The sequence below is a fragment of the Bradyrhizobium sp. 153 genome (assembly GCF_023073835.1).
In the GTDB taxonomy this organism is placed as follows: Bacteria; Pseudomonadota; Alphaproteobacteria; order Rhizobiales; family Xanthobacteraceae; genus Bradyrhizobium.
Genome location: NZ_JADPKH010000053.1, coordinates 115,344 through 319,981, shown reverse-complemented (window position 1 = coordinate 319,981; position 204,638 = coordinate 115,344). Strand labels below are relative to the sequence as shown.

The 204,638-nt window shown below is 64.4% G+C and carries 198 protein-coding genes, 2 tRNA genes, 9 pseudogenes and 1 riboswitch (1 of these 210 only partly in view); of the genes and pseudogenes, 107 read left to right on the top strand and 102 right to left on the bottom strand.

Features of this window, described 5'->3' with window-relative positions:
- Nucleotides 1-331: 331 nt before the first annotated feature.
- A complete protein-coding gene (locus IVA91_RS14265; RefSeq protein WP_247279637.1) occupies nt 332-1,615 on the bottom strand; it encodes a flavin-dependent oxidoreductase in 1,284 nt (427 codons plus the stop codon).
- 128 nt (nt 1,616-1,743) lie between these two features.
- Here IVA91_RS14265 and IVA91_RS14260 point away from each other — a divergent pair, with 128 nt between their 5' ends.
- Nucleotides 1,744-2,364, top strand: coding sequence for a glutathione S-transferase family protein (locus tag IVA91_RS14260; RefSeq protein ID WP_247279638.1), 621 nt, complete (start codon nt 1,744-1,746; stop codon nt 2,362-2,364).
- Nucleotides 2,365-2,452: 88 nt separating this feature from the next.
- Here IVA91_RS14260 and IVA91_RS14255 read toward each other — a convergent pair.
- Nucleotides 2,453-3,377 (bottom strand): annotated as a pseudogene (locus IVA91_RS14255) (LysR family transcriptional regulator).
- A gap of 92 nt (nt 3,378-3,469) precedes the next feature.
- On the opposite strand from IVA91_RS14255, the gene IVA91_RS14250 reads away from it, so the two are divergent.
- The 3 genes from IVA91_RS14250 to IVA91_RS14245 all read left to right on the top strand — a co-directional run bounded on the left by IVA91_RS14250 (nt 3,470) and on the right by IVA91_RS14245 (nt 6,419).
- Nucleotides 3,470-3,913 (top strand): nuclear transport factor 2 family protein, encoded by a 444-nt coding sequence (locus tag IVA91_RS14250; RefSeq protein ID WP_247279639.1) that lies wholly within the window; start codon nt 3,470-3,472, stop codon nt 3,911-3,913.
- A gap of 86 nt (nt 3,914-3,999) precedes the next feature.
- Entirely contained in the window at nt 4,000-4,134 is a 135-nt protein-coding gene (locus IVA91_RS36820; RefSeq protein ID WP_247279679.1) for a DUF1127 domain-containing protein, read from the top strand.
- A gap of 275 nt (nt 4,135-4,409) precedes the next feature.
- The gene (locus IVA91_RS14245) at nt 4,410-6,419 is read left to right on the top strand and encodes a methyl-accepting chemotaxis protein (RefSeq protein WP_247279640.1); all 2,010 of its coding nucleotides are present in this window, start codon (nt 4,410-4,412) and stop codon (nt 6,417-6,419) included.
- A gap of 58 nt (nt 6,420-6,477) precedes the next feature.
- Here the strand turns inward: IVA91_RS14245 and IVA91_RS14240 are convergent, their stop codons facing one another.
- From IVA91_RS14240 to IVA91_RS14230, 3 genes are all read right to left on the bottom strand, one after another.
- The gene (locus IVA91_RS14240; protein WP_247279641.1) at nt 6,478-7,158 is read right to left on the bottom strand and encodes a glutathione S-transferase family protein; all 681 of its coding nucleotides are present in this window, start codon (nt 7,156-7,158) and stop codon (nt 6,478-6,480) included.
- A gap of 130 nt (nt 7,159-7,288) precedes the next feature.
- The gene (locus tag IVA91_RS14235) at nt 7,289-7,615 is read right to left on the bottom strand and encodes a hypothetical protein (protein ID WP_247279642.1); all 327 of its coding nucleotides are present in this window, start codon (nt 7,613-7,615) and stop codon (nt 7,289-7,291) included.
- 190 nt (nt 7,616-7,805) lie between these two features.
- Complete coding sequence (locus tag IVA91_RS14230; RefSeq protein WP_275996481.1) at nt 7,806-8,936, bottom strand: site-specific DNA-methyltransferase; 1,131 nt, start codon at nt 8,934-8,936, stop codon at nt 7,806-7,808.
- A 418-nt stretch (nt 8,937-9,354) separates the two neighbouring features.
- Here IVA91_RS14230 and IVA91_RS14225 point away from each other — a divergent pair, with 418 nt between their 5' ends.
- The gene (locus IVA91_RS14225) at nt 9,355-10,293 is read left to right on the top strand and encodes a neutral zinc metallopeptidase (RefSeq protein ID WP_247279644.1); all 939 of its coding nucleotides are present in this window, start codon (nt 9,355-9,357) and stop codon (nt 10,291-10,293) included.
- 107 nt (nt 10,294-10,400) lie between these two features.
- The gene (moaB, locus tag IVA91_RS14220) at nt 10,401-10,964 is read left to right on the top strand and encodes a molybdenum cofactor biosynthesis protein B (RefSeq protein ID WP_247279645.1); all 564 of its coding nucleotides are present in this window, start codon (nt 10,401-10,403) and stop codon (nt 10,962-10,964) included.
- 188 nt (nt 10,965-11,152) lie between these two features.
- Here moaB and IVA91_RS14215 read toward each other — a convergent pair whose 3' ends face one another.
- Together IVA91_RS14215 and IVA91_RS14210 are read right to left on the bottom strand one after the other, a co-directional pair.
- Entirely contained in the window at nt 11,153-12,082 is a 930-nt protein-coding gene (locus tag IVA91_RS14215) for a helix-turn-helix domain-containing GNAT family N-acetyltransferase (RefSeq protein ID WP_247279646.1), read from the bottom strand.
- A 62-nt stretch (nt 12,083-12,144) separates the two neighbouring features.
- Entirely contained in the window at nt 12,145-12,720 is a 576-nt protein-coding gene (locus IVA91_RS14210) for a glycosyl transferase (RefSeq protein WP_247279647.1), read from the bottom strand.
- Nucleotides 12,721-13,041: 321 nt separating this feature from the next.
- Between IVA91_RS14210 and IVA91_RS14205 the strand changes: the two genes are divergently transcribed.
- The gene (locus IVA91_RS14205; protein ID WP_247279648.1) at nt 13,042-13,881 is read left to right on the top strand and encodes an RMD1 family protein; all 840 of its coding nucleotides are present in this window, start codon (nt 13,042-13,044) and stop codon (nt 13,879-13,881) included.
- Nucleotides 13,882-14,144: 263 nt separating this feature from the next.
- On the opposite strand, the gene IVA91_RS14200 is transcribed toward IVA91_RS14205, so the two are convergent.
- Nucleotides 14,145-15,341, bottom strand: coding sequence for an acetate/propionate family kinase (locus IVA91_RS14200; RefSeq protein ID WP_247279649.1), 1,197 nt, complete (start codon nt 15,339-15,341; stop codon nt 14,145-14,147).
- A gap of 4 nt (nt 15,342-15,345) precedes the next feature.
- A complete protein-coding gene (locus IVA91_RS14195) occupies nt 15,346-17,760 on the bottom strand; it encodes a phosphoketolase family protein (RefSeq protein WP_247279650.1) in 2,415 nt (804 codons plus the stop codon).
- A 209-nt stretch (nt 17,761-17,969) separates the two neighbouring features.
- On the opposite strand from IVA91_RS14195, the gene IVA91_RS14190 reads away from it, so the two are divergent.
- From IVA91_RS14190 to IVA91_RS14175, 4 genes are all read left to right on the top strand, one after another.
- Nucleotides 17,970-19,145 (top strand): PA0069 family radical SAM protein, encoded by a 1,176-nt coding sequence (locus tag IVA91_RS14190; RefSeq protein WP_247279651.1) that lies wholly within the window; start codon nt 17,970-17,972, stop codon nt 19,143-19,145.
- Between the two features lie 23 nt (nt 19,146-19,168).
- Nucleotides 19,169-19,624 carry a VOC family protein gene (locus IVA91_RS14185; protein WP_247279652.1) on the top strand — a complete coding sequence of 152 codons (456 nt, stop codon included), beginning with the start codon at nt 19,169-19,171 and terminating at the stop codon, nt 19,622-19,624.
- A gap of 77 nt (nt 19,625-19,701) precedes the next feature.
- A complete protein-coding gene (locus IVA91_RS14180) occupies nt 19,702-20,598 on the top strand; it encodes a ribonuclease HII (RefSeq protein WP_247279653.1) in 897 nt (298 codons plus the stop codon).
- A 143-nt stretch (nt 20,599-20,741) separates the two neighbouring features.
- Nucleotides 20,742-22,250 (top strand): glycosyltransferase family 39 protein, encoded by a 1,509-nt coding sequence (locus IVA91_RS14175; RefSeq protein ID WP_247279654.1) that lies wholly within the window; start codon nt 20,742-20,744, stop codon nt 22,248-22,250.
- Between the two features lie 41 nt (nt 22,251-22,291).
- On the opposite strand, the gene IVA91_RS14170 is transcribed toward IVA91_RS14175, so the two are convergent.
- Nucleotides 22,292-23,101, bottom strand: coding sequence for a uracil-DNA glycosylase (locus IVA91_RS14170; protein WP_247279655.1), 810 nt, complete (start codon nt 23,099-23,101; stop codon nt 22,292-22,294).
- 135 nt (nt 23,102-23,236) lie between these two features.
- Here IVA91_RS14170 and IVA91_RS14165 point away from each other — a divergent pair, with 135 nt between their 5' ends.
- The 3 genes from IVA91_RS14165 (at nt 23,237) to IVA91_RS14155 (ending at nt 27,990) form a co-directional block, all read left to right on the top strand.
- A complete protein-coding gene (locus IVA91_RS14165; protein ID WP_247279656.1) occupies nt 23,237-24,898 on the top strand; it encodes an electron transfer flavoprotein-ubiquinone oxidoreductase in 1,662 nt (553 codons plus the stop codon).
- Nucleotides 24,899-25,222: 324 nt separating this feature from the next.
- On the top strand, nt 25,223-27,019 hold the full coding sequence (locus IVA91_RS14160; protein ID WP_247279657.1) for a tetratricopeptide repeat protein: 1,797 nt from the start codon (nt 25,223-25,225) through the stop codon (nt 27,017-27,019).
- 86 nt (nt 27,020-27,105) lie between these two features.
- Entirely contained in the window at nt 27,106-27,990 is an 885-nt protein-coding gene (locus tag IVA91_RS14155) for a 4-(cytidine 5'-diphospho)-2-C-methyl-D-erythritol kinase (protein WP_247279658.1), read from the top strand.
- A 103-nt stretch (nt 27,991-28,093) separates the two neighbouring features.
- Here IVA91_RS14155 and IVA91_RS14150 read toward each other — a convergent pair whose 3' ends face one another.
- The 5 genes from IVA91_RS14150 to IVA91_RS14130 all read right to left on the bottom strand — a co-directional run bounded on the left by IVA91_RS14150 (nt 28,094) and on the right by IVA91_RS14130 (nt 32,840).
- The gene (locus tag IVA91_RS14150) at nt 28,094-28,972 is read right to left on the bottom strand and encodes an alpha/beta hydrolase (protein ID WP_247279659.1); all 879 of its coding nucleotides are present in this window, start codon (nt 28,970-28,972) and stop codon (nt 28,094-28,096) included.
- The gene (locus IVA91_RS14145) at nt 28,965-29,597 is read right to left on the bottom strand and encodes a LysE family translocator (RefSeq protein WP_247279660.1); all 633 of its coding nucleotides are present in this window, start codon (nt 29,595-29,597) and stop codon (nt 28,965-28,967) included. Before IVA91_RS14145 ends, IVA91_RS14150 begins: the two co-directional genes overlap by 8 nt.
- A 44-nt stretch (nt 29,598-29,641) precedes the next feature.
- Nucleotides 29,642-30,904, bottom strand: coding sequence for a beta-ketoacyl-ACP synthase II (gene fabF / locus IVA91_RS14140; protein ID WP_247279661.1), 1,263 nt, complete (start codon nt 30,902-30,904; stop codon nt 29,642-29,644).
- Between the two features lies 1 nt (nt 30,905).
- Nucleotides 30,906-31,421, bottom strand: a complete 516-nt coding sequence (locus tag IVA91_RS14135) for a helix-turn-helix domain-containing protein (RefSeq protein ID WP_247279662.1) — start codon at nt 31,419-31,421, stop codon at nt 30,906-30,908.
- A 411-nt stretch (nt 31,422-31,832) separates the two neighbouring features.
- Nucleotides 31,833-32,840, bottom strand: a complete 1,008-nt coding sequence (locus tag IVA91_RS14130; RefSeq protein ID WP_247458826.1) for a polyprenyl synthetase family protein — start codon at nt 32,838-32,840, stop codon at nt 31,833-31,835.
- Between the two features lie 132 nt (nt 32,841-32,972).
- Between IVA91_RS14130 and IVA91_RS14125 the strand changes: the two genes are divergently transcribed.
- The 6 genes from IVA91_RS14125 to glyS all read left to right on the top strand — a co-directional run bounded on the left by IVA91_RS14125 (nt 32,973) and on the right by glyS (nt 38,618).
- Nucleotides 32,973-33,200: a DUF2007 domain-containing protein gene (locus IVA91_RS14125; RefSeq protein WP_247279664.1), complete on the top strand. Its 228-nt coding sequence runs from the start codon at nt 32,973-32,975 to the stop codon at nt 33,198-33,200.
- On the top strand, nt 33,193-33,960 hold the full coding sequence (locus IVA91_RS14120; protein WP_247279665.1) for a methyltransferase: 768 nt from the start codon (nt 33,193-33,195) through the stop codon (nt 33,958-33,960). The genes IVA91_RS14125 and IVA91_RS14120 overlap by 8 nt, the downstream gene beginning before the upstream one ends.
- Nucleotides 33,961-34,174: 214 nt before the next feature.
- Nucleotides 34,175-35,083 carry a S49 family peptidase gene (locus IVA91_RS14115; RefSeq protein ID WP_247279666.1) on the top strand — a complete coding sequence of 303 codons (909 nt, stop codon included), beginning with the start codon at nt 34,175-34,177 and terminating at the stop codon, nt 35,081-35,083.
- Between the two features lie 105 nt (nt 35,084-35,188).
- Nucleotides 35,189-35,380: a hypothetical protein gene (locus IVA91_RS14110; RefSeq protein ID WP_247279667.1), complete on the top strand. Its 192-nt coding sequence runs from the start codon at nt 35,189-35,191 to the stop codon at nt 35,378-35,380.
- Between the two features lie 200 nt (nt 35,381-35,580).
- Nucleotides 35,581-36,519 carry a glycine--tRNA ligase subunit alpha gene (locus IVA91_RS14105; protein WP_247279668.1) on the top strand — a complete coding sequence of 313 codons (939 nt, stop codon included), beginning with the start codon at nt 35,581-35,583 and terminating at the stop codon, nt 36,517-36,519.
- Nucleotides 36,519-38,618, top strand: a complete 2,100-nt coding sequence (glyS, locus tag IVA91_RS14100; RefSeq protein ID WP_247279669.1) for a glycine--tRNA ligase subunit beta — start codon at nt 36,519-36,521, stop codon at nt 38,616-38,618. Before IVA91_RS14105 ends, glyS begins: the two co-directional genes overlap by 1 nt.
- A 267-nt stretch (nt 38,619-38,885) precedes the next feature.
- On the opposite strand, the gene IVA91_RS14095 is transcribed toward glyS, so the two are convergent.
- On the bottom strand, nt 38,886-39,239 hold the full coding sequence (locus tag IVA91_RS14095) for a DUF1236 domain-containing protein (protein WP_247279670.1): 354 nt from the start codon (nt 39,237-39,239) through the stop codon (nt 38,886-38,888).
- Between the two features lie 223 nt (nt 39,240-39,462).
- Here IVA91_RS14095 and IVA91_RS14090 point away from each other — a divergent pair, with 223 nt between their 5' ends.
- From IVA91_RS14090 to IVA91_RS14080, 3 genes are all read left to right on the top strand, one after another.
- Entirely contained in the window at nt 39,463-39,618 is a 156-nt protein-coding gene (locus IVA91_RS14090; protein ID WP_008562090.1) for a DUF3096 domain-containing protein, read from the top strand.
- A 96-nt stretch (nt 39,619-39,714) separates the two neighbouring features.
- Nucleotides 39,715-42,654, top strand: coding sequence for a pyruvate, phosphate dikinase (gene ppdK, locus IVA91_RS14085; RefSeq protein WP_247458825.1), 2,940 nt, complete (start codon nt 39,715-39,717; stop codon nt 42,652-42,654).
- A 591-nt stretch (nt 42,655-43,245) separates the two neighbouring features.
- Nucleotides 43,246-44,694 carry a cell wall hydrolase gene (locus IVA91_RS14080; protein ID WP_247280298.1) on the top strand — a complete coding sequence of 483 codons (1,449 nt, stop codon included), beginning with the start codon at nt 43,246-43,248 and terminating at the stop codon, nt 44,692-44,694.
- Between the two features lie 40 nt (nt 44,695-44,734).
- Here the strand turns inward: IVA91_RS14080 and nadC are convergent, their stop codons facing one another.
- The 3 genes from nadC to nadA all read right to left on the bottom strand — a co-directional run bounded on the left by nadC (nt 44,735) and on the right by nadA (nt 48,530).
- Nucleotides 44,735-45,613: a carboxylating nicotinate-nucleotide diphosphorylase gene (gene nadC / locus IVA91_RS14075; protein WP_247280299.1), complete on the bottom strand. Its 879-nt coding sequence runs from the start codon at nt 45,611-45,613 to the stop codon at nt 44,735-44,737.
- A gap of 10 nt (nt 45,614-45,623) precedes the next feature.
- The gene (locus IVA91_RS14070) at nt 45,624-47,231 is read right to left on the bottom strand and encodes an L-aspartate oxidase (protein WP_247458824.1); all 1,608 of its coding nucleotides are present in this window, start codon (nt 47,229-47,231) and stop codon (nt 45,624-45,626) included.
- 153 nt (nt 47,232-47,384) lie between these two features.
- Entirely contained in the window at nt 47,385-48,530 is a 1,146-nt protein-coding gene (gene nadA / locus IVA91_RS14065; RefSeq protein ID WP_247280301.1) for a quinolinate synthase NadA, read from the bottom strand.
- 330 nt (nt 48,531-48,860) lie between these two features.
- Between nadA and IVA91_RS14060 the strand changes: the two genes are divergently transcribed.
- The 6 genes and pseudogenes from IVA91_RS14060 to IVA91_RS14030 all read left to right on the top strand — a co-directional run bounded on the left by IVA91_RS14060 (nt 48,861) and on the right by IVA91_RS14030 (nt 54,843).
- Nucleotides 48,861-50,114, top strand: coding sequence for an MFS transporter (locus IVA91_RS14060; protein ID WP_247418045.1), 1,254 nt, complete (start codon nt 48,861-48,863; stop codon nt 50,112-50,114).
- A gap of 41 nt (nt 50,115-50,155) precedes the next feature.
- Nucleotides 50,156-51,142 (top strand): MDR family oxidoreductase, encoded by a 987-nt coding sequence (locus IVA91_RS14055; RefSeq protein ID WP_247280303.1) that lies wholly within the window; start codon nt 50,156-50,158, stop codon nt 51,140-51,142.
- A gap of 115 nt (nt 51,143-51,257) precedes the next feature.
- Complete coding sequence (locus IVA91_RS14050; RefSeq protein ID WP_247280304.1) at nt 51,258-51,857, top strand: hypothetical protein; 600 nt, start codon at nt 51,258-51,260, stop codon at nt 51,855-51,857.
- 161 nt (nt 51,858-52,018) lie between these two features.
- A complete protein-coding gene (locus IVA91_RS14045; protein ID WP_247280305.1) occupies nt 52,019-52,264 on the top strand; it encodes a hypothetical protein in 246 nt (81 codons plus the stop codon).
- A 43-nt stretch (nt 52,265-52,307) separates the two neighbouring features.
- A pseudogene (locus tag IVA91_RS36540) lies at nt 52,308-52,808 on the top strand (methyl-accepting chemotaxis protein); the annotation flags it as partial.
- Nucleotides 52,809-53,154: 346 nt separating this feature from the next.
- A complete protein-coding gene (locus IVA91_RS14030; protein WP_247280306.1) occupies nt 53,155-54,843 on the top strand; it encodes a methyl-accepting chemotaxis protein in 1,689 nt (562 codons plus the stop codon).
- A 91-nt stretch (nt 54,844-54,934) separates the two neighbouring features.
- On the opposite strand, the gene IVA91_RS14025 is transcribed toward IVA91_RS14030, so the two are convergent.
- The 6 genes from IVA91_RS14025 to IVA91_RS14000 all read right to left on the bottom strand — a co-directional run bounded on the left by IVA91_RS14025 (nt 54,935) and on the right by IVA91_RS14000 (nt 61,671).
- Nucleotides 54,935-57,628: a DUF2339 domain-containing protein gene (locus IVA91_RS14025; RefSeq protein WP_247280307.1), complete on the bottom strand. Its 2,694-nt coding sequence runs from the start codon at nt 57,626-57,628 to the stop codon at nt 54,935-54,937.
- A gap of 47 nt (nt 57,629-57,675) precedes the next feature.
- Nucleotides 57,676-58,644, bottom strand: coding sequence for an NAD regulator (locus IVA91_RS14020; protein WP_247280308.1), 969 nt, complete (start codon nt 58,642-58,644; stop codon nt 57,676-57,678).
- A 228-nt stretch (nt 58,645-58,872) separates the two neighbouring features.
- Nucleotides 58,873-59,379, bottom strand: a complete 507-nt coding sequence (locus tag IVA91_RS14015) for a protein tyrosine phosphatase (RefSeq protein WP_247280309.1) — start codon at nt 59,377-59,379, stop codon at nt 58,873-58,875.
- Between the two features lie 176 nt (nt 59,380-59,555).
- Nucleotides 59,556-60,170: an HD family hydrolase gene (locus IVA91_RS14010; RefSeq protein WP_247280310.1), complete on the bottom strand. Its 615-nt coding sequence runs from the start codon at nt 60,168-60,170 to the stop codon at nt 59,556-59,558.
- Nucleotides 60,167-60,793: a DNA-3-methyladenine glycosylase I gene (locus IVA91_RS14005; RefSeq protein WP_247280311.1), complete on the bottom strand. Its 627-nt coding sequence runs from the start codon at nt 60,791-60,793 to the stop codon at nt 60,167-60,169. Before IVA91_RS14005 ends, IVA91_RS14010 begins: the two co-directional genes overlap by 4 nt.
- On the bottom strand, nt 60,790-61,671 hold the full coding sequence (locus IVA91_RS14000) for a folate-binding protein (RefSeq protein ID WP_247280312.1): 882 nt from the start codon (nt 61,669-61,671) through the stop codon (nt 60,790-60,792). The genes IVA91_RS14005 and IVA91_RS14000 overlap by 4 nt, the downstream gene beginning before the upstream one ends.
- Before the next feature lie 101 nt (nt 61,672-61,772).
- Between IVA91_RS14000 and IVA91_RS13995 the strand changes: the two genes are divergently transcribed.
- The 5 genes from IVA91_RS13995 (at nt 61,773) to IVA91_RS13975 (ending at nt 65,902) form a co-directional block, all read left to right on the top strand.
- Nucleotides 61,773-63,107 carry a dihydroorotase gene (locus IVA91_RS13995; RefSeq protein WP_247280313.1) on the top strand — a complete coding sequence of 445 codons (1,335 nt, stop codon included), beginning with the start codon at nt 61,773-61,775 and terminating at the stop codon, nt 63,105-63,107.
- A 170-nt stretch (nt 63,108-63,277) separates the two neighbouring features.
- Nucleotides 63,278-64,147: a sulfurtransferase gene (locus IVA91_RS13990; protein ID WP_247280314.1), complete on the top strand. Its 870-nt coding sequence runs from the start codon at nt 63,278-63,280 to the stop codon at nt 64,145-64,147.
- A gap of 107 nt (nt 64,148-64,254) precedes the next feature.
- A complete protein-coding gene (locus IVA91_RS13985; protein WP_247280315.1) occupies nt 64,255-64,947 on the top strand; it encodes an RNA polymerase sigma factor in 693 nt (230 codons plus the stop codon).
- Nucleotides 64,948-65,038: 91 nt separating this feature from the next.
- Nucleotides 65,039-65,572, top strand: a complete 534-nt coding sequence (locus IVA91_RS13980; protein ID WP_247280316.1) for a DUF4142 domain-containing protein — start codon at nt 65,039-65,041, stop codon at nt 65,570-65,572.
- A gap of 9 nt (nt 65,573-65,581) precedes the next feature.
- Nucleotides 65,582-65,902 (top strand): cupredoxin family copper-binding protein, encoded by a 321-nt coding sequence (locus IVA91_RS13975; RefSeq protein ID WP_247280317.1) that lies wholly within the window; start codon nt 65,582-65,584, stop codon nt 65,900-65,902.
- A 177-nt stretch (nt 65,903-66,079) separates the two neighbouring features.
- On the opposite strand, the gene IVA91_RS13970 is transcribed toward IVA91_RS13975, so the two are convergent.
- The 4 genes from IVA91_RS13970 to IVA91_RS13955 form a co-directional block, all read right to left on the bottom strand.
- On the bottom strand, nt 66,080-66,346 hold the full coding sequence (locus IVA91_RS13970; RefSeq protein ID WP_024341552.1) for a hypothetical protein: 267 nt from the start codon (nt 66,344-66,346) through the stop codon (nt 66,080-66,082).
- Between the two features lie 179 nt (nt 66,347-66,525).
- Entirely contained in the window at nt 66,526-66,903 is a 378-nt protein-coding gene (locus IVA91_RS13965) for a TIGR02301 family protein (protein WP_247280318.1), read from the bottom strand.
- A gap of 46 nt (nt 66,904-66,949) precedes the next feature.
- Nucleotides 66,950-67,384 carry an NUDIX hydrolase gene (locus tag IVA91_RS13960; protein ID WP_247280319.1) on the bottom strand — a complete coding sequence of 145 codons (435 nt, stop codon included), beginning with the start codon at nt 67,382-67,384 and terminating at the stop codon, nt 66,950-66,952.
- Nucleotides 67,385-67,387: 3 nt separating this feature from the next.
- Nucleotides 67,388-67,888, bottom strand: a complete 501-nt coding sequence (locus IVA91_RS13955; RefSeq protein ID WP_247280320.1) for a hypothetical protein — start codon at nt 67,886-67,888, stop codon at nt 67,388-67,390.
- A 63-nt stretch (nt 67,889-67,951) separates the two neighbouring features.
- Here IVA91_RS13955 and IVA91_RS13950 point away from each other — a divergent pair, with 63 nt between their 5' ends.
- Entirely contained in the window at nt 67,952-68,710 is a 759-nt protein-coding gene (locus tag IVA91_RS13950) for an SOS response-associated peptidase (RefSeq protein ID WP_247280321.1), read from the top strand.
- 125 nt (nt 68,711-68,835) lie between these two features.
- On the opposite strand, the gene IVA91_RS13945 is transcribed toward IVA91_RS13950, so the two are convergent.
- The 6 genes from IVA91_RS13945 to IVA91_RS13920 all read right to left on the bottom strand — a co-directional run bounded on the left by IVA91_RS13945 (nt 68,836) and on the right by IVA91_RS13920 (nt 74,831).
- Nucleotides 68,836-70,026: a CoA transferase gene (locus tag IVA91_RS13945; RefSeq protein ID WP_247280322.1), complete on the bottom strand. Its 1,191-nt coding sequence runs from the start codon at nt 70,024-70,026 to the stop codon at nt 68,836-68,838.
- Between the two features lie 39 nt (nt 70,027-70,065).
- Nucleotides 70,066-70,995 (bottom strand): glycine reductase, encoded by a 930-nt coding sequence (locus tag IVA91_RS13940; protein ID WP_247418068.1) that lies wholly within the window; start codon nt 70,993-70,995, stop codon nt 70,066-70,068.
- A 286-nt stretch (nt 70,996-71,281) separates the two neighbouring features.
- Nucleotides 71,282-71,863 (bottom strand): NUDIX domain-containing protein, encoded by a 582-nt coding sequence (locus IVA91_RS13935; protein ID WP_247280324.1) that lies wholly within the window; start codon nt 71,861-71,863, stop codon nt 71,282-71,284.
- Between the two features lie 9 nt (nt 71,864-71,872).
- Nucleotides 71,873-72,316 (bottom strand): GNAT family acetyltransferase, encoded by a 444-nt coding sequence (locus IVA91_RS13930; protein ID WP_247280325.1) that lies wholly within the window; start codon nt 72,314-72,316, stop codon nt 71,873-71,875.
- Nucleotides 72,313-73,740 carry an FAD-binding oxidoreductase gene (locus tag IVA91_RS13925; RefSeq protein WP_247280326.1) on the bottom strand — a complete coding sequence of 476 codons (1,428 nt, stop codon included), beginning with the start codon at nt 73,738-73,740 and terminating at the stop codon, nt 72,313-72,315. Before IVA91_RS13925 ends, IVA91_RS13930 begins: the two co-directional genes overlap by 4 nt.
- A gap of 101 nt (nt 73,741-73,841) precedes the next feature.
- Nucleotides 73,842-74,831: an L-threonylcarbamoyladenylate synthase gene (locus IVA91_RS13920; protein WP_247280327.1), complete on the bottom strand. Its 990-nt coding sequence runs from the start codon at nt 74,829-74,831 to the stop codon at nt 73,842-73,844.
- A 68-nt stretch (nt 74,832-74,899) separates the two neighbouring features.
- On the opposite strand from IVA91_RS13920, the gene IVA91_RS13915 reads away from it, so the two are divergent.
- Nucleotides 74,900-74,976, top strand: a tRNA-Pro gene (locus tag IVA91_RS13915).
- Nucleotides 74,977-75,285: 309 nt separating this feature from the next.
- On the top strand, nt 75,286-75,534 hold the full coding sequence (locus IVA91_RS13910; RefSeq protein WP_247280328.1) for a hypothetical protein: 249 nt from the start codon (nt 75,286-75,288) through the stop codon (nt 75,532-75,534).
- Nucleotides 75,535-75,537: 3 nt separating this feature from the next.
- Here IVA91_RS13910 and IVA91_RS13905 read toward each other — a convergent pair whose 3' ends face one another.
- Together IVA91_RS13905 and IVA91_RS13900 are read right to left on the bottom strand one after the other, a co-directional pair.
- Nucleotides 75,538-75,864 (bottom strand): hypothetical protein, encoded by a 327-nt coding sequence (locus tag IVA91_RS13905; RefSeq protein ID WP_247280329.1) that lies wholly within the window; start codon nt 75,862-75,864, stop codon nt 75,538-75,540.
- A 121-nt stretch (nt 75,865-75,985) separates the two neighbouring features.
- Complete coding sequence (locus IVA91_RS13900; RefSeq protein ID WP_247280330.1) at nt 75,986-76,210, bottom strand: hypothetical protein; 225 nt, start codon at nt 76,208-76,210, stop codon at nt 75,986-75,988.
- A 1,278-nt stretch (nt 76,211-77,488) separates the two neighbouring features.
- Here IVA91_RS13900 and IVA91_RS13895 point away from each other — a divergent pair.
- The 4 genes from IVA91_RS13895 (at nt 77,489) to IVA91_RS13880 (ending at nt 80,251) form a co-directional block, all read left to right on the top strand.
- Nucleotides 77,489-78,106 (top strand): TetR/AcrR family transcriptional regulator, encoded by a 618-nt coding sequence (locus tag IVA91_RS13895; protein ID WP_346015485.1) that lies wholly within the window; start codon nt 77,489-77,491, stop codon nt 78,104-78,106.
- Between the two features lie 51 nt (nt 78,107-78,157).
- Nucleotides 78,158-79,351: an MFS transporter gene (locus IVA91_RS13890; protein ID WP_247280332.1), complete on the top strand. Its 1,194-nt coding sequence runs from the start codon at nt 78,158-78,160 to the stop codon at nt 79,349-79,351.
- A gap of 138 nt (nt 79,352-79,489) precedes the next feature.
- Entirely contained in the window at nt 79,490-79,909 is a 420-nt protein-coding gene (locus IVA91_RS13885) for a DUF4118 domain-containing protein (protein ID WP_247458822.1), read from the top strand.
- Between the two features lie 132 nt (nt 79,910-80,041).
- On the top strand, nt 80,042-80,251 hold the full coding sequence (locus IVA91_RS13880; RefSeq protein ID WP_247280334.1) for a hypothetical protein: 210 nt from the start codon (nt 80,042-80,044) through the stop codon (nt 80,249-80,251).
- 257 nt (nt 80,252-80,508) lie between these two features.
- Here IVA91_RS13880 and IVA91_RS13875 read toward each other — a convergent pair whose 3' ends face one another.
- Complete coding sequence (locus IVA91_RS13875; protein WP_247279126.1) at nt 80,509-81,486, bottom strand: LysR family transcriptional regulator; 978 nt, start codon at nt 81,484-81,486, stop codon at nt 80,509-80,511.
- A 118-nt stretch (nt 81,487-81,604) separates the two neighbouring features.
- Here IVA91_RS13875 and IVA91_RS13870 point away from each other — a divergent pair, with 118 nt between their 5' ends.
- The 11 genes from IVA91_RS13870 (at nt 81,605) to IVA91_RS13820 (ending at nt 93,206) form a co-directional block, all read left to right on the top strand.
- The gene (locus IVA91_RS13870; RefSeq protein WP_247279127.1) at nt 81,605-82,642 is read left to right on the top strand and encodes a class 1 fructose-bisphosphatase; all 1,038 of its coding nucleotides are present in this window, start codon (nt 81,605-81,607) and stop codon (nt 82,640-82,642) included.
- Nucleotides 82,643-82,654: 12 nt separating this feature from the next.
- The gene (locus tag IVA91_RS13865; protein WP_247279128.1) at nt 82,655-83,530 is read left to right on the top strand and encodes a phosphoribulokinase; all 876 of its coding nucleotides are present in this window, start codon (nt 82,655-82,657) and stop codon (nt 83,528-83,530) included.
- Between the two features lie 26 nt (nt 83,531-83,556).
- Nucleotides 83,557-85,575 carry a transketolase gene (gene tkt / locus IVA91_RS13860; protein WP_247279129.1) on the top strand — a complete coding sequence of 673 codons (2,019 nt, stop codon included), beginning with the start codon at nt 83,557-83,559 and terminating at the stop codon, nt 85,573-85,575.
- 9 nt (nt 85,576-85,584) lie between these two features.
- The gene (gene fba / locus IVA91_RS13855) at nt 85,585-86,670 is read left to right on the top strand and encodes a class II fructose-bisphosphate aldolase (RefSeq protein WP_247279130.1); all 1,086 of its coding nucleotides are present in this window, start codon (nt 85,585-85,587) and stop codon (nt 86,668-86,670) included.
- 31 nt (nt 86,671-86,701) lie between these two features.
- Nucleotides 86,702-88,162, top strand: coding sequence for a form I ribulose bisphosphate carboxylase large subunit (locus IVA91_RS13850; protein WP_247279131.1), 1,461 nt, complete (start codon nt 86,702-86,704; stop codon nt 88,160-88,162).
- A gap of 10 nt (nt 88,163-88,172) precedes the next feature.
- The gene (locus IVA91_RS13845) at nt 88,173-88,580 is read left to right on the top strand and encodes a ribulose bisphosphate carboxylase small subunit (protein WP_247279132.1); all 408 of its coding nucleotides are present in this window, start codon (nt 88,173-88,175) and stop codon (nt 88,578-88,580) included.
- Between the two features lie 98 nt (nt 88,581-88,678).
- Nucleotides 88,679-89,608, top strand: coding sequence for a CbbX protein (gene cbbX / locus IVA91_RS13840; RefSeq protein ID WP_247279133.1), 930 nt, complete (start codon nt 88,679-88,681; stop codon nt 89,606-89,608).
- A complete protein-coding gene (gene rpe, locus IVA91_RS13835) occupies nt 89,605-90,342 on the top strand; it encodes a ribulose-phosphate 3-epimerase (RefSeq protein WP_247279134.1) in 738 nt (245 codons plus the stop codon). The genes cbbX and rpe overlap by 4 nt, the downstream gene beginning before the upstream one ends.
- 214 nt (nt 90,343-90,556) lie before the next feature.
- Nucleotides 90,557-90,769: a hypothetical protein gene (locus tag IVA91_RS13830; protein ID WP_247415212.1), complete on the top strand. Its 213-nt coding sequence runs from the start codon at nt 90,557-90,559 to the stop codon at nt 90,767-90,769.
- 255 nt (nt 90,770-91,024) lie between these two features.
- The gene (locus tag IVA91_RS13825) at nt 91,025-92,566 is read left to right on the top strand and encodes a Do family serine endopeptidase (RefSeq protein WP_247279136.1); all 1,542 of its coding nucleotides are present in this window, start codon (nt 91,025-91,027) and stop codon (nt 92,564-92,566) included.
- 277 nt (nt 92,567-92,843) lie between these two features.
- A complete protein-coding gene (locus IVA91_RS13820) occupies nt 92,844-93,206 on the top strand; it encodes a hypothetical protein (protein WP_247279137.1) in 363 nt (120 codons plus the stop codon).
- 6 nt (nt 93,207-93,212) lie between these two features.
- On the opposite strand, the gene IVA91_RS13815 is transcribed toward IVA91_RS13820, so the two are convergent.
- Nucleotides 93,213-93,518, bottom strand: a complete 306-nt coding sequence (locus IVA91_RS13815; protein WP_247279138.1) for a DUF6496 domain-containing protein — start codon at nt 93,516-93,518, stop codon at nt 93,213-93,215.
- 90 nt (nt 93,519-93,608) lie between these two features.
- Nucleotides 93,609-93,803 (bottom strand): DUF3072 domain-containing protein, encoded by a 195-nt coding sequence (locus IVA91_RS13810; RefSeq protein ID WP_247279139.1) that lies wholly within the window; start codon nt 93,801-93,803, stop codon nt 93,609-93,611.
- A gap of 115 nt (nt 93,804-93,918) precedes the next feature.
- Here IVA91_RS13810 and IVA91_RS13805 point away from each other — a divergent pair, with 115 nt between their 5' ends.
- Nucleotides 93,919-94,140, top strand: coding sequence for a hypothetical protein (locus tag IVA91_RS13805; RefSeq protein WP_247279140.1), 222 nt, complete (start codon nt 93,919-93,921; stop codon nt 94,138-94,140).
- A gap of 410 nt (nt 94,141-94,550) precedes the next feature.
- Here the strand turns inward: IVA91_RS13805 and IVA91_RS13800 are convergent, their stop codons facing one another.
- Together IVA91_RS13800 and IVA91_RS37125 are read right to left on the bottom strand one after the other, a co-directional pair.
- On the bottom strand, nt 94,551-94,796 hold the full coding sequence (locus tag IVA91_RS13800; RefSeq protein ID WP_247279141.1) for a hypothetical protein: 246 nt from the start codon (nt 94,794-94,796) through the stop codon (nt 94,551-94,553).
- Between the two features lie 95 nt (nt 94,797-94,891).
- Nucleotides 94,892-95,148 (bottom strand): annotated as a pseudogene (locus IVA91_RS37125) (hypothetical protein).
- Between the two features lie 128 nt (nt 95,149-95,276).
- Between IVA91_RS37125 and IVA91_RS13795 the strand changes: the two are divergent.
- Nucleotides 95,277-95,498, top strand: coding sequence for a hypothetical protein (locus IVA91_RS13795; protein ID WP_247279142.1), 222 nt, complete (start codon nt 95,277-95,279; stop codon nt 95,496-95,498).
- Nucleotides 95,499-95,590: 92 nt separating this feature from the next.
- Here the strand turns inward: IVA91_RS13795 and IVA91_RS13790 are convergent, their stop codons facing one another.
- Complete coding sequence (locus IVA91_RS13790; RefSeq protein ID WP_247279143.1) at nt 95,591-97,078, bottom strand: HWE histidine kinase domain-containing protein; 1,488 nt, start codon at nt 97,076-97,078, stop codon at nt 95,591-95,593.
- 13 nt (nt 97,079-97,091) lie between these two features.
- Complete coding sequence (locus IVA91_RS13785; protein WP_247279144.1) at nt 97,092-103,388, bottom strand: HAMP domain-containing protein; 6,297 nt, start codon at nt 103,386-103,388, stop codon at nt 97,092-97,094.
- 282 nt (nt 103,389-103,670) lie between these two features.
- On the opposite strand from IVA91_RS13785, the gene IVA91_RS13780 reads away from it, so the two are divergent.
- The gene (locus tag IVA91_RS13780) at nt 103,671-103,964 is read left to right on the top strand and encodes a hypothetical protein (protein WP_247279145.1); all 294 of its coding nucleotides are present in this window, start codon (nt 103,671-103,673) and stop codon (nt 103,962-103,964) included.
- Between the two features lie 7 nt (nt 103,965-103,971).
- Here the strand turns inward: IVA91_RS13780 and IVA91_RS13775 are convergent, their stop codons facing one another.
- Nucleotides 103,972-104,484: a DUF4142 domain-containing protein gene (locus IVA91_RS13775; protein ID WP_247279146.1), complete on the bottom strand. Its 513-nt coding sequence runs from the start codon at nt 104,482-104,484 to the stop codon at nt 103,972-103,974.
- Between the two features lie 93 nt (nt 104,485-104,577).
- Between IVA91_RS13775 and IVA91_RS13770 the strand changes: the two genes are divergently transcribed.
- From IVA91_RS13770 to IVA91_RS13765, 3 genes are all read left to right on the top strand, one after another.
- On the top strand, nt 104,578-104,772 hold the full coding sequence (locus tag IVA91_RS13770; protein ID WP_247279147.1) for a hypothetical protein: 195 nt from the start codon (nt 104,578-104,580) through the stop codon (nt 104,770-104,772).
- 118 nt (nt 104,773-104,890) lie between these two features.
- Nucleotides 104,891-105,022: a hypothetical protein gene (locus IVA91_RS36815; RefSeq protein ID WP_256464595.1), complete on the top strand. Its 132-nt coding sequence runs from the start codon at nt 104,891-104,893 to the stop codon at nt 105,020-105,022.
- Nucleotides 105,023-105,101: 79 nt separating this feature from the next.
- Complete coding sequence (locus IVA91_RS13765; protein WP_247279148.1) at nt 105,102-105,305, top strand: hypothetical protein; 204 nt, start codon at nt 105,102-105,104, stop codon at nt 105,303-105,305.
- Between the two features lie 135 nt (nt 105,306-105,440).
- Here IVA91_RS13765 and IVA91_RS13760 read toward each other — a convergent pair whose 3' ends face one another.
- From IVA91_RS13760 to IVA91_RS13725, 8 genes and pseudogenes are all read right to left on the bottom strand, one after another.
- Nucleotides 105,441-105,689: a hypothetical protein gene (locus IVA91_RS13760; RefSeq protein WP_247279149.1), complete on the bottom strand. Its 249-nt coding sequence runs from the start codon at nt 105,687-105,689 to the stop codon at nt 105,441-105,443.
- A gap of 234 nt (nt 105,690-105,923) precedes the next feature.
- Nucleotides 105,924-106,442, bottom strand: coding sequence for a DUF3147 family protein (locus IVA91_RS13755; protein ID WP_247279150.1), 519 nt, complete (start codon nt 106,440-106,442; stop codon nt 105,924-105,926).
- Nucleotides 106,442-106,789 carry a DUF3147 family protein gene (locus tag IVA91_RS13750; RefSeq protein ID WP_247279151.1) on the bottom strand — a complete coding sequence of 116 codons (348 nt, stop codon included), beginning with the start codon at nt 106,787-106,789 and terminating at the stop codon, nt 106,442-106,444. The genes IVA91_RS13755 and IVA91_RS13750 overlap by 1 nt, the downstream gene beginning before the upstream one ends.
- Nucleotides 106,786-107,373 (bottom strand): phosphatase PAP2 family protein, encoded by a 588-nt coding sequence (locus IVA91_RS13745; protein WP_247279152.1) that lies wholly within the window; start codon nt 107,371-107,373, stop codon nt 106,786-106,788. Before IVA91_RS13745 ends, IVA91_RS13750 begins: the two co-directional genes overlap by 4 nt.
- 96 nt (nt 107,374-107,469) lie before the next feature.
- Nucleotides 107,470-107,640: pseudogene (locus tag IVA91_RS13740) on the bottom strand (NAD(P)-dependent oxidoreductase); the annotation flags it as partial.
- 401 nt (nt 107,641-108,041) lie between these two features.
- A complete protein-coding gene (locus IVA91_RS13735; RefSeq protein WP_247279153.1) occupies nt 108,042-108,593 on the bottom strand; it encodes a DUF4142 domain-containing protein in 552 nt (183 codons plus the stop codon).
- An 85-nt stretch (nt 108,594-108,678) separates the two neighbouring features.
- Nucleotides 108,679-108,906: a hypothetical protein gene (locus IVA91_RS13730; protein ID WP_130212842.1), complete on the bottom strand. Its 228-nt coding sequence runs from the start codon at nt 108,904-108,906 to the stop codon at nt 108,679-108,681.
- 8 nt (nt 108,907-108,914) lie between these two features.
- Nucleotides 108,915-110,702 carry a thiamine pyrophosphate-requiring protein gene (locus tag IVA91_RS13725; protein ID WP_247279154.1) on the bottom strand — a complete coding sequence of 596 codons (1,788 nt, stop codon included), beginning with the start codon at nt 110,700-110,702 and terminating at the stop codon, nt 108,915-108,917.
- Nucleotides 110,703-110,846: 144 nt separating this feature from the next.
- Here IVA91_RS13725 and IVA91_RS13720 point away from each other — a divergent pair, with 144 nt between their 5' ends.
- From IVA91_RS13720 to IVA91_RS13685, 8 genes and pseudogenes are all read left to right on the top strand, one after another.
- Nucleotides 110,847-111,221, top strand: a complete 375-nt coding sequence (locus tag IVA91_RS13720; protein WP_247279330.1) for a PRC-barrel domain-containing protein — start codon at nt 110,847-110,849, stop codon at nt 111,219-111,221.
- Nucleotides 111,222-111,235: 14 nt separating this feature from the next.
- On the top strand, nt 111,236-111,394 hold the full coding sequence (locus IVA91_RS13715) for a hypothetical protein (RefSeq protein ID WP_247279155.1): 159 nt from the start codon (nt 111,236-111,238) through the stop codon (nt 111,392-111,394).
- Nucleotides 111,395-111,585: 191 nt separating this feature from the next.
- Entirely contained in the window at nt 111,586-112,740 is a 1,155-nt protein-coding gene (locus IVA91_RS13710) for an HlyD family secretion protein (RefSeq protein WP_247279156.1), read from the top strand.
- Nucleotides 112,737-114,355 (top strand): annotated as a pseudogene (locus IVA91_RS13705) (DHA2 family efflux MFS transporter permease subunit). The gene IVA91_RS13710 and the pseudogene IVA91_RS13705 overlap by 4 nt, the downstream one beginning before the upstream one ends.
- 98 nt (nt 114,356-114,453) lie before the next feature.
- Complete coding sequence (locus IVA91_RS13700) at nt 114,454-115,455, top strand: nitronate monooxygenase family protein (RefSeq protein ID WP_247279157.1); 1,002 nt, start codon at nt 114,454-114,456, stop codon at nt 115,453-115,455.
- 104 nt (nt 115,456-115,559) lie between these two features.
- A complete protein-coding gene (locus IVA91_RS13695) occupies nt 115,560-115,979 on the top strand; it encodes a hypothetical protein (RefSeq protein WP_247279158.1) in 420 nt (139 codons plus the stop codon).
- 190 nt (nt 115,980-116,169) lie between these two features.
- Nucleotides 116,170-117,744 carry an alkaline phosphatase D family protein gene (locus IVA91_RS13690; protein ID WP_247279159.1) on the top strand — a complete coding sequence of 525 codons (1,575 nt, stop codon included), beginning with the start codon at nt 116,170-116,172 and terminating at the stop codon, nt 117,742-117,744.
- 133 nt (nt 117,745-117,877) lie between these two features.
- Nucleotides 117,878-118,696 carry an aldo/keto reductase gene (locus IVA91_RS13685; RefSeq protein ID WP_247279160.1) on the top strand — a complete coding sequence of 273 codons (819 nt, stop codon included), beginning with the start codon at nt 117,878-117,880 and terminating at the stop codon, nt 118,694-118,696.
- A 67-nt stretch (nt 118,697-118,763) separates the two neighbouring features.
- Here IVA91_RS13685 and IVA91_RS13680 read toward each other — a convergent pair whose 3' ends face one another.
- The 4 genes from IVA91_RS13680 to IVA91_RS13665 all read right to left on the bottom strand — a co-directional run bounded on the left by IVA91_RS13680 (nt 118,764) and on the right by IVA91_RS13665 (nt 121,664).
- Nucleotides 118,764-118,997, bottom strand: a complete 234-nt coding sequence (locus IVA91_RS13680) for a hypothetical protein (protein WP_247279161.1) — start codon at nt 118,995-118,997, stop codon at nt 118,764-118,766.
- A gap of 86 nt (nt 118,998-119,083) precedes the next feature.
- Nucleotides 119,084-119,536 carry a hypothetical protein gene (locus IVA91_RS13675; protein ID WP_247279162.1) on the bottom strand — a complete coding sequence of 151 codons (453 nt, stop codon included), beginning with the start codon at nt 119,534-119,536 and terminating at the stop codon, nt 119,084-119,086.
- A gap of 315 nt (nt 119,537-119,851) precedes the next feature.
- Nucleotides 119,852-121,084: a PLP-dependent aminotransferase family protein gene (locus IVA91_RS13670; RefSeq protein ID WP_247279163.1), complete on the bottom strand. Its 1,233-nt coding sequence runs from the start codon at nt 121,082-121,084 to the stop codon at nt 119,852-119,854.
- Nucleotides 121,085-121,136: 52 nt separating this feature from the next.
- Nucleotides 121,137-121,664 carry a DUF3124 domain-containing protein gene (locus tag IVA91_RS13665; RefSeq protein ID WP_247279164.1) on the bottom strand — a complete coding sequence of 176 codons (528 nt, stop codon included), beginning with the start codon at nt 121,662-121,664 and terminating at the stop codon, nt 121,137-121,139.
- Nucleotides 121,665-121,731: 67 nt separating this feature from the next.
- Between IVA91_RS13665 and IVA91_RS13660 the strand changes: the two genes are divergently transcribed.
- The 5 genes and pseudogenes from IVA91_RS13660 to IVA91_RS13640 all read left to right on the top strand — a co-directional run.
- The gene (locus IVA91_RS13660; protein WP_247279165.1) at nt 121,732-123,462 is read left to right on the top strand and encodes a cation:proton antiporter; all 1,731 of its coding nucleotides are present in this window, start codon (nt 121,732-121,734) and stop codon (nt 123,460-123,462) included.
- Between the two features lie 171 nt (nt 123,463-123,633).
- Entirely contained in the window at nt 123,634-124,710 is a 1,077-nt protein-coding gene (ribB, locus tag IVA91_RS13655) for a 3,4-dihydroxy-2-butanone-4-phosphate synthase (RefSeq protein ID WP_024340298.1), read from the top strand.
- Between the two features lie 189 nt (nt 124,711-124,899).
- On the top strand, nt 124,900-126,114 hold the full coding sequence (locus tag IVA91_RS13650; RefSeq protein ID WP_247279166.1) for an acyl-CoA dehydrogenase: 1,215 nt from the start codon (nt 124,900-124,902) through the stop codon (nt 126,112-126,114).
- 184 nt (nt 126,115-126,298) lie between these two features.
- Nucleotides 126,299-127,219 carry an MBL fold metallo-hydrolase gene (locus tag IVA91_RS13645; protein ID WP_247279167.1) on the top strand — a complete coding sequence of 307 codons (921 nt, stop codon included), beginning with the start codon at nt 126,299-126,301 and terminating at the stop codon, nt 127,217-127,219.
- Nucleotides 127,220-127,319: 100 nt separating this feature from the next.
- Nucleotides 127,320-127,558 (top strand): annotated as a pseudogene (locus tag IVA91_RS13640) (transposase); the annotation flags it as partial.
- A 629-nt stretch (nt 127,559-128,187) separates the two neighbouring features.
- Here the strand turns inward: IVA91_RS13640 and IVA91_RS13635 are convergent.
- From IVA91_RS13635 to IVA91_RS13625, 3 genes are all read right to left on the bottom strand, one after another.
- Entirely contained in the window at nt 128,188-129,291 is a 1,104-nt protein-coding gene (locus IVA91_RS13635) for a hypothetical protein (RefSeq protein WP_247279168.1), read from the bottom strand.
- A 167-nt stretch (nt 129,292-129,458) separates the two neighbouring features.
- Nucleotides 129,459-130,313, bottom strand: a complete 855-nt coding sequence (locus IVA91_RS13630; RefSeq protein WP_247279169.1) for a DUF1499 domain-containing protein — start codon at nt 130,311-130,313, stop codon at nt 129,459-129,461.
- Nucleotides 130,314-130,516: 203 nt separating this feature from the next.
- Nucleotides 130,517-132,145 (bottom strand): fatty-acid--CoA ligase, encoded by a 1,629-nt coding sequence (locus tag IVA91_RS13625; protein ID WP_247279170.1) that lies wholly within the window; start codon nt 132,143-132,145, stop codon nt 130,517-130,519.
- Between the two features lie 65 nt (nt 132,146-132,210).
- Between IVA91_RS13625 and IVA91_RS13620 the strand changes: the two genes are divergently transcribed.
- The gene (locus IVA91_RS13620) at nt 132,211-133,293 is read left to right on the top strand and encodes an extensin family protein (RefSeq protein WP_247279171.1); all 1,083 of its coding nucleotides are present in this window, start codon (nt 132,211-132,213) and stop codon (nt 133,291-133,293) included.
- A gap of 35 nt (nt 133,294-133,328) precedes the next feature.
- On the opposite strand, the gene IVA91_RS13615 is transcribed toward IVA91_RS13620, so the two are convergent.
- Nucleotides 133,329-134,015 (bottom strand): L,D-transpeptidase, encoded by a 687-nt coding sequence (locus tag IVA91_RS13615; RefSeq protein ID WP_247279172.1) that lies wholly within the window; start codon nt 134,013-134,015, stop codon nt 133,329-133,331.
- A 341-nt stretch (nt 134,016-134,356) separates the two neighbouring features.
- Here IVA91_RS13615 and IVA91_RS13610 point away from each other — a divergent pair, with 341 nt between their 5' ends.
- Nucleotides 134,357-135,334, top strand: coding sequence for a magnesium transporter CorA family protein (locus tag IVA91_RS13610; protein ID WP_247450140.1), 978 nt, complete (start codon nt 134,357-134,359; stop codon nt 135,332-135,334).
- 291 nt (nt 135,335-135,625) lie between these two features.
- On the top strand, nt 135,626-135,844 hold the full coding sequence (locus IVA91_RS13605) for a hypothetical protein (protein WP_247279174.1): 219 nt from the start codon (nt 135,626-135,628) through the stop codon (nt 135,842-135,844).
- Nucleotides 135,845-135,940: 96 nt separating this feature from the next.
- Here the strand turns inward: IVA91_RS13605 and IVA91_RS13600 are convergent, their stop codons facing one another.
- Complete coding sequence (locus IVA91_RS13600) at nt 135,941-136,693, bottom strand: SDR family oxidoreductase (RefSeq protein ID WP_247279175.1); 753 nt, start codon at nt 136,691-136,693, stop codon at nt 135,941-135,943.
- Nucleotides 136,694-136,728: 35 nt separating this feature from the next.
- Nucleotides 136,729-137,370, bottom strand: a complete 642-nt coding sequence (gene pdxH, locus IVA91_RS13595) for a pyridoxamine 5'-phosphate oxidase (protein ID WP_247279176.1) — start codon at nt 137,368-137,370, stop codon at nt 136,729-136,731.
- A 113-nt stretch (nt 137,371-137,483) separates the two neighbouring features.
- On the opposite strand from pdxH, the gene IVA91_RS13590 reads away from it, so the two are divergent.
- Complete coding sequence (locus IVA91_RS13590; RefSeq protein WP_247279177.1) at nt 137,484-137,891, top strand: RT0821/Lpp0805 family surface protein; 408 nt, start codon at nt 137,484-137,486, stop codon at nt 137,889-137,891.
- A 187-nt stretch (nt 137,892-138,078) separates the two neighbouring features.
- Nucleotides 138,079-139,041, top strand: coding sequence for a J domain-containing protein (locus tag IVA91_RS13585; protein WP_247279178.1), 963 nt, complete (start codon nt 138,079-138,081; stop codon nt 139,039-139,041).
- 378 nt (nt 139,042-139,419) lie between these two features.
- Here IVA91_RS13585 and IVA91_RS13580 read toward each other — a convergent pair whose 3' ends face one another.
- Nucleotides 139,420-140,190, bottom strand: coding sequence for an anti-sigma factor (locus IVA91_RS13580; RefSeq protein WP_247279179.1), 771 nt, complete (start codon nt 140,188-140,190; stop codon nt 139,420-139,422).
- 103 nt (nt 140,191-140,293) lie between these two features.
- Nucleotides 140,294-140,782, bottom strand: a complete 489-nt coding sequence (locus tag IVA91_RS13575; protein ID WP_247279180.1) for a sigma-70 family RNA polymerase sigma factor — start codon at nt 140,780-140,782, stop codon at nt 140,294-140,296.
- A gap of 170 nt (nt 140,783-140,952) precedes the next feature.
- Here IVA91_RS13575 and fabI point away from each other — a divergent pair, with 170 nt between their 5' ends.
- The 4 genes from fabI (at nt 140,953) to IVA91_RS13555 (ending at nt 144,949) form a co-directional block, all read left to right on the top strand.
- On the top strand, nt 140,953-141,768 hold the full coding sequence (gene fabI, locus IVA91_RS13570; protein WP_247279181.1) for an enoyl-ACP reductase FabI: 816 nt from the start codon (nt 140,953-140,955) through the stop codon (nt 141,766-141,768).
- Between the two features lie 12 nt (nt 141,769-141,780).
- Nucleotides 141,781-142,380, top strand: coding sequence for a histidine phosphatase family protein (locus tag IVA91_RS13565; protein WP_247279182.1), 600 nt, complete (start codon nt 141,781-141,783; stop codon nt 142,378-142,380).
- Between the two features lie 177 nt (nt 142,381-142,557).
- Nucleotides 142,558-143,646 carry a chorismate synthase gene (gene aroC / locus IVA91_RS13560; protein WP_247279183.1) on the top strand — a complete coding sequence of 363 codons (1,089 nt, stop codon included), beginning with the start codon at nt 142,558-142,560 and terminating at the stop codon, nt 143,644-143,646.
- A gap of 112 nt (nt 143,647-143,758) precedes the next feature.
- Nucleotides 143,759-144,949 carry an adenylate/guanylate cyclase domain-containing protein gene (locus IVA91_RS13555; RefSeq protein ID WP_247279184.1) on the top strand — a complete coding sequence of 397 codons (1,191 nt, stop codon included), beginning with the start codon at nt 143,759-143,761 and terminating at the stop codon, nt 144,947-144,949.
- Nucleotides 144,950-144,952: 3 nt separating this feature from the next.
- Here the strand turns inward: IVA91_RS13555 and clpS are convergent, their stop codons facing one another.
- The 5 genes from clpS to IVA91_RS13530 are packed head-to-tail and all read right to left on the bottom strand — an operon-like array spanning nt 144,953 to nt 147,695.
- Complete coding sequence (gene clpS, locus IVA91_RS13550) at nt 144,953-145,258, bottom strand: ATP-dependent Clp protease adapter ClpS (RefSeq protein WP_247279185.1); 306 nt, start codon at nt 145,256-145,258, stop codon at nt 144,953-144,955.
- A 43-nt stretch (nt 145,259-145,301) separates the two neighbouring features.
- Complete coding sequence (locus tag IVA91_RS13545; RefSeq protein ID WP_247279186.1) at nt 145,302-145,643, bottom strand: DUF190 domain-containing protein; 342 nt, start codon at nt 145,641-145,643, stop codon at nt 145,302-145,304.
- Nucleotides 145,644-145,645: 2 nt separating this feature from the next.
- Complete coding sequence (gene crcB, locus IVA91_RS13540; RefSeq protein ID WP_247279187.1) at nt 145,646-146,074, bottom strand: fluoride efflux transporter CrcB; 429 nt, start codon at nt 146,072-146,074, stop codon at nt 145,646-145,648.
- Between the two features lie 6 nt (nt 146,075-146,080).
- Entirely contained in the window at nt 146,081-146,470 is a 390-nt protein-coding gene (crcB, locus tag IVA91_RS13535) for a fluoride efflux transporter CrcB (protein WP_247279188.1), read from the bottom strand.
- 19 nt (nt 146,471-146,489) lie between these two features.
- The gene (locus IVA91_RS13530) at nt 146,490-147,695 is read right to left on the bottom strand and encodes an MFS transporter (RefSeq protein WP_247279189.1); all 1,206 of its coding nucleotides are present in this window, start codon (nt 147,693-147,695) and stop codon (nt 146,490-146,492) included.
- A gap of 115 nt (nt 147,696-147,810) precedes the next feature.
- Nucleotides 147,811-147,888, bottom strand: a riboswitch (Fluoride riboswitch).
- A 327-nt stretch (nt 147,889-148,215) separates the two neighbouring features.
- On the opposite strand from IVA91_RS13530, the gene IVA91_RS13525 reads away from it, so the two are divergent.
- The 3 genes and pseudogenes from IVA91_RS13525 (at nt 148,216) to IVA91_RS13515 (ending at nt 150,855) form a co-directional block, all read left to right on the top strand.
- Nucleotides 148,216-149,079, top strand: a complete 864-nt coding sequence (locus IVA91_RS13525; protein ID WP_247279190.1) for a DUF1194 domain-containing protein — start codon at nt 148,216-148,218, stop codon at nt 149,077-149,079.
- Nucleotides 149,080-149,250: 171 nt separating this feature from the next.
- Entirely contained in the window at nt 149,251-149,886 is a 636-nt protein-coding gene (locus IVA91_RS13520) for a hypothetical protein (protein ID WP_247279191.1), read from the top strand.
- 370 nt (nt 149,887-150,256) lie between these two features.
- Nucleotides 150,257-150,855: pseudogene (locus IVA91_RS13515) on the top strand (hypothetical protein).
- A 94-nt stretch (nt 150,856-150,949) separates the two neighbouring features.
- On the opposite strand, the gene IVA91_RS13510 reads toward IVA91_RS13515, so the two are convergent.
- From IVA91_RS13510 to IVA91_RS13465, 10 genes are all read right to left on the bottom strand, one after another.
- Complete coding sequence (locus IVA91_RS13510; protein WP_247279192.1) at nt 150,950-152,197, bottom strand: methyltransferase; 1,248 nt, start codon at nt 152,195-152,197, stop codon at nt 150,950-150,952.
- Nucleotides 152,190-152,924 carry a TlyA family RNA methyltransferase gene (locus IVA91_RS13505; protein WP_247450152.1) on the bottom strand — a complete coding sequence of 245 codons (735 nt, stop codon included), beginning with the start codon at nt 152,922-152,924 and terminating at the stop codon, nt 152,190-152,192. The genes IVA91_RS13510 and IVA91_RS13505 overlap by 8 nt, the downstream gene beginning before the upstream one ends.
- 28 nt (nt 152,925-152,952) lie before the next feature.
- Entirely contained in the window at nt 152,953-153,507 is a 555-nt protein-coding gene (locus tag IVA91_RS13500; RefSeq protein ID WP_247279194.1) for a nucleoside 2-deoxyribosyltransferase, read from the bottom strand.
- A 171-nt stretch (nt 153,508-153,678) separates the two neighbouring features.
- On the bottom strand, nt 153,679-155,607 hold the full coding sequence (gene dxs, locus IVA91_RS13495) for a 1-deoxy-D-xylulose-5-phosphate synthase (protein WP_247279195.1): 1,929 nt from the start codon (nt 155,605-155,607) through the stop codon (nt 153,679-153,681).
- Between the two features lie 581 nt (nt 155,608-156,188).
- The gene (locus IVA91_RS13490; RefSeq protein WP_008551229.1) at nt 156,189-156,440 is read right to left on the bottom strand and encodes an exodeoxyribonuclease VII small subunit; all 252 of its coding nucleotides are present in this window, start codon (nt 156,438-156,440) and stop codon (nt 156,189-156,191) included.
- Nucleotides 156,441-156,513: 73 nt separating this feature from the next.
- Nucleotides 156,514-157,443 (bottom strand): histone deacetylase family protein, encoded by a 930-nt coding sequence (locus IVA91_RS13485; protein WP_247450155.1) that lies wholly within the window; start codon nt 157,441-157,443, stop codon nt 156,514-156,516.
- 136 nt (nt 157,444-157,579) lie between these two features.
- A complete protein-coding gene (locus tag IVA91_RS13480) occupies nt 157,580-159,235 on the bottom strand; it encodes a bifunctional metallophosphatase/5'-nucleotidase (protein WP_247279197.1) in 1,656 nt (551 codons plus the stop codon).
- Between the two features lie 267 nt (nt 159,236-159,502).
- Complete coding sequence (locus IVA91_RS13475; RefSeq protein ID WP_247279198.1) at nt 159,503-160,261, bottom strand: enoyl-CoA hydratase-related protein; 759 nt, start codon at nt 160,259-160,261, stop codon at nt 159,503-159,505.
- Between the two features lie 185 nt (nt 160,262-160,446).
- Complete coding sequence (locus IVA91_RS13470) at nt 160,447-160,629, bottom strand: hypothetical protein (protein ID WP_247279199.1); 183 nt, start codon at nt 160,627-160,629, stop codon at nt 160,447-160,449.
- A 163-nt stretch (nt 160,630-160,792) separates the two neighbouring features.
- Nucleotides 160,793-162,571: an acyl-CoA dehydrogenase gene (locus tag IVA91_RS13465; protein WP_247279200.1), complete on the bottom strand. Its 1,779-nt coding sequence runs from the start codon at nt 162,569-162,571 to the stop codon at nt 160,793-160,795.
- Nucleotides 162,572-162,845: 274 nt separating this feature from the next.
- Here IVA91_RS13465 and IVA91_RS13460 point away from each other — a divergent pair.
- A tRNA-Gln gene (locus tag IVA91_RS13460) sits at nt 162,846-162,920 on the top strand.
- 39 nt (nt 162,921-162,959) lie between these two features.
- Here IVA91_RS13460 and IVA91_RS13455 read toward each other — a convergent pair.
- Both IVA91_RS13455 and IVA91_RS13450 read right to left on the bottom strand, forming a co-directional pair.
- Entirely contained in the window at nt 162,960-163,853 is an 894-nt protein-coding gene (locus IVA91_RS13455) for an SMP-30/gluconolactonase/LRE family protein (protein ID WP_247279201.1), read from the bottom strand.
- A gap of 11 nt (nt 163,854-163,864) precedes the next feature.
- Nucleotides 163,865-164,533, bottom strand: a complete 669-nt coding sequence (locus IVA91_RS13450; protein WP_247449665.1) for a GntR family transcriptional regulator — start codon at nt 164,531-164,533, stop codon at nt 163,865-163,867.
- A 142-nt stretch (nt 164,534-164,675) separates the two neighbouring features.
- Between IVA91_RS13450 and IVA91_RS13445 the strand changes: the two genes are divergently transcribed.
- The 5 genes from IVA91_RS13445 to IVA91_RS13425 all read left to right on the top strand — a co-directional run bounded on the left by IVA91_RS13445 (nt 164,676) and on the right by IVA91_RS13425 (nt 168,737).
- On the top strand, nt 164,676-165,692 hold the full coding sequence (locus IVA91_RS13445; protein ID WP_247279203.1) for a TRAP transporter substrate-binding protein: 1,017 nt from the start codon (nt 164,676-164,678) through the stop codon (nt 165,690-165,692).
- Nucleotides 165,693-165,712: 20 nt separating this feature from the next.
- Entirely contained in the window at nt 165,713-166,228 is a 516-nt protein-coding gene (locus IVA91_RS13440) for a TRAP transporter small permease (protein ID WP_247279204.1), read from the top strand.
- 34 nt (nt 166,229-166,262) lie between these two features.
- Entirely contained in the window at nt 166,263-167,543 is a 1,281-nt protein-coding gene (locus tag IVA91_RS13435; RefSeq protein ID WP_247279205.1) for a TRAP transporter large permease subunit, read from the top strand.
- A 27-nt stretch (nt 167,544-167,570) separates the two neighbouring features.
- Nucleotides 167,571-168,065 (top strand): type II 3-dehydroquinate dehydratase, encoded by a 495-nt coding sequence (locus IVA91_RS13430; RefSeq protein ID WP_247279206.1) that lies wholly within the window; start codon nt 167,571-167,573, stop codon nt 168,063-168,065.
- 168 nt (nt 168,066-168,233) lie between these two features.
- Nucleotides 168,234-168,737: a hypothetical protein gene (locus tag IVA91_RS13425; protein WP_247279207.1), complete on the top strand. Its 504-nt coding sequence runs from the start codon at nt 168,234-168,236 to the stop codon at nt 168,735-168,737.
- A gap of 186 nt (nt 168,738-168,923) precedes the next feature.
- On the opposite strand, the gene IVA91_RS13420 is transcribed toward IVA91_RS13425, so the two are convergent.
- Nucleotides 168,924-169,811 (bottom strand): hypothetical protein, encoded by an 888-nt coding sequence (locus IVA91_RS13420; RefSeq protein WP_247279208.1) that lies wholly within the window; start codon nt 169,809-169,811, stop codon nt 168,924-168,926.
- Between the two features lie 276 nt (nt 169,812-170,087).
- Between IVA91_RS13420 and groES the strand changes: the two genes are divergently transcribed.
- From groES to IVA91_RS13405, 3 genes are all read left to right on the top strand, one after another.
- The gene (gene groES, locus IVA91_RS13415) at nt 170,088-170,402 is read left to right on the top strand and encodes a co-chaperone GroES (RefSeq protein WP_247279209.1); all 315 of its coding nucleotides are present in this window, start codon (nt 170,088-170,090) and stop codon (nt 170,400-170,402) included.
- Between the two features lie 36 nt (nt 170,403-170,438).
- Nucleotides 170,439-172,058, top strand: a complete 1,620-nt coding sequence (gene groL, locus IVA91_RS13410) for a chaperonin GroEL (RefSeq protein WP_247279210.1) — start codon at nt 170,439-170,441, stop codon at nt 172,056-172,058.
- An 88-nt stretch (nt 172,059-172,146) separates the two neighbouring features.
- Nucleotides 172,147-172,482, top strand: coding sequence for a hypothetical protein (locus IVA91_RS13405; RefSeq protein WP_247458821.1), 336 nt, complete (start codon nt 172,147-172,149; stop codon nt 172,480-172,482).
- Between the two features lie 337 nt (nt 172,483-172,819).
- Here IVA91_RS13405 and rpoH read toward each other — a convergent pair.
- The 3 genes and pseudogenes from rpoH to IVA91_RS13390 form a co-directional block, all read right to left on the bottom strand.
- A pseudogene (rpoH, locus tag IVA91_RS13400) lies at nt 172,820-173,710 on the bottom strand (RNA polymerase sigma factor RpoH).
- A 719-nt stretch (nt 173,711-174,429) separates the two neighbouring features.
- A pseudogene (gene ftsH / locus IVA91_RS13395) lies at nt 174,430-176,270 on the bottom strand (ATP-dependent zinc metalloprotease FtsH).
- 246 nt (nt 176,271-176,516) lie between these two features.
- Nucleotides 176,517-176,792 carry a hypothetical protein gene (locus tag IVA91_RS13390; RefSeq protein WP_247279212.1) on the bottom strand — a complete coding sequence of 92 codons (276 nt, stop codon included), beginning with the start codon at nt 176,790-176,792 and terminating at the stop codon, nt 176,517-176,519.
- Between the two features lie 245 nt (nt 176,793-177,037).
- Here IVA91_RS13390 and IVA91_RS13385 point away from each other — a divergent pair, with 245 nt between their 5' ends.
- The 3 genes from IVA91_RS13385 to IVA91_RS13375 all read left to right on the top strand — a co-directional run bounded on the left by IVA91_RS13385 (nt 177,038) and on the right by IVA91_RS13375 (nt 178,909).
- A complete protein-coding gene (locus IVA91_RS13385) occupies nt 177,038-178,225 on the top strand; it encodes a CoA transferase (protein WP_247279213.1) in 1,188 nt (395 codons plus the stop codon).
- 283 nt (nt 178,226-178,508) lie between these two features.
- A complete protein-coding gene (locus tag IVA91_RS13380; protein ID WP_247279331.1) occupies nt 178,509-178,733 on the top strand; it encodes a hypothetical protein in 225 nt (74 codons plus the stop codon).
- The gene (locus tag IVA91_RS13375; protein ID WP_247279214.1) at nt 178,730-178,909 is read left to right on the top strand and encodes a hypothetical protein; all 180 of its coding nucleotides are present in this window, start codon (nt 178,730-178,732) and stop codon (nt 178,907-178,909) included. The genes IVA91_RS13380 and IVA91_RS13375 overlap by 4 nt, the downstream gene beginning before the upstream one ends.
- A gap of 51 nt (nt 178,910-178,960) precedes the next feature.
- Here the strand turns inward: IVA91_RS13375 and IVA91_RS13370 are convergent, their stop codons facing one another.
- On the bottom strand, nt 178,961-179,683 hold the full coding sequence (locus IVA91_RS13370; RefSeq protein ID WP_247279215.1) for a DUF72 domain-containing protein: 723 nt from the start codon (nt 179,681-179,683) through the stop codon (nt 178,961-178,963).
- Between the two features lie 91 nt (nt 179,684-179,774).
- Here IVA91_RS13370 and IVA91_RS13365 point away from each other — a divergent pair, with 91 nt between their 5' ends.
- The gene (locus tag IVA91_RS13365; RefSeq protein ID WP_247279216.1) at nt 179,775-179,993 is read left to right on the top strand and encodes a hypothetical protein; all 219 of its coding nucleotides are present in this window, start codon (nt 179,775-179,777) and stop codon (nt 179,991-179,993) included.
- 12 nt (nt 179,994-180,005) lie between these two features.
- Here the strand turns inward: IVA91_RS13365 and IVA91_RS13360 are convergent, their stop codons facing one another.
- From IVA91_RS13360 to IVA91_RS13345, 4 genes are all read right to left on the bottom strand, one after another.
- Nucleotides 180,006-181,154 (bottom strand): amidohydrolase, encoded by a 1,149-nt coding sequence (locus tag IVA91_RS13360; protein WP_247279217.1) that lies wholly within the window; start codon nt 181,152-181,154, stop codon nt 180,006-180,008.
- Between the two features lie 122 nt (nt 181,155-181,276).
- Entirely contained in the window at nt 181,277-182,365 is a 1,089-nt protein-coding gene (locus IVA91_RS13355; protein WP_247279218.1) for a mandelate racemase/muconate lactonizing enzyme family protein, read from the bottom strand.
- A 74-nt stretch (nt 182,366-182,439) separates the two neighbouring features.
- The gene (locus IVA91_RS13350; RefSeq protein WP_247279219.1) at nt 182,440-183,633 is read right to left on the bottom strand and encodes a M20/M25/M40 family metallo-hydrolase; all 1,194 of its coding nucleotides are present in this window, start codon (nt 183,631-183,633) and stop codon (nt 182,440-182,442) included.
- A 32-nt stretch (nt 183,634-183,665) separates the two neighbouring features.
- Nucleotides 183,666-184,904 (bottom strand): MFS transporter, encoded by a 1,239-nt coding sequence (locus tag IVA91_RS13345; RefSeq protein ID WP_247279220.1) that lies wholly within the window; start codon nt 184,902-184,904, stop codon nt 183,666-183,668.
- Nucleotides 184,905-185,205: 301 nt separating this feature from the next.
- Here IVA91_RS13345 and IVA91_RS13340 point away from each other — a divergent pair, with 301 nt between their 5' ends.
- The 3 genes from IVA91_RS13340 to IVA91_RS13330 all read left to right on the top strand — a co-directional run bounded on the left by IVA91_RS13340 (nt 185,206) and on the right by IVA91_RS13330 (nt 187,374).
- Entirely contained in the window at nt 185,206-186,636 is a 1,431-nt protein-coding gene (locus IVA91_RS13340) for a TAXI family TRAP transporter solute-binding subunit (protein ID WP_247279221.1), read from the top strand.
- A gap of 157 nt (nt 186,637-186,793) precedes the next feature.
- The gene (locus tag IVA91_RS13335; protein ID WP_247279222.1) at nt 186,794-187,018 is read left to right on the top strand and encodes a hypothetical protein; all 225 of its coding nucleotides are present in this window, start codon (nt 186,794-186,796) and stop codon (nt 187,016-187,018) included.
- Between the two features lie 176 nt (nt 187,019-187,194).
- Nucleotides 187,195-187,374, top strand: a complete 180-nt coding sequence (locus tag IVA91_RS13330) for a hypothetical protein (protein ID WP_247279223.1) — start codon at nt 187,195-187,197, stop codon at nt 187,372-187,374.
- A 166-nt stretch (nt 187,375-187,540) separates the two neighbouring features.
- On the opposite strand, the gene IVA91_RS13325 is transcribed toward IVA91_RS13330, so the two are convergent.
- The 5 genes from IVA91_RS13325 to IVA91_RS13310 form a co-directional block, all read right to left on the bottom strand.
- Nucleotides 187,541-188,026, bottom strand: a complete 486-nt coding sequence (locus IVA91_RS13325; RefSeq protein ID WP_247279224.1) for an avidin/streptavidin family protein — start codon at nt 188,024-188,026, stop codon at nt 187,541-187,543.
- Between the two features lie 25 nt (nt 188,027-188,051).
- Nucleotides 188,052-188,492, bottom strand: a complete 441-nt coding sequence (locus tag IVA91_RS13320) for a CBS domain-containing protein (protein ID WP_247279225.1) — start codon at nt 188,490-188,492, stop codon at nt 188,052-188,054.
- Between the two features lie 182 nt (nt 188,493-188,674).
- Nucleotides 188,675-188,911, bottom strand: a complete 237-nt coding sequence (locus IVA91_RS36945; protein ID WP_275974779.1) for an HGGxSTG domain-containing protein — start codon at nt 188,909-188,911, stop codon at nt 188,675-188,677.
- 29 nt (nt 188,912-188,940) lie between these two features.
- A complete protein-coding gene (locus IVA91_RS13315; protein WP_247279226.1) occupies nt 188,941-189,588 on the bottom strand; it encodes a hypothetical protein in 648 nt (215 codons plus the stop codon).
- An 81-nt stretch (nt 189,589-189,669) separates the two neighbouring features.
- Nucleotides 189,670-189,933 carry a hypothetical protein gene (locus IVA91_RS13310; RefSeq protein WP_247279227.1) on the bottom strand — a complete coding sequence of 88 codons (264 nt, stop codon included), beginning with the start codon at nt 189,931-189,933 and terminating at the stop codon, nt 189,670-189,672.
- A gap of 101 nt (nt 189,934-190,034) precedes the next feature.
- Here IVA91_RS13310 and IVA91_RS13305 point away from each other — a divergent pair, with 101 nt between their 5' ends.
- Nucleotides 190,035-191,009 (top strand): tripartite tricarboxylate transporter substrate binding protein, encoded by a 975-nt coding sequence (locus IVA91_RS13305; RefSeq protein ID WP_247279228.1) that lies wholly within the window; start codon nt 190,035-190,037, stop codon nt 191,007-191,009.
- A gap of 177 nt (nt 191,010-191,186) precedes the next feature.
- Here the strand turns inward: IVA91_RS13305 and IVA91_RS13300 are convergent, their stop codons facing one another.
- Complete coding sequence (locus tag IVA91_RS13300; RefSeq protein WP_247279229.1) at nt 191,187-191,648, bottom strand: NUDIX domain-containing protein; 462 nt, start codon at nt 191,646-191,648, stop codon at nt 191,187-191,189.
- A 104-nt stretch (nt 191,649-191,752) separates the two neighbouring features.
- On the opposite strand from IVA91_RS13300, the gene IVA91_RS13295 reads away from it, so the two are divergent.
- Nucleotides 191,753-192,874 (top strand): DUF1236 domain-containing protein, encoded by a 1,122-nt coding sequence (locus tag IVA91_RS13295; protein WP_247279230.1) that lies wholly within the window; start codon nt 191,753-191,755, stop codon nt 192,872-192,874.
- Nucleotides 192,875-192,924: 50 nt separating this feature from the next.
- Here IVA91_RS13295 and IVA91_RS13290 read toward each other — a convergent pair whose 3' ends face one another.
- Complete coding sequence (locus tag IVA91_RS13290) at nt 192,925-193,887, bottom strand: lytic transglycosylase domain-containing protein (RefSeq protein ID WP_247279231.1); 963 nt, start codon at nt 193,885-193,887, stop codon at nt 192,925-192,927.
- Nucleotides 193,888-194,069: 182 nt separating this feature from the next.
- Here IVA91_RS13290 and IVA91_RS13285 point away from each other — a divergent pair, with 182 nt between their 5' ends.
- Nucleotides 194,070-195,104: a L,D-transpeptidase family protein gene (locus IVA91_RS13285; RefSeq protein WP_247279232.1), complete on the top strand. Its 1,035-nt coding sequence runs from the start codon at nt 194,070-194,072 to the stop codon at nt 195,102-195,104.
- 287 nt (nt 195,105-195,391) lie between these two features.
- On the opposite strand, the gene IVA91_RS13280 is transcribed toward IVA91_RS13285, so the two are convergent.
- Nucleotides 195,392-196,267, bottom strand: a complete 876-nt coding sequence (locus tag IVA91_RS13280) for a VOC family protein (RefSeq protein ID WP_247449686.1) — start codon at nt 196,265-196,267, stop codon at nt 195,392-195,394.
- Between the two features lie 144 nt (nt 196,268-196,411).
- Entirely contained in the window at nt 196,412-197,614 is a 1,203-nt protein-coding gene (locus IVA91_RS13275) for a urate hydroxylase PuuD (protein ID WP_247279332.1), read from the bottom strand.
- Between the two features lie 228 nt (nt 197,615-197,842).
- On the opposite strand from IVA91_RS13275, the gene IVA91_RS13270 reads away from it, so the two are divergent.
- A complete protein-coding gene (locus IVA91_RS13270) occupies nt 197,843-199,180 on the top strand; it encodes a sorbosone dehydrogenase family protein (protein WP_247279234.1) in 1,338 nt (445 codons plus the stop codon).
- A gap of 173 nt (nt 199,181-199,353) precedes the next feature.
- On the opposite strand, the gene IVA91_RS13265 is transcribed toward IVA91_RS13270, so the two are convergent.
- Nucleotides 199,354-200,154, bottom strand: coding sequence for an SDR family NAD(P)-dependent oxidoreductase (locus IVA91_RS13265; protein ID WP_247279235.1), 801 nt, complete (start codon nt 200,152-200,154; stop codon nt 199,354-199,356).
- A gap of 255 nt (nt 200,155-200,409) precedes the next feature.
- On the opposite strand from IVA91_RS13265, the gene IVA91_RS13260 reads away from it, so the two are divergent.
- The 4 genes from IVA91_RS13260 to cyoD are packed head-to-tail and all read left to right on the top strand — an operon-like array spanning nt 200,410 to nt 204,260.
- Nucleotides 200,410-201,243: a cytochrome ubiquinol oxidase subunit II gene (locus IVA91_RS13260; RefSeq protein WP_247279236.1), complete on the top strand. Its 834-nt coding sequence runs from the start codon at nt 200,410-200,412 to the stop codon at nt 201,241-201,243.
- The gene (cyoB, locus tag IVA91_RS13255) at nt 201,233-203,233 is read left to right on the top strand and encodes a cytochrome o ubiquinol oxidase subunit I (RefSeq protein WP_247279237.1); all 2,001 of its coding nucleotides are present in this window, start codon (nt 201,233-201,235) and stop codon (nt 203,231-203,233) included. Before IVA91_RS13260 ends, cyoB begins: the two co-directional genes overlap by 11 nt.
- Nucleotides 203,233-203,874, top strand: coding sequence for a cytochrome (ubi)quinol oxidase subunit III (locus tag IVA91_RS13250; protein WP_247279238.1), 642 nt, complete (start codon nt 203,233-203,235; stop codon nt 203,872-203,874). The genes cyoB and IVA91_RS13250 overlap by 1 nt, the downstream gene beginning before the upstream one ends.
- Nucleotides 203,871-204,260 (top strand): cytochrome o ubiquinol oxidase subunit IV, encoded by a 390-nt coding sequence (gene cyoD, locus IVA91_RS13245; RefSeq protein WP_247279239.1) that lies wholly within the window; start codon nt 203,871-203,873, stop codon nt 204,258-204,260. The genes IVA91_RS13250 and cyoD overlap by 4 nt, the downstream gene beginning before the upstream one ends.
- A gap of 218 nt (nt 204,261-204,478) precedes the next feature.
- Here cyoD and IVA91_RS13240 read toward each other — a convergent pair whose 3' ends face one another.
- A protein-coding gene (locus IVA91_RS13240) for a thermonuclease family protein (protein WP_247279240.1) crosses the window boundary here: on the bottom strand, nt 204,479-204,638 show its final stretch. 629 nt of this gene lie beyond the right edge of the window; 160 of the gene's 789 nt are visible here — the last part of the coding sequence; the start codon falls outside the window, past its right edge — the gene reads right to left on this strand; its stop codon occupies nt 204,479-204,481.

The following is a 204,638-nucleotide window of genomic DNA, read 5'->3' as shown; positions in this document are numbered from 1 at the left end:
GGTCTCCTTCCAAGCCATCGGCAAGCCCTCCTTGCCGAATAGTTGACCTGTTACCCATGTCGCCGGTCTAGTCTGTTACCCATGTAGCCGGTTTGGACCCACTTCCCTTCTCCCCTTGTGGGAGAGGGTGGCAAAGGCCGCCTCCGGCGGCCGTCCTTAAAAGACGCCGAAGCGAAGCTTCGGCTTTGGCGCCGGATGAGGGGTATCTCTCCGCGAACTCAAATCGCGTGAACGCGCGGAGAGAACCCCTCACCCAAGTGAGTCTGTGTCTACCGGCGAGTTGCCCTCTCCCACACGGGGCGAGGGCACACTCATGCGCACTCGCTTTGAGCTAGCGCATACCGACCCGCTTCGCGTCCTTGCTCACGATTGCCGGCTTGGCGTTCAGCGCCTCGACCTGGAAACCCGCGACGCGCTTGTAGTTGGCGGCGATGTCTTCCAGCTCCTGCTGCGACAGCACGTCGGTGACGACCTCAAAGCCGTCGGGCGCGCGCTCCTCGACCAGCTGCATCACCTGCTCGGGGCCGTTCTTGCGGTTGAGCAGGACGAGGTCGGTGGTCGCGGGCCTGCGCTCGGCCTCATAGGCGAGCAGCGCTGCCTGCGTCGGTCCATGCGCCAGGATTTCACGCGTGATGACGCGGGCATCGAGGATCGCCTGCGAGGCGCCGTTCGATCCGATCGGATACATGGGATGAGCGGCATCGCCCATCAGCGTGACACGGCCGAACGTCCATTGCGACACCGGATCACGGTCGACCAGCGGATATTCGTAGGCGTGCGGGCAGTTCTTGATCAGGCCGGGCACGTCGAGCCAGTCGAACCGCCAGCTCTCGAACCAGGGCAGAAATTCCTCCAGCCGCGCCGTGCGGTTATAGTCCTCGCGGCGCCATTGATAGGTCGGCGGCATGTGGCGCTCGGCGACCCAGTTGATGAGGTGATTGCCCGCCGCATCCGGCTCTTTCGAGATCGGGTAGCAGACGAATTTCAGGATCTCATGGCCGGCCATGATCATGGTGCGGCCGGTGAGGAAGGCCTTCGCCGGCGTGACGCCCCGCCAGAGAATGCGGCCGTTCCAGATCGGCGGACCTTCGTTCGGATAGAGCTTTTCGCGCGCGGCGGAATGGATGCCATCGGCGGCGATTAGGATCGCGCCGTCGTAGCTGCCTGCGGCTTTGCCGGTCGCCCTGTCGATGAAGTCGGCGCGCACGCCACCCGCCGTCTCGGTCCAGCCGGTCAGATGATGGCTGGTGAGAATGTTCTCGCGGCCGAGCCGCTCGACCGCAGTGTCGAGCAGGAGCTGCTGGAGCGTGCCGCGATGGATCGAGAATTGCGGCCATTTGTAGCCGGCCTCTAGCCCGCGCGGCTCGCTCCAGATCGGCTTGCCATGCTTGGAAAAATAGGCGAGCTCGCGGGTGCGCACGCCGCTGGCGTCGAGCTTTTCCATCAGTCCGAGCTCGATCAGCTCGCGCACCGCATGCGGCAGCACGTTGATGCCGACGCCGAGCGGCTTCAATTCCGCGACGCTCTCGAACACTTTTACGGGAACGCCGATTCCGTGCAGGCTGAGCGCAAGCGTCAGCCCGCCGATGCCGCCACCGGCGATGAGTACCGTCATGACAAACCCCCTCCTGTTGCCGGCGTCTTGGCACAGGCGGGCGGCGGTGGGCAACTGCGAAGAGGGTATCGTGCTATGGACGTGGGGGCCGGCAGCCGTTAATTTCCAGCTTTCCCACGAGGTCCGACATGCTCAAGCTCTACTACGCCACTGGCACCTGCGCGCTCGCCACCTACATCACCTTAGAGGAGGCCGGCGCCGACTACACGGCCGAACGGCTGAGCTTCAAAGATAACCAGCAGAACAGCCCGGACTATCTCGCCATCAATCCGAAGGGCCGCGTGCCGGCGCTGGTGACCGATCGCGGCGTCCTGACCGAGACGCCGGCGATGCTGGCCTACCTCGCGCAGACCTTCCCCAAGGCGAAGCTCGCGCCGCTCGACGATCCATTCGACTTCGCCCAGGTGCAGTCGTTCAACTCCTATCTCTGCTCGACCGTACACATCAACCATGCCCACAAGATGCGCGGTCCGCGCTGGGCGACGCAGGAGAGCTCGTTCGCCGACATGAAGGCGATGGTCCCGAAGACCATGGGCGCCTGCTTCTCCCTGATCGAGCAGAAGATGTTTCGGGGCCCTTGGGTGATGGGCGAGCAGTACACGATCTGCGATCCCTATCTCTACACCCTCTCGACCTGGCTCGAAGGCGACAGCGTCGACATCAACGCGACGCCGAAGATCGCGGATCACTTCAAGCGCATGTCCGACCGCCCCGCCGTGCGCAAGGTAATGGAGGCGCAGAAGGCATAAGCGGCCTTGTTGGGTGGGCAAAGGCGCGAAGTGCCGTGCCCACCCATTTCCAAGCCGCGAGATGGTGGGCACCTTCGCTTTGCCGACCCTACGGGAGCTTGCGCTTGGCTTTCTCCAACTCCCGTCCGGTGTCCAGCATCAGCCGCCGCAGCCAGACCGATCCCGGGTCCATCTGCGCGCGGGTCGGATGGAACATGAACTGCTCGTCGATGCCGGGGTCGAGCGGCGGCGTCACCGTGACGAGGCCGAGCTGGCTCGACAGCGCCGCGATCAGCCGGCGCGGCACGAAGGCGACGAGGTCGGTGCGGGCGGCGACGTGCAGGGCTTCGAGGTATCCAGGCACGACCAGCGAGACGTGCCGCTCGATGCCTTTGCTGCGCAGCCAGGTATCGATCAGATCCTCGCTCTGGCCGCGGATGATCACGCCGACATGACGCGCAGCTAGGAACGCCGAGCGGCGCTTCAGCTTCGCCCCCATGGGATGGCCGCGCCGCACCGCCAGCGCATCGCTGTCGGTGTAAAGCAGCTGGCGGTGAAATCCCTTGAAGGCGTTGCCGATCGAGATCACGAGGTCGATGGTGCGGGCGAACTCGGCGTGGAAGATCGCAGGTCCCCGCCATGGCACGATTTCGATGCGGACATTGGGCGCAAGGCGCGTCACCTTCTCCATCAGCGGCGGCATCAACAGCTCGACCGCAAGGTCCGGCATCATCAGGCGAAATTGCCGTTCGCTACGCGCCGCGTCGAAGTCCTCAGGCACGAACAATCCACGCACCTGGTCGAGCGCGTGGGCCAGCGGTGCGCGGAGCGCCTCGGCCCGTAGTGTCAGCTCCATGCGCGCGCCGGTACGCACCAAAAGCGGATCGCCAAAGATGTCACGCAGGCGCTGGAGCGCATGGCTCGCCGCCGGTTGCGACAGGCCCGATCCGGAGTGCGGCGCGGCTGACATTGGCCTCGCGCAGCAATGCATCGAGAGCGGTCAGGAGGTTGAGGTCAAGCGAATTCAAATTCATGAGGTGAATAGATATCATATTAGCTATCGATTTGAAGAATTGTATTCGGCCGGCGATGATCTTCCCCGATGTCACCACAAGGAGATGCCGCCATGAGCGCGAGCGCTAACAAGAAACTGATGCAGGATATCTTTGCCGCCGCCGCCAACCCTGATCCCGCAGCGCGCGACCGCGCGCTGTTCGCCGCGAGCCTTGCCGACGACGCCAAATGGGTCGTGACCGGGCAATATTCCTGGTCGCGCACCTTCGCAGGCAAGGAGGCGATCCTCAACGATCTGCACGGCTATGTCCGCACCCGCCTGCGTGACCGCACGCGCACGGTCGCCCACCGCTTCATTGCCGATGGCGATATCGTCGTGGTGGAAGCCAAGGGCGACAACGTCACGCCCGAAGGTGTCCGTTACGACAACGACTATTGTCTCGTGTTTCGCCTGGAGGACGGCAAGATCAAGGAGATCCGGGAATATTGCGACTCAGTCCTGACCGAGAAGGCGCTCGGTCCTTTTCCCCAAGCGGGCATGAGGGCGGCGAGCTGAGTGGATTGAGCCGCGTCACCTCCGCCGGCCGATGTCGTCCGCCACAGCCGATAACGATCGTGCAGACCTGGCAGGCGCTGGTCGAAATGGCCCGCCTCAGGCGCGAGCGGTCTCAGGCACGATCTCAGCTCGCCGCCATGACCGAACGGGAGCTTCAGGACTGTGGGATAACCCGGGCAGAGATCGCCTACGAGCTGAAGAAGCCTGTCCGGCGGAAATAGAGAGAGCGCGTCCAGGGCATCCCATGCAGCGATCTGCAAGCCGGTGCGGGACGCACGCCAGAACCTTGCGCAACTGCCGACAAAATCGGCAGTTGCGTCGGCGTTGCCGCGGCTCGGCGTGAAAAATTGGAAGGTTCAATTAACGAGTGTCCCCCATTGTGTCGCGGTGCAGCGTGAGTCGCAAAGACGCGACGCGCGGCTGCCAGGGTGGCCGGTGACGATCGCCGGAATTGTTCGGCCGCTCGAAGTGAAATGCATCTGGGTGGACAGTGGGAATGCCGAAGTTTCGTTTGCGGATCAGGGGACGCCTGTACGCAGGCTTCATGGCCCTTGTGGCGGTCGGTCTGGTGATGGCGGTGGTCGCCGTCTGGAATTTGCGGGCGGTGCAGGATCAGGTCGCAAGACAATCCGCGCTCTCGGACAGCACGGCGCGGGTGCTGGAGATATCGGCCCATCTTCAGGCGATTCAGCGCGCCAATCTGCGTTACGTCTACGACGCCAACGAGCCGGCGATGAAGGAGGCGCAAGAGCGGGAGACCGCGGCGACCGAGCTGTTGCAGGTCGGGGCGAAGGGAACGCGCTCGGAGGAGCGGCGAGCGCTCTACAACGGCCTCATCGACGACATCGCCAAAATGCGACGGCTGCGTGACAATCTCGGAGACGCCGTCAACGAGGCAAGAACGGGCAAGGCGACGCTGCTGCCGAGCGGGGAGGAGCTGGCCGTCAAGATGGGCAAGCTGGTCGATGCGGCGCGCGCCTCGGCCGACGAGGACACCGCAGCGCTGGTCGCGGACCTCGAATCCAGAATCCTCCTTGTCCGGGTCGCAAACTGGCGTTTTCTGGCCGTGCGTGACGCGCAGGGGCCGGCGAATTTCAGGGCGAGCGTGGACAGGGCAGCGCAACGGCTCGCGGCGATCGAGAAAAGCCCACAGGCGACGGACTTGCGCGCCACGCTCGCGCCGGTGAAGACCTCGCTCGGAATCTACAAATCCGCGTTCGAGACGACATCGGCCGCGATGCTTCAGGCCGACGAGATCTATCACAAGAATCTCGCGCCCCTCATCGTCGATAGTATCGCCAGGCTCAAGGCCGCGGAAGCGACGCTGAAGAAAGACTATCAGGAATCGCGTAACCATGCCGAAGCTGTGATCGCCGGCACGACGACCATTCAGGAGATCGCCGGCGGCCTCGCCATCCTGTTCGGCGGCATCGTCGCCTTCCTGATCGCCCGCAGCATCGTCGGGCCCCTCACCTCGATGACGCGCGCGATGGGGCGGCTGGCCGGCGGCAATCTCGATGTCGACATTCCCGGGAGCGGCAAGGCGGACGAGATCGGCGACATGGCCAAAGCGATCCAGGTATTCAAGGACAACATGATCGACACCGAGCGCATGCGCGCAGAGCAGGCCGAACTCGAGGCGCGGCAGGCCGAAAACCGCAAGAAAGACATGGTCAGGCTTGCCGACCAGTTCGAGCGGGCCGTCGGCGAGATCGTCAACACAGTGTCATCGGCGTCGAACGAGCTGGAAGCGTCCGCCGGCACGCTGACCACGACCGCCTCGCGCGCCCAGGATCTGTCGACTGAAGTGGCGTCCGCATCGCAGGAAGCCACCGCCAACGTGCAGGCGGTCGCCTCCGCCACCGAGGAGCTGTCCTCGTCGGTCAGCGAGATCGCCCGCCAGGTGCAGGAATCCGCCCGCATCGCGGGTGAGGCCGTGGGTCAGGCGAGCAGGACCAATGACCGTGTCGGCGAGCTCTCCAAGGCGGCCGCTCGGATCGGCGATGTCGTCGAGCTGATCAGCACGATCGCCGGGCAAACCAATCTCCTCGCACTCAACGCCACCATAGAGGCTGCGCGCGCGGGCGAGGCCGGCCGCGGCTTTGCCGTCGTCGCGTCCGAGGTCAAGGCGCTCGCGGAGCAGACGGCGAGGGCGACCGGCGAGATCGGCCAGCAGATTGCCAACATCCAGGGCGCTACCGAGCAATCGGTCGGCGCCATCAGGGAGATCAGCGGCACCATCGAGCGGCTGTCGGAGATTTCCTCGGCGGTCGCCGCCGCCGTGGAAGAGCAGGGCGCCGCCACGCAGGAAATCTCCCGCAACGTGCAGCAGGCCGCGCACGGGACCCAGCGCGTCTCGACCAATATCGGCGACGTGCAGCGCGGGGCGTCCGAGACCGGTTCGGCCTCCTCGCAGGTGCTCTCGGCGGCGCGCTCGCTATCGGCGGACAGCAACCGCTTGAAGGTCGAGGTCGCCAGGTTCCTGAACTCGGTCCACGCCGCCTGAGTCGCAAAAGCACGAGGCCACGCGCATGCGCGTGGCCTCATGGACCGGCGCGGCGCGATCAGGCCACTTTCGCCGTCATGTGCTTGAACATGTTGGCGCGGGCCTCGTCGTCCATCTCGGCCTTGAAGGTGAACTTGTCCTTCAACGCGATGGCACGCGCAGCCGCGGGGCGCGCTGAGATCTCGTCCACCAGCCGCTTCACATTCGGGTATCGCGCAAAGGCGTCGTCGCCAAGCTTGAACGGCACCATCCGCGCCCAGCCCCACAGCGCCATGTCGACGATCGAATAGTCGTCGCCGGCCATGTAGCGACGGTCTTTGAGGTGAGCGTCGACAACCCTGTAGTGGCGATCGGTCTCATACTGGTAGCGGTTGTGGGCGTAGTCGTGGTTCTGGTCCTTCGGCGCAAAATGCTTGAAGTGCACGGCCTGGCCCGAATAGGGGCCGACACCGGTTGCCACGAACATCAGCCAGGACAGGAGTTCGGCGCGATTGGCGGGCAGGAATTTGCCGGTCTTCTCGGCGAGATAGAGCAGGATGGCGTTGCTGTCGAAAACGATGGTGCCGCCGTCGTCGATCGCCGGCACCTTGGCATTCGGATTGATCTTGAGAAATTCCGGCGTGAATTGCTCGCCCTTGCGGGTGTCGATCGCGATGGGCTCGAACGGCAGTCCGGCCTCCTCGAGGAACAGCGCGACCTTGGTCGGGTTCGGCGATCCGTTGAAGTAGAATTTGAGCATCGATCATCTCCCCAGGGGTTCGTTGCCGAGAGCGGCGCCGCATCATTGCCGCGAGGCCGCTTTGTCTGACCCGAACCATGCGGATGCGCAACCGGCGAGTTTGCCGGGCGGTATCTGCGCGCGGCGCAGATCAGCCGGCGCAGACCAGCCCGATCGCCGCCGTAATGACCATCGCCGCGCCGACCGCTTCCAGGCGCAGCCCGAGCTTGGTCGCGAGATGCATGTCGGAGGCCCGCGCCTTGCGCTCCGATCCGCGCGCGTAGCCGTGCACGATGACATCGTGGTTGAAGTTGTCGTGGGCCTCGTTGCTGCTGGCAAGCCCGACGCAGACCACGAGCACTCCGAACAAGGCGAGGCCGAAAAATCCCAACAGTGCGATCAGGAACATCGGAAACATGCCGAGCAGGAAGATCGGCAGCAGCGGCACCAGCAGCAATGTCTCGGACTGTCGTCGCATGGGATCCGGACCAGGACGGGGTGCGATGTGCTGATCCTAGTCCTGACAGCGGGCGCGTTCAACTACGCTCGTCATGCCGAGGGGCGCGAAGCGCGGGCCGGGAATCCATCGTACAACGGGGGCACGGGGGCCAATGGATTCCGGGTTCGCGCCAAGAGGCGCGCCCCGGAATGACCATCGAGAGGGGAAACTACTCCGCCGCCATGCCGGCGCGGATCTCGGCGCGGAGCTCGTCGATCAGCTTGAGGCCCTTCTTGGTCTCGACGTGCCAGAAAGTCCAGCCGTTGCACGCGGCCGAGCCTTGCGCCACGGCGCCGATGCGGTGGATCGAGCCGACCTTGTCCCCTAACGTGATGGCGCCGTCGGCGCGCACGAGAGCGCCGAGCTTCTTCTTGGCGTCGAACAGCTTCGTGCCGGGCATGATCATGCCGCGCTCGATCAGCTCGGAGAACGCCACCCGCGGCGCTTCGCGCGCGGTCATGAACGGGGCCAGGCTCTCTTCCGGCAGCGGCTCGACGGCCGCGATGCGGGCTTCGGCCGCCTTCGCATAGGTCTTGTCGCGTTCGAACCCGATATAGGAGCGGCCGAGACGTTTTGCGACCGCGCCGGTGGTGCCGGTGCCGTTGAAGGGATCGATCACGAGATCGCCGGGCCTGGAGGAGGACAGCAGCACACGCGCGAGCAGGCCTTCCGGCTTCTGCGTCGGATGAACTTTCTTGCCGTCGGCGCCCTTGAGGCGCTCCTCGCCGGTGCAGAGCGGAATCAGCCAGTCGGAACGCGCCTGCACGTCCTCGTTCGCAGCTTTCAGGGCCTCGTAGTTGAACGTGTAGCCCTTGGCCTTCTCGTCGCGCGCGGCCCAGATCATGGTCTCGTGCGCGTTGGTGAAACGGCGGCCGCGGAAATTCGGCATCGGGTTGGTCTTGCGCCAGACGATGTCGTTGAGGAGCCAGAAGCCGAGATCCTGCATGATGGCGCCGACGCGGAAGATGTTGTGGTAGGAGCCGATCACCCAGATTGTCGCCGACGGCTTCATCGCGCGGCGGGCGGCAAGCAGCCAGGCGCGGGTGAAATCGTCATAGGCGGAGAACGAATCGAACTTGTCCCAGTCGTCGTCGACGGCATCGACATGGGATTCGTCAGGGCGCTTGAGATCGCCCTTAAGTTGAAGATTGTAGGGCGGATCGGCAAACACGAGGTCGACCGAACCGGCCTGAAGCTTCGACATCTCGGCGACGCAATCACCGAGGATGATACGATGCGAAGGGGACTCAAAATTTGTGCGGGGCGCCCTTGCAGACGCCCCGCGACGCGACTCTACCATGACTCAAGAACTCTGACTCAGGCGACGCTGTCGGCGACGCGGGACCAAACAACCGACTGACCGTTACATTGAAGCGGCAAAGTAAAAATCGACTTAACCCGCCGCTTTCGTGAGCAGCCTCCGCATCGCCAATTGTGTGCGGGACGTCGCGCGCATTCCCCCTGTTTTACAGTGCAATTCGCGCTTCTTCGCGTCGCGGAAGCAGTCGAGGCTCCAGGAAGGCGCCAAATTTCTCTCGGAAAAAGTTGCTCGAGCCTCGGAAAAAATTGCTGGCATCGGCATGGTGTCGCACTAGGCAATTTTTGCCGGCCACGATATTGATAAAAGCAACGGAAATTTTACGTGTGTGGCGCGTTGAGCTTCAGTGGTCATGCGCGCCGCCGAACTCGAATCAGGGACCCCCAGGGGAAAAGCCGCCATGCGTTACGACGACTTCCGCCGCAGCGACGACATCGAGGATCGTCGCGACGAGGGTGGTGGGTTTGGCGGCGGAGGAGGCGGGTTCGGGCTGCCGATGGGCGGCGGCGGGCTCGGTATCGGTACCATCATCATCCTCGGCTTGGTCGGCTATGCCTTCGGCATCGACCCGCGCATCCTGATCGGCGGCGCCGAGATCCTCACCGGCGGCGGCCATGCACCGACCTACCAGACCGACCGCCAGGCGTCCTCCGGCAAGCGCGGCGCGCCGACCGACGAGATGGGCAGCATGATCTCCGGCATCCTCGGCGAGATCGACGATCGCTGGAGCGAGATCTTCCAGGCCTCCGGCCAGTCCTACACCGGCCCGAAGATCGTGCTGTTCCGCAATGCCACCAATGGCGGCCGCTGCGGCATGGCGCAATCGGCGATGGGGCCGTTCTATTGCCCGCCGGATCGCACCATCTTCCTCGACACCGGCTTCTTCCGCGAGGTCGAGACGCGCTTCCGCGGCTGCTCCGGCAAGTCCGCCTGTAACTTCACCACCGCCTACATCATCGCGCACGAGGCCGGCCATCACATCCAGAACCTGCTCGGCATCATCCCGCGCGTGACGCGGCTGCAGCAGCAGGCCGGCAGCAAGGCCGAGGCGAATGCGCTTCAGGTGAAGGTGGAATTGCAGGCCGACTGCCTGTCCGGCGTCTGGGTCAACCGCGAGGCCAAGAAGCGTCCGAACTTCCTCGAGCCCGGCGACATCGACGCCGCGCTGACCACGGCAAGCGCGATCGGCGACGATACGCTGCAGCGCCAGGCGACGGGCCGCGTCGTGCCAGATTCCTTCACCCACGGCTCGGCGGCGCAACGCAAGCAATGGTTCATGACCGGCTACCAGCAGGGCACGGTGCAGGCCTGCAACACGTTCGGTGCCGGCGCGTTGTAAGCCGTCATTCCGGGGCGCGCGTAGCGCGAACCCGGAATCCAGAAGTTGCGGCGCGAGGTTCCGGGTTCTCGCTCCGCGAGCCCCGGAACGACGAGCGAGAGTGAAGAATGGCCTCCATCGACGAAACAAAACAGTTCATCCCGCTCAACATCGCGGTGCTCACCGTGTCCGACACGCGCGCCCTCGCCGACGACAAGTCGGGCCAGACGCTCGCCGAGCGCCTTACCGCCGCCGGCCATCAGCTCGCCGCGCGCGAGATCGTCACCGACGACATCGAGGCGATCCGCAGCGTGGTCCGCGGCTGGATTGCGGATGCCGGCATAGACGTCGTCATCACCACCGGCGGCACCGGATTCACCGGGCGCGACGTCACGCCGGAGGCGATCGAGCCGTTGTTCGAGAAGCGCATGGACGGCTTCTCGATCGCATTCCACATGCTGAGCCATGCCAAGATCGGTGCGTCGACGATCCAGAGCCGCGCTACTGCGGGCGTTGCGGGGGCGACCTACATCTTCTGCCTGCCCGGCTCCCCCGGCGCCTGCCGAGACGGCTGGGACGGCATCCTTGCCGCGCAGCTCGACTACCGCACGCGTCCCTGCAATTTCGTTGAGATCATGCCGCGGTTGGACGAGCACTTGCGCCGGCCGAAAGCGCAGGGAGCGACGGTGTAGCCATACTTTCTTCCCTTCTCCCCTTGTGGGAGAAGGTGGCGCGAAGCGCCGGATGAGGGGTATCTTTCCGCACGGCGTGCCCAGAGAGATACCCCTCACCCAAGCGAGCCCGTGTCTGACAGTTGACATGCCCTCTCCCGCAAGGGGCGAGGGCATCATTTATGCGCACCTCGCTTGCTGCAAGAGCGTTATAGATCCAGCTCCCACGTCTCGCCGACCAGATCGGCACCGAAGCTGTGGTGCTTCTCTTCCTTCACGAGCTTGAAGCCTGCACTTTGATAGATGCTCCGCGCGGCCACGAGGATGCTCTGCGTCCACAGTGTCATCTTGCTATAGCCCCTCTCGCGCGCGCCTTGGATGCATTGTTCGACCAGCGCGCGGCCGACGCCGAGCCCTCGCGCCTTCTTCTCCACCTGCAACAGGCGCAGCTTGGCGATCTCATCGGTGGCCTTGACCAGAAAGATCGAGCCGACCGGCTCGCCACCCACCTCCGCGATCCAGCAGTGCTCGCGCGCGGCGTCGTAGTTCTTGATGAACTCTGCGCAGATCTCGGCGACCAGCGCCTCGTAGCTGATGTCCCAATTATAGTCCGCGGCATAGGCGGCGGCCTGCCGGGAGATGACCCAGCCCATGTCACCGACGCGATGGCTGCGCAGCATGAAAGGCGCGGGCTGGCTTCGACGTTGCTCCAGCACGGCCTCAATGGTCGCCATGGCCTGCGTAAGACGCGCTGCATCGCTGGCCGAAACCTGAGCCAGCATTGCGGCGACCTCATTTTGCGAGCTCAGGTTCAGCTTGGCGAAGGCCTGGCGCCCTTTGGCGGTGAGGCTGAGCTGGTATTGCCTGCGATCTGCGGGCAGGGGCTTTCGCGTGATCAGCCCCTTTTCGTCGAAGCTTTGTATGATGCGGCTGAGATAGCCGGGATCGAGACCAAGCTCGTTTCCGATCTCTTTGGCCGCCAGGTCGTCGCGATGCGCGAGTTCATAGAGTACCCGGGCCTCGCTGAGCGAAAATGGGCTTTTTCCAAGGTGCTGGTCGAGCACACCAAGCTTGCGGGTATAGAAGCGGTTGAAGGCGCGGACCGCTGCAATGTGGTCGTCGGTAGCGGCAATTGACATGGGTCACCTCGATACTTGCCATTGTCAAACAATTGTTTGACTTTGACAAGTATCGGGTGGCTTCAGCCGACCATGACGATCCGGCTGCGCAGCATGGTCCGGGACGAGCGGCCGAGCCGCCGGAGTAGCCGTGCCTCGGAACGGCGGGCCTGCGGCGAGTAGCCGCCGATCCGGTCGTAGTGATCACGTGCGATCAAAAGCCCCTGATCGCCGAGCGGCCCGACGAGCTTGCGCGCCACGGCGCGGAAAATGTCGCGGAGCCCGGTATCGGCGTAGGGCGAGCGCGCATAGCGAAACACCGCCGCGCGATCGCGGCCGCTGCTCGAGACGGCCTGGATGAACTGGGTGGTCTCCTCGATCCAGCCGGTTTCCAGCACCGCGCCGGCGGGGAGGAACATCAGCCATGGCGACCGGGCCTGGAGGGCGCCGGCGGCGCGCGCGGCGCCTTGCGAAGATCCCTCGAAGCCGATGAAGCGGCAACCTGCGACATCGGCGACGCGCTCGATGACACCGTTGCCGGTGCCATCGACCAGGAGCACTTCCCGGATGACGCCGGCCGCGGCGCCGGGGACGAGCGCGGCCAGCGTTGCGACTGCCGTCTGCTCGACGCCTTCGGTCGGAATGATGACGCTCAGCATGATTGAAGCTTTAATATCTGCACTTCGGAAGAAGCGTAGCTGTTCATGATGTTGTCATAAACACGTGGCGTTGCCGAGTGCAACTTTTCGGCGGGTTTCGGCATGCAATGGTAAACCCGCCACCGCCCAAATGTGTCGCGTGCGGGATGGTATTATTGTTGAATGTTTCGGCACAAGCTCATCCGGGCCGTATTAACCCGGAGCGATATTGCGCCGCGCAGGGCAGTTCGCAATCGTCCAGTTGAGGATCGGCTGCAACCAGCCGCCGAACGGGAAAGATGTGCGACTTGGGTGCCGATTGGGTGCTGACGGAGGCTTCGCATGAACGCCGATCAACTCGCTGTCAACACGACGGCAGCAACGCCGAAGCAGGACGCCGCGCCGACCCTGCGGGTTCGCGCCCTGATGCTGGGCGACCGCATCAATGCCTCCGGCCTCGAGATCGGCACACTGGTGTCCTCGACGCCGGCCGCCTTTCGCGTCCATGCCGGGCTTGTCGTGATCTTCCGCTATGGCGTCGTGGTGCTGATCGGACTTCTGCCCTCCGAGGAGAAGGTGCTGATCGACAGCCTGAAGCCGCGGGTGATCGGCGAGTTCAGTCCGTATGAGGAAGAGACCGCGCAGGCGCAGCTCTGCAAGGACGAAAATGCCGAGGCGATCCAGCCCGGCGGACCGATTTGCCTCGCCAAATTTTCCGACGACCGGCTACTCCTGATCGCGGATGCGCTCGCCAAGAGCACGTCGCTGGCCCGCGACGAGCGGCGCGTCGCCGCGGTCTTCGACGTGATCGAGCCGTTTGCGCGGGAGCTCGCCGAGCGCGGCCGTACACCGCGCCGGCGCAAAGGTATATTGCGGCTGATCGGCAACGCGCTTCTCGTCCAGCAGCGTGTCGCGGGCCGTGTTGCCGTCGCCGAAAAACCCGACGTGCTCTGGGAGAAGCCCGAGCTCGACCGGCTCTATGCCCGTCTTGAGGACGAGTATGAGCTGAAGGAGCGCCTCGACACACTCGAGCGCAAGCTCACGGCGGTGTCGGAGACCGCCAACGCGCTGACCGACATCATCGACACCCAGCGCTCGCTCCGCCTCGAAATTGCGGTGGTGGTGCTGATCGTGATCGAGGTCGCGATCGGGTGCTTCCAGATCTGGTCGGGGACGCATTAGAAATGAGAGCGAGATGCGCGTGACTGCGCCCTCTCATCTTGTGAGAGAGGGCAGCGCCGCTGGTCGGCACAGCTCACTTGCAAGCTCACTTGCAAACTCACTTGGGTGAGGGGTTCTCCCCACGCTCGCCGGTGCGTTGTGATGCGCTGCTTTACCGCATTCTTCGTCATTGCGAGCGAAGCGAAGCAATCCAGTGTCCCGCCGAAGAGCCAGTCTGGATTGCTTCGCTTCGCTCGCAACGACGGATTGACGGTCATCAAGGGCTAATCCGATGCGCCCTCTATTATCTGCAGCGCCGCCGCACAATGCCGCGCGATCGTGAGTTCCTCATTCGTTGGAATGATGAACACCTCAATAGCGCTATCGCCCCGGCTGATGCGCTCGCGCGCGGCATCATTCGCACCGGCATCGATCCGCATGCCGAGCCAGGCGAGGCGTTCACCAATTGCGAACCGGATTTCCTTCGCATGCTCGCCGATGCCGCCGGTGAAGATCAGGCAGTCCAACCCTCCAAGCGTAGTCGCCAGCATGACGATCTGCTGCGTCGCGCGGAGCACGAAGAGATCGACCGCCTCCCGCGCCGCGGCCTCGCTGCTCGCGAGCAGCGTGCGCATGTCCGCGGAGATGCCGGAGACGCCGAGCAGGCCTGACTCATGATAGAGCAAATGCTGAAGGTCGTCGGCCGGCATGTTCTCGTGCTGTTGCAGATAGAGCAGCACGCCGGGATCGATCGTGCCGCAGCGCGTGCCCATCACGAGGCCGTCGAGCGGCGTCAGCCCCATCGTGGTGTCGATGCTGCGGCCCTCGTGCAGCGCGCACAGGCTCGCGCCATTGCCGAGATGGGCGATGACGGTGCGCTTTGCGATGAGCTGCGGCGCGATTGCCGCGAGGCGGCCCGCGACATATTCGAAGGAGAGGCCGTGAAACCCGTAGCGCCGCACGCCGCGCTCCTCATAGCGCCTCGGAATGGCGAAGCGGCGCGCGGGCGGCGACAGGCTGTGGTGGAAGGCGGTATCGAAACAGGCGATCTGCGTCAGACCGGGGCGGGTCGCCTGGATGATGCGGATCGGCTCCAGGCAACGCGGCTGGTGCAGCGGGGCCAGCGGGGTCAGCGCCTCCAGCTTGGCATAGACGTCGTCCGTCAGCGCGACGGGTCCGGAGTAGTCCGGCCCGCCGTGGACGATGCGGTGGCCGATGGCGCGCAGGCGATGCTCGCCGAAATGCTGGTCTACGAAGGTCAGCACGTCGGCGAACAGATGACCGCTGTCCGTATCCGACGCGTCCCTTCGCGTCTCGAACAGCTTCTCGCCCGCCGGGCGCTTCACCACGAGGCGGGGCGTTGCTTCGTGCTCGTCGAGCAAGCCGTTGCAGAGCAGGCCGGGGCCGGACGCCGCCAACTCGAACAGCCCGAACTTGATGCTCGACGATCCGGAGTTGAGCACAAGGACAGTGTCCGACATGGCTTCAGTCGCCGGCTTCGGCTGGCGTGTTGCCGCCGGCGCTGTTCGGCCAGACCCAGTCGCGGACCTCAGGCATGTCCTCGCCATGCTCGCGGACGTAGCGGGAATGTTCGATCAGCTTGTCGCGGAACTGTTGCTTGACCTGCGCAGCCCTGGTCGCAAGCCCCGGCACGCGCTCGATCGCCTCGATCGCGAGATGGTAGCGGTCGAGCCCGTTGAGCACGACCATGTCGAACGGCGTCGTCGTGGTGCCTTCCTCGGCAAATCCGCGCACATGCATGCCGGTATGATTGGTGCGGTTATAAGTCAGCCGGTGAATGAGATAAGGATAGCCGTGATAGGCGAAGATCACCGGCTTGTCCGATGTGAACAGGCTGTCGAAGTCGCGGTCGGAGAGGCCGTGCGGATGCTGCGCCCGAGGTTGCAGCGTCATGAGGTCGACGACGTTGACGACGCGGATCTTCAATTCGGGCAGCGCCTTGCGCAGCAGGTCGACGGCGGCGAGCGTCTCCAGTGTCGGCACGTCGCCGGCGCAGGCCATCACGACGTCGGGCTCTGCGTTTGCCTCCTCCGTGCCCGCCCAGGTCCAGATGCCGATGCCGGCGTCGCAATGCGTAGCCGCCTCCTGCATCGACAGCCATTGCGGCGCCGGCTGCTTGCCCGCGACGATGACGTTGATGCGGTTGTAGGTGCGCAGGCAATGATCGACGATCCACAACAGCGTGTTGGTATCAGGCGGGAAATAGATGCGGACGATGTCAGCCTTCTTGTTGGCGACGAGATCGACGAAACCAGGATCCTGATGGCTGAAGCCGTTGTGGTCCTGGCGCCAGACATGCGAGGTCAAGAGATAGTTGAGCGAGGCGATCGGGCGGCGCCATGGCAGATCGCGCGTCACCTTCAGCCATTTGGCGTGCTGGTTGAACATGGAATCGACGATGTGGATGAAGGCCTCGTAGCAGGAGAAGAAGCCGTGCCTGCCGGTGAGCAGATAGCCTTCGAGCCAGCCTTGACAGAGATGCTCGCTCAGGACCTCCATGACGCGGCCGTCCTGCGCGAGATGCACGTCGTAAGATTCGGTTGGCTCCATCCAGACGCGTTCGGTTGCCTCGAACACCGCGTCTAACCGGTTTGATGCCGTCTCGTCCGGGCCCATGATGCGGAAATTGCGCGCCTCGGCGTTGAGGCGAACGACGTCGCGCAGGAATTTGCCGAGCTCGCGTGTGGCTTCCGCCACGACACCGCCGGGCTGCGGTACCTCGACAGCGAAGCTGCGGAAGTCCGGCAGCTTCAGCTCCTTCTTCAACAGTCCGCCATTGGCATGCGGATTGGTCCCCATTCGCCGCTGGCCTTCGGGCGCGAGCGCCTGAAGCTCGGGAATCAGCGCCCCGCTGGGGTCGAACAACTTGTCCGGCTCATAGCTGCGCATCCAGTCTTCGAGCACCTTCAGATGCGCCGGATTCTCGCGGCAACTCGCAACGGGCACCTGATGCGCGCGCCAAAAACCTTCGACCTTCTTGCCGTCAACCTCCTTCGGGCCGGTCCAGCCCTTGGGGCTGCGCAGCACGATCATCGGCCAGCGCGGTCGCTCGACGCTTTTGCGCCCATCGCGGGCGTGCTGCTGGATCGAGCGGATGCTGACGAGCGCGACGTCGAGCGCATCCGCCATGGCCTGGTGCATCAATTTGGGATCGTCGCCTTCGACGAACAGCGGCTCATGGCCGAGCCCGCGGAAGAGGTCGCGGATCTCTTCGTTGCGCATCCGCCCGAGCACGGTGGGGTTGGCGATCTTGTAGCCGTTGAGGTGCAGGATCGGCAGCACCGCGCCGTCATGGGCCGGGTTCAAGAACTTGTTCGAGTGCCACGACGCCGCCAGCGGGCCGGTTTCGGCCTCGCCGTCGCCGACGACGCAGGCGACGATGAGGTCGGGATTGTCGAATGCCGCGCCATAGGCGTGCACCAGCGCATAGCCGAGCTCGCCGCCCTCGTGGATCGAGCCCGGCGTTTCCGGCGCCGCGTGGCTCGGAATGCCGCCGGGGAAGGAGAACTGCCTGAACAGCTTGCGCAATCCCTCAGTATCGCGCGCGATGTCGGGATAGATCTCGCTGTAGCTGCCTTCCAGATAGGTGTTGGCAACCATGCCCGGGCCGCCATGGCCGGGACCGCAGACGTAGATCACGTTGAGGTCGAGCGCACGGATGACGCGGTTGAGGTGAGCATAGATGAAGTTCAGGCCGGGCGTCGTGCCCCAATGGCCGAGCAGGCGCGGCTTGATGTGCTCGGGCCGTAGCGGTTCGCGCAACAGCGGATTGTCGAGGAGATAGATTTGCCCGACCGAGAGATAGTTGGCGGCACGCCAGTAGCGATCGAGGAGATCGAGTTCGCTGCTCGCGGCGCGCAATTGTCGTTGATTTGTCATGTTCTTGCCGACCTTCACCCAGCGATCGTCATCAACATTGTTCCGGCGCGATTGATCCCTTCGCCATGAAACGGGATCGCCGCCCCGCCGGTGTTGCGTGAGGTCAAGGGCGCGCGCCCGAAGTTTGGGCAGCGCTACTGTGCATGGGGTTGTTTCCGCGTTTTTGCTCTTGTTCTTGATTTGTTCTGGGCGCGTGCTATGTTGGGTTCATGAGTCGAGCATCTTCTCGTGCCCTCAAGCACCCGCCGGTTACGGCGCCCTCCGAGCCGGCGGGTGCGCCTTCTGATTTTCCTGTCGATTTTCCCGAGCTTGGCGTCGCCATCGATCGCGCACGCAGGCGAGGGCGGGGCGTCCAGTCCAACGCCAGCGGCCGTTACGAGGCCGAGGCCCGCGTCGCCTTCGACGATGGCTGGCAGAGCCTGGAGGAACTGCCGCCGTTCAAGACCACGGTCGGGATCGACACCTCACGCAAGGTGATCACCCGCAACGATTCCCCCGACATCGGTTTCGACCGCTCGATCAACCCCTATCGCGGCTGCGAGCACGGCTGCGTCTATTGCTTCGCGCGGCCGACGCACGCCTATCTCGGCCTGTCTCCCGGGCTCGACTTCGAGTCCAAACTGTTTGCCAAGCCCGAGGCGGCGGCGCTGCTCGAGAAGGAACTCGCTGCCAGCGGCTACGAGCCGCGGATGATCGCGATCGGCACCAACACCGATCCCTATCAGCCGATCGAGCGCGAGCGAAAGATCATGCGAGGCATCCTAGAGGTGCTGGAGCGCGCCGGGCATCCCGTCGGCATCGTCACCAAATCGGTCCTGGTGGTGCGCGATATCGACATTCTCGCGCGGATGGCCAAGCGCAACCTCGCCAAGGTCGCGATCTCCGTCACCTCGCTCGATCCGAGGCTCGCGCGCACCATGGAGCCGCGGGCGGCGACGCCGCCGAAGCGACTGGAAGCGCTCAAGCAGCTCTCGGAGGCGGGCATTCCGACCACTGTGATGGTCGCGCCCGTGATCCCCGCGCTGAACGATTCCGAGATCGAGCGCATTCTTGATGCCGCAGCCCATGCCGGCGTCAAGGAAGCCTCCTACGTGCTGCTGCGGCTGCCGCTCGAGGTCCGCGATCTGTTTCGCGAATGGCTGATGGCGAACTATCCAGACCGCTACCGCCACGTCTTCACGCTGATCCGCGACATGCGCGGCGGCCGCGACTACGATGCGAAATGGGGCGAGCGGATGAAGGGGACCGGCCCGATGGCCTGGACCATCGGCCGTCGCTTCGAGATCGCCTGCGACAGGCTCGGCCTCAACAAGCGGCGCTCCAAGCTGACCACCGATCACTTCGCGCGGCCGAAGCGGAACGGCGATCAGCTCAGCCTGTTCTGATCGCGAAGTGGACGAGGCGTAACATGAGTGAGGAAACCACCGTGCCGGTGCCGCGGCTGACCGTAGTCACGCTCGGTGTCAGCAACATCCGCGCCAGCATTGCCTTTTACGAGGCGCTCGGTTTCTCGCGCCTGCTCAAGGCGACCGGTGAGGCGGTCGCATTCTACGACACCGGTGGTCCGGTGCTCGCCTTGTATCCCTGGGATCAGCTCGCCGCCGACGCCGGGTTGCCGGACAATCCAAGACCGCCGGCATTTCGCGGGATGACGCTCGCCTGGAACTGCCGGACGCGCGAGGAGGTCGATACGGTGCTGGCTTTCGCTGTCGACAAGGGTGCAGCGCTGCTGAAAGCGGCGCACGAGACTGATTACGGCGGCTATTCCGGCTATTTCACCGATCCCGATGGCCATCCTTGGGAGGTCGTGGTCGCACCCGGGATCGAGGTGGGCGAGGACCGACGGGTGCATTTGGCGGAATAGGGCGGCTCACCTGAATAACGGGAATTGTCTCGGGTTCCAGGTTGCGCTGGCGAAGCCGCTTGCGCACGATCCCCACCATGATTCGGGACAAGTCCGCCAAGAAGCTGGCCAAAGACACGCCAAAAAAAGACGGTGCGAAGAAGGCTGCGCCTGCCAACACGTTGGAAGGCAAGCCGCCGCAAGCCAAGTCGTCGGAAACTAAGGCGTCGGAGGTTCAGGCTTTAACCGGCAAAAGCGCCGGCCGGAAAGGCATCATTGCCGTGGCCCCGCCGAGCTTCCGTCGTGAGCGCGCGCTGATCAAGCGCGGCGTCTGGCCGGTCGCAGGCTGCGACGAGGCCGGTCGCGGACCGCTCGCCGGCCCCGTGGTGGCGGCGGCCGTGATCCTCGATCCCGACCGCATTCCCCGTGGCATCGATGATTCCAAGCGCCTGACCGCCGAAGAGCGCGAAAAACTGTTCGACAAGATCTGCGCCACCGCGCAGGTCTCGGTCGCCGTGGCTTCGCCCGCGCGGATCGACCGCGACAACATCCTGCGTGCTTCGCTATGGGCGCTGAAGCGCGCGGTGGTGGCGCTGCCCGAGGCGCCGCGCCACGTCTTCGTCGACGGCCGCGACCGGCTCGATACGGAATGCGACTGCGAGGCCGTGATCGGCGGTGACGGCATCGTGCTGTCAATCGCGGCCGCCTCCATCGTTGCCAAGGTGACGCGGGACCGGCTGATGTGCGCGCTGGCGCAGGACTGCCCCGGCTACGGCTTCGAGCAGCACAAGGGCTACGCTGTCCCCGAGCATCTCGACGCCCTGGATCGCCTCGGCCCCTCCATCCACCACCGCAGCTTCTTCGCCCCCGTCGCCGCCGCCCGCGCCAAGCACATGCCCTGGACCGTCGAGCCGGCGCAGGATCTGTTCTCTGTCGCGGAGGTCGAGGTGCAGGTGGAAGCCCAAATCGAGATCGACGCGTCTGCGAATCTCTAGGTGTTTCCTCCGCAGCCTCCCCCATCCGTCAAGCCCGGCATGACGACTTGCGGCGGTTGCCACGACGCGCAGCGCCCTTTATCAAAACAGGTGTGAGCGAACAGGGCCGGCTGGACGGGTTGGCTGCATCTTTCGGACGTTGCATGCGGTTTACCTCGCTGGTCATCGAGCTCATTCGCGCCCGGCCGCGGCTGATCGTGTGGATCGCCGTGCTGCTCCAGGCGGCGATGTGGCTGTTCGTGGCGCTGGTGTTCTACCGCAGCCCGCCCGGCAGTCTGGCGACGCTGCTGGCCTTCGGCCGCGAGTACCAGGTCGGCACCGATCTCGGCCCGCCGCTGCCTGTCTGGCTCGCCGACATGGCCTATCGCGCCGCCGGCGGTCACATGTTCGGCGTGTATGTCCTCGCTGAGCTCTGCGAGATCGCGACCTTCATCGCGCTCTTTCATCTGTCTCGTGCCGTCGTCGGCTCACAGCAGGCGGTGCTCGCCGTGCTGCTGACCATGACCGTGCTAGCCTTCTCCTCGTCCGCGCTCGACTTCGGACCCTTGGTGCTGGCACGGCCGCTCTGGGCGCTGCTGCTGCTGCACTCCTGGCAGATCATCGGCCAGCGCCGCGGCAATGCCTGGTTCGTCTGGTCGATCGAGGCCGGCCTGTTGTTGCTCACGACGCCCGCCGCGATCTTCCTCCTCCTCCTGATCGTCGTCTTCGCGATCTCGACGGCGGGAGGCCGCAGGACGCTGCGCGGGCTCGATCCGCTATTCGCGCTGATCGTCGTCGCCGTGCTGGCGCTGCCCTATGCGATTTGGCTGATGCGCGCCGAGACATTGACGATGCCGGTCTTGCCGCAAGTTTCGGAGCTCAACGCCCGCGTCCTGCACGCAGCCTGGCTGCTCGGCGGGCTCGCGCTTGGGGCGGCGGCGATTCCGGCGCTGACCTTCCTGAATACCGGGATGTTCGCCGGCAAGGGCGAGGAGCCGCCGATCATCTATCGCCCGCCGGTCGAGCCGCTCGCGAGCAACTTCGTCTATTTCTTCGCGCTGGCGCCGCCACTCGGCGCGGTGCTGATCTCCGGCCTGCTCGGGCTCGAATCCGTCGTCGGCGGCGCCGCCGTCATGCTGGTCATGTCCGGGCTTGCCGTGGTGGCCGCCGCAGGGGATCTCATCGCGATGCGCCGCGCGCGGATGCTGCGCATGGTCTGGGCCGCCGCAATCATCGCGCCCGCCATCGGCGTCGTGCTCGCCGTCCTGATCATGCCTTGGACCGGCACCGGCGAGATCGCGACCTCGATGCCGGCGCGCGCGATCTCGGATTTCTTCGACGAGAGCTTCGCCCGCCGCACCAATCATCGCCTGCGCGCGGTCGCCGGCGAGACCCAGCTTGCGAGCCTGATCGCGCTGCATTCCGGCCGGCCGCATCTCTTCATCGATGCCGATCCTGCGCGCACGCCGTGGATGAATCAGGCCAAGTTCAGCGAGACCGGCGGCGTCGTGGTCTGGCGCGCCTCCGACACCGCCGGCACCCCGCCGCCGGAGATCCTCAAACGATTTCCCAACATCGTCCCGGAAGTCCCGCGCGCCTTCGAATGGCTGGTAACCGGCCGCCAGCAGCTTTTGCGCATCGGCTGGGCCATCGTGCGGCCGAAGGGGACGTAGCGCTCTCTCCGTTGCAATGACGAAGGAGAGTGTCCCGTCCCTCACGACCCCGCCAGCACCTTCGCAACCGCGCGCAGATCCTGCCAAGCCAGCCGCTTGTAGGACGGCGAGCGCAGCAGGTACGCCGGGTGAAATGTCGGCAGCGCGCGGATGGTGCGCTGGCCGGTGTCGTAGTCGAACCAGCGGCCGCGGGTGCGCATGATGCCTTCGCGCGTTCCGAGCAGCGTCTGCGTCGAGGGATTGCCGAGCGTCACCAGCACATCCGGATTGACCAGTTCGATCTGACGCTGGATGAAGGGCAGGCAGATCTGCGTCTCCTGCGGCGTCGGCGTCCGATTGCCGGGCGGCCGCCAGGGAATGACGTTGGCGATATAGGCGGTGGTGCGGTTGAGCCCGATCGCGCCGATCATGAGATCGAGCAGCTTGCCGCTGCGCCCGACGAAGGGCAGTCCCTCGATGTCCTCGTCGCGCCCGGGCGCCTCACCGACGAACATGATGCGCGCCTTAGGATTGCCGTCGGCGAACACCAGCCGCGTCGCGGTGTGCTTCAGCGCGCAGCCCTCGAAGCTCTGCATCAGTTCGCGCAGTGCATCCAGCGTCGGCGCCGTGCGCGCGGCCTCGCGTGCCGAAGCAATCGCGACGTCGGGGGCAAGGGCTGCCTCGCCGCGCATTAGCGTCGGCGCGGCGACCGGCCGCGATGGCTCGACCGGCGGTGCCACGGGCGGAGCCGGTGGCGGGGCTTCTAATTCCGCCAGGCGGTCGATCGGTTCCTCGGCGAGCGCGCAGTCGACACCGGCCTCCAGATAGAAGGCGAGAAGCTCGCGGATGGTGGGTGCGGGTTCGGGGATCATGGGAAAGTCTGACTTTTATATCAGCTTGGGCGGTCTTGCACCCCGGCGAAACGTATTTCCGAGGTTGTCCTACCCGGAAAAATCGGAAACAAGAGGGCGCAATCGACCAAGGACCGTCTCAAGGGCTGAGATCAGATGAGCACCGAAGAACTCCCTCCTCGCGAATCCATGGAATTCGACGTCGTCATCGTCGGCGCCGGCCCCTCGGGCCTGTCGGCTGCGATCCGGCTGAAGCAGCTCAACGCCGATCTCAACGTCGTCGTGGTGGAGAAGGGCTCCGAGGTCGGCGCGCACATTCTCTCCGGCGCCGTGATCGACCCGGCCGGGCTCGACAAGCTCGTTCCGGACTGGCGCGAGGATTCCGACTGCCCGCTGAAAACCCAGGTGAAGGACGACCGCTTCTACTGGATGACGGCCGGCGGCGCGATCAAGCTGCCGAACTTCATGATGCCGCCGCTGATGGACAATCATCATTGCTACATCGGCTCGCTCGGCAATGTCTGCCGCTGGCTGGCGCGCAAGGCCGAGGCGCTCGGCGTCGAAATCTATCCGGGCTTTGCGGCGGCCGAAGTGCTCTATGACGAGGAGGCCAAGGTTAAGGGCATCGCCACCGGCGACATGGGCATCGGCCGGGACGGCAAGCCGAAGGACTCCTTCACCCGCGGCATGGAATTGCTCGGCAAGTACACGCTGTTCGCCGAAGGCGCGCGCGGCAGCCTGACCAAGCAGCTCATCAACAAATTCGCACTCGACGCCAAGGCCGAACCGCCCAAGTTCGGCATCGGGCTCAAGGAGGTCTGGCAGATCGATCCCGCCAAGCACCAGAAGGGCTTGATCCAGCATTCCTTCGGCTGGCCGCTCGATATGAAGACCGGCGGTGGCTCATTCCTCTATCATTACGACGACAATCTCGTCGCCGTCGGCTTCGTCGTACATTTGAATTACGACGATCCCTATCTGTCCCCATTCGACGAATTCCAGCGCTTCAAGACCCATCCCTCGATCCGCGGCACTTTCGAAGGCGCCAAGCGGCTCGCTTACGGGGCGCGCGCCATCACCGAGGGCGGCTACCAGTCGGTGCCGAAGCTGAGCTTCCCCGGCGGCGCGCTGATCGGCTGCGCGGCCGGTTTCGTCAACGTGCCGCGCATCAAGGGTGTGCACAATGCGATGGGCACCGGCATGCTCGCCGCCGAGCACGTCGCTGCGGCGATCGCCGCCGAGCGCGCCAATGACGAGCTCGTGGAATACGAGAACGCCTGGCGTTCCTCGTCGGTCGGCAAGGATTTGTTCCTGGTCCGCAACGTCAAGCCGCTGTGGTCGAAGTTCGGCACCGTGCTCGGCGTCGCGCTGGGCGGCTTCGACATGTGGTGCAACACGCTGTTCGGGGCCTCGCTGTTCGGCACGCAATCGCATCTCAAGCATGACCGCGCCACGCTCGATCCGGCCAAGCAGCATGCACCGAAGAACTATCCGAAGCCGGATGGCAAGATCACCTTCGACAAGCTGTCCTCGGTGTTCTTGTCCAACACCAATCACGAGGAGGACCAGCCGGTCCATCTCAAGGTCGCTGACATGAACCTCCAGAAGACCTCGGAGCACGACGTGTTCGCCGGTCCCTCGAGCCGCTATTGCCCGGCCGGCGTCTATGAGTGGATTGAGGAGGGGTCTGGCCCGCGTTTCCAGATCAATGCCCAGAATTGCGTCCACTGCAAAACCTGCGACGTGAAGGACCCCAACGGCAACATTACCTGGGTTCCCCCGGAAGGCGGTGGCGGCCCGAATTACGAGGCAATGTAAGCCGGGATCACGTATCCAGGCCCGATGTGGCCGGGGTTACGCCACCCCGGCAATGTGACGCACGTTCGCGTGAGACCGGGGGCCGCCGGAGCGGCTGGCGGCCACGATAAGGCCATAGTAGCGGCGTCTTGGGGCGCTGTTGGCGGATTCACTTGGCCGCGTTGGGACGTGCGGCGGGGATCGCCGGTCCGAATCCTTGCGGCGAGGCGCCAAAAGCGGCATTGTCTGGCCTGACGGTTCCGGGTCCCGATGCCACCGGCCGCGTTCGCATGCGATACGGCCTCTGCTGCAAACCCAGGCACTACCAACTCAAGGCGAGCCCTGATGTTTTCAAATCGTTTCAACCGCTGGACTGCTGCCGCCATCGCCTTCATGGGCACCGCGATCATGGCGGTCCCCGGCGCGGTCCTGGCGCAGACGCCGGATCACCCGGAGAACACGGCGGCGCAGTTTCCGACCCGGAACGATCTGAAGTCGCTCACCGGCGCCGGCAGCTATCTCGCCGCCCGCCACGCCAGCGTCGAGCGCGACGCGACCTCGGCCGCGGCGTTCTACCGCTCGGCCCTGCGCACCGATCCGAAGAACAACGAACTGCTCGACCGTGCCTTCATCTCCTCGGTCGCCGACGGCGACATCGACGAGGCGGTCAAACTCGCCGAGCGCATCCTCACCATCGACAAGACCAACCGCGTCGCGCGGCTCGTCGTCGGCGTTCACGATCTCAAGCTGAAGAAGTACGCGGCGGCGCAAACCAACATCAACCAGTCGATCCGAGGTCCGATCACTGATCTCGTCGCCACGCTGTTGTCGGGCTGGGCCGCCTATGGTGCGGGCGATGCCAAGGGCGGTGTCGCCACCATCGACAAGCTGGCCGGTCCGGAATGGTATCCGCTGTTCAAGGATCTGCACGCCGGCATGATCCTCGAGCTCTCCGGCAAGGAGAAGGACGCCGGCACCCGCTTCGAGCGCGCCTACAAGCTCGACGATTCCATGCTGCGCATCACCGAGGCCTATGCGCGCTGGCTGTCGCGCAACAAGGATTCCGCCGCGGCGACTACCGTCTACCAGGCTTTCGACAAGAAGCTCGCCCGTCATCCGCTGATCTTGGAAGGCCTGCGCGAGACCAAGGCGGGCAAGAAGATGCCGCCGCTCGTCGATTCCGCGCAAGCCGGCGCCGCCGAAGCGCTCTACGGCATCGGCGCCACGCTGACCCGCCGCGGCGGCGAGGATCTGGCGCTGGTCTATCTCCAGCTCTCGCTCTACCTCCAGCCCAGCCATCCGCTGGCGCTGCTCTCGCTCGCCGACCTCTATGAATCGGTGAAGCGGCCGCAGATGGCGATCAAGGTCTATGAGCGCGTGCCCTCGTCCTCGCCGCTCAAGCGCAACGCGCAGATCCAGCTCGCCATCGACCTTGATTCCGCCGACCGCACCGACGAGGCGATCAAGATCCTCAAGGGCGTCACGTCGGAGGATTCCAAGGACCTCGAAGCCATCATGGCGCTCGGCAATATCGAGCGTGGCCGCAAGCGGTTCGGCGACTGCGGCGCGACCTATTCGCAAGGGATCGAGGTGCTGCCGCCCGGCAACGACAAGGCCAACAGCGTCTGGTATTACTATCGCGGCATCTGCGAGGAGCGCTCCAAGCAGTGGGCCAAGGCCGAAGCCGACATGAAGAAGGCGCTAGAGCTCCAGCCCGACCAGCCGCACGTCCTCAACTATCTCGGCTATTCCTGGATTGACCAGGGCGTGAATCTCGACGAAGGCATGAAGATGATCAAGCGCGCCGTCGAGCAGCGTCCCGACGACGGCTATATCGTGGACTCCCTCGGCTGGGCCTATTACCGCATCGGCAATTACGAGGAGGCGGTGAAGAACCTCGAACGCGCGATCGATCTCAAGCCCGAGGATCCCACCATCAACGATCACCTCGGCGACGCCTACTGGCGCGTCGGCCGCACGCTGGAAGCAAAATTCCAGTGGTCGCATGCGCGCGATCTCAAGCCCGAGCCGGAAGAACTGCCGAAGATCGAGGCCAAGATCGCCAACGGTCTGCCGGACGACAATTCGAACTCTTCGGCGGCGCAGGCCGAGAAGAAGAAGGACGACGGCAAGGGCGGCTGAGCTGAGCGCGTGATCCGGAAATCGTGTAGCGCTTTTTCGGCAAGATCATGTGAAGGAAAGACGTAGGTTCTGGGGGCGTGTCGCCGATGTCGGCGTTGATTGAACTGGGGCGGGCGAAGGTCAATCTGAGCCTTCGCGTCGTCGGCCGTCGTGCCGACGGCTATCATGATCTCGAAAGCGTGGTTGCGTTTGCCGACTGCGCCGACCGGCTGACGCTGGAGCCCGGCGGCGAGTTGAAGCTCACAACCACCGGACCGCTGGCCACAGCCTGCGGCGATAACGCCGACAATCTCGTGCTCAAGGCCGCCAAGCTTCTGGCTGAGGCCGTACCGGGCCTGAAGCTGGGCGCCTTCGTGCTCGACAAGGTGCTCCCCGTCGCGGCCGGCATCGGCGGTGGCTCGGCGGATGCCGCGGCGGCGCTTCGGCTCTTGGCCCGTCTCAACGATTTGTCGCTCGATGATCCCCGTCTCCAGAACGTCGCGCTCGCAACTGGCGCCGACGTGCCGGTGTGCCTGCTCTCGCGGGCCTGCGACATGACCGGAGTCGGCGAGCAACTGCTGCCGCTCGCGCTGCCGAACATGCCCTGCGTCATGGTCAATCCGCGGGTGCCGGTCGCGACCAAGGACGTGTTCCAGGCGCTGGGCCTGCGCAATGGCGAGCTCCTGGTCGGCGTCACCGACGTCATCCGCGCTCCGGCCTGGCCGGAGGAGGGGGCCTCGATCGCTGACTGGGTCGACGTTCTCGAAACTGTCCCCAACGACCTCGAAGCGCCCGCAATGCGCATCGAGCCGGTGATCGGCAAGGTCCTGCAAGCCTTGCGTGCCTCTGCCGGCGTCAAGCTCGCCCGCATGTCCGGCTCCGGCGCGACGTGCTTTGCGATCTACGGCGCGCCCACCGACGCCCATGCCGCCGCCGAAAGGATCCGGCGCGATCATCCCGGCTGGTGGGTGCATGCGGGGACGTTGAGCTAGTATTTCCGCGGAGACGCTGCGCAGCCCGGATGAGCGATGCGATCCGGGATTCTTTCTTGCCGCGCCCTGCATGTCGTTGCGCTCATGAAGGCTACGTTGTGAGCTAATCCGCACTTTGCTTGTCGAGCCCGAGAAACCGCCGGATCTTAGCCAGCACCTCTTGCGGCTTGTCATGCTGCAGCCAGTGTCCCGCCCCGGCGATGGTCTCGACGCGCGCGTTCTGGAAATACCTCTCCAGGCCCGCTGCCTTTGCGCCGACCAGAAAACTTTCGCCGGCATTGAGCAGCAGCGTCGGGCAGGCGATGCGCGCCCAGAGTTCGACGTGGTCGTCTGGCCAGAGCCGGTGCGGCGCACTGGCGCGCTGGTAGGGATCGAACTTCCAGCTATAGGTGCCGTCCTCGTTCTGCCGCGCGCCATGGGTGGCGAGATGCAGCGCGAGGTCGCGGGACAGCCGCTTGTTGTGAAGCATCATCTGCGCGGCTGCGGCCTCGAGCGTCGAATAGCGGCGCGGCGTGCGGTCGTGCAGCTTGTCGAGCTGCGCCACCCATTTGCCGATGCGCTCATGCACCGGCGGCTTCGGCGTGTCCGGCAACATGGTCACGCCGTCAAGGACGACGAGCTTGGAGACCAGCTCGGGGAATGAGCCCGAAAAGATCAGACTGACCATGCCGCCCATCGAATGGCCGATGAGCGTCACCTGCGGCGCAGCAATGATGCGGACAAGCTGGGCAAGATCGTAGACATATTCCGTCAGCGCGTAGCTGCCGCCTCGGGTCCAATCGGAATCGCCGTGTCCGCGCAGGTCGGGTGCGAGCACGTGGAAATGCGGCTGCAGCGATCGAGCGATGACGTCCCAGCTCCGGCAATGATCGCGGCCGCCGTGAACCAGGACGGCGGTGGGCGCGTTTTCGTTGCCCCAATCGGCAAAATGTAGCCGGAGGCCGTGCGATTCATAGAACCGGCTTTGCGGGGCGCTAGCCATTTGCCGGCCGCCGGGCCAGCGCGAGCGACAGGCCGAGGCCGGCGATGAAGACGCCCGAGCCCTGCGTGAGGCGCCGCATCAGATGCGGCCGTCCGATCAGCTGCTTGCGCGTCGCTGCTGCCATCAGCACCACCACCGCATCGGCGAGCGTGTTCAGCGTCACCGAGATTGCGCCGAGGAGGACGAATTGCAGCGCGGGGTTCGATCCCGCGGGATCGAGGAACTGCGGAATGAAGGTGAGGAAGAACGCGGCGGTCTTCGGGTTCAGCGCCTCCACCAGCACGCCGTCGCGAAAGGCGCGATTGTCGCCGATGGGCTCGCTCTCGAGAGACGGTGCCCGGCCGGCGCTGCGAAAAGTCTTGATACCGAGCCAGACCAGATAGAGCGCGCCGATAAATTTCACTGCGGCGAACAGTTCGGCGCTGGCCAGGATGATCGCGGAGATGCCGAGGCTGCCCGCCACCACATGAACCAGTCCGCCCAGCGCCGTGCCCGCAGTCGATGCGAAACCGCTGACGCGTCCCTCCGATAATGTCCGTGCCGCGACATAGAAGATGCCGGGGCCGGGAACGGCGGCAATGAGACAAGCTGCCACCAGGAACAGCCAGAAATTCGTCGTGATCATTGTGTTTTGGTAGCGAAGCCTGACGCGATTGCAAGGCCCCTCGTTTAGCCCATCCGGCGGAAGATCACGCTGGCATTGACCCCGCCAAATCCGAAGCCGTTCGAGATGGCGCTCTGGATCGGCATCGGCCGCGCTGCGCCGGCGACGATGTCGATGCCGTCAGCGCCAGGATCCGGGTTTTCGAGATTAAGCGTCGGCGGCGCGATCTGGTCGCGTAAAGCCAGCACGGTGAAGATCGCCTCCAACCCGCCGGCGGCGCCGAGCAGATGGCCGGTGGCCGATTTGGTCGCGCTCACGGCAATGCCGCGGTCACGGCCGAACAGCGCGGCGATGGCGCCAAGCTCGCTCTCGTCGCCGGCGGGCGTCGATGTCGCATGGGCGTTGAGGTGCTGCACATCCGAGGGCGCAAGGTTCGCCTGCCGAAGCGCGATCTCCATGGCGCGGCGGGCGCCATCACCGTCGGGCGGCCCTGAGGTCATGTGATAGGCATCCGCCGTCGTGCCATAGCCGACGATCTCCGCGATCGGCGCCGCGCCGCGCGCCAGCGCATGCTCCAGTTCCTCGATCACTAGGATGCCGGCGCCTTCGCCCATCACAAAACCGTCGCGGTCGCGATCGAACGGGCGCGAGGCGCGTGCAGGCTCATCGTTGAAGCCGCTCGACAGCGCACGTGCCGCAGCAAAGCCACCGAGGCTGACGATATCGATACAGGCCTCCGCACCGCCGCAGATTGCGACGTCGATCTCGTCGGCGCGAATCATGCGCGCGGCATCGCCGATCGCCTGGACCCCGGCCGCGCAGGCGGTGACGGGCGTGCCCAGCGGTCCCTTGTAGCCGTATCTGATCGAGACGTGGCCAGCGGCGAGATTGGCGAGGAACGAGGGGATCGTGAAGGGCGAGAGCCGGCGCGCGCCGCGCTGCTCCGTGATGCGCACCGCCTCTGCGATCGCCGGAAAGCCGCCGACGCCGGAAGCGATGATCGTCGCAGTCCGCGCCAGCGCCGCGGCGTCCTGCGGCATCCATTTGGCTTGCGACACTGCTTCTGCGGTGGCGAGCAGCGCGAACAGGATGAAGCGGTCCATCTTGCGCTGGTCTTTTGGCGCAGCCGCCTGTGCGGGATCGAAGCCGGCTTCGGCGTCATCGCCCTTGTCGGGCACGAGTCCGGCGATGTGCGCCGGCAGTACCTGCGCCCATTCGGGCAGAGGGCGCAGCCCGCTTTGACTGGCCAGCAGCCGGCGCCAAGACCGCTCGACACCGCAGCCAAGCGGCGACACCGCGCCCATTCCCGTCACGACGATACGACGCATGTCAGTCTCCAGACGGCGCGACGGCCGGGTTCATGGCCTTGAGTGAAGCGAGTCGTTTGCGCATCCCGCGGCTGGCGCGTGGACCTGCGATGACGACTGCATTGGTGAGCGTGATCGGACGCAGGTCGGCGGCATCGACGACGACAGGATCGAACGGGCGGATCTCGTCGCGGCTCGCCAGCCGGATGGCTTCGCCCTCTGGAGCGAGATGCTTGTTGCCCCAGGCGAGCAGCGCCACGATCACGGGAAAGAAATCCCGCGCCTTGTCCGTCAGCGCATATTCGTAGCGCGGCGGCCGCTCATGATAGCGGCGGCGAACAAACATGCCGTTCTCGGTGAGATGGGCGAGCCGCCGCGACAGGATGTTCGGCGCGATCCCGAGGCTTTGCGAAAACTCGTCGAATTTCGTCGCGCCCTGAAAGGCATCGCGCAGGATCAAAATGCTCCACCATTCGCCAACCGTCTGCACGGCGCGGCCGACAGGGCATTCCAGGATGGAGGAAGATTTGGGCTGCATGGCAGGAAGGTAAGTGAGTGACTTGCAAAAAGCAAGTGACTGGAGCGGGCAGCAGCAGGCGCGAGCAGTGTAAGTGATATGATGGTTCGGTGGGGGAGACAGCGCGTCTGGTAGGAATGTGCGGTGGGCACTTGCCGGACCGCGCTCGTGCTTCGGACGCAGCGCAGCGCCTCTTGGCGGTGCGCTGCGGAGCCGGGACCCATCTAGCTGCGCGTGCCGCGTGAGTCCCGGCTCTGCGCGGCCCCGCGAAGAGCGTTGCAGCGCGTCCGGGACACGGGAGGGAGTGCGATGCTGCCTAACGCTCCGTCATTGGGAGCGGAGCGAAGCAATCCAGATCGCCACCGCGGAAGGATTTCGGATTGCTTCGCTGAGTTCGCAATGACGAGTGGAAAGCGCGTCAGGCTGTCACGCTTAATGTGATCGCGCCAGACAGAACGCCACGACCTGTTCCAGCGCGCTCTTCATCGGCGAGGACGGGAACAGTGCCAGCGCGTCCACGGCCATGGCGCCGTAGTGCTGGGCGCGGCTCAGCGTGTCCTCCAGCGCGCGGTGCTTGTTCATCAGGCCGATGGCGTGGTCGAGATCGGAATCGCCGATGTCGCCGCGCTCCAGTGCCCGAATCCAGAAGGCGCGCTCGGTGTCGTTGCCGCGGCGGAAGGCGAGCACCACCGGCAGCGTGATCTTGCCTTCGCGGAAATCGTCGCCGGTGTTCTTGCCGAGCTTGGCGCTCTTGCCGCCATAGTCGAGCACGTCGTCGACGAGCTGGAAGGCGATGCCGAGATTCATGCCGACCGAGCGGCAGGCGGTCTGCTCCGCCTTCGGGCGTTTGGCGATCACGGGGCCGACCTCGCAGGCGGCGGCGAACAGCTCGGCCGTCTTGCCGCGGATCACGGCGAGATATTCGTCCTCGGTGGTCGCGGTGTTCTTGGCCGCGGCGAGCTGCATCACCTCGCCCTCGGCGATGGTCGCGGCGGCCGCAGAGAGGATGTCCAGCGCGCGCAGCGAGCCGACCTCGACCATCATGCGGAAGGCTTGGCCGAGCAGGAAGTCGCCGACCAGCACGCTCGCCTCGTTGCCCCAGAGCATGCGCGCCGACAGCTTGCCTCGGCGCATCTCGCTTTCGTCGACGACGTCGTCGTGGAGCAGGGTCGCGGTATGCATGAACTCGACGGAGGCGGCGAGCTTGATGTGGCCGTCGCCGGTGTAGCCGGCGAGGTTGGCCATGGCGAGCGTCAGCATCGGCCGCAGGCGTTTTCCCCCGGAGGAGATCAAATGATTGGCGACCTCCGGGATCATGGTCACATCCGAACCGGTCCGCGACAGAATCGTGGCGTTGACGCGCTCCATGTCACCGGCGACAAGGGCAACCAGCTCTTCGATCGACGCGCCGGGAGTTTCGAAAGGTACGATGACGGCCACGCCGGTCTCCAATATTTGCCCCGGAAGGGCTATTCTGATGGAAAGACAATAGAAACTGGTGGCGGATGCGGCAAGTGCCGCGGAACCATTGACATTTGCCGCTTCCCTCTTTTTCAGGCAGGAGACCTGCGTTTGCGTGAACTGGTTCGGACCAACGACATGGTGCTGGTGTCAGCGATCGGCGCGCTGCTCGACGGTGCCAATATCCATCATCTGGTGCTTGACCAGAACATGAGCATCATCGAGGGCTCGCTCGGCATTTTGCCGCGGCGGATCCTGGTCCATGAGGATGACGCCCTCGAGGCCCGCCAGCTTCTCACCGCGGCCGGGCTCAGCCACGAATTGCGCGGCGATGATTGAGGCCGCAGCTGATATCACCGAGGACACCTTTCTCGGCGGGCAGTTGCGCCTGAAGCAGAAGCGATCCGGCCATCGCGCCGGACACGACGCCATCCTGCTTGCGGCGGCGACCGCGGCCAAGGCGGGCGATCGCGTGATCGATCTCGGCGCCGGCATCGGTACGGCGGGCCTCGCGCTTGCCAGGCGCGTGGCTGGATTGCGGCTCGGCCTGGTCGAGATCGATCCGGTGCTGGCAGAGCTTGCGCGGTCCAATGCGGCGGCGAATGGAATTGCCGCCGAGACGATCGTGCTCGACGTCACTGCCGATGCACAGGCGTTTGCGGCAAATGGGCTCGTGCCCGACAGCGTCGACGTGGTGCTGATGAACCCGCCTTTCAACGATCCGGTTCGGCATCGCGGCTCGCCGGACCAGGCGCGTCACACCGCCCATGTCGCGAGGGACGAGACACTGAATGCATGGGTGTATGCGGCGCGGCGCATCCTCCGATCGAACGGCGTGCTGACGTTGATCTGGCGTGCAGATGGGATCGCCGACGTCCTGGCAGCGCTGTCACGGGGCTTCGGCAGTCTCTCGATCCTGCCGGTTCACGGCGAGGCGGGACGGCCCGCGATCCGGGTGCTGGTGCGCGCGGTGAAAGGCGGCCGGGCGCCGGCGCGAGTGCTGCCGGGGCTCATGCTCAACGACGAGTCGGGCGTGCCTGAAAAAGAGGTGAAGGAGATTCTGGAGGGGAGGGCGGTCTTGCCGCTGGCGGAGCCGTGATTGCTTATTGCGGAAGCGATTCCGACTGCTGTTCCTGCGGCGTCGTCAGGCGGATCGCCATGAACAGCGCACCGATCAGCAGCATCAGCAAATAGATTTTCATGGCGTTCTCCGCTGCCTCATTGCAGCCTCCCAACGGGAAATCTGCAAAACACGTTCCAGGCACTTCCAATGACAGTCGCGTGATAAAAAATGGTTAAACAGAGGTAACGGCATGGCCGAACATTTGAACGATCGTGAGAGTTCCGGCCTGGCCGACAAGCTCATGCAATATCTGCCGGCGCGTTTCCGGCCCGGCACGCCAATTGTGCCCGTGGTGCGGCTGTCCGGCGTGATCGGCGCAGTGACGCCGCTGCGCCCCGGCATGACGCTCGCGGGCGTAGCGCGCGTGCTGGAGCGGGCGTTTTCACATCGCAACGCCAAGGCGGTGGCCTTGGTGATCAATTCGCCTGGCGGCTCGCCGGTGCAGTCGCGCCAGATCTACCTGCGCATCAAGCAGCTCGCGGCGGAGAAGAAGCTGCCCGTGCTGGTCTTCGTCGAGGACGTCGCCGCCTCAGGCGGCTACATGATCGCCTGTGCCGGCGATGAGATCATCTGCGATCCCTCTTCGATCCTCGGTTCGATCGGCGTGGTCGGTGGCAGTTTTGGTTTCCAGGAGGCTATCAAGCGGCTCGGCGTCGAGCGGCGCCTCTACACCGCCGGGGCCCATAAGGCGATGCTCGATCCGTTCCTCCCGGAAAATCCTGATGACGTGGCGAAGCTGAAGGCGATCCAGCGTGAGATCCACCAGATCTTCATTGCCCTGGTAAAGGACAGCCGCGGCGGACGCCTGAGGGGCACCGACGACACCCTGTTCACGGGCGAATATTGGGCGGGCGAGAGCGCGGTCGCGCTAGGGCTCGCCGACAGCATCGGCGATCTCCGCTCAACTCTTCGTGCCCGCTACGGCGAGAAGGTTCTCACCCCTGTGATCGCGCAGCCGACCGGTCTGTTGTCCGGTCTTCTGGGCCGGAAATCGCCCGGGGCGGGTCAGCTTTCGGCGCTGGAAACAATGGCCGGTCTGCCTGATGAGCTGATCTCGGCGGTCGAGACGCGGGCGATTTGGGCGAAATTCGGGTTCTAGGGCTCGCACTCCCGCGCCATTTGGCCCCTCTGCCCTCCGATTGCGGCGCAGGTCCATCTGCGCAACAATGCGCGTGGGGGCTGAGCACTAGACAAGGATCGACCGATGCCGCCGTTCGTCGCTTTCGCGGGCGTGCTGGGCGGGCTTGCCGTGGTCCGCTGGGCCTACAAGACCGCTGTCCGGATCAACCAGGAGCTGGAGGAGATGCGCTTGTCGCGCGTCACCGAAGCCGCCCATATGGGGGACATCCAGACGCTGAAACGTGACCCCGTGACCGGAGCTTACCGCCCGGGGTAGTTGCGCCATTCGTCATGCCCGGGCTTGTCCCGGGCATCCACGTTCTTCGTGCCGCGCCAAACATTCGTGGATGGCAGGGACAGCTCGGCTATGACGGAGAACTGGGCTGCTTTCCCGCCCCCTTCGCCTTGATTCCCATCCCCGCCGCCGATACGGTCCCGCGCGATTCAAAACCCCCCCCGCGAGAGCCTGATCTGACGATGGACGCCTCCTTGCCCGCCCATATGCGCCCGGAACGCTCGTTCCAGGGCTTCATCCTCGCGCTCCAGCGGTTCTGGGCCGAGCAGGGCTGCGTGATCCTGCAGCCCTACGACATGGAGATGGGCGCGGGCACCTTTCATCCGGCGACCACCCTGCGCGCGCTCGGGCCAAAGCCGTGGAACGCGGCCTATGTGCAGCCCTCGCGCCGGCCCAAGGACGGTCGCTACGGCGAGAACCCGAACCGGATGCAGCACTACTACCAGTTCCAGGTGATCATGAAGCCGTCGCCGCCGAACCTTCAGGAGCTGTACCTGAAGTCGCTCGCCGCGATCGGCATCGATTCCGCCGTGCACGACATCCGCTTCGTCGAGGACGATTGGGAGAGCCCGACGCTGGGCGCCTGGGGCCTCGGGTGGGAATGCTGGTGCGACGGTATGGAAGTCAGCCAGTTCACCTATTTCCAGCAGGTCGCGGGCTTCGAATGCGCGCCGGTGGCGGGCGAGCTCACCTACGGGCTCGAGCGCCTAGCGATGTATGTGCAGGGCGTCGATCGCGTCTACGACCTCAACTTCAACGGCCGCGATGGCGACGCCAGGGTCACCTATGGCGACGTCTTCCTGCAAGCCGAGCAGGAATATTCGCGGCACAACTTTGAACATGCCGACACCGCGATGCTGTTCGAGCAGTTCAGGATGGCCGAAGCGGCCTGCAGGAAATATCTGGACGCCGGCTGGCGCGAAGGCGACAACAGCAGGCAGCATCTGATGGCACTGCCGGCCTATGACCAGTGCATCAGGGCGAGCCACGTCTTCAATCTGCTCGATGCGCGCGGCGTGATCTCCGTGACCGAGCGGCAGAGCTACATTCTGCGCGTGCGCGAGCTGGCCAAGGCCTGTGGCGAAGCCTGGATCCATACTGAAGCGGGCGGAGCGGCCTGATGCCCGATCTTTTGCTTGAACTGTTCTCGGAAGAAATCCCCGCGCGCATGCAGGCCAAGGCGGCCGACGATCTGCGCCGCATGGTCACCGACAGGCTGGTCGCCGAAGGCCTCGTCTACGAGGGCGCAAGGGCTTTCGCGACGCCGCGCCGCCTCGCGCTCACCGTGCACGGCATCCCTGCGCGCCAGCCTGACCTCAAGACCGAACGCCGCGGACCGAAGATCGGCGCACCCGATGCGGCCGTGCAGGGCTTTCTGAAAGCGACCGGTTTGAATTCGCTCGACGAAGCCAAAATCCAACGGGATCCGAAGGGCGACTTCTATATTGCGCTGATCGAGAAGCCCGGCAGCGCCGCGATCGACGTGCTCGCGGAAATCCTGCCGGTGATCATCCGCACCTTCCCCTGGCCGAAAGCGATGCGCTGGGGCGCGCGCTCCGGCAAACCCGGATCGCTGAACTGGGTGCGTCCGCTGCACGCAATCACCGCGACTTTCGGGCTCGAGACGGAACAGCCCGACGTCGTGAAGTTCTCGGTGGACGGCATCGAGGCCGGCCAAACCACTTACGGCCATCGCTTCCTCGCACCTGCGGCGATTTCCGTGCGTCGTTTCGAGGACTACGAGGCTAAACTTCTCGCCGCAAAAGTCGTGCTCGACCCTGAGCGCCGCAAGGATGCGATCCTCACCGACGCCAAGCAGCTCGCCTTCGCGCAAGGGTTCGAGCTCGTCGAGGACCAGAACCTGCTCGACGAGGTCGCCGGCCTCGTCGAATGGCCGGTCGTGCTGATGGGCTCGTTCGAGCCGGAATTCTTGACGACGCCCGCGGAAGTCATCCGCGCCACGATCCGCAACAACCAGAAGTGCTTCGTGGTGCGCGATCCCAAGACGGGCGAGCTCGCCAATAAGTTCATCCTCGTTGCCAACATCGAGGCGACCGACGGCGGCAAGACCATCATCGCCGGCAACGAGCGGGTCATCCGCGCGCGGCTCAGTGATGCGAAGTTCTTCTATGAAACGGATCTGAAGACCAAGCTCGAGGAGCGGCTGCCGAAATTCGAGCAGATCGTGTTCCACGAGAAGCTCGGCACGCAGGCCGCGCGAATCAAGCGCATCGAGCGCCTGGCGGCCGAGATCGCGCCGCTGGTCGGCGCCGACGTTGGCAAGGCAACGCGCGCCGCGCATCTGGCCAAGGCGGATCTGCTGACCGAAGTCGTCGGCGAATTCCCCGAGGTGCAGGGATTGATGGGCAAGTATTATGCGTTGGCGCAGGGCGAGGACGCTTCGGTCGCGGCCGCCTGCGAGGAGCACTACAAGCCGCAAGGACCTGCCGATCGCGTACCGTCCGATCCGGTCAGCGTTGCTGTGGCGCTCGCCGATAAGCTCGATACGCTCGTTGGCTTTTGGGCCATCGACGAGAAGCCGACGGGGAGCAAGGATCCGTATGCGCTGCGGAGAGCTGCCCTCGGGGTGATCCGGTTGATTGCCGAGAACGCGCTGCGTTTGTCGGTCATGAAGGTGGCGGCGTCCGCACTCGCCGGTTTGTCGGTTAAGCCGGCCGATGCGCAAAAGCTTCCGATAGACCTGCTCGCCTTCTTCGCCGACCGCCTCAAGGTCCAGCTCCGCGAGCAGGGCGCGCGTCACGATCTCGTCGATGCCGTGTTCGCGCTCGGCGGCCAGGACGATCTTCTGATGATCGTGCGCCGAGTCGAGGCGCTGGGCAGGTTTCTCGACACTGACGACGGCAAGAACCTGCTGGCCGGCACCAAGCGCGCCAGCAACATCCTCTCGATCGAGGAGAAGAAGGACAAGCGTACGTTCGACGGCGCGCCGGATGCTGCGCTCTACAGCCTCGATGAAGAGAAGGCGCTGGCGAAAGCGATCGGCGAGGTCAAGGCGGAAGCGAGCGCCGCCGTCGCCAAGGAAGACTTTGCCGCGGCCATGAGCACTCTGGCGAAATTGCGTCCGCCTGTGGATTCGTTCTTCGACAAGGTTCGCGTCAATGACGACGATGCGAAGGTGCGCGAGAATCGGTTGAAGCTGCTGAACGAGATTCGCAGCGCCACACGGGCGGTGGCGGATTTCTCGAAGATTCAGGATTGAGGCTCGTGCCCGGACGCTGCGCAGCGCGCCGCCCTTCGCGGAGTGATGCGCTGCAGAGCCGGCCCCATGTCGCCGCGCGCTTGGGGCTTCCGGGTCCGGGTCGCGCTTCGCTTGCTCGGGACACGAGCGCAACAGGAGCCCGCAAAAAAGTGCCCCGCCCGGCGGGGGGAGGACCGGGCGGGGCCTGATGTCCGATTTAACACTGCTCGCGCCAGCCTGATGTGGCGCGCCGGACATCTAGTCGATCTCAGGTAGTCGATCTCAGTCTCAGTCCAGCACCTCGACGATGCGACGCGAGCGCGGTTCGACCAGCACGGTCTCGCCGTTCACGACGGTGTAGCGATAGGTGGTGGCGCCGAAACGCTGCGGCACGTCATAATACGTGACGCCGCTCTCGGGTAAGGTGGCGCCCACCACCACGCGATCCGGGATGCGGAAGGGCGGCACACGTTGTTCGACGACATAGTCGCGGAAGGCCGGCCGCTGGTCGACGGCAATGCTGGGGGCACTGTCGACCACGGTAGGCGCGCGTCCCACCGTGACATCGCTTTGCGCCTGTGCCGCAAGGGGCGAGCCGATCGCAACGCCCAGCGCTGCAAGGGCAAGAATCCTGTTCCGCATGGGCAACTCCTTCGATGTGATGTTTGGCAAGCGCCAGTGGCGCAACCGGTGGCCAATGCATGCGACTTCGCAATGTTCCGGGAAAAGGCCTGCCGTATCCGCGGCAATTTCGGGCAGTTTTCGAGAAGCCGGGAACTCGCATTGGCTTTCCGCGTCTCTACTCGCGGAACCGGGGCCGCTATGATCCGCCCGCGATTCGTCCACCTCCACAGAAAGATAATTCATGCACATCACCGTCGCCCACATTTCGCCGATCCTGTCGTTGATTGCGGGCGTGCTCATCCTGATCATGCCGCGACTCCTGAATCTTATCGTCGCGATCTTTCTCATCGTGAATGGCGCGATCGGGCTTGGGCTCCTGAAGTGGCTCCGCTTCTAGGCGTTCACTTTTCGGAACTCTCCGACTTGCGCGGGCCCGCCCAAAGTGGTGTAAGGCCCGCGATTTCCCATTCCTCTCGCAGGTTGTGTGCAAGCTATGGCCAAAGCCGCCTCGAAGCCCAAGAAAATGCCAGCGAAAATCCCAGCGAAATCAAAGTCCTCCACTGCCGCAAAGGCCGCGCCGCGGGCCCGCAAGGCGCTGGCCAAGAGCACGCCGAAGCCGGTCGCCAAGCCCGTTGCAAAGCCCGCTGCCAAGCCGGCGGCAAAGGCTGTGACCAAGGCGGCTCTGCCGAAGGTCGCTGCAAAGCCCGCACCCAAGAAGGCTACCTCCGCCAAGGCGGCGCCAGCAGCGGCCAAGGCCGGCAAATGGGTGTTCACATTCGGTGACGGCAAGGCCGAAGGCCGCTCGGAAATGCGTGACCTGCTCGGCGGCAAGGGCGCCAACCTTGCCGAGATGGCCAATCTGGGCCTGCCGGTACCTCCGGGCTTCACCATCCCGACCTCGGTCTGCACCTACTTCTACGCACACGACAAGACCTATCCGAAGGAACTGCAGTCGCAGGTTGAGAAGGCGCTGGAGCATGTCGGCAAGTTGACCGGCAAGGTGTTCGGCGACACCAAGAACCCGCTGCTCGTCTCCGTGCGTTCCGGCGCGCGCGCCTCGATGCCGGGCATGATGGACACCGTGCTCAATCTCGGCCTCAACGACCAGACCGTGGAAGCGCTGGCCGAGTTGTCGGGTGACCGCCGCTTTGCCTATGACAGCTATCGCCGCTTCATCACCATGTATTCGGACGTGGTGCTCGGCTTCGAGCATCATCATTTCGAGGAAATCCTCGACACCTTCAAGGACAGCCAGGGTTACACGCTCGATACCGATCTGTCCGCGGACGACTGGGTCGAGCTGGTCGGCAAGTACAAGGACGCGGTCGCGCGCGAGACTGGCAAGGAATTCCCGCAGGATCCGCACGACCAGCTCTGGGGCGCGATCGGTGCGGTGTTTTCCTCCTGGATGAACGCGCGCGCGGTGACCTACCGCAAGCTGCACGACATTCCGGAATCCTGGGGCACCGCGGTCAACGTGCAGGCCATGGTGTTCGGCAACATGGGCGATACCTCCGCGACCGGCGTTGCCTTCACGCGCAATCCCTCGACCGGCGAAAGCAAGCTCTACGGCGAATTCCTGATCAACGCGCAAGGCGAGGACGTGGTGGCGGGTATCCGCACGCCGCAGGACATCACCGAGGAGGCGCGGAAGGAATCGGGCTCCGACAGGGCGTCGATGGAATCGGCGATGCCGGAGGCCTTCAAGGAGCTGACGCGGATCTACACGCTGCTCGAGAAGCACTACCGCGACATGCAGGACATGGAGTTCACGGTCGAGCAGGGCAAGCTCTGGATGCTCCAGACCCGCAGCGGCAAGCGCACTGCGAAAGCGGCGCTGCGCATCGCGGTCGAGCTGGCCAATGAAGGCCTGATTTCGAAAAAGGAAGCGGTGACCCGGATCGATCCAGCCTCGCTCGATCAGCTGTTGCATCCGACCATCGATCCCAACGCCAAGCGCGACGTGATCGCGACCGGCCTGCCGGCCTCGCCGGGAGCAGCCTCCGGCGAGATCGTGTTCTCCTCGGACGAGGCGGCCAAGCTCCAGGCCGATGGACGCAAGGTGATCCTGGTCCGGATCGAGACCAGCCCGGAAGACATCCACGGCATGCACGCCGCCGAAGGCATCTTGACCACGCGCGGCGGCATGACCTCGCACGCGGCGGTGGTCGCGCGCGGCATGGGCAAGCCCTGCGTCTCCGGCTGCGGCACCATCCGCGTCGATTACGGCCGCGGTACCATGAGCATCGGCTCGCGCACCTTCAAGACCGGCGACGTCATCACCATTGATGGTTCGCTCGGCCAGGTGCTCGCCGGCCGCATGCCGATGATCGAGCCGGAGCTGTCCGGCCAGTTCGGCACGTTGATGAACTGGGCCGACCAGGTCCGCAAGATCGGCGTGCGCGTCAATGCCGATACGCCCGAGGATGCCCGCACCGCGATCAAGTTCGGCGCCGAGGGCATCGGCCTGTGCCGCACCGAGCACATGTTCTTCGAGGAGACGCGCATCCGCACGGTGCGCGAAATGATCCTCTCCGAAGACGAGCAGGCACGCCGTGCCGCGCTCGCCAAGCTGCTGCCGATGCAGCGCGCCGACTTCGTCGAGCTGTTCGAGATCATGAAGGGTCTTCCCGTCACGGTCCGCCTGCTTGATCCGCCGCTGCACGAGTTCCTGCCGCACACCCATGCCGAGGTCGAGGAAGTGGCGCGCGCCATGAACACTGATCCGCGGCGCCTGGCCGACCGCGCCCGCGAGCTCTCGGAGTTCAATCCGATGCTCGGCTTCCGCGGCTGCCGCATCGCGATCGCCTATCCTGAAATCGCCGAGATGCAGGCGCGCGCAATCTTCGAGGCCGCGGTCGAGGCGCAGAAGCGCACCGGCAAGGCCGTCGGTCTCGAGGTGATGGTCCCGCTGATTGCGACAAAGGCCGAGCTCGACCTCGTCAAGGCGCGGATCGATGCGACTGCGCAGGCGGTGATGCGCGAGACCAATACGAAGATCGCCTATCAAGTCGGCACCATGATCGAGCTGCCGCGCGCCTGTCTGCTCGCGGCCGAGATCGCGGAAAGCGCCGAGTTCTTCTCGTTCGGCACCAACGATCTCACGCAGACGACGTACGGCATCAGCCGCGACGACGCGGCGAGCTTCCTCGGTCCCTACGTGGCGAAGGGCATCCTCTCGGTCGATCCCTTCATCGCGCTTGATCAAGAGGGCGTCGGTGAGCTCGTCAAGATCGGCGTCGCGCGCGGCCGCAAGACGCGGGCCTCGCTCAAGGTCGGCATCTGCGGCGAGCACGGCGGCGATCCCGCCTCCGTCGCCTTCTGCCACACGATCGGCCTCGACTACGTCTCCTGCTCGCCCTACCGCGTGCCGATCGCCCGCCTGGCTGCGGCGCAAGCCGCGCTCGGCAAGGCAATCGCGAGCCAGGCGTAAGCAGCATCGATATGCTGGAATGAAAGAGGCGGGGGCCCCAACCCCGCCTCTTTGCGTGATGCTGTATCCCTACCGTCATTGCGAGCGCAGCGAAGCAATCCAGAATCTTTCCCCGGAGGCAGACTGGATTGCTTCGCTGCGCTCGCAATGACGAGCTTGCGGGACGCGTTCGCCGCACTCCCTGTCATCGCCCGGCTTGACCGGGCAATCCAATACGCCGAGACGGTCGTGATGAATCGAGACGACGCGGCGTACTGGATGCCCCGCTTTCGCGAAGCATGACACCCGTGATGGGGGAACGCTTTGCGCAAACGCCAAACAGCATAATGATCGCGCGTCCCGTATTGATACATGTGCGCAAGAGTTCCTTCACCATTCGCGTTGACCGGTTGTTTACCCCCTGACGTGACGACGCATTTACCACCGCGCGCGATCGCCCCGTGAAAACACCCGTGTTTGCTTGAGTGTGCCGTGCGCGCCACGTCGATTAACGCACCGGCAACCTAAATTGGATACTTACAATCAAGATCGAATTGCACGGATGTACTGACGTTCGATCGGAACTGGCGTAAGCGTAGCGTGAGCGTATCGATGTCACTGTTGCGTAACCATCCGAAGGGCGCGCGGTTCGCGTCCTTCGGCATCGGTCTCTGCATCTTCGCATTGATGCCGAGAGAGACCGGCTATCAGGACATTGCCTCGCTGCTGGCGCGCCAACCGGGCGTCGCCGAGCGTTGGCAGAAGCAGGTGTATTCCGCGGCGTCCTCGATCCAGCTCGCCACCTACAGTTTTTCCCGGCCGATCGGCACCTCGGTTCCGCAGAGCGCAATGGTTCGCCTCGCCAGCATCGATGGTCGCGACGTCACGGGTGCGATCAGCCGCAATCCGGCGCTGCAGACGCCGCCGCACTACCAGGCCGCCGATTTTCCAAAGGTCGATCGCTCGATGAAGGGTGATCGCCTCGCGATCATGACCCCGACGACACCTCCCGAGGCCGCTGCGCCGCCGGCAGTGCCCGCGCAGGAAAATCCCGCGACCTCGAACAGCTCGGTATTCGGTGCCAAGACCGCCGCGTTACCGCCGCCGATGTCGCCGGAGTCCGCGGCCGCGCTCGATCCCGAGCTCCAGGAAGCGCTCCGTGCACCGCCGCTGCCGCAATATACCAATGCGCCGCAGGCGAGCGATGCCGCGCGCGCGATCGCGGTGCAGCCGCTGGAAGCGCTGAAGCGGGCCACGGCGCCGGCCGCCCCGGCGCGCGATCCCTTCAGCGTCAAGACGTCGAACCTGTTCTTCGGCAGCTCCTCGCTCGGCGGTAGTCTCGAGAGCATCGAGAGCTGGCAGCCCGGGGCCGAGCCGCTGATCGTAATGCCTGATCCCGATATGAAGGTGACGGCCTCGCTGTCGCCGCCGACAGCCGAGATCGCCAAGGACATCGAGAGCGGCGAGAGCGTCGCCCCGAAGGGCGAGGTCAACGCCGACAACCAGCGCGCCAGATCGCCCGCGGAGCGGCTCGCGCTCGACGACAAGTCGCGCGCCAAGTCCGAGAAGTGTCTCGCCGAAGCGGTCTATTTCGAATCGCGCGGCGAGGCCGTGCGCGGCCAGATGGCGGTCGCGCAGGTCGTGATGAACCGCGTGTTCTCGGGAAAATATCCCGACACCGTGTGCGGCGTGGTCTATCAGAACAAGTACCGCCACCTCGCCTGCCAGTTCACCTTCGCCTGCGACAACAACGCCGACGTGATCCGCGAGCCCGAGATGTGGGAGCGCGCCAAGAAGATTTCGAAGGCGATGCTCGATGGCCAGATCTGGCTGCCCGAGGTCGGCAAGTCCACGCACTACCATGCCTATTGGGTGCGCCCGTCCTGGGTCGCCGAGATGAAGAAGATGTACAAGACCGGCGTGCACACCTTCTACCGTCCGCGCGCCTGGGGCGATGGCAGCGAGGAGCCAAGCTGGGGCACGCCCGCGCAGACCGCAGCGCTTTCCGCCGCGCTTGCGCAGGAAGCCAAGAGTTCCGCGGAGATGGGCGAGCGGCGGTAGTTTTCTTGCCTCGCCCGCTTGCGGGGAGAGGCAAGGACCATCACGCCTCGATATCCAGCGCACAGTCGAAATTCGGCGCCGAGTGCGTCAGCGCGCCGGCCGAGGCGTAGTCGACGCCGGTGGCGGCGATCGCCGCGATCGAGTCCAGTGTGACGCCGCCGGACGCTTCCAGCTTGAGGCGGCCCTCGTTGATCCGCGCCGCCTCGCGCAACGTCGCGGTATCCATGTTGTCGAGCAGCACCGCGTCGGCCATTCCGGTGGCCAGTACCTCGCGCAGTTGCGCAAGCGTGTCCACCTCGATCTCGATCTTGACGAGATGGCCGGCATGAGCGCGGGCGCGCTCCAGCACGGGGCGGATGCCGCCGGCGACCGCGATGTGATTGTCCTTGATCAGGATCGCATCGTCGAGGCCGAAGCGGTGATTGAAACCGCCGCCGCAGCGCACGGCGTACTTTTCCAGCGCCCGCAATCCCGGCGTGGTCTTTCGCGTGCAGCAGATGCGCATCCGCGTGCCTTCGGTGCGCGCGACATAGTCGGCCGTCAGCGTCGCGATACCCGACAGGCGGCCGACGAAGTTCAGTGCGGTCCGCTCCGACGTGAGAATGGCGCGCGCGGGCCCTGAGATCGTCAACACCTGCTGCCCCCGGGCAACCCGTGCCGCGTCGCGGACATGCGCACGCACGTCGATGTCGGGCGAGAGCTTTTGCAGCGTCGCCAGCGCCAGCGGCAATCCGGCGATCACGCCGGACTGGCGGGCGACCAGGATCGCCTGCGCCGTCGTTGCTTCCGGAATCGTTGCCAGCGAGGTGACGTCGCCGGCGCGACCGAGATCTTCGTCGAGTGCGCGCTGCACGGCCTCGTCAATTGCGAGGGGCGAGAGAAAGGCGTCGGGATAGAGCAGCGAGGTTGCGGTGATCATGAGAGCTCCGTCAGGCCATGATGGGTTGCGCGGTGGGTGGCATCGGGCGATCGGCGAGGCCGTCGGCCACTTCGCGCACAGCGTCGAGCGTGGTCATCGTTCGTTGCGCCAGGGCAGGGACATCCGCCGGATGGTCGGCGCGGAAATGCGCGCCGCGGCTCTCGCGCCGGCTCCAGGCAGCAGCGGCTACGAGCAGCGCGGAGGTCGCCATGTTGCGCAGCGCGATGTTGCCGGCCTCGCGTTCAAGCGCGGCGAAGCTGCGGACGGCCTCCGCCAATCCGTCGGCGTCGCGGATGACGCCGACGCGTGTGTTCATCATGGCTCGCAGCCGCTTCACGGCCGTAGCCTCCGGCGCGCCGCCGCGCGGCATCACCAATGCGTCCGGAAGCCGGGCGGGCGCGGGGACGGCGCAGCCGGCGATGTCCTCGGCGATGCGCGCGGCGTAGACCACGGCCTCCAGCAACGAATTGGAAGCGAGCCGGTTGGCGCCATGCGCGCCGGTGCAGGCCACTTCGCCGCCGGCCCAGAGCCCGTCGATCGAGCTGCGGCCGCGCGCGTCCACCGCGATGCCGCCCATGTGATAGTGCGCGGCCGGCGCGATCGGGATGGCCTCTGCCGCGGGATCAATTCCGGCGGCGAGGCAGCTTGCATGCACGGTCGGAAATTTGTCGGCGAAGGGCGCACCCAGCGCCTGCCGCGCATCGAGGAAGGCACCGCGTCCGGCCGCGATTTCGGCAAAGACGCCGCGGGCGACGATGTCGCGCGGTGCGAGCTCGGCGAGCGGATGGCGCGCCGCCATAAAACGCTCGCCATTGCCGTTGATGAGCGTCGCGCCTTCGCCGCGCAGCGCCTCGGTCGCAAGCGGCGCCGGATCGCGCCCGACCCTGATGGCGGTCGGATGGAATTGCACGAATTCCGGATCGGCGATCACCGCACCGGCGCGAGCGGCGATCGCAAGGCCCGAGCCGCTGGCGTCGAGCGGATTGGTGGTGACGGCATAGAGATGCCCAAGGCCGCCGGTGGCCAGCACGATCGCGCGCGAGGCGAGGGTGATCGGCCGTGCACAGGGATGGCCGGCCTCGCGCAATTGAATGCCCGTGACGGCACCGTGCTCGGTCAACAATGCTTCGGCGACCAGACCTTCGATGATACGGATCGACGGCGTGCGGCGCACAGCTTCGCTCAAGGCCGCGATGATCGCGGCACCGGCTCCGTCGCCGCGCACATGTACGATGCGCCGGGCCGAATGTGCGGCTTCGCGTCCGACGGCGAGCTTTCCTTCCAGGTCGCGATCGAATGGGACACCAAAGGCGAGAAGATCATGGATTCGCGGCGCCGCCTCCCGCGCCATCCCAAGTGCAACGGCTTTATCGACGAGACCGCCCCCGACGGCAATCGTATCCGCGGTATGCGCTTCCGGACTATCGGCTTCGGCCACTGCCGCCGCGATGCCGCCTTGTGCCCACGCGGAGGATGCGCCCTGTCCCAGCGGCGCAGCCGAGATCAGCGTCACGGGCCGCGGCGCGAGCTTCAGCGCGCAGAACAATCCGGCAAGACCGCCGCCGACGATGACCACGTCGTCGGTGGTGCGGGTGAGATTTTCGATTCTGTCTTGCATGGTTTCTTCATTGTCGTCCTGGCCAAAGCCAGAACCCATTGCTGTTGTTGTTGCAGCAGGCCGGGACCACCAGCGTGCCAATACTCGCGTCCTGTCGGTCCCGGATCTGCGCGCGCTTGTCTCAGACGACGGGTGTGTTGCTGCTTCTCGCTCTCAATTCTTCAAATTGATCATCCGCTCGACCGAGCGCCGTGCGCGCTCCGCGAGCGCGGGATCGATCGTCACTTCCTCGCGGAGCGTCAGCAGGCTCTCCAGGATATTGGCAAGCGTGATGCGCTTCATGTGCGGGCAGAGATTGCAGGGGCGCAGCATCTCCACGTCGGGCAGCTCGGCCCGCACATTGTCGGCCATCGAGCATTCCGTGATCATCACCAGCCGCCGCGGCCGCTTGTTGCGCACCCAGCTGATCATGTGCGCGGTCGAGCCGGTGAAGTCGGCCTCCGCCAACACGTCCGGCGGGCATTCGGGATGCGCGATGATCTGCACCGAGGGATCGTCATCGCGAAGACTGCGCAGCTCTTCACCCGTGAAGCGCTCGTGCACTTCGCAGGCGCCCTTCCAGGCAATAATCTTCACGTCGGTCTTCGAGGCCACGTAGGTGGCGAGATAGCGGTCGGGCAGGAAGATCACGCTAGGCGCATTCAGGCTCTCGACCACCTGCACCGCGTTCGACGAGGTGCAGCAAATGTCGACCTCGGCCTTCACCTCGGCCGAGGTGTTGACGTAGGCAACGACCGGCACGCCAGGGAATTTCTCGCGCAGCAGGCGAACGTCTGCGCCGGTGATGCTGGCGGCCAGTGAGCAGCCTGCGCGCGAGTCCGGAATCAGCACCGTCTTGTCCGGGTTGAGCAGTTTTGACGTCTCCGCCATGAAGTGCACGCCGCACTGGACGATGATGCCGGCCTTCACCTTGGTGGCTTCGACCGCGAGCTGGAGCGAATCGCCGCCGATGTCGGCGACGCAGTGAAAGATTTCCGGGGCCTGGTAGTTGTGCGCGAGGATCACCGCGCCCCGCGCCGCCTTCAGCTCGTTGATCGCCTTGATTGTCGGCGCCATCAGCGGCCATTCGATCGGCGGGATCACCTGCTTCACGCGCTCATACAGGGATGCCGTGGCGCGCTCGACCTCCGGCGTCCAGTCCAGCGAGGGCATCGGCAGCGCAAGCCCCGGCCGGCTCGGCGCGGCGGGAGGGGAGCTGACGACATGGTCATGGACTTGATGGCCATTGATTTGGCCATTGATTTGGCCGGGCGGCCGGTTGGCGAAATCGTCGGGGCCGTAAATTCCAATGATCGGCATCGAAGCCTCCCTCGCATTGTTTATACTCAATTTGAGTATATACAGGTCCTGAATAGTCCGGCCGAGTGGCCGGAGCGAATGTCACCCAGCTCTTATATGCTCAAACTGAGTAAATCAAGAATAGCATGCTTTACCGAAGACGCCTAGGCGCTGCCGCACACATTCCCGTCAAGTGCCCGTCAGGCGAGGCCGCGTGAATTGCAATGCTCCGGTGGCAGCTCCCCGTGGAATGCAATCGTTTTTGACTTGGGATTTTCATGCAGGTGCATTAAACCGGGCTCATTCGCGGCTGCCGATTTGCAGAACCGCCAACGACAGACGAGGACCACCATGTCGACACAGATCGGCGAGCTCGCTCCGGCCTCACGTTCCTCGAACTGGCGCACCCCGGCTGTGATCATTCTCTGCGGCTGCGCCATCGGCATGCTCGGCTTCGGTCCGCGCTCGGCGCTTGGCTTCTTCGTGCAGCCGATGAGCCATGAGTTCACCTGGGGCCGCGACGTGTTCGGCCTCGCGATCGCCGTGCAGAATCTGCTGTGGGGCTTGGGTCAGCCTCTCGCCGGGGCGGTGGCGGATCGCTTTGGCCTGTTCCGGGTGATGTGTGTCGGCGCTCTGCTCTATGCCGGCGGCCTGCTCCTGATGCGCTACTCCTCGACGCCGCTGTCACTCAACATCGGCGCCGGCGTGATGGTCGGCTTCGGTCTTGCCGGCTGCTCGTTCAACCTGGTGCTGTCGGCCTTCAGCAAGCTGCTGCCGGCCGAGAAGCGCGGCCTTGCGCTCGGCGCCGGCACCGCGGCGGGATCGTTCGGGCAATTCCTGTTCGCGCCGATCGGCGTCGCGCTGATCGACAATTTCGGCTGGCAGCAGGCGCTCTCCGTGTTCGGCTTCCTGATGCTGCTGATCATCCCGCTGTCGCTGGCGCTCTCGACGCCGCCGGTCGCAAGCACGGCAACCGCGGCGCCTGCGGATGAGCAGACCTTCACCAAGGCGCTGGCGGAAGCCTTCGGTCACCGCTCCTACGTGCTCTTGGTGCTCGGCTTCTTCACCTGCGGTTTCCAGCTCGCCTTCATCACCGTGCATCTGCCGGCCTTCCTGGTCGATCGTGGCATCTCGGCGCAAACCGGCGGCTGGGTCATCGCGGCGATCGGCCTGTTCAACATCGTGGGCTCGCTCAGCGTCGGCTACCTCCAGAACTATCTGCCCAAACGCTACATCCTCTCGACCATCTACTTCACTCGCGCGCTCGCGACCCTTGCCTTCATCTCGTTCCCGATCACGCCGTTCTCGGCGATCGCGTTCGGTGCGATCTCCGGCCTGACCTGGCTGTCGACGGTGCCGCCGACCTCGGCGCTGGTGGCGCTGATGTTCGGCACGCGCTGGCTCGCAACGCTCTATGGCTTTGCCTTCGTCAGCCATCAGGTCGGCGGCTTCCTCGGTGTCTGGCTCGGCGGCATCGTGTTCGAGCGCTTCGGTTCCTATACGCCGATCTGGTGGCTCTCGATCGTGTTCGGCGTGCTTTCTGCACTGATCAATCTTCCGATCGTGGAGAAACCGGTGACACGGGCGGTTGCGCAGCCGGCCTGATCGGCTAAACATCCTCGACAAACAAGTCAGGGAGTTTAGTCGTGGCCACGTTCAAGGCGATCCGGATCGACAAGGCGGACAAGGGCACCACCGCGCAGCTGACGCAGTTCGATGAAGCCGAGCTGATGGACGGCGACGTCACCGTGCGTGTGGAATGGTCGACGCTGAACTACAAGGACGGCCTCGCACTTACCGGCAAGGCGCCGGTGGTGCGGCGCTTCCCAATGATCGCCGGCATCGATTTCGCCGGCACGATCGAAGCGTCCTCGCATCCGCAGTGGAAGGCGGGCGACAAGGTGGTCTGCACCGGCTGGGGCATGGGCGAAACCCATCTCGGCGCCTATGCCGAGAAGGCGCGGGTGAAGGGCGACTGGCTGGTGGCGCTGCCGCAGGGCCTGTCGGCGCGCGACGCCATGGCGATCGGCACCGCCGGCTTCACAGCGATGCTGTCCGTGATCGCCCTGGAGAAACAGGGCCTCTCGCCAAAGAGTGGTCCGGTGGTGGTGACGGGCGCCGCCGGCGGCGTCGGCTCGGTTGCGACCGCCGTGCTGTCGAAGCTCGGCTATCACGTCATCGCCTCGACCGGTCGCGCCGCGGAAGCAGATTATCTGAAGCATCTGGGCGCAGCCGAAGTGATCGACCGCAACGAATTGTCGGCGCCGGCGAAGCCTCTGGCCAAGGAGCGCTGGGCGGGTGGCGTCGACAGCGTCGGCTCGACCACGCTCGCCAACCTCCTGTCGATGACGAAATACGGTGGAGCGATCGCGGCGTGCGGCCTGGCGGCCGGCATGGACCTGCCATCTTCTGTCGCGCCGTTCATTTTGCGCGGAGTGTGCCTTCTCGGCATCGATTCGGTGATGTGCCCGATCGAGCCGCGGAAAGCCGCTTGGCAGCGCCTGGCGTCCGATCTGGACCGGACAAAACTAGCTGAAATCACTCAGGAAATTCCCCTCGCCGAGGTGCCCGACTGGGGCGCGAAAATTCTGGCCGGCGCGGTTCGCGGCCGCATCGTGGTAAAAATTGTCTGACGGCGTTCAGACTTTACCAACCAAGCTGCTCCAATGTTGCCATGGTTGGTATGGTAAGCAGCGGGTAAAGAGAGATAAGGCATCGCCCGCTGCGGGGGTTGGTTCGGAGTTGAGCATGCTTGCGCGTATTGTGTTGGGGGCTGTCACGGCGGCAGCGACGTTTGCGCCGGCCATTGCCGGGAGCATGAATGCTGACGAGGCGCGCCGTTTCGTCGCCGGCAAGGTGTTCGCCTTCACCTGTTTCGACGGCACCCGCGGTGCGGGCCGCATCCTCGACGACCTCGGTGCCGCCGGCGCGGTGCAATTCTCGGGCGCGGGCCCGGTGAAGCATCTTCGTCTGCCCGGCAATACGCTCCAAATCCGCGGCCAGAACGTCTGCGCCTCGATCAAGGGGATTCCGTTCGAGCCCTGCTTCAACCTGGAAAAGACCGATGATCGCAGCTTCCGCGGCTCGGTGTCAGGCATGGGCTTCGCCTATTGCGACTTCCACCATCAGGGCGGCAATCAGATGCTAATGGCGCGCGCCGCCGCGCGTCCGCGCTCGTTGCGCAGCTCGGAGCGGACCGGTTCGATCGCTGCACCCAACACCGAAGTCGCCGCGCGGGTCGAGACGCCGCGTGTCGAGAGCGGTCGCCTCGAGCCGGTGAAGTCGGAAGCCAAGTCGGAACCCGCGAAGGCCGAGGCTCCGCTGGAGCTGCGCCGCTCGACGCAGTGAGTTGGCTGCACAGGACAGCCGCACAGTTTTTCGTTGAAGAATCGATCGAGCACGAAGCCGCCGCGCCGTAGTCATACGGACGGCGGCTTTCATGCCTTGGTAGCTGTTCGCGTCCCAGTTTGCGTACGGCCGGGGGACGCCCCGACGCAAGGGGTTCAACGATGTCGCTGTACTTCTTCCGCATCAGCACCGGTCGCTATTCCGGCGCCGCCGATCAGCCGTACGAGTTCGAGGACCGCGCAGCGGCCTGGACTGAGATGACTGAGGTTTGTGCCAATCTGCTCGGCGGCATCGCCCGCGGCCTGAAGCCGAATGCCGAGTGGCGCATGGAGCTGCTCGACGAGAACAAGCAGCCGGTCTTTCGCGTCAGCCTTGTTGGAGAGACCGTCGGATGCAAAGCTTCCTAGGCTCCGACTTCAGGTTGCAATTTACAACTATGACGAGACCTTCTTGGTCGAACTGATCAATACGATCGCGGGCCAGACCAATCTGCTCGCACTCAACGCCACAATCGAGGCGGCCCGCGCTGGCGAAGCCGGCAAGGGATTTGCAGTGGTTGCCTCCGAGGTCAAGGCGCTCGCCGAGCAGACTGCGAAGGCGACTGGCGAGATCGGGCAGCAGATAGCCAGCATCCAGTCCGCGACCGAACATTCGGTCGGTACCATCAAGGCCATCAGCGATACCATCGAGAAGCTGTCGGAAATCTCCTCGACGATTGCGGCCGCCGTGGAAGAGCAGGGCGCCGCGACGTAGGAAATTTCTCGCAACGTGCAGCAGGCGGCGGCAGGCACTCATCAGGTGTCGTCCAACATCACCGACGTGCAGCGCGCCGCAAGCGAGACCGGCTCGGTGTCTTCTCAGATCCTGTCTGCCGCGCAAATGCTGTCCGGCGACAGCAACCGTCTCAAGCTCGAAGTCGGCAAGTTTCTCGGCTCTGTGCGCGCCGGCTGACGACGTTCAATAGGCATCGCTTGCAGCCGCCGCGCGCGAACCTGCGGCGGTCGCGCGCGTGCGTATTTCGCCCTGCGACCGTTAGCCTTGGAGATGTTGCTCCATCAAGCGCGGTGCAGCGCGAGATCCGTGCAGGTGCAGCGGATGATTGCAGAAAACAACGAATGTCCGCCCGCCCGGTAGTTTTACGTAGGACGATGTTAACGCCTGCTTGCGAGGATAGAGCGCAATCTTACGGGATAAGAACCAGCCAGCATTGTTGAACTGACCTCGGCCCGGTCGTCCGTCGTGACGCCTGTGGCGCAGGTGATGTGCGCGTTGCCAGGCATCGTTGGGATTTGTTGTGATGTCGAAGTTGTCGATCGTCTTCAAGCTGCTGACCGTGTTGTCAGTCCTCGTGCTCTCGCTCGCCGGTGTCGGCGTGACGGCGATCGGCACGATGCAGAACATCAACGCCCACACCGTCGAGATTGCGCAGAGCTGGCTCCCCAGCGTGCGTGCGCTCGGCTCGATGCGCGCCGACATTAACGAGCTGCGCGTCGCACTTCGTTTGCACCTGATGCAGGATAGTGCTGAAGGCAAGGATGCCGCAGAGAAGCGCCTCGCCTCGCTCCGCGAACGCATCGAGAAGACCCGCAAGGTCTACGAGCCGCTGATCACTGCCGCCGAGGAGCGCGCGCTCTACGAACAATGGGCGAAGGCGTGGGCCGAGTATCTGAATGGCGTTCAGGAGGTGATGGCGCTGTCGCGCAAGAGCGTCGGCCGCTTCCCGACCGATGCCAACGAGCTGTTGCAGACCAAGGTCGCGAAAATGGCCCAGGCCGCCGATCCGCTGCTCCAGAAGGGTATCGAGTTGAACAATCAGGGCGCCGAGCTGGAGACCAAGCAGGCGTCCGACAGTTACGCCACGATCTTCCGCGTCCTGGTCGGCATCATTGTGTTTTCGGTCGTGATCGCGATCGGCGCCGCGTATTATCTCGTGCGCGACGTCTCTCGTGGCATTGCTTCGATCATCCGTCCGATGCAGTCGCTCGGCCAGGGCGACCTCTCGGCCGACGTGCCGCATCGCGGCGACAAGACCGAGATCGGCGCCATGGCCGATGCGCTCCAGATCTTCAAGGAGGCGCTGATCGCCAAGAAAGCCGCCGACCAGGCAGCGGCGCGCGATGCCGAAGCCAAGATCGAGCGCGGCCGCCGCGTCGATGCCATCACGCGCAATTTCGAGGCCATGATCGGCGAGGTGGTCGAGACCGTGTCATCAGCCTCGACCGAGCTCGAAGCATCGGCAGCGACGCTGACCGGCACCGCCCAGCGCGGCCAGGAGCTCGCGACCGTCGTCGCCGCCGCCTCGGAGGAAGCCTCCACCAACGTCCAGGCGGTTGCTTCCGCCTCGGAGGAGCTGTCCTCCTCCATCACCGAGATCAGCCGCCGCGTGCAGGACTCGGCGCGGATGGCCGCAGAAGCCGTCGAGCAGGCGGCGCGGACCAACGAGCGCGTCAACGCGCTGTCTCAGGCGGCCTCGCGCATCGGCGACGTCGTCGAGCTCATCAACACCATCGCGGGCCAGACCAACCTGTTGGCGCTGAACGCCACCATCGAGGCCGCGCGCGCCGGCGAGGCCGGCCGCGGCTTCGCCGTCGTTGCCTCGGAAGTGAAGGCGCTCGCCGAGCAGACCGCGAAAGCCACCGGCGAGATCGGTGCGCAGGTCGCAGGGATTCAGGCCGCCACGCAGGAATCCGTCAGCGCCATCCAGGAGATCGGCGGCACCATCGAGCGTCTGTCCGAAGTCTCCGCTGCGATCGCCGCCGCGGTCGAAGAACAGGGCGCGGCCACGCAGGAGATATCGCGCAACGTCCAGCAGGCTTCGCTCGGCACCCAGGAAGTATCGTCGAACATCACCAACGTGCAGCGCGGGGCGATCGAAACCGGCTCGGCCTCGACTGAAGTGCTGTCGGCGGCGAAATCACTGGCGACCGACAGCACCCGTCTGAGGGTCGAAGTCGCGCAGTTCCTGGAGTCGGTCCGCGCGGCCTAAAAGCGGCGCAGGCTCTTGGCTCACCTCTCCCGAAGGGAGAGGTCGGATCGCATCGAAGATGCGATCCAGGTGAGGGGACCTCCACTGATCCCTACGCGCTCGTCTGCGGAGCCGGCGGCGTTTGCCGCCGGAATAGGATGCGCTGGTAGAGCCAGCCGATCGCGACCAGCACGACGCCGAGACACATGAACGACAGCGCGCGGTAGACGCCTGTCAGCGTCGACATATCGATGACGAAGGCCTTCAGGATCGTCAGCGCGATGACGGCGGCAGAGGCGAGCCGCGCCCGCTCCGAATTGACCAGGATGCCGACGCCGAGCAGCACCACGCCGAAGGCGAGCCAGCCGATCGAATAGGTGTATTGCTCCGCGCCCGTGGTGCCGCCATAGAGCAGGACCGGGCCGTGATAGAAGCGGCGGATCTCCAGCGTCACGTAGGTGAGCGCGAACACAAGTGCCCCGCCCGCAATCGTATTGGCATAGGCGGCGGGGCGATGGCCCGCCACCGCATAGGACAACAGCAGCATCAGCACCGCGGGGAGCGCATAGCCGAGCAGCAGCAGGTTGAACACGAGGCCGCCGACATTGACGCTGGAGAGCAGCAGCGGGTTCTCCAGGATCAGCAGGCCGAACACGCTGATGAGCCCGGCGATCGCGGTGAGCGCGACCGCGCCGACATTGTGCACGATGCTGTGGCTGCGCAGCCGCAGGCGCTCCAGCCCGATCGCCATCGCGAGCGTGACGCAGACTTGCAGCGAGAATTCCAGCAGCGAAGGCGGCGAGGTCATGCGGCCGCCGGTCGCAAGGTGCCGGATTTCCATGAAGGCGAGCAGCGCGGTGAACAGGACGGCCGCAGCCTCGACCATGCGCAGCGGCGCATCGTCGGCACGGCGGCGCAGGAACATGCTCGCGCCCCAGAACGACAGCGCCGGCAGGCCATAGCCCCACAACAGCCAGTTCAGAATCGGCGTGGTGCCGACGGCATCGCCGACGATGCAGGGATCATAGACGATGCGTGCCGTGACGATGCCGGCGAAGACGGCGGCGAGCCAGCGCAGGAACGGGATCGACCGCTGCATCGAGATCCAGGCAGTGCCGAGCGACATCAGCGCGAGCGCGATGGTGAGCCAGCCCTTCTCGAGCGCGAAGGTCAGCGCCAGCGCGAGCGCGCCGAGCGTACCGGTCGCGAACAGCGCCGTCGAGATCATGGCGCCCGGCCGGGTCTCGCGCCGCGTCAGCGATTCGGTCGCAGCACCAAAGGCGGCAGCGAGCAGCACGGCGAGGATCGCAAACGGGATCGAGCGGTCGAGATGGGCGATGCGGGCGAAGAGCGCAACCAGGATCGCGATCGGCGTCGCGACCGCACTTGCCGACCACACCACCGGGATGATCGCCGAATTGGACCGGCCCTGCGCGAGGAAGCCTGCGATGCCGAAGCCCGCGGCGAAGATCGCGGCCGTGACCAGATGCAGTGTCACCGAACTATCGGTGGGGACAGGACCGATGCCGGCCATGGGGCCGCCCGGCAGCACCAGCATGTCGGGATTGGCCCGCACCGCCCATTCCGCGAACACGATGAAGACGGTCGCCGCAGCCGCGCCCAGTGCACCCGTTGCCGCCGGCGCGCGCCAGGCGACAAACAGCGTCCCTGCGACCAGCAGGGTGAAGGCAATGAGCGCCAGATCGGCATGCGCGCTCGACAGCACGATGATCATTGCCGCGAACAGATAGGCGCCGAGCGAGCTCGACGACACTGGCTCGATCTCGCCGTCCTCGATGGTCGGGCCGAACATGAAACCGCAGACGACGAGAAGCGCAGCGAGCGTGAAGCCCGCAATGACGTGGAAGGCGTGCGGGGCCACCTGCAGCTCGAGCTCGAGCCCCATGAAGGTCCAGAGCACCGCGAAGACGATCGTAGTCACCGCGAGCCAGCGCCATAGCCGGATGCGGGCAAGGCCGAAGCTCGCTGCGGTGACGATGGCAAGATAGATGTAGAGCGCCCAATAGTCCGGCTTGCCGCTGGAGACGAGGACCGGCGTCACGAACGCGCCGACGACGCCGAGGCCGGCGAGCGCGGGCCCGTGGAGCAGCGCGGCGGCCAGCGTGCCGAGCGCGACGAGGCCGAGCAGCACGAAGGCGGTGGCGGGCACCAGGAAGCCGTAGAGCGCGTAGGCTGCATAGATGGTCGCGAACGCCACCGCCGTGCCGGCCGCGGTGAGGATCGCGGGGATGTTGGCGATCGGCAGCGCCGCGATGCTGGAGATGCTCTCCTTGCGCCGTGTCCATTCGCCGGCACCGAGCAGCGCCAGCGCGAACAGGCCGCCGAGGAACACGCGCACGCCGGGCCCGACGAGGCCGGCCTCGATCGAATAGCGCACCATGAAGAAGCCGCCGAGCGCGAGCGCAAGCCCGCCGATCCACACCACCCAGCGCGTGCCGAGTCGCTCCTCGAAGCCGGGTGCGGGTGCAGGCAGGGGTGGCGGTGCATCGGCCTCGGTGCTCGTTCCGAGCGGCGGCGGCGAAACGGGTTCGGCGAGGGCCGGGGGCGCCTGCTCGGCTTCCGGCGCAAGCGGCGGCGGCTCCGCGGCGGCCGTCGCGGTTGCGGGCGCCTGCTCCCAAGTCGGCGTAAGTGGCGGCGGCTTAACTTTCCGCTGCGCGTCAAACATCTCTTCGAGCGAGCTCAGCCGGCGGCGCAGCTCAGCCGCCTGACTGGAGGCCTTGATCGCGATCAGGAAGGCGGCGATCGCAAGGATCAACGCAAAGACGTCAAACGGGCCGTCGAACATGAAGCCTCCAGGCAACCGGCGGGCAGGGCCGATCGCAAATTCTTAATCTAGCGCCGGGAGCGTACGCGCAAGCCCGGCGCGGGCCGCTCCTGGAGTACTTCGCGGCGGAAGCGATAGAGTGCCGCCGGGCGTCCCCCGGTCTGTGTCGACATCGCCCCGGTCGGTTCGACCAGGGCTTCCATTTCGACGAGGCGGCGGAAATTCTGTTTGTGCAGGTGCCGGCCGGAGATGGCCTCCACCGTATGCTGCAATTCCGTAAGTGTGAATTCGGCGGGCAAAAGTTCAAAAACAACAGGACGATACTTCAGTTTTGCGCGTAGCCGCGCGATGGCTGTGGCGAGGATGCGCCGGTGATCGAACCGCATCGAGGTCCCAAGCGCGGGAAGCCTCTTGCGCGCTAATGCCGCAGGCCTGCCGTCGCGCCGCGCCTCCTCGATCATCCCGGCCTCGTACAGGAGCTCATAGCGATCGAGCACGCGCTCCTCGTCCCAGGGCGCACCGTCGAGACCGAAATAGAACCGCACGCGATCCTTTCGCGGCAGCGCCCGCGTCGTCTGCGGCGTCTCCTCCTCGGCCCATTTCGTCAGCGCCGGGATGATGTCGCGGGCGATGATCTCTGGCGGCTGCTCGCGCCAGTCTTCCCAGGGGAAGAAGCGATACCATGGCTCGAAGCTCGCGCCGGTCGCGGCGAGCTCGCCGCTGGCGGCGCGCGTCAGCGCGAGATAGCCGATCGACACCATATGCGGGCCGGTGTCGCCGGCACCGGCATGACGGCCGCGATCGCCGAAGGTGTAGAGCTGCTCGACATAGCCGAGCCGCAGGCCCGTCTGTTGCTCGACCCAGGCGCGCAGGCCGATCTCGAAGGTGCGATGGGCGAGCGCATCGAACGGCCCGAACGGCAGGCCGGCAAGCCCATCACCGCCGCGCGCGGTGAGGATCAGCGGCTCGTGGTCCTCGATCGCGACGATGGCCGCGGTCAGGCCAATCTCGATCGGCGTCAGGAGCGTCTCGCTCATGCGGCTGATGTCGCGGCTGTTGCGAAAAAGATATGTCGGCTCATTGAACAAATCTCGCCGCGAGCTCGCTGCACCTCTCCCGCTTGCGGGAGAGGTCGAGCCAAAGGCGCGGGTGAGGGCTCTCTCCAAGCCGGGAGAACCCCGATGCGGAAGCACCCTCTCCCCAACCCTCCCCCGCAAGCGGGAGAGGGGGCGCAGTCCCATAGCCGCTGCTATTCGACTCTCGCCTCATTCGAGCTCGATCACGAAGGGACGGCCCTCGACCATCATCGCGCCCGGGCCCATCTCGTCGAGCGCGCGCAGCATGCGGCCGTCGCGTCCCAATGCACGGTCGGCGAGGCCGACGATGCGCCGGTTCGGCGAGGCGATGGGCGAGGCTGCGCGGATCTTCCTGGCGATCTCGATCTCATCGCGGTTCGGATTGAGTGCGCATACCGCTGCAAACGCGCTCGCCGTGGAGCGGCTGATGCCGGCGTAGCAATGCACCACCAGCGGCGCGCTACGGTCCCAGCCGCGCACGAAGGTCAACACCTGCTCGATATGCGTCTCTGACGGTGCGACGAAGCCGTCCATCTCCTCGATGATGTCGTCCATCGACACCTTGAGATGATTGGCCGGCAGCACGGACACGGGCCGCGCCACCTGCTCGACATTGGCCATCACCGTCAGCACGTGGCTGGCGCCGGTGAGGCGGACGGTTTCGGGAAGCGCGGCGAGGGAACAGACGTGGATCATGGCGGACCTTTTTGGCGCCGATTATAGCGAGCGGCCGTAGGGTGGGCAAAGGCACATCGCGCCGTGCCCACCGTTTCGCGCTGCGTACATCTCGCCTTGCTGGTGGGCACGCTCCCGCCTTCGCTCTGCGGGCTACGGCGGACAAGTCGCTTTGCCTACCCTACGAAGGGATGGTGTTACGCAAACACCGCGTTGAACCGCTCCAAAAACTGCTTCTCGGCCCGTGCCGCAGTCCAGGGCGTGAGATAGTCGCGCTGGACGCCGTCGGGCAGGCCCGGATCGCGGCCGAACAGGCGCCTTGCCTCGTTTTCGCTGAAGCCGGCGAGCTCGGTTGCCTCCAGATAGGCCGCGCCGCGATCGGCGGCTTTGATGGCTTGCGTGATTTCCTCTGGCAGCACCGGCGGCAAGCCGAAGCGGATGTGGATGGCGCCGAGCAGGCGCTTTTCGACCGCCTTGTAATGGCCGTCGAGCACAGCCTTGAACGGCGAGATCATGTCGCCGATCACATATTCGGGCGCGTCATGCAGCAACGCGGCCAGCCGTATGCGTTGATCCACGCGCGGCATCTCGTGCCGCATCACCGTCTCCACCAGTAGCGTGTGCTGCGCGACCGAGAAGATATGGGCGCCAACGGTCTGCCCGTTCCAGCGCGCCACCCGCGCCAGTCCATGCGCGATGTCGGCGATCTCGACATCGAGCGGGGAGGGATCGAGCAGGTCGAGCCGCCGTCCCGACAGCATGCGCTGCCAGGCGCGGGACTGCGCATCGCGCGCGGTCTTCTTCGCCGTCATTTGACCTTGAGGCGCGGCTTGCGCTGCGTCTTGCCGCAGCTTGCATGACAATGGCAGTCGACCAGATGGTCGTTGACCATGCCGGTCGCCTGCATGAAGGCATAGACGATGGTCGGGCCGACGAACTTGAAGCCGCGCGCGGACAGCTCCTTGGAGATCTGCACCGACAGCGGCGTTGAGGCCGGTACGCTCGCGGTGGTCTTGAAATGGTTGACCTTGGGCTCTCCGTCCATGAAGTCCCAGAGGAGCTTCGAGAAGCCCGGCCCCTTCTCCATGATCTCGAGATAGGACTTTGCGCTCAGGATCGCTCCGTCGATCTTGGCCTTGTTGCGGACGATTCCGGCGTCGTTCATCAGCGCGTGCACCTTCTTGGGCGTGTAGCGCGCGATCTTCTCCGGCTGGAAATCATCGAAGGCTTTGCGGAAATTGTCGCGCTTGCGCAGGATCGTGATCCAGGAGAGGCCGGCCTGGAAGCCGTCGAGCATCAGCTTTTCGTAGAGTGCGCGGTCGTCATATTCCGGCACGCCCCATTCGGTGTCGTGATAGGCGACATAGAGTGGATCTTCGCCGGGCCAGGGGCAGCGTGTCAGGCCGTCGGGATGCAGGCGAGGGGCGCGGCTCATGCGATGGGTTGTTTCGTTGGAATGCGCACGATGTCGGGTTCGGCGAGTGTCAGCGCGAGGCCGCCCGCGGTGAGGGGCTGGCCCGCATCGAGCGCATCGGCGACTCGGTCGACGCGCACCAGCGCGATGCCTTTGCCGCCGGCGGTCGAGCCGATAGTGCCGACCGGCTTGTCGCCGGCGAGAATGGTGGCGCCAATCTCGGGCGAGGGGCCCTCGAGCAACACTTTTACGCTGCGGGTTCGCGCGGTGCCGCGATGCTGCATGCGCGAGACGACCTCCTGGCCGACGTAGCAGCCCTTGTCGAAATCAATGCCGGCAAGCCGGTCCATGTTGGTCTCGTGTGGGAACGCGTCGCTGTACATGAAGTCCAGCCCGCCGCGCGGCACGCCGAGCGCGATACGGTAGGCGTCGTATTCGCTGGCATCGACGAGCTCGGCGCCGATGAGATCGGACAGCTTCTGCTTGAGATCCTCGGGGATCAGGATGCGATAGCCGAGCTCGCTATGGCGCGGATCGGCGAAGCCGAGGTCGGGCTGAGCGGCAGGCTGGCCGTCCCACGCCGCGAGCACGCCCAGCGCATCGGAGAGGTTTTCCACCGTGACCTTGGCGCGCAGCTTGTAGAATTTCAGCTTGGTGGCGAGGCCTTCGGCCAGCGCTTTAGGGCAATCGATCAGGAACCCGCCGCCATGGCCGGCGGGCACCTCCGTGATCAGGAAATCGACGATGATCTTGCCCTGCGGCGTCAGCAGCGCACCGAATCGCCCCAGGCCCGGCTTGAGCCTGTCGACATCGGTGGTGACGAGGCCGTTGAGGAAGTTGCGCGCATCCTCGCCCGCGACCTTGACCACGCCCCGGTCGGGAAGAAACGCTGATTTCATACGAAAATCTCTTGCGACATGTTGCTGCGGAACGTAAGCCCGCAAGCCACAAACGACAAGACCTCGAGCCCTGCGCTTGGGGATGAGAGAGGCCCTTAGCCATGACCCAGCGTTTCGACGTGATCCTCAAAGGCGGCACCGTCGTCAACCAGGACGGCGAGGGCTTGCGCGACATCGGCATCACGGGCGGCCGCATCGCCGAGATCGGCGCGTTGTCGCAAGGCAGCGCCGCGGAGGTGATCGACTGCCAGGGCCTGCACATCCTGCCCGGCGTGATGGACACGCAGGTGCATTTCCGCGAGCCCGGGCTGACCCACAAGGAAGACCTTGAGACGGGTTCGCGCAGCGCCGTGATGGGCGGCGTCACCGCCGTGTTCGAGATGCCGAACACCTCTCCGTTGACGGTAACGGAAGCCGAATTCACCGACAAGGTGAAGCGGGCCCATCACCGCATGCATTGCGATTTCGCCTTCTTCATCGGCGGCACCCGCGAGAACGTACAGGACCTGCCGGTGCTTGAGCGCGCGCCCGGCTGCGCGGGCGTCAAGGTGTTCATCGGCTCCTCGACCGGCGCGCTGCTGGTGGAGGACGACGAGAGCCTCCGCGGCATCTTTCAGGTCATCCGTCGCCGCGCCGCGTTCCACGCCGAGGACGAGTATCGCCTCAACGACCGCAAGTCGTTGCGCATCGAGGGCGACGCGCGCTCGCATCCGATCTGGCGCGACGAGACCGCGGCGCTGATGGCGACGCAGCGCCTCGTCAAGCTCGCGCACGAGACCGGCAAGCGCATCCACGTGCTGCACATCTCGACCAAGGAAGAGATCGAGTTCCTGCGCGATCACAAGGACGTCGCCTCCTGCGAGGCGACGCCGCATCATCTCACGCTGGTCGCGCCGGAATGCTACGAGCGGCTCGGCACGCTGGCGCAGATGAATCCTCCGGTGCGCGGGGCAGATCACCGCGCGGGCATCTGGCGCGGCATCGAGCAGGGCATCATCGATGTGCTCGGCTCCGACCACGCCCCGCATACGCTGGAAGAGAAGCAGAAGGCTTATCCGGCATCGCCCTCCGGCATGACCGGCGTGCAGACGCTGGTGCCTATTATGCTCGATCACGTCAATGCCGGCCGGCTGTCGCTGGCGAGGTTCGTCGATCTCACCAGCGCCGGTCCCGCGCGGCTCTACAACATGGCCTGCAAGGGCCGCATCGCCGCCGGCTACGATGCCGATTTCACCATCGTCGACTTGAAGCGCAGCGAGACAATCACCAACGAGTGGGTGGCGTCCAAAGCCGGCTGGACCCCCTACGACGGGTTGCGCGTCACCGGCTGGCCCGTCGGCACCTTCATCCGCGGCCGCCGCGTGATGTGGCAAGGCGAGCTGGTGACGGCCTCGCAAGGCGAGCCGGTGCGGTTTCTGGAGACCTTGAGGGCGTAGAGAGCTCGGTCAAGCCTCTCCTTCCGCTGTCATGCCACGCGAAGGCGTGGCATCCAGTACTCCGCGGCGATACTTGGCTGATACGATTGCCGCCTCGGGAATACTGGATTGCCCGCCTTCGCGGCCAATGACAGAGTGCCCGGAAGCGCAAGTTCAATTGGGAGAGAGTAATGTCCCCGCGGACACCCCTCATCACCACCGAGCAACTCGCAGCCATCCTCGACAATCCCAAGCTTCGCCTCTACGACTGCACGACCTACAACGAGCCGGTGCCACCGGGCAGCGACCTGCCTTATCGCGCGGTGCCGGGCGACAAGACGTTTGCGGCCGGCCACATTCCGGGCGCCGATTTCCTCGATCTGCAAGGCGAGTTCTCCGACGCCTCCGCGCAACAGTTTTTCATGATGCCGGATCTGGCCCAGCTGGAGGCCGCCTTCGGCCGCCATGGACTCGACGCGAACAAAACCATCGTGCTCTACAGTATCGGCACGATGATGTGGTCGACGCGGTTCTGGTGGATGCTGCGCTCGCTCGGCGTCGATGCGCTTGTGCTCGACGGCGGTTTCGACAAATGGAAGGACGAGGGGCGGCCGGTCGTATCGGGCGCACCGAAGGGCTATCCGGCCACGACGTTCCAGGCTGCACCTCGCCCAGGCTACTTCGTCGACAAGAACATCGTGAAGGCGCGGATCGGCGATCCCGCGACGGTGATCGTCAACGCGCTCGGTCCGCAGTTTCACCGCGGTCTCGAGCCGAGCCGCTACGGCCGGCCAGGCCGCGTTCCCGGCAGCGTCAACGTTCCCGCCGCGACGCTCACCAATGCCGACAAAACGCTGACGACACTGGCCGATGCCGAGGCCAAATTCACCGCCCAAGGCGTTACGCGCGATAAGAATGTGATCCTGTATTGCGGCGGCGGCATCTCGGCGACGATCGACCTGTTCCTGCTGACCCAGCTCGGCTACGACAAGCTCACGCTCTATGACGCCTCGATGGGCGAATGGGCGAGGGATCCCGCCCTGCCGATCGAGACGGACTAAGGAAGGCGCTTCTTATCTTCTCGCCTCCAGTGGCGCCTAAGAAACTCGGGAACCTTTCCTCAGAGGCTGCATCCAATAGCCAGATCGAACGGAGATGGGTAACCGCAATGCAACCGACCGCAGCCGGCCTATCCGCCGGCGTCAGAACCGCGGAAGCAGAGCTGATCGACCGGGCGAGGGGTCGCGACGAGGCCGCCTTGCGCGAGATCATGCAGGCCAACAACCGCAGGCTCTACCGCCTCGCGCGCGGCATCCTGCGCAGCGACAGCGAGGCCGAGGATGTGGTGCAGGAGACGTATGTCCGTGCCTTCACCCACCTCGACGGTTTTCGGGGCGAGGCCGGGTTGTCGACCTGGCTGTCGCGCATCGCCATCAACGAGGCGCTCGGCCGGGTGCGCAGCCGAAAGCCCGATGTCGAGCTCGGCGCAATACCAGATGATGCCGCGCTGGATGCGCAGATCATCAAGTTTCCCGTTTCTCCCGCAGGCGATCCGGAAAGGACCATGGCCCAACGTGAAATCCAGCGCGTGGTCGAACGCGCAATTGACGAGTTGCCGGATGTCTTCCGCATGGTCTTCGTTGCCCGGGTCATGGAGGGGATGACCATCGAGGAGACCGCCGATTTGCTCGGCGTAAAGCCCGAAACCGTGAAGACGCGACTGCACCGCGCCCGCACCATGCTGCGCGAGAATGTCGAGAAGGAGATCGGGCCAGTGGTGATGAATGCGTTCCCGTTCGCGGGATGGCGATGTGAGCGCTTGACCGTATCAGTGCTGAAGCGGCTCGGCTTCAGCGGCTAAAGTTTTCGGGAACGTTTGCGCGAAATATCCATCCAATTCCTGTGAAGCAACGCGCCGGCCCAAACGTCCGGCACCACAGGAGTATCAAGCCATGTTCTTCCGACCGAGCGCGGCGATCGCCGCAGCCGTTCTGCTGTCCAGTCCTGCGCTGCTGCAAGGCGCGAGTGCAGCCGACAAGCCTACCGATCCGCAGATCGCCCATATTGCCTACACCGCGGGCGTGATCGACATCAACGCAGCGAAGCACGCGATGAAGAAGGCCAAGAACAAGGACGTCAAGGCGTTTGCTGAGGACATGGTGCGCGACCATGAGGCCGTCAACAAGCAGGCGCTCGCGCTGGTCAAGAAGCTGAACGTCACGCCTGAAGACAACGACACCAGCCGCGCGCTGTCCAAGCAGGCGAGCGACAAGCTGGCTGAGCTCGACAAGCTGAGCGGCGCCGCCTTCGACAAGGCCTATGTCCAGAACGAGGTCGCCTACCACAAGGCGGTCAACGGCGCGCTGGAGACCCAGCTCATTCCGTCCGCGAGCAATAACGAGCTGAAGAGCCTGTTGCAGACCGGCCTGAAGATCTTCCAGGGTCATCAACAGCACGCCGAGCACGTCGCGGCCGAGCTAAAATAGGAGAGTGCGATGAAGCCGGGACGCCTCGCTTCGATCGCGCTTGCGGTCATGTTCCTGTCCATGGTCGTCCCGGCGCGTGCGGCGACCATTCAAATCACGATGGATAATCTCGTGATCTCACCGGCCGAAATGTCGGCCAAAGTCGGTGACATCGTTGAGTGGATCAACAAGGACATCTTCGCACACACAGCCACCGCGACCAACGGCGATTTCGACGTCGCTCTGCCGCCGAAGAAGTCCGCGACGTTCGTGGTGAAGAAAGCGGGAACGGTCGATTACTATTGTCGCTATCATCCCAATATGAAGGCGACTCTGAAAGTCGAGCCCTGACGCCAGGAGCGCATTCCCGATCGCATCGGGAATGTCTCACGGTCATCGTCAGACTAAGCTCGTCCGCGCTCAATCGCTTCTGTGCGATAAATCCGCAGCAGACTTCGCGAGCACGTCGCAAAGTCATTCATCCGTCAACTGGCCCCGTCCGTGGCGGGGCCATTTTTGGAACAGGAGTTATTGTCTGGAGATTCCGACCGAGAACTCGCCGTTGCGAATGCGGCCAGGAAAGCCCTCGACGAACTTCGCCACCGCGTCCTCGCCATAGGTGCCGACGAGCTCGGCAAACGCCGCGAACAGGCTCGCCTGCGCCAGGCAATCGCCGTCGACGCCGTCATGGCGCGCCTCGGCCCAGGCCTCGTTGAGATAGCTCAGCGCAGCCTGCTTCTGCTCGTGATCGGGCAGCGGCGCGCGGGCGGGGGCGTAGGAAATCGGCTGGCTCATGAAACTCGGTCAGGGCTGGGGCGCGATCCACGGCGATGCGCTGTGCGAGAGGTGTAGCACGGGCGTTAACGACCGCTAGGCCACATCTTTAAGAACGGTTAACGCCTGTGAACAAAGTCGATGACAGAGTTCCATCCGGGTCATTTCCGGCCGCGCGCAGTGCGAACCGGACGGAGAGCTCAGTTCGCGTAACGCGCCGTGAGATCGCGCGAGATCTTCGAGCCTTCCTCGATATAGCGGCGGATCGCCACCGTCGCCGCGGGCGTGCAGCTCCGGTAGGTCTGCTGAAAGCCGTTATAGCCGCGGTTGAAGGCGGCGATCATGCGGGTGCGGCGCTCGCCGGAGGGGGTTTCGGCATCGATCAGCGCCTGCATCTCGCTGCGCCATTTGTTGCCCTCGTTGGACCCGCAGATGCCGCGCAGATAATGCAGCCCGCCGAGGATCTCCGCCAGCCGCTGCAAATCGCCGTCAAACGGCGCCGCCACGTCCTGAGCCCGGCCGGGCGCAGAGGCGCAAGCGAGAATCAGGGCGAAAATGGCCAGAAGTCGCATGGACATTGGCGGGGTGTATGCCTCCTCGGGGCGTTGCACGCAAGGCGGGGCGTCAGTCTCCGATCAGGCGTGCGGCGGACTGGATGACCTCCTCCAGTCCCCCGGTCAGCTTGAGCTCGCCGAGGCCGGCGATGGCATCCGGGGCGATCCAGCGGTAGTCGTCGAGCTCGTCGTTCAGAGCCGGTTCCTTGGCCACCCAGCGGGCGGCAAAGGACATGATCAGGTAATGACCGGCTCCGGCTGCCGCCGGCAGCACCTCGCGCCAGCCGGCGAGGCCAATGATGTCGATGGCAAGCCCGGTCTCCTCGTCGACTTCGCGCAGCAGGGCCTGGTGCAGCGATTCGCCGAACTCGACCCGACCCCCGGGCAGCGAATAGAACCCCTTTGCGGGCGAACGGGCGCGGCGGGTCAGAAGCACCTTGCCGTCGCGAAAAATCGCGGCACTGACCGCGATCTGGGGATGGGACAGCTGGACCGCGGAAGCCACGGTTCAGTTCGCCATGATGTTGTCGATGTCGGCTTCCGCGCCGCCATTGATGATGCCGCCGCAGGCCGCGATCAGCGGCTTGACCCATGCCGTGGCCTGCTCGGCGAGCCGAACGCGCGTCGTGTCCTTGTCGACCTCGCGCATGGCCGAGCCGACCGCGGTCAGGATCGAGGTCATGGTGTCCGTGATGTGGTCGAACTGGGCCCGCACCTTGGGATCCGCCTTCTCATAAGCCTCGATGGCGAGGTCGCGCGCCTTAAAATTCGACGCCGTGAAATGCTCGGCATAGGACAGCGGCGTCCAGGTCAGAAAATCTTCCGCGCATTCCGGCATGTCAGGGACCATTTCCAGCAGCATCACGGCTTCATTGAAATGGTTGAGATAGTCGGTGGCAAGCCCCGTCCGCGGGTTGATGTTGGCGACGCGCAGCCGCTCGGCCCAGGCGGCGGCCTCGGGGCCCGTCTGTACATGCGTCCGCGCGGGCTGGGAGGCCGTTGAGCTCATTCGCCGCAGTGTTAACGTTCGGGGTTAAAAGGACCTGAACGGACCCTATATAGACCCCCTGGGATGTGTGGACGCTTTGTCATAACTTCGGCCCCCGCGGCTTTGCGGCAATTGTTCGGCTATGTCGAGCAGCCGAATTTTCCGCCCCGGTACAACGTGGCTCCGACGCAGCCGATTCCGGTCGTATGGATCGAGAACGGCGCGCGCCATTTCCGCCTGATGCGTTGGGGGTTTTTGCCGGGCTGGGTCAAGGATCCTCGCGGGTTTACGCTCCTGATCAACGCCCGCTGCGAGACGGTGCTGGAGAAGCCCGCCTTCAGACACGCGATTCGCCGCCGGCGCGGCCTGATCCCGGCGGACGGCTATTTCGAGTGGAAGGTGGAGGGCGGCCGCAAGCAGCCCTTCTTCATCCATCGCGCCGATGGCGCGCCGCTCGGCTTTGCCGCTTTGTTCGAGACCTGGATCGGGCCGAATGGCGAGGAGCTCGACACGGTCGCCATCGTCACGGCAGCGGCCGGCGAAGATCTCGCGGGGCTGCATGACCGCGTGCCCGTCACCATCAGCCCGCGCGATTTCGAGCGCTGGCTCGATTGCCGCAGCGACGAGATCGATGCGATCCTGCCGCTGATGACCGCTCCGCGCATTGGCGAATTCGCCTGGCACCCGGTCTCCACCCGCGTCAACCGCGTCGCCAATGACGACGAGCAGTTGCTGTTGCCGATCAGCGCCGAGGAGATGGAGGCGGACGTCGTGAAGCCGAAGAAGGGAGTGCGGAAGGCGGCGGTTGGGTCGGTGGATGACGGGCAGGGGTCGTTATTCTGATCGCCGATGCCGTAGGGTGGGCGAAGCGAAGCATGCCCACCATCGTGCGCCAAGAAATCGACAGGTGGTGGGCACGGCGCGTTGCGCCTTTGCCCACTCCCTACGGCAGCGGCATATGTCGCGGCTTACACAATCTCCTTCGCCCTCAGCTCCGCGATCTCCGCCGCATCGAACCCCAGCTCGCCCAGCACAGCGTCCGTATCCGCCCCAAGCTCCGGCGCCATGCGGTCCAGCTTGCCGCCGCCATGGGCGAGCTTGAATCCGCTGCCGGCAAAGCGCAGGCGGCCATAAGGCGTGTCCAGCTCCTGGATCGCGCCGCGCGCCTTGATTTGCGGGTGGTCGATCACCTCCTCGACCTTCCAGATGCTGGCGCAGGGTGCGCCGGCATCTTCCAGGATAGTCTCCCATTCGCGCGCCGGCCGTGCCGCCAGCGCGGCCTCGATGATGGCGCGAAGCGCGCCCTCGTTCTCGTTGCGGGAGAACCAGTCGGCGAAGCGCGGATCGCTCATCGTGTCCTCGCGGCCGAGCGCAACCATGAGCGCGCGGTACTGCTTCTCGTTGTTGACGGCGAGCAGGATGTGACCATCGCCGCATTTGAACAGGTTGGCCGTGGTCCTGCGGCTCACCGCCTGGTTGCCCGAGAGCGTTTGACGATGGCTGGCAACGGACCAATCCGCGATCTGGCCCGAGAGGAACGCCAGCGTCGCCTCCAGCATGGAGACGTCGATGAGCTGGCCCTTGCCGGTGCGGTCGCGCTGATACAGTGCGCTCGACACGCCGAACGCCGCGGTCGCGCCCGACAGCACGTCGCATACCGCAAAGCCCGCGCGCGTCGGTCCGGTCTCGGGATGGCCGGTGATCGCCATGATGCCGGACAGCGCCTGCATCTTGCCGTCATAGCCGGGCCGTAGGCGGTCCGGCCCGGTCTGGCCGAAGCCTGACACCGCGCAATAGATCAGCTTCGGATTGATGGCGGATAGAGCCTCGTAGCCGATGCCGAGCTTGTCCATCACGCCGGGACGGAAATTTTCCATGACGACGTCGACCTGGCTCGCGAGCTTCTTCACGATCGCGCTCGCCTCGGGCTTTTGCAGGTCCAGCGTCAGGCTGCGTTTGTTGCCGTTGATGGCCTGGAACGCCGGCGCCAGCCCGCGCTCGGCCCATTCGCGGCTGAGCGGCGTGCGGCGCATGTCCTCGCCCTCGCGCCGCTCGACCTTGATGACGTCGGCGCCAAGTAGCGCGAGCTGATAGCTCGCATAGGGGCCGGCCAGCACTTGCGTGAAGTCCAGGATCTTCACGCCCTCGAACGGTCGCATTACGTCGCTCTCCCTTTTGTCTTCGTTTATTGGAGGATGTCAGGCGGCGCGGTTGCCGCGCGCGATCTCCTTCTGCTTGTCGAATTCGGCGCGGCGGCGCGCCAGCTCTTCCGGCGAAAGCTGCGCCACGTTGTTGTAGTCGAGCTTCCAGGAGGCATCCTCGCTCCAGCGCAGCGGCGATTGCATCGTCGTCTGCGGGCCGCTGGCGGTCTCCAGCAGCCGCAGCGCCAGCTCCAGCGTCTGCGCCTGCGAGGCGATGTCATGCGGCTTGCCGGCGGAATTGCCGAGCGGGAAATCCGAGAAGAGGAAGCGCGGCACGGCGGCGTGCTCGACGATGTCCTTGGCGCAGCCCATGATCACGGTGGCAATGCCGTTCCGCTCCAGGTGCCGCGCCACCAGCGCGGTGGTCTGGTGGCAGACCGGGCAGTTCGGCACCAGCAGCGCGACGTCAACCGCGTCCGCGAGGCAGCGCGCCAGGATCTCCGGCGCGTCGGTCTCGAGCGTGACGCGATGGCTGCGGTTGGTCGGCGCGCCGAAGAAGCGCGGGGCGACCTCGCCGATGCGGCCAGCGGCGCTGGCCTTCAGCAGCTGCGGCAGCGGAAACCAGGTGCCGCTGTCGGTCGCGCTGGTGTGCTTGCGGTCGTAGCCGATGTGCGAGATGCGCAGATCGTGCTGCTTCGACGTATCGCCGTCATAGACCTGGTAAAACTTCGCGCCGCCATTATACGCCGCGCCCGGCCCCTGGTCGCCCTTGCTCGGGTCGAACGGTGCGGCCGTGGTGATGATCGTCACGCGCGACTGCGCCAATGGTTTCTTCAGCGGCTGGAACGGTGCCTCCGTGTAATGCGCCCAGCGATACGGCGTGGTGTAGCCGATCGCCGCGTAATAGTCGCGCGTGCGCTGCATGTAGGGGACGGGAGAATCGTAGTCGGGCGCAAAGCCGAATTCGTCGTCGCGCGGAGCGGACATGGGCGCATCTCCTGGTTCTTGGTTAGGGGCCAGACTAGAGATAGATTTGGGGGCGCTCAACGGGGGCGAGCAGGACGCGGGACAGAATTGCAGGCTCGATAGAGCGAGCCGCGCTCTTCCCTCTCCCCTTGTGGGAGAGGGTGGCTCGCCGCGTCGCGGCGAGACGGATGAGGGGTATCTCTCCGCGAGTCCAACTCCCTCAGGAGTTCGGGGAAGCATACCCCTCATCCGGCGCTTCGCGCCACCTTCTCCCACAAGGGGAGAAGGGAAGAAGCCGGCCGCAAGCTCACCTGAACACGTGCAACGCCACATATTGCAGCAGCATGATCGCCTTGGCGTCGATGATGCGGCCGTCGGCGATCATCGCCAGCGCTTCGTCGATGGCAAGCTCCAGCACCTCGATGTCCTCGCCCTCGTGCGCGAGGCCGCCACCGTCGCTGACCCGCATCTCCGGCTCGTATTCGGCGACGAAGAAATGGAGCTTCTCGGTGATGGCGCCCGGGCTCATGAAGGCCTCGAACACCTTGTGGACATCGTGCAGGCGATAGCCGGTTTCCTCCTCGGCCTCGGCGCGAATGCGCACCTCGGGGGCGGCGTCATCCAGCACGCCGGCGGCGGCTTCGATCAGCAGATCGTCGTAGCCGCGAATGAACGCCGGCAGGCGGAACTGGCGCACCAGGATCACGGTGCGCCGCGCCCGATTATACGGCAGCACGGCCGCGGCGTTGTCGCGCTCATAGGTCTCCCGGTGCTGCGTCTGCCACTCGCCATTGGCGCGCCGGTACTCGAACGTGGTGTTCTTCAGCGGCGTCCAGTTGTCCGAGAGCACGCGGACGTCCTTGATGCGGACACGGTCGGAAATGGTCATGGCTCGGTCTTAGTTGCTTGGAGTCGTCTCGCGGCCGTCGAGCCACTTCTGGAACATCACCGAGGTGGATTTCGTAAAGCCCAGTGACTGGTAGAACGCATTGGCCTGCGCGTTCTCGCGCCGGACCAGGAGCTGGAGCTTGAGAATTCCGGCCGCGCGCAGCCAGTCCTCGGCCGCTGCCATGATGATGCGGCCGTAACCGCGCTTGCGGCAATCAGGATCGACCGCGACGTAATAGACCCAGCCGCGATGACCGTCATGGCCGACCATGATTGTGGCGACGATCGCGCCGCCCTCGCGGCCGACCAGCACCGTGGAATTGTCACGGCGGCGCGCCAGTGCGATGTCGGCACGCGGGTCGTTCCACGGCCGGGTCAGGCCGCAGCGCTGCCACAGCGCCACGACGGGCTCGACATCGGCGTCCTCGATGGCGTCGATCGCAAGAGCGCTCACAGCACCTTCCCCGGATTCATGATTCCCAGCGGATCGAGCATCGCCTTGATCGAGCGCATCAGCTCGATCGCGGTCTTGTCCTTCACCTCGGGCAGTTCGTCGCGCTTGAGCACGCCGATGCCGTGCTCCGCCGAGATCGAGCCGCCCATGCGCAGCACGATCTCGAACACCACCGCGTTCATCTCGTGCCAGCGGGCCAGAAAGTCTGCCGTGTTGGCGCCGACCGGCTGGCTCACGTTGTAGTGCAGATTGCCGTCGCCGAGGTGACCGAACGGCACCGGCCGCGCGCCGGGGATCAGCTTCACCACCGCGGCATCGGCCTCGGCGATGAAGGCGGGCACGGCCGCGACGGGGACGGAGATGTCGTGCTTGATCGAGCCGCCTTCCGGCTTCTGCGCCGCCGACATCTCATCGCGCAGCTTCCAGAAGCCGGCACGCTGGGTGAGATTGGCCGCGATCACGGCGTTGTCGACGATCTCCTCTTCCATGGCGCGGGTCAGGATCGTCTCCAGCGGCGTGCGGGCATCCTCGCCCGGCGAAGACAATTCCATCAGCACGTACCAGGGATGCTTTTCTGCGAGCGGATCGCGCACGTCGACGCCGTGGCGGATGGAGAAGTCGACCGCCATCTGCGACAGCAGCTCGAAGCTGGTCAGCGCATTCGCGGCCTCGCCTTGCGCGATCGTCAGCAGTTTGAGCGCCGCGGCCGGCGACTTCAGCCCGACGAAGGCGGTCTCGACCGCCCGCGGCTTCGGAAACAATTTTAAAGTCGCCGCCGTGACGATGCCGAGCGTGCCTTCCGCGCCGATGAAGAGGTTGTGCAGATTGTAGCCGGTGTTGTCCTTCTTCAGCTTCGACAGCACGTTCAGCACGCGCCCGTCGGCCAGCACCACTTCGAGCCCCAGCGCCATCTCGCGCGCGACGCCATAGGCGAGCGCGGCGGTGCCGCCGGCATTGGTCGAGAGATTGCCGCCGATGGTGCAGCTGCCTTCGGCACCTAACGAGAGCGGAAACAGCCGGTCGACCTCCGCCGCCTTCTGCTGCGCGATTTGCAGCACGACGCCGGCCTCGCAGGTCATGATGTTGGAGGCGGTGTCGACCTCGCGGATCTTGTCGAGCCGCCGCAGCGACACCACCACTTCGCCATTGTGCGGCGTCTGCCCGCCGACGAGGCCGGTATTGCCGCCCTGCGGCACCAGCGCGATCCTGTGCGCGGAGGCGAGCTTGCAGATCTCCGAGACTTCCGCCGTCGAGCCCGGACGCAGCACCAGCGGCGAGCGGCCGTGAAACAAATTGCGTTCCTCGGTGACGTAAGCCTCGATGTCGGCGGCATCGGTGATCGCGTGGCGCTCGCCGACGATCTTGCGGAATTGTTCGATCAACTCGGGCGCAAGCGGCGGGGTGGCGGATGTGTTGATGTTCATGTGGTCGTCCTTCATTCCGCTACTTATACCTTGCGCATGATCTGATCGGAAAACCGCCGCACACTTTTCGCTAACGCGTCCCTTAGAGTCCGGATCATGCGCTATCGGGCAACCGCCGCCCGGCGCAGCCGGTCGTTGATCGCTTCGCCAAGTCCCTCTTCGGGAATCGTCATCACCGCGATCGCCCGCGGCCCCTTCGCATCGAGGCTGCGAAGATAGCCGAACAGATTGGCAGCGGCTTCATCGAGATCGCCGGCGGGCGACAAGTTCATGATAGCGGCGGCGGCTTCAACGCCGGGCAGGCGCCCCGGGCCGAATGCCAGCAGCGCTTCGCCCGGTGCGACCTCGTACGCATTGAGCCGTACATGGGCGCGCGGCGCGTAATGCGAAGCCAGCATGCCTGGCGCCAGCGGCTGGCTGTCCCCGCTCTCGGTCTCCGCGGGTGGCCGCGCCAAGGGTGCGCCGAGCACGGCCTCGATACGCTCGCGCGACAGCCCGCCGGGGCGGAGCAGCATCAAGCTCTCGAAGCAGCCGACAATCGTCGACTCGACGCCGACCTCGACTGGCCCGCCGTCGACGATCAGGTCGATCCGCCCTGCAAGGTCGCTTTTGACATGGTCGGCCAGCGTCGGCGAGACATGGCCCGAGATGTTTGCGGACGGCGCCACCACCGCCCCGCCAAAGGCGTGCAGGATCGCCTGCGCCACCGGATGGGCGGGGATGCGAATCGCGACCGTATCGAGGCCGGCGGTGGCGAGCTCTGCCACCGGGCAGTTATCCGTCTTCGGCACCACCAGGGTCAGCGGCCCCGGCCAGAACGCCTCCGCAAGCTTGAGGGCGCGCGCATCGAGCCGGCCGATCCGCTTTGCGGCGGCAACGTCGGCGACATGGGCGATCAGCGGATTGAACGCAGGCCGCCCCTTGGCGGCGTAGAGATGGGCGATCGCAGCGGCATTGGCGGCATCCGCCCCGAGCCCATAGACCGTCTCGGTCGGAAACGCGACCAGCCCGCCGGCCGCGAGCGCCCGGGCCGCGGCCGCGGCGGCAGCCTCTCCGGCCGGCAAAATCAGCGTTTCAAGACGCGTTTTCACAGGGATAAAATTCCTCAACTCGGCCGCTTGCGGTGCGCCAAACCCAACGCTATAAGCCGCCTTCTTGTCGGAGTGTGGCTCAGCCCGGTAGAGCACTGCGTTCGGGACGCAGGGGTCGCAGGTTCGAATCCTGCCACTCCGACCATTCTTCCAAAAGTCGACGTATTCCTAAAGGCTTGACAGACCGGCCGCCGGCGCCTCGGGAGCGCCTTTTTGCAACGATTTTCGCGGCGGGTCCACGATGGATTTGGCCTAGCAGGGACGTCTGTCGGGGCGGCATGGCTCGCGCCGACCAACGCGCCTTACGGTCATGGCGGTTGCGGTCGACCCTGGGCAGGCCACGAAGTTGTGCAGGTCGGCGCATCTGACTGGCCCGCAGCCCTGGCACTCTGTTTGCTCAGTCAGGACCATCGGCAGTCCCCAGCGGAGGGACTGTTTCAGGGTGAGGCAAACAATGAAAGAAGTGTCCCGTTTTGGCTCCACTGGAGAGCTTCGGCTCAGCGCGCTGATTGCGGATTTGTGGTGGCGCGTTCAGCTCATGAATTCCGACATCCTCGAAGAAGAGGCCAAGGCCGGAGTGTTTGACGTGAAGGACCCGTCCTATCCGCTGCTCGCGACAAACCTTCGCGCGCGACGTGAGAATCTCGTGTCGACGATCAATGCGCTCGAGCAACGCGCGAAATCGGTCCGCGCCGCCGCGTGAGCTTCACCGCCGCGCCACAAGCATGCCGACCAAGAACGCCACCATCAGCGATGGCAGCGGCGCCTCGCGCACCATGCCGCGGACGATGTCCTGCCAGTGCTGCTCCGGGACGAGTCTTGGAGACCTGACGTCGGCGAGCGGCGCCATGCCCAATTCCGAGGCGAGGTCGGTGATCTCGCGCCTGGCAAGGCGCGAGCCGTCGCGGATGCGGAAGATGGCAGCGTCGGATCGCTCGCGCGGCGCCAGCGCCATCAGCGTCGCGATCGCGGTGCGCAACGTCATCTCGCCATAGCCTTGCAGCCTCACCGACTCCTCGGGGTCGGACGTCATGCGAAATCCCTCACGGTGCGAGGCGCGCGATGCCCGTCATGGTCTTGCTCCATGCTCAGCATGGAAATGGTGGTGCGCGAGGTTGGTTCCTTGTTCGGCGAGCGAATCGCGATAGGCCTGATTACTTGCGCAGCAGCTCGCTCAGCGCGGCCGTCGCCTCGGCGCAGCGGATGTCGTCGATTTCGCGCGACAGGCTGAGCGCGCTCGATCTCAGTTCTTCGATCTTCCAGCCCTCGGGATGCTGGCCTTCGAGCTGGCCAAGCCGCTTGTTCAGGTCATCCAGTCTCGATTGGAGTTGCCCGATGCTGGCGGCCCCATTCACTTTCCAAACGCGCTGTGCACGCATCGTAGTTCCCCTGCTAGTCTCACGGCGTTGTGAGAGCGGTTCGTGGCCGTAATGGGAGTTTCTTTTGGCCGGCTTCAGACCGTGGGGAACCGTTGCAAATTCGCAACGATCGCAGCTGGCAAGGGTCGCCCGCACTCACTTGCAGCGTAGCTCCTCATAGCCCGATGGAACGCAGCGTAACCCGGGGTCTGCTTGCGCGCACACTCCCGGTTTGCGCTTCCGCTCCAGCCGCGCCTGTGTCGCCCGTCTGTCAATTCCCTCGCGCAAAAATATTCCACTTTACCGAAATTCGGAAATAACGTATGTATCGCCCATCCCGGCTCATCCGAGAGGGGCGATCATGTGTCGTGATGATCGCGGAGCCGGGCTTGCGGTGGACGCGGCAGCGTCGGGCGCGAAAGGCCAAGGGCAGGGCGGATTGCTCTCCGTGAACCCTTAAGCTTCGCGCAGGACGGACGGCGCTGTCAGGTTCGTCGCGCCAGCATGTCGATGGCAAGGTGCACAACGCCGTCGAACCCTGTGGCGCAGGCGAGCCGCGCGTACGGCAAAACCGTGTGGTCCTGGCCGTCGTTGCTACGGTCAAGCTCTTGCGGATGCGGCATTGGCGTCAACCGGCGCGGTGTCCGTGACTTCTACGAGGGCGAGGGAGGCCAGAACGAACTCGGCTCCCAGGAGAGCGCGGCATAAGCCGTCAAACCACTGCGCAGGGAAGGCCGTGTGTTGGGCTTCACCTGTATGCCGCTGTGCAGTTTTCTGCGTGTGCCTTTCGCACAGCGGACCGTGGGTGCCAGCCGGCATCCGGCCTTCCCTGCGCCCTCCCGGCTTTGAGGGTGGAGCGACGAAGCAAAGCTCGGGCGAAACGCGCCGCGAGAATGCGAAGGCGTGTCTGCGAGTAAACTGCGAGTTTGAAAACGACGTCGGTTCACCTTGCTCCGTCATTGCGAGCGCAGCGAAGCAATCCAGAGTCTTTCCGCGGCGGGATTCTGGATTGCTTCGCTGCGCTCGCAATGACGTGTGGAGAGATCATGCCTCACTCTCCTCTCGTGCCCCGGACGCAGCGCAGCGCCCTTTAGCGATGCGCTGCAGAGCCGGGGCCCATCTTTCCGCATTTTGCCGTGTCGCTTTCTGGGTGCCTGCTCTGCGCCGCAACGCTTGCGCGTTGCAGCTTGTCCGGGACGCGATCTCCTAAGTTTCCGCTATCCATCAGCCAACCTTTATCCATTCCCATTCACAACCAAGTGTCTTTATTCGGAAACAATCATTCCCTATTATCCCGCAATGCAAAAGGCTGCCCGCCGATCTCAGCCCACCCGTCCGCCCGGCCGTCCCCGGGAGTTCGACATGAATACCGCGCTCGACAGGGCCGTGCGCGTGTTTCGCGAGCGCGGTTATCATGCGACCTCGATCGGCGATCTCACCGCGGCGATGCGGCTGGCTACGGGGAGCGTCTACAAGGCGTTTCGCGACAAGCATGCCGTGTTTCTCGCCGCCTTCGAACGCTACACCACGCTGCGCCAGGAGCAGACGCGCAGCGCAGCGGCGTGCGGTGCAAACGGCCGCGAGCAAATCCGCAACGTGCTCTTGTCCTATGTCGAGCATTCCCAGGGCACCGAGGGGCAGCGCGGCTGCCTGGTCGTCGGCAGCGCGGTCGAACTGTCCGCGCTCGATCCCGTGGTCAGCGCCCGCGTCAATGCGCAGCTCAAAACGAACGAAAGCTTCATCGCCGGCCTCATTCGCCAGGGGCAGGCCGATGGGTCGATTCCCCGTCACGTCGATGCCAACGACACCGCGCGGCTGATGATCTGCATCACGCAAGGCATGCGCGTCGCCGGCAAGGCACGCCTGCCGCTCGACGGGACGCGCCTCGTCGCCGTCGCGATGAAACTGCTCGCCTGAATTTTTTGTCATAATAGGGAATAGTCATTCCCTATTCCTGGAGTCTAACGAATGACGATGAATGCCACGATCGAGACCGCGCCCGGACCGGATGCGGTGTCGCAGCGCCTGACCTTCGTGCTTGCCGCGGCCTGTGGCATGGTCGCCGCCAACATCTATTACGCCCAGCCGCTGATCGCGCCGATCAGCGCCGCGCTCGGCCTGTCGCATGCAGCTAGCGGGCTGATCGTCACCATGACGCAGATCGGCTACGGCATCGGGCTTCTCTTCATCGTACCGCTCGGCGACCTCGTCGAGAACCGCACGCTGATCTGCTCGGTCATCGCGCTTGGGGCGGCGGCCCTGCTCGCCGCGGCGTTCGCCACCCACGCGCTGCCGTTCCTGATCGCCGCGCTGTTCATCGGGCTCGGCTCGGTCGCGGTGCAGATCATCATTCCCTATGCCGCGCATCTGGCGCCCGAGGCCATCCGCGGCCGCGTCGTCGGCAATGTCTCGACCGGCCTGATGCTCGGCATCATGCTGGCGCGCCCGGTGTCGAGCTTCGTCACGGCGGCGCTGTCGTGGCACGCAGTGTTCTTCGGCTCGGCCGGGCTGATGATCGTGCTCGCAGCCGTGCTCTGGTTGACGCTGCCGCAGCGCAAGCCGGTGGCGCGCATGCACTATGGCGCGCTGCTGCTGTCGATGCCGCAGCTGGTGCGCACCACGCCGCTGCTGCGCCGCCGTGCGCTCTACCAGGCGAGTCTGTTCGGCTGCTTCACGCTGTTCTGGACGGTAGCGCCGCTCCAGCTCGCGAGCGCATTCGGCTTCACCCAGCGCGGCATCGCGCTGTTCGCGCTCGCAGGCGTTGCCGGCGTGTTCGCGGCCCCGATCGCAGGACGGCTCGCCGACCGCGGCCATAGCCGCCTCGCGACGCTGGTGGCGATGCTGCTCGCAGCCGCCGGATTCCTGATCACGCAGATCGGCGCGGCCGGATCGGTGCTGAACCTCGCCTGCCTGGTGGTGGCCGCGATCGCCATCGATATCGGCGTGCAGGGCAATGTCGTGCTCGGCTTCCGTGCCATTTTCGTGCTCGGGCACGAGCACCGCAGCCGCCTTAACGGGCTCTATATGGCGACGTTCTTCGCCGCAGGTGCTGCCGGCTCCGCGCTCGGCGCCTTCGCCTTCGCACAGGGCGGCTGGACCCTGGCATCGGCCATTGGCCTTGCCCTGCCCGTCGCTGGCCTGCTCTATGCGGCGACCGAATAGCCGCCGGCATGGCCGCAATTATGCGTTGCGGCCCATTTACCAACCCCGCGAGGCCGCAATTTCCGCCTCGCGGTCCGCTCGCCGCTGTAGTACTTTGGTCGCAAGCGGACCTGGTTAACAGGCGGCAGGGGGAGGCTGATGAGGCATACGGGACTGTTTGGCGTACCGCGGGTACGGCCATGGTCGTGGCAGGCGTTTCTGCTGGGGCTTGTCGTCGTGGCGATGTCGGCGGTGCTTCAGGGAATCTGTGTCGCGCTCGGCGCAAAACTCTATTTCGCTGCATTCCTGCCCGGCCTTTTCCTGCTCGGGCTTGTCGCGGGCGTGCCGGCGGCGGCGCTCGCCGCGCTGCTGACCATTCCGCTGGTATGGTGGGCGTTCATGCCGCCCTTTTTCGAGTTCAATTCGCTGACCAGCGCGAATGCCGATTCTATCAACCTGTTCTGCCTGCTGGCCGTGCTGGTGATCGGCCTCGCCGATCTCTGCCGCGAGACGATGGCGATCGTCAGCCGCGACGGGCTGAAGCGCCCGGGCGAGAGCACGGCAACGAATCCGCAATAGATCGACTGTGCACGCGCGTTGCGCGCGCGCAACAGTTCGGCAACCATCCGCGAGCTTGCCGCGCGCCGCTAACTTTTCGAAAAAGATTTGGCCGCAATTTCTCCCGCGGGAATGACGAGGGAGTTTTCGGACATGAACGGCCAAATAACCGGTCACGCCATCTTGGAGAACGTGCGCCGCTACCGCGGCATCGCATCGCTCTACCGCCAGACCGCTGCATTCCGCCCGGGCCAGAGCTGGTCGTTGCTGGAGCAGGCGAGGGAATGGGAAGCGCGGGCGCTACTGGAGCTGGAAGCCTATTTCGCGGCGCGCGCAGACTACGCCGTCCCGCTCGCGGCCTGATCGTCAACCATCGGCACGGCCCCGATCCAGCTTGCCGAAGGTGCGATCGTCGGATCGTGCACGGGACATCACGGTGCAATTACGGAGTTGTCTCGGCAAGCGCCTGTGCTAGCAACGGCTCAACGAGATTCTTCACGTCGGCCGGGGCACGCGATGACCACCTTCAACCGCATCTTCACGACGGAGCGTCTGCTCCAGATCATCGTGATCCTGGCCGCGACGATCGCGATGAAGCTGATGGGCTGAACTTCGGCGGCCTATCCCCCGCCGAGTTCGGGCACGTCGGGCAGATAGTTCGATCCCTCCGAACCCAGAAAATCGAACATCGCCTGCGCCGGCGGCAGCAGCACCTTGTCGCTGCGGCGGATCACGTACCATTGCCGCACGATCGGCAGGCCGGCGACGTCGAGCACGATCAGCCGGCCCTCGGCGAGCTCATGCGCCACGGTGTGCGCCGAGATGAAGGCGATGCCGAGCCCGGCGATCACCGCCTGCTTGATGGTCTCGTTGCTGCTCATCTCCATGCCGATGATCGGCTCGAGATCCGACTTCTGGAACATGCCTTCCATCAGCGTCCGCGTACCCGAGCCCGGTTCGCGGGTGAGGAAGGTCTCGTGCACGAGATCGGTCAGGTTGAGGCCGGAATCCTTCTCCAGCCAGTGCCCCTTCCGCGCGACGATGATGTGCGGATTGCGCCCGAGCTGACGGACGTCGACGGTGACGTCCGCCGGTGGCCGACCCATCACGGCGAAATCGAGGTCGTAGCCGTGCATGGCCTCGCGGATCTCCTCGCGATTGCCGATGGTGAGCTTGATCTCGATCTTGGGATAGCGCTTGGAGAACGCCGCGATCGCGTGCGGCACGAAGTACTTTGCGGTCGAGACCGCGCCGAGCTGCACCGTGCCGCCGGTCCGTCCCGCCAGCAGGTCGAGCGCGCCCTGGCAATCCACGATCGCGGCCTCGACCCGTTCGGCCAGCGCCAGCACCTCCTTGCCGGCCTCCGTCAGCAGCATGCCGTCACCGGTCCGCTGCACCAGCGGCAGGCCGGCGAGGTCCTGAAGCTGCCGAAGCTGCTGGGTCACGGCGGGCTGCGTCAGCCCGAGATGGCCGGACGCCGCCGTCACGCTGCCCTTGGCCGAAACCGCCGCAAGCGAGCGCAGCTGCCGGATCGTCAGATGCCGGAGCTGGGACGCCCCGTGGCCGGGGCCATTATAAGAAAATTCTTTTGAGCTCATTATGAATAGAAATTTTCCTTATTAAGCCGTCCCTGTCAATCTCATCGTGCTGGGACTGACCGCACCGACCTCCACGGGGAGGGAGATAGATGCGGCGCCAGCAAGGGGATGGACGCAGATGACCGGGCAACTGAGGTTGGACGACCACCTTCAACGGTACTCTGAGACCGCGCTGCATGCGCTCGCCGTGGCGGCCGCAGTCGACGCCATCGCGGCAGCGGCGATCGAGATCGCCGATCTCATCGCCTCCGGCGATCTCGCCGACGCCTCGGGCCTGACCACGGGCCGCAACAGCGACGGCGACCTCCAGCGCGATCTCGACGTTCAGGCCGATGCGATCCTGCGCCGCTGCCTCAGCAGGCTGCCGCTCGCTGCCCTGGCGTCGGAGGAGATGCGCGAGGCCCAGATTGTCGACCGTGACGGCCGCATCTGCGTCGCGATCGATCCGCTCGACGGCTCCTCCAACATCGACATCAACATGACCGTCGGCACGATCTTCTCGATCCTGCCGGCACCCGATGATCCCTCACTCGCCTTCCATCAGCGCGGCTCGGCCCAGCTTGCGGCGGGCTTCGCCACCTACGGCCCGCAGACCTCGCTGGTGCTGACGCTCGGCGACGGCGTCGATATCTTCACCCTCGATCGCAAGTCCGGCTGCTTCCGCCTCGCGCGCAGCGGCGTGCAGATCTCCGAGGCTTGCGACGAGTTCGCGATCAACGCGTCCAATCGCCGGCACTGGGATCCGCCAGTGCGCGCTTTCATCGACGAATGCCTCGCCGGTGTCGAAGGCCCCGCCAACCACGATTTCAACATGCGCTGGATCGGCTCGCTGGTCGCGGAAGCCTATCGCATCCTCACCCGCGGCGGTGTGTTCCTTTATCCCTCGGACGCGCGTCCCGGCTATGGCGACGGCCGCCTGCGCCTGACCTACGAAGCGCATCCGATCGCCATGATCATCGAGCAGGCCGGCGGCTCGGCCTCGACCGGGCGCGAGCGCATCCTCGAGCTGTCTGCGCAAAGCCTGCACCAGCGCGTGCCGCTGATCATGGGCTCGAGCAATGAGGTGCGGCGGGTCGAGGAATTGCATTGCGATCCGCTGCTGGTCGCCAGCGTCTCCGCGCCGCTGTTCGCGCGACGCGGATTCTTCCGGCTCTGAGCGAGGCGTCCCATGTCCAGGAAGCATCCCATTATCTCCATCACCGGCTCCTCCGGCGCCGGCACCACCTCGGTCAAGAAGACCTTCGAGCAGATATTCTTCCGCGAGAAAGTCAACGCCGTCTACATCGAGGGCGACGCGTTCCATCGCTACGACCGCGCCGAGATGCGCGCGCAGATGGCGAACGAGGCCGAGCGCGGCAACAAGCACTTCAGCCATTTCAGCCCCGAGACCAACCTGTTCGAGGAGCTGGAGCGCGCGTTCCGCGACTATGGCGAGACCGGCACGGCGGTAACGCGTCACTATGTCCACGATGCCGAGGAATCCGCGTTGCATGGCGCACCTCCCGGCACCTTCACCGATTGGGAGCGGCTACCGGAGAATTCGGACCTGCTATTCTACGAGGGCCTGCACGGCGCCGTCGTCACGGATAAGGTGAATGTCGCGCGCTATGCCGACCTCAAGATCGGCGTCGTGCCCGTGATCAATCTCGAATGGATCCAGAAGCTGCACCGCGATCGCAGCGCGCGCGGTTATTCGACCGAGGCCGTCACCGACACCATCCTGCGGCGCATGCCCGATTACATCCATTACATCTGCCCGCAATTCACCGAGACCGACATGAACTTCCAGCGCGTGCCGACGGTGGACACCTCTAATCCGTTCATCGCGCGCTGGATCCCGACGCCAGACGAATCGATGGTCGTGATCCGCTTCAAGAATCCGCGGGGCATCGACTTCCCCTACCTGCTGTCGATGTTGCCGCAAAGCTGGATGTCGCGCGCGAATTCGATCGTCTGCCCCGGCGCGAAACTCGATCTCGCGATGCAGCTGATCCTGACGCCGCTGATCATGCAGCTCATCGAACGCAAGCGAAACCTGAAGTGAAGCAACGACGATAACGGGAGGGCCCGATGAACATCTCGGTTCATGCCGAAGCCGACCTTACGGCAGTCACGCACAACGATCTCGCCAACGCCGTCCGCTTCCTCGCGGTCGACGCCATCGAGACCGCGCAGTCCGGCCATCCCGGCCTGCCCATGGGTATGGCCGACGTCGCGACGGTGCTGTTCTCACGCTTTCTCAAATTCGACTCGGCGCACCCGAACTGGCCCGACCGCGACCGCTTCGTGCTGTCGGCCGGGCACGGCTCGATGCTGCTCTATGCGCTGCTGCATTTGACCGGCGGTGATGTCAGCCTCGATGACATCAAGGCGTTCCGGCAATGGGGCTCGAAGACACCGGGCCATCCCGAATACGGCCACACTCCGGGCGTCGAGACCACGACTGGACCGCTCGGGCAGGGGATCGCGACGGCTGTCGGCATGGCGCTCGCCGAGCGCATGGCCAATGCGCGGCATGGCGATGGCCTCGTCGATCACTTCACCTATGTGATCGCCGGTGACGGCTGCCTGATGGAGGGTATCAGCCAGGAGGCGATTTCGCTCGCCGGCCATCTCCAGCTCGGCCGCTTGATCGTGCTGTTCGACGACAACGGAATCTCCATCGACGGGCCGACCTCGCTGGCAACCTCCGACGACCAGCTCGCGCGCTTCGCCGCCTCCGGCTGGTCGGTGCGCCGCGTTAACGGCCACGATCCCGAAGCCGTTGCGCAGGCGATTGCGCAAGAGCGTGAGACGACAAAACCGTCGCTGATCGCCTGCCGCACCATCATCGGCTATGGCGCGCCGGACCGCCAGGGCACTGAGAAGGCGCATGGTGCGCCGCTCGGAACCGAGCAGACGGCCGCTGCGCGCCGGATGCTGGGCTGGGATTATCAGCCCTTCGTGGTGCCACTTCCGATCCTGAAGGCGTGGCGGATGATCGGACAGCGCGGGCAGGTCGATCGTCTCGCCTGGCTCGATCGTTATGAACGTGCGACGCCCGAGCAGCGCGACCTGTTCATCGAGGGCAAGGCCGTCACCTTGCCCGGCGCCTATGCGCTGGCTGCGGCGACGTTGCGCGAGCGCTTCGCCAGCGAGCGCCCGAAGATCGCGACGCGCCAGGCCTCGCAACAGGTGCTCGAGGGCGTCGCCGGGACGATTCCCGGTTTCGTCGGCGGCTCGGCCGACCTGACGCATTCGAACCTGACGCACGCCAAGGTGCAGGCTCCCGTCACGCGTGGGACGTTCACTGGCGATTACATCCATTACGGCATTCGCGAGCACGGCATGGCCGCCGCGATGAATGGCCTCGCGCTGCATGGCGGCTTCATCCCCTACGGCGGTACCTTCCTCGCCTTCTCCGACTACAGCCGGCCGGCGATTCGCCTTGCGGCCCTGATGCGGCTGCGCGTCATCCATGTGATGACCCACGACTCCATCGGCCTCGGCGAGGACGGCCCGACGCACCAGCCGGTCGAGCATCTCGCCGCGCTGCGGGTGATTCCGAACCTTCTGGTGTTCCGTCCCGCCGACGCGGTGGAGACGCTGGAGGCCTGGGACTGCGCACTCAATTCCGAGAGCCGTCCGTCCGTGTTGTGCCTGTCGCGTCAGGCCTTGCCGACCTTCCGCAGCGATGCTCGCGGCAGAAACCGCGTCGCGCGCGGCGCCTATCTCGTCGTGTCGCCTGACGGCGGCCGCGACGTGACGTTGATCGCAACCGGCTCGGAAGTGTCGATCGCGCTGGAGGCGGCGCGCCTGCTCGCGACCGAGCACATCCGTGCCGCCGTCGTGTCCGCACCCTGCTTCGCACTGTTCGAGCAACAATCGGACGATTACCGCGCCACCGTGCTCGGCACTGCGCCGCGTGTCGGGATCGAGGCGGCCGTAGCGGGCGACTGGCCGCGCTGGATCGGCATGGACGGCGAGTTCGTCGGCATGCGCGGCTTCGGCGCCTCGGCGCCGGCGCCCGTACTGTACCGCGAGTTCGGCATCACACCGCAAAGCATTGCGGAAGCCGCCCGACGGGCGATCGCTCGCAAGCGACAATGAGGATTCATCGTGGCTCGTATCACCCTTCGCCAACTGCTCGATCACGCCGCCAGCCACGGCTACGCGGTGCCGGCGTTCAACATCAACAACATGGAGCAGGGCATCGCGATCATGCAGGCGGCGGCAGAGGTCGACGCACCGGTCATCATCCAGGCCTCGCGCGGTGCGCGCAGCTACGCCGGCGATCTCATGCTCTCGCACATGATCGACGCGCTGGAGCGGACCTATCCGGACATCCCGCTCTGCATGCACCAGGACCACGGCAATGACGAAGCGACCTGCGCCTCCGCGATCGCCCACGGCTTCACTTCGGTGATGATGGACGGCTCACTGAAAGCCGACGCAAAGACTGCGGCCGAGTACGATTACAACGTCGCGATCACCCGCCGCGTCGTCGATCTCGCCCACTGGGTCGGCGCCTCCGTCGAAGGTGAGCTCGGCGTGCTCGGCTCGCTCGAGCATGGCGGCGGCGAGCAGGAGGACGGCCACGGCGTCGAGGGCAAGGTCAGCCACGACCAATTGCTGACCGATCCGGACCAAGCCGTCGACTTTGTCCGCGCGACGAAGGTCGATGCCCTGGCGATCGCGATGGGCACATCGCACGGCGCTTACAAGTTCAGCCGCAAGCCAGATGGTGACATCCTGGCGATGCGGGTGGTCGAGGAGATCCATCGCCGGTTGCCGAACACGCATCTCGTCATGCACGGCTCGTCGTCGGTGCCGCAGCCGCTGCAGGACATGTTCAATCAGTTCGGCGGCGAGATGCCGCAGACCTGGGGCGTGCCGGTCGAGGAGATCGTACGCGGCATCGGAAGCGGCGTGCGCAAGGTCAATATCGACACGGACTGCCGTCTCGCAATGACCGCGGTGTTCCGCAAGGTCGCCGCGCAGGCGCCCTCCGAATTCGACCCACGAAAGTTCCTCAAGCCGGCGATGGATGCAATGCGCGAGCTTTGCCGCGAGCGCTTCGAGCAGTTCGGCACGGCAGGCCACGCGAGCAAGATCAAGGTGGTTCCGATGAGCGAGATGGCGCGGCGCTATCGCGCCGGCGAACTTGATCCGCGCATTGGCGCCCGCGAACCGGTCGCAGCCTAGTCGTTCAGAGAGAGAAGAGCAGGAGAAAGTCATGAATGCACACGCAGGAACCGTCCGCGGCAAGGAAAGATATCGCTCGGGCGTGATGGAATATAAGCGCATGGGCTACTGGGAGCCCGACTACACGCCAAAGGACACCGACGTCATCGCGCTGTTTCGCGTGACGCCGCAGGAGGGCGTCGACCCGATCGAGGCGTCGGCTGCGGTCGCCGGTGAATCCTCGACCGCGACCTGGACCGTGGTGTGGACCGATCGGCTGACAGCCGCGGAGAAATATCGCGCGAAATGCTATCGCGTCGATCCGGTCCCGGGCTCGCCCGGCTCCTACTTCGCCTACATCGCCTATGACCTCGATCTGTTCGAGCCGGGCTCGATCGCCAACCTCTCGGCCTCGATTATCGGCAACGTGTTCGGCTTCAAGCCGCTGAAGGCGCTGCGGCTGGAGGACATGCGCTTCCCGGTCGCTTATGTGAAGACGTTCCAGGGACCGGCGACCGGCATCGTGGTCGAGCGCGAGCGGCTCGACAAGTTCGGCCGGCCGCTGCTCGGCGCGACCGTGAAGCCGAAGCTCGGGCTTTCGGGCCGCAATTACGGCCGCGTGGTCTACGAAGCGCTGAAGGGCGGGCTCGACTTCACCAAGGACGACGAGAACATCAACTCGCAGCCCTTCATGCACTGGCGCGACCGTTTCCTCTACTGCATGGAGGCGGTGAACCGTGCGCAGGCGGCCTCCGGCGAGGTCAAGGGCACCTACCTGAACGTCACCGCGGGCACGATGGAGGACATTTACGAGCGCGCCGAGTTCGCCAAAGAGCTCGGGTCGTGCATCGTCATGATCGACCTTGTGATCGGCTACACCGCGATTCAGTCGATGGCCAAGTGGGCGCGGCGCAACGACATGATCCTGCATCTGCATCGCGCCGGCCACTCGACCTATACGCGGCAGAAGAGCCACGGCGTGTCGTTCCGCGTCATCGCCAAATGGATGCGGCTTGCCGGTGTCGACCACATTCATGCCGGCACGGTGGTCGGCAAGCTCGAAGGCGACCCCAACACAACGCGCGGCTACTACGACGTCTGCCGCGAGGACTTCAATCCAACCAAGCTCGAGCACGGGCTGTTCTTCGACCAATCCTGGGCGAGCCTGAACAAGATGATGCCGGTGGCCTCCGGCGGCATCCATGCCGGGCAGATGCACCAGCTGCTCGATCTCTTGGGCGAGGACGTCGTGCTGCAATTCGGCGGCGGCACCATCGGCCATCCCATGGGCATTGCGGCCGGCGCGACCGCCAATCGCGTGGCGCTGGAAGCGATGATCCTCGCCCGCAACGAGGGCCGCGACTATGTCCACGAAGGGCCGGAGATCCTCGCCAAGGCGGCCGAGACCTGCACGCCGCTGAAGGCCGCGCTCGAAGTCTGGAAGGACGTCACCTTCAACTATCAATCCACCGATACGCCGGACTTCGTGCCGACGGCGCTGGAAACCGTTTGAGGAGATTCACATGAAACTGACCCAGGGCTGCTTCTCATACCTGCCCGATCTGACCGACGACCAGATCTACAGCCAGGTGCAGTACTGCCTCGCCAATGGCTGGGCGGTGAACATCGAGTTCACCGACGATCCGCATCCCCGCAACACCTATTGGGAGATGTGGGGCCTGCCGATGTTCGATCTCCAGGACGCCGCGGGCGTGATGATGGAGCTCGCCGAGTGCCGCAGAGTGTACGGCGACCGCTACATCCGCATCAGCGGTTTCGATTCCAGCCATGGCTGGGAATCGGTGCGCATCTCCTTCCTCGTCAACCGGCCAGCGCAGGAGGCGGAGTTCGAGCTGGTGCGGCACGAGGTCGGCGGCCGCGCGATCCGCTACACCACGGTACGAAAGCCAGCCGCGCAGGCGTCCGTGTAAGCCATTCCTCTCCGCGCGGAGCACTCCCTGCTCCGTTTCCTTGGCGGACCACTGCTTCGCCGCTCCCCTGCGGCGAAGCTCTTTTCTTCGAGGTGCCGATGCTTGATATTCCTCACGCAACAACCGAACAGAGCGAGACCAATTTCGATCTCCGGAAGGAAGCTGAAGCGGCCGGGATCACCGACACGCTGCAACAGCTCGAGCAGGAGCTGGTCGGATTGAAGCCGGTGAAGAACCGCGTGCGCCAGATCGCCTCGCTGCTTTTGATCGAACGTATCCGGCAGCGCGCGGGATTAGCCTCCGCGCCGCCGACGCTGCACATGTCGTTCACAGGCAATCCCGGCACCGGCAAGACCACGGTAGCGCTGCGCATGGCCAAGATCCTGCATGGCCTCGGCTTCGTGCGGCGCGGGCAGGTGATCTCGGTCACGCGCGACGATCTCGTCGGCCAGTATATCGGCCACACCGCTCCGAAGACCAAGGAGATATTGAAGAAGGCGATGGGCGGCGTGCTGTTCATCGACGAGGCCTATTATCTGCACCGGCCCGACAACGAGCGTGACTACGGCCAGGAGACGATCGAGATCCTGCTCCAGGTGATGGAGAATCAGCGCGAAGACCTGGTCGTGATCCTCGCCGGCTATGGCGAGCGGATGACGAGCTTCTTCGCCTCCAATCCCGGCTTCCGCTCGCGCATCGCGCACCACATCGAATTTCCAGACTATGCTGAAGCCGAGCTGCTCGTCATCGCCGAGCTGATGCTGAAGGAGCGCGGTTATCGCTTCTCGGCGGCCGCGCGCGAGGCGTTCGAAAAATACATCACGCTGCGCCGGACCCAGCCGTTCTTCTCCAACGCGCGGTCGATCCGCAACGCCGTCGACCGTATCCGCCTGCGGCAGGCCGATCGCCTGGTATCCGATCTCGACCGCATGCTCGACATCGCCGACCTCGAAACCATCGATCCCATCGACGTCCTGGCGAGCCGCGTCTTCAGCGGCGGCGCCGACGCGCGGAGTGCAAGGTCATGACGAGAGAGGTGATCGTTGCTCCTTCAATCCTGGCGGCGGATTTCGCGCGTCTCGGCGAGGAGATCGTGGCGATCGATGCGGCGGGGGCCGACTGGATCCATTGCGACGTCATGGACGGACACTTCGTGCCCAACATCAGCTTTGGCCCCCACGTCATCAAGGCGATCCGGCCGCTGACGAAGAAGGTCTTCGACGTGCATCTCATGATCGCGCCTGTTGATCCTTATCTCGAGGCGTTCGCGAAGGCCGGTGCGGACGTCATTACGGTGCACGCAGAAGCCGGCCCGCATCTGGACCGTTCGCTTCAGGCGATCCGGGCGCTCGGCAGGAAAGCCGGCGTGAGCCTGTGTCCGGCGACGGCGGAGAGTGTCATCGAATATGTGCTCGATCGTCTTGACCTCGTGCTGGTGATGACGGTCAATCCCGGCTTCGGCGGCCAGTCCTTCCTCGACTCCCAGTTGGCGAAGATCGCACGGATCAAGACCATGATCCGCAACCGGCCAATCCGGCTCGAGGTCGATGGCGGTGTCACGCGCGACAATGCTGCTGCGGTGGCCGCCGCGGGCGCCGATACGCTCGTGGCGGGTTCCGCGGTGTTTCGCGGCAAAGGCGCCGCGGAATACGCGGCCAATATTGCGGCCATTCGCGCCGCCGCCGACGCCAGCCTGCTTCCAAAGCCGCAAGATAGGTCTGCGCAGCGGATGCGCGTAAGCGATGGAGGCCCTGTCCGGTAGACTACGTCATCGATCGCCGCCTCTACGCCTGGCCCTTGGCGGGCGGGGAGAATTCAGCGTGCGAATCCCCGCCGACTGGAACTTTGGCTCCCCTCCGCATTTGCTAGAACTAACCGAGGCTGGCGCGCGGCGGGCGCAGCAAAACTTTTGCATGACCGCCATCGGCCTGACGCAAATCGAGGCAATAAGCCCTGTGAATGCGAGGGAGGGTCTCATGGAGAACGTACGTCGCTACCGGGCGCTCGCGTCCCTCTGTCGTCAGCAGGCAGCCTACAGGCCGCTCCAGAACTGGGAGCTTCTCGGCCAGGCCGAACATTTCGAATATCTCGCGGAAGTCGAGCTCAAGGCGCATTTCGACGCGTGCAATGCACAAGGCGGCGAGGACGCCCCTGAAGCCGTGGCTTGGAAGCCACCTGCCGCAGCGTGACAGCCGCGGGCCGGCCCGGCTCAATGTCGGCGCGGGCGACCGGCAGGCCGGCTGTGCGGGTCGAGAGCCGGCAGACATGTCCTGCCAGATCGGTCGCTGAAGCTTCGCGCAGGCAGCATCGTCTTCGTTGATCGTCTTGCCCGCTGGCCGGTCCCCAAATCTTTGCCAAGATTTAATCGCGTGGACGGGACGCCGTAAGGTGGCAACGACCATGTTGGGCGCAAGGCGACAGCTGCTCAACATGGACATCTCGACATGAACGATCGCGTCAATTCCGACATCCCCCCCTCCCGCAAGATCTTGAGGACGCGCAGGCTCGCGCCGCTCGGCAGCGTAGCCGCGCTTGGCGTGGCCGTGCTGGCGGCTGCTCCCGGCGCTTTGCCGTTCGCGATGACCTCCTTCGTCGCGCCGGCCCAAGCCGCCGAAACGGCTGCGACCCCGCCGGGCTTCGGCGATCTCGTGGCCAAGGTCAAACCCGCCGTCATCTCGGTGCGGGTCAGAATTGACCAGAGCAACGACAAGAGCGCGATGCTGCAACAGAACCGGATGGATTCGGACGAAGGCTCGCCGCTCGACCAGTTCTCGCGACAGTTCGGTTTCCGCTTTCCGGGTGGCATGAACGGCATGCCGCGTCAGCGCCGCCAAATGATCACGGGCGAAGGCTCCGGCTTCTTCATCTCCGCCGACGGTTATGCCGTAACCAACAACCACGTTGTCGATCACGCTGAGTCCGTGCAGGTGACCATGGACGACGGCACGACCTACGCCGCGAAGGTCGTCGGCACAGATCCGAAGACCGATCTCGCGCTGATCAAGGTCGACGGCAAGAAAGATTTTCCGTTCGTCAAATTCTCCGACCAGAAGCCGCGCATCGGCGATTGGGTCGTCGCGGTCGGCAATCCCTTCGGCCTTGGCGGCACCGTCACCGCGGGTATCGTCTCGGCCAGCGGCCGCGACATCGGCAATGGTCCCTATGACGACTTCATCCAGATCGACGCGCCGATCAACAAGGGCAATTCGGGCGGTCCGGCTTTCGATATGAGCGGCAATGTGATCGGCGTGAACACCGCGATCTTCTCGCCCTCAGGCGGCTCGGTCGGTATCGGCTTCGATATTCCGGCTACGACTGCAAAACTCGTGGTGGCGCAATTGAAGGACAAGGGCGCAGTTACCCGCGGCTGGCTCGGCGTGCAGGTGCAGCCGGTGACGTCGGATATTGCCGACAGCGTTGGCCTCAAGGAGGCGCGCGGCGCGATCGTCGACAATCCGCAACCCGACAGCCCGGCGGCGAAGGCCGGCATCGAGGCGGGCGACGTTATCACCGCGGTCAACGGCACGGCGGTCAAGGATTCCCGCGATCTCGCCCGCACCATCGCCACCCTGGCGCCCGGCAGCTCAATCAAGCTCGACATCTTCCACAAGGGCGAAAGCAAGACCGTGACGCTGGCGCTTGGCGAGTTGCCGAACGAACGGCAGGCGCAGGGCAAGGCCTATGACGGCAAGGTGCAGCCGGGCACCGGCACGCCGCGCCTTGGGCTTGGTCTGGCTCCGGCCGGCGATGTGCAGGGCGCCGGCCGGGAGGGTGTCGTCGTCACGGAGGTTGATCCGGAGGGGCCGGCCGCGCAGCGCGGCATTCAGACCGGAGACGTCATCCTCAATGTCGGTGGCAAGGCTATCAGCAATGTCGCCGAAGTCCGTTCGGAGCTGGCGCAGGCCAAATCGTCCGGCAAGCGCAGCGTGCTGTTGCAGGTCAGAAGTGCGGATGCCACCCGATTCGTCGCGGTGCCGCTCGCGTAAGGCTGACTCCGATCAATACAAATCCAGAAAGGCGGCCTTCCGGCCGCCTTTCGCATTCGCACTCAAGATCCCACACGAGGCCACCGATAACATTCTCGTTAACGGCAGGGAGGGTGACCCGGTTCGTCCGAAAAAGCCGTGTTCGGCCATCAGACTTTCTGGCCGCGCATCTGCTCGGCGGCAATGAAGCCGTGGGGTCGGTTCGCGAGTGTGGAACTTCGAACCCCCTGACCGCTTTGTGGAACTGGCCGGTGGTTCGCATTTGATCGGTGCCGACATGGATCGATTGAAGCTCTCACTGATAAGTACGCTGCTCGTCGCGTGGTTCATCCTGCCGGCAGAAAACGCGCTCGGGCGCGACGATGGCCGCTATGCGAACTCGCCCCTGAAGCCATGGTTCGACAGCCTGCGCAGCCACCTCGGTCCGTGCTGCTCGGATGCGGACGGCTTTGCCGTCTCCGATCCCGATTGGGAATCGCACAACGGGCATTACCGTGTTCGGCTGGACGGGCAATGGGTCGAGGTGCCGGATGAAGCCGTCATCACCGAGCCGAACCGCGCCGGCCGCACCATGGTGTGGCCGGTGAAGACTGCGTTCGGAATTTCGATCCGCTGCTTCATGCCGGGCAGCATGATCTGACCGAGGTCAGCGTGACCGCTTGGTGGATTTGCGCTTTGACGATGCCCTGGACGATTTCTTGGAAGATTTCTTGGAAGTTTTCTTGGCAGATTTCTTGGACGTCTTCCGCTTGGAGGCTTTCTTCGGGACTTTCTTGCCCTTCTTGCGTGCCTTTGACAGTCCGATCGCAATCGCCTGCTTGCGGCTCTTCACGCGTCCGCCGCGACCGCCACGTCCACTCTTCGCGGTACCTTTCTTGTAACGCCGCATCTCGCTTTCGACATCGCTGCCGGAGCTGCGCGAGTAGCGGCGCTTCTTTGCCTTACGTGCCATGCCTTTTCTCCCTTGGCCGAGGAAGAACCGTTCGACACCGGCATGGTTCCGAACAGCACGCGTGCAATGTTCCCGGCGGTCAAGGCAGCCCTAGAACGAATTCGCCAGTTCGATCTCGGCCTCCAGCACCTGGATGCGCCGCGCAGCCTCGGCGAAGGACAGATCCCGCGCATATTGTGCCGGCTGATACGCCTCTTCGCTCAGCCGCTTCAATCTCAGTCCCTGCGCCCGTGTCATCTGCTCGCTAAGGAAAACCCTGGCGTCGTATTTGGCCTGAACCTGCATGTCGCTCCTCCGGTTTGAAAACATGACTTGACTATATGTTCTTATTTTGTTCTAACAAGCCATGGACAACAGAATTAACGAAATTCGGCGTAAAATCAGCGCCTTGAGGCTGGAAATGGCCGAGGTCGAGGCGTCTGTGCGCGATCTCGTCAACGGCGATTGCGACTGCACCGAACGAGCTCTGGCGCAGATCGATCTGCGCCGGAAAATCAACCTGCTGATCGATGAATGGAAGGCGGCTGGGGGCGGTGACGTCCTGCCTGACGTCCGCGGCCAGATGCATCTTCGCTCCGTGAAGAATGTCGACAAGGCGGCGCGCCTGTTGGCTGGCCACTAAGCGTGCGCGCAAGCGACATGCTGCCGATTGTCGATGCCCTCGGACACCTAACGGGCCGCGCTGTGCGGGCGGTGCCGGACGAGATCTGCGACAACGTTCCTCGTCCGCCGTGATGACGTGCCGGCGCGCGTCCGCGATGCTGCGAGGCCTTGTGCGGCGATCGCTATGCCTGGAGGAGGTGAAGCGGGCCGGCGGGCGATACGCTGGTCAGCGCGCCGAGCATGTGGCGCTAAAGTAGCAAAGTGTCTAGCGGTTTTCCGAAAAGATCATGCTCAAACAACAACCTGAAGCGCAATGACGATTCATCCATCTCATTGCGCTTTATGGCGCGAGGGTCTGGATGAACCGTCATCGTGCTTTGGTGAAGGGCCCCGCGCTGAACACGGGACTCTCACGTTACCGCGCAGAGTTCACTTGGTGTTGCTCATGCCGCCCTTGTTGTTCGTCATGGTGCCGCCCTGGTCGGAGCCGGGGCCAGAGCCGCCTTGACCGGAGGGATCGGCACCTTTGGAGGACTTGGTGTTCGCGCCCGTGGTCTGCGATGATGACATCGAGGACCCATGTTTGGCCTTGTGCGACTTCGCCTCCGCGGCGAACGGCGCGGCAGCGAGGCCAGTTGCCAACATTGCGGCGAGGGCGAGCTTGACTGTCTTCATATGGAGGAACTCCCTGGGTTAAATTGACGCAGGCGGCCAACTGCCGTTCCTCGCAGGAGTTCCCCAACAAAGCTTCTCCACGCGTCACGCGCGCTTCAAGATTGCTTGTTCTCTTCCAGGATGAACACGATGCCGGTGAGCGTCGCGCCGATCGCGAAGGTCGTCCCAGTGCGAGAGCGAACACAAGAGCGGCTTGGCTTCCGCCATGACTCAGCAGATTGGCGACGGCTGGATTGGAAAGAATGAGTGTGAGGCTGAAGGCGAGGCCGAGGGCTGCACCCATCATCGCATGTGTCATCAGCTTGATGAGGCCGGTGGGAGAGACCAGGCCCGACGACTTCTTCGCGCGCATGGAACCATGCACCCAAACGCGCGCGATAGTCATTAGTTCCATCTGGATGAAGGAATTTTCATCGCCAGCTTCATCCGACGTTCATGCCCGGCTTGCGAACATGAGGCCATCAACACGGGACATTTGATATGGGCAAGGTAGTCTTTCTGTACCGCTCGCTGGCCTATCGCAACGCGGCCGCAGACATCTTGCGCAAGGCGCGCAAGCTCCCGCGCGGCGCGGAGCGAAGCGCGGCCCGGCGCTACGCGAAGGCGTTGCGTGATCTCGCTCGAACGGAAGCTTGGCTCGAAGGACGCATCGCGCGCGACCCAAGGACGGAGCAGCGCATGACGAACACGGCGTCCGGCTAAAGCTCTCCCTTCCGATTGAAACGGAAGCTCTCGATTCTTGGCTTGACGCGCTTTCTTGACGCGAACCGGTTACCGCTTGGCTGGAAAACGCTCTAACCGGATGCGCGCTGCAACTCGGCCGCGGCGGCGGCATCAAATTTGCTGGGTGCTATCGTGGCCGGCTTGCGTGTCAACGGTACCTCGAGGCGGCACAACAGCCCCTCAGCGCGCCAATCGAATTTCGCCCGTCCGCCGAGCTGGGACTCGACGCTCGCGAGCAGGCTTCGCGTTCCGAAGCCTCGGGATTTCGGCGTCCTGACGAGCGGGCCGCCGGATTCCTCCCAGGTCAGCGTGAGGAGTTCGTCTTCGACCTGCCACCCGATCATGAGCCGCCCGGATCGTGTCGAAAGCGCGCCATATTTTGCCGAGTTGGTGAAAAGCTCGTGCAGAGCGAGCGCCAGTGTCTGGGCAGTCGTCGGCAGCAATTGAACCTCGGGGCCCGCCAACCTGATCTGGCCACTCGGCGAATAGGGTGCCAGCTCCTCGTCGATCAGCTTGGAGAGCTCGGCTCCCTGCCAGCTCGACAGCGACAGGATGGTGTGCACGCGCGCGAGCGCGTTGATGCGTCCCTCGACGGCATTGACATAGGCCTTGACCTCGTCGGCACGGGTGAGGCGCACGATCGATTGCGCCAATGCCAGCGCATTCTTGGCGCGATGATCGACTTCCCGCGCGAGAAGGTTCTGCTGCTCTTCGGCGCGCTTGCGTTCGGTGATGTCCACCGTAACGCCGCTCACCCGCACCACGCGGCTGCTATGGTCTACCGTTGCGGCCGCCGTGCCGACGCACCAGCGTACCTCGCCATCGGGCCGCACAATGCGGAACTCCGTTTCATAGGAGCGCGTGCCGCTGTTGAACTCGGCGATTGCCTTGCGCAACTGATCGACGTCATCGGGATGCAACAGCGCCTGAACGTTGGCCGGGTTGACCTCGAAGCTCTCCGGGCTGACCCCAAAGATGCGATATTGTCCCTCGTCCCACATCCAGTCGCCGGTGATCCAGTCCCAATCCCAAGAGCCCATCTTGCCGGCGGCGATTGCCATGCTGCGCCGCTGCTCGCTCTCGCGAAGCTTGGCGGTGGAATTCTCCAGCTCGGCGGTGCGCGCGCGGACGCGGTCCTCGAGCTCTTGATTCAGTCGTTCGAGCTCGCGGGTCTTGCGATAGAGTTCGGCGAACACCTTGATCTTGGCGCGCAGCACCTCCGGCACGACAGGCACCGGAACGTAGTCGACGGCGCCCATCTCGTAGCCCCGCAGCCGGTCGATGTCGCTCACCTGAATGGCAGAGATGAAGATCATCGCGGTCTTCTGGAAGCGCGGATGCTCGCGGATCATCGCGGCGAGCTCGAAGCCGTCGAGCTCGGGCATGCAGACGTCGACTAGGATGACCGCGATCTCGGTCTTGAGCAGAACCTCCAGCGCCTCGCGGCCGGACGAGGCGATCACGAGGTTCTCGCCGAGATCCTTCAGGATCACCTCATAGGCGAGCAGCTTGGCCGGCTGGTCGTCGACGAGCAGGATGTTGACCTTTTCGTGGTCCATTCGCGGATCCAACTCAGCGGTGCAGCCACATGCGGATCGCAAGCAGCAATTGATCGGTGTTGACGGGTTTGGCGAGATAGTCGGACGCGCCGGCCTCCAGGCATTTCTCACGATCACCCTTCATCGCTTTGGCGGTCAGCGCGATGATCGGCAATCGCGCGAAGGCCGGGTTCTCGCGGATCACACCCATGGTCTGATAGCCATCCATCTGCGGCATCATGATGTCCATCAGCACGATGGCGATTTCCGGATTGGATTCGACCAGCGCGACCGCCTCGCTGCCGGTCGTGGCCGTCAACACCTTCATGCCGCGCCGTTCCAACACGCTCGACAGCGCGAAGATGTTACGGGCATCGTCGTCGACGAGCAGGGCCGTCTTGCCGATCAGGTCCTCGTCGGAACTGTTCAGCTTCTCCAGCATGCGCTGCTTCTCGACCGGTAGTTCCGTGATGACACGGTGCAGGAACAGCGCGGTCTCGTCGAGCAGGCGCTCCGGCGATTCCACGCCCTTGACCACGATGCTGCGCGCCATGGTGTGGAGTTCTGCATCCTCCTCCGCCGAGAGCTCGCGGCCGGTGAACACCACGACCGGAATGTTCGACAGCGCCTCGTCATTGCGGATCTCGTCGAGCACCTCGAAGCCGCTCATGTCCGGCAGCCGCAGGTCGAGCACCACGCAATCGCAAGGCTGCTCGCGCAGCGTCGAGAGCGCGCCGGCACCGGTGTCGGTAACCACGATCTCGATGTCGTCGTGGTGCAGCAGCTCGCGGATCGAGAGTTGTTCGGCCTCGTTGTCCTCGACGATCAGGAGTCGCTTGCGCCGCGGCCGCGCATATTCCTTGATCTGCGTCAGCGCGGCGGAGACGCCTTCCGTCGTCGTCGGCTTGTTGACGAAGGAGAAGGCCCCCCGCGCCAGCGCGTGCTGGCGGTCCTCGTCGAGCGTGATGATCTGGACGGGAATGTGGCGGGTCAGCGGATTGTGCTTGAGCTGGCTCAGCACCGTCCAGCCCAGCACGTCGGGCAGGAACACGTCGAGGGAGACGGCCGTCGGCTGGTACTGTTTGGCGAGCTCCAGCGCTTCGGCACCGCGGGCCGCAACCAGGACCTTGAAGCCCTTGTCGCGGGCGAGATCGACCAGCACGCGCGCATAGTGCGGATCGTCCTCCACAATCAGGAGGATGGTGTCGCCCGGCTCGATGTTGAGGCGGTCGTCGGGAAGCTGCTCGATGACGCGCTGCTGGTCAGGCGCGGCCGGCTGTAGCGCCGGCGGCTGGGTGTGTTGCTGTGGCGCGGGCGCAGCACGCGGTGCGAGCGTCGGGCCGGAATATTTCAACGGCAGATAAATCGTGAAGGACGAGCCCTTGCCCGGCGAACTGCGCAGGTGGATTTCGCCGCCCAGTAGGCTTGCGAGCTCGCGGCTGATCGCAAGCCCGAGGCCCGTGCCGCCATATTTGCGGCTGGTGCCGGCGTCAGCTTGTTGGAACGCTTCGAAGATCAGTTTCTGCTTCTCCAGGGGAATGCCGATGCCGGTATCGGACACCTCGAACGCGATCACGGCTGGTGCGGAGTTCAGTACCGGATGATCCGTCCCCCAGCCGCCGACCGCGCTGGCGACCTTCAGGCGCACCTCGCCTTCGGCGGTGAACTTGAAGGCATTGGAGAGCAGGTTCTTCAGCACCTGTTGCAGGCGCTTGGAGTCGGTGACGATGCTGCGGGGCAGGTTCGGATCGATGTCGATCTTGAACGACAGATTGCGGTTTTCCGCCTCGTGCCGGAACGGCCGGCCCACGGTCTCGAGCAGATTCGCGGTCAGGATTTCCTCGGCGTCGACCGTGACCGTGCCGGACTCGATTTTGGACAGATCGAGAATGTCGCTGATGAGATTGAGCAGGTCGGTGCCGGCGCCGTGGATGGTGCGGGCGAATTCGACCTGCTTGGCCGAGAGGTTGCCGTCCGGATTGTCGGTGAGCTGCTGTCCGAGGATCAGGATCGAGTTCAGCGGCGTGCGCAGCTCGTGGCTCATATTGGCCAGGAATTCGGACTTGTACTTCGAAGTTAGCGCGAGCTCGGTCGCCTTTTCCTCCAGCGCGCGGCGGGCCTGCTCGATCTCCTGGTTCTTGCGCTCGACCTCGACGTTGCGCTCGGCGAGCTGCTGCGCCTTCTGTTCGAGCTGGTCGTTGGTTTGCTGCAATTCGCGCTGCTGCGTCTGCAGCTCGCCGGCGAGCTGCTGCGACTGCTTGAGCAGGCCTTCGGTCTGCATCGTCGCCTCGATCGAGTTGAGCACGATGCCGATGGAGTCGGTGAGCTGCTCCAGGAACGTCATCTGCGATGTCGTGAACGATGTCAGCGAAGCAAGTTCGATCACGGCCTTGACCTGGCTCTCGAACAGCACCGGCAGCACCACCAGGTTCTTCGGCGCGACACGAAGCAGCGCCGAGTTGATCGGCACCACGTCAGGCGGAATGTCGGCGACCACGCGCGGCCGCTTGTCGAGGGCGCACTGGCCGATCAGGCCTTCGCCGAACTGAAGCACGCGCTGATAGGGATAGATGCCGTCGCTGGCGTAAGAAGCGAGCAGCAGGAGCTGCGGATCGTTCTCGTTCTCGACCTGGTAGATCACGCCGGTATGGGCGTTCACCAGTGGCGACAATTCGGTGAGCAGCAGCCGGCCGACGGTGGTGAGGTCACGCTGGCCCTGGAGCATGTTGGTGAATTTCGCGAGGTTGGTCTTCAGCCAGTCCTGCTCGGTGTTCACGTCCGTCGTCAGACGGAGATTCGTGATCATCGTGTTGATGTTGTCTTTCAGCTCAGCGACTTCGCCGCGGGCGTCGACCTGGATCGAGCGCGTCAGGTCGCCTTTGGTCACGGCAGTCGCGACTTCCGCGATCGCGCGCACCTGTGAGGTCAGGTTGGCCGCGAGCAGGTTGACGTTGCCGGTCAGGTCCTTCCAAGTGCCGGCGGCGCCGGGCACGTTGGCCTGGCCGCCGAGGCGGCCCTCGACGCCGACCTCGCGCGCCACCGACGTCACCTGATCGGCGAAGGTAGCAAGCGTCTCGGTCATGTTGTTGATGGTGTCGGCGAGCGCCGCGACCTCGCCCTTCGATTTCACGGTGAGGTTCTGCTTCAGATCGCCGTTGGCGACGGCTGTGACGACCTTGACGATGCCGCGGACCTGTTCGGTCAGGTTTGCCGCCATGAAGTTCACCGTGTCGGTGAGATCCTTCCAGGTGCCGGCGACGCCGGGCACCTGCGCCTGTCCGCCGAGCTTGCCTTCGGTGCCGACCTCGCGCGCCACGCGCGTGACTTCGCCGGCGAAGGCATTGAGCTGGTCCACCATGGTGTTGATGGTGTTCTTCAGCTCGAGGATTTCGCCCTTCACGTCGACCGTGATCTTGCGCGAGAGGTCGCCGCGCGCGACCGCCGTGGTGACTTCGGCGATGTTGCGGACTTGCGTGGTGAGGTTCGCGGCGAGCAGGTTGACGTTGTCGGTGAGGTCCTTCCAGGTGCCGCCGACGCCGGGCACGACGGCCTGACCGCCGAGCCGGCCTTCGGTGCCGACCTCGCGCGCCACGCGCGTGACTTCGGCGGCGAAGGAGCGGAGCTGCTCGACCATGGTATTCAGCGTGTCCTTCAAGAGAAGGATTTCGCCGCGCACATCCACCGTGATCTTCTTCGAGAGGTCGCCGCCGGCGATCGCGGTCGCGACCTCGGCGATGTTGCGGACCTGGGCCGTCAGGTTGGAGGCCATGAAGTTGACGTTGTCGGTGAGGTCCTTCCAGGTGCCGGCGACGCCGGGCACTTCGGCCTGACCGCCGAGCTTGCCTTCGGTGCCGACCTCGCGAGCCACGCGCGTGACCTCGCCCGCAAAGCCATTGAGCTGGTCCACCATGGTATTGATGGTGTTCTTCAGCTCGAGGATTTCGCCCTTCACGTCCACCGTGATCTTGCGCGACAAGTCGCCTCGCGCCACGGCGGTGGTGACTTCGGCGATGTTGCGGACCTGGGCCGTGAGGTTGCCCGCCATCGAGTTCACGCTGTCGGTGAGGTCCTTCCAGGTGCCGGCGACGCCGGGCACGTTGGCTTGACCACCCAGGCGGCCTTCGGTGCCGACCTCGCGCGCCACGCGCGTCACCTCGCCCGCGAAGCGGTTGAGCTGGTCGACCATCGTGTTCAGGGTGTCCTTGAGCTGTAGGATCTCGCCGCGCACGTCCACGGTGATCTTGCGCGAGAGATCGCCGCCGGCGATCGCGGTCGCGACTTCGGCGATGTTGCGCACCTGGGCGGTCAAATTGCCCGCCATCGAGTTCACGGAATCGGTCAGATCCTTCCAGGTGCCGGCGACGCCGGGCACGCCGGCCTGGCCGCCGAGCTTGCCGTCGGTGCCGACCTCGCGGGCGACGCGCGTCACTTCGCCGGCGAAGGCGTTGAGCTGGTCCACCATGGTGTTGAGCGTTTCCTTCAGCTGAAGGATTTCGCCCGATACGTTCACGGTGATCTTCTTCGACAAATCGCCCTTCGCCACCGCGGTCGCGACTTCGGCGATGTTGCGGACCTGTCCGGTCAGGTTCGAGGCCATCGAATTGACGCTATCGGTGAGGTCTTTCCAGGTGCCGCCGACGCCGCGCACGACGGCCTGGCCGCCGAGCTTGCCTTCGGTGCCGACCTCGCGCGCCACGCGCGTCACCTCACCGGCGAAGGCGTTGAGCTGGTCCACCATGGTGTTGATGGTGTCCTTCAGCTCCAGGATCTCGCCGCGCACGTCCACGGTGATCTTCTTCGACAGGTCGCCGCCGGCGACCGCCGTTGTCACCTCCGCGATGTTGCGGACCTGCGCAGTCAGGTTCGAGGCCATCGAGTTGACGCTCTCGGTCAGGTCCTTCCAGGTGCCGGCGACGCCGAGCACGTTGGCCTGACCGCCGAGCCGCCCCTCGGTGCCGACCTCGCGGGCGACGCGCGTCACTTCGCCGGCGAAGGCGTTGAGCTGATCGACCATCGTGTTGAGCGTCTCCTTCAGCTGAAGGATCTCGCCCGAGACGTTGACGGTGATCTTCTTCGACAGATCGCCGCTCGCGATCGCGGTGGCGACATCGGCGATGTTGCGGACCTGTGCGGTCAGGTTCGACGCCATGAAGTTGACGTTGTCGGTGAGGTCCTTCCAGGTGCCGGCGACGCCGGGCACCTGGGCCTGGCCGCCGAGCTTGCCTTCGGTACCGACCTCGCGTGCGACGCGTGTCACTTCGGAGGCGAACGAATTGAGCTGGTCCACCATGGTGTTGATGGTGTCTTTCAGCTCCAGGATCTCGCCGCGCACATCCACGGTGATCTTGCGCGACAGGTCGCCGCGCGCCACGGCAGTCGTCACGTTGGCGATGTTGCGCACCTGGGCGGTCAGATTACCGCACATCGCGTTGACGCTATCGGTGAGGTCCTTCCAGGTGCCGGCGACGCCGGGCACGATCGCCTGGCCGCCGAGCTTGCCGTCGGTGCCGACCTCGCGCGCCACGCGCGTCACTTCGGAGGCGAAGGAGCGGAGCTGATCCACCATCGTGTTGATGGCTTCCTTGAGCTGGAGGATTTCGCCGCGGACGTCGACGGTGATCTTCTTCGACAGGTCGCCATTGGCGACCGCGATCGTCACCTCGGCGATGTTGCGAACCTGGTTGGTCAGGTTGTTCGCCATCGAGTTGACGCTCTCGGTGAGGTCCTTCCAGACGCCGGTCACCTCGGGCACCTGAGCCTGGCCGCCGAGCTTGCCTTCGGTGCCGACCTCGCGCGCCACGCGCGTCACCTCGGAGGTGAACACGCCGAGCTGCTTGATCATGGTGTTAACGATGGTCGCCGACTGCAAGAACTCGCCGCGCAGGGGGCGGCCGTCGACGTCGAGCTTGACGGTCTGGAGCAGATCGCCTTGCGCCACCGCCGCGACTGCACGCGTCACCTCACGGGTCGGCCACAACAGGTCATCGATCAGCGTGTTGACGGACCCTTCCATGTCGGCCCAAGAGCCAGATGCGAGGCCGAATTTCACGCGCTGGCGGGTCTTGCCCTCGCGGCCGACCACCTGGCCGACCAGCTCGAGCTGCTGCGCCATGCGCTGATTGGCGGCGATGATTTCGTTAAAGGTGTCGGCGATCTTACCGTCGATGCCGAGATAATCGCCGCTCATCCGCACGGAGAAATCGCCGCTGCGCATTGCCTGCAAAGCGAGCAGCAATTCCGCCCGGGAATCCGGATCCGACGTACCGTTGGTCTTTGGCTTTGGGACGCGACGACCGGAGCGTGATGCAGTTCCGGGATCGAGGTCGCTCATACTGATTCCCCCGCAGGCGCCGGCCGAATCTATGGCAAGACGCGTTTGGTCAAAATAGAGCGTCAGCCAAATTCGAAATCAAGCGCCAAGGTTGCGGCGCACCGAAAATGGAACCTGCTTTGCTCAGCCCAATAGCATTAACTGCGAACAGTCGGATCGGTTCCACGAAAATTCCGAGAATTCGGCCCTCGGCGGACACCATGGATTAGCGCCTCGCGCACCACGCCTTTCGGAACGGAGCGGCACCCCTGCGGTTAGCCCGCAAAGATAGGGAGAGCGCAGATGAAAGCTGGATTGGCCGTGGTGGTCGTCATGTTGCTTGCCGGATCGGCCTTCGCCCAGGGCGGGGCGCCCAGCGGCCGAGGGGCCGTGACGGGCGATCCCGCCGCCAGCTCGGCCACGCCTCAGGCGGATACGCCGACCACGGGGACGGCGACCCGATCCAACCCGAGCGGGAGCGGCACGTCCACCTCGGGCGGCAGGGATGACAATGGCGATGCGGGCCGGGACAGGATGCCGGAGAGCAACCGGACTGTGCGGCCGGAGAGTCAGCAACATCATCCGAACGACAAATAAAAGACGGCTACTTGTCCGCCATAGTGCGCTCGGCCGCCTTGACCTGCGCACGCAGCGTCGGGAGCTGCTCGCGCGCCAGCGCTGCAAGCGCAGGATTGTCGGGCGCCTTCAGATAGCGTTCGAGCAGGTTGATGGCCGCTTCATATTCGGGAATCTGCGAGGCATAAAAGCTTCGGACGTAAGTTGGTCCGTCCGAAGTTTCGGGTTCGACGAGGCTCGCGCTCGCCGAGGCGGTCTTGCTGACGCGCGGCTCCGCACCGATGGTCTCTTGGATCTGTTTCAGCGCCTTGTCGCGCTTGGCCGCTTCTTCGGCGCGTAGCGCGGCAAGGTTCTTGACCTCCGTGTTGCCCTTCAGGTCGGTGCTCTCAAGCAGACCCTGCTGGAAGCGGCTGAAGGCGTAGAGGCCGCTGATGACGTCGATTGCGCTCGGCGTGGGCTCACCAAGCTGTCGCTCGCCAGTGCTATCGGCAGGCGCTGCGGTGCTGACGCACACCAGGACTATCGCGACGAGAACTCGCATCGATATCAATGACGGATGACGTGCGAAGTTCCCCGAACGTTACGATCCGGTAAGGGCATTGCGACCCGAGAGTTCCGCCCCCACGTCTTCGGTATGAAACAGTCTGACATTTTCAGGGACAACGCCGACAATTGTCTTCAGCTCGCCGAGCGCGCGGAAGGGCAACCCGCTTATAAGCGCTATTCGCGCATGGCGGATGCCTGGACTGCACTTGCGAGGGAGCAGGATTGGCTCGATGGAGAAATCCCGCCCGTGAGGGTCCATATCCCTCAAAAGCTGGATAGGTAGACGCTCTCGTCCTGGTGAAGCCGCGTGTGAGACCGCGCACGGAATGCAAGAGACCAATCCAGGATCATCCGTGAGTAGTCGATCGCGTTGCTTTTCGATTCCAGAAGGAGGTTTCGCAATGGCTCCACGTCTGGTTCTTCTTTCACTGATTCTCGCTTTTGGCGTTTCGGTCGCCTTCGCGACGGTCACGACCGTGCGGCAGGTGCATCTGGAAAATGCATCGGCTGCGGTCCACTCGGCGCGCAGTTAGCGTCGGGGGCTCCCGCCCGGAACAATCGACGTGCCCGCGCGTAACCGCTGCGAAACATCAAGAGAGGCGAGAGCAGATCATGGCCCATTCCGACCACGGAATCGTCAAGGACAAGCGGGCGGAGGAGCAGCCGCGTGACAAGCAGCGTGCGCAATCCGTGCACAAGAGCGATCCCAAAGGCTCACCGTCGCGGGAAGCGACACGCGATCCCAAGCTGAACGACAATGGCAAAACACCGGGCGCCGGCGCGATGCCTGACGATTCAGGAGATGCAACAGGCTAGTTCTCGGGAGGAACGAATCTCCGCGGGAAGAGTCGACGGATTGCTTCCGGTTGTCATGCCCCCGGTGCGCCGGAAGCAATCTCCAAGGACGGCCCTGGCACCCCCGTGCCGGGGTCGTTTGTTTTGTGGACCGTCCTATGGGTTAGTCTCGCCGTCCGGCTCGCCCTGAACATGTCCGCCGGGTCCGCGGCCGAATACGCCGAAATTGCTCGACTTCACGCCGGCTGCCGGATCGACATCCGCTGCGGCCAGCCCGAACTTGAGGAGTTCGCGGACCGCTGCCGCTCGGGTCGGCATGCGATGTTTGAACCGGAAATCGTCAACAGCGGTCAACTCTTCCGGCGAGAGCATGACCTGAAGGCGTTCGGCGCGAAGGTCGTTCATGGTCGATCATGCAAATTGAGCAAGTTGAGTAGTTTACTCAATGGACGAACTAAGTAGGAGTTCCATAAGAGTCAGAAAAATCATCCCTGAAGCTATAAACATCAGCAAAATCAATAATTTGATATTGAGACCAGTTGTGCGCTGGCGCATTTCCTGACGGACGAAGTCAGGTTGTCCCGCGAGCTTTCTGTAGAGACAGAAGCACAGAAGCCGGTGCGTCCGAGCCCCCAGAGGTTATTTAAGGACGTGAGCACCCCGTTTCCTGATGCTACGGCAAGAAGCTCCAGCCGCTCGTTGATCGTGCCCGCGCTCGGGCTGCGGGCGATTTGAGGTGGTGCGCAGCTTCCGCCTCAACCACCATGCTGACACGGCCACCATTACCCAGGCTAGGATGGCGGCCGCGAATGCCCCGGTGATGCTTGCCGACACCACGGCGTAGAAAGCCGCTGCGAACGCTGCGAGGCCGATACTTCCGAGGCCGGCGCCCGCAGCGTCCAACGCTGCGGCCTGCTGCCCGCGTCTTCGCCCGCTGAATCCGGCTTTTTCCTTGGCGCGGCGCTCATGGCGTTCGATCAGCGTCGCGCTGGCACAGAAGATGGCGGGAAGCGCGAGAAACAGTCCGCCGATCGCGAGGCCAAAATGGCTGCCGATGAGGCCTGCCGCTACCGTCGCGAGGCCGCCCAGCACGAAGCGCACGACGTATTCGTACCAATGCGTCTGCTTCAGCGCGGATGATGACAGCTTGACCAGCATCAGGCGGCGCCTCCGAAACCCGCGAGCAGGCCGAAGGCGACCACGAGCCAAACCAAAAATGCGAGGATGGTGGCCGGCAGCGCCGCGAGACGAAATCTCATCAGCAGGTGGCAGACGGCGAGGCTGTAGCAGCCGAGGGCGACAGCGCCGTAGATCATCGTCCAGCTCTCGGCCGCGGCATATTGCGGGCCGTGCTGAACGACCGCGATGCCAAGCGTGGCGAGTGCGACCGACGGCGCCGCGCCGAGAAGCCCGGCAAAGCTCTTCGGCTTGAGCATGTCTCCGAAGATCGCGAAGGCGGAGACGATGAGGCCGCCCGCGACGAAGCGCAGGAGATATTCCGTCATGGCCCTACTCGCGAGGCTTGATGCCGCTGCCGCTGCGATTTTCCGAACGTAAATGGCCTGAACAGTCGCTCGACGACGATTCCGAGGGTGAACCCCGCCACCACGTCGCTGGCCCAATGTGCAAGCACCGCGACGCGCGTCAACGACAGCGCCACGGCAAGGGAGCGCACCAGCCGGCGGGGAGCGGGGGCCAGCAGCCCAGCCGCCGAGGCGAGCGCGCCCATGTGCAGAGCGTGGCCGGACGGAAACGCATCACGTGGCTTTCCGGAGATAGGGATACCGTGCAAATGGCCGCGCAGCGTCAGGCGATCGGGTCTTGTCTGATCGAACACGGACTTTAGCAGGTGCGGGAGCACTGCAGTGGCCACGGAAACTGCCAATACGTGATTTGCAGCAGATCGCGCCTCGGGCCGTCGAAGCTGCGCGTAGAGCCATCCAGCCGCGGCGAGCGCAAGCATCACGTGCTCGTCCGCAGCCCACGTCAAAGTCTGCGCGGTTTGCTCGATGCCCGAATTGGTGTTGTCCGCAATCTCGTGTGCGAGCGCCTGATCGATCCGAGTGGGTTTTACTTCTACGAGGGCCATCGGTCTGGCGAGCTATCCTTCATGACTGTTTTGTAAATTCTGTATGACAATGAAGGTTCCAGCGGGCGCCGTTGCGAGGGCTGTCCCGAGCCCCCTCGCGGCGCCGTAGACATCGCCTGTCGCATAGCTTGCGTCTGCCGCGGCAAGCTGCACGTAGATCGAGGCTAGCTCGCCCGGCTGACCGGGACGACCGAGGGATGTCGTGCCGCCGAACTTTTCCAGCTTCTCCATGATGGCGCCGCCGGACACCTGGAGCGGCATCCAGATCGCTCCGGCGCGACGTGTGGCGGGCGAGCCGGCCGGAGCCTTAGTAGCTGGTCTCGCCATGATCCGGCCGCGGCTCCATGTTGCCGGCAGGGCCGGGCAGGGCTGCGAGTGCTTCTTGAACGGCGGCTTCGGATAGCGGCTGACGGGATTGATCAAGTCGTGCTCAGCTGTGGACGTACGTCCTTCCGCCGTTGCTGTGGACGTACGTCCTTCCGCCGTTGCGGAAGCCAGCGAAGCCGCCGCGAGCGTTCCGCTCGCGGCGTGGCAATGTGCCGGCGCGATATCGAAGTGTTGTCTTGCTGCGCCCTGAGGATCTCCGCATTTGCGACCCAAGGTGCGGAGAATGGCATCGTGGCTCAGACGAGGAGGACGCCGGCGGAGCCGCCGTCCTCGGCCGCTGCCTACTTGGACTGACCGACGCTCGGCGCCTTACCGAGCTCCTTGGCCATGTCGAGATGGTGCTTGAGCGCCGGCAGCGTCTTGCCGGCCCAATCCTTCAACGCGGCATTATCGCCGCCCTTAGCATACCGCTCGAACAGGGAGACGGCGTCCTCATGGGCGCTGACCTGGTAGGAATTGTAGTCGGAACTGAAGTCCTTGCCGGTCGCGCTCTTGAGCTTGTCGAGCTTGCTTTGGTGCGAACTGTCGAGCGCCGTCGGCAGCGTCGCCTGGACCTTGCCGTTGCCGACCAGTCCCTTCAGTTCGCTGCTGGTCTTGGTGTGATCGGTCACCATCTGCTGGGCGAACGATTTCTCCTGCGCATTGCCCTTCTGCTCAGCGAGCTTGCCCGACTCGATCTCGAACATGTCGCTGATGGCGACCTCCTTGACGAAGTCGGCGGTTGCCGGCGCGACGCCGAGTGCCGAATTGACGCCGGTCTTCTCGCCCAGCGATTGGGCCAATGCGGGACCTGCGAGAAGCACGCAAGCAATGGCGACGATGGTTCGTTTCATGGTCCGTCTCTCCAATTGTCGCGCGGCCACCTGCCGCGCCGTGTTGCGCCGATCAACACGCCGCGAGGGCCGAGGTTCCTAACGACTAGTCCGTGGGATTACGCCCGGTGCGCGGGTTGATGGGGTCGGTCGGCTTGCGCCGAAGCCGCTCGGGCAGAAACGGCTCGGCCGGCGCGGCGGTGGCGTCGGCGCGCACGTCGGCATGACGCTGTGCCCGCTCATGCGGTGTCCGGTTGTCGTTGAAATGCCACTTCACGTCGACGCCGTCGACCGGGTCGTTGACGCCGTGCTGAATATCGCGGAAGTCACTCATGGTTCACCTCATTGCTTTCCGGGCAGAATCGATTCCAACACCTGCCGCGCAGCTCCCTTGATCATTCCGCTTTCGTTCGGATCGCCCTTCATCAGGGTGAGCGAGAAATTCTTCGCCTGCTGCAAGGTGATGTGCGGCGGCAGCGGCGGCACCTCGGGATCGGTTTTCACTTCCAGGACGACAGGCATATCGCTCGCCAGCGCCTGCTCCCAGGCCGAGCCGAGCAGCTGGGGACAGTCGACGAAGATGCCGCGCAGGCCGATCAGCTCAGCGAAGCGTGAATAGGAGACGTCAGGAATGCGCTGCGAGGCTTCGAACTTGGGATCGCCGTTGATGATGCGCTGCTCCCAAGTGACCTGGTTGAGGTCTTCGTTATTGAAGACGCAGACGATGAAGTGCGGATCTCGCCAAGACCGCCAGTATTTCGCGGCCGTGATCAACTCGGCCATGTTGTTCATCTGCATGGCGCCGTCGCCGACCAATGCGATCACAGGTCGGTCCGGATGGGCATATTTGGCGGCGAGCGCGTAAGGCACCGCAGCACCCATCGAGGCGAGGCCGCCGGAAAGCGAGGCGGTCATGCCGCGGCGCATCTTCAGGTCGCGCGCAAACCAGTTGGCACAGGAGCCGGAATCGCTGGTGATGATGGCGCGGTCGGGCAGGCGCGGAGACAATTCCCAGGCAACGAGCTGCGGATTGACGGGCGCGGCGGGCTGATGCGCGCGGTCGTCCAGCGTTTTCCACCATGTCGCGACATCCTGCTCGATGGCCTTGCGCCAGGCGCCGTCGCTCTTTGGCGCGAGCCGCGGCAGCAACGCGCGCAATGTGTCGGCGGCATCGCCGACGAGACCGACCTCCATCGGAAAGCGGATCGACATCATGCTGGCATCGATATCGATCTGCACGCCGCGCGCCGCACCTTCCTTGGGCAGGAATTCGGCGTAAGGAAAGGCGGAGCCTATCATCAGCAGCGTGTCGCATTCCATCATCATGTTGTAGCTGGGCTCGGTGCCGAGCAGGCCGATCGAGCCGGTGACCCATGGCAGGTCGTCGGGGAGTGCGGCCTTGCCGAGCAGCGCCTTGGCGCAGCCGGCCGATAGCCGGTCGGCGACCGCGATGACTTCATCGGTGGCGCCAAGCGCGCCGGCCCCGACGAGCATCGCAACCTTATTGCCGGCATTGAGGATGTCCGCCGCGCGGTCGAGATCAGCGTCACGCGGCGTGATGCTGGGCGCGCTGTAGCCGATGCCGGAATGCAACGTGCCGTGCGCACGGGGCGGGTCCTCGTAAGGCTCCTCCTGGATGTCGTTTGGCAGGATGATCGCGGTCGGGACTCGTCTCGCCAGGGCGATCCGCACGCCGCGATCGATCAAGTGCCGGACCTGCGCGGGCGAAGAGGCTTGTGCGACATAGGCGCCGGCGACGTCCTTGAACATCGACACCAGGTCAAGTTCCTGCTGGTAGCTCCCACCCAGCGCATTGCGCGCCTGCTGGCCGACGATGGCGAGCACCGGCTGGTGATCCAGCAGTGCATCGTAGAGGCCAGTGACGAGGTGCGAAGCGCCGGGCCCCGAGGTCGCGATACAGACGCCGAGCTGGCCCGAGAATTTCGCGTAGGCGGTCGCCATGAATGCCGCCATCTCCTCGTGCCGCGCCTGCACGAAGCCGATCCTGCCTTCAGCCCGGTTCATGGCGCCGAACACGCCGTTAATGCCGTCTCCGGGGTAACCGAAGATGTGACGCACGCCCCATTGATGCAGGCGCTGAACGATGAAGTCTGAGACGGTCTGAGACATTAGGGGCGGCTCTCTCGGTTCGGACCTGGTTAGACTCAGAGAACCTGTTGTTTTCGGCGATGTTCCTTGGCTCTTGCGGAACCGCGTCGGAACGATCGCTGACCTCGCGCCGTTGATTCACAAATGGCTGAGTGGAGAATTACGATGCTGAATCAGGGTGAACTGGACCAAAACGAGATGGGCCGGCTGATCGGAAGCGACAAGGTCGAAGGAACATCGGTCTATGGGGCCGATCGAAACCGGATCGGTTCAATCGAACGCGTCATGATCGACAAGATCAGCGGCAAGGTCTCTTACGCAGTGCTTGGCTTCGGCGGATTTCTCGGCCTCGGCAATGATCATTACCCGTTGCCCTGGCAGTCCCTGAAATACGACACCGAGCTTGGCGGCTATGTTACCGCGATTACCGCGAAGGATCTGGAAGGCGCTCCGAAATATGGTGAGAAGGCTGAGTGGAACTGGGGTGATGACGCTGCCGTACGCGGTATCAATGCCTATTACGGCGTCCCCTTCGCGTAACAAAGGACGATGCGATGAGTAAGGAACGGCCGACCGATGATCCCCGGACTCAGAACGACTGGGGTTCGCACAGGCAGACGGACAAGCCTTGGAAGGGCAATCCGGAAAAAGAGCAGGGATCGGACAAAGTAAAGCCCGACCTCGAGAAATGGCACGAGACCAAGACGCACTAACGTCCACTTTCCGTAAGAGCGATCGAGAAGCGCAGCGCGGCGGTGCTGCGCTTTTTCTGAGCACCGCATTCACGAATGACAGCGGTGCTCCAGCAAGTCGGAACCATGCTTCGGCGCTGCGGTTGGGCTGCCGGCGCGCAAGCTTGGCTCAATTGGCTTGCGGCCGGTAGTCCCGACAAAAGGTGGTCAGCGTGGATGCTCAAACCCGGGAGCGTCGGCCGTCCGCGGAGCAGCCGCAGCGGACGAAAGAAGCTCCGAGAACGAATCCTGATCGATCCCGCGACGTCAAAGAGCAGTCGGGCGAACCGGCGCCGCCGTTGCGCCCGAGGCTTCGCCAGCATTGGCTGTTAGCAACTGTCGGCGCCATCGTGCTGATCGCGGCGCTCGTCGGCGGTCTGCTCTGCTGGCTTGAGGTCCGCCATTACGAGTCCACCGACGACGCTTTCGTCGCCTCGCGCAGTTTTTCGGTGGCTTCGAAGGTCGGCGGTTACGTGACCGACATCCCGGTCACAGACAACCAGCACGTCAATGCCGGCGACCTTCTCGCCAAGCTCGACGAGCGCGACTATCGCATCGCCATCGATCAAACCAATGCGCAGGTCGCGGCGGCCAAAGCGAACATCGCCAATGTCGGGGCGCAAATCGACTCCCAGCAGGAGCAGATCAAGCAGGCCCAGGCGCAGCTCGAACAGGCTCAGGCGCAACTCCAGTTCTCGCAGGAAGAATTCGCGCGCGCCCAGGATCTGGCCGAAAAGGGAGCCGGAACCGTGCAGCGCCAGCAACAGACCCGTTCCGACCTTCAGGCGCAGCAGGCCAACACCGAGCGCGCCAAGACCGCGGTGACGGCCGCGCAACTGAGCATCAAATCGCTACAAGCGCAGCTCGAAGGCGCCAAGGCGCAGCTCGGGCAATCGCAGGCGCAGCTCGATCAGGCCAAGCTGAACCTGCAATATACCAGCGTCGTTGCGGCGCAGTCCGGTCGCGTCGTCAAGCTCTCCGGCGCGAAGGGCACATTCGTCACCGCCGGGCAGAGCCTGATGATGTTCGTGCCCGACCAGGTGTGGATCGTGGCCAACTATAAAGAGACCCAGCTCAACGACATGCGGCCGGGCCAGCCGGTAGAGATACGCATCGATGCCTATCCCGGCCGCAAGCTGACCGGCCACGTCGATTCGGTGCAACCGGGTTCGGGCACCGCGTTCAGCCTGCTGCCGGCGGAGAATGCCACCGGCAACTACGTCAAGGTGGTGCAGCGTGTGCCGGTAAAGATCGTGGTCGACAACTGGCCGCCCGATCTGCCGGTCGGACCGGGCATGTCGGTCGTGCCCTGGACCAGGGTGCGATGACGGACGTCGCGCAAGGCGGCGCGGCCGCCGGCGGTTGGTCGCCGGAGCGGTCGGCGGCGGGCGGGCACAATCCCTATCTGATCGCCTTCGTGGTCTCGATCGCGACCTTCATGGAGGTGCTCGACACCACCATCGCCAACGTCGCATTGCGCCACATTGCCGGCGGGCTCGCGGTCGGCATCGACGAGAGCACCTACGTCATCACCAGCTATCTCGTCGCCAACGCCATCGTGCTGTCGATCTCGGGCTGGCTGTCGACCGTGATCGGCCGCAAGCGCTTCTACATGATGTGCGTCGCGACGTTCTCGATCGCGTCGCTCCTGTGCGGCTTCGCCTGGAATTTGCAATCGCTGTACTGTTCCGGATCTTGCAAGGCCTTGGTGGCGGCGGCATGGCGACCAGCGAGCAGGCGATCCTCGCCGATTCCTTCCCACCGCATAAGCGTGGTCAGGCCTTTGCCATCTACGGCGTCGCCGTCGTGGTCGCGCCAGTGATCGGGCCGACGCTCGGCGGCTGGATTACCGATACGTATACTTGGCACTGGGTGTTCCTGATCAACGTTCCCATGGGATTGCTGTCGTTGTTCCTGGTCGGCACGCTGGTCAAAGAGCCGTCGGGCGCAGAGGAGGAGAGGGAGAAGCTGCTCAGCAAGGGTCTGCGTGTCGACTATGTCGGTTTCGCCCTCGTCGCGATCGGGCTCGGCTCGCTCGAATTCGTGCTCGACGAAGGCCAACGCAATGACTGGTTCGGATCGAACATGATCGTCGTCTTCGCGGTGCTCGCGACTGTCTCGCTGCTCTCGCTCATTCCCTGGGAGCTGACGCGGGAGCAGCCCATCGTCGACCTTCGCCTGCTTGGCCGGCGTCAGTTCGCCGCCTGCTTCCTCGTCATGCTCGGCACCGGCGCGGTGCTGATCTCGACGACGCAGCTCCTGCCGCAGCTGCTCCAGACCGAGCTGAACTACACCGCGATGCTGGCCGGTCTCGCGTTGTCGCCCGGTGGCGTCGCGACGCTGGTGCTGATGCCGGTGGTCGGCCGCCTCGTCGGCATCGTGCAGCCGAAATATCTCATCATGTGTGGTGCCGCCATCGTCGCGTTCTCGATGTGGCATCTCACCGGGCTGACCGGCGACATCACCTACGGCTACGCTGCGCTGTCGCGCATCTTCCTTGCGCTCGGTCTCCCCTTCCTGTTCCTGCCGGTGACGACCGCCTCCTATGACGGCATCCCGCCGGACAGGACCAACCAGGCCTCGGCGCTGATCAATGTCGCCCGCAATATCGGCGGCTCCATGGGTGTCGCGCTGGCGCAGACCATTCTGGCGCAGCGCCAGCAATTCCACCAGAGCCGCCTGATCGAGCATGCCGCGCCGTCCGATCTCGGCTACCAGCAGACCATCGACGCCATGACGCGTTACTTCCAAGCGCAGGGCTCCAATGCAAGCGATGCCGCGTCGCAGGCGGTCGCATGGGTCGGCAAAACCTTGCAGCAGCAGATCGACCTCCTCGCCTATATCGACGTGTTCTGGACGCTTGCCATTGTCGCCCTGCTGATGATCCCCACCGCAGCCGTGCTCCGCAGGATCGATTTGCGCGCGCCGGCGCGGGGGCACTGACGGGCTCTCCGCCCCGTTCAGAGAGAAAGGGTGACCGCGGCACGAGACTGCGGCTAGACTGAACCTGACATCAAGCAAAGCCCTGGGAGGAAACTGACGTGAAGACCGCGATCACCGAACTGTTCGGCATCGAGCACCCGATCATCCAGGGCGGCATGCATTTCGTCGGCTTTGCCGAGCTGGCCGCCGCCGTCTCCAATGCCGGCGGGCTCGGCATCATCACCGGGCTCACGCAGAAGACGCCCGAGCTGCTGGCCAAGGAGATCGCGCGCTGCCGCGACATGACGGACAAGCCGTTCGGTGTGAATCTCACCTTCCTGCCGACCTTCTCGGCGCCGCCTTATCCGGAATACATCGCGGCCATCGTCGAAGGTGGCATCAAAGCAGTGGAGACCGCGGGCCGCAGCCCGGAAGCATACATGCCGGCGCTGAAGGCGGCCGGCATCAAGGTCATCCACAAATGCACCTCGGTGCGCCACTCCCTGAAGGCGGAGCGGATCGGCTGCGACGCCGTCAGCGTCGACGGCTTTGAATGCGGCGGCCATCCCGGCGAGGACGACATTCCCAACATGATCCTGCTGCCGCGCGCGGCGGAAGAGTTGAAGATTCCCTTCGTCGCCTCTGGCGGCATGGCCGACGGGCGCAGCCTGGTCGCGGCGTTATCACTCGGCGCAGCCGGCATGAACATGGGCACGCGCTTCATCGCCACCAAGGAAGCGCCGGTGCATCAGAACGTCAAGAACGCGCTGGTCGCCGCCACCGAACTCGACACCCGCCTGATCATGCGGGCGCTGCGCAATACCGAGCGCGTCCTGAAGAACGCCAATGTCGATCGCCTGCTCGAGATCGAGCGCGAGAAGGGCACCAAGCTCACCATCGACGACATTCACGACCAGGTCGCGGGTGTCTATCCCAGGATCATGCTGGATGGTCAGATGGACGCGGGCGCCTGGAGCTGCGGCATGGTCGCAGGCCTCATCCACGACATTCCCTCCTGCAAGGAGCTCGTCGACCGCATCATGAGTGAGGCGGAAACCATCATCCGCAGCCGCCTGATGGGGTTCCTGGATGGGACGGAGACGACGCGAAAAGTCGCCTGACTCCGCCAAACTTCTTAACCACGGCGGCAATTGGCCGCTGGAATTGCGCGTGGCGCCTCCTAAATAGGGCTAAATTACCCCTTCATCAATTTCAGGAGGTGCTCGTGGTCCTGAAAAGCGTTCCCTTTGCAATTGCCGTGGCGCTCGTGCTCGCAGGGGCGGACCTCGCGCATGCTGACGGCTACAAGCCTGACGAATATCTGGGTCTCGATCTGTCCAAGGCCGTACTGTCGCCGAAGCGGCTTGGCCCGGAGACGCAGTTCGCGCCGGTCGCTTTGGAGGCACGCGGCGGCAACGAGGCGCAGGCGCGCGCCGAGCCGATGGACGTGCCGAAGAAGGTTGCCGCCGAACGCGTGCACGTGGCCGAGCCCAAGGTCGGGCATGCCCGGAGCGCCCAGCCGCGCGGTACGGCGCGCACCAAACTCTCACATCGCCACGGCAATCCGCTGGACGCGCAGGCAAGGGACACGCGCATCCAGACCTGGCCGTGCCGCTCCGGCGGGATCTGCAACTGGAAGCGTTAGCCGCAGCGCTGCTGCCTCTTCACCTCGCCTCCGCAAGCGGGCGAGGAAGCGCATCTGCACCGTGGTTACGCTTGCCAGTCGAAACCGTCATGCGCGCGTCGCAAAATCGTAGGCGCGAAGTCAAGAAACCGTCAGGATAGAGTCAAGGAGCGCAGGCACCTTTCGTTGCGATTCGACGAAGGTTTCCTGAATGGCAACGCTCCGCGCCGCGCGGGCCTGGACCCGGCGGCAATTTTTGGTCCATTCAACCTCCAGTCTCGCCGTCGCCTCGCTTGGGACGCTCGCAAAGCCGCATCTCAGTCGCGCTGCCGACCGTCCGCAGATCACGAGCGGCATCCAGTCCGGCGATGTCTCTGGCGGCTCCGCCGTGATCTGGGCGCGCGCCGACCGAGCGGCGCGGATGCAGGTGGAGTGCTCGACCCTCGAGAGCTTCAAGGCGATCGTCGCGTTGGCCTCCGGCGATGCGCTGCCCGAGGCCGATTTCACCTCAAAACTGCTGCTGAAGGATCTGCCTCCCGGGCAGGACATCTTCTATCGCGTCCGCTTCGACGACATCGCGACCGGGATTGCCGGCGAAAGCCGCGTCGGCCATTTTCGCACCGCGCCGGCCGCGGGCCAGTCGATCTCGTTCCTGTGGTCCGGCGACACCGCGGGGCAGGGCTGGGGCATCGACGTCTCGCGTGGCGGATATCGCAGCTATCGCACCATGCTCGACAACCGCCCGGATTTCTTCATCCACTCCGGCGACCACATCTATGCGGACTGCACCATTCCTGCCGAACAAAACCTGCCGAACGGCGAAATTTGGCGCAACATCGTCACCGAGGAAAAATCCGAGGTCGCGCACACGCTGGCGCAGTTCCGCGGCAATTACAAATACAACCACCTCGACGAACACTTTCGCGCCTTCCATGCCGAGGTGCCGATGTTCGCGCAGTGGGACGATCACGAGGTCACCAACGACTGGTCGCCGACCGGCAGCTACGACGCCGCCGGTTACGAGCACGACGGCACGCCGCTCTTGGTCGCGCGCGCCCGCCGCGCGTTCTTCGATTTCATGCCGATCCGCGACGTTGGCGCGCGGCAGGGTCGGGTCTGTCGCAAGATCGCTTACGGCCCGCTGCTCGACGTTTTCATGATCGACATGCGGAGTTATCGCGATGGCACCTGGAATAAGGGAAGCGACCATCGCGGCTGGATCCTCGGCACCGAGCAGCTCGCCTGGTTGAAGCGCGAGCTCGCTGCCTCACGCGCGATCTGGAAGGTGATTGCGGCCGATTTGCCGATCGGCCTGATCAGCCTGGACGCCGTTGCGCTCGGCAGTGGGCCGCCCGACCGGCGTGAGCACGAGATCGCCAATCTGCTGGCGTTCATCAAGCGCGCCGGAATCCGCAACATCGTCTGGCTCACTGCCGATATGCACTACACCGCCGCGCACTACTACGATCCTAACAAGGCGCAATTCCAGGACTTCGATCCGTTCTGGGAGTTCGTCTCCGGCCCGCTGCATGCCGGCACCTGGGGCCCGGGCGAACTCGATGACACCTTTGGTCCGGTCGCAATGTACCAGCACGGCTGTAGCGCTGCGCAGGGCGAGAATCTGGCGCCGTGCTTCGGCTTGCAGTTCTTCGGCCGGGTCGACATCGACGGCCGCAGCGGTGTGATGAGAGTGACCTTGAAGGACGTCGAGAATCGCGATCTCTGGTCAGTCGATATCCAGCCGCAGCAGCAGCCACGACCGGCCGTCGTGGCGCAGCATTCGTAGGCCATTAACTCGATCTTGATTGGCCGCCCGGCGTCTCCCGCGCTATGGTCGCTACTCCCGCCACTTCCTTTCCATCAGCGAAGAGTCTGTCACCGCGCGTCTGGCGCGATGAACTACGTCAGGAGTCTGTTTCATGCACCATCTGCAGACACAGGGCATCAGCATGCCCAAGCTCGGCCTCGGCACCTTCCGCATGCAGGGCGATGCCTGCCGCGCCGCGGTCGAGAGCGCGCTGTCGATTGGCTATCGCCACATCGACACCGCCGAGATGTACGCCAATGAGGAGTCGATCGGTTCGGCCATCGCCGCTTCCCGCCTGCCGCGCGGCGAACTGCACGTCACCACAAAAGTCTGGCACGAGAATCTGGTACCGGAGGCGATCCGTCGCGCTTTCGACGCCAGCCTGAAGAAGCTCAGGCTCGACCATGTCGACCTCTATCTCGTGCACTGGCCGTCGAAATTCGCCAATTGGGGCGCGGTGTTCGAGACCCTGATGAAGCTCAAGGAGGAGGGGCGGACGCGGGCGATCGGCGTTGCGAACTTTACCACCGCGCTGCTCAAGATTGCCGTCGAGGACATCAAGGCGCCAATCGCCTGCAACCAGGTCGAATATCACGCCATGCTCGATCAATCGAAGGTGCTGACCTATCTCAATGCCAGGAGCATCCCGCTGGTCGCCTATTGCCCGCTGGCGCAGGGGCGCTTCGCAATGGATCCGGTGCTGAGCGAGATCGGCGTTAAGCACAACGCGACCGCGGCTCAAGTGGCGCTGAAATGGTTGCTCGATCAAGACGGCGTCGTGGCGATCCCGAAGGCGTCGCGGCGCGAGAGCCAGCAGGCCAATCTCGATGCCCTGAAGATCACGCTCGATGATGCCGACCGCGACAAGATCGCCGCACTGCCGAAGGACAGGCGCTGCGTCAATCCCGGCTTCGCGCCGGCGTGGGATTAGCCCTGGAGTGCTTTCGAACGCGCAGAAAATGGCCCCGCCAGGGGCCATCTCCATGCTGCGTTGCGCTTTAGTCCCAGTGATGGTGGCGATGACTGCGCTTGATGACGACGACCTTGTCGCCGCGATGGTGCCAGCCGCGATGCCAGCCATGGTCACGATGCATGCCGTATTCGGCGTGGGCAGCGTACGGGCCGTGATGATGATGACCGCGCTTGATCACCACCGTCTCGGCGCTCGCCAGCGTCGGCGCTGCGATCACGATCGCGCCGAGAGCTGCAACCACATAACCAAGCTTCTTCATGATGTCCTCCTCCAATCGAATGCACATCTAAACCGTGCATGCACGCGAACGTTCCGGAGGAACGGCGGGAGAATTCTGAACGCCTGTTAATCGCAGCGTTGCTGTGCCGGTGTTGGCGCGCCGGTCGCGACGTATTTGCCGTCTCTGATCGTGTACTCGCCGCGCTCGCTGCGATTGTAGGTCGCGCGCAGGCTGCCATCCTTCTGCAAGAGGAGTCCGAATTCGCGCGTCTGATGGAGCGAGGGGAAGAACATCATCACACCGAGCAGGCCTTCGGCATCGACCGTGGCGGAGACGACCTCGCTCTCGTCCTTGGCTTCGCCGAAGTTGCGCCGGTACATCACCCGGCCGTCCTTCCTGATCTCGTAAGTCAATAGCGCGCCCTTGTCGCGGTCGGGCCGAGCCGCGCAGTCGACGGCCCAAGAGCCGAGCAGGCCCCATTGTTCGACCCTTACCGCAAGCGTCTCGGCACGCGCCGCGGACACGAGTGCGACCCACGGCAGCGCAGCCGCGATCCAGCGGCTCAAGCAACGCGTCATGTCCTGGCAAGCCCTCCGCCTCGTAGAATTCCAAAGAAGAGCATCCCTCACGGCCGCCCACGCTGGCTGCCGATCGCGCGCGAATCGGATCCGGGTCAATGAGGCCGGCCGTTTCCGGGTAGCATGCACTTTCCGAAGGCGAACGTGGATAGACCAATGCTGAATCAAGTCGTCAATCTTGCGGGGCGAAGGGATTTTCGAGCGCTACGTCGCCCAGATCGAGGCCGGTAAGGGCAACGTCTCGGTCTTCCTCTTGCTGCCTCTTGCTGCGGCTAGCCTCCGCATCCGCGGCAGCCAGCCCCAGGTGGCTCGGTATCAGGCCCTCTTCTCGACGTTGGCACTGCGGGCCGGTACGCCAAATTCCTTGCGGCAAACCTCGGCCAGTACGGCGACGCCCTCACGGATCTGCTGATGCGTGGGGCTCGCAAAGCAGAGCCTCAGTCGCGAGCTGGAATGGTTCTTGTTGGTCGACCATTCCGGCCCCGGATTGATCGAGACGCCGGCGGCAAGCGCGGCTTGATACAGTTTGAGCGTATCGACCTGGTCGGGCAGTTTCACCCAGAGGAAGATGCCGCCCTTGGGCTCCTCGAACTCGGCCGCCGTCCCGAACTGCTCGTTGAGGGCCTCCATCAACGTATCGAGCTTGGTGCGCAACGCTTTCGTCAGTGCCGGCACATGGCTCGCGAAATGCGGCTTGCAATAGGTCGCGAGCACCATCTGCTCCAGCGCGCCCGAGCCGGCATCGGTCTTCAGCGCCAGCATCCGCGACATCACATCCCAGGGCGCTACGACGAAGCCGACGCGCAGCGCCGGCGCGATCGATTTCGAGAACGAGCCGATATGGATCACGCCGCCGTTTCGGCTCATGGCATGGATCGCCGGCGGCCGCTGCCCGGACCAGACGAGGTCGGCATAGCAATCGTCTTCGAAGATCGGCACGCCGTATTCGGATGACAGGCGCAGCAGCTCGGCGCGTCGGCTCTCCGGCATGATACTGCCGGTCGGGTTCTGCACGGTCGGAATCGTGTAGATGTATTTCGGCCGGATGCCGCGGCTCTTCAGATCGGCGAGCGTGGAGGCCAGCACGTCCATGCGCATGCCGTCCTTGTCGAGGGGGATGCCCACCACGTTCACGCCGAGCCGCGCCAGGCGGGTCAGCGAGCCCTGATAGCTCTCCTGCTCGAAAATGACGGTGTCGCCGCGCGCTAGCAGCGTGGCGTTGACGAGATCGAGCGCCTGAAGCGAGCCGGAGACGATCAGGAGGTCGTCGACCGTGCAGGTGATGCCGGCATCGCGCTTGAGCTTTGTCACCAGGAATTCGCGCAAGGGCAAATACCCCTGAGGTCCATGCGCCAGCCCATAGGTGGCGAGCGAGCGGCCCTCGCGCTGTAGTGCCAGGTTTGTCGCCTCGATCAGGCCCTCGAGCGGCACCTGTTCGGAGTCGTTGTTGCCGCCGACGAAGCTGTATTTGGCAAGGCCCGTCCAGCGCGCGGAGGGGGCAGGCAGCCCCGCGGGAAACAGGGGTGCGAAGTCGAAGCTGGACGTCATGGGCGTTCCTCGTCTTGTTCTTGTTGGGCGGCCGGCGTTGCACCGGCCTGTCTTACTTCTTGCCGGCCGTCCGGGTCGGACGTCCCTGGCTGATGAAAGCGTAATGCGCATTGGCGACGCCGCCAACCATCAAGGCTTCGACCACGGGCTCGGCGATCTCGCTTGTTGCGGCCCAGTCGACGAGAAAATTGGCTCCGGTCCCGCCGCGTACGTCGTCGGTCGGAATGAAGATCGAGACGGTGGCGAGCGGTCTCAAGGCGACCGGCGCCTTCAGATAGCTCTCGACCTGCTTGCCTGCGGTGTCGAAATAGGCGATGCGTTTGACCACCAGCGGCTGGGTCTCGGAGGCGTTGTGCACGCTCAGCGTCACCGAGAAGTCGACACGCAGCTTGCCCTGGCTCATCGCGACGCTGGAATAGGCGGGCACGTAGAACCCGCCGGATACGGCGAGTTCGTCCTTCGGCAGCGCGGTGAGCGAATCGGCAAAGCTTTGTTCGATACTGATTTTCGATTGCGCGGCGGCGGGCACGGCATAGGCGAGGGGGCATAGCAGCATTGCTGCGAAGAGCCCTTCGCGCATGTGACGAATTGCTCGCTTGCCGCACCGCGACCCATCTCTAGGGTGCGGCAAAACGGACCAATTTGGCATGCACGAGCTCATTCGCGACATCACTCTCTGTATTCTGTTTGCCTGGATGCTGGGCCTGCTCGCCCATTTCTCCCGGCAGCCGCTGATCCTGGCCTACCTTATCGCCGGCTTCTGCATAGGTCCATTCGGCGCCGGCTGGGTCAAATCGCAGGAATCGATCAGCGTCATCTCGGAGCTCGGCCTGATCTTCATGCTGTTCATGATCGGGCTGGAGATCGACCTGAAGAAGATCGTGCGGGCGGGAAAGGTGATCCTGTTCGCGGCAGGCGGCCAGCTGCTCGGGGGCTGCCTGCTCGGGGTTCTGTTCTTCGTCGGCATTGGCTTGTCCCTCGGCGGCGGGCATTTCGATGCGGTCTATCTCTGCGTCGCTTGCGCGTTGTCGAGCACCGTCATCATCGTCAAGGTGCTCTACGAGAAGCGCGAGCTCGACACGCTGCCGGGCCGCATCACCCTCGGCGTGCTGGTGCTCCAGGATATCTTCGCCATCCTGTTCCTGGCGGTGCAGCCGAGCCTGGCTAATCTGCAAGTCAGCGTCATCCTGCTCTCGATCGGCCGCGTCGCGGTGCTGGTCGCTGCCGCGCTGTTGGTCAGCCGCTATGTGCTGCCGCGCCTGTTTCACCAGATCGCCCGGCGGCCCGAGCTGATCCTGCTCGGCGCGCTGGCCTGGTGCTTTCTTGTCGCCGAGATGGCGGAGCGGCTGTCGCTGTCGCGCGAGATGGGCGCCCTGATCGCCGGCGTCTCGCTTTCGACCTTTCCCTATGCGCTCGACGTCACGGCCAAGGTCACCACGCTTCGCGACTTCTTCATCACCCTGTTCTTCGTCGCACTCGGTATGACCATCCCCGTGCCCGGCCTCTCCGTGATCGGGCTCGCTTTGATGATCGCGGCGTTTACCGTGGTGAGCCGGCTCGTCACCACCTTTACCCCGCTTTATCTGATGAAACAGGGGCTGCGCGCCAGCCTGTTGCCGGCCCTCAACCTCGCCCAGATCTCCGAGTTCTCGCTGGTGGTGATCCAGACCGGCATCGCCGACCACCACATCGCAGCCGAGACGGCGAACGCGGCCTCCTTTGCCTTCGTGGTTCTGGCCGTGCTCTCGACCTTCGTGATGACGCGCAGTGACGAGATCACCCGCTGGATGATCGGGCCCCTGAAGCGGATTGGCCTGCGCGACCTCGATCATGGCAGTGGCCATGCCGAGGAGGCCCATGAGGGCGGGCACGGCGAGGCCCGCCGCATCGTCATTCTCGGCTTTTTTCGTGCGGCGAGCGCGCTGCTAGCCGAGATCGAGCGGCAGGCTCCGGTGCTGCTGGAGCAGATCACGGTGGTCGATTTCAACCCGAATGTGTACCAGACCCTGCTCTCGCGGGGGCTGCACGTGATCTATGGCGACATCAGCAATGTCGACACGCTCCTTCATGCCGGCATCGGCAAGTCGGAGATCATCATCCTCAGTGTGCCGGATTCGCTGCTGAAAGGCGCCACCAACGAGAAGCTGGTCCGCCACGTCCGCGCGCTCAACCCCACCGCCCTGATCGTGGCCACGGCCGACCTCCTGGCTGACGTCGGCGAGCTCTACGAGGCCGGCGCCAGCTATGTCACGGTGACCCGGCTCAGCGACGCCCACGAGCTGTTCACGGTGATCGAAGCCGCCCAGGCCGGCCTTCTGGCCGACAAGCGCGCCGAGCTCGATCAACGGCTCGGCGAGCGGCGCGAAGTGCTGCCCTGACCGGCCGGCCTTCCTCTCCGGCGCTCGCGGCCTATATCCTTGATATCTTCGCTGCAAGCCTGAATTACCCTGGCAGGCCTGCCGCCCGGCATATGTGGTTGCGCTGGGGAGACTAGCGCCCCGGGCCAAGTCCGGCTAAGCCTCCCGGCCATAACCGATAGAGATTGGGAAATGCCCGACAGCGTTCAAGAAGTCTTGCAGGCCTTTGCCCGAGGCGAGCTCGTCGTCGTCACCGATGATGAGGATCGCGAGGGCGAGGGCGATCTGATCGTCGCCGCCTCGCTCTGCACCGCCGAGAAGATGGCGTTCATCATCCGCCACACCTCCGGCATCGTCTGCGCGCCCGTGACCACCGAGGACGCGCGCCGTCTGCGGCTCGATCCGATGGTCGCCCACAACGATTCGGCGCACACCACCGCGTTCACGGTCTCGATCGACTACAAGCCCGATGGCGGCACCGGCATCTCGGCCGAGGAACGTGCCTCGTGCTGTCGCGCGCTGGCCAATCCCAATGTCGGCGCTAACGACTTCGCCCGGCCTGGCCACATCTTCCCGCTGATTGCCAAGGACGGCGGCGTGCTGCTGCGCTCCGGCCACACTGAAGCCGCGGTTGACCTCTGCAAGCTCTCCGGCCTGCCGCCGGTGGGTGTCATCAGCGAGCTCATGAACGACGACGGCAGCGTGATGAAGGGTGAGCAAGTCGCCCGCTTCGCCGCCGAGCACAAGCTCAAGCACGTCACCATCGCGGATATGATCGCCTACCGCCAGGCGCGCGAGAAGCTGATCGAGCGGGTCTCGACCTTCGTCACCGAGAGCCCGATCGGACCCTTGCAGGGCTATGCCTACCGCTCGCCGTTCGATTCCATCGCCCACGTCGCCTTCGTCTACAATGGCGTTGGCGACGGCAAGAACGTGCTGACGCGCTTCCACAAGCCGAACATCGTCAAGGACACTTTCACGGGGCATAAGCGCATGGCGGCAGTGCTCGAGCATTTCAAGAAATCCGGCCGTGGCGTGCTGGTTTACCTGCGCGACGGCGCAGCCGGTGTGCCCGTCGCGCCGCTGCCGGACGAGTCGTCCACGGAAGCCGACCGCAACCGCCAGTGGCGTGAGGTCGGCGTCGGCGCGCAGATCCTGCGCGATCTCGGCGTCACTTCGATCCGGCACCTCACGTCCTCGGTGCACGACTACAAAGGCCTGTCGGGCTTCGGCATCGAGATCGTCGCCAACGAGCAGCTCGAAAGCTGACACGCAGTGTCATTCCGGGATTGCGCTGAAAGCGCCAGATCCCGAATCTCGATGTCGTAGAAGCGAGGAGATTCCGGGTACGACGCTTCGCCTCGCATCGATCGAAACCAGGATGCAATTGCACTTGTTGCCGCGGCGCTTTAATTTGTCCGGCAATTTATGACGGAACCAGAAGCGAAAGGACGTTTCATGAGCGCGCGCCCTCAGGCCAAGGACAAGCCGGCTGCGGCTTCTTTCCAGTGGGACGATCCGTTCCTGCTCGACGAGCAACTCACCGAAGACGAGCGCATGGTGCGCGACACCGCGCGCGCCTATGCTCAGGACAAGCTGCTGCCACGCGTCTCCGAGGCCTATCTCGAAGAGAAGACGGACCGCGAGATCTTCAACGAAATGGGTGAACTCGGCCTGATCGGCATCACCCTGCCGGAGGAATATGGCTGCGCCAATGCGAGCTACGTCGCCTATGGCCTCGTCGCGCGCGAGATCGAGCGGGTCGATTCCGGCTATCGCTCGATGAACTCGGTGCAGTCCTCGCTGGTGATGTACCCGATCTACGCCTATGGCGACGAGAACCAGCGCAAGAAATACCTGCCGAAGCTCGCCAGCGGCGAGTGGGTCGGCTGCTTCGGCCTGACCGAGCCCGACGCCGGCTCCGACCCCGCCGGCATGAAGACCCGTGCCGAGAAGGTTTCGGACGGCTATCGCCTCACCGGCAGCAAGATGTGGATCTCGAACGCGCCGATCGCCGATGTATTCGTGGTGTGGGCCAAGTCGGCGGCGCACGACAACCAGATCCGCGGCTTCGTGCTGGAGAAGGGCATGAAGGGCCTCTCCGCGCCGAAGATCGGCGGCAAGCTGTCGCTTCGCGCCTCAATTACCGGCGAGGTCGTGATGGACGGGGTCGTGGTTCCCGAGGACGCGCTGCTGCCCAACGTCTCCGGCCTGAAGGGCCCGTTCGGCTGTCTCAACCGCGCCCGTTACGGCATCTCCTGGGGTGCGCTAGGCGCCGCCGAAGACTGCATGCACCGCGCCCGCCAGTACACGCTCGACCGCAAGCAGTTCGGCAAGCCGCTTGCCGCGACCCAGCTGGTGCAGAAGAAGCTCGCCGACATGGAGACCGAGATCGCGCTCGGCCTTCAGGGCTCGCTTCGCGTCGGCCGCCTGATGGACGAGGGCAAGTTCGCGCCCGAGATGATCTCGATCATGAAGCGCAACAATTGCGGCAAGGCGCTCGACATCGCCCGCACCGCCCGCGACATGCACGGCGGCAACGGCATCTCGATCGAGTACCACGTGATGCGCCACGTCCAGAACCTCGAGACGGTCAACACCTACGAGGGTACCCACGACGTCCACGCCCTGATCCTCGGCCGCGCGATCACGGGCATTCAGGCGTTTTTCTAGCCACGTCTTCCGTGGCTATTATCTTGCTCAGCTGTCATCGCCCGCCTTGTGCGCAGTTGCGCACTGGGGCGGGCAAACCAGTATTCCAGAGACCGCGCCTTTCGCCACAGACGCCGCGGCGTACTGGATACCCCACCTTCGCGGGGTTATGACGGCGAGGGTTCGGCAGTGCACAGGAAGTCCCATGTCCGACAATGACGACGTCCCGTTCAACCGCAACTTTCCGCTGACGCCCGGAATCGTCGAGGAGGTCCGCCCCGGGGTGCGGCGCGTGCTCTGTAACAATCCGAGCCCGTTCACCTTCACCGGCACCGTCAGCTACATCGTGGGCAAGGGCAACGTCGCCATCATCGACCCCGGCCCGGACGACGAGGCACATGCTGCGGCGCTGCTGGAGGCCGTGCGCGGCGAGACGGTGAGCCATATCTTCGTCACCCACACCCACCGCGATCACTCGCCGAACACCGCGCGGATCAAGCAGGTAACGAGCGCGCCCGTTTATGCCGAAGGCCCGCACCGTGCCTCGCGCCCGCGCTTCGAGAGCGAGAAGCACACTCCGGAATCTGGCGCCGATCGCGATTTCACGCCTGATGTCAGGATCGCCCATGGCGACGTCGTCGAAGGCGCCGGTTGGCGGCTCGAGGCGGTGGCGACGCCCGGCCACACCGCAAACCATCTCGCCTTTGCCTGGCCCGAGCGGAAATTCAACTTCGTCGGCGATCACGTCATGGGATGGTCGACATCGATCGTGGCGCCGCCCGACGGCTCGATGATCGACTATATGGACTCGCTGGACCGTCTCGCGTCCCGCGAGGAGGATCTCTACTTCTCCGGCCACGGCCCGGAGATTCCGGACGGCCCGCGCTTCGTGCGCTTCCTGATCCGTCATCGCAAGGCGCGCGAGGCCTCGATCCTGCATCGCCTCGCCAAGGGCGAGACCGACATCCCGACCATGGTGCGTGCGATCTATATCGGGATCGACCCCAGGCTGACGACCGCCGCCGGCTACTCCGTGCTGGCGCACCTGGAGGACCTGGTCGCGCGGGGCGTGGTTGCGACGGACGGCGATCCCGTGATCGGCGGCACGTACCGGATGGCGAGCTAGACTGGCCTCGTCAACCGGGACGATGCGCAGCATCGACCCCGGCATTTCGCGCCACGAGCACTACACCTGCAAGTACTTTGCCGAAGCCGATGGCCTCGACCATTCGACCGTCATCCACAGTAAGGACGAATGTGCGCAGGGAGGCCGACAAGATCATCTCGACCAACACGGTTGAGGGCTACTACAGCATCTTCAAGCGCGCATGAAGGGCGTCTATCAAGCACCTGCACCGCTATCTGGCGGAGGTTCGACTTCCGCTACTCCAACCGCTCGGCAATCGGCGTTGAGGACGGAGAACGTGCAGACCTTGCCGTCAAGGGCGCGGCTGGCAAGCGTCTGAAGTCAATCTCATTGAGCCGGATCGGACGCGCGCTGACCGTCGCCTACTGCGCAAGCGCGCTGCCAAACGAAAGCCTAGCGGGCCTTCTTAGTCTTTGTCTTCTTGGTTTTCTGCACTTTTTTGTTTTTCTTTCAATGACTTAGGAGGGCTTTTGAGCGCGCCGCGAAGTGCAACTTCGAAGCGTTGCTGAGCTTCTGCCTCGAATGTGTCGTATCGGTTCGTTTGCTCATTCGCCTTAACTCAACCGCATAACGAAAACGGGATTCTTGCATGTCCGCCAATGATTTAGTAGAACGGGCGCGACGCGATACCGGGGTGAGACCAGTACCGCGCCGCGCCTACTCTATGGTGGTTGCATTGCTCCCACCTCCTTTAAGTCCCTCAGGGTTCTCCGTGGCTCCCCCTGAGGTTAGTTGCTGAACGGGCTTCGCAACCCATCCTGCCACCCTCGCGGTGGCTGCCCCCTGCAACGGTGCACACGGCCCAAAGCAAGAGGGTGTGGAGGACAGACCGGATTTGATACCGGCATCAACTTGGCGGCCTACTTTGAAGAGGGGGCCCTACGAAAACCAAGCCGTGTTTCTTACACCACTGTCCATCTCATGCGGCGGGCTTAGGCCCGCCGTTTCTATCTTGCATGTCGCCGCTCCTTTTCTTCGGAGTCGTCGCCGTCCTTGGCGCGGGTGCGGCCATCCATATTCTTGACCGTGGGCGGCACGCCACAAGCATTCGCGACCTTTCGCCACCACCGACGAAACTCAACCGGCGTCCACGGCAGCCCGTCCCATTCCGAGCGCACAATCGCTCCAACACTCGGCAGCTTATTGCGAGCGGGTTTGCTTGCGTCGAGGCCAAACTGGATTCGAAGCTCATCAACGATCATCGGGAAATCGAGAAGATTGATCTCGGCGTCGCCCAGCCAACTCGGGCTTGAATGATGCAGCACCAAGTTCTCGTCGATTTCATTCCAGCGAATACCGCGCATCCATTTCAGCGCGCCCGACGTGATGTCGGACATGCCCGGTTCTGAGACGGGCACCCATTCCCCAATTATGTCCTTCTGCAGAAGGCGGGAGCTGGACTGAAAGGCCTGTGCAAGTGCAATCGACGGTCGGCCCATCTTTCGCGCCATAGCCCGGATGTCGTGGGCCTGCTGCTCCGTCAGGCGCTCAGTACGGGCCGGGGGCGGCTTGTATTTCAGTTTGCATAAGATGCCAAACAGGCGTTCGCAGTTGCTGTCCTTAAGCACCTCTGTGCCGAAGCCAAACAGGTTGCGAACCATGCCGATCTTAGCGTGAGCAATGGCAAGAGTGCCGCCCTTGCTCCAATCCGTGTGCCAGTCGATGAAGTGCACCTGCTGAATGCCAGCCAAACGCTCATCCCCATGATCCCTAGTGATCATGCTGAGCAGCGCGTCATAGTGCTTGCGCGACGCATGGGTGAGATTTTTGTAGGGAGAGTCGGGGTGCGACTTATACAGATCGATTAGGGCCAACATTGTTGCCGGGCCATCCGGTGTCGCGGGGGTCGAAGTGAGAACCCCCAAGGCAGGAGCCCCAATACTCGGTGAGGGAAGGTGCAGTCCTGATACCGCCAAGTTGTATTTCGCCGCGATCCGGGCGAGGTCTTCCATGTCCCGTTCCACGGCAGCGGCCTCGGCCAAGAGCCGCGCTCTCCGCTCTGCCATCGTCTCGTAGATGTTGGGGCCGGGCTCGCCGGGCTTGTCGCTCATGATTCGACCTGTTCCGTGGGTCCTTCTACCCGTGGAATGGCCCCATCGCAATGTAAATCGTGAGTTAGAGCGAACTAACTGTAGGGTCTGTGATGTCAATTATGTAAATCGCCATCTCAAGATCCCGGGTTCGTCGCTTTCCGGCGCGCCGGGATAACGCTAGCGCGTCACTTCTTCACCGTCTTCGCCGGCGTCTTTGGCGGCGCGACCGGGGCCTTCTTCACCGGCTTGAGCGCATCGGCATCGGCGGCGGTGTTGAGATCATCAATGAATTTCTTGACGCGGGCAGCGTTACTGCCAAGGTCGCTCTCGAAATAACGCGAGGCGGAGCGGATATCGACACGCGAATCATCGCCATCAGGCACGACCCGTATCGAGACGTCCTCGCGGAACCCCATGATCGGCGTGCGCGCGACTGCCTCGATGCGGCCGATACGGCGCGGCGGCTGCGGCGCGCGCTCGTCGATGACGAGCCATTTGCGCTTATTGACGAGCTGACGCGCGATCGCATAGGCGCGGTCCACCGGGATCTCCAGCTCGATCGGCTCGATATCGGGATAAAACTGGCGCTGCTGCTCGGCCGAATAGAGACCGGCATAGACCGCGGTGTTGGTGCCATCGCCGGTGCGTACGGGCGCCAGCGCGTCGAAGCGCGGCGGGTCGATTGGGTTGGTGGTGATGTCGTGGATCGCCGGCAGCTTGCGGTATTGCAGGCCGAGATAGGCCGGATAGGCGAGGATCGCGCCGTCGATCAGGAAAGCGAGCAGGATGCGCGCCATGCCGCGCGAGCCGTTCTGCCAGATCGCGGCAAAGCCGGCGAGCCCGAACAGGATCGAGAGGACGGCGATCGCGAGCCCGCCGAAGAAGGCCATCAGCGCGGGCTTCATCTCCAGGAAGTCGAAGCGGACGATGATGATCGAGACCACCACCGCCACCACCGCGAACACGGCCAGATTACGCGCCCAGCTTGCGAGGCTGGACACGGGCTCCGACTGATAGGGAGCTGAAAACCTGCGGGCCATCGGGTGAGCTCTGCCGGGGTTTTAAGGCGATGCCGGCCGGATCTGGCGCGACGATGCGCCGTTGAGACCATGGCCCGGGGGCAAATTCAAGGGAGACCGGACTGTTACGGCCCGTCATTCCGGGGCGATGCGGAGCATCGAACCCGGAATCTCCAGATTCCGGGTCGGCTCCTTGAGCCGCCCGGACCGACGCGCGTGATGTCCTACGCCGCCGCGTTCGGGAAGCGGTAATCCTTGAATTGGTCGCGCAACGCCGTCTTGAGGATCTTGCCCGTCGCGGTATGCGGGATGCCGTCGACGAAGGCGACGTCGTCGGGCATCCACCATTTGGCGATCTTGCCGTCCATGAACTTCAGGATGTCCTCGCGCGTGGCCTGCTGGCCGTGCTTGAGCTGCACGATCAGGAGCGGCCGCTCGTCCCATTTCGGGTGGAACACGCCGATCACTGCGGCTTCGGCCACGGCCGGATGGCCGACCGCGAGGTTTTCGAGCTCGATCGAGGAGATCCATTCGCCGCCGGACTTGATCACGTCCTTAGAGCGGTCGGTGATGCGCATGTAGCCGTCCTCGTCGATGGTCGAGACGTCGCCGGTGTCGAAGAAGCCGTCCTCGTCGAGGATGTTGGCGTCGACCCGGTAATAGGCCTTGGCAACGGCCGGGCCGGCGACCTTCAGGCGGCCGAAGGTCTTGCCGTCCCAGGGCAGTTCCCTGCCGGCATCGTCGGTGATCTTCATCTGCACCCCAAATGGCGCGTAGCCCTGCATTTGGAGCACGTCGAGCCGCGCCTCGCCGGTCGCGTTCTGGAAGGGCGGCTTCAGCGCCGCGACGCTGCCGATCGGGCTCATCTCGGTCATGCCCCAGGCGTGGCGGACGTTCGAGCCCATGTCGAGGAAGGCCTTGATCATCGAGCGCGGCATCGCCGAGCCGCCGCAGATCACCGTCTTCAGGTCCGGCAGCTTCAGGTTGTTGGCGCTCATGTGCTGGAGCAGCATCAGCCACACAGTGGGCACGCCCGCCGTGTGCGTCACCTTCTCGGTCGAGAGCAGCTCGTAGACGGAGGCACCGTCGAGCTTGGCGCCGGGCATCACCAGCTTGGTGCCCTGCGAGGGCGCGGAGAAGGCGATGCCCCAGCTGTTGGCGTGGAACAGCGGCACCACCGGCAGCATCGTCTCGGACGCGCTGGTGCCGAGCGCGTCGACATTGTTGGCCATCAGCGCGTGCAGCACGTTGGAGCGATGCGAATACAGCACACCCTTCGGGTCGCCCGTCGTGCCCGACGTGTAGCACATCGCGGCTGCCGTGTTCTCGTCAAAGTCCTTCCATTTGAATTTGCCGTCGGCCTGCGCAATCCAGTCCTCGTAGGCGACCACATTCTTCAGCGTGGTTTCCGGCATATGCGCGTTGTCGGTGAGCACGACGTAGCGTTCCACGCTGGGAAGTTTGTCGGCGATCTTCTCCAGGATCGGAACGAAGGTGATGTCGGTCACCACGATGCGGTCCTGCGCATGGTTGATGATCCAGGCGATCTGCTCGGGGAAAAGGCGAGGATTGACGGTATGGCAGATGGCGCCGATTCCCATGATGCCGTACCACACCTCGAGATGGCGCCAGGTGTTCCAGGCGATCGTGGCGACGCGGTCACCGAGCTTGATGCCGTCGCGCTCCAGCATCTGCGAGACCTTGAGCGCGCGCTTGTGGATTTGGGCGTAGTTGGTGCGATGGATCGGTCCTTCGACCGAGCGCGTCACCACCTCTTGCTTGCCATGAATCCTGGCAGCGTGTTCGATGATCCGGTGGCAGAGCAGGGGCCAATCTTGCATCAAACCGAGCATTCTGACGTTCCTCCGAGAAGTCGCTGGGCGCGTTATCGCTCTCAGCGTTGGGCCAAAGAATTGTCATGAGTTTTAGCCTGCCGGACTTTCGCCGCAAATGGTCTTGTCGCGGCTATATGTCCGCCGGCGCAGCAATGGTTACCGCTGCGATCGGGCTGTCGCTTGTGCTCGCCGAGAGGGCAGAGGCGCGGAAATATCCTGCGCCGCTGGATATCTTCGGCCTTGGTACGCCACGGCCGCGCGCAGCCGCTCGTCCCGCCAAGATTCCATTGCCGCGACGCCGCCCTGAGGAGGCCCCGAAGGCAGCCGACGAGGGGGCGTCGGAGCCGGAAGACAAGGCCTCTGCCGACAAGCCAAGCGCCGACAAGCCGGCCGAAGCTGCGCCGCCGCCCGAGAAGCAGGCCTCGGCCTGCCGGCTAGCGCTGACCGAGGAGATCGCGGTCGCGCCCTCCATTCCGGATATCCGCGGCCCCGGCGCCTGCGGCGGCGAGGATCTGGTGCGGTTGGAAGCCATCGTGCTGCCGGACAAGCGCAAGGTGGCGGTCAAGCCGGCGGCGATCCTCCGTTGCACCATGGCGTCGGCAGTGGCCGATTGGGTGCGCAAGGACATGGCGCCACTGGCCGCGAGCCTCGGCTCTGCCATCAGCGACCTCGACAATTTCGACAGCTTCGAGTGCCGCGGCCGTAACCGCGTCGTCGGCGCGATGCTGTCCGAGCACGGCAAGGCCAATGCGCTCGACGTCCGCGCGATCAAGCTCGCCAACGGGCAGTCGATCGGCCTCACCGACCGGACCATGTCGCGCGAGGTGCGCGAGCGCGTGCTGCAGTCCGTATGCGCGCGCTTTTCCACCGTGCTCGGCCCGGGCTCGGACTGGTACCACGAGGACCACATCCATCTCGATTTGGCGCAGCGGCGCAATGACTATCGGATCTGCCAGTGGAACGTCTGGGATCCCTTGCCGCAAGTCGCCCCGCTGCTGCCGGCGGAACGTCCCGAGGAGGCGCCGCCGCGCGAGGTCGCGGCCAAGCCCGAAGCGAACGAGGACGCGGGCGACGGGGCGGAGAAACCCGGTGCGCCCGCGGACAAACCGACGGCTGCTGGCAACAAAGCCCGGTCGCACAAGCCGGCAACAAAAAAACGCCGGTGAAACCGGCGCTTTTGAATGTCAGAGATCGAAGCCGATCAGTAGCTGCCAGCCTGGCCAGTTTGGCTGCTGCCGAGCGCCAGCCGCGAATTATACGGCGAGTCGCCATGCTTCGGCTCGAGGACCACGACGATGGTGCCGACCTTGACGCGGTTGTAGAGATCGATCGCGTCCTCATTGGTCAGGCGGATGCAGCCCGATGAAATCGAGGCGCCGATATATTCCGGCTGGTTGGTGCCGTGGATGCGGAACAGCGTGTCCTTGCCGCCCGAATAGAGATACATGGCGCGGGAGCCCATCGGATTGTCCGGACCCGGCGCGACATAGGTCGGCACGCCCAGGCGCGAAATCTCGCCCGGGGTCGGATGCCAGGCCGGCCACTCGGTCATGCTGCCGACCTTGGCGATGCCCGACCAAGCCATGGCCTCTTCACCGACGGTGATGCCGTAGCGGATCGCCTTGCCGCCCTCCAGCACGTAGTAGAGGTAGTGATTGTCGGAATCGACCACGATCGAGCCCGGCGATTCCTTACGGTGATACTCGACAATGGCGCGGCGGAACGGCTCTGCAACCGGGGTGTTCTCGTATTTGACCTTGGCGAGGAGTTCCTTGTCCTTCGGTTTGAAGGCCTTGGTGTCCGTCGCCTCGAAATGCGTGGCCTGCATGCAGCCCGACAGCATCAGGCCAACGGCCAAAATCCCAAATTTTACTTTCAGCGACGACATGGTTTGGTTCCAATCAAAACAATACCGTGCGGAAGGCCTGAGCTTGGCGCCCAAATTCCTCGACTCCGCTAATCCCATTATGGTTGAAATCTGCCACAATTCCAGCACAGAAGCCCTTATCCCGCGCTGCAAGAGCCAAGCTGTGGCTTTTCTGCCGCAAGTTTTACGGTGCTGTGTGAGTTTTGCGGCAAAGGCCGCCGGGACTGTCGATTCCGTGCCACAGTTGAGCCACGGCCCCGCCCCACATACCAACGCTCCGTTAATCCGACTGTCATCGTGAACTTGTCAGAATCGCGCTAAGGGCGTGGCTGTCATTCTGTCGCAGGTTCTCTGGAGTTGTCATGTTTTCGGTGTTTGTTCCCTCCGAGGCCTCCCTCAAGAAGGCCGTCATCGAGGATCTCACTGCGCTGCCGGAGAGCGCGGTCTGGATCGACCTCGTCAACCCGAGTGCGGCCGAGGACAAGGCGGTGGAGCGGCTGGCGGGCATCGCGATCCCGACCCGCGAAGACATGCAGGAGATCGAGATCTCCAGCCGGCTCTATATCGAGAACGGCGCGCGCTACATGACCGCGACGCTGATGTGCCACTCCGATACCGACATGCCCCGGACCACGGCAGTGACCTTCATCCTCGGCGACCACCGCTTGGTGACGGTGCGCTATGACTTGCCGAAGCCGTTCGCCCTGGTCGAGGCCAAGCTCGCCCGCTCCTGCACGCCGGCGATCACCGGCGAGATGGTGCTGATGGAACTCCTGGACGCGGTGATCGACCGCTGCGCCGACATTCTGGAGCGCTGCGGCGCCGAGATCGACCAGGTCTCGCACGACATCTTCGAGCCCGAGAGCGAGCGCCACGGCCAGGCCAAGCGATATTCCCAGATCCTGATCTCGATCGGCCGCAAGGGCGATCTGACCTCGAAGGTTCGCGAGAGCCTGGTGTCGATCGGCCGCGTCGTGACCTTCTTGTCCGCAGTGGTCGAAGGCGTGAAATGGTCGAAGGACATGCGCGAGCAGCTCAAGACCATGCAGCGCGACGTGGCCTCGCTGACCGATCACGCATCCTATCTCTCCAACAAGATCACTTTCGTGCTCGACGCCATGCTCGGCGTCGTCAATCTCGAGCAGAACAACATCATCAAGCTGTTCTCGGTCATGGCCGTCGTCCTGATGCCGCCGACGCTGATCGCCTCGATCTACGGCATGAATTTCAAGATCATGCCGGAACTCGAATGGGTCCACGGCTATCCGATGGCGCTGGTGATGATGTTGATCGCGGCGATCGTCCCGTACTGGATCTTCAAGTGGAAGAAGTGGCTGTAGGAGCATGATCCGGACCCGGAGGGCCGCGTTAGCGCAAACTGTGCGGCGGTTTTCCCTCGCGACAAACGCGAACGCGTTTGCGCGGAGATCATGCTCAAGCAAAGATCCCTACTGAGACCTTACGCCAGTCGCACAGACATGGTCGATCGTGTCGCAGAATAGAGCGGGATTGAGGCGGTGCGGTGACCTGTGCTCTGTGCCCCAATTCCTCCGGTAAAATTTGAGCGGTGGGCTGAACGTTTGCGCGAAACTTGTCTGCGATAAGCAGCGTGTTAGCCGCGAGGAACAGCCATGGTTGAAAAACACATAACGACGCCCCGCAACGTCATCGATCTGGCGAACTATCGACAGGTCGTGACGAGCGGCAAGGCGCCGTCGTTGTCGGCACGCATGTGCCGGCACTGTGGTGCTCCGCTGCTCGACGGCGAGAACGACGACGACTGCTCGACAGCATTCAACGCGGCCGCTCCGCGGCCGCGCGAGAGGTCGCGTCGGATTCGACTCGATTGAGGAACGGAAGGAAGGGCGATCCAGGTCTTGCGGCGGCGTTGTCTGGATCGCCTTGCTTCCCTAAGCAGCTAACAGCCCAATCATTGGCAAAAGCAATCACACGTGCTGGCCGCCGTTGATGTGGATCTCGGCGCCGTTGACGTAGGAACTGGTCTCCGTGCACAGCACGTAGATGATCTTGGCAACCTCGTCAGGCGTGCCGAGCCGGTGCATCGGGATCTGCTGCTCGACGATCTTCTCGGTGCCGGGTGACAGAATCGAGGTGTCGATCTCACCCGGCGCGATCGCGTTGACGCGCACGCCGATGCGGCCGAAGTCGGAAGCCATCTCGCGCGTCAGAGACGCGAGCGCGGCCTTGGACGTCGCGTAGGCGGCGCCGGCGAAAGGATGGACGCGCGAGCCCGCGATCGAGGTGACGTTGACGACTGATCCCTTTGCCGCCTTCAGCTCTTCGATCAGTCCACGCGCCATCATGATCGGCGCGAAAAAGTTGACGTTGAAGACGTGCGTCCAGGTATCGAGGTCGGTGTCGACCGAGCCGAGCCGCGCGCCACCCGGGCCCTTCGGCGAGATCGCGGCGTTGTTGACCAGCGCATGCAGCGTGCCGTCCTCGAGCCGGCGCCGGATCTCGGTGATCGCGCGCGCGGTATCCTCGGGATCGCCGAGGTCGACTTGGATGTGGTCCTCGGGGCCTGCGTCCCACGGGCAGTCTTCCGGGAAAGGATGCCGTGAGCAGGTGATGACGCGCCAGCCGGCCGAGGAGAACCGGATCACGGTGGCGTGACCGATGCCGCGGCTGGCTCCGGTCAGGAGCAGCGTACGACGCGGCACATTGGATGAATGCGGCATGGACATCTTTCAGGTCGGAAAGCTGAAGACAAGGCTCAAGGATACATCCGCATCTTGGACCACGGTCGGCCGGCTGCGTCACGGCGAAATTCGATGCGGTCGTGCAGGCGGAATGGGCGGTCGTGCCAAAACTCGATCCGCATCGGCGCGATGCGCCAGCCGCTCCAGCCCGGCGGCCGCGGCACCTCGCCGATGACGTATTTGGCCGCGACTTTTGCGATGGCCTGTTCGAACGCGAAGCGGCTCTCCAGCGGCTCGGACTGCTTGCTCGCCCAGGCGCCGATCTGCGCCTGCTTGGGGCGGGTGGCGAAATAGGCATCGGCCTCGGCGTCGGTCACCGGCGTCACGTTGCCGCGGATGCGGACCTGACGGCGCAGCGACTTCCAGTGGAAAAGTAACGCTGCCTTAGGATTTGCGGCGAGTTCGCGGCCCTTCTGGCTTGCGATGTGGCTGTAGAAGACGAAACCCTCGGTATCGAAGCCCTTCATCAACACCATGCGCACATCCGGAAGCCCGTCCGCGTCCACGGTCGCGAGCGCCATCGCGTTCGGATCGTTCGGCTCGCTCTTGATCGCCTCGTTCAGCCAGGCCTCGAACAACGCAAATGGCTCGTCGGCGGTGGTGAAATCACCGGATGTTAAGGGTGTCTGGTGTTTCATCGAGGTCGTGTCGGTCATGTCTGGAGTCCGAGTTGCGTCCCGCGGCCCAAAACGCGCTGTTGTCCGCTACCGCCCTATATAGGGCATGGCGACGCGTTGGCCTATCGACGATCCGACCGTCTGGCTTCGTCATGACGCTGCTTCTGATCGGGCTTGGTGCCGGCGGCTGCAGCTTTTCGCGCAACGACAGCAGCGCCTATGCCAAGGCGGACGACAGCGACCTGACTGGATCGATCGCGCGGCCAGCGAAGGACGCCCCGCCGACCGAGACTGATCTCGCCTTCGCCCGCAACGCCGCCTCGGACGTCCTCAGCAAGGGCGACAAGGATTCGAGCCAGCACTGGGAGAACCCGGAGACCGGCGCGCGCGGCTCGGTCACCCCGATCGCGCAATCCTATGCCGCCGAAGACGGCCGCAAGTGCCGCGACTTTCTGGCGAGCTATGTCAACGGCAATACCGAAAGCTGGCTCCAGGGCGCCGGCTGCCAAAGCAGCCGTGGCCGTTGGGAGATTCATACGCTAAAGCCGTGGCGGAGCTGAGCATGATCGGGACCCGAAGGGCCGCGCTCGCGAAATGTGGGAACCGGTCTTCCGCTAAGATCATGCTCGAATCATCTAGGGTCGGCACACGCCCCTAGTTGCAAAAATGCCACTCTCTCCCCACATGACTGCCAGATGGGGCAGGGAGCCCTTTGAACAATTCGATTTCTTGAAGGAGACGTGACGGATGCGCGACCCCTATGAGGTCTTGGGGGTGCCGCGGAGCGCCAACGCTGCCGCCATCAAGAGCGCCTATCGCAAGCTTGCCAAGAAGCATCATCCCGACAGCAACAAGGGTGACCCGAAGGCTGCCGAGCGCTTCGCCGAGATCAATTCGGCCAACGAGATTCTGGGCGACGAGGACAAGCGCAAGCAGTTCGACCGCGGCGAGATCGACGCCGAGGGCAAGCCGCGCTTCCAGGGCTTTCCGGGTGGCGGCGGGCCGCGCGGCCGCGCAGGGCCCGGCGGTTTCGAGAGCTATACATTCCGGAGCGGCGGTGCGGGTGGCGCCCCGGGCGGCGGTGCGTTCGAGGATATCCTCAACAGCATGTTCGGCGGCGGGATGCGTGGCGCGCGCCCTGGGGCTGGGGCCGCCCAGTTCGACTTCGACACCGGCGGGATCGGGCTCGATCTCGACGTGAACGTTGCCATGTCCGTCTCGCTGGAAGAGGCGGTCAAGGGCGGCGAGAAGCGCGTCCGGCTGCCCACGGGCAAGGAGCTTAATGTCAAGATTCCGGCTGGCGTCACCGAAGGCCAGCAGATCCGGCTGCGGGGGCAGGGCGAAAGCGCGCAAGGCCATCCGCCCGGCGATCTCCTAATCACCATCAACATCGCGCCCCACCCCTACTTCAAGGTCGAAGGCGCCGACTTGCGCATCGATCTGCCGGTCACGCTGTACGAGGCGGTGCTCGGCGCCAAGGTCCGCGTGCCCACGCTCGGCAACGCCGTGGAGCTCTCTGTGCCGAAAAACACCTCCAGCGGCCGGACCTTCCGCCTCAAGGGCAAAGGACTGCCGAAGGCGGGTGGAACCGGGGATCTCTTGGTGACAATCAGGATTATGCTACCGGACGGGAACGACGCTGAGCTTGAAGCATTGATGGAAAAGTGGCGAGACCAACACCCCTACAATCCACGGAGCGGACTCGGCTAACGCATGATCCGGAAAACTGCGCAGCGGTTTTCTGAAAAGGTCATGCGCGAACGACAGGGCGCTATCCGAGCCCGCCTCGACGATCGGAGCATTCTCTTCCCGAAAGGATGATGCTCAACAGACGCCTGAAGCGTAGTCGCGCTTCGACGCAGATGTTTGAGACGTGTCAGCTGTCCGGCGGGGCAGCCGACAAAAAGGTGCGGCCTCGAGAGGGGGACCAGCGCGGTACCAAAAACCCCAATCGAGGCCGCCCGCGTCGATCGGCGGATCGAACGCTGCGCATTTTCGCGTGATCATCCGGTGCGATAATGAGACGCGCCGATGTCGTGATTCCAAATTTTCAATGACGGAATCGAGGCACCCGTTTGCTCGGGTTGTCTACCTGCCGTTCTTCTCGGCTTGGTCGTACACGGCCTGGGCCACCTTGGTCAGCCGGTCACGGTCGGTACCGCCGCTGACGACGTAGCCAACCCCACGTTCGGCCCAGAACAGCGCACCGTCCTTATCCGTCTTGGCATAGCGCATCTGCGTCGCGCCGTTCTCGGTCTTGGCGGCGTAGATCGTGTACCGCTCGCCCGAGGCGCCTTCATACATCAGGAACGACGCCGGACCGTTCGGGCCCGGCAAGAGCCGGCCGCCGACGAGCTTCAGCCCGCTCGCCTCCAGGTTCGGAGCGAACACAGTCCAGCCGCAGCGCCGTGTCAGCCAAGCCTGGAGGTGGTCACGCTCGTTGCCGCCGACCTCGACAGGGTGGCGGACCTCGACGACGTAGAGGCGGTGGGCGTCGAGCGCGTCGGCCGTGAAGCTCTGGAAAGTCGAGGGCGCGTTGGCGGCGCCATGCGCCACCCACCCGGCCGTGCCCCCGGCAACGAAGGCAACCAGCACAGCCGCGGCGGCGCCATAGAGCCATTGCCGGGGGCGGCGCTCCAGCCGCTCAAGCTCCAGCCGTGCCGGCACCGGCTCGTGGGCGACGGAATCGTAGCGGGCGTGCAGCATCTCGGCCATGGCGCGCCACGACTGCACACGCTCGGCCTCGTCAGGGTTGGCGGCAAGCCAGGCCTCGACATCGGCGCGACGTTCGGCCGGCAGCTCGCCGTCGACATAGGCGTGCAGCTCGTCTTCGGTCACCGGGATCTTGCGATCGTTCATATCGGTTGTCTCTGGCTCTGGGGCCCAAAATGTTCTTCGTGGCTCAAAGTCGCTCGCTCCATCGGCATGTGGGCGGACAACACGCGATGCATCAACTCTGCCATCATTTCACCCGCCTGAGCGCCGGGCGCTCGCCGCTCAGCGAGGCTTTGACGTGGGCGCGGGCGCGCGCCAGGCGCGACATCACGGTGCCGATCGGCACGCCCTGGATGTCGGCGACCTCGCGATAGCTCATGCCCTCCAGCATCACCAGCAGCAGCACCGAACGCTGCTCCTCGACGAGGGTGGCCAGCGCCTTCTCGATATCGCGCCCTTCGGCCTCGGTCCCGCTGGCGTCCGGGTTGTTTTCCGTCAGCGGCATCAATTGCGGACGCCTCGCCAGTGAGCGCCGCCGGTTCTTGTTGAGGTTGGTCAGGATCGTGTAGAGCCAGCTCCTGACGTCGCCTCCGAGGAACAAGCGCTCGGAGCGCAGCGCGCGCACCAACGTATCCTGCACCAGATCGTCGGCCGCATCCCCATCGCGCGTGAGCGCGCGGGCATAGCGGCGCAACGCCGGGATCATGGCTTCCACGCTCTGGCGAAACGCATTCATTGCGGTTTTCACGTCCCGGTGTCCGGCGCGAGCGCCTCAACGATCATAACACCCGAATGAAACGGCTATTCCGGCGCTCGAAACAGCGTAAACGCCGTGTATTAGGACTGTACCGCGAAGGAGGGCTGGTGTACCTCCAGACCTTAACCCGCTCGATGGGACGTTGAGAAATGGCGCAGAATTCAGGTCTGATGCAGGGCAAACGGGGCGTGATCCTCGGCGTTGCCAACAACCGCTCGATCGCCTGGGGCATCGCCAAGGCATGCCGCGCGGCCGGTGCCGAGCTCGCCTTCACCTATCAGGGCGATGCGCTGAAGAAGCGCGTCGAGCCGCTCGCCGCGGAGGTCGGCGGTCTCGTGCTCGGCCATTGCGACGTCACCGACGCTGCCACCATCGACGCCGCCTTCGCGGTGCTGAAGGAGAAATGGGGCAAGATCGACTTCCTGGTGCACGCGATCGCCTATGGCGAGCAGCTCGACGGCCGCTATATCGACACCACGCAGGAGAATTTTTCGAAGTCGATGCTGATCTCCTGCTACTCGTTCACCGCGGTGGCGCAGCGCGCCGAGAAGCTGATGACGGACGGCGGCTCGCTCATCACGCTCAGCTATTACGGTGCCGAGAAATGGATGCCGCATTACAACGTCATGGGCGTGGCCAAGGCCGCGCTGGAAGCCAGCGTGCGCTATCTCGCCGCCGATCTCGGCGAGAAGAACATCCGCGTCAACGCGATCTCGGCAGGTCCCATCAAGACGCTCGCCGCGTCCGGCATCGGCGATTTCCGCTATATCCTGAAGTGGAACGAGTACAACGCGCCGATGCGGCGCAACGTTTCGACCGAAGACGTCGGTGGCAGCGCGCTGTATTTCCTCTCCGACTTGTCGCGCGGCGTGACCGGCGAGGTTCACCACGTCGATTCCGGCTATCACGTGCTCGGCATGAAGCGCCCGGACGCGCCTGATATCTCGCTGGGTGGCAAGGACTAACTTTCAGCGGCAATGCCCGTGCCTACGATCTACTTTCTGCGCCACGGCGAGACCGAGTGGAACGCGCTCGGGCGGCTTCAGGGCACTCAGGACATCCCGCTGAACGCACGTGGCCGCAGCCAGGCCGCGCACGCGGCTGACGTTCTGGCCGGTCTGTTCAGGCGCGACGGCAAGGACAAGGCGGCGCTGCCCTATGTCTCGAGCCCGCTGGGACGTGCGCGCCAGACCATGGAACTGGTCCGCCGCAAGCTTGAATTGCCGCTTGCCGATTACTCGCTCGACGACCGCCTGCGGGAGATCGGCTATGGCACGTGGGAGGGGCTGACATTGGCCGAAAGCGAGGCCTCCGATCCTGATGTCTATGCAAGGCGCCTCGCCGACAAATGGACGGTCGCGCCCGCTGGCGGCGAGACCTATGCGGCCGTACAGCTGCGCGTCCTCGATTGGTACGAGTCGCTTCTGGTCGATACCGTCGCGGTCGCCCATGGCGGCACCTGCCGGGCCCTGATGGTGGCTTTGGGCATCGAGACCCCCGCCAGCGCTGCCGACCTCTATATCCAGCAGGGCGCCGTCTACGTGTTCCGCGACGGCCGGCTGGAGAAGTTCAGTTAGGCGAGATTTTCGTCATTCCGGGGCGCCCGAAGGGCGAACCCGGAATCTCGAGATTCCGGGTTCGATGCTCTGCATCGCCCCGGAATGACGGAACTAGGGTTGAATGCCGTGGCCCTCGGGGCTACGACGTTGACATACAACGTTTATATAAAAACTAAGCACAGGCGACAGCCAAGCATGTCCTTCAACACATTCGGCCACATGTTCCGTGTCACCACCTTCGGCGAGAGCCACGGGGTGGCGATCGGCTGCGTGGTCGACGGCTGTCCTCCCATGATCCCGCTCAGCGAGAGCGACATCCAGAGCGACCTCGACCGCCGCCGGCCGGGCCAGTCGCGCTTCACCACCCAGCGCCAGGAGCCGGACCAGGTGAAAATCCTGTCCGGCGTGATGGCGCATCCGGAGACCGGCGTGCAGGTGACGACGGGCACCCCGATCGGGCTCCTGATCGAGAACACCGACCAGCGCTCGAAGGACTATTCCGAGATCAAGGACAAGTTTCGACCCGGTCATGCCGACTTCACCTATGAGGCGAAGTACGGCCTGCGCGACTATCGCGGCGGCGGGCGCTCCTCGGCGCGCGAGACCGCGACGCGCGTTGCCGCCGGTGCGATCGCACGAAAAGTGCTGCCCGACGTCAGGGTACGCGGCGCGCTGGTGCAGATGGGCCCGCACAAGATCGACCGCACCAAATGGGACTGGGACGAGATCGGGAAAAATCCGTTCTTCTGTCCCGACAAGGACAAGGCCGCCTTCTTCGAGACCTATCTTGACGGCATCCGCAAGAGCGGCTCCTCGATCGGCGCGGTGATCGAGGTTGTCGCCGAAGGCGTGCCGGCGGGCCTTGGCGCGCCCATCTATGCCAAGCTCGACTCCGATTTGGCGGCCGCGATGATGACCATCAACGCCGTGAAGGGTGTCGAGATCGGCGCCGGCTTTGGCGCGGCCGAATTGACCGGCGAGGAGAACGCCGACGAGATGCGCACCGGCAACGACGGCACGCGCTTTCTCTCCAACCATGCCGGCGGCGTTCTGGGCGGCATCTCCACCGGACAGCCGGTGGTGGTGCGCTTCGCAGTGAAGCCGACCTCGTCGATCCTCCAGCCGCGTCTCACGGTCGATCGCAAGGGCGCTGATACCGAGATCTTCACGAAGGGCCGCCATGACCCCTGCGTCGGCATCCGTGCCGTTCCCGTCGGCGAGGCCATGATGGCCTGCGTGCTGGCCGATCACTTTTTGCGCGATCGCGGGCAGGTGGGACGCTAGTTTTTTACCTCTCCCCGACGGGTAGAGGTGAACGCCGCCGCCGGCGTTGGTGTCGCAGCACTAGCTCTCCGCGCAGCTTGACGGGCCCACAACTTCGTCCGCAAATGCGGACATGAACAGCTCCGAGCTCCAGCGCATTACCAACTGGCTGATCGACGGCGCTTGGTCGTCGCAAGAGCCGGCCGAGATGATCGCCGATTTCTGCGAACGTCTGGTCGCGGCCGGCCTGCCGCTGTGGCGCTTCGGTATCTTCATCCGCACGTTGCATCCGGAAATCTTCGGTCGCAACTTCATATGGCGGCAGGGCGAGGAGGTCGAAATCGGCAGCGTCGATTTCGATATTCTGGACACGCCCGAATTCGCCCGCAGCCCGCTCCGCATCGTCTTCGAGCAGGGGCTGGAGGTCAGGGGACGCGCGAGCGATCCCGACAGCAAGCGATTTCCGTTCCTCGACGACATGCGTGCCGAAGGCGCGACCGACTACATCGCGGTGCCGGTGCCGTTTCTCGATGGCTCCATCCACGCGACGAGCTGGGTCACGCAGCATCCCGGCGGCTTCAGCGACGACGACATCGCGGCGATCCGAACCATCATAGCGCCGCTGGCGCGCGTCAGCGAGATCATCAGCCTGCGCCGCACCGCCGAGATGCTGCTCGATACCTATGTCGGCAACCGCGCCGGCGCGCGCATTCTCGGGGGCCAGATCCGCCGTGGCCACACCGACATCATGCAGGCGGTGATCTGGCTCTCGGACCTGCGCGGCTTCACCGCGCTGTCGGACCGGCTGCCGGCCGAGACGGTGGTCGCGATCCTCAACCATTATTTCGACTGCCAGGTCACCGCGATCCGGGGCCATGGCGGCGAGGTGCTGAAATTCATGGGCGACGGCCTGCTCGCGGTGTTTCCGATCGATGAATATGTCGGCGATGCTGCCCATGTCTGCGCGCGCGTGCTGGAGGCCGCGCGCGAAGCGCGCGCCAGCGTGGAGTCGCTCGCGTTTCCGGTCGGCGACGCCGTCGAGCGCTTCCGTTTCGGCGTCGCGCTGCACGTCGGCAACATCCTCTACGGCAATATCGGCGGGGGCAACCGGCTGGACTTCACCTGCATTGGCCCCGCCGTCAATCTCGCGGCCCGGCTGGAGAAGATCACGGGCCGGCTGGGGCGGACTGTCGTCGCCTCGGAGGGTTTTGCCAATGTCTGCCACCACGACTGGCACGAGCTCGGAGAATTTCCAATCGCAGGATTTTCAAAGGCGCAGCGCGTGTACGGGCTGGCGGAAGAAACGCATGCGCTGGTGAGCTGAGCCTTATTCCTCCGGCTCGGTCGTGAACAGCAGCGGATAGCCCTTGGCGCGGCCGGCGTCGGTGGCGCGCGTGGCCTTGGTCTCGGCGACGTCCTTGGTGAACACGGCGACGACGCAGGCGCCCAGCTTGTGCGCGGTGATCATCACCTTGTAGGCCTGATCCTCGGTCATGCGGAATTCGGCCTTGAGCACCATCGTGACGAATTCGCGCGGCGTGTAGTCATCGTTGATCAGGATGACCTTGTGCAGCCGTGGTCGCTCGACCTTGGTCTTCGTCCTGGTTTTCGGTGTGGTAACGGTGTCGTTCATTCCGCCTCCCGGACACGGCGGGCTCGGGTTCCTGCTGGAGCGATCAGCTCGCGACCTTCGCACCATATTGCAGGACCTGCACCTTCTCCAAGGTGATCAGGCCGCTCGACATCATGCCATCGAGGATGGGCAGGAATGCGTTGATGTTGTCCTCGCTGTCGACGATCTCGATCAGCAGCGGCAGGTCTTCGGAAAGTCGCAGGATCTTCGACGTGTGCAGCCGGCTCGACCTGCCGAAGCCCATCGGACCGCGCAGCACGGTGGCGCCGGCGAGGTGCCGCTCGCGCGCCGTCATCACGATTGCTTCATAGAGCGGCTTGCCGTCGAAATGGTCGCTCTCGCCGATGAAGATCCGGAGCGAAACTGCCTGAGCGGGGACTTGCATGGTCAGCTCCTTGTCAAGCGGTTGGTGCGGCTCGCCATCATATGCCCGAGCCATGCCGACACCAGCCAGCAGACGACGGACGCCGTGACATAGGCAAGTGCCGTGTACTTCATGCCGCCGTGGAGCAGGCGGAAGGTCTCCAGGCTGAAGGTGGAGAACGTGGTGTAGCCGCCGCAGAACCCGGTCATGACGAACTGTCGGTGCTCTGGGCGCGCCAGCACGCGGCCGTCGGGGCCGGTCAGCGTCGCGTAGAAGCCGATGATCAGCGATCCCGTCGCGTTGATGAACAGCGTGGCGAAGGGAAAGCCCGGCCCGGTGTCGAGCGCGAGACCGACGAGATAGCGGGTCAGCCCGCCGACGATGCTGCCGGCGGCAACCCAGGCGTAGAGTATCGCGCTACGCCAGCGATCGGCGGAGGAGGGGACGGTCATGTGCTGCTATCCTCCAAGACTGTCCGCAAGGAGAAAGCCGCAACTAACGGCGGCGAGGCACAGCCCGACCGAGAACACGACATTGCCGAGTGCGTGCATTGGCTCGCCGCACCGCGCCAGCGTCAGGGTTTGCAGGCTGAACGAGGACACTGTGGTGTAGCAGCCGAGAAAGCCGGTCACCGCGAACAGCCAAGGGTTGGGCGTGGCGAACACCGAGCCGGGATGGGCCGCGAGCGCGCCAAAAATGCCGATCAGGAAGGCGCCGGTGACGTTGATCGTCATGGTACCCCACGGAAACGTCTCGCCCAGCCGCCGCGCGATCGCGCCGGACACGAAATAGCGCGCGCAGCCGCCGAGCACGCTCCCGATCATGATCGCAAGCGCTCCACTCAGCACGACGAAAAGCTCCCCGTCATCATTTCTGCTCCGCTGCCAGACCGTTGCCGACGGCAAGCAGTCCTATGAGCGAGATCAGCGCAAAGCCGAGCCCTGCCAGAAACGTGCCTGCCGGACCATAGGCATCCCACAACGCGCCGGCGATCACGCTCGCGGCCAGCAGTGCCAGACCCGTGAACAGGTTGAAATAGCCGAACGCGGTGCCGCGCAGGCTCGGCGGCGCGGCGTCGGCGACCAGGGCCGAGAGCAGACCTTGCGTCAATCCCATATGCAGCCCCCACAGCACGACGCCGAGCGCGAGGCCTGCAAGGCTCGGGAGCAGTGCCAGCGCGAGGTCGGCGCCGGCAAGGAAGACCAGGCCGAGCGCGAGCAGGCCGGTCCGGTTGATCCGGTCCGACAGCACGCCGGCCGGATAGGCCGAAAGCGCATAAGCGACGTTCATCAGCACCAGCACCGCCGGCACCCACATCGCATTGAGCCCGATGTTCTGTGCGCGCAGGATCAGGAAGGCCTCGCTGAAGCGCGCGAGCGTGAAGACGATGCCGACCGCGACGACGCGCCAGTAGACGGATCCGAGCTGCCGCATCGCGGCAAGATTGAGCGGGTTCTTCGCAGGCTCCCGGCTCGGATCCGCCGGCTCGTGCACGGCAAGTGCGATCAGTCCAAAGGACAGGAAGGCCGGCAGCACCGCAACCCAGAACACGATCGTAAAATTATCCGCCGTCCACCACATCAGGCCGATGGCCGCGAGCGGCCCGACGAAGGCACCGATCGTGTCGAGCGATTGTCGCAGGCCAAAGCTCGCGCCGCGCAGCCCGTTAGGAGCGATGTCGGCGATCAGGGCATCGCGCGGCGCGCCGCGAATGCCCTTGCCGACGCGATCGATGAAGCGCGCCGCCACCAGCCACCCGACGCTCGACGCGAGCGGAAACAGCGGCTTGGTGAAGGCGGCTAGCCCGTAGCCGAGCGCGGCGAGCAGCTTGCGTCGACCAAGCCAGTCCGACAGGGCGCCGGAGAAGATTTTCGTGATCGAGGCGGTCGCCTCGGCAATGCCCTCGATGAAACCGACCGTGAGCGTGGAGGCGCCGAGCACGGTGACGAGATAGACCGGCAGCAGCGCATGGATCATCTCGGAGGAGATGTCCATTAGCATCGAGACGAAGCCGAGCACCCAGATTCCCCTGGGCAGTGAGGCGCGCTCAGCATTCGGTGTCGTCGTCGTCACGTCTTCGCCTTCTCCTGCCCTGGCTTGCTGGCCTTCGTCACCAGGCAACAAAAAACCCGCCATCGGCGGGTTGGTCCATGCTCCCACCAAAGGCGGAGGCCTAAAGATTGCCCCACCTCAAGCAGGAGTCATCAGCCCACTACGATCATCGACCGCCGGGCGGTTGTCGGGGGACTCCATCCCCATCTGTGCGTCCAGCCTAGCATGGAAATTGCGCCGGACAAGTGGGCGGGAAGTGTCCCTACACACCACATCATTACACCTGTCATTCCAAGGATCGCGAACCAAGGCTCGCGAGCGAGACCCCGGAATCTCGACATTCCGGGCTCGGCTCTGCGAGGCGCCCCGGAGTGACGGTGCGTATGTGATCGCTGGTGTTCCGGCGGCGCGAGCGCGGCAACAGCGCGGCAGCTTTGCGTTGGGCCGATCCTAACTCGAATGTGAAGCGCAAGCGATCTTCGCACTTTGCGGCAAGGCGATTGCATGTCACCATCGCGTCATACGACGGGAGACTGGTGCGATGCGCTTGCTGTTCTCGATCGGGGCTGTACTGGTGGCCGGCGTGCTTGCCGGAGGGGACGTCGCGGGCATCGCGGCGCCAGGACCAAAATTCGAGCTGCCCGAGAACCAGGCGCAGCGGCCGGTTGCCGACAAGGATGCGCAGGCGGTCGACGTCGAACTGATCCTCGCCGTCGACGTGTCCTACTCCATGGACATGGACGAGCTCGCGATCCAGCGCGAAGGCTACGCGCAGGCAATCCAGTCGAAGGAATTCCTCCAGGCACTGAAGCTCGGTCCGAACGGCCGCATCGCCGTGACCTATTTCGAGTGGGCCGCTTCCAGCGACCAGAAGATCATCATCCCCTGGCGGCTGGTCGACGGCCCCGAGACCGCGGATGCGGTCGCCGCCGAGATCATGAAGACGCCGATCCGGCGCGCCTCGCGCACCTCGATCTCCGGCGCGATCACATTCGCGATGCCGCTGTTCGACGAGGATCCCTACCGGGGCTTGCGTCGCGTGATCGACATTTCCGGCGACGGCCCCAACAACAATGGCGGCCCGGTCACGGTGGCGCGCGATGCCGCGCTGGAGAAGGGCATCGTCATCAACGGTCTGCCGATCATGGTCAAGGAGCCGTCCTATTCGACCATGGATATCGACAATCTCGATTTCTACTACGAGGACTGCGTCATCGGCGGTCCCGGCTCTTTCGTCATCACGATCAAGGACCGCGACAAGTTCAAGGAAGCGATCCGCACCAAGCTGCTGATGGAGGTCGCCGGCCGCAGGCCGGAGCGCCCCGTGATGCGGGTTGCGGACAAGGAGCCGCGCGTCAATTGCATGATCGGCGAGAAGATCTGGTCGGACCGCTGGGGCCGCTAATAGCGCGATTGGGACCTTTCGCCTCATCCCACCCGACGGTTGAATTTAACCGCTCGTTAACCGGCACATGGCCCTAATCCGATTGTTTCAGTTCGTTCCCGATTGCTGTTTTGACCCTGCTGTCGGGCGCGATCGAGAGCGGGTTCGTCGAACCCGTCCACCGAGCAGACTATGGCCATCGTCACGTCGAGCAGCAGCCAGATTTCGCCCGCCAATGAGCGAGTCTTTCACCAGAGCAAGTTGCTCGGTGAATGGAAGGGCAATTGGGTCGGCAACAACCAGCCCGTCGGCTTCAAGGTCGTGAACATCCGCGGTGCCCGGGCGCAGGTCGAGTACACCCATAACGGGCAAACCGAGCGGGGCTTTGCCGAGGTCAATGGCTCGCTGATCACCTTTGGCGGGGTCACGGTGGGCACCAAGGACGGTAAGAGCATGGTGCTGTTGTTCTCGGCGGGCGGCGCTGGCAAGCAGACCGCCAATCTCGAGAAGCAGGAACCGCCGGCTTCCGACAGCCGCCTCATGGGAAGCTGGGGCGGCTATTCCAGCGATAACGGCAAGAGCGCGAGCTTCAAGGTGCTCTCGGTCAACGGCAAAGAAGCCCAGGTCAGCGTCACCACCGACGGCGTCACCCGCCAGGGCACCGGCACCGTCTACAAGAACGTCATCATGTTCGGGCAGGCGCAGATCGCAACCGACGACGGACAGAATGGCAAGGTCATCTATCAGGTCGGCACAAAATCTTTCATGGTGCCGGTGACGAAATATCCGCCGGCGGACTCCTCGTCTTCGGTCGACAAGACCGCCTGAAAGCTGCCTCTCACCATTTCGGTGGCCGCTCCACGAACGTCCTCAAGCCCCCTTGCGCCTCATCCTGTAGAGGCATCCCGCGACGTGGGTCCGCTCGTTACGTGCGTACGTGCGGCCGCGAGCTCGGCATAGCCCGACGTCGTAGTCGGAGGAGGGATGCACGTTACCCCACGCGCGTGAGCCGCCGAGCACCACGGCCTGAACGCCCGGTACCTCCGCAAGAATGGGTGTCAGGCGGGGTGAGCAAGGGATCGGGGAACATCAGGTGCAACTCTCCGGGAGCCCCGCGCCGTGACGTCGGCCGGATCGCTCCGCTGGCATTGGTCATGTTCGACGAGTATAATTTGCAAAACTCTTGACGGTCATCTGAATGTTCAACCTCGCAGCTTCATGTGCACTTGCAACTCTCGCAGTGCTCTGCCTGACCGGCGCACCGGCTCATGCGCAAGTTGCGCCGCTGAGATATTGGATCCCCGGCGGGCCTTTCGGCCTCAGTGGAGGTGCCGGCCAGAGCTCCGATACTTACGGCGGCTTCTCAAGCTTCAATGCCGGCGATGCGGGGTGGCGCACCAGCTATGCGAATGGTTTCTTTGTTGGCAGCGAGCGCGGCAATTTTGGTTTGAGCGGCTCAACCAGGCCGGCTCGGCCGGCAATTTCAGCGCGCTGTCCTATGACAGCACGCAGTTCGGCTACGCCACCAAAGCGGCAGGTGGTTTGCCTGTCACGTTCTTCGCCGGTTTCGACACCTTGAAGTACGGCAACGGCATCGGCAGCTCGCTGGCGCCGCTCACCTCCAACGCCGCACCCGGTTATGGTGCGTTCGCGGGTGTCGAGTTCAAGCCGACCCCCAATCTCAGCCTGTCGTTCGGCGCCGGTTTCAGCCAGCAGCAATCGGGACGCATGGACAGCGACATCAACTCCTCGATGCTCCCCGGCGAGTCGCCCGCATTGGGCGGCCTGCGGCGCTAGAGCATGATCCGGAAAAGTGCGCAGCGGTTTTCCGAAAAGATCATGCTCAAAACAAGACCTAAAGCGCGGCGATTTATCCTGCTCTCATTGCGCTTTAGCGCGTAAACCGCGCAACCAGCTCCACATGCGGCGTGTGCCGGAATTGGTCGACCGGCACCACCGCGTCCAGCCGGTAGCCGCCGTCGATCAGCAGTCGCGCATCGCGGGCAAAGGTCGCGACGTTGCAGGACACGGCGATCACGATGGGCACCTTGCTTGCGGCGAGCTTCAGCGCCTGGGCCTGCGCGCCCTGGCGCGGTGGATCGAACACCACCGCGTCGAAGTCGCGCAGCTCCTGCGGTACTAGGGCGCGGCGGAACAGGTCGCGTGGCTGGGCTTTGATTGGCTTCAGGCCGGGCGTGCGCGCCGCTTTCGCGAGCGCGGCGATCGCGCCGGCGTCGCTGTCATAGGCGGTGACGCGCGCCTTCTCGGCCAGCCTCAACGCGAACGGCCCGACGCCGCAGAAGAGGTCGAGAACCTCCTTGGCCTTGCCGACGCGCTCGGCGACGAGCGCGGCCAGCGTCTCTTCGCCCACCACCGTCGCCTGCAGGAACGAGCCCGGCGGCAGCGTCACCTCCGCGCGGCCCATCTTCACCGTGGGCGGCAGGCGTTGCAGCACCAGCTCGCCATGCCGGGTCAGTCGTGCCAAGCGGTGCTGATCGGCGACGCGCGACAGCGCCGTGACCAGCGGCGTCGGCAGCGGGCCGGAGCCGCGCACGTCGACGTCGAGGCCGTTGGCCGTGGCGGTGACCTGGATGTCGAGCGGTTTCGTCACGGGCACCTTGGACGTCAGCGGCTCGGCGAGCGCCCAGGCGGCATCGAGCGCGCCGGCGAGCGCGGGATCGAGGATGGGGCAGCGATGGATCGGAATGACGTCGTGCGAGCTCGTCGCGGAGAAGCCGACCTTGAGGATGTCATGCGTGCCGAACCGGCCGTGCAGCGTGATGCGTCTGCGGCCGGCGCCGTGCGCATCGACCAGCGGCGTCACTTCGCAATCCACGCCGGCCTGCGCCAACGTCTCGACCACGATGCCGCGCTTCCAGGCGCGATAGGGCTCAGCCGCCCAATGCTGGATGGCGCAACCGCCGCAGACGCCGAAATGCGGACAGAACGGCTCGATGCGCTCGGGGCTTGCGACGTCCACCGCGAGCAGCTTGCGGCGATCGGGATGATGGCCTGCGGCATGATCGACCTCGACGGTCTCGCCTCGAAGCGTATAGGGCACATAGATCGCTTCGCCCGTCGCCAGCGAGACGCCGTCGCCGCGATGGCCGACATGATCGATTGTCAGGCGCTCAACCACGCCGCGCGCCCAGGAAGAATTCGATGTTGCCGTCACCGCCCGTGATCGATGACGGAAACACCTCGATGTCGATGCAGCCGAGCGAGGCCGCAAACGCTGCGATGTCGTCACAGATCTCCCGGTGCACGGCGGTGTCGCGGATGATGCCTTTCTTGTTGTGCTTCCGGTCGGCCTCGAATTGGGGCTTGATCAGCGCCAGCAGGCTCATGGGCGCCGCTGCCAGCGACAGCGCCACCGGCAGCACCGCCTTGAGCGAAATGAAGCTGACGTCGACGACGACGATATCGGGCCGCGCCGGCAGGCGCTTGCCTTCGTAGGACCGAATGTCGGTCTCCTCCATCGACACGATCTTTGGATGATCGCGCAGCGAGGGATGCAACTGGCTGGTGCCGACGTCGATGGCGAACACCAGGCTTGCCCCGTTCGCCAGCAGCACCTCGGTGAAGCCGCCGGTGGAGGCGCCGACATCGAGGCAGACATGGTCCTCGATTTCAATCGGGTAATGCTCCAGCGCGCCGGCGAGCTTGACGCCGCCGCGGGAAACATAGGGGTGGGCCGGCTCGGCCTGGATCACCGCGTCCTCGGCGATCGTCTCCGATGGTTTGGTCACCTGCTTGTCGTCGGCCGTGACCAGCCCGGCCTCGATCGCCGCGCGCGCCCGCGCCCGGCTTTCGAACAAGCCGCGCTCGACCAGCAATACGTCCGCGCGCTTGCGGGGAGTGGACATTACGCTCTCATGGGCACGACTGAGCTGCTTATGTAGCGATCAATCGCGCAGCCGCCATCCGGACGCAAGCCTCGAAAGCGGCGAGATCGTGCCAGACATCGATCGGCATCTCGGCCGGCGTCACCAGCGGGCAGCCATGCCGCTCCAGCGCATGGATCATCATGAGGTTGTCGACGAGGCCGAAATCCTCGACCGTCAGTCCCTGCGCATCGACCAGCCGTCCGTCCTCGGAGGTAACGTCCATGAAACGGCCGACGCGGTCGGCATAGGCGGCGCCGTCATTGGAATAGGCGAGGCAGAGTTTACGCCGCCCGGCCATGTAGCCGAGCTCGTAGACGGTGCCGGGATCGGCGCCTGCGCCGCGGAACGGCGTGAGATTGGCGATGATGGCGTCGGCCTCGTTCATCATCGCCTCGTTGCCACAAAAGATCTGCCGCGAAGCGTCGGGCGCGGTGAGGTCGATCGCGTTGTCGAGCGGATAGAGGCCGGTGAGACCGTGAGCCGTGCAGATATCGATCTTGCGGCGGCCGATCTCGATCGCGTCCGGCAGGAATACGTCGGGGCCTGCAAGATAGATTTTCATGGGAGATAAAGCCCGAAAATCGTGGATCGAGACCCGAGCCGCGGGGCGTGCTCTGCTCCCTCCCCCGCTTGCGGGGAGGGTTGGGGAGAGGATGTCTTCGATCGAGAACCCCCGAGAGGAAAGAGCCCTCACCCGACGCGTCACCTCTCCCGCAAGCGGGAGAGGTGAGCATCAAGCCAGCTTGACCGTCTCGGCCTTGACGTCCTTGCCGAGCGCTTCGAACACCTTGGCGACGATGCCCTTGGCGTCGAGACCGGCGCGGGCGTACATCGCGGCGGGCGTATCGTGATCCAGGAACACGTCGGGCAGCACCATCGAGCGGAACTTGACCATGCCGGTGTCCAGCACGCCCTGATCGGTCAGGAACTGGGCGACATGCGAGCCGAAGCCGCCGATCGAGCCTTCTTCGATCGTGATCAGGATCTCATGGTCGCGGGCGAGCTTGAGCACCAGCTCGGTGTCGAGCGGCTTCATGAAGCGCGCATCCGCAATCGAGGTCGACAGGCCGTGGGCTGCGAGCTCGTCGGCCGCCTTCTCGCATTCGGCGAGGCGCGTGCCGAACGAGAGCAGGGCGATCTTGCTGCCCTGGCGGATCATGCGGCCCTTGCCGATTTCGAGCGGGATGCCGACTTCGGGCATCTCGATGCCGCGGCCTTCGCCGCGCGGATAGCGCAGCGAGCTCGGACGGTCGTCGATCGCGACCTGCGTCGCCACCATATGCACGAGCTCGGCCTCGTCCGCCGCCGCCATGATCACCATGTTCGGCAGGCAGCCGAGATAGGCGTTGTCGAACGAGCCGGCATGCGTCGCGCCGTCGGCGCCGACCAGGCCTGCGCGGTCGATGGCGAAGCGGACGGGCAGGCTCTGGATTGCGACGTCATGCACGATCTGGTCGTAGCCGCGCTGGAGGAAGGTCGAGTAGATCGCGCAGAACGGCTTGTAGCCTTCGGTCGCAAGACCGGCGGCGAACGTCACCGCATGCTGCTCGGCGATGCCGACGTCGAAGGTGCGGTCGGGGAACGCCTTGTTGAAGATGTCGACGCCAGTGCCCGACGGCATGGCCGCCGTGATGGCGACAATCTTGTCGTCCTTCTGCGCTTCCTTGACGAGGCTCTGGCCGAACACGTTCTGGTAGGCCGGCGCGTTCGGCTTGGCTTTGGCCTGCGTGCCGGTCGCGACGTCGAACTTGACGACGGCGTGGTACTTGTCGGCGGACGCTTCCGCCGGGCCATAGCCCTTGCCCTTCTGCGTCACGACGTGGACCAGGATCGGTCCTTCCTCCATGTCGCGCACGTTCTTCAGCACGGGCAGAAGGTGATCGAGATTGTGACCGTCGATCGGACCGACGTAATAGAAGCCGAGCTCCTCGAACAGCGTGCCGCCATCCATCATGAAGCCGCGGGAGTACTCCTCGACACGGTTGGCGCGGTTGGCAATGATCTTGGGCAGGCGCTTGTTGATCTGCTTGGCCGCATCGCGCAGCGTGCGATAGGTCTTGCCGGAGTAGAGGCGCGACAGATAGGCGCTCATGGCGCCGACCGGCGGCGCGATCGACATGTCGTTGTCGTTGAGGATGACGATCAGGCGCGAGTTCATCGCACCGGCATTGTTCATGGCCTCGTAGGCCATGCCCGCCGACATCGCGCCGTCACCGATCACGGCGATCACGTTGTTCTTGCCGCCGGAGAGATCGCGCGCCACGGCCATGCCGAGGCCGGCCGAGATCGAGGTCGAGGAATGCGCCGCGCCGAACGGATCGTAATCGCTCTCGCTGCGCTTGGTGAAGCCGGACAGGCCGCCGCCGGTGCGCAGCGTGCGGATGCGGTCGCGCCGGCCGGTGAGGATCTTGTGCGGATAGGCCTGATGGCCGACGTCCCAGATCAGCCGGTCGCGCGGCGTGTCGAAGACGTAATGGATCGCGGTCGTGAGTTCGACGACGCCGAGACCCGCGCCGAAGTGACCCCCGGTCACCGAGACGGCATCGATCGTCTCCTGCCGCAGCTCGTCGGCGACCTGGCGAACCTGCTCGATCTTCAGCTTGCGCAGGTCTTCCGGCGTCCGGATGGTGTCGAGAAGCGGCGTTTTACTGTATGCGTTCACGGCGATTTCCAATTTGTCAGCGCCGGAAGGTCATTCCGGTGCGCGATGGGTTTGCTCAATATCGGCGCAGCGCGAGTCCTCAAACCGTCGGAGCCACCTGCATGGGGCAAGGCCCCGTCTTCAGCTTAGGTAAGCTTAAGTGCGCTCCGGTTCAGTCTCTGTGATCCCTGTCACTTAGATCGGCTTCGCCCGTCCCAGCCAATTCTTTAGCAGTTTGAAGCCCTTGTCGTCGGTAATCGATGCCCACGCAAGGCTTACAAAAAGCCACACTCCGCGCAGCTTTACACCAAACCTTGGGCCAAAGCCAACCCGCTGGGCCGATTGGGGGTATGCAGGTGCAACCGGCGGGCCGGAGTGGTTAACTGCGGCCCGTGACGCAGGGTTCCGGGCCTGCCGGATCCTTCGCGGGCTTTTTTGGCCAGAATCGGGTCTTTTTTGGTCTCTCAGGACCCGGATTCCGGTACCGGCCGCACCGGCTGGAGCCCACGTTCATGGACGGCGAGGGTGCGATCACGAAAGGTGCAGCTACGCTCCAAACCTGCCCTATTACAGCGGTCAGAAACCGAGGGGAGGCCTTTAGCTTACTGGACGTCGAGCGGCGCGGTGCCGGTGGCCTGGCCGCTGGCATCGGTGGTGATCTTGTCGACCCGCGCCTCGGCCTGCCGCAGTAGATCCTCGCAGCGGCGCTTCAGGGCCTCGCCGCGCTCATAGATCGTCACGGATTCCTCGAGCGGCACCTTGCCGTCTTCGAGCCGCTTCACGATCGTTTCGAGTTCCTCGATCGCGCGCTCGAAGGTGAGCCTGGAGACGTCGATTTGGGTATTTTCGGCCATATCCGTTTCCGATTGCCCGGTTCGCTTCACATGAGAAAAAGCAGAATTTTGCGGGCTTAATGTGGCGGGTGCGTCACGCGCCCATCAGGGCGCCGACATGCGCCGTAACAGATTCTTTCAGTCCTTGCAGGTCATAGCCGCCCTCGAGCACCGAAACAATGCGGCCTCCTGCGGTCTTGTCGGCGAGGTCCATCAGCTTGCGGGTCACCCAGGCAAAGTCCTCGGCGCGTAGGTTCAGCGAGGCGAGCGGGTCGCGGTAATGCGCGTCGAAACCTGCTGAGATGACGAGCAGCTTGGGGCTGAATTTTTCGAGCTGCGGCAGGATCAGATGCTCGAACGCGGAACGGAATTCCGGCCCGCCGTCCTCCGACGCGAGCGGCGCATTGACGATGGTGTCGTGGTCGCCGCGCTCGCTCTTGGCGCCGGTACCCGGGAACAGCGGCATCTGGTGCGTCGAGCAGTACATCACGGTCGGGTCCGACCAGAAGATGTCCTGCGTGCCGTTGCCGTGATGCACGTCGAAATCGACGATCGCCGCGCGCTCGATGCCGTATTTGCGCTGCGCATGGCGCGCCGCGATAGCGACATTGTCGAAGAAGCAGAAGCCCATCGGCTTGCCGATCTCGGCGTGATGTCCGGGCGGGCGCACCGCGACGAAGGCGTTGCGATGCTGGCCCGTCATCACCGCTTCGGTTGCCGCGACCGCGCCGCCGACGCCGCGCATCACCGCTTCCCAGGTGCCCGGCGACATCGAGGTGTCGCCGTCGATGTAGACCTGGCCGCTGGTCGGCGCGATGTGGCGCAACTCGGTGACGTAATGCTCGTTGTGGCACAGCGTGACCAGATCGAGATCGCCCTCCGGAGCCTGGTCGCGCACCAGAAACTGGAAACGCTCGTGCGACAGCGCTTCCTCCACCGCGCGCAGGCGATCCGGCCTTTCAGGATGTCCCGGCGGAGTGACGTGGTCGAGGCAGGCCTTGTGGGAGAGGAGAAGCGTGCTCATCAGGTCGGCCTCATGGGATGCGGGCTCTTGCCGTCGCTTGGCGCATCCGGCGCCAAAACGCAAATGCAAAACCCAAATCTAGGCGTTTGGGCGGCAATGGCAAAGGGCCGTCCCGGGCCCGCCCGTTCGATCCGGATCAATTCACGCGCAGGATGCGGGTAGGCGGCAGCGGTCCAATCGGCCCATGCGCTCGGAAGAACGCGAACAGCGCGTCCGCGTCGTAACCGCCATATTGTGGCGCGGTACCCTGTTTGGCGACGGTAAAGCCGTCGCCGCCGACGGCGAGGTAATCATTGAGGGTGACGCGGTAGCCGCTTCCAGCTTCGATCGGCCTGCCGCCGAGACTCATCCTGTCGGCGATCACGCGCTCGCCGAATGGCTTCGCCGCATCCCAGGCATAGCTGAACCCGTTCGACACTTGGAGGATCCGTGGCCGCTTCGGGTCCGACCATTGCTGCTCGAGCAAGTCCTTGAGCTGGCGGCCCGTGAGCGTCATGGTGACGAGGCGGTTGCGAAACGGCTGGCTGGCGAAGACATCGCCGAATGTGATCGCGCCGTTCTCCTTGGGAACGATGTCGGTGCGGATGCCGCCGGGATTGGTGAGCGCGATCACGGCGCCGCCCTCCTTGGCATCGCGGGTTGCAAGCAATTGCGCATCGGCAATGACGTCGCCGAGCGCGCTTTCGCCGGCCTCGTTCGGAATGCGCGACAGCGTCTGCGTCACCGATCCGGCCGGCCGGTTGGCGATCGGCGCCGACAGCTTGTCGTACGCCTCGATCAGCGCGGTCTGGTCCGGATCTTTCGCAAGCGAGGCATTGGCGACGATGACGTTCTCGGCCCTGGCGCTGACGATGTCGCGGCTTGCGGGATCGAGCTTGACGTCGATCGCGGTGACCAGCGTGCCGTATTTGTCGCCGCTGGTGACGAGGCGTCCATCGATATCGCAGACATAGGCGCGGTGGGTGTGGCCGCTGACGACGATGTCGACGGCCCGGTCGAATTTCTTCACGATGTCGACGATCGGACCCGAGATGCCGGGACATTCGTTGTAGTCGCCGGTGGGCTCGCCGCCTTCGTGGATCAGCACGACGATCGCTTCCACCCCACGCCCCTTCAATTGCGGCACGAGCGCATTGACTGTCTCGGCTTCGTCGCGAAATTCGAGACCGGCGATGCCGGCGGGCGAGACGATGCCGGCGGTGCCCTTCAGCGTCAGTCCGATGAAGCCGACGGGAACGCCGTCGAACTCCCTGATCTCGTACGGCGGCAGCACGCTGTTGCCGGTCGCGGTCTCGATGGTCGAGGCCGCGAGATAGTGGAATTTGGCGCCCGTGAAGGGATGCGGCCCCTGGCAGCCGTCGACCGGATGGCAGCCGCCGTTCTGCATCCGCAAGAGCTCGGCCTTGCCCTCGTCGAATTCGTGATTGCCGATCGAACTAATCGCAAGACCCATCTTCGAGAGCGACTCGATTGAAGGCTCGTCGTGAAACATCGCCGACAGGAACGGGCTCGCGCCGATCAGATCGCCTGCGGCGACGAAGATCGTGTTCCTGTGTCCATCGCGCAGCTGCCTCACCAGCGTCGCCATGTATTCGGCGCCGCCGGCCGCCACCATCACCTTCCTGGCCTTGTCCTCGGGATCATTGATGCGAATGCCCCCTGGCGAAGGCCGCAGATTGCCGTGGAAATCGTTGATCGCGAGGATGCGCAGCTCGACCGGGGCTGCGGTCTCGGCTGAGGCGGGGAGGGTGCTGGCGAGAGCGAGGGCAGCAAGGATGGATCGATATCGCATGGAACAAGATTAGTCGGTCCGCGCAAAGATTTCACGAAACTCTTTTGTTGAAGCACCGCGCGTGCCGCACGCTCCCGCCCGCCCCTTGAGGGGGCGGGTCGGTTCGCATGAAATGCGAACCGGGGCGGGGCGACAGACCATCCTGTGAGCAGGTGCTGGCAAGGTTCGTATCCCGGCGAGAGTCTTCGTGCGGCTCACCCCACCCCGCCCGCGCTTCGCGCGAGCGACCCTCCCCCACCAGGGGAGGGTGACAGCCGAGTGCTCGCCCTACCGCTTCTTCCTATTCGCAAACGCGTTGAACGCAGCAATCGCCTCTTCCGACTTGAGCCGCTCGCCGAACAAATGGGCTTCCTGGTCGATGCGGCGGGTCAACTCCTCCGGCGGGGCGCGCAGCAGTCTGCGCGAGGTCGCGACCGCCTCGGCCGGCAGCCGGCAGATCTCGCGCGCCACCTTGCGCGCCTCGACCTCGGTGTGTCCGGGCGAGACCACGGTGTTGACGAAGCCTGCGGCATGCGCCTCCGCGGCGGAAAAAGTCCGTCCCATCACCAGCATCGCGAAGGCGCGCTGGTAGCCCATCGTGTTCGGCACCAGCAGGCTGGCCGCGCCGACCGGAACGAGCCCGAGATGGATGTAGGGCGCGGAGAAGGTCGCAGCGTTCGAGGCGAGCACATAGTCGCAGTGGAACAGCATCACGGTGCCCATGCCGATCGAGACGCCATCCACGGCCGCGATGATCGGCTTGGCATTGAGGGCGAGCGAATAGAGAAACTTGGCCCCGTTCGACAGCATTTCGGGGTGCGAGGCGTCGGCCTTCAGGAAATCCTCGATGTCGTCGCCGGCAGTGAACACGCCGGAGCCACCGGTGATGATCATGCAGCGGATATCAGGGTTGTTCTGCGCGGTGTCGATCGCGCGGCTCATCTCCTGATACATGTCCTGCGTGATCGCGTTCTTCTTGCTCGGACGACGCAGGGTGATCACGCGCGTTCCACGCTCTTCGGTGACGACGATATTGCCATTCGGCATGAGAGCCCCCTGCGGTCGCCACGGCGCTTGCCTTTGGCGTGTCTCACGAAAGGTCAGCCTACATCATCTTGCAGGCGTGCCAATGCGCTGCTCAAGCTTTTCGATCCCGATCTTGTGTCGTCAGCACAGGCCGCCGGCCGCATCGTCACGCGCTGTCGCGCGTTGCAACATTGGGCTACAATGGTTCACTTGAAAAACTGCTGGTTGTGGGGCATGATCGCGCCTGGTGCCGTTTCCTTTGACTGATTGCTCGATCGATGATTGCCGCAGCGGCTGTCGCTGACCGGCAGCATCGGCTTCCGTTCCGCGATGCTGACCGCCACGCTCGCGATAATGGGGCTGGTGTTGCGGGTGGTCGTGACGTTCATCGGTCGGCCCGCCGGGACCTCGCTGGCATCGGCGGGACATCCGTCCGGTGACGATGCGGCCGCACCGAGCCACTCGCGAACTAAGGGAAGGTCCTCGTCAAAAACGCGGTGCCGTCCCGACGGAGGCCGGGACACATTGGTTGTGGGGCAGGCAGCCGCCGCCTTATCCCAGCAGCACCGCATCCGCCGCCGCAACCGATTCCGCGCTCTCCGTCACCGTGCGCTCGAGCGAAGGCGCCTGCACGGTGATGTTCTCGGCGAAGAAGCGGGCGAGCGAGACGTAGCGTGCGGCGTCCGTGATGCCGTCGGCCTTGGCGGCGAGCGCTTCGGAGGCCAGCATGCAGCCGCCGAGCGTGGCGCCGAACTGCTGCAAATAAGGCGTAGCTCCCGCGAGCGCCTCGTTCGGTGCGGAGGCAACCCGCTCCAAAAGCCATTTGCTGGTGCGCGTCAGCGCGTCCAGCGCCTCGCGCAGCTTGGTGGCCGTGGTGCCGAAGGCGGGATCGTTGGAAGCCTCGACCTGGCTGACGGTGGCCGAGAGCTCGTCGAGCAGCGCCCATACCGACGCGCCGCCATTGGCCGCGAGCTTGCGCGTGACGAGGTCGATCGCCTGGATGCCGTTGGTGCCTTCGTAGATCGCGGTGATGCGGGCATCGCGATAATGCTGCGCCGCGCCGGTCTCCTCGATGAAGCCCATGCCGCCATGGACCTGCACGCCGAGATAGGCGACCTCGTTGCCGATGTCGGTGGAATAACCCTTGGCGATCGGCGTCAGCAGCGCCGCGCGTGCGGCCGCATCGGCCCGCACCTTCGCGTCCTTGGCGCGGATGGAAACGTCGATCGCGACGGCGGTCGCATAGCAGATGGTGCGCGCCGCGGCGGTCTGCGCCCGCATCCGCATCAGCATGCGCTTGACGTCGGGATGGACGAAGATCGCATCCGCGCCGTCGCCCTTGCTGCCGACGGCGCGGCCCTGCTTGCGCTCCTGGGCGTAGGACAGCGCCTGCTGGTAGGCGCGATCGGCGACCCCGACGCCCTCCAGGCCGACGCCGAGGCGGGCCTGGTTCATCATCGTGAACATGCAGCGCATGCCCTGGTTCTCTTCGCCGATCAGGAAACCGACCGCCCCGCCGTGATCGCCCATGGTCATGGTGCAGGTCGGCGAAGCATGGATGCCGAGCTTGTGCTCGACGCCGCTCGCATAGATGTCGTTGCGCTGCCCCAGTGAGCCATCTTCGTTGACCATGAACTTCGGCACGAGGAACAGCGAGATCCCCTTGGTGCCGGCGGGCGCGTCAGGCAGGCGCGCCAGCACGAAATGCACGATGTTGTCGGTCATGTCGTGCTCGCCATAGGTGATGAAGATCTTCGTCCCTTTGATGCGATAGGTGCCGTCGGCCTGCCGCTCGGCGCGGGTGCGCAGCGCGCCGACGTCGGAGCCGGCCTGCGGCTCGGTGAGCTGCATCGTGCCGGTCCATACGCCGGAGACGAGCTTCTCAAGATAGATCTTTTTCAGCTCGTCGCTGCCATGTGCCTCCAGCGCCTCGATCGCGGAGGCCGTCAGCAGCGGGCAGAGCCCGAAGGCGACATTGGCTGCGCTCCAGATCTCGGTGCAGGCGGCGTTGATCGCGAGTGGCAGGCCCTGGCCGCCAAAGCCTTCCGGCCCCGAGACGGCGTTCCAGCCGCCCTCGGTCCAACGCTTGTAGGCATCCGGCCAGCCCGGCGCGGTCGTGACCTTGCCGTCGCTCAGCTTGATGCCGTGCTCGTCGCCGACGCGGTTGAGCGGCGCCAGCACGTCGGACGCGAACTTCCCCGCTTCCTCCAGCACGGCCGCGACAATGTCGGCGTCGAAATCGCCGTAATGGCCGGCCGCCACGGCGGCCTTGAGCCCCGCGCCGTGGTTGAGCGACAGCAGCATGTCAGAGATCGGCGCGCGGTAGGTCATGGCTCACTCCCGTGGACAAATATTGGTGCCGTATTCCCATGAAACGGGGGCGGTCTCAATGGCGGGAACGGATGGCGCTGGCCGGCGGGGGGGCCCGGCGGTTGTCGGGCCTCATAATAGAGTAGAGCGAGACGCGGATCCTTCGGCCGGTCTTCCCAGGCCGCGGCATTTTGCCCCTCCAGGCGGTTGAAATGCCGCCCCGCTCCCTATAGACCGGCTGCGACCCGAGGGAATCTGCGGTAGCCAGTTCTTCCGCCCGCCCCCGGTCGCCAGTTGGGGCGTAGCCAAGCGGTAAGGCAGCGGATTTTGATTCCGCCATTCGGAGGTTCGATCCCTCCCGCCCCAGCCAGAAGCTCCGCTTGATTCGATCCTGCCCCGCTGCGCTGAATCAACCAGCGGCGAACCGGTGTTCGGCAAGTCCCTGCGCGATGCCGTGAATGGCGAGCAGATGGCCGGCTTCGGACTCTCGGTCCAATTGCATGGGATCGAGGAATTTTCTTGCGGTGGTGACGAACATGGTCGTCAGGTCACGGCCGCCGAAGCAGACGCATGTCGGATTGGTCACGGGGAGGGGAATGATCGTGTCGATCCGGCCGTCCGGCCGATAGCGCACGATCCGGCCGCCGGAGAAGAACGCGGTCCAGACCCCGCCATCGACGTCGACGCAGGCGCCGTCCGGTCGCTCTTTCGAGGCGGTATAGTCTGCGAACAGTCTTCTGTTGCCGATCACGCCATCATCGAGGTCGAAGTCGAACTGCCAGGTGCAGTATCGCCGCGTATCGGTGAAGTAGAGCGTGCGATTGTCGGGCGAAAACGCAATTCCGTTGCTGACGATGACCTCCGCGAACATCGGCGTGGCTGTACTGCCGTCGACGCGATAAAGCGAGCCGTTCGGCCGGTGCAGATCATTGTCCATCGTCCCGATCCACAGGCGGCCCCGCGCATCGACCCGTCCGTCGTTGAGCCGATTGTCGCGCCCCGTCTCGATTTCGCAGAAGCGGCTCGATTCCCGGCTTGCAGCATCGTAGCGAAACAGCCCCAGATCCTGCGCGAGGATGTGTGAGCCGTCCGACACCAGCGCCTGGCTTCCGAGAAACCGGCAATCGTGGCGAGTTGTCCGGTGAGCGCCAGTCGACGGATCGAACGATTGATGAAGCCGGCGGTCGATATCGATCCACCACAGCTTGTTTAAGCGGCTGCACCACAAGGGCGTCTCGCCCAGCACGTCGCCTGCCGGCACTGCGGTTTGAACCTTGTCGGCAGCGATGATCCTCGCCGTCACCGCGCACTCCTTCAGCGCAGCGAGCTGTTGGCGAGCGCATCGGCAACGCAGTTGTTGACATGCGCGCAGAGCACCTTCTGCGCCGTCTCGGCGTCGCGCCTCAGCGCGCATTCGAGCAGTGCCCTGTGCTGCTCGGCCGGCTCGGCGCCACGATAGCGGAAAGCCACCATCTGGTAGCGGAAGTATTTGTCGAAGACGAGGCTATGCGTTTCCATCAGCAGGCGCGACCCGCAATTCGAGATCAGCGCCTGGTGAAACTCGCCATCATAGCGCTTCCATTGCTCCGGCTCGCCGATCCCCGAGTCCATCAGCCGCTCCGTCGAGGCGAGCTTGTGATGGGCCGAGACGACGCGCCCCTCCCATTCGACGTCGGCGCTGGCGAAAGAGACCGCCATGGCGTGCGACTCCAGCAGCAGCCGCAAGCCGGCGAGCTCGCGCAGATTATCGGCGGACACCCCGGCAACTTCGAAGCCGCGCTTGCCTTCTGCGGCCACGAAGCCTTCCGCCGCCAGCCGGCTCAGGATCTCGCGCAGCGTGCTGACGCTCACGCCATAGCTCTCGCGCAACGCTTCGAGCCTGAGCCGATGGGCTGGCTTGAGCCGTCCGAAAACGATGTCAGCTCGGATTCTGCGATAGCAGTCCTCGCCGATCGCCGATTCCTCTTTGTCAATCAAGGGCATCGTCTGGTCTCCCGTCGTAGTATATGATAATCTAAAATTCATATGATGAAAACGATTTCCTCCTTTGACTCCGATAATACCCTATGTTTATGCTCGCCAAAAGGCGCGGCCTCAGACCGCGGCGTGATCGAGGGAGGTGGGCATGCAGAGGAAAATGCTGGGCTGGGCCGTCATCGCGGTGGGGGCAGTTCTCGCCGTGCTACCTGCGGCTGCGCAGGTGCAGGAGCGGACGATCCGCTGGGGGCACCTCAACAACACCGACCACCCCGTCAGCCTCAGCGTGCAGAAATTTGCCGAGGTCCTGGCCGCCAAGAGCGGGGGCAAGCTGAAGATCCGCGAATTTGCCGCGTCCCAACTCGGAAACGAATTGCAGCAGCAATCGGCGGTCCGGGGCGGCACCCAGGAAATCTTCTCGGCGTCGACCACCTCGCTCGCCAGCGTCGTCAAGGATCTTGGCCTGTTCGATTTCCCCTTCAGCGTCGCCAACTTCGACCAGGCGACCGCGCTTGCCGATGGACCGTTCGGCAAGACGATGATGGACCTCCTGCCAGGGAAGGACCTGATCGCGCTCGGCTATTGGGGCCTGGGCTTCCGCAACGTCACCAACAGCAGAGGGCCGGTGGCGAAGCTCGAAGATCTCGCCGGCCTGAAGCTGCGTGTGATTCCGAACCCGGTCTATTTGGAGACCTTCAAGGCCTTCAAGGCCAACCCGGTGCCGATGGCGTTCGGCGAGCTCTACACCGCCCTCGAGAACAAGACGGTCGACGGCCAGGAAAATCCCTACAGCGTCATCCTGTCCAACAAATTCTACGAGGTGCAGAAATACGTCTCGGCGACCAACCACACCTTCACCCAGAACATCATCATCGTGAGCAAGAAGTTCTGGGACAAGCTGTCGCCCGAGGAGCAGAAGATGTTCCGCGACACCTACGCGGAGACGGTCCAGTATCAGCGCGAGCAGACCAAACTCGCCGCCGATCGGGCGCTCGGCGAGCTGAAGGCCAAGGGCATGCAGTTCAACGAGATCGCGCCGGCGGAATATGCGCGGATGCAGGAGGCGGTGAAGCCCGTCATCGAGAAGTTCTCCAGCGAATACGATCCCGACAAGGTGAAGCTCTTCAACGCCGAGCTCGCGCGCATTCGCAGCACCATCAAGTGACGGGACGGTAGATAAGGCGAATGGCAAAGATCCTCAACGCTTATTGCGACGTGTTGAAGGCGGCGGTCGCCGTTTGCCTTGCTGCGATGGTGGTGCTCGTGTTCAGCAACGTGGTGCTGCGCTACATCTTCAATTCGGGTATCGCGGTATCCGAGGAGCTGTCGCGCTGGCTCCTGGTCTGGCTGACCTTTCTCGGGGCCATCGTTGCACTGCGCCAGCACGCACATCTCGGCGTCGATACGCTCGTGCGTGCGCTGCCGCCGCGAGGCAGGATGCTCTGCTTCGTGGTCAGCTACCTCCTGATGCTCTATGCCGATTGGCTGCTGACGCTCGGAAGCTGGAAGCAAGCCGTTCTGACCTTCGGCGACACCGCGCCGGCGTCGGGTATCTCGGTCGGGCTTTTCTTCTACTCATCCGGGCTCGTCTTCGGCGTCTCGGCGGCCGCCATCCTCGCTTACGACCTCTTCCAGGTCGTCATCGGCGCGGCGAGCGGCGAGGACCTTATTGCTGTGAAGGAAAGCGACGGGCACAGCTGAGCTCCGCAAGCCCTGTTCTCGGCCGGATTGCACCATGACGATTGTCGTCTTCACAGTCTCGCTCCTCGGCGCCATGGCGCTGGGCATGCCGATCGCGTTTGCCCTGATCGTCTGCGGCATCGCCTTGATGCACTTCCTCGACATATTCGACTCCCAGATCGTCGCGCAGAACATCATCAACGGCGCTGACAGTTTCCCGCTGATGGCGGTACCGTTCTTCATGCTTGCCGGCGAAATCATGAACAAGGGCGGGCTTGCCAGGCGAATCGTGGACATCGCGTTCGCGGTCGTCGGCCACGTGCGGGGCGGGCTCGGCTATGTCGCGATCCTGGCATCCTGCGCGCTCGCCTCGCTGTCCGGATCGGCGGCGGCGGATGCTGCGGCGCTGGCCGCCCTGCTGGTCCCAATGATGGTCGCGGCAGGCCACAAGAAGATGTACGCGGCCGGGCTGGTCGCGGCGGGAGGGATCATCGCACCTGTCATCCCACCGAGCATCGGCTTCGTCTTGTTCGGTGTCGCCGGCGGCGTCTCGATCTCGAAGCTGTTTCTCGCCGGCATCGTGCCCGGGCTGCTGCTCGGCCTCGGCCTTTGTGTTGCGTGGTGGTGGGTCGCCCGTGACGAGAACATCGAAAGCCCGCCCCGCAAGTCCTTGCGTGAGATAGCGAAAGCGGTGACCGACGGATTTTGGGCGCTGATGCTGCCGGTCATCATCGTCGTCGGTCTGCGTTTCGGCATCTTCACGCCGACCGAAGCGGCAGTCGTGGTGGCCGTCTATGCGTTGTTCGTCGCCACCTGCATCTACCGGGAGCTGAAGCTCTCGCAACTCTACGAGGTGATGGTCTCGGCGGCGCTCAGCACAAGCATCGTGATGTTTCTGGTCGCCGCAGCGCTGGTCTCGTCCTGGCTCATCACGGTAGCCGAGATCGCGACCCAGGTCGTCGATCTCGTGCGCCCGTTCATGGGCAGCCCGACGCTCTTGATGCTCGCGATCATGATCCTCGTCGTCATCGTCGGCACCGCGCTCGATATGGCGCCGACTATCCTGATCCTGACGCCGATCCTCATGCCCATCGTCAAGCAGGCCGGGATCGATCCAGTCTATTTTGGCGTGCTGTTCATCATCAACAATGCGATCGGCCTGATAACGCCGCCAGTGGGCGTCGTGCTGAACGTCGTCTGCGGCGTCTCGCGGATCAGCATGGAGGACGTCATCAAGGGCGTCTGGCCCTTCCTGATCGCGCAACTCGCCGTGTTGCTTCTGATGGTGCTTTTCCCCCAATTGGTCACGGAGCCGGCAAAATGGTTCGGTGGCTAGTCACGTCCTGTCGAAAGGAGCGGCCCCATGGCCACGCGGATCATGATCCTGAACGGCCCCAATCTCAATTTCCTCGGCATCAGGGAGCCACACATCTATGGCTCAACGACCCTTGGCGAAATAGAGGCAAGCTGCCTGGAACTCGCCAAGCTTCTTGACGTCTCGCTGTCGTTTCATCAATCGAATATCGAAGGTGAGCTCGTCGGCCTGATCCAATCGGCTCGTGGCAACGCGGATGCGATCATCATGAACCCGGCGGCGTTCTCGTTCACTTCGATTGCTTTGATCGATGCCTTGAAGATCTTCGATGGCCCCACGATCGAAGTGCACATCTCCAACATTCACGCCCGCGATGAGCTGCACCGGCATTCGATCACGTCCAGCGCCTCGACGGCCGTGATCTGCGGGCTTGGTCCTTACGGCTATATCGCCGCCATTCTGGCGGCCGTTCAGCGGCTCGGACGATTGCCCGATGGCGTTCCGGCTGCATTGCACGGCTTGAAGCCGAGGAGCAAGGCGTAGAGCAGGGAGGAGCGGATGCGCGGTGCGGGATTTCTGGCAATCTGGAGCGATATCGCGTCTGAGGACCTGACAGACTATCGGCATTGGCTCACCCGCGAGCACACGATGGAACGTGTGACGACGCGGGGCTTTCTCGCCTGCCGTGTCTTCCGCGCGTTGCGCGCCGATATGAACCGCTTCTTCATCTTGTACGAGCTCGAAACGCCTGACGTCCTGGACGGCCCGGCCTATCTGGCGCGCCTCAATTCACCGACGCTCTGGTCGCAGCGCATCATGCCCCGGCTGGGCAATTTCGTTCGCGGCGGGGGCAATGTGACAGTTCGCGCCGGGCGCGGCGAGGGCGCCACCGCGATAGTGCTGCGGATCGACCGGCCTCTGGACGATCCGGCAGGGTTTGCCAATGCCATTGCCGGTTGCGACGGCGTGGTCGCCGTTCAGATCGGTGCGACGGATCAGGATCGCACGTCAGTTCCGACGGTCGAAAAAGGCATGCGGACGAGCGAAGGCCTGTTTGCCGGCCTGCTGATGGTCGAGGCTCTCGACGAGACGGCGCTCCAAGCCGCTTGGCACAAGGCCGCCGAACTGGCGCCTGATGTCGGTGGCCGCCTTGGGGATCCGGAAATTTACCAAGGCATTTTCGCCCTCGATGCGCGTATCGCGGATTTCAACTGATGCGGTCGAGCGGGCGTTCGCAACCCGACGGGCCTGACACCAGGATGGATAGCGATGACGCGCGCGTAGTGTCTCCTTCAGGAGAGTTGGCGATAGGCGCGCGCAGCGGCGTGATTGTGTCCTTGCGCGCAACGGTACGCCGCTGCGCAGGCTCTACGCCGTGGGCAATGATGCGGCAGGCTTAGCCTATCCCTCATACTGATCCGGCCCCATCGCCCAGGCCGCCTCGTCATGCCCGTACGCATAGTTCCGGTTGGTCAGCGCCGGGTTGCGATTGACCATCGGCCGCATGAACATCGGGTGGGTCGCGCTGCGCACCTCGTGCTCGACAGTGAAGAGGTGCTTGCCGCTATCGAGGTCGACGATGTCGCAAAACCGGTACTGGTATTGATTGTCCTCGCGGGAAATCAGGTCGCGCGCCAGGAGCTTGCGATAGGGGCCGGAGAAGTCGGTGATGTAGATCTGCACATGGTGGCCGTCATAGTCCGGCTGCGGCCGATCGGTCTCGCGGAACAACAGGTGCTGGTCGCGGCCCGTCTTCACCGCGGCCACCTTGCCGCCGCCGTTTCGCAAGTCGGCGGGCATGCCCATGACTTCAGGATAGAACGCGCAGATGCCGGTTGCCGATCCCGCCGGCACGTTGAACTCGACATAGGGAATCCCGAGCGCGATGCGCCCGAAGCGCGCGGCGTCGGGCTCGTAGCAGCGCAAGCGGTTGCCCCATGGACAAACCGCCTCGACATGGTCGTTGCGCTCGGCGAAGGTGAACGCGGTGCCATCGAGCTTTTTGGCGACCGAAGCCAGCCGCGCGAGCAGTGCCTCGCGGCCGGCGATGACCAGCCCGACATGGCCGCGCAGCACCTGCGGCCTGCCGCTCGGCAAATGAAACTGGCTCCGTCCGGCGTTGATCCACATATTGGTGTCGGACACCATCAGATAGGGATCGCGGGTCAGCCCGAGTCCTGCCACGTAGAACAGGGTGGCGAGGCGCTGATCGGGGACCTGGATGTTGACGTGCTCGAAATGGATCGCGTTGCCGAGATCTTCCTTGGAGCGATCGAATGGCTGCGGCATGGATGGGGGCACTGGCTGGGGCACGGAGTTCATATTAAAGCAAACTTCTCCGCCGGTCGAAATTGTTCGCGCAGGGGCATCATGTCCACCGCCAGCCTTGCTGGGATCGCCAGTCCCTGCAAGTCGCACCGCGCGAGCAGGGGCCGGCGTGTGAGGGGAAAATTTTCGCGCAGCCCCCTTGAACAAAGATCGACTTGTTCCTAGGTCGTTTGCCGCCCGGGGGCCGGTTCCGGACCCGGATTTTGGACATCGCTGAACCTAGCAAGGAGGATGTGCATGCATTTCCGCCCGTTGCACGACCGTGTGCTCGTGCGCCGAATCGATGCCGAGGAGAAGACCGCCGGCGGCATCATCATTCCCGACACCGCCAAGGAGAAGCCGCAGCAGGGCGAGATCATCGCCGCTGGGCCGGGGGCGCGTAACGAGCAAGGCCAGCTCGTGCCGCTCGACGTCAAGGTCGGTGACCGGGTGCTGTTCGGCAAGTGGTCGGGCACCGAGGTCAAGATCGACGGCGAGGAGCTCTTGATCATGAAGGAAAGCGATCTTCTCGGCGTGGTCGAGCAGGCCGGCACGCTGAAGAAGGCGGCGTAACACTGACAGTCATCGAACGGAAAGGAGTTTGCAAAAATGGCTGCCAAGGACGTGAAGTTCGCGACCGAGGCCCGCGAGCGCATGCTGCGGGGCGTCGACACACTGGCGAATGCGGTGAAGGTCACGCTCGGTCCAAAGGGACGCAACGTCGTCATCGAAAAATCGTTCGGCGCGCCGCGCATCACCAAGGATGGCGTCACCGTCGCCAAAGAGATCGAACTGGAGGACAAGTTCGAGAATATGGGCGCACAGATGGTGCGCGAGGTCGCGTCAAAGACCAATGATCTTGCCGGAGACGGCACCACGACGGCGACCGTGCTGGCGCAGGCCATCGTCAAGGAGGGTGCCAAGGCAGTCGCCGCCGGGATGAACCCGATGGATCTCAAGCGCGGCATCGACCTTGCCGTGGACGCCATCGTGACCGACCTCAAATCGCACGCCAAGAAGGTTACCTCGAACGACGAGATTGCCCAGGTCGGCACCATTTCCGCCAATGGCGATACCGAGATCGGGCGCTTCCTGGCCGAGGCCATGCAGAAGGTCGGCAATGAGGGCGTGATCACGGTCGAAGAAGCCAAGAGCCTCCACACCGAGCTCGAGGTGGTCGAGGGCACGCAGTTCGATCGCGGCTACGTCTCCCCCTACTTTGTCACCAATCCGGAGAAGATGCGGGTCGAGCTCGAAGACCCCTATGTGCTGATCCACGAGAAGAAGCTGTCGGGCCTGCAGACGATGCTGCCGCTGCTCGAACAGGTCGTGCAATCGGGCAAGCCGCTGCTGATCATCGCAGAGGAGGTCGAGGGCGAGGCGCTGGCGACATTGGTCGTCAACCGTCTGCGTGGCGGCCTGAAGGTTGCCGCCGTCAAGGCGCCGGGCTTCGGCGACCGCCGCAAGGCAATGCTGGAGGACATCGCGATCCTCACCGGCGGCACCGTGATCTCCGAAGATCTCGGCATCAAGCTCGAGAACGTCTCGGTGAAGATGCTGGGCCGCGCCAAGAAGGTCGTCATTGACAAGGAGAACACCACGATCGTCGACGGGGCCGGCGCCAAGAAGGACATCGAGGCGAGAAGCCAGCAGATCAGAACCCAGATCGAGGAAACCACCTCGGATTACGACCGCGAGAAGCTCCAGGAGCGGCTGGCCAAGCTCGCCGGTGGCGTCGCGGTGATCCGGGTCGGCGGCGCGACCGAGGTCGAGGTGAAGGAACGCAAGGACCGCGTCGACGACGCGCTGCATGCGACCCGGGCTGCGGTCGAGGAGGGCATCCTGCCTGGCGGCGGCGTGGCACTGCTGCGCTCCCTCAAGGCGCTCGAGGGCGTCAAGACCGCCAATGCCGACCAGAAGGCCGGCGTGGACATCGTGCGCCGCGCAATCCAGGTGCCGGCTCGACAGATCGTGCAGAATGCAGGCGAGGACGGCTCCGTCGTCGTCGGCAAGCTCCTCGAGAACCAGACCTACACTTGGGGCTTCAACGCGGCGAGCGGCGAGTACCAGGACATGGTGCAGGCCGGCGTGATCGATCCTGCCAAGGTGGTGCGCACGGCCTTGCAGGACGCGGCCTCGGTTGCTTCGCTGCTCATCACGACCGAAGCGCTGGTGGCCGACAAGCCGAAGAAGACGGAAGCGGCAAGCGCTCCCGCGATGGACTTCTGAGACGAGCGAGCCCGGCCCAGCGGCCGGGCTCGTTCTCCATGAGCTGTCACGATCAATTGCATCTGTTTTCGAACGATAGGAGGATGAGATGATCAAGGATCGTACGTTCTCCGCTCGCGCGGAGAACGCCCGAATAATGTTGCGGCACCTCGCCGCGTTGGCCGTTGGTGCCGGCCTTTCCCTCGTGCCCTTTGCGGCCTACGGCGCCGAAAGTCCCGGTTCTATCAGGAACGCGGCAGACAGTTTCGAACAGCTCGCGTTGCCGCCGATCCCATACCTGGACACGATGCCCTGGCAGAATTGGGAGTGGGCCAGTGCAACCATGAAGGTGGATACGTTGCTGTCGCCGGTCCTGGGGCCATCAGGTATCCGGCTCGATCTCGCGCCGTCGGATCGGGTCCGACCACAGCCTGCCATGAGCTGACAGCGGAGCGGCCGGCCGGCCGCTCCGGACGTAACGAGGCCGCGAACCGAAAGGAGGATGATCAGAGATGAGAGGCGTTATCGCTGCCATTGCCTTGTTGGGGATGGTCAATGCGCTTCAGGCCAAAGAGGCGGACTCTCCGCGCGCAGAGGCGCGGATTTCGGCCGAGCCCGCCCGGCAGCTCGCTACCAGTTCCGTTGCAACGTCTCGCAGCAATGCTGAAAAAGTGCGCCAGAATGGGCGCAGAAGCGCTGACTTTTCGGCCGAACGTATCGTCCCCGACATCTGCAGAGGATGCTGATCGGCCTTGGCCGATCAGCATCCGTTTCGCGCTCATCTAATGTATTGTCGCGAGGTTCGGATCGGCCAGGCCCGCGCAGACCTTCGCCTTGATCCGTTGCAACGCGCGCTGCTCGATTTGGCGGATTCGCTCGCGCGAGATGCCGAACTTGCCGGCGAGCGAGTCCAATGTCTTGTGCGGCTCGTCCAAATATCGTGCTTCGATGATGCTGCGCTCCCGTGGCGACAGCGCAGCAATGGCGTCCGTGAGGGCAGCTTTCTTTCGTTCACGATCGGCGGCTTCCAGCAGCAGACTTTCAGGATCGGGGGAGGGATCCACGAGACGATCCTGCCATTCATCGCCTTCTGTCTCGACGCTGAGCGGCACGTTGAGCGAGATGTCGCCGCGCAGCCTGCCATTCATCTCGACCACGTCATCCTCCTTCACCTCGAGACTATCGGCGATATATCTGAGCTGATCGGCGCGCAGATCGCCATCCTCGGCCACGCCAAGCCTGCGCTTCAGCTTGCGGAGATTGAAGAAAAGCTTCTTCTGCGCCGCGGTGGTGCCCAGCTTGACCAGCGACCATGATCTCAGGATGAATTCCTGCACTGATGCCCTGATCCACTAGGAGGCATAAGTCGCAAGCCGGAAGCCTTTCTCCGGATCGAACCGCTTGACGGCGAGCATCAGTCCGACGTTAGCCTCCGAGATGAGGTCGGCGATTGCCAGGCCGTAGCGGCGATGCTGGAGCGCAATCTTGGCCGCCAGCCGCAGGTGGCTCGTCACCAGCCGATAGGCCGCGTCACGATCGCCGCAATCGCGCAAGCGCCGGGCATATTCGGCTTCTTCCGACGGCTCGAGCAGCGGAAATCGATGGATCTCCTTCAGGTAGCGGGATAGCCCGCCTTCGGAATGGATCGCGGGAAGTGATGAGGCAACTAACATCGCGCACCCCCCTCACGAACATCGTTCGCGCCGATCGGGGGCGCGCTGCTGATCAATGTGGGAGTGGCGAAGAAGCGCCGAAAGCGGCACAGCTGGGAGCGCGGCGATTTTGGCGGGCCGCGCGGTCGTAGCGCAGGCAGGTTTCATGTCCAAATCCTCAATCGAGCAAGATGGTCAGAATCACCACCAGCCTCACTCGCTGAGCCCGAACTTGGCACCCAGACGCTCTCAGGCCGGTGGACGCATTTAGAATTTGAAAATCGGCGGAAGGTTCCGACTTGAATGTTGGATGCTGAAATTGGCAAGGAGAGGCCCGCCCCTTTCTCCGATGCAGACAGCCTCTTGAAACCTGAAGCCTTCGTTCCAATTTGGTCCACGCGCGCGGTGGAGTTCTTCGAATGCCATTCGCGTGCCCGGCAGGTTGGTCGGCCCCCTTCGCCTGGTGCGCATGTCTGGTTAGTGGGATGGATGATTATCGTGATCTTGTCAGCGCGGCTCTTGCGCTGTTCTGCGCCGGCGTGATCTTGGTGGCCGGCCACCTCTTGATCGAATGGCACGCCAGGCATGCCGAGCCCGGCATAGAGGTCGAGGCGCCGAAGAGCGGAGGCTCGCCTTCGCCGCTCCTCTCAAACGGCTCGCCGCCAAATAGGAAGATGATCGAACTCTCAACGGAGGTCAGGCGGAAGCGGCCTACTTAAAGCTGTCTTGCGTCATGAAGCTCAAATCGCACGCAGCCCCTCCTTGGGCATTTCGTGGATCAGCGCATCGATATCGCTCTGCTCCAGTGTCTCCCGTTCCAAAAGCTTCTTCGCGGCGCGGTCCAGGATCGGCCGCCGCGTGTTCAGGATGCCTGGGTGCGCTGGAAGACCTGATCGACAATGGCTTTCACCTCGCGGTCGACTGCGGCCGCAGTTTCTTCCGCATAGTCGCGCTCGCGAACCGGATAGGGACGGTCGGCGCCGGCAAGGAAGTTGCCGGGATCGCGTTCATAGGCGACGCTGCCCAGTCTCTCGGACATGCCGTAACGCGTCACCATGCTGCGGGCGATGTCGGTTACGCGCCGCAGATCGTCGGCCGCACCGGTGGACAGGTGTCCGAACACGATCAGCTCCGCGGCGCGGCCGCCGAGCAGCACCGCCATCTTGTTCTCCAGCTCCTCCTTGGTCATCAGGAAGCGGTCTTCGATCGGTCGCTGAATGGTGTAGCCGAGCGCGCCCACACCGCGCGGGATGATCGAGACCTTGTGCACGGGATCCGTGCCCGGCAGGGAGAGCGCGACGAGGGCGTGCCCCATCTCGTGGTAGGCGACGATCTCGCGCTCCTTGGCGTTGAGCAGGCGATTGCGCTTTTCGAGGCCCGCGACCATGCGCTCGACCGCATTGTTGAAGTCGCTCATGCTCACCGCGTCAGCCGCGCGGCGCGTCGCCAGCAGCGCGGCTTCATTGACGAGATTGGCGAGGTCCGCACCCGTGAAACCCGGGGTGAGCGCGGCAACGGCGTCCGCATCGACGCCTGCCGCCAGGCGCACTTTCTTCATGTGCACCTTGAGGATCTCTATGCGGCCCTTTTTGTCGGGCCGGTCGACCAGCACCTGCCGGTCGAAGCGTCCGGCGCGGAGCAAGGCGGGATCGAGGATTTCGGGCCGGTTGGTGGCGGCGAGGATGACGAGCCCGGAGCGCGAATCGAAGCCGTCGAGCTCGACGAGCAGCTGGTTGAGCGTTTGCTCCTTCTCATCGTGGCCGCCGGCGAAAGGGCCGATGCCACGGGCCCGGCCAAGCGCATCGAGCTCGTCGATGAAGATGATGGCCGGCGCCTTTTCATGCGCCTGCTGGAACAGGTCCCGCACGCGTGCGGCGCCGACGCCGACGAACATCTCGACGAACTCCGAACCCGAGATCGAGAAGAACGGCACTCTGGCCTCGCCGGCGACGGCCTTGGCCAGCAGGGTCTTGCCTGTGCCCGGCGGGCCGACCAGAAGCACGCCTTTCGGCATGCGGCCGCCGAGGCGGCCATAATCGGTCGGGTTCTTCAGGAAATCGACGACCTCGCGAAGCTCGTCCTTGGCTTCGTCGACCCCGGCGACGTCGGCAAAGGTGACGCCGGTATTGGACTCGACATAGACCTTGGCCTTGCTCTTGCCGATGGCCATCAATCCGCCGCCGATCCCGCCGCCTTCCGCCATGCGGCGGCCGATGTACCACCACAGGCCGAAGAACAGGAGCACGGGCATGACCCACGACAAAAGGTCGCGCAGGAACGTGCTCTCGATCTGCCCGGTGAAACGGACGTTGTATTTCTCCAGCTCCTGCGCAACGTCCTGGTCGACACGCGTGGTGACGAATTGCTTCTGGCCGCCCGGCAGCGGCTCCTTCAGCGTGCCCTGCAGGGTGCGGTCGGAGATGCCCACGCTATCGACTTTCCCCTGACGCAAGAGCTGCTGGTATTCGCTAAAGGGGATCACGGCTATCTGGTGGGCCGCGGAGATCAGGTGCTGGATCAAGAAGACCGCGAAGATTGCGGCGACAGCATACCCAAGATTGAAGCGGACATTCTTGTTCATGCGAAAGCCAGGTCCGATATCGTTGCGCAGCCGGGTAGCCTCGAGGCGCGTTTTTTAGCGCGCTCGTTTGGGCCCGGTACGCATCCGGACCTGCATCGTACCGACAGAACTTTTCCCGCCGCCATCTGTTCCTGGCAGACCAACTGCGCCCTCAGTGAGAGGTACTCGCATCCGCAGGGGTGCGTTCAGGCGATGGCGACGCAAGATAGCGATAAGGCCCGGTTGCAGGCCGGGCCTTATCTCAGCTCACCAGGGATACCAATAGGGATATGCCGCTGGATAATAGCGGACGGTCCGATAGTATCGGGGTCCATAATAGACCGGCGGACCATAGACCGGCTCATAGTAGACCGGCGGTGCAGTCGCGGCGGCCAATGCTCCGGTGAACAGGCCGAGCGCGACGGCGGGACCGATGCCTGGACCACCCCAGTGATGGTGGCCTCGCCAGTGGGCCGAAGCCGGCGCAACCGTTCCGATGAGGAGCGTTGCTGCCGCGGCGATTGCAAGAGCAAGCTTTCTCATGTGACTTCCCTCGAATACGCGCCCGCGAAGCGCGGGCTTCCCAATCCTCTGCATGAGTTCCGTTTTGCCGAACACGCGGCCCGGCAGCATCAAAACTTAGGAATGGCCGCGGCGAGTTCAAGTCTCGTGCTTCGGCTCCTTTGCGGATCCGACGTTTGGTCGCACTGGCGAACGTGCCCGGCCTCCCTTGCCGTGGCCGCCAGCCCCTGTAATTTGGAGCGCAAACATCAGGGGGGAAGCGATCGATGGGAGGAGTTCTGGAAGGCGTCCGCGTGCTCGATTTCGGGCGCTATATCGCGGGGCCCTATTGCGCGACATTGCTGGCCGAATTCGGCGCCGAGGTCATTCGGGTGGAAAAGCGCGACGGCAGCGAGGATCGCTTCGTGGCACCGGTCGGCGACGATGGCGAAGGCGCGCTGTTTCTCCAGGTCAACCGCAACAAGAAATGCATTACGCTCGATCCGATGAAGGAGGAGGGGCAGGAGGTGATGCGCCGCCTGATTGCCACCGCGGACGTTGTCGTCGCCAATCTGCCGCCGCAGACCCTGCGCGCGATGAAGCTCGACTACGCGTCGTTGCAGACGATCAAGCCCGACATCATTCTGACCACGGCGACCGCGTTCGGCGGGCCGGGGCCCTGGTCCGACCGGGTCGGCTTCGATGGCGTGGGGCAGGTGATGTCGGGGGCGGTGTACATGACCGGCGCAGGCGATCCGCCGTATCGGGCCGCGGTGAATTGGGTCGATTTCGGCACGGCGCTGCACTGCGCGTTCGGAACGCTTGCCGCGCTGATCGAGCGCGGCAAATCCGGGCGCGGGCAGATCGTCGAGGGCGCGCTGCTCGCAACCGCTTTGTCCTTCACCAATGCCACCTTGATCGAGCAGGCCGTCATCAACGTCAATCGCGTGCCGACCGGCAACCTCGGCCAGACCGCGGCGCCGGCCGACATCTACCGCACCAAGGACGGTTGGGTGCTGTGCCAGGTCACGGGTCAGCCGCTGTTCAAGCGCTGGGCGAGGCTGATGGGCGAGGAGGAGCTGTGGCTGAACGACCCGCGCTTTGCCGACGACATCAGCCGCGGCAACAACGGCCCTGTCATCAGCGAGCGGATGGCGCGCTGGTGCGCCGAGCGCACCACGCAGGAGGCTGTCGACACCCTGGGCAAGGCCATGATTCCGACCGGACCTGTCCTCAGCCCGCAACAGGCGCTGAACCATCCGCACATTCGCGCCGCCGGCTTCATGCAGGACGTCGACTATCCGGGCCTGCCGAAGCCCGCACCGACCGCCCGCGCGGCCGTGCGGCTGTCGAAGACGCCGGGCGAAATCGCAACGCGCCCGCCGACGCTGGGCGAGCACACCGATCTCGTCCTCACCGAGCTCGGCTACGACGAGGCCGCGATCGCGGCGCTTCGGCGAGATGGCGTCATCTAGACCATGACACGAGGCGCAGCCAATCCGAACGGCTGCGAGTACGCCCCCCTCCGAACACCCCGCGGCGAAGAACGAATTAGAGCGGCGCAAAGGTCTTGCAAGGGGGAAGCGAAAATAATCGATCGCGGACGCTCGCGTCCGGCGGACAAACGGAACGAGGCGGGGAGCGGCGAAGGAGCATCTTGACACCGTAACAAGCCGGAATATTTTTCACGCCGGAAGAACTATCTTTCGATATATCGAAATCAAGAGGACCGTGGAGAGACCGTCAGGAGTGACGATGATGCTTGACCAGGATCTGGCCCGCATTCGTGCGCACCGAAGCAACCTCCAGCGATATCGGCGCCTGCTGAAGACGAAGCTCTCAGATATCGAACGCCAGTTCATCGACCGACGGCTCGCCGAAGAGCAGGCCGCGCTCGAGGCGCTCGCCGCCGATGTCTTTCCCGCCACGTTCACGCTCCCGAATATGCAATCGGCTTCCGCCGCGATGGGAGCGGAACGATGAGCGACGTCCGCAACCTCCTCATCCGCGGCAGCGAGAAGGTGATCCAGCACTATCGCCTGCTGCTGGCCAGCGCGAAGACCGAAAGCGAGCGCCAGCTCTATCGGAGCCGGATCGAGCGAGAGCAGCGCCTGCTCGAGACGCTGCAAGACGGCGTCCCGCAGCGATCGGCGGCATGAGGTCCCACCCTGGTGTAGCGACAATCAGGTGCAGCGCAGTGTGGCCGGGCGCTACAGCAATTGCTTCAACGTCCGGGCATCGGCCGGCGCCGCGCTCTTCTGGTCGTTGTCGAAATAAACATAGACGTCGCAGCCCTGCCGCTTCCATGACTTGATACGCCGCGCCCATTGCGCCAGCATGGTCTTGGTATAGTGCCCGTGATAGCGCCCGCTCGGCCCGTGTCCGCGCACATAGACGAAATCCGCCGTGCGCTTCCATGGCGCCGGCGCATCGTGATGATCCGACAGGCACAGCGAGATGTTCTCGTCGGCCAGCATGCGCAGGATGCGCGGCTGGTACCAGCTCGGATGACGGAATTCGAAGCTATAGCGCCGTTTCCTCGACAATAGCTTGAAGAAGGCGGCGAGGCGGTCCGCGTTGGCCTCGAATTGCGGCGGGAGCTGGAACAGGATCGGCCCCGCCTTGCCGCCCAGCGTTGAAATACGATCCTCCAGCAGCTCGAGGCTGTTGACGGAGCGGTCCGACAGGCGCTTCCAATGCGTGATGAATTTCGACGCCTTCCAGGCGAAGACGAAATCGCGGCCGGTCTGCTCGCGCCACCCTTTCACCGCTTCCGGCGTCGGCGTGCGGTAAAACACGCCGTTCAGCTCGGTGGTATCGAACTGTCCGGCGTAGTAGCCAAGCTGCTGCTTCAGCGGCAGGCCTTCGGGAAAGAACGGTCCTCGCCAGGAATCGTAGTGCCAGCCGGAGGTGCCGATCAGAATGCGCGCCATGTTTCACGTGCCATCCGTTGCCATTTGCCGGAGGGAACGTCCGCGCGGCCGATACGTTGCTCGTGAGCTTGATCAACGCAGGACTGAACCGATGTACGCGCTGTTCGAAGGCAACAAGCAGATCGGGGACCCCTTTCCGACCGAGAAAGAAGTGTGGGAGGCCGCCTTGATCGAGGGATTGGTGACCGACGTCCCGGTCGCCGACGAGGAGGGCGGCGGCCGGCTGCTGCCTGCCGGCTATCATGTCGAGCGGGTGGAAGAGGTTTGCGAGCCGCGGCCGGACTGGAAGCTGCCGCGCGAGATCTCCTGAATAGGCCTGCGCCTAATTCGACGCCAGCGCCATCTTGGCGACCTCGGCCATCCAGCCCGATGCGACGGGGAGGATCGCGTCGTTGAAATCGTAGCGCGGGCCGTGCAGCTCCGCGCCATCGCGCAAGTCCCCGTTGCCGATCCAGACGAAGGCGCCCGGCCGCTGCTGGAGATAGAATGCAAAGTCCTCGCCGGCCATGCTGGGCGCGAGATCGCGCCGCACGGGAGCCTGCACCTTCTCCGCGGCGATGCGGGCAAGCTCCGCTTCGGCCGGCGTGTTGATCACCACACCCACACCCCAGATGATCTCTGGCGTGACCGTGACGCCGAAGCTCGTCGCAATCCCGGCGCAGGTGCGCTCGATCCCGTCGAGGATGGTATCCTTGACCGCGTCGCGATGGTACCGCAGCGTGCCGCGGACCACGACGCGTCCGGCGATCTGGTTCGGCGCGGTGCCGCCTTCGATGGTGCAGAGCGAGAGCACTGCGGTGTCGAGCGGATCGACGCTGCGCGAGGTGATCGATTGCAGCGCCACGATCAGGTGGCCGGCCGCCACCACCGGATCGCGCGTCAGATGTGGCATGCCGGCATGTCCGGCATGGCCCTCGATGGTGATGGTGATGCGCCCGCCCGAGGCCATGACGACGCCGTCATGCACCGCGATGGTGCCGGCCGCAAGGCCCGGCCAGTTGTGAAAGCCGAACACCCGCTCCATCGGAAAGCGGTCGAACAGCCCGGCCGCGACCATCGCGCGCGAGCCGCCAAAGCCTTCTTCGGCCGGCTGGAAGATGAAGTCCACCGTGCCGCTCCAATCGGTGTCGGCGGCGAGCAGTGCTGCCGCGCCGAGCAGCGAGGCGGTATGCCCGTCATGGCCGCAGGCATGCATCACGCCGGGAGTTTTTGAGGCGTAGGGCAGGCCGCTGTCCTCGGTGATCGGCAGCGCATCCATGTCGGCGCGCAGGCCGACGCGCCTCTGCGCATGCCCGCGCATCAAGGTCGCGACGATGCCGTGGCCGCCAAAGCCTGAGACGAAGGAGATGCCGAGCTCGGTGAGCCTGTCCTGCACGAAGGCAGAGGTCTCCTTCTCCTGCAGGGACAATTCGGGATGCGCATGCAGATGGCGGCGCCACGCGGTCAATTTCTGGTGCAGCTCGGGTGTCAAGATGGGGGTCTTTCGCAGGGGATTGGCGGCGGCACCATAGCGGAATATCCGTGCCCTGCATCAAGCGCCATGGAATGCCTCACTTGCAGCCGCATCGTCATGGCCGGGCTTGACGGAGCACTCTACGCCGCCAGCTTCGCCAGCCCCTTCCAGTCAAAACCGACGCCGTGGCCGGGACGGTCCGGCGCCAGTGCCATGCCGTCCTTCAGCACCAGCGGATGCTCGATATAGGTGTCGAGCCCGAAGCCATGCGCTTCCAGATAGGAGCGGTTCGGGCACGCCGCGAGCAGATGCACGGTGATGTCGTGCGCGCCGTGGCTGGTGACGGGCAGGTTGAAGGCCTCCGCCAGCCGCGCGATCTTCATGAACGCACTCACGCCGCCGCAATTGGTGACGTCGGGCTCGGGATAGGACACCGCGGCATTGGCGATGTAGTTCTTGAACTCCCACAGCGAACGCAGATTCTCGCCCGCTGCGATCGGCACACAGCCCTCCTGCATGATCCGCGCATGGCCTGCGACGTCATCGGGGATGATCGGCTCCTCGAGCCAGGTGAGGTCGAAGGGCTGAAGCGCGCGGGCGGCGCGGATGGCCTCCTCGACGGTCCATTTCATGTTGGCGTCCGCCATCAGCGGAAAACCGTCGCCGAGATGCTGTCGCATCGCGGAGACACGCCCGATGTCGGATTTCAGGTCGGGCCGGCCGACCTTCATCTTGATGGCGCGAAATCCCTTGGCGAGATTGCCGTCGGTCTGCTTGAGCAGCGCCTCGACCGAAAGATCGAGATCGATGCCGCCGGCATAGCACGGCACGGCAGCGTCAAAACCGCCGAGCAGACGGAACAGCGGCAGCTTCGCGCGCCGCGCCTTCAGATCCCACAGCGCGATGTCGAGCGCGGAGAGCGCCAGCACCACCGGCCCGCCGCGGCCGCCATAATGCAGGGCCCACCAGACATGATGCCATATCGCCTCGGTGTCCTCCGCCTCGCGGCCCTCGACGAGCGGTGCAATTTCGCGCTTGACGATGTCCGCAGTCGCCCCGCCATTGCGCCCGACCGTGTAAGTGTAGCCCACGCCTTCGGCACCGTCAGCATCGCGGATGCGGCAGGTGATCAGCTCGAACGCCGCCATCTCGCCATGCATGGAGTCGGAGAGCGTAACGGGCAGCGGGATTCGGTAGAGTCCGGTCTCGGTCGTTGCAATGCGCGCCATGTTTCCTTCCTGCGCTTTTCCCGCAGGCTAGGGCGATGTGCGGGCCCCCGCAAGCGCGCACCGTGCAAGGCAGCTCACCGCATCGTCGCGAGCTGCAGGGCCAGCGCACAGGCGCGGTCGTATTCGTCGAGATTGATCCACTCGTCGATGGTGTGCGCCTCGTTCTGGCCGGCGCCGAAGGTCACCGTCGGAATGCCGTGGCGGACCATCCAGTTGGCATCCAGGCCGCCATTAGCGGCGCGGACGTTCGGGGTTCCCCCGACCGCGGACACCGCCGCGATCGCGCGTTTGACCACGGGCAGGCTCTCCTTCATGCGGAACGGATAATAGTCGGTCTCCGCCTTGAATTTGACGCGACCGGACTTGCCTTGCGCGTTGGTGACCTTCTTGGCGGCCTTCTCGAACGCGGCCTTGTAGGCCCTGGTGATCTCTTTGAAGAATTTTCCGTCGTGGCTGCGGCTCTCGCCGCGCACATGCACGTAGTCGGTGACCACATTGGTGGCATCGCCGGCGGGGCGGCCCTCGCCGCCGGTGACGGGACCGACATTGCTGGTGCCTTGCCGCTTGCCCTTCACCACCTTGCCGAACCAGCCGCCGGCCTTCACCTCGGCAAGCGCGAGCGCCATGATCATCGTCGAGGAGATGCCGCGCTCCGGCGCGACGCCAGCATGGGAGGCGCGGCCGAAGATCTCGACGGTCCAGCGGTCGGCGCCGACCGCGCCGATGACGACGTTGGAGGCCGAGCCGCCGTCATAGTTGAACGCCATCTCCGGCGCGCCGAGCTCGTCGAGCTTGACGTGGCGCGCGCCGTAGAGCCCGCTCTCCTCGCGCACGCAGAACAGCAGCGTGATCGGCGGATGATCGGGCTTCTGCCTGGCAAGCTCCGCGGCCAGCGTCACCAGCACGCCGCAGCCGCAGCGATTGTCGCCGCCGAGCGCGGTCCTGGCGTCGTTGACGATCTTGCGCCCCGATTTCTTCGGCTTGGCGCCGGCGCAGAGCGGCACGGTGTCCATGTGGGTCATGAACATGATACGCGGCTGGTTGTGCAGAGCGCCGCGGCCGGGCAGGTCGACGATGAGGTTGCCGGTCTCGGTCGGCACGGGAATGCGCGTGTTGGCATCGTCGAGCCGGATCGCCTTCGCCGGCACGCCGCTCTCCTTCAGCGCGGCCGCGAGCTCACGCCCGATCGCCGCCTCCTGTCCCGTTACGCCCTCGACAGAGAGGAAGCGCATGAGGCGGTCGGTGGCGGCTTTGGTATCGACAGGCATGAATGATTCCTTTGGCGAGCGGGCGCGTCATCCTATGGGCTTGGCGAGGTGTAAGCCAAGAAGATCAGCACGCCGAATGCGAGCATGGCAGCCATGAACAGCAGCACCGCCGGCAGCCCGGCGAGCGCCGCCACCGCACCGGTGACCGACTGCATCAAGGCCGCGCCGAGAAAGAACGCGAGGTTCACGGCTGCGAGCGCCTTGCCCGCTGTCTGCGCATCGACCAGCTGCCGGGACATGCCGAACAGCAGCGGCTGCGCAGAGGTCGCAAGGCCAATGAGCACGAACAGCACGAAGTCGTATTGCGGCGGCATCACCGGAAGGCCGAACAGCACGGAAACCGCGTGATGCGGTGCCCCCAATGCCATCAGCGCCAATAACAGCGCCCCGGCCATATGCGTGCCTGCCACAAGCGCGCGGCGGCGGCCCAGCCTGCGGTCGATCATACCGATGCACAAGGGGCCGGCGATCATCGCCAGCGTGAACGCGCCGAGCTGATTGCCGGCTTCGACCCGCGACAGGTCCTTGACCTGCATCAGCCACGGCCCGCCCCACAGGCCGCGCAGCACCAGCGAGGTCGCCAGCGACACCAGCGCCAGTGCGATCAGGCCGCGCAGGGGCCGCGACAGTCCGAGCCGGAGCACCTCGATCATCTGCGACAGTGGCGAGGACTCGTCCTTGTGCTCGGCCGCCTGGTGCGGCACCAGCGCGAACACGGCGAGCGCCACCGCGACGCCGCCAGCCGCGGAGATCCAGAACCCTGCGCGCCAGCCCCAAGTGTCGACCACGAAGGCGAGCGGGCTCGACGACAGCAGCATGCCGATATTGCCGATCGAGAGGATCGCGCCAGACCATAGGCCGAAGCGACTTGCCGACAATTGCTTGGCCGCCAGCGTCATCGGGCACATCAGCATGCCCGAGGTGGCAACGCCGAGCAGCACCTGCCCGACGGCAAAGCTCGCAGGTCCGGCCGCAAACCCCGACGCGATGGCGCCGATGACGGTTCCCGCGAGCAGGCTGAGCGAAACGGGGCGCACACCGAAGCGGTCCATCGCCGCCCCGACCGGGATCTGCGCCGCGGCAAAGGCGAAAGGATAGACCGAGGTGAGGCTGGCGAGCGCCTGCGGCTCGATATGGAAATCCGCCGCCATCAGGTCGAGGCTGACCGCAGGAATCGTGCGCAGCAACGTGGAAAGCATGTGCCCGCAGGCGAGCGCGAGCAGCGCGAAGATCAGCGCGCGGGTGCCATCTCCCGTGGCAGCGGTCGTCATGAGCGTCCCGTCCCTGGAAGGTTTCGGATCGGCGTACATGATCGTCGGGCGGACGCCAATGGCGGCAGCGGGACCCCCTCATTCCGGAATGTGGCTTCTTGATCACCGCGCGAAATGACCAGGTGCAGACAGCCGGCAATCAGCATGGCGCTTGCCGAGCGCCGGCCGTCACGACGACGCGCTTGGCAGGCGTTCAGGCCTCGGACGGTTTGTGAACCAGGACGGCCGCCAGGACGTTATACTCAGGAAAAACGTGGTATCCTGCCAGGCAGGTGCGCCATGATCTGCGGCGGCAGCGGCAATGTCTTCGTCCGAGAGTCCAAGTCAGACGACCAGCGACGCGGCCCGCCGAGAGCGGAGAAGGAGCAATTCCTTACTGTTGGTCCTCGCCGTTGGATTTCTTGTTTTTGGCGTTGCGGCGGGTGCACTCTATTACGCGTTACGGCCGGACATTCTGCGGATCGCCGTCGGACCGCCCGGCAGCGACGACTACAGAACAATTCAGGCGATGGCCGATGCCTTCGGCAGCGAAAGCCGAACGACCAGGCTGGCTCTGATCAAGACCGAAGGGGCGGTGGAGTCTCTCGCCCTGCTTGGGGCAGGCAAGGCAGATCTTGCCGTCGGCCGCGGCGATCTGGAAATGCCCGCCGAGGCGCAGACCGTTGCAGTCGTGCGTAAGAATTTCGTCGTGCTATGGGCGCCGTCTGGACTTGCCGGCAAGAGCTCCAAAAGAAAACCCTCGCCGAAAATCAAGGAAGTCGCCGATCTCGCCGGACGCCGTGTCGGCGTGATCGGGCGGACCCCGGTGAACGCCGCGTTGCTGCGGGTCATCCTGAGCGCGTCCGGAGTACAGGCGGACAAGGTCGCGGTCGCGCAATTTGGCACTGACCAAATCGAGGAACTAGCACGCGATCTCACCCTCGATGCATTCATGGCGGTCGGGCCCCTCGACAGCAAGATCACATCCGATGCCGTGGCCGCAACGGCGCGGGTGCGCGGCGAGCCGAAGTTTCTCCCCATCGAGACATCGGAAGCGATCGCCCTGAAGCACCCCCGCTATGAAACCGAGGAGATTCCGCCCAGCGTCTTCAATGCGGATCCGGCTTGGCCGGATGACAAAGTTGAGACGGTCAGCGTCAGCCACCTCATCGTGGCGAGAAAGACCTTGTCCGAAACGACGGTCGCCGCGTTTTTCCGGCAGCTCTTTGCCGTTCGTCAGGCGATTGCGAGGCAGGTCCCCGGTGCGGCACACATCACCAAGCCGGACCTCGAGAAGGACCCCGAGCTGCAGGTACATCGGGGAGCGGCGGCCGTCATTGATGGCAACGAACGCACCTTCCTCGACCGCTATGGCGATTACTTCTGGTTCGGGCTCCTGCTTCTCTCCGGAATCGGCTCGGCCGCCGCCTGGTTGCGCCGCTATTTGAACCGCGACGAAAGGGACGATAACACCAGCCATCGCAAGAGAATCCTGGCCATGGTTTCCAGCGCGCGGACCGCGGAATCCAACCAGGAACTACTTGCCCTGCAGCGTGAGGCCGATGCCATCATCGCCGAGACGCTCGAGTGCTACGATGACGGTGCTATCGAGGAAGAGGAGCTCGCGGCATTCGGGCTGGTGCTCGACCTCTTGAGCAATGCCATTGCCGAGAGGCGAGCCGCGCTGCAACGGGCTACCTTCGAAACCGTTCGCGGCGCGGCAACAGGCCATGGCGTTACGCCGCGCGGATAACGGCAGCCATCTGAACCTGTCGTAGCGGGCTCCGCGGCGCCCGCGACGGCTGCCATTCGCCGCCTTGCCGTACTCAGCTCTTGAGTGGCCTTCCGATCGGCGGACGATAGGAACCAAAAAGACATCGTCGCTCTTACCTCGGTCAGGAGACCTACTCATGCTGTCCTCAAAACCGCCACGGCCCATTCGCACAACGCTCGATCTTGCGAACGCAGAGCAGGTCAAGTCTGTACGCAGGCGGCTTCGCATCTCAGCTACCGATTTGGTCAGGATCGTCGACAAGATCGGCAACTCTCTAACGGCCATAGAGAAGGAAGTGGAGCTCGAGAAGCTGGCCGTTCAGCAGTGTAATGCCAAGAACGCGCCCACGACTCTCGAATAAATTCGAGTCATCCCGTCGAAAAGGAGAATTGCGATGAACGGCCTGATTTACCTCATAGGGCTAGTCGTTGTGATCGCGGCCATTCTTTCGTTCTTTGGCTTGCGATGACCGTCTCGGTCCTGCAGGCTGACGCACCGCCGATCCGGTGAAGTCGTTCGCAATTTCGCGTGCAGCAAATGGTTGATCCGCACCAGGTGAATACCATCATAGCCACGACGATTTGTGCGTTCTTCAAGGGACATCCTGACGCCCAAATCGGAGCCGAAGAAGCCAAGCTGCTGGCCAAGCAGATCACTGAAGCGCTGAACGGGGCTGGGCTGCAGATTGCTGCCGTCAATGAGATCACGCCGCGCTAGCCCTGCCGCTGGCGAGCGCATGACTTAGCTCGATGTATGGAGATCGGGCTTGAGGCGGCGAGGGGCAGCCGTGCATCGTTCAGCACGAGATCGGACATGTGGCCGCACCGTTTGGGGCACCCTCGGGTCGTTTGTCGACCAGGATCGTCGGATCCGGGGCTGAGCGCTAGCTCCGTTCGAACGTATCGACGTTCGTTGTAACGGCGCGCCACCAATTCACCGGTTTCAGCTTCGCCGGCTCGCCCTCGCTGGAGGCGCTCAGCGCTTGGTCTGTAATCACGAACCAGGCGGTCTCCATCTTTCCGTGACGCAACAGTCCGGTATAGGAGACGGCCCGATCGCCCGTCGCAGACGAGCCCACCGCGACAAAGGCGATGCAATTGCCCTTGTGAAACCCGGTGATCGGCACCGCTTGCCCGTAAAAGCCGCTGTCTTCGAGCGCGGTCTCGAAATTCCCCTCGATGCGGCCGTTCGCATCATTAGTGATGCGCAAGATGGAGCCGAATTGATTTCGCCAATTGCCGACCCAGGCGATCTCGGTTCCCATGCCGGTTCTCCTACGCTCGTCGATTTGGTTCGGCGCGCAGCCGGGCAGCCTGTCCAGTTCCTTCGCGACGCCGCCTGACTGTGGCTGATCTTGCTGCCCCTTCAAACGCCTCGGGAGGCGCGACGGTGCTTCAGCCGGAGATCGCGCCCGCGTGCTGTCCGCCTGCCTGTGAAATCCCGTGCAGCGCCTTCGCGGCACCGTCGCCCGGCTTGCACACGGCGATGTCGCCGAGCGAGATGATGCCGACCAGCCGCTTGTCTCGATTGAGCACGGGCAGCCGCCGCACCTGGATGTCGGCCATGTTGCGGGTGACCTCGTCGATGTCCTGGTCCTCGAAGCAATATTTGACATCTGCCGTCATGACGTCACGGACCGGCGCATCCGGTCCCAAGCCCATCGCGACACCTCGCGTGGCGATATCGCGATCCGAGATCATTCCGACCAGGCGGTCATCGTCGGTGACGGGCAACAGCCCGACATTGAGCGCCGCCATCGCCTCGGCGGCCTCCCTGATGGTGTCTTGGGGTGTGCAAAGCTGCACGTCGTGGGTCATTGCGTCGCTAACTCTCATTGGAAACCTCCATCCCTGATAGGCCGCCAACAAAAATCGCTGGCGGTCGTTCCTCCGGAGCAGGTCGCCGAAGGCGACGAATTCATGACGTGGCGATGGCGTGCCCATGGCACGATTCTCGGGAGCGACAGCGCATCTGACTGACCTCCCACGGACCATCTGACACGTCGGGCGCACGCAACTTACTTTAGGTCATTCAGAAGCTTCCATGCTTCATCCAGCAAGACCTGAACCTGCCGTCGCTCGGCGGCGCTATCCTTTGTGAACATTCCATGCTTCCGCGCATTCTGATTTCCCTTCGGCGCGCCGGATCTCCGTGCGCCGCCGTGCATGCGGCAGCGGACCTTGCCGTGCATTGCCGGCGCACGACAGACGGTGCCGCTGCGCGTCCGTGCGCCGCAGCGCAGGCTCGACTGCATTGCATCCGTGTTGCGGACGTGTTCGCTGCTCATGCGCTCGCGTCGTTTTCCACGCCGAGTCCGCCTTGTCCGCCCTCGCGTGCCGGGACCGCTTCTGCCTCGGCCGCGCCTGGCTGCGCAACGATCACGCTCGCATGCTGGGTGACGTTGCCCACAATAGCGCTGCCGCCGTCCTGCACCGACACGTTCTGCACCGTGATGGCGCGCTCGCCATTGCTGCGGTGGCGGCTGAGCGCCTCGGTCTGGGCTGCAAACGTGCGGGCCAACCGGGTCAATGCACGGGTGATGCCTTCCTGCTGCTGAAGATTCTCGGTGAGAGCGAGGCGAAAGGCGGAGCGCATCGCCGCGACGTGGACGGACACCATCTGCGCCATCAGCATGGTTTCGATGGAATCCCTGGGCCCGATGCTCTTCATCATCGAGATCATGAAGGCGAGATTGGCCTCGTCCGGCTTTTGGTTGATCACGCTGGCCTTGAGCAATTGCTTGAGAATGCCATGCAGCGCGTCGCGATCGACGGCACCGAGCGCCTCGGCCAGCAGCCGCTCGCCAGCTTGCGGGTCGGGATGTTGGATCGTCAAGCGCCGTCGGGTGAGCTTGATGCGAGGCGTGGCTCTGCTGCGATCCGTTGTTGCCGCGGTGGGTGCCGTGCTGGTGCAATTGAGAGATGTCGTCATGTCCTGGGTTCCTTGCCGGAAGAGGCGCGAGCGCTTGCCGCGCGAAGGCGGGTCGCGCTCGGCGCGCGGTGATTGCGATTTTCAGATGTCGATGAAGGGCTTACGCGCAGCCAGCTCGATGTGCCCGGGGGCTGGACCGGCCTGGACGCTCACGGCTGCTGCGATGATGATATTCTGCCAGTGTTTTGCCCGACGAGTCAATTCGATTTCGTAATACCAGAAACTCCGCTCGTCCTGCGCAAGCCCTTGTTCCGACAGCGGTCGGCTACTGTGCATGGGGTTGTTTTCGCATTTTTTGTTGCAGAGCTGCTCTCTCGTGCCGCGCGGCGGAATGCCGGTGTGCAAACGTGATTGCGAATTTTGGCGGAGCCGCTCATCATGATCTACGAGCGCGTCGCACCAACAAGCATGCACAAGCGGCGCGATGAGGTCTGGGGAGGGAACGAATGCAACGAACGCTTCGCCTGCTGGCGATTGTCGCCGGATTGTGCGTGACGACACAGGCGCTCGCGCAGAAATATCCGGCGCGGCCGGTCAAGATCATGGTCGGCTTCAGCGCCGGCGGCCCGGTCGACGTCGTCGCGCGCATCATCGGCGATCGCTTAAGCAACAAGCTCGGACAGCCCTTCGTGGTCGAGAACCGCGCCGGCGCCAACGGCATGATCGCGGCCGAAGGCGTCGCGCGCGCGGACGCGGACGGCTACACTATCCTCGCTTGCAATTCGTCCACAATCACGCTCAACAAGACGCTGTTCAGGGATATCCGCTACGATCCGGAGAAAGACTTCGCGCCGCTCACCACCGTGGTCTCGGCGCCGCTCGTGCTCGTCGTCAATCCCGAGAATCCCAAGACGGCGAACATCAAATCGGTGGCCGATCTCGTCGCCGCCGCGAAGGCCGCGCCCGGCGCGCTCGCCTACGGCTCGGGCGGCAACGGCAACCTCGCCCATCTCGCCATGGAGCTGCTCAGCCAGAAGGCCGGCATCAAGATGATCCATGTGCCCTATCGCGGAGGTTCGGCGTCCGAGGTCGGCCTGCTCGCTCAGGAGGTGCTGGCGGTGTTTGATCCGCTCTCCGCGGTGCCGCTGGTGAAGGCCGGCAAGCTGCGCGCCCTCGCGGTGTCCTCAGCCGAGCGGCTGCCGTCGCTGCCTGATGTGCCGACCGTCGCGGAAGCCGGCTATCCCGGCTTCGACATCTCGTTCTGGGTCGGCTTCTTCATGCCGAAGGCGACACCCGCCCCGATCCTTGAGACGCTGCACCGGGAGATCATCACTGCTGCCAAGGATCCGTCGGTCGAGGATAAGCTCGGCTCGCAGGGCGTGGTCTCGGTGCTCAGCCCGACTGAGTACGCCGCCAAGATCGCGAAGGAGACCAAGGAGCTCGCCGACGTCGTGGCGGCCGCGAGCATCAAGGCGGAATAGGGAGGCTTGCGTTTGCGCATGATCGCGCTGCGGGCCTCCCTTAACCGCTTCCGCTTGCGGGAAGGTCGGCGCGTAGCGCCGGGTGAGGGCATTTTCCTCTCGGGGACTCCCAATGCGGAGACACCCTCTCCCCAACCCTCTCCCGCAAGCGACGACAAGCCGGTCTGAGCGGCGCGCCTATTCGCCGCTGGCCAGTCGCTTCAGCCGATCAAGCAGCGGGCGTTGTCCTGCGTTGATCCTCTCCTTCGCCTCTTCGAGCGCGAACCATTCGGCACGGTCGACCTCCGGGAAGGTCTGCCGTTTGCCGCTGCGTGGCGGCCATTCAATCTCGAACGTGTTGCTACGCATGCTGCGCGTGTCGATGTCGAACTCGGCTGCGAACGCGGTGACGAGCTTGCCGCCGCGCTGCCTGACCTCTCCAAGCGCGATCAGCGGCACGGACAGCTCGAGTCCAAGCTCCTCGGCAAACTCCCGCCGCGCGGCGATTTCCGCATCTTCTTCGCCCGCATACTCCCCCTTCGGGATCGACCATGCACCGAGATCCTTGTTGCGCCAGAACGGGCCTCCGGGATGAACGAGGAGAACCTCGAGTCTGCGGCCCTTCCGATAGGCGATGATTCCGGCGCTCTTCGATGGCATCGCAGTTCCGTGGCGGCGGTCTGTCCTTCTCTCGGGAAAAAGTGGAACAGAGCGTTTTAACGCAAGTTAGTAGCCAATGTTCATTTGATAAAATGGAGTGAACCATGATCCGCCTGTTGGCAACCACCGCCTTAGGGCTGGTGCTGGCGAGCGCCGCTCTTGCGCAATCGCCAAGCACGACCACGAAGTCCGAGCAGACACCGCAATCCCAATCAAATTCCACCGCGCCGTCCACCACCTCGCCATCGGGCGCGGCTGACAAGCAGTCGACCACATCGCAACCGCAGCAATCACCGCCGACAGGAAGCTCGGCGCAGAATGCGCAGACAAGCGCACCGCCTTCCGGGTCTGCGAACTCCGGTTCCGGCACCTCAAATGCTGCCAACAGCGCGGACACGTCCACGCGGCCGCAGAGCGGCGCGGCAGGCTCGAACACGGCCGGCAACCAGCCTGCGACGCAGCAGGGCGCCAACCCGCCACCGGCGAACACGAACCAGGCGCAGGATCGGTCCAATCCGCCGCCGGCCAATCAGGCTCAGCAGGCGCCCGCGGCATCTGGGGCCAACCAGGCGCAACAGTCGCCGAATGCGCCAGCCAGCAATCAGGCGCAGGGCGAGCGGTCCGGCACCAATTCACAGGCGGCCGCTCAGACCGACGTCAACCTCAACAAGCAGCAGGAGACCAAGATCAGTACCTCGATCTCGCGCCTGAACGTGCGGCCGCTGACCAGTGTGAATTTCTCGCTGAATGTCGGCACCGTGGTGCCGCGCGACGTGCATCTCTCGACATTGCCGCCTGACGTCGTCGAGATCGTGCCGCAATATCGCGGCTACAGCTTCGCGCTGGTGAAGGATCAGATCGTCGTGGTCGATCCGGCGACCTACAAGATCGTGACGGTGCTGCCATATTCGGGGCAGTCCACCGCAACAACGACGACCACGCGCGAGCGTAGCGCCAGCAAGTTCTCAGATCGCGATCGTGAAGCGATCCGCAAGCATGTGAAGACCCGCACCGAAGGACGGAGCGAACGGCAGACCACCGGCAGCACGGCACGCACCGAGATTCGTGTCGGCGACCGCGTTCCTGAGAGCGTCGAGGTGGAAGAATTTCCGAGCACCGTCTATCACGATGCGCCGGACCTGCGGGAATATCGCTACATCCACCGTGACACGCGCACCTACGTCATCGAGCCGCGCGAGCGTCGCGTGATCGAGGAGATCGACTAGCCTCCCGCCGATCGGAAGTCGCTCTGTCGAGCGACTTCCGAATCAGAGCATCAGCCCGAAGTCCGTTCGCGCGCCGCGAAACGGATAGCGCGGGTCTTCGCGCTCTTTCCGGCCGCGCGTGCTGCAATCATGCTGCGCGCGTTGCCGTGAGCCGAAGTGTTCTTCCGGAGCAAGGTCGCGAACCGCTTGCGGGCGCGGTTCGCGGTCAGCCGTGCGGCAAGCTGTTCGCCCTTGCGAATGATGGTCGTGACCGAAGGCGTCAGGTTGACCGGAACCCAGGCGACATCCCTGGCTTTCGAGAGGCTGCCGACGCCTTCGCACGGCGCTTCGCGCGGCAGGTCGATCCGAATCGCAAGCGCTTCCGCGCGCTCGGTCCAGTCGTCGGCCCTGGTCCCGGTGATGATGCGGACATAGTCGCGTGTCTCTCGCGGCAGCTCGCTCTCCTTCGCAAGCCACTTCTGGATGCGGCCGGGGCCTGCGTTGTAGGCGGCGGCTGCGAGGCCCAGATTGCCGAAATCGTCACGGAGCTTGCGCAGGAATTTTGCCGATGCCGGCAGCGCCTTCATGGGATCGAACGGATCGTCGAGCCCGACTTCGGCGGCGGTCTCGGGCATGAATTGCGCGACGCCCTGCGCGCCGGCGTGGCTAACCTCGTTGGACTTGAAGCGGCTCTCCTGCCAGATGAGGCGCGCGAAGAACGGCACCGGAATGCCGCTGGTTTCGGCTGCCTCACGAAGCGCGTGGCAGAACCGGTCTGTCGGTGAAACGGGCCCCTCGGCGACGGTTTCGCTCGCGCGTGGCGGATCGCTCTTCTCCTCATAGGCCGCGCGTGCATTGGCGAGCTCGATGGCCTGCACGCTGGCAAGGAAGAGCTCGACCACCGGAACAAGTGGCAAGGCATGATTGTTCTGAAGAACAGTGGTGTCGAATGTTGATGTTTGCCGGGACGCCGACGGATCGAGATCGCACATCAGAATTAGAAATGCGGCGCAAGCCGCGACGACAAATCGCATTACTGGGGCAACCTCGAACTGTGGGGTGAGCGGCCAGCGATGCGCCGGCGATAAGGAGTTCTTAACCGCGCGATTGCGGCAAAGCTGCGGTCTTATGGGTTCCGTCGGTGCTACTACGGTGTTCCTGATGAGAAACTCTCCGCGGCTTTGCGGATCGCTGTTGCGAGCTGGGAAGAGCGATCATGGTGCGATGGATGCTTGGCGCGGTGATGTCGCTCTGGTTGCTCTGCCCGGCATTCGCGGGCAATTTCGACGCAGCAGCGGTGAACGATGCTGCGCGTCCTGAAAAGCAGCCGGCGACCGACAAGATCAACGCTTCGGTGTTGAAGCTTCAGATCCTGCTCGATCGTGCCCAATTCTCTCCCGGCCAGATCGACGGCAAATTCGGCGAGAACGCGCAGAAGGCGCTGAAGGCATTCGCCGAGCAGAACGGGATCGCATCCGACGCGGGCATAGCACCGGAGCTCTGGGAGAGGCTGAGCACGGCGAGCGAAGGTCCTGTCGTCGTCGACTACAAGATCACCGAAGCAGATGTGAAGGGGCCGTTCCTCAAAAAGCTGCCGGCCAAGCTCGATGACATGAAGTCGCTGGAGGCGCTGAGCTACACCAGTCCGCTCGAAGGGCTCGCGGAAAAATTCCACATGAGCGAGGAGCTGTTGAAGGCGCTCAATCCAAGAAAGGCCTTCGACAAAGCCGGCGAGACGATTGTCGTGGCCAATGTTCCGGCGCGACGGGAGCTTCCGCGGATTGCGCGGGTCGAGATCGACAAGACGAACGCAACACTGAAGGCGTTCGACGAGACCGGTCGTCTCATCGCGTTCTATCCGGCGTCAATCGGCAGTCCGGACCGCCCGACGCCAACGGGGACGTTGAAGGTAACCGGCACCAACGAGCAGCCGACCTATCACTACAATCCCGAGTACAAGTTCAAGAGTGTCAAATCCAAAAGGCCGTTCGACATCAAGCCGGGGCCGAACAATCCGGTGGGTTCGTACTGGATCGGCTTGTCGGCGCAGGGCTACGGCATTCATGGAACGGCAGAGCCCGACAGGGTCAGCAAGTCCGCGTCTCACGGCTGCATCAGGCTCACCAATTGGGACGCTCGTGTGCTCGGCGAGAACGTGAAGCGCGGTACACCCGTCGTCTTCCTCGATGCGCCGACGGAATCCTCCTCCAAGCAGCGGAGCAGACCGACCGGCGGGCGGACCTCGAACTGATCTTTGGGAAAATCCTTGCGCATCGCGATCTCGGCGGCGTCGCCGGGCCGCAGCACGGTCTGGAAGGCCGGTTGCGGCCTCGTCATGATGTCGTAGAGCGAGGTGGCCTTGATCGGCTTGCCCCTCAACTCGCGGACGCAGTCGGCGAGCGTGCCGCTGTAGACGAGATAGGGCGGGCCTCGGTCCTTCTGCCTCTACCCTTTCGCCGACGGCCACTTCTTCGGCTCGGCCGGCGCGTCATAGGCGATCGCCGATCCCTCTTTGAACATGCGCTTGGACCCTGAACGCTAAAGAATTGGTTCAGATCGGCCGGCAACGAAGGCGAGCAGGGTGCCGTTGGCCTTGGCCGGCGGCACGCAGATGGCGCCCCCGCTGCGCATGGCTGCCGAACCGAGCGCCTTCTCGGTTGCCGCGAGGTCGCCGCTGATGAGCACCAGCGCCGCGCCGCCGCGCTCGGAGAGGCCCGCGAGCGGCACGCCGGGATAGCGTTTGGCGAGCTGGTCCAGCGTCAGGTAGACGAAGTCGGCGCGATCGCCGCCGGAGGGCACGGTGACCGCGCCGTCCGCCTCTGCCTTCGGCTCGCGGTCGATCAGTTGGCCGAGGTGCGCAGCTTCTTTCGCGGGCTCAGGCGTTGCGATCAGCGTCTGCTTGATCCGCCTGGCTGCATTGGCATGCTTCATCAATTCAGGAATCCACACCGTCTCGCGGGTCTTGTGCTGGCAGGCGAAGATGCGGACGCCGCCCGGCGCCTCCACGGTCGGCCACATGAAGGTGCGGAATTTTGCCGCCGAGACCGTGCCATTCGGCAGCGTCACGGGCCGTTCGAAATCGGTCGGGCCGATCGGCTCCAGGCCCCGTGCACGGATCTCTTCGGCACCTGCGGCCGAATCGACCGCGGTGAAGGCGATGCGCTCGATGCCTTCGCCGTGCTTGTCGAGGAAAGCGCGCGCCGGGGCATTGAGCTCGGTCGTAGCGAGCACGCCGAGCAGCTCCATATAGTCGGGATCGAACATGATGGTGTAGTTGCCCGTGCCCATATGGACGCTGTGGGTGCCGCGCGGGGAGACGGTGAAGCCGAGCTGCCGATAGTTCTCGGCGGCCTTGTCGAGGTCCTTCACCATGACCACGGCGTGGTCGATACCGATGACGTTCTTGAGGGCCACTGTTCTTTCCCCGATTGCGAGCTGAATTGGGCCGCTCCGGCGGCTGCCGGTCATGTCTACGCCTGATAGACGGTCAAGTCATTTTCAATTCAGCGAAACATGCGGAAATTTCATTCTGCGAAATGCTGTCGATGCGCGGCGGCATCAACGGGCCTGCTCGATGTAAGCGGCGAGGATGGCGCGCTCCTCACTGGTCATCTCGGTGATGTTGCCCGGCGGCATCGCATTGGACCAAGCCGCGACGCGGCCGATCAGCCGGATGTTGCGATGGATGTGCTCGGGCGCGTCGAGCAGTATCCCTTTCGGTGCGGCGACGATACCGGCCCAGACCGGCTCGGCGGCGTGGCACATGCTACAGCGGGACATCACGATCTCCTCGACATTGGCGAGCGTCGGCTGCGCCGGCAGGGCGCTGGTCTTGACGTCGCGCGGTCCGGCGGCGGAGAGGAACAGGATCGCGATCACGCCAACCGCTGCCACGCCCCACACCCACCACGGCGATTTGCGCCCCGCATGCCGCGCGTTGAAGAAGTGGCGGATCACGGGGCCGAGTGCCAGGATGATCGCGACGATGATCCAGTTGAAGCGCGTGGCGTAGAGCAGGGGATAGTGGTTGCTGATCATCAGCACGACCACGGGTAGCGTCAGATAGTTGTTGTGGACCGAGCGTTCCTTGCTGGCCTTGCCGAGCCTGGGATCAGGCGCCTGTCCCGCGATCAGGCTGGCTACGATCTTCTTCTGGTTCGGGATGATCAGCGCGAAGACGTTGGCGACCATGATGGTGCCGATGATCGCGCCGATCTGGTTGAAGGCGCCGCGGCCGCTCAGCACATGCGTGAAGGCGTAGGTCAGCGCGACCAGGAACAGATAGCCGCCGATGGCAAAGGGCAGCTCGCGCCGCGCAAGCCCAGTGCGACAGGCAGCCTCATAAAGCAGCCACGCCAGCGCGAGGCTGAAGAAGCTGAACAGGCCCGCCTGGAATGGCGTAAGGTCGAGGATCGATCTGTCGACCAGGAACAAATCGGCCTCGAGATAATACACCACCACCATCAGCGCGAAGCCGGACAGCCAGGTGGTGTAGGCCTCCCATTTGAACCAGGTCAGCTCGTCCGGCATCTGGCTCGGTGCGACCAGATATTTCATGATCCGATAGAAGCCGCCGCCATGGACCTGCCAGGCTTCGCCCTGCACGCCGTCAGGCAGGTCGCCCGGCGGGTCGCTCTTGGGCCTGAGACCGAGGTCGAGGGCGATGAAGTAGAAGGAACTGCCGATCCAAGCAATCGCCGCCACCACGTGCAGCCAGCGCAGCAGCAGGCTCGCCCATTCCGATATGACGGATCCCCACATGATCACCCCGATCAGTCGCGACACCAATGCCGCAGCTTTGAACAACCGGCAATCGCGCCCCACCAATGTGTCGCACCGATCAGCCGCATTTTCCAGTACGATGGGCCGCGGCTGATGCCCATCGTGCGGGCATGAACTGATGTCGGATTCGGCAGGCGCATGACCTGCCGCAGAACGTTTGCGGATCGTCGCATGTTGACGTTGAGACGCGCAGGCCGGGAGAAAGACGTGAAAGACAGAATATGGTCCGTTGCGATGTTCGCGGGATTGCTGGTCGCGGCTGCCACCAGCGCACAAGGTGAGCCGGTGCTGCAGGGCAAGGATGCCTACGGCGATTGGCGGGCCGACAAGCCCGGCACGGTCAGGTTGATCCGGCCACAGGATCTGGTCAGGCCCGGCGCGACGCGCTCCGTTGCGAGCTCGTCGCGTGTGGTGCCGCGCCCACCGGAGGCCGCGCTCCGGGTCCCGGCCGGATTCAAGATCGAGCTGTTCGCCGAAGGCCTGCGCGCGCCGCGCATCGTGCGGGTCGCGCCGAATGGGGATGTCTTTGTCGCGGAGACACGGGCCGGCACCATCCGCGTGCTGCGCGCGGGCGATGGCGGCAAGGCCGCGACCAACGAGGTGTTTGCCGGCGGCCTGAGGCAGCCGTTCGGCATCGCCTTCTTTCCGGACGGTGACAACCCGCAATGGGTCTATGTCGCCAACACCGACAGCGTCGTTCGCTTTCCCTACCAGGCCGGCGATCTCAAGGCACGCGGCAAGGCGGAAACGATCGTGGCAAGCCTGCCGCATGACGGCGGACATTCCACCCGAGACATCGTGTTCACGCCCGACAACAAACGCATGCTGGTGTCGGTTGGCTCACTCAGCAACGTCGCCGAGGGCATGGGCACGCCGCCGGGTGGATTGGAGGCGTGGTCGAAAGCGCAACCGCTTGGCGCTGCCTGGGCCAGCGAGACGGAGCGCGCCGCCGTGCTGGCCTTCAATCCCGATGGCAAGAAGCGGAAGATCTACGCCACGGGCCTCCGCAATTGCGTTGGTCTTGCGATCCAGCCGCAGACTGGCCTGCCCTGGTGCTCGACCAACGAGCGCGACGGCCTCGGCGACGATCTCGTGCCCGATTACGTGACCAGCGTGAAGGAGGGCGGCTTCTACGGCTGGCCCTGGTTCTATATCGGCAACAATGAAGACCCGCGCCACGCCGGCGCGCGGCCGGACCTCAAGGACAAGGTGACCGTCCCCGACGTGCTGATCCAGCCGCATTCGGCCTCGCTCGGCATGACCTTCTATCAGGGCACGCAGTTTCCGCCCGAGTACCAGGGCGACGCCTTCGCCGCCGAGCACGGCTCCTGGAACAGATCGAAGCGCACCGGCTACAAGGTGATCCGCATCCGCATGAAGGACGGCAAGCCGACGGGCGAGTACGAGGATTTCGTCACGGGGTTCGTCGTGAGCGACACTGAAGTGTGGGGACGGCCGGTTGGCGTTGCCGTGGCGAAGGACGGATCGCTGCTGGTGTCGGAGGATGGCAACGGCACGATCTGGCGGGTGACGTATTCGCGCTGAGCGCGCCGCGTGACGCTGCCCCCTCTTCCCTTGTGGGAGAGGGTGGCTCGCCGCGAAGCGGCGTGACGGGTGAGGGGTCTCCATCCTCACGAACGGTTGGGCGATTGGAGAGAACCCCTCATCCGGCGCTTCGCGCCACCTTCTCCCACAAGGGGAGAAGGAGAAAGAGAACCCTACCCCCGTCTCACGCTCGCACCGCCATCCACCGGCAGCGTCACGCCGGTGATGAAGCTCGCTTCATCTGAAGCCAGGAACAGCGCGGCATTCGCGACGTCCCATCCGGTGCCCATCTTCCTGCGCAGCGGCACCTTGCTGTCGCGTTCGGCTTCGACTTCGGCGCGGGTCTTGTGCCATTCGCGGGCGCGGGTATCGACGGCCATCGGCGTGTTCATCAGGCCGGGCAAAATGACATTGGCGCGGATGCCGTATTCGGCATTCTGGTAGGCGAGCTGTTCGGTGAAGGCGATCATCGCCGATTTCGTCGCCTTGTAGGCGACGTAAGGGTAGGTCGTGATCGCCGCCATCGAGGAGATGTTGATGATGGCGCCGCCTCTCTGCGTGCGCATGATCGGGATCACCTCTTTCGCGGCGAGAATGCAGCTCTTCAGATTGATGGCGACGACGCGGTCGAACGCTTCTTCGGTCAGTTGCAGCAATTCTGCATCGCCGCCGGCGAGGCTGACGCCGACATTGTTGTGCAGCACGTCAATCCGGCCCCAGCGCGATTGCGCGTCCGCGACCATCGCCTTGATGTCGGCGGCTTTGGTCACGTCGGCCTTGAAGGCTGCGGCTGTGCCCTGCTTCGCCGTGATCATCGCGACCGTCTCCTGCGCCGAGTCCAGATGATGATCGACGCACAAGACCTTGGCACCCTCCCGCGCGAACGTGAGCGCAGTGGCGCGGCCGTTGCCCATGCCCTCGCCCGGGCTCTGCCCCGCGCCGACGACGATCGCAACCTTGTCCTTCAAGCGCATCTCGGTTTACTCCCGGGCCCGGATCCTGTTGATCCAATATTTTCGTGCAGATTAGCAATCGCCTCGACCGGAGAGAAGGGCGCCGCTCCCGCTTTCATGTCATTGACATCACATGCGATTGCATGTTGCGGCCGGCCGACCGCGCATGGCTGACCCCAGCGGTTCAGGAACCGTTCTGAGGTCGCAGCGTTTGTTGCGGAGCCTTTCCCGCGCTAGGCTCTGTCCCGGGGCTTCCCAACCGCCAGTGGCTTGCCGATGAATCTGCTCGATCCGCAAGGGCCTGTGGCTGCGGCCAACAGCACCATCCTGATCGATTCCGTCTTCATCATGCTCGTGATCGTGGTGCCGACCATCGTTGCGATACTCGGCTTCGCGTTCTGGTTTCGCGCGTCCAATCCGAAAGCGCGCTACCAGCCCGACTTCGTCTATTCCGGGCGCGTCGAGATGGTGGTGTGGGCGATCCCTGCGCTCACTGTCATCCTGCTCGGCGGCGTCGCCTGGATCGGCTCGCATCAGCTCGATCCCGCGGCACCCGTGCCGGGCACCGGCAGCCCGGTGCGCATCCAGGCCGTCTCGCTCGACTGGAAATGGCTATTCATCTATCCGGATCAGCGCATCGCCACCGTCAACACGCTAACGGTACCAGCCGGCGCCGAGCTGAACTTCCAGCTGACGTCGTCGAGCGTGATGAACACGTTCTTTATCCCGCAGCTCGGCAGCATGATCTACACCATGAACGGCATGGTGACGAAGCTGAACCTGCGCGCCGACCACGAGGGCAGGCTCCAGGGCCTGTCGGCGCATTTCTCCGGCGACGGCTTCCCCGACATGATGTTCGACGTCAACGTGATCTCGCCGCTCGCGTTTCCGGATTGGGTGGCGGGCACGGCGAAGACCGATGCCGTGCTGAATGAGGACAGCTACAGGACCCTGATGCAGCAGGGAATCGAGAAGAGCCGGCCGACTTATCGGCTCGAGGATCCGCGCCTGTTCGATCTGATCGCAACCCAGCACATTCCGCCGGGTCCTGGGCCGGAGCTGGCATCCGAAGCCGGCCGGTCGCACAGTGGAGGCCACGATGCTCGGTAAGCTCGATTGGTCCGCCATTCCGTTCGATCAGCCGATTCCGCTCGTCGCCGGCGCGGTGGTGCTGGTCGCCATCCTGGGCGTGCTGGCCTGGGTCGTGGTGAGGGGGCATCTGCCCTATCTCTGGAGCGAATGGATCACCAGCGTCGACCACAAGCGCATTGGCGTCATGTATGTGCTGCTGGCCTCGGTGATGCTGCTGCGCGGCGGCAGCGACGCCATCATGATGCGAATCCAGCAGGCGGTCGCCTACCAATCGCAAGGCTATCTCCCGCCCGAGCACTACAACCAGATTTTTTCCGCGCACGGCACCATCATGATCTTCTTCGTGGCAATGCCGTTCGTGATCGGGCTGATGAACCTGATCGTGCCGCTCCAACTCGGCGTGCGCGATGTCGCGTTCCCGACGCTCAATTCGGTCGGGTTCTGGCTGACCGCGACCGGCGCACTGCTGGTCAATATCTCGCTCGTGGTCGGCGAATTCGCGCGCACCGGTTGGCTCGCCTTTCCGCCGCTGTCGGAACTGTCCTACTCGCCCGGGGTCGGCGTCGATTACTACGCCTGGTCACTCCAGATCTCCGGCGTCGGCACGCTGGTCGCCGGCATCAATCTCGTCACCACCGTGCTGAAGCTGCGCACCAAGGGCATGAACTATCTGCGCATGCCGATGTTCTGCTGGACCACGCTGGCCTCGAACCTCCTCATCGTCGCCGCGTTCCCGATCCTCACCGCCACGCTGGCGATGCTCTTGCTCGACCGTTACCTCGGCTTCCACTTCTTCACCAACGAGGCCGGCGGCAACGTCATGATGTTCATGAACCTGATCTGGGCTTGGGGGCATCCCGAGGTCTACATCCTGGTGCTGCCGGCCTTCGGCATCTTCTCCGAGGTGGTTTCGACCTTCTCCGGCAAGGCGCTGTTCGGCTATCGCTCGATGGTGCTCGCCACCATGGCGATCTGCGTCATCTCCTTCATGGTGTGGTTGCATCATTTCTTCACGATGGGTGCCGGCCCCGACGTCAACGCCATCTTCGGCATCGCTAGCATGATCATCGCGGTGCCGACGGGGGTGAAGATCTACAATTGGCTGTTCACGATGTATGGCGGCCGCATCCGTTTTGCGACGCCGATGCTGTGGGCGGTCGGCTTCATGGTGACGTTCATCGTCGGCGGATTGACGGGCGTCCTGCTCGCGGTGCCGCCGGCCGACTTCATGCTTCACAACAGCATGTTCCTGGTGGCGCACTTCCACAATGTCATTATCGGCGGCGTGCTATTCGGCGCCTTCGCCGGCTTCGAATATTGGTTTCCGAAGGCGTTCGGCTTCCGCCTCGACGAACGCTGGGGCAAGGCTGCGTTCTGGTTCACCTTCCTCGGCTTCTTCATCACCTTCATGCCGCTCTATGTCGCCGGCATGCTCGGCATGACGCGGCGCATGCAGCATTACGATGTCGCGGCCTGGCGGCCCTGGATGCTGGTGGCGGCGGTGGGCATGGCGGTGCTGACGATCGGCGTGATCTGCCAGATCGTGCAGATCGTGGTCAGCATCCGCAACCGCGAGGCCTTGCGTGACCGCACCGGCGATCCCTGGGACGGCCGCTCGCTGGAATGGGCGACCTCGTCGCCGCCGCCGGTGTTCAATTTCGCCTTCCATCCCGACGTGCGCGGCGAGGACGCCTATTGGGAGATGAAGGCGCATGCCAAGCAGCAACTGCTCGAGCACGAAGAGCCGGAATATCAGGACATCGAGATGCCCCGGAATTCTCCCACCGGCTTCGTCTGCGCGTTCTTCGCCACCATCATGGGCTTTGCGCTGATCTGGCACATCTGGTGGATGGTGATCCTGGGCGGCCTGGGTGCCTTCGCGACCTTCGTCGTGTTCGCCTGGCGCGACCATGACGAATACGTCATCCCGGCCGATGAGGTCGCCCGCATCGACCGCACCAATCTCGAGGAGCGGCGCAGCCTCGTCAGCATGGCGGGGGCAGTCTGATGTCGATGACCGCCACGGCCGGCCGCGCCCACGCCGATCCCCATCACATCGGGCTCATCATCGAGCATCCCGGACCCGCGCCGAAGCGGATCGTGACCGCCTACGGCTTCTGGATCTTCCTGCTCTCCGACATCGTGATGTTCTCCTGCTTCTTTGCGGCCTATGCGGTGCTGGCCGGCCAGACCGCCGGCGGCCCGAAGGGCTCGGAGATCTTCGAGCCGAAGAACGTCGCGATCGAAACGGTCTGCCTGTTGCTGTCGAGCTTCACCTGCGGCATGGCCAGCATTGCCGCCGACGTGCGCAACCGGTTCTGGTTCTACCTTGGCATGGCCGTGACCTGTGTGCTCGGCCTCATATTCCTCGCCATCGAGTTCCGCGAATTCGCCGACCTCGTCGCCCGTGGCTATGGCCCATCGCGCAGCGCGTTCCTGACCGCGTTCTTCTCGCTGGTCGGGTGTCATGGCCTGCACGTCTCGGCCGGAGTGCTGTGGCTGCTCACCATGATGGCCCAGGTGTTCGCCAAAGGCTTTCGCGCCGACATATTGCGGCGGATGATGTGCTTTGCGCTGTTCTGGCACGCGCTCGACATCATCTGGGTCGCGGTGTTTTCCGTGGTCTACCTGCTCGGGAGCGCGCCATGAGTGATCAGACCCATGGGTTGGTGAAACACGACCTCGCGCCCGGCGAGGAAGAGCAACACAGTGTCGGCACCCGCATCCTCGGTTACGTCGTCGGTCTTGTCTTGGCCCTGCTGCTCACGGCGACGTCGTTCTTCATCGCCGGTACGGATCTGGTCTGGCAGCCGTCGATTCCTGTTGCGCTGATCGTGCTCGCGATCGCACAGATGGGCGTGCATCTCGTGTTCTTCCTGCACATCACCACAGGTCCGGACAACACCAACAACGTGCTGGCGCTCGCCTTCGGGCTTCTGGTCGTCTTCCTGGTGGTCGGAGGAACGGTCTGGATCATGGCGCATCTGAACGCCAACATGCCACCGATGGACCACATCATGCAGATGCGGAGTTAGGACCCGCCCAAAAAGAAAGAGCCGCTTGGATGGCAAGCGGCCCAAGTCTAGGGAGGAAACGCCCGAGCAAGGCAATCGGACCGAAGCCGGATTGCTGCCAAAGGAAACGCTCGCGCAAGGCGCTTGCGTACGCATACAAATGACGCAACTCCCGATAGACTTCAATTCCGGATCAATACGGTCTTGGACTACTACTCACGGATGTGTGAAGGAATTGTTCACTTCGGCCGACGGCAATTATAGGCCTTGCGGAAGCCGGCGGCCTGGGCGTCGTCCTCCGAGCAGAACCAGCGGTCGGGCTTAGTCGTCGCCGGATAGCTCGGACAGCCCCGCAAATGATAGATGCCGATATTGCCGGTGACGCGTGCGCGCACCGCG

What these genes read in the sequence shown, in the direction of transcription:
- IVA91_RS14265 (WP_247279637.1), bottom strand. Translation starts at nt 1,615, where the DNA reads ATGACGGTACTCATCGCCGGTGGCGGCATCGGCGGGCTGACGCTTGCG.
- IVA91_RS14260 (WP_247279638.1), top strand. Translation starts at nt 1,744, where the DNA reads ATGCTCAAGCTCTACTACGCCACTGGCACCTGCGCGCTCGCCACCTAC.
- IVA91_RS14250 (WP_247279639.1), top strand. Translation starts at nt 3,470, where the DNA reads ATGAGCGCGAGCGCTAACAAGAAACTGATGCAGGATATCTTTGCCGCC.
- IVA91_RS36820 (WP_247279679.1), top strand. Translation starts at nt 4,000, where the DNA reads ATGGCCCGCCTCAGGCGCGAGCGGTCTCAGGCACGATCTCAGCTCGCC.
- IVA91_RS14245 (WP_247279640.1), top strand. Translation starts at nt 4,410, where the DNA reads ATGCCGAAGTTTCGTTTGCGGATCAGGGGACGCCTGTACGCAGGCTTC.
- IVA91_RS14240 (WP_247279641.1), bottom strand. Translation starts at nt 7,158, where the DNA reads ATGCTCAAATTCTACTTCAACGGATCGCCGAACCCGACCAAGGTCGCG.
- IVA91_RS14235 (WP_247279642.1), bottom strand. Translation starts at nt 7,615, where the DNA reads ATGCGACGACAGTCCGAGACATTGCTGCTGGTGCCGCTGCTGCCGATC.
- IVA91_RS14230 (WP_275996481.1), bottom strand. Translation starts at nt 8,936, where the DNA reads ATGGTAGAGTCGCGTCGCGGGGCGTCTGCAAGGGCGCCCCGCACAAAT.
- IVA91_RS14225 (WP_247279644.1), top strand. Translation starts at nt 9,355, where the DNA reads ATGCGTTACGACGACTTCCGCCGCAGCGACGACATCGAGGATCGTCGC.
- moaB (WP_247279645.1), top strand. Translation starts at nt 10,401, where the DNA reads ATGGCCTCCATCGACGAAACAAAACAGTTCATCCCGCTCAACATCGCG.
- IVA91_RS14215 (WP_247279646.1), bottom strand. Translation starts at nt 12,082, where the DNA reads ATGTCAATTGCCGCTACCGACGACCACATTGCAGCGGTCCGCGCCTTC.
- IVA91_RS14210 (WP_247279647.1), bottom strand. Translation starts at nt 12,720, where the DNA reads ATGCTGAGCGTCATCATTCCGACCGAAGGCGTCGAGCAGACGGCAGTC.
- IVA91_RS14205 (WP_247279648.1), top strand. Translation starts at nt 13,042, where the DNA reads ATGAACGCCGATCAACTCGCTGTCAACACGACGGCAGCAACGCCGAAG.
- IVA91_RS14200 (WP_247279649.1), bottom strand. Translation starts at nt 15,341, where the DNA reads ATGTCGGACACTGTCCTTGTGCTCAACTCCGGATCGTCGAGCATCAAG.
- IVA91_RS14195 (WP_247279650.1), bottom strand. Translation starts at nt 17,760, where the DNA reads ATGACAAATCAACGACAATTGCGCGCCGCGAGCAGCGAACTCGATCTC.
- IVA91_RS14190 (WP_247279651.1), top strand. Translation starts at nt 17,970, where the DNA reads ATGAGTCGAGCATCTTCTCGTGCCCTCAAGCACCCGCCGGTTACGGCG.
- IVA91_RS14185 (WP_247279652.1), top strand. Translation starts at nt 19,169, where the DNA reads ATGAGTGAGGAAACCACCGTGCCGGTGCCGCGGCTGACCGTAGTCACG.
- IVA91_RS14180 (WP_247279653.1), top strand. Translation starts at nt 19,702, where the DNA reads ATGATTCGGGACAAGTCCGCCAAGAAGCTGGCCAAAGACACGCCAAAA.
- IVA91_RS14175 (WP_247279654.1), top strand. Translation starts at nt 20,742, where the DNA reads ATGCGGTTTACCTCGCTGGTCATCGAGCTCATTCGCGCCCGGCCGCGG.
- IVA91_RS14170 (WP_247279655.1), bottom strand. Translation starts at nt 23,101, where the DNA reads ATGATCCCCGAACCCGCACCCACCATCCGCGAGCTTCTCGCCTTCTAT.
- IVA91_RS14165 (WP_247279656.1), top strand. Translation starts at nt 23,237, where the DNA reads ATGAGCACCGAAGAACTCCCTCCTCGCGAATCCATGGAATTCGACGTC.
- IVA91_RS14160 (WP_247279657.1), top strand. Translation starts at nt 25,223, where the DNA reads ATGTTTTCAAATCGTTTCAACCGCTGGACTGCTGCCGCCATCGCCTTC.
- IVA91_RS14155 (WP_247279658.1), top strand. Translation starts at nt 27,106, where the DNA reads ATGTCGGCGTTGATTGAACTGGGGCGGGCGAAGGTCAATCTGAGCCTT.
- IVA91_RS14150 (WP_247279659.1), bottom strand. Translation starts at nt 28,972, where the DNA reads ATGGCTAGCGCCCCGCAAAGCCGGTTCTATGAATCGCACGGCCTCCGG.
- IVA91_RS14145 (WP_247279660.1), bottom strand. Translation starts at nt 29,597, where the DNA reads ATGATCACGACGAATTTCTGGCTGTTCCTGGTGGCAGCTTGTCTCATT.
- fabF (WP_247279661.1), bottom strand. Translation starts at nt 30,904, where the DNA reads ATGCGTCGTATCGTCGTGACGGGAATGGGCGCGGTGTCGCCGCTTGGC.
- IVA91_RS14135 (WP_247279662.1), bottom strand. Translation starts at nt 31,421, where the DNA reads ATGCAGCCCAAATCTTCCTCCATCCTGGAATGCCCTGTCGGCCGCGCC.
- IVA91_RS14120 (WP_247279665.1), top strand. Translation starts at nt 33,193, where the DNA reads ATGATTGAGGCCGCAGCTGATATCACCGAGGACACCTTTCTCGGCGGG.
- IVA91_RS14115 (WP_247279666.1), top strand. Translation starts at nt 34,175, where the DNA reads ATGGCCGAACATTTGAACGATCGTGAGAGTTCCGGCCTGGCCGACAAG.
- IVA91_RS14110 (WP_247279667.1), top strand. Translation starts at nt 35,189, where the DNA reads ATGCCGCCGTTCGTCGCTTTCGCGGGCGTGCTGGGCGGGCTTGCCGTG.
- IVA91_RS14105 (WP_247279668.1), top strand. Translation starts at nt 35,581, where the DNA reads ATGGACGCCTCCTTGCCCGCCCATATGCGCCCGGAACGCTCGTTCCAG.
- glyS (WP_247279669.1), top strand. Translation starts at nt 36,519, where the DNA reads ATGCCCGATCTTTTGCTTGAACTGTTCTCGGAAGAAATCCCCGCGCGC.
- IVA91_RS14095 (WP_247279670.1), bottom strand. Translation starts at nt 39,239, where the DNA reads ATGCGGAACAGGATTCTTGCCCTTGCAGCGCTGGGCGTTGCGATCGGC.
- IVA91_RS14090 (WP_008562090.1), top strand. Translation starts at nt 39,463, where the DNA reads ATGCACATCACCGTCGCCCACATTTCGCCGATCCTGTCGTTGATTGCG.
- ppdK (WP_247458825.1), top strand. Translation starts at nt 39,715, where the DNA reads ATGGCCAAAGCCGCCTCGAAGCCCAAGAAAATGCCAGCGAAAATCCCA.
- IVA91_RS14080 (WP_247280298.1), top strand. Translation starts at nt 43,246, where the DNA reads ATGTCACTGTTGCGTAACCATCCGAAGGGCGCGCGGTTCGCGTCCTTC.
- nadC (WP_247280299.1), bottom strand. Translation starts at nt 45,613, where the DNA reads ATGATCACCGCAACCTCGCTGCTCTATCCCGACGCCTTTCTCTCGCCC.
- IVA91_RS14070 (WP_247458824.1), bottom strand. Translation starts at nt 47,231, where the DNA reads ATGCAAGACAGAATCGAAAATCTCACCCGCACCACCGACGACGTGGTC.
- nadA (WP_247280301.1), bottom strand. Translation starts at nt 48,530, where the DNA reads ATGCCGATCATTGGAATTTACGGCCCCGACGATTTCGCCAACCGGCCG.
- IVA91_RS14060 (WP_247418045.1), top strand. Translation starts at nt 48,861, where the DNA reads ATGTCGACACAGATCGGCGAGCTCGCTCCGGCCTCACGTTCCTCGAAC.
- IVA91_RS14050 (WP_247280304.1), top strand. Translation starts at nt 51,258, where the DNA reads ATGCTTGCGCGTATTGTGTTGGGGGCTGTCACGGCGGCAGCGACGTTT.
- IVA91_RS14045 (WP_247280305.1), top strand. Translation starts at nt 52,019, where the DNA reads ATGTCGCTGTACTTCTTCCGCATCAGCACCGGTCGCTATTCCGGCGCC.
- IVA91_RS14030 (WP_247280306.1), top strand. Translation starts at nt 53,155, where the DNA reads ATGTCGAAGTTGTCGATCGTCTTCAAGCTGCTGACCGTGTTGTCAGTC.
- IVA91_RS14025 (WP_247280307.1), bottom strand. Translation starts at nt 57,628, where the DNA reads ATGTTCGACGGCCCGTTTGACGTCTTTGCGTTGATCCTTGCGATCGCC.
- IVA91_RS14020 (WP_247280308.1), bottom strand. Translation starts at nt 58,644, where the DNA reads ATGAGCGAGACGCTCCTGACGCCGATCGAGATTGGCCTGACCGCGGCC.
- IVA91_RS14015 (WP_247280309.1), bottom strand. Translation starts at nt 59,379, where the DNA reads ATGATCCACGTCTGTTCCCTCGCCGCGCTTCCCGAAACCGTCCGCCTC.
- IVA91_RS14010 (WP_247280310.1), bottom strand. Translation starts at nt 60,170, where the DNA reads ATGACGGCGAAGAAGACCGCGCGCGATGCGCAGTCCCGCGCCTGGCAG.
- IVA91_RS14005 (WP_247280311.1), bottom strand. Translation starts at nt 60,793, where the DNA reads ATGAGCCGCGCCCCTCGCCTGCATCCCGACGGCCTGACACGCTGCCCC.
- IVA91_RS14000 (WP_247280312.1), bottom strand. Translation starts at nt 61,671, where the DNA reads ATGAAATCAGCGTTTCTTCCCGACCGGGGCGTGGTCAAGGTCGCGGGC.
- IVA91_RS13995 (WP_247280313.1), top strand. Translation starts at nt 61,773, where the DNA reads ATGACCCAGCGTTTCGACGTGATCCTCAAAGGCGGCACCGTCGTCAAC.
- IVA91_RS13990 (WP_247280314.1), top strand. Translation starts at nt 63,278, where the DNA reads ATGTCCCCGCGGACACCCCTCATCACCACCGAGCAACTCGCAGCCATC.
- IVA91_RS13985 (WP_247280315.1), top strand. Translation starts at nt 64,255, where the DNA reads ATGCAACCGACCGCAGCCGGCCTATCCGCCGGCGTCAGAACCGCGGAA.
- IVA91_RS13980 (WP_247280316.1), top strand. Translation starts at nt 65,039, where the DNA reads ATGTTCTTCCGACCGAGCGCGGCGATCGCCGCAGCCGTTCTGCTGTCC.
- IVA91_RS13975 (WP_247280317.1), top strand. Translation starts at nt 65,582, where the DNA reads ATGAAGCCGGGACGCCTCGCTTCGATCGCGCTTGCGGTCATGTTCCTG.
- IVA91_RS13970 (WP_024341552.1), bottom strand. Translation starts at nt 66,346, where the DNA reads ATGAGCCAGCCGATTTCCTACGCCCCCGCCCGCGCGCCGCTGCCCGAT.
- IVA91_RS13965 (WP_247280318.1), bottom strand. Translation starts at nt 66,903, where the DNA reads ATGTCCATGCGACTTCTGGCCATTTTCGCCCTGATTCTCGCTTGCGCC.
- IVA91_RS13955 (WP_247280320.1), bottom strand. Translation starts at nt 67,888, where the DNA reads ATGAGCTCAACGGCCTCCCAGCCCGCGCGGACGCATGTACAGACGGGC.
- IVA91_RS13950 (WP_247280321.1), top strand. Translation starts at nt 67,952, where the DNA reads ATGTGTGGACGCTTTGTCATAACTTCGGCCCCCGCGGCTTTGCGGCAA.
- IVA91_RS13945 (WP_247280322.1), bottom strand. Translation starts at nt 70,026, where the DNA reads ATGCGACCGTTCGAGGGCGTGAAGATCCTGGACTTCACGCAAGTGCTG.
- IVA91_RS13940 (WP_247418068.1), bottom strand. Translation starts at nt 70,995, where the DNA reads ATGTCCGCTCCGCGCGACGACGAATTCGGCTTTGCGCCCGACTACGAT.
- IVA91_RS13935 (WP_247280324.1), bottom strand. Translation starts at nt 71,863, where the DNA reads ATGACCATTTCCGACCGTGTCCGCATCAAGGACGTCCGCGTGCTCTCG.
- IVA91_RS13925 (WP_247280326.1), bottom strand. Translation starts at nt 73,740, where the DNA reads ATGAACATCAACACATCCGCCACCCCGCCGCTTGCGCCCGAGTTGATC.
- IVA91_RS13910 (WP_247280328.1), top strand. Translation starts at nt 75,286, where the DNA reads ATGAAAGAAGTGTCCCGTTTTGGCTCCACTGGAGAGCTTCGGCTCAGC.
- IVA91_RS13905 (WP_247280329.1), bottom strand. Translation starts at nt 75,864, where the DNA reads ATGACGTCCGACCCCGAGGAGTCGGTGAGGCTGCAAGGCTATGGCGAG.
- IVA91_RS13900 (WP_247280330.1), bottom strand. Translation starts at nt 76,210, where the DNA reads ATGCGTGCACAGCGCGTTTGGAAAGTGAATGGGGCCGCCAGCATCGGG.
- IVA91_RS13895 (WP_346015485.1), top strand. Translation starts at nt 77,489, where the DNA reads ATGCAAAAGGCTGCCCGCCGATCTCAGCCCACCCGTCCGCCCGGCCGT.
- IVA91_RS13890 (WP_247280332.1), top strand. Translation starts at nt 78,158, where the DNA reads ATGACGATGAATGCCACGATCGAGACCGCGCCCGGACCGGATGCGGTG.
- IVA91_RS13885 (WP_247458822.1), top strand. Translation starts at nt 79,490, where the DNA reads ATGAGGCATACGGGACTGTTTGGCGTACCGCGGGTACGGCCATGGTCG.
- IVA91_RS13880 (WP_247280334.1), top strand. Translation starts at nt 80,042, where the DNA reads ATGAACGGCCAAATAACCGGTCACGCCATCTTGGAGAACGTGCGCCGC.
- IVA91_RS13875 (WP_247279126.1), bottom strand. Translation starts at nt 81,486, where the DNA reads ATGAGCTCAAAAGAATTTTCTTATAATGGCCCCGGCCACGGGGCGTCC.
- IVA91_RS13870 (WP_247279127.1), top strand. Translation starts at nt 81,605, where the DNA reads ATGACCGGGCAACTGAGGTTGGACGACCACCTTCAACGGTACTCTGAG.
- IVA91_RS13865 (WP_247279128.1), top strand. Translation starts at nt 82,655, where the DNA reads ATGTCCAGGAAGCATCCCATTATCTCCATCACCGGCTCCTCCGGCGCC.
- tkt (WP_247279129.1), top strand. Translation starts at nt 83,557, where the DNA reads ATGAACATCTCGGTTCATGCCGAAGCCGACCTTACGGCAGTCACGCAC.
- IVA91_RS13850 (WP_247279131.1), top strand. Translation starts at nt 86,702, where the DNA reads ATGAATGCACACGCAGGAACCGTCCGCGGCAAGGAAAGATATCGCTCG.
- IVA91_RS13845 (WP_247279132.1), top strand. Translation starts at nt 88,173, where the DNA reads ATGAAACTGACCCAGGGCTGCTTCTCATACCTGCCCGATCTGACCGAC.
- cbbX (WP_247279133.1), top strand. Translation starts at nt 88,679, where the DNA reads ATGCTTGATATTCCTCACGCAACAACCGAACAGAGCGAGACCAATTTC.
- rpe (WP_247279134.1), top strand. Translation starts at nt 89,605, where the DNA reads ATGACGAGAGAGGTGATCGTTGCTCCTTCAATCCTGGCGGCGGATTTC.
- IVA91_RS13830 (WP_247415212.1), top strand. Translation starts at nt 90,557, where the DNA reads ATGGAGAACGTACGTCGCTACCGGGCGCTCGCGTCCCTCTGTCGTCAG.
- IVA91_RS13825 (WP_247279136.1), top strand. Translation starts at nt 91,025, where the DNA reads ATGAACGATCGCGTCAATTCCGACATCCCCCCCTCCCGCAAGATCTTG.
- IVA91_RS13820 (WP_247279137.1), top strand. Translation starts at nt 92,844, where the DNA reads ATGGATCGATTGAAGCTCTCACTGATAAGTACGCTGCTCGTCGCGTGG.
- IVA91_RS13815 (WP_247279138.1), bottom strand. Translation starts at nt 93,518, where the DNA reads ATGGCACGTAAGGCAAAGAAGCGCCGCTACTCGCGCAGCTCCGGCAGC.
- IVA91_RS13810 (WP_247279139.1), bottom strand. Translation starts at nt 93,803, where the DNA reads ATGCAGGTTCAGGCCAAATACGACGCCAGGGTTTTCCTTAGCGAGCAG.
- IVA91_RS13805 (WP_247279140.1), top strand. Translation starts at nt 93,919, where the DNA reads ATGGCCGAGGTCGAGGCGTCTGTGCGCGATCTCGTCAACGGCGATTGC.
- IVA91_RS13800 (WP_247279141.1), bottom strand. Translation starts at nt 94,796, where the DNA reads ATGAAGACAGTCAAGCTCGCCCTCGCCGCAATGTTGGCAACTGGCCTC.
- IVA91_RS13795 (WP_247279142.1), top strand. Translation starts at nt 95,277, where the DNA reads ATGGGCAAGGTAGTCTTTCTGTACCGCTCGCTGGCCTATCGCAACGCG.
- IVA91_RS13790 (WP_247279143.1), bottom strand. Translation starts at nt 97,078, where the DNA reads ATGGACCACGAAAAGGTCAACATCCTGCTCGTCGACGACCAGCCGGCC.
- IVA91_RS13785 (WP_247279144.1), bottom strand. Translation starts at nt 103,388, where the DNA reads ATGAGCGACCTCGATCCCGGAACTGCATCACGCTCCGGTCGTCGCGTC.
- IVA91_RS13780 (WP_247279145.1), top strand. Translation starts at nt 103,671, where the DNA reads ATGAAAGCTGGATTGGCCGTGGTGGTCGTCATGTTGCTTGCCGGATCG.
- IVA91_RS13775 (WP_247279146.1), bottom strand. Translation starts at nt 104,484, where the DNA reads ATGCGAGTTCTCGTCGCGATAGTCCTGGTGTGCGTCAGCACCGCAGCG.
- IVA91_RS13770 (WP_247279147.1), top strand. Translation starts at nt 104,578, where the DNA reads ATGAAACAGTCTGACATTTTCAGGGACAACGCCGACAATTGTCTTCAG.
- IVA91_RS36815 (WP_256464595.1), top strand. Translation starts at nt 104,891, where the DNA reads ATGGCTCCACGTCTGGTTCTTCTTTCACTGATTCTCGCTTTTGGCGTT.
- IVA91_RS13765 (WP_247279148.1), top strand. Translation starts at nt 105,102, where the DNA reads ATGGCCCATTCCGACCACGGAATCGTCAAGGACAAGCGGGCGGAGGAG.
- IVA91_RS13760 (WP_247279149.1), bottom strand. Translation starts at nt 105,689, where the DNA reads ATGAACGACCTTCGCGCCGAACGCCTTCAGGTCATGCTCTCGCCGGAA.
- IVA91_RS13755 (WP_247279150.1), bottom strand. Translation starts at nt 106,442, where the DNA reads ATGCTGGTCAAGCTGTCATCATCCGCGCTGAAGCAGACGCATTGGTAC.
- IVA91_RS13750 (WP_247279151.1), bottom strand. Translation starts at nt 106,789, where the DNA reads ATGACGGAATATCTCCTGCGCTTCGTCGCGGGCGGCCTCATCGTCTCC.
- IVA91_RS13745 (WP_247279152.1), bottom strand. Translation starts at nt 107,373, where the DNA reads ATGGCCCTCGTAGAAGTAAAACCCACTCGGATCGATCAGGCGCTCGCA.
- IVA91_RS13735 (WP_247279153.1), bottom strand. Translation starts at nt 108,593, where the DNA reads ATGAAACGAACCATCGTCGCCATTGCTTGCGTGCTTCTCGCAGGTCCC.
- IVA91_RS13730 (WP_130212842.1), bottom strand. Translation starts at nt 108,906, where the DNA reads ATGAGTGACTTCCGCGATATTCAGCACGGCGTCAACGACCCGGTCGAC.
- IVA91_RS13725 (WP_247279154.1), bottom strand. Translation starts at nt 110,702, where the DNA reads ATGTCTCAGACCGTCTCAGACTTCATCGTTCAGCGCCTGCATCAATGG.
- IVA91_RS13720 (WP_247279330.1), top strand. Translation starts at nt 110,847, where the DNA reads ATGCTGAATCAGGGTGAACTGGACCAAAACGAGATGGGCCGGCTGATC.
- IVA91_RS13715 (WP_247279155.1), top strand. Translation starts at nt 111,236, where the DNA reads ATGAGTAAGGAACGGCCGACCGATGATCCCCGGACTCAGAACGACTGG.
- IVA91_RS13690 (WP_247279159.1), top strand. Translation starts at nt 116,170, where the DNA reads ATGGCAACGCTCCGCGCCGCGCGGGCCTGGACCCGGCGGCAATTTTTG.
- IVA91_RS13685 (WP_247279160.1), top strand. Translation starts at nt 117,878, where the DNA reads ATGCACCATCTGCAGACACAGGGCATCAGCATGCCCAAGCTCGGCCTC.
- IVA91_RS13680 (WP_247279161.1), bottom strand. Translation starts at nt 118,997, where the DNA reads ATGAAGAAGCTTGGTTATGTGGTTGCAGCTCTCGGCGCGATCGTGATC.
- IVA91_RS13675 (WP_247279162.1), bottom strand. Translation starts at nt 119,536, where the DNA reads ATGACGCGTTGCTTGAGCCGCTGGATCGCGGCTGCGCTGCCGTGGGTC.
- IVA91_RS13670 (WP_247279163.1), bottom strand. Translation starts at nt 121,084, where the DNA reads ATGACGTCCAGCTTCGACTTCGCACCCCTGTTTCCCGCGGGGCTGCCT.
- IVA91_RS13665 (WP_247279164.1), bottom strand. Translation starts at nt 121,664, where the DNA reads ATGCGCGAAGGGCTCTTCGCAGCAATGCTGCTATGCCCCCTCGCCTAT.
- IVA91_RS13660 (WP_247279165.1), top strand. Translation starts at nt 121,732, where the DNA reads ATGCACGAGCTCATTCGCGACATCACTCTCTGTATTCTGTTTGCCTGG.
- ribB (WP_024340298.1), top strand. Translation starts at nt 123,634, where the DNA reads ATGCCCGACAGCGTTCAAGAAGTCTTGCAGGCCTTTGCCCGAGGCGAG.
- IVA91_RS13650 (WP_247279166.1), top strand. Translation starts at nt 124,900, where the DNA reads ATGAGCGCGCGCCCTCAGGCCAAGGACAAGCCGGCTGCGGCTTCTTTC.
- IVA91_RS13645 (WP_247279167.1), top strand. Translation starts at nt 126,299, where the DNA reads ATGTCCGACAATGACGACGTCCCGTTCAACCGCAACTTTCCGCTGACG.
- IVA91_RS13635 (WP_247279168.1), bottom strand. Translation starts at nt 129,291, where the DNA reads ATGAGCGACAAGCCCGGCGAGCCCGGCCCCAACATCTACGAGACGATG.
- IVA91_RS13630 (WP_247279169.1), bottom strand. Translation starts at nt 130,313, where the DNA reads ATGGCCCGCAGGTTTTCAGCTCCCTATCAGTCGGAGCCCGTGTCCAGC.
- IVA91_RS13625 (WP_247279170.1), bottom strand. Translation starts at nt 132,145, where the DNA reads ATGCTCGGTTTGATGCAAGATTGGCCCCTGCTCTGCCACCGGATCATC.
- IVA91_RS13620 (WP_247279171.1), top strand. Translation starts at nt 132,211, where the DNA reads ATGAGTTTTAGCCTGCCGGACTTTCGCCGCAAATGGTCTTGTCGCGGC.
- IVA91_RS13615 (WP_247279172.1), bottom strand. Translation starts at nt 134,015, where the DNA reads ATGTCGTCGCTGAAAGTAAAATTTGGGATTTTGGCCGTTGGCCTGATG.
- IVA91_RS13610 (WP_247450140.1), top strand. Translation starts at nt 134,357, where the DNA reads ATGTTTTCGGTGTTTGTTCCCTCCGAGGCCTCCCTCAAGAAGGCCGTC.
- IVA91_RS13605 (WP_247279174.1), top strand. Translation starts at nt 135,626, where the DNA reads ATGGTTGAAAAACACATAACGACGCCCCGCAACGTCATCGATCTGGCG.
- IVA91_RS13600 (WP_247279175.1), bottom strand. Translation starts at nt 136,693, where the DNA reads ATGCCGCATTCATCCAATGTGCCGCGTCGTACGCTGCTCCTGACCGGA.
- pdxH (WP_247279176.1), bottom strand. Translation starts at nt 137,370, where the DNA reads ATGACCGACACGACCTCGATGAAACACCAGACACCCTTAACATCCGGT.
- IVA91_RS13590 (WP_247279177.1), top strand. Translation starts at nt 137,484, where the DNA reads ATGACGCTGCTTCTGATCGGGCTTGGTGCCGGCGGCTGCAGCTTTTCG.
- IVA91_RS13585 (WP_247279178.1), top strand. Translation starts at nt 138,079, where the DNA reads ATGCGCGACCCCTATGAGGTCTTGGGGGTGCCGCGGAGCGCCAACGCT.
- IVA91_RS13580 (WP_247279179.1), bottom strand. Translation starts at nt 140,190, where the DNA reads ATGAACGATCGCAAGATCCCGGTGACCGAAGACGAGCTGCACGCCTAT.
- IVA91_RS13575 (WP_247279180.1), bottom strand. Translation starts at nt 140,782, where the DNA reads ATGAATGCGTTTCGCCAGAGCGTGGAAGCCATGATCCCGGCGTTGCGC.
- fabI (WP_247279181.1), top strand. Translation starts at nt 140,953, where the DNA reads ATGGCGCAGAATTCAGGTCTGATGCAGGGCAAACGGGGCGTGATCCTC.
- IVA91_RS13565 (WP_247279182.1), top strand. Translation starts at nt 141,781, where the DNA reads ATGCCCGTGCCTACGATCTACTTTCTGCGCCACGGCGAGACCGAGTGG.
- aroC (WP_247279183.1), top strand. Translation starts at nt 142,558, where the DNA reads ATGTCCTTCAACACATTCGGCCACATGTTCCGTGTCACCACCTTCGGC.
- IVA91_RS13555 (WP_247279184.1), top strand. Translation starts at nt 143,759, where the DNA reads ATGAACAGCTCCGAGCTCCAGCGCATTACCAACTGGCTGATCGACGGC.
- clpS (WP_247279185.1), bottom strand. Translation starts at nt 145,258, where the DNA reads ATGAACGACACCGTTACCACACCGAAAACCAGGACGAAGACCAAGGTC.
- IVA91_RS13545 (WP_247279186.1), bottom strand. Translation starts at nt 145,643, where the DNA reads ATGCAAGTCCCCGCTCAGGCAGTTTCGCTCCGGATCTTCATCGGCGAG.
- crcB (WP_247279187.1), bottom strand. Translation starts at nt 146,074, where the DNA reads ATGACCGTCCCCTCCTCCGCCGATCGCTGGCGTAGCGCGATACTCTAC.
- IVA91_RS13525 (WP_247279190.1), top strand. Translation starts at nt 148,216, where the DNA reads ATGCGCTTGCTGTTCTCGATCGGGGCTGTACTGGTGGCCGGCGTGCTT.
- IVA91_RS13520 (WP_247279191.1), top strand. Translation starts at nt 149,251, where the DNA reads ATGGCCATCGTCACGTCGAGCAGCAGCCAGATTTCGCCCGCCAATGAG.
- IVA91_RS13505 (WP_247450152.1), bottom strand. Translation starts at nt 152,924, where the DNA reads ATGTCCACTCCCCGCAAGCGCGCGGACGTATTGCTGGTCGAGCGCGGC.
- IVA91_RS13500 (WP_247279194.1), bottom strand. Translation starts at nt 153,507, where the DNA reads ATGAAAATCTATCTTGCAGGCCCCGACGTATTCCTGCCGGACGCGATC.
- IVA91_RS13490 (WP_008551229.1), bottom strand. Translation starts at nt 156,440, where the DNA reads ATGGCCGAAAATACCCAAATCGACGTCTCCAGGCTCACCTTCGAGCGC.
- IVA91_RS13485 (WP_247450155.1), bottom strand. Translation starts at nt 157,443, where the DNA reads ATGAGCACGCTTCTCCTCTCCCACAAGGCCTGCCTCGACCACGTCACT.
- IVA91_RS13480 (WP_247279197.1), bottom strand. Translation starts at nt 159,235, where the DNA reads ATGCGATATCGATCCATCCTTGCTGCCCTCGCTCTCGCCAGCACCCTC.
- IVA91_RS13475 (WP_247279198.1), bottom strand. Translation starts at nt 160,261, where the DNA reads ATGCCGAATGGCAATATCGTCGTCACCGAAGAGCGTGGAACGCGCGTG.
- IVA91_RS13470 (WP_247279199.1), bottom strand. Translation starts at nt 160,629, where the DNA reads ATGAACGTCACGACCACCCGCAACACCAGCCCCATTATCGCGAGCGTG.
- IVA91_RS13465 (WP_247279200.1), bottom strand. Translation starts at nt 162,571, where the DNA reads ATGACCTACCGCGCGCCGATCTCTGACATGCTGCTGTCGCTCAACCAC.
- IVA91_RS13450 (WP_247449665.1), bottom strand. Translation starts at nt 164,533, where the DNA reads ATGCCCTTGATTGACAAAGAGGAATCGGCGATCGGCGAGGACTGCTAT.
- IVA91_RS13445 (WP_247279203.1), top strand. Translation starts at nt 164,676, where the DNA reads ATGCAGAGGAAAATGCTGGGCTGGGCCGTCATCGCGGTGGGGGCAGTT.
- IVA91_RS13440 (WP_247279204.1), top strand. Translation starts at nt 165,713, where the DNA reads ATGGCAAAGATCCTCAACGCTTATTGCGACGTGTTGAAGGCGGCGGTC.
- IVA91_RS13435 (WP_247279205.1), top strand. Translation starts at nt 166,263, where the DNA reads ATGACGATTGTCGTCTTCACAGTCTCGCTCCTCGGCGCCATGGCGCTG.
- IVA91_RS13430 (WP_247279206.1), top strand. Translation starts at nt 167,571, where the DNA reads ATGGCCACGCGGATCATGATCCTGAACGGCCCCAATCTCAATTTCCTC.
- IVA91_RS13425 (WP_247279207.1), top strand. Translation starts at nt 168,234, where the DNA reads ATGAACCGCTTCTTCATCTTGTACGAGCTCGAAACGCCTGACGTCCTG.
- IVA91_RS13420 (WP_247279208.1), bottom strand. Translation starts at nt 169,811, where the DNA reads ATGCCGCAGCCATTCGATCGCTCCAAGGAAGATCTCGGCAACGCGATC.
- groES (WP_247279209.1), top strand. Translation starts at nt 170,088, where the DNA reads ATGCATTTCCGCCCGTTGCACGACCGTGTGCTCGTGCGCCGAATCGAT.
- groL (WP_247279210.1), top strand. Translation starts at nt 170,439, where the DNA reads ATGGCTGCCAAGGACGTGAAGTTCGCGACCGAGGCCCGCGAGCGCATG.
- IVA91_RS13405 (WP_247458821.1), top strand. Translation starts at nt 172,147, where the DNA reads ATGATCAAGGATCGTACGTTCTCCGCTCGCGCGGAGAACGCCCGAATA.
- IVA91_RS13390 (WP_247279212.1), bottom strand. Translation starts at nt 176,792, where the DNA reads ATGAGAAAGCTTGCTCTTGCAATCGCCGCGGCAGCAACGCTCCTCATC.
- IVA91_RS13385 (WP_247279213.1), top strand. Translation starts at nt 177,038, where the DNA reads ATGGGAGGAGTTCTGGAAGGCGTCCGCGTGCTCGATTTCGGGCGCTAT.
- IVA91_RS13380 (WP_247279331.1), top strand. Translation starts at nt 178,509, where the DNA reads ATGCTTGACCAGGATCTGGCCCGCATTCGTGCGCACCGAAGCAACCTC.
- IVA91_RS13375 (WP_247279214.1), top strand. Translation starts at nt 178,730, where the DNA reads ATGAGCGACGTCCGCAACCTCCTCATCCGCGGCAGCGAGAAGGTGATC.
- IVA91_RS13370 (WP_247279215.1), bottom strand. Translation starts at nt 179,683, where the DNA reads ATGGCGCGCATTCTGATCGGCACCTCCGGCTGGCACTACGATTCCTGG.
- IVA91_RS13365 (WP_247279216.1), top strand. Translation starts at nt 179,775, where the DNA reads ATGTACGCGCTGTTCGAAGGCAACAAGCAGATCGGGGACCCCTTTCCG.
- IVA91_RS13355 (WP_247279218.1), bottom strand. Translation starts at nt 182,365, where the DNA reads ATGGCGCGCATTGCAACGACCGAGACCGGACTCTACCGAATCCCGCTG.
- IVA91_RS13350 (WP_247279219.1), bottom strand. Translation starts at nt 183,633, where the DNA reads ATGCCTGTCGATACCAAAGCCGCCACCGACCGCCTCATGCGCTTCCTC.
- IVA91_RS13345 (WP_247279220.1), bottom strand. Translation starts at nt 184,904, where the DNA reads ATGACGACCGCTGCCACGGGAGATGGCACCCGCGCGCTGATCTTCGCG.
- IVA91_RS13340 (WP_247279221.1), top strand. Translation starts at nt 185,206, where the DNA reads ATGTCTTCGTCCGAGAGTCCAAGTCAGACGACCAGCGACGCGGCCCGC.
- IVA91_RS13335 (WP_247279222.1), top strand. Translation starts at nt 186,794, where the DNA reads ATGCTGTCCTCAAAACCGCCACGGCCCATTCGCACAACGCTCGATCTT.
- IVA91_RS13330 (WP_247279223.1), top strand. Translation starts at nt 187,195, where the DNA reads ATGGTTGATCCGCACCAGGTGAATACCATCATAGCCACGACGATTTGT.
- IVA91_RS13320 (WP_247279225.1), bottom strand. Translation starts at nt 188,492, where the DNA reads ATGAGAGTTAGCGACGCAATGACCCACGACGTGCAGCTTTGCACACCC.
- IVA91_RS36945 (WP_275974779.1), bottom strand. Translation starts at nt 188,911, where the DNA reads ATGCAGTCGAGCCTGCGCTGCGGCGCACGGACGCGCAGCGGCACCGTC.
- IVA91_RS13315 (WP_247279226.1), bottom strand. Translation starts at nt 189,588, where the DNA reads ATGACGACATCTCTCAATTGCACCAGCACGGCACCCACCGCGGCAACA.
- IVA91_RS13305 (WP_247279228.1), top strand. Translation starts at nt 190,035, where the DNA reads ATGCAACGAACGCTTCGCCTGCTGGCGATTGTCGCCGGATTGTGCGTG.
- IVA91_RS13300 (WP_247279229.1), bottom strand. Translation starts at nt 191,648, where the DNA reads ATGCCATCGAAGAGCGCCGGAATCATCGCCTATCGGAAGGGCCGCAGA.
- IVA91_RS13295 (WP_247279230.1), top strand. Translation starts at nt 191,753, where the DNA reads ATGATCCGCCTGTTGGCAACCACCGCCTTAGGGCTGGTGCTGGCGAGC.
- IVA91_RS13290 (WP_247279231.1), bottom strand. Translation starts at nt 193,887, where the DNA reads ATGCGATTTGTCGTCGCGGCTTGCGCCGCATTTCTAATTCTGATGTGC.
- IVA91_RS13285 (WP_247279232.1), top strand. Translation starts at nt 194,070, where the DNA reads ATGGTGCGATGGATGCTTGGCGCGGTGATGTCGCTCTGGTTGCTCTGC.
- IVA91_RS13275 (WP_247279332.1), bottom strand. Translation starts at nt 197,614, where the DNA reads ATGTGGGGATCCGTCATATCGGAATGGGCGAGCCTGCTGCTGCGCTGG.
- IVA91_RS13265 (WP_247279235.1), bottom strand. Translation starts at nt 200,154, where the DNA reads ATGCGCTTGAAGGACAAGGTTGCGATCGTCGTCGGCGCGGGGCAGAGC.
- IVA91_RS13260 (WP_247279236.1), top strand. Translation starts at nt 200,410, where the DNA reads ATGAATCTGCTCGATCCGCAAGGGCCTGTGGCTGCGGCCAACAGCACC.
- cyoB (WP_247279237.1), top strand. Translation starts at nt 201,233, where the DNA reads ATGCTCGGTAAGCTCGATTGGTCCGCCATTCCGTTCGATCAGCCGATT.
- IVA91_RS13250 (WP_247279238.1), top strand. Translation starts at nt 203,233, where the DNA reads ATGTCGATGACCGCCACGGCCGGCCGCGCCCACGCCGATCCCCATCAC.
- cyoD (WP_247279239.1), top strand. Translation starts at nt 203,871, where the DNA reads ATGAGTGATCAGACCCATGGGTTGGTGAAACACGACCTCGCGCCCGGC.